Origin of the sequence: Arthrobacter sp. NicSoilB8 (genome assembly GCF_019977355.1) — a bacterium.
Taxonomy (GTDB): Bacteria; Actinomycetota; Actinomycetes; order Actinomycetales; family Micrococcaceae; genus Arthrobacter.
In genome coordinates this window covers 4,069,750-4,295,559 of the sequence record NZ_AP024655.1, presented here as the reverse complement: position 1 = coordinate 4,295,559, position 225,810 = coordinate 4,069,750, and the positions used below count along the sequence as shown (strand labels likewise).

The window sequence follows — 225,810 nt, the reverse complement described above, 5'->3', positions numbered from 1 at the left end:
CGGCTGGGACAGCGAGAAGGCCTCGCCCGTCTTCACCAGGGCTGCTGCTTCGACGCGCTTGGCCGCGTCGATGAAGTTCAGGGTCCCCAGGACGTCGTCTACGCCCCAGCGGCCCCAGTTGTTGTGGGTCTTGGCCATAGCGCGGATGCTGCCGAGCGGGTCCTCACGCCGGATCACCGGGGAATCAGTGGCTGATTCCCCGGTGCCGGTGGTGATGCCGGTCCCGCTGATGGGGGCGGTCTCCTGGGTGGTCACGGCTGGCTGCCTTCAGTTTGCACTTCGTCCCTACAGCGGATCAGCTGGGTGCCCAGCCCGGTGATGGTGCCTTCCATGACGTCGCCGTCCTGGAGCAGCCGGCCCCAGTGCTGTCCGTTGCCGGCGGGGCTTCCGGTCAGGACCAGGTCGCCCGGGCGCAGCGGCATGATCTGGGAGGCCTCGCTGACCAGCTTGGCCACCCCGAAGATCATGTCCTGGGTGGACTCGTCCTGCATGGCCTGGCCGTTGAGCTTCAGCGTCACCTGGACATCCTGCGGGTCGCCGAAGAACTTGGCGGGTACCAGCAGCGGTCCCGTGGGCAGGAAGCCGGGGGCGTTCTTGGCCCGGTACCAGTCGGAGCCGATAGCAGGCATGTCCTTACGGAAAACGTACTCACGGGTGGTGATGTCGTTGACCATGGTGTAGCCGAAGACGTACTCGAGGGCTTCCTCGGGCGTGACCCGGAACGCCGTCCTGCCGATCACCGCCGCCAGTTCCAGCTCCCAGTCATGGGAGTTGGAATAGGCAGGCAGGGTGAGGTCGTCCGTGGCGGACGCGATCGCCGTCGGGAGTCCAATGAAGAAGTACGGCGTGCCCTGCCCTGCCCGCTGGTCCATCATGGCCGCCGTCTTGGCGCGCACTTCTTCCTCGTCCTCGCCCTGGCCGCGGTGCGCTGCGGCGAGGTCGATCACGTGCTTGCGGTAGTTGGCGCCGGTCTGGAGGACCTGGACCGGCTCCACCGGGGCAAGGAGTTCCACGTCGGTCGCTGCCAGGCCAGTACGCTCAGCGGCAGAAGCGGCGATGGCATCCAGTTGGCACTCCGTGGTGTCCCAGTGCTCAATGATGGAGTTGATCTCCTCATTCAGCGGCACGACGCGACCGTCCACCAGCATGCCTGCCCGGGCCTTGGTGTCACCGGGTTCCTGAAAGCGGATCAAAGAATACGTAGCTTCAGCCATGGCGCCGTTAGCCCCGTCCCTGCTTGGCGTAGGGGTTCAGGAGCGCTTCCTTCATCTCGGGGGCGGCGCCTTCTTCGGTGGCGGTGAAGCCTTCGGCCGGAGGGAATGATTCCGTCATGGAGTGCGGCATGGCGCCGTTCTTGTAGAAGTTGTTCGAACCCTCGGAAGGCTTCCAGGTGTTGGCCTCCCAGTCCGGGACGTAGTTGCGGTAGCCGCCGGAGTTGAGCTCCACGCGCAGGCCTGACGGCTCGCGAAAGTAGAGGAAGTTCTGCTCACCCACGCCGTGAATAGAGGGGCCGTATTCCATCGGAGTGCCGTTCTCCATCATGACGTCCGCCGTGCGGAGCAGGTCCTCGGTGGCGTCAACCCAGAAGGCGATGTGGTTGACGCGGCCGGGGCGGTTGGAGGTGTCCAGGACAACGCCCAGGTCGTGGGATTTCTCGTTGGTGGTGAGCACGGAGAAGACGGTGATGGGAGCCTCGTCCAGGTCCACGAATGCCATGACGCGGAAGCCGAGGGCCTCGTTGTACCACTTGGCGAAGCCGCGGACGTCAGAGGTGGCGACGGTGACGTGGTCCAGGAACCGGGGAGCGGCGGCGTGGCTGCTGCGGCGTTCCGGCCGGTCCGGGTAGGTGGACTCGAAGCCGGCTTCGGCGACGAACATTTCCACGTCGTAGAACAGGCGCATGTGGTGGCCGTAGGGGCCGGTGAATTCGTACGCCTTGCCGTAGCCGTGGCCGCCGGCGGTCCAGCTGCCCTGGACTCCGGTTGCTTCAACGCCCCGGGCTGCTGCTTCGAGGGCTGCCTGGGAGTTGGTACGCCAGGCCATCCGGCCCAGGGAGGCTTCCGGCCCTTCGGTGATGACCAGGCTGTAGCGGTAGTAGTCGCCCCAGCAGCGCAGGTAGACGTTGCCGTCCACCCGGTCGATGATGCGCATGCCGAACTTTTCCTCGTAAAACTGTGCCGAGGCTTCGACGTCCGGGGTGGTGATCTCGAGGTGGGCAAGATGGGAGAGGGGAGTTTCCACGTTGAAGTCCTTCTATGTTGTTGCTGGACGGGACCAGCGGGTCTAGTAACCAGACTGAAGCACCGGAGCTATTCGGTGAAGGGGCGTTTCCTGATGCCACCTATTTGTCTGGTAGATAGTTGAAATGACCCTTGATTCGCGCGTTCAGGAAGCAGTCACCTACACGAGCGGCCACGGGTAGCGCCTGCCGGTGCGGTCAACCGGCAGCACCCGTGAGTGCAGCAGGCGCCGGACGCGGTGGCGCAGGGCGGCGATCTCGTCGTCGTCGAGGAGCTCGGCCACCCCGGACGGCGCGGCGTCTGCGAGCGGGGCGATGTCCTCGAGCAGGGCCTCGGGGATGGGGTTGCCGGCGAAGTCCCAGATCACCGTGCGGAGTTTGAAGTCTGCGGAGAAACACAGCCCGTGGTCGATGCCCCACACCCGCCCGTCGTCACCGCGCAGCACGTGGCCGCTCTTGCGGTCCGTGTTGTTGGCGACGCAGTCGAACAGGGCGATCCGGGCCAGGTCACGATGGGTCTCGGGGGCGTCCTCGAAAAGAGTGAAGTAATGTTCCTGGAAGTCGCACTCGATGAACCACTGGAGCGACCCGACACCCAAGGGCGCCTCGTCCCGGATCACCGTGGGCGGGACGAGTCCCCACCCCAGGGACTCGCTGAGCAGGTAGGCCGCACGTTCCCGCCGGTAGAGTCCGGGCTCGAAATCGGACAGCGGCCGTTCCCCTGCCTCCGGCTTGTAGACCGCATACGCGGCGTCGTCCCCGCAGGAGACCTCGACGAGGAACGTCTCGTTGCTGCTGCGCGGGATGCGCCCGAGCAGCTCGACGCGGCCCTCGGTGAGCAGGGTCAGCTCCCGGCCGGACACCGGCTGTTCCCGTTCACCGAAGCTCCCGACACACTCTGCCCACAGTCACGGCCCCCTCAGCCCGCTCAGCGGTTCCGCCGTCGAATTCACCATGAGCACCGCGGGTGCGTGACCTGCCATAAACGAGATGGCCGACACCGAGCCCGGGCTGATGACGATGCGCTGGAAGAGGTCCAGATGCGTGCCCAGGGCGTGGGCGACGGCGGCCTTGATGGGGTCGGCGTGGGAGAAGCACACAACGACGCCCCCGGCGTGCGCTGCGCGCAGTGAGTCCAGCGCTCCGACGATCCGTTCCTGCATCTCCCGGAAGCTATCGCCGCCCGGGAAGCGGAAGAAGGACGGGCTGTGCTGGACGGTCCGCCACTCCGGCAGGGCCGCGAGGTCGGCGATCACGGCGCCGGTCCACTCGCCGAAATCGCACTCAAGCAGCCCTGCGTCATGGTTCACGTCCAGTCCCGTGCGGGCCGCCGTCGGCTCCGCCGTCTCGCAGGCGCGCTCCAGCGGCGAGGAATAGAGGGCATCGACGGGCAAGCCGGCGAGCCGTTCCGCGACCCGTTCCGCCTGGGCCCGGCCCCGGTCGGACAGGTGCAGTCCGGGGGCCCGCCCCGGCAGCACCATGCCCGTCGTCGGCGTCTCCCCGTGGCGCACCAGAAGCAGGAGCGTGCCCTGCTGCGTCAAGGAAGGCCCCGATGGTTGTGCCGGCGGTGTTGATTCAGTCATCAACATCCAGCGTATCGCTCGCCGCCTACCCCGTGCCTCGCAAGCTCGGCACGGGGACCCCGGGCGGCTCCCTTGCGCCGCCTCAATGCGCAGGAATCTGAAAGAATCCCTCGATTCCCCGCCCAGTAGAGGTCTACGGTGGAGGGGTGAGTGATCGCCCCGATATCTTCACTGTTGGTGAACTGCGTGCCTCCGGCCACGTTCACAAGGACCTGCGCCGCGAAATCCGCGACAACCTGCTCGCCGCGCTCGCCGCCGGCCGCGATCCCTGGCCCGGGATGTACGGTTTCAGCCGGACCGTCCTTCCCCAGCTCGAGCGGGCCCTGCTCGCCGGTCACGACGTCGTCCTGCTCGGCGAACGCGGTCAGGGCAAGACCCGGCTGCTGCGCACCCTGGCGGGGCTGCTGGACGAGTGGTCGCCGGTGATCGAGGACTCGGAACTGAACGAACACCCGTATGAACCCATCACGGAGCACTCCCGTGCCCGGGTCCTCACCGAGGGGGACCGGCTGCGGGTGGCGTGGCGCCACCGCTCGGAGCGCTATGTCGAAAAGCTCGCGACGCCGGACACCTCCGTCGCCGACCTGATCGGCGACGTCGACCCCATGCGGGTGGCAGAGGGCCGCCGCCTGGGCGACCCGGAAACCATTCACTACGGCCTGGTGCCCCGCTCCAACCGCGGGATCATCGCCATCAACGAGCTGCCCGACCTCGCCGAGCGGATCCAGGTCTCAATGCTCAACGTGATGGAGGAACGCGACATCCAGATCCGTGGCTACGTGCTGCGGCTGCCGCTGGACGTGCTCGTCGTCGCATCCGCCAACCCGGAGGACTACACGAACCGCGGCAGGATCATCACGCCCCTGCGGGACCGCTTCGGGGCCGAGATCCGAACCCACTACCCGATAGAGCTCGACGACGAGGTGGCCGTCATCCGGCAGGAGGGTCACCTGGTGGCCGGCGTCCCGCCCGTCATCCTCGAGATCCTGGCCCGCTACACCCGGGCGCTGCGGCAGTCCCCGGCGGTCAACCAGACTTCCGGGGTGTCCGCGCGGTTCGCCATCGCGGGCGCCGAAACCGTCGCCGCGGCGGCCTTGCGCCGGGCCAGCGTGCGCGGAGAGGACGAGGCCGTCGCCCGGATTATCGACCTTGAAGCCGCCGTGGACATCCTCGCGGGAAAGATCGAGTTCGAATCCGGTGAGGAAGGGCGTGAACAGGACGTCCTCGACCACCTCCTGCGCACCGCCACCGCAGAAGCCGTGCGGGCGCACTTCCATGGCATCGACATGGGCCCGCTTGTGGCTGCGCTCGACGGCCACGCCACGGTGACCACCGGGGAACTGGTCACAGCGCGGGAGTTCCTCCAGAACCTCCCGGCCCTCAACAGATCCGGTCTCTACGACGAAATCAGTGAGCGACTGGGCGCGACAAACGACGGGCAGCGCGCCGCCGCCGTCGAACTTGCACTGGAAGGTCTCTACCTCGCCCGGCGGATCTCCAAGGAGTCCGATGACGAGGCGACGGTCTACGGCTAGGCCGTTCCACGGCCAGGTAATTCTGTGGCTCAGTAGAGGAGGGCCCATGAGCGTTCACAACCGGTCCAGGTACGGCCGGTACACGGGAGGACCGGATCCGCTCGCCCCGCCGGTGGACCTGGCCGAGGCGCTTGACGCCGTGGCCGAGGACGTCATGGCCGGCTACTCGCCCCGGCACGCCCTGCAGGAGTTCCTGCGGCGCGGCGGCCGCAACCGGGAAGGCCTCGACCACTTCGCCGGCCGCATCCAGCAGCGGCGCAGTGAGCTGCTGAGCCGCCACCGGCTGGACGGCACCCTCAACGAGGTCCAGAAACTGCTCGACACCGCGGTGCTGGAGGAGCGCAAGCAGCTCGCCCGCGACGCCATGATGGACAACACGGACCGCGCCTTCCGGGAGATGCAGCTGCAGAACCTGCCCCGGTCCACGGCGGCAGCGGTCAACGAACTGGCCTCCTATGACTGGCAGTCCAGCACCGCCCGGGAAGCCTACGAGCGGATCAAGGACCTGCTGGGCCGCGAGATCCTGGACCAGCGGTTCGCCGGCATGAAGCAGGCACTCGAGGGCGCCACGGATGAGGACCGCGCGGCCGTCAGCGAGATGCTGGAGGACCTCAACGAGCTCCTCGGCAAACACCGCCGCGGCGAGGACACCGATGCTGACTTCCAGGAGTTCATGGCCAAGCACGGTCAGTTCTTCCCGGAGAACCCGCAGTCGGTCGAGGAGCTGGTGGACGCGCTCGCCCAGCGCGCGGCCGCAGCCCAGCGGCTGCTGCAGTCCATGTCCGCCGAGCAGCGCGAGGAGCTGATGCGGCTCTCCGCCCAGGCGTTCGGCTCGCCCGAGCTGATGGCACAGCTGGGCCAGCTCGATGCCAACTTGCAGGCTTTGCGCCCCGGCGAGGACTGGTCCGGCTCCGAACGCTTCGACGGGGAGGAGGGGCTCGGCCTCGGCGACGGCACCGGCGTGCTGCAGGACCTCGCCGAACTGGACGAGCTCGCCGAACAGCTCTCCCAGGCCTACAACGGCTCGCGCCTGGACGACCTGGACCTCGACGCCCTCGCCCGCCAGCTCGGACAGAACGCCGCCGTGACGGCCCGCACCCTCGCCGACATCGAGCGGGCCATGCAGGACGGCGGCTACCTCCGGCGCGGCGCCGACGGCGATCTCCGGTTGTCCCCGCAGGCCATGCGGCGGCTCGGCAGGTCGCTGTTGCGGGACACCGCCAAGCAACTCTCCGGCCGGCAGGGTCGCCGGGACACCCGGGTTGCCGGGGCGGCAGGGGAGCAGACCGGCTCCAGCCGCCAGTGGGAGTTCGGGGATGCCGAACCGTGGGACGTCACCCGGACCATGACCAACGCGATCCGCCGCACGATCGCCGACGGCGGTGATCCGGGCCGCGGCCTGCGTCTCACCGTGGGGGACATCGAGGTGACGGAGACGGAGGCGCGCACGCAGGCCGCCGTCGTCCTGCTCGCCGACGTGTCCTTCTCGATGGCCGCCGAGGGACGCTGGGTACCCATGAAACGCACCGCGCTCGCCCTGCACCACCTCGTCTCCACCCGGTTCCGCGGCGACCGGCTGCAGCTGATCACGTTCGGCCGCTACGCGCAGACCATGGACATCGGCGAGCTCACCGCCCTGCCGGCCCTGCGCGAGCAGGGCACCAACCTGCACCACGGGTTGCTGCTGGCCGGCCGGTTCTTCCGCCAGCACCCGTCGATGCAGCCCGTCCTCCTGGTGGTGACCGACGGCGAACCCACCGCGCACCTGCTGGCCGACGGCGAGTCCTGGTTCGCCTGGCCGCCCGATACCGAGACCATTCGCGTCACGGTGGCCGAACTGGACCGCCTGGGGCGTGCCGGCACGCAGGCCACGTTCTTCCGGCTCGGTGACGACCCGGGCCTGGAACGGTTCGTCCAGCGGATGGCCCGCCGGATCGACGGCCGGGTGGTGGCGCCCGAAGCCGGGGATCTGGGCGCTGCCGTGGTGGGGGAGTACCTCCGCGCCCACTTCCGCGGACGCCCCTACGACGACGCCGACTGGGCCAGGTAGGCGGCCAGCGCGAGCCGGCGACGGCGGGAAGTCCCGCCGTCGTTCGCCTGAAAGGGAGTCCGGGGTGCCCGCATCGCCGTCGTCCGTTGCCTCGCGGAGATGAACCGGGGAGCCGGATGAGCGTCCTAGATATCCGCAAGGGTCAGCGCCGGCGGCGACTTTCCGTCGATGTCCAGCACGCCGAACTCCTTCGCAACCGCGGCGGCGACCAGCACCTGGCCGGTCCGCGTCATCAGGTTCGGGTCATGGAACAGTCCGTTGATCACGCGGCCGATGAATTCGGGGCTTTCGCTGGTGGAGAGATCGAACGCGCCGCTTTCCGCCGCGGCCAGGACCGCCTCGGTTCGGACCAGGCCCGGGTAGAGCGAGATGACCGGAATATCGTACGGTTTCAGCTCGACCGCCATGTCGGAGGTCATCTTGTCCGTCGCCGCTTTGGCGATGCCGTAGATCGTGTTGCCGAGGTGACGCTGCGCGGCCCAGAAGCTGATGTTGACGATCAGGCCGCGGTGCCGCGGCGTCATCATGCGGGCCGCGTGCGCCGAGCAGACAAAGGCCGCGCGGACGCCGGCGTCCATCATGCCGGTCCAGCGGTGCATCGGTTGATCCCAAAACGGCGCAGGCCACGTGAACGCGCCGCCTTCGGCCATCCTCTCGTAGCCGCCCCAGGCGCAGTTGACGAGAAGATCCAAGCGGCCGCACTCGGACCGGATCGCGTCAAACACGCGTGCTGTCTGTTCGTCCTTCAGATGGTCGCAGCGCAGGCGCCGCATCTCCGGCGGCAGGTCCGCCTGGTCAATGGAGCGGCCCGTGACGTAAACCCGAAACCCCGCTGCCAGAAGGCCCAGCGCAACGCCCCGGCCCACCCCGCGGCTCGCGCCGGTCACCAGCGCAAGATTTCCCGCTGGCGCCCCGTGCTGTTCGCGTTCGCTGGTCATGCCAAGCGGCCCCCGCTTACATTTCGTCCCGTGACTCCCATGATAGGCCGGGCCCGGCGCCTTGGAGGCCGCGACCTCCCCCCGGTGTCCGGGGCGGGCCTATCTCAAATTCTTGCGGTTTTTCTAGGGCGTCGCAGGACCGGGTGGGGTGGAGATGTTCATCCTTGGCGATCGAACTCCGCCCCGCCCGCGCCGTGGCTCACGCAGCGACGCCACGGACTCTCAAGGCCGCGAGATGCGTGACGTCGACTCACGAATCACGAGCTCAGGCTCGACCAGGTAGTGCTAGGCGCGTTCGCCCGTGAGGATCTGGTGGTGGAGCATCTTGAAAGTTGCGAAACCGAGTGCGCGGAAATCAAGGCGCATGGTGGTCAGCGGCGGGGAGAAGTAGGCGGCTGCCGGCATGTCGTCAACGCCCACGATGGAAAAGTCCCCGGGCGCACGGCGGCCGCGTCTTTCCATGGCGTTTATGAAGCCGAGAACAAGCTCGTCGTTGCTAACGAAGACAGCCGTGAACGTCGCCGGCTCCGCCATCTCGCCGGCACGATATCCGGAAACCGAGGACCAGTCGTTGGCGACATCGAGGACCTGGGGGCTCAGGCCGGCGCTCTGCATGGCATCTCGATAGCCGCGCTCGCGCTCGCGTGCCTCATTTCGGGTCGAGGGGCCGGCGACGTGCAGGATATCGCGGTGTCCCAGTTCGATGAGGTGACGCGTCGCGTCCAGGCCGGCTGCGGGCGAGTGGTGCCCGCGGAGCCCTCGTCCGCTGATGGAAGCTCCGAAACCGTGATCAACGGTGTTGCCTGGTCCCAGCCGGTGAGCAGCTTGTCGACGCCCGGCAGCGGGGTCGACGAGACAATCCCGTCAACCTGCACCGACTTGAAGTGGTTGAGCGCTCGCCGCGCCTCGACTTCCCAGTTCTTCGCTTCGAAGTCGAGATCAAGCTGGGCGATTGTCAGCGTGACGTCGGCCTCCCGGGCTGCGAGTCCCAGTCCTGTGAGCACGCCCTCGCTCCCGTGATTGAGGGCGCCCATGGCCAGGACGCCGACGGAGTTCGTCCTGCTCGTGCGCAGGATGCGGGCGGATTGATTTGGGACATACCCGAGTTCGTCGATGGCAGCCGAGATGCGCTCGCGTGTTTCGGCCCGCACGTAGCCGGCTCCGGTGAAATAGCGCGACACCGTCTGAGTTGAGACGTCGGCAAGTCTGATCCCGAAGAATTCCCGAATCCGAGGGAACCCTTGGATCGGCGGACTCCCCGTCCCGGCGTAGCGAGTTGCCGCCAGCCGCCGGCCGCCGTCCTCAGGGGAGCCCGTACACGCGGCGGGCGTTATCGCGTGCGACGAGTTGGACGATCTTGCGGGCGTCCGCCTCTGAACAGTCGTCGTCGTCGATCCATCCGCCGACAACCTTGGTGATCGCGTTGCGCCACAGTCTCGCTCCGAGGTAATGAAGTTCGGCTGGGCCGAATGCGTCGGAGGAGTAAAGGATCTTTGTGAAGGGAGCCAGTTCGAATGAGCGGGCCACCAGATTCCGGCTCCGTGACCCGGTGAAGTTCACGGCGAGTCCCACGTCGATGTAGACGTTTTCAAAGGCGTGGGCCAAATAGCCGGCCTCGCGTTCGAATGGATAGCAGTGGAGCAGCATGATGGGCGCGTCTCGGACGTCGGGGGACCGCAGAAAATCCATGAGGTACAGGGGATTGGTCTTGTGGAGGTCCAGGTCGCGGTCACCGAATCCAACATGGAATTGCACCGGGAGCTTCATCGACACGGCGGTGTGGATCCCGTGGGCGATGAGTGTCACGTCGGTGAGCTTCGCGTTGGTGCCGGCGCGCTGGTTCTCCTGCCAGCGGCGGGCTGCTTCAACGACCGCGGCCGGTGTCGGCCGGCTGAGGTTTTGGTCGAATCCTGCGCGGTAGGCCAGAACTGTCTTGACGCCCACGGCGCTGCGGGTGAGCTCCTGAAGCCGCTGGCCGAACTCGTCGACGTAATCTGCCGGGTTGGCAATGTCCTGGATCAGCGCCTCGGCGACCAGTTCCAGCCGAACGATCTCGTGGGTTCGCCCGCCTGAGGCCTCGGCCATGCCGGCCCTGCCGAAGTAGTCGGCGGCATCCAGGCCTGTATCGATCAGCCAGTCGCTCACCCCGGCAGCGCGGGTCATCCGCCGGCTGACCTCGAGTTCTCCAAGCTCGGAGCGCCGGCTCCAGTAGTCCGCCGGGGAGGCATGCCGTGGCAGATCAAGAATGCCGCTGCACCAGCGCCGGATGGCGAGCCCGATTTGTGAGTCGTAGGTGTCCTCAGGGCGGGCCAGTGCTTCGGTGTTTCCTTCGTTGAGCGAGTTCTGAAAGCGCGCCTCATCACCGTCGCCGTGAAACGCGCCATGCACGTGGTGGTCAATGAGGCTGACTTGTTCGACGAAGTCCGGGAAGGAGCCGCCCGCCATTAGATCGACCAGGCAAGTCGAAAGCGTTCGGCAAGCTCATCCGGCGCGAGTTCCGCGGCGATGCGCTGTTCGTAGCGCCGGACGGCCACCGTGGCATCGACGACGGCGTCTCCGAGAAGCCCGCGTGCCAGGTGGGACTTGTCCAGCGCGTCGATGATGGCGGCGGGGGAGTCTGAGAGCAGCCGGACGTTGGCCCGGTGCCGTTCACCTTCCGAAAGCCGTCCGGGGTCACCCGGGATCTCTGTCGGAAGCTTTTGCCCGCTGCGGATGCCGTCAAGGGCGAGCGCCAGGATGGCGGCGGAGGCCAGATACACGTTTGCCGACGGGTCGACGATTTTCACCTCGACGTTGGCTCCGTGCGGATTGCTCTTGCCCTCGTTCAGAAAGCGCACTGAGGCTTCCCGGTTTTCCAGGCCCCAGCATAGGTAGGCGCCCGACCATGTGCCGGGTGCCAAGCGGCTTCCGGACAAAACTGATCCCGTGAGGAAACCCTGGATATCGGGAAGTCCCGCAATGATTCCTCCAATGGCCGCGCCTCCCTCGGCGCAGATGCCGTGCGGTCCGCTGCCGCCGGAGAACAGGGGCAGGCCGTTCTTGCGGAGCGAAAAGTGCTGGTGGGCACCGTTTCCGACGGTGCCGGCAAAGGGCATCGGGGAGAACGAGGCCTGCATGCTGTGGGCCCTGGCGGCGATGCCAACAATGAGCTTGGCAAGGACCGCGGTGTCCGCGGCCCGAACCGGCGAGGCCGGGGGAAGCGAAAACTCGAACTGGTTTCGGCCGTACTCGGCGTGGATCTGCTCCATGGGAATGCCGGCCCGGTTCAGCTCTGACAGCAGATCATCGAGGAATGCCGATCGGTCCAGAAGACCGGTCGCCCCGTACGGAACCCAGGGCGCGGTTTCCAGCGCTGAACCGTCCGGGGCGACGAGGAAGAATTCAAGTTCGTGGCCCACGAGTACGTGGTATCCGGCCTCGTCGAGGCTGCCCTCGACGTCGGCCAGAAGGCGGCGGGCACAGACTGGAGAGGCGGCTCCGTCTTGTTCGAAAAGGTTGCCTGGTGCCCATGCCCGGCCGCCCTGCAGGACACGGAGTCCCGCGATATCGATCTTGAGGCGCATATCGCCGACGGTGGTGATGCTGTCCGTGAACGCTATCCCGCCGTCGATCGTGAAGACATGCCAGACGGGGGCAGCGCCCATCCCGGATTCGTGGAAGGTTTTGAGCCGTGTCAACGGAACGCTCTTGGCCAAGGTGATGCCCGAAGCATTCACCACCGTGCCGATCACCGTGCGGACGCCGGCCTCCTGGAGCTCGTGCTGTGCTTTGGCAGCGTCGGATTCGTCGGCAGATGCGATTTGAGTCATGCGCCTATCATGCGGCGGCTCCGCGTCCAATGAAAGGTTCGCAGACTCCCCTCCACGCTGCGCCCGGCCGACAGGCCGGAAACCCATGCGGCTCCTTGGGAACCCGGCCGAAATGAGGGGAACCCGTTCGCCGATGTGCGGGATCCCGGTCGTTTGACCTATTGTCTTGACAAGGATGAACGAGATCGTTTTAATTGTTAATTAAGACGCTCTTATGTGATGCAGGTCACGATCGCCGCGAGCTTGGGGGACGCGACAGAGACATTCCCGGCAGCCATCCCTTCCCCTGTTCATGGGGGGCAGATACCGATGGCCACCGCGAATTCTGTGTCTTGAACTGGAAGCAACCACCCCCTCGGGCGCCGTAAGACCCCGACCACCACGCAAGGACAACTATGTCGACCACCATTGAAGCCATCGATATTCACGTGACCAGCCGGCACACCCTTGAAGAGCAGCTTGAGGCCGCGGTCAAGGACCTTCAGGAAGCCGCGATGCTCACGGGGACATACGGAATCCTGGTCACTCGCAACAAGCCCGGACGCTACACAGCCGCGCTCTCGGACCAGGTTCCCTTCGGAATGACCCGCGAACTCGTCCACTGAAGACCACGCCGGCCGCCAGCAGCACAGAGAGGAAACTGAGCCCTGGCAGAGGCACTCAGCTGGATCCGGCTCTCCGCCCTCTGTGAACAGTCCCCCCTTTGTGAACAGTCCGCCCTTTGGGAACGGCGCGCTATTCGCCGGCGGGCTGGAACAACTCGACCACGTTGCCGGACGGATCTTCCAGCAGGATCTGTTGTCCGCCGGGACCTTTGACGATGTCGTTGCGGAACGTGAGGCCTGCCGCGCGCAGGCGGCCCACCTCGGCCGCGATATCGCTCACGATGAGGTGGATTCGGTTCCATCCTCCCGGTGAGGGGACGGTGCCGTCCGGCATGGGCCGTCCGGCCGAGCTGCGCGGCCCGCTCAGGAGGAGTCTCAGCCGGCCGCGGGTGACGTCGGCGAAGGCCGGTGCGGCACTCATCCTGAGGGCGAACCCGAGGTGCTTCGTATAGAAGTCGATCGCCGCATCGACGTCGTCCACCATGTAGCGGACGCTGACCAGCTCCGTAAGGTCGTTGGGCATGGCTAGCTCCTTTCCGAACTCATTGGGGAATGCTCGATGGCGTAAAGCAGGAACTGGATCCGCGAGGCCAGTTCGTCTGCCGTGCGGACGAACGCCGGGTAACTGTCGTTATCGGCGGCTCCGGCGGCTCCGGGGGCTTTGGCTGCCGCGGCAGCCGGATCCGGGATGCTCCAGTGCACCATCGCGGGTGCCCCCGGGAAGTCCGGGCACACTTCCCGCACCCGGTCGCACAGGCTGATCACGTAGTCGAACCGCTGCTCGGCGAACTCACCCAGATGCTTGGAACGGGCGCCGCTGATGTCCATGCCGCGCTCAGCCATCACGCGCACGGCGTGAGGGTGCAGGTCCTTGGGGTGGCTGCCGGCGCTCGCGGCTTCGATCCGGGAACCGCCCACGTGCCGCAGGATCGCTTCGGCCATCTGGGAGCGGGCGCTGTTGCCCGTGCAGAGGAACAAAACCCGAACGGGCGACTGCGCGGCAGGCTGACCCGGCGGTCGGTCAAGAGCGCCGGCCGGCCCCGGCAGACCAGCGGGGACCAGCCGCAGGCCGGGGTGTAGCGCCGCGCCGGATTCGGCAAGCCGTTCGCGGTAGCCTGCCAGGTTGAGGCTGCAGTAGGTGTCCCGTCCGTCGGCCGAGCTGCGCCGCATGGTCACCAGCCCGGCTGCGCGCAGACGGCCCAGATGGTAGGATGTCAGGCTCTGCCGCTGGCCCACCAGCGCCGTCAGCTCGCGCACCTGCCGGTCGCTGCGCGCCAGCTCGCCCAGCAGCTGCCACCGCACGGGGTGTCCGGCCACGCGAAGGAATTCCGAGGCCTCCTGAGCCTCTAGGGATGTGGTACGGCTCACAAGGAAATTATATCAATCTTGATAGATCGATCAATGGGGTTTGATTGGTTTCGCCGCCGGACCGGAGCGTCGGCACAAGCGACGAGCAGCACCCCCCCCAAACGCCAGCGGCCGACGGCGGGAGGTCCCGCCGTCGGCCGTTCACTGCCGCCGCAAACAGCGGCGCTGAAGCTGTCTAGTGCCAGAGCCCCAGGGCGAACTCGGCGATCACGGTGGAGAGCAGGAAGGATGCGGTGATGGCGACCAGGCCCACCGGAATGATCTTCCAGCCGATGGTTTTCAGCAGGGGGATGTCCTTGCCCAGGGACAGGCCGGCGAGCGTCAGCATGACAGTGGCGATGGACAGGAAGTCGACCGACTTGATGACGGCTGTGAGGGCTTCCGCGCCGAAGAACCACGGGCTCGAGATGTAGGCGCCGATGGTGGTGATGTAGACGATCGCCGAAATTTTCTTGGTGACCTTCGCCAGGGCGATGCTGACCAGGACCAGGGCGAGCATGATTGCGTACCCGCCGACGATCGCCAGGCTGAACCCCTTGGCTGCCACCGAAGCGGTGCCGATGCCCAGGACCGTGAGGACCGACAGGGACAGCCACAGCGGGAGCCGGATGGGTGCCGAGGATTCGGCGACCTGCTCACGGAACCGACGGTTTTCTTCGGCCTGGGCCTCGTCCCGCTCAATGTCGGCCCGGCCGCGCTCTGCAGTGGCCCCTGCGGCGACGGCTGCGGTGTCGCGGGTCTGCTTGCGGGTGAGGACCTTGTAGAAACGGTCCGCCAGCGGTAGGGCGATGTAGATTCCGACGTAGACGCCGAGGATGGTGGTGATCAGGTTGGACACTGCCGCCATCCCGAGGATGGCTTCCTGGTCGCCGGGGTAGGCAGCGATGATGCTGGCCGAGGACGCCGCCATCATGGAGCCGGATCCCACGCCGGCGCCCATGGCCAGGGCCAGGGGATCAAAGATCTTCCAGTTGGCCACCAGCGAGGTGAGCAGCGTGATGAACACGGCGCCAAAGAGGGTTCCGAAAACATACATGGCCAGCACCCCCCGGTACTGGTCCGAATCGGGACCATACTTTTCGGAGACCATGGCGAAGGACGGTTCGCGGTCCAGGGAGAACGTGGCCCCCACCGTTGCCTTGCCCATCTTGAGCAGGACGGCCAGGGGCAGCGCCAGTGCGATGGTGCCCAGCAGGTGGCCCACTTCCTGCAGCAGCAGGGCGGGTCCCGCCTTGATCAGGCTGGGGAGGCTGGGGCCGATGTTGAACGCCAGCCGTGCCACCAGGAGCAGCACGGCCACGCCCACCAGGGCGGCCGCGATCCGCTGCAGGTCCAGGCCGAGCGGCTTGAACTTCTGGATGGAAACCAACAGGCCAAGGATGAGGCCCCAGACCATGGGGAAGATGACGATTGCGCCGATCCCGAGGTCAATCTTGGCCTGGCCGATCAGTTGGACGGCTACGGCAATGACGAAGGCCAGGGCGGCGACCGGAAGCGTGAGCCGGGCGCCAGCTTTGTCTATCCGCGCGGTTGTGGTGCTGGTACTCATGATGTGCCTTCCTGGGTGAAAGTACGACGGCGGTATGCCGCTTTGGTGAAGCGTGCTCGTTCGGTGGGGGTTGAGGCTGCGGTGGCGACGGTCCAAGCCAGCGCGGTGGCCGCCTCGAACATCACCCCGTACGCCTCCGGAGAGTCTGCAAGTGCGGCGAACGCATGGGAGTGGATGGGCGCGTCCGCACCGGGAATGCTCAGCCAGGGATGCAGGGACGGGATGACCTGGGAGACGTTGCCCATGTCCGTCGACCCGCCGCTGAGGCCGGCCGCCGGCGAGGTGTCCTTGCCGAACGCCTCCATAGCCTCGGTCCAGTGCGCTGCCAGGGCGTTGTCCTGGAGCAGGGGTTCGTAGAGGGGTTCCGTTGCCTCGATGGCTAGGGTGGTGCCCGTGGCGAGGGCTGCTCCTTCGAAGCAGCGGCGGACGCGTTCCAGCAGGGCCTCGTATTCCGGAAGGGTGAAGGCCCGGCACTCAAACTGGACCACGGCCCGTTCCGGAATGATGTTGGTGACGTGTCCGGCCTCGGCGACGTACATCGCGACGCGGTGGTCGCCGGGGATCTGCTGGCGCAGCAGCCCGACGGCCACCTGGCTCAGCACTGCCGCGTCCGCGGCGTTCACACCCTGATGCGGGGCTGCTGCAGCGTGCGCGGCCTTACCGGTGAACGTCGCCTTGTACCGGCCCACGGCCTGGGCGCTGGTGCCCGTCGGGTTGTAGGTCAGGCCGTCCTGGACGGGATGGACCATCAGGGCCAGGCCGACGCCGTCGAACGCTCCCCGCTCCAGCAGGAGCGCCTTGCCGCCGCCGTGCTCCTCGGCGGGCGTTCCGATCGCCTTCAGCGTGATGCCCAACTGGTCCACGTAGGGCCGCAGGGCAAGGGCCGCGGCGACGGAGGCGCCGGCGATCAGGTTGTGCCCGCACGCGTGCCCGATGCCCGGGAGCGCATCGTACTCCACGCACAGGGCCACCATCAGGTCACCGCTGCCGGCGCTCGCGGTGAAGGCCGTGGGCAGGCCGCCGCTGCCGCGTTCAACCTCGAAGCCGCCGGCGTCCAGCAGGGCCGCTGCCGCTTCGGCCGAGCGGACCTCCTCGAAGGAGACCTCCTTGGCGGCGTGGATGTCCCGCGCCAGGGCCAGGACCCGGGGTTTCCAGTCGTCGACGCCGTCCGCGAGGGCGGCGCGAAGGGCCGCCAGTGCGGCGGTTATGTCTGTCAGTTCCATAAGTATCTGCCTGCTCCAGTTAGGTCGCTTGAGATAGGACGCTTTAGTAGGACAGCGACGGGAAGGGCGAGCCTGCCGCGCGGGTGGGCACCCAGATGGCTTTGGTCTGGGTGTATTCGTCCAGGACGCCGGGGCCGGAGGAACGGCCGTGGCCGGAATCGCCGAAACCGCCGAACGGAACCGCCACGTGGATGGTTTTGTAGGAGTTGATCCAGAACGTGCCGGCCTTGACCTGGCGGGCGATGTGGTGCGCGCGGGAGACATCGGAGGTCCACACGGCTCCGGCGAGGCCGAAGTTGGTGTTGTTGGCGCGGGCGATGGCTTCTGCTTCCGTGTCGAATGCGTCCGCGCCCACCACGGGACCGAACACCTCCGTGGTTTCGAGGCGGTTTTGCGGCGTGACCCCGTCCAGGAGGGTCGGCATGACCCAGTGCCCGCCGGCCAGGCCGGACCCGGAGAGGGCATCCGGAAGTGTGGCGCCGGTAAGCCGGCGTCCGCCGTCGTTCAGTCCTGCCTCGATGAGGGAGGTGACGGTGGCGAACTGCTGGGCTGTGATGATCGGGCCCACTTCGGTGTCCGCGCTGAGCGGGTCGCCGACCCTCAGCAGCGCGGCCTTCTCGGCCACCAGCTCAACGAACCGTGCGTGCACGCCGCGCTCCACCAGGAGCCGTGATCCGGCGACGCAGGATTGGCCCGCGCCGGAGAAGATCGCCGAGATGGCGCCGTCGGCGGCGCGGTCGAGGTCGGCGTCGGCGAACACGATGTTCGCGCTCTTGCCGCCCAGTTCCAATAGGGCGGGAATCCCGGCCTGCGCGGCCGCGACGGCGACGCGGCGGCCGGTGGGCACGGAGCCGATGAAGCTGATCTTGCCGACGCGCCGGTCGGTGGTGAGGGCGGCCCCCATGGTCTGCCCCAGTCCCGCGGCGACGTTGAACACGCCGGCCGGAAGTCCCGCCTCGCGGGCCAGTTGCGCGAGCCGGATGGAGGAGGCCGGGGTGAATTCGCTGGGTTTGATGATCACGGCGTTGCCGGCGGCCAGCGGCGCGGCGGAGTTCCAGCCGGCCGTGAACAGGGGAGCGTTCCACGGGGTGATGGCGACGACGACGCCCCAGGGGACGCGTTCGGTGTACGTGTGCCACGGCCCGGGAACGGGAATGGTCTGCCCCGTCAGCTTGTCCGCCCAGCCGGCGTAGTAGCCGAACATCTCGGCGACTTTAGCGGCTTCGGCGCGGGCGTCGCGGATGGGTTTTCCCGTGGTGGCGGACTCGAGGATAGCCAGTTCCTCCGCGTGTGCTGCGACCACGCGGCTGACGGTGCGCAGGATGGCGGCCCGTTCGAAGCCGTTCATGCTGGCCCAGGCTGCCGCACCCGCCGTCGAGCTCTCCAGGATGGCGTTGGCGCCCTCGGCTCCGGGGTCGGCGTAGCTGGCAAAAGGTTCCCCGGTGGCCGCCGCGGTGAGCGTGATGGACTCGCCGCTGCCGGCAACGGTCCTGCCGTCAAGGAAGGCGCCGAGGCCGGCCGGGAAGGCCGCGTCCAGGACCGCCCGGGCGGTGGCGGCCGAGGAGGAAGTGGGTGCTGTGGTGATGCTCAATGTGGTGTTCCTTTGCGGGCTGGGGGCTTAGACGACGGCGGTGGAGCCGGTTGCGGCGGCGTTGGTAGCGCTGTTTGTGGTGCCTGCAGCGTCGGGTGCGCCGGCGGGCGTGATGGCCGGGGCAACGGTCCTGGCAATTTCGGTGAAGTCCGCCCGCGGCCCGAGGACGGCCAGGGCGTCCTGCCACTGGTCCGCCACGGCCGCCAGCAGGGCCGGGGTTTCGCCGATTTGGGCGGCGACGTCCACGGCGAGGGCGGCGTCCCGGGCCATGAGGCCCAGGGAGAAACCGGAATCGTGGGTCCCGGTGAGCACCCAGCTCGGGTACATGTTCGCGGAGACTTTGCTGCCGCCGGAGGCTTCGCTGATGCTGGCTGCCGCCTTGGCGGGATCGATGCCGTAGGCCTGGGCGACGCCCAGTGCCTCGCCCACGGAGACCAGGTTGGCCGCCGCCAGGACGTTGTTGAGGAGCTTGACCACGTTGCCGCTGCCGGGGCCGCCGATGTGGCTGTACTTGCCGCCGGTCAGGGCGAGCAGGACGGGCTCGGCGGCGGAAAGTGCCGCATCGGTTGCCCCGACGAACGCGCTCAGGGACCCGGTCGCTGCCCCGTCGCGGCCGCCGGAGACCGGCGCATCCACGAACGCTGCCCCCTGTGCTTCGGCGAGGGAAGCCATCTGCTGGCTGGTCGCCGGTTCGGAGGTGGTGGTGTCAACGATCGCCACGGTCCCGGGCGCCGCCAGAAGCTGGGGCACCGTGGTTTCCACGATGCTGGCTGCGGGCAAGGAGAGGACCGCGTAGGGCGTCCCGGCGACATCGGCAAGGTTGGCGGTGGTGGAAATGCCCGCGTCGGCCGCGGCGGCACGCGCGGCCTCGGAGGGGTCGAAACCGGTAACGGTCCAGCCGGCCTTGTGCAGCGTGGCGGCCATGGCTCCACCCATGGCGCCGAGGCCAATGACGGCGATGCGGCGGTCGGTGCTGGTGTTCATGAAGTACTCCTGGAAAAGATATGCGGGTGAGGGTGGGTCAGGGGTGTGGGGGTCAGTCGAGGTAGATGTCCAGGTCTTTCCACAGCTGCTGGGTGCGGCGGATGGCGGCGCGGCTGCGTTCGGGATGCGCCGCCTCCATGCCCGCGAGCAGACCATAGACCAAGGAATTCGCGGCGGTGACGGACTGGAAGAAGGAGATTCCTTCCGAGGCCACCACCAGGAGGTGGTCGGCCGCAGCGGCCAGGCGGCCGCGGCGCATGTCGCTGATGGCAATGACCGTGGCGCCCGCCTGCTTGGCGGCTTCGGCGGTGACAATGATCTGCCGGACGGAGCGCCACATGTTGATGACGACCAGGACGTCCCCCTCGCCCAGGGTGTTGGTGCTGGAGGCGAGGTGGACGCCGCCGCGGTTCTCCAGGGTGATGGGGTAGCCCATGGTCGAGCCGAGGTGGGCCATGACGCTGGCGGGGCCGGCGAAGGAGCCGATCCCGAGGACGGTGATGGACTTGGCGGCGGCCATGGCCGCTATGGCGGCTTCGGCGTCGTCGGCCGTGGTGGAGTCCAGCGTCAGGCGCAGGTTCTCGATGTCGTGGTTGATGGCGTCATGGAGCGGGCTGCGGTGCTCGCCGTGTTCGGTCAGGGTTTCTTCGGTGGAAATCATCACAAGGTAGCGGGAGCGCAACTCTCGCTGGAGATCCGGCCAGCCCCGGTAGCCCAGGTGCTGGGCCGCGCGGACCACGGTGGAGTTATTGACGTCGGCGCGCTTGGCGATCTCGGCGATGTCGGCGTAGGAGGAGAGCTGCGGATTGCGGCCGATGACATCGACCACCCGGCTCTGGGCCTTGGACAGCGGAACGTCCGGAATCGCGTCGCCGAGCCAGGCGTGGGTTTCGTTCCCGGCGCCACTGCCGCCCGCGGAGGCTTCTGGATTGGCCGCGCTGGTATTCAAGTCCGGACCTCTTCTGTAACGCAGATCACTCTGCAACGCTGATTGCATCAAATGTACTATGCAATTTCGTTTGCTGCGAGGGATTTGTGTTTCGGGCTTGTAAATCCTCGTGGTGGCGGCCGGCAGTTGCCGTTACCGGCGTTCACTCCGGACCGGGGCGGCCCAGCTGGGCGCAGGCCGGACGCGCAGACCGGGAAACGCCGCTAAGGCTTCATGAATATTCCCGGCCCGTGTCGATTTGTCCTCGCGCTGTTCGACCTGTGGGTGAGAAGGTCGAAGGGCGACCTTCCACAACCTAGGAGATTGAAATGGCAAAGTACATGTTGATCATGCGGGGCACCGACGAGTCGTACGCCAAGCTCGAGAAGGCCGACTTCAACGAAATCCTTGAGACCATGGGCAAATTCAATGACGAATTGATCCGCGCCGGTGTCCTGCTGGCAGCAGAGGGCCTCGACGACCCGAAGGAGGGCGTCGTGGTGGACTTCACCGGCGAAACCCCTGTGGTCACCGACGGGCCCTACGGCGAAACCAAGGAGCTGTTCGGCGGCTACTACATCCTGGACGTCGCATCGAAGCAGGAAGCCATCGAGTGGGCCAAACGGGCTCCCCTCACGGCGGGCACCAAGACCGAGATCCGCAGGGTGCCCTCGATCGACGAGTTCCCGCAGGACAATGAATGGATCCAGAGGGAACGCGCCTGGCGCGAGCAGACCGGCCAGGTCTGAGCCGGCCAACCCGGACCGCCCGCCCCGAAACCGCCCGACCCGGAACAGCAGTGAGCAGTAACGCGGCAAGGGCCGCCGTCGATGCCGTGTGGCGCATAGAGTCCGCCCGCATCGTCGGCGCCCTTGCCCGCTACACGGGGGACTTTCCGTTGGCCGAAGACCTGGCACAGGAGGCGCTCGCCGAGGCCCTGGTGTCCTGGTCGGTGAACGGGATTCCCGCGGAACCGGTGGGTTGGCTGCTGACCACGGGCCGGCGCCGCGCGGTGGATACCTTCCGGCGGCGTGCTGCCCGGGACGAAAAGTACGCCCTGCTGGCCCGGGATCTCTCGGAGGAGGAACCGGGCGCGGATTCCCTGTTCGACCCCGACGCGATCGACGACGACGTGCTGGCGCTGATGTTCATCTCCTGCCATCCCGCGCTTTCCAAGGAAGCGCGGATCGCGTTGACGCTGCGGGTGGTGGGCGGCATGGGCACCGACCAGATCGCAAAGGCGTTCCTGGTTCCGGTGCCGACGATCCAGGCACGCATCACCCGGGCCAAGAAGACCCTGGCCGCGGCCCGCGTTCCGTTCGCCGTGCCGGAAGCCCGCGACGTGCCCGAACGGCTTGGCTCCGTGCTCCAAGTCGTGTACCTGATCTTCACGGAGGGTTCTTTCGCGTCCGGCGGCGACACCTGGATGCGCGCGGACCTGGCCGGCGAAGCGCGCCGCCTGGCGCGGGTGCTGACGCGGCTGGCGCCCGAACCCGAGGCGTTCGGCCTGCTGGCCCTGATGGAACTGACGGCCGCGCGCTTCCCCGCGAGGCTCGATACCTCCGGCCGGCCGGTCCTCCTGGAGGACCAGGACCGACGGCTGTGGGACCAGGCGGCGATCCGGCGCGGCCGCGCCGCGCTGGCGAAGGCCGTGGCTGCCGGGCGCGGGCTCGGAGCCTACGGGCTGCAGGCCTCCATCGCCGAATGCCACGCGCTGGCCCCCTCGGTCGCGGAGACGGACTGGCAGCGGATCGTCATCCTCTACGAGGCGCTGGGGCGACTGGCGCCGTCGTCGGTGGTGGATCTGAACCGCGCCGTGGCGGTGGCCATGGCGTCGGGCCCGGCCGCCGGGCTGGAACTGGTCGACGCAATCGCAGCACGGGGCGAACTTGCCGGCTCGCACCTGCTGCCCGCGGTCAGGGGCGAGCTGCTGACCAGGCTCGGCCGGCGCTCGGAGGCGCAGTCCGCCCTGCAGCAGGCCGTCGCGCTGTGCACGAACGCGGCCGAACGTGCAGCGCTGGAACGAAAGATCGACGAACTGGCCCGCCAGTAGGGCCGGGCAGCCAGGGCAAGGACGTTCTCCCGCCATGCCCGCACGATGACATCGGCTTCTACAACGGCACCCCCGATGACTGGATCCGGGAAGGCACTCCGGACGTGGGACCACGGGCTCGCACTCCTGGCGGCCGATAACTTCGCCTTCGAATGCCTGCCCGCCGTACTCGGCAGCCCCTTCCTGCCTGCCGCCCCGAATGATCACGGCATGATGCACCAGCAACTTCTCGCCAAACTCGGCATGCCGCTGGGCGAACTGTGGCGGCTTGGACCGCTCAGCCGACACATGGAAAGCACCGGCAGCTGGGACGCCTTCATCAGCATCAAACCGCTCAACATCACCGGGGGAACCGGGTCACCCGCCAACGCCACCGCCGTGACGTGACCCCGGGAACCTACCCGGCCGCCCTCGGCTGCAGGCCCCATGTCATCTTGCGGATCGTTTCGTGCTGGAGTCCGCTCAGCGCCGCGAGCTCGTAGTCATCCATGACGCCCAGCCGCCGCGCCGCAGCCAGGAGTGTCACGCGCCGTCCCTCGAGCACGGTCTTTGACTTGGCAAGCTCGGCCAGCTCCGACTTCAACGCGCCGATTACCGCCAGGTGCTGCTCCGCCGGCACACCGGACGGGAACAGATCCTCCGAGGACAATCCGATGGTCCGGACCGCCCAGCGGGACAGATCTGCGGCGCCCGCGAGGAGGGTGGCCTTCATTCCGTCACACAGCGCCTGGGCGATCTGCTGGTTCAGGCGGATGGACAGGGCGCGCACGCTGCTTGCGTTGAAGGAGATCCGCTGCCGCTCCTCCCGGAGCAGCGTCCGGATCTTTTCCGCCTGGACGGCAGCCGTGTCAGGCTTCTGCCTTCCCCGATAGCGGTAGCCGCCGACGTCGGCCTGCCGGGGGCGCGCGTCCGTCGTCGAAGGCGCCGTCCGGCGGTCCGGACGCTGCAGAACGGCCACGAACACTCTTTCTTTCGGATTCGGATTCGGATTCGCGTGGGTTGGCGCCGCGGGCGGCAACCCGGGAACGGCCACGCCGCACGGGCTTATGTAGAAGGCTAGGCAGAACGGCCCCGCCGCGGAAATACCAATAGTGCGTGGAGCCATAACCGGAACGTTTGGACCGAACCTTTGGCCCGGCGCGGCCCGGGGCGGCCGCGGGCCGGAAGATCGCGGATAGCGGCAGGGGAAGCAGTCAAACTGTCGCGCCGGCCGCCCCTCAGCCATAAGAGACGCTTATCCGTCCACGCACTTTAGGTCTTATCCATACCCGCCAGAATTCCCTAGGGTCGAAGGAAATGAGTACCGCTCCCTGCTGAATCCCTAGGACGAGACCATGTCTGAATTTGAACCTGCAACGCGGGTGTCCCGCATCAAGTCCTCCGCCAGCGTGGCCGCCGCGGCCCGTGTGCGTGAGCTGAAAGCAGAAGGGCGCCGGATCCTGGACCTGACGGTCGGCGAGCCGGACTTCGACACCCCGGACCACATCAAGGCGGCAGCCGCCGAAGCGATCCGCCGGGGCGAGACCAAATACACCTCCGTCACCGGAACCCCGGCCCTGCAGCAGGCAATCCTGCAGACACTCAAGCTTCGCACCGGCCTGCATTACTCACCGGCCGAGATCACCATCGGCGGCGGGGCCAAACAGGTGATCTTCACTGCCTTCATGGCCTCCCTGGACGCCGGCGACGAGGTGGTGGTGCCCGCACCCTACTGGGTCTCCTACCCGGACATGGTCCTCGCGAACGAGGGCACCCCCGTCGTCGTCCCCTGCGGCGAGGACGCGGGATTCAAACTCACGCCGGAGGCCCTCGCCGGGGCCCTCAACGCGCGGACCAAATGGGTCATCCTGAACTCGCCATCGAACCCCACCGGCGCCGTCTACTCCCCGGCTGAACTGCGCGAGCTCGCGGACGTCCTGGCCGGCTTCCCGCACGTCTACGTCCTCACGGACGAGATCTACGACCAGATCTACTTCGGTGACGGCCGGCTCTCGAGCCTGGCGGAAGTGGCCCCCGAGCTGAAAGACCGCATCCTCGCCGTCAACGGCGTGTCCAAGGCCTACGCCATGACCGGTTGGCGGCTGGGCTATGCCGCCGGGCCCGCCCCGCTGATCGCCGCGATCAACAAGCTCCAGTCACAGATCTCCTCGTGCCCGTCCTCGGTCAGCCAGGCCGCCGGCGCCGCCGCCCTCACCGGCGACCAGGGCTTCGTGCGGGAGAGCCGCGAGATCTACCGCAGCAGGCGAGACACGGCGGTGGCCGCACTGAACGCCGTCGACGGACTGTCATGCACGACGCCGGACGGCGCCTTCTACGCCTACGTCAACTGTGCGGGGGTCATCGGGAAGGCCACGCCCGAGGGGCAGGTCATCGGCAACGACGAGGACTTCACCCTCTACCTTCTCGAGGCAGCCTCCGTGGCGGTCATCCAGGGCTCCGCCTACGGGCTGGGCCCCTACTTCCGCATCTCCTATGCGACCAGCCTCGACATCATCGAAGAATCCATCGCCGCCATCGACAAGGCCGTCCAGGCCCTCAACTGACCCGCACCCACTGAAGGAAAACGCCGTGATCCACGTAAAAACCACCATCGACCGCCCCGACGCCGACGCCGTGAGCCGCCTGGCGAAGTTCTCGTCGGCCACCATCCATGAGGCCCAGGGCCGCAAGGGCGCCCTCAGCTCGCGGATCAAACCGATCGACCGGGCCATGTCCTTCTGCGGCCCCGCAGTCACCGTCCGGTGCGCCCCCAGGGACAACCTCATGCTGCAGGTGGCCATCCACTACGCGCAGGCCGGGGATGTCATCCTGGCCGCGGCGGGAGAGTACGAGGAAGCCGGAACGTTCGGCGACGTCCTCGGAAACGCGATGAAAGCCAAGGGCCTCGCCGGGCTGGTGACGGACTCGGGCGTCCGCGACACCCAGGACCTCATCGAACTGGGACTGCCGGTCTTCTCCGGCAGCGTCTCTATCAAGGGCACCGTGAAGGAAACCATCGGCCCGATCAACCACCCGGTGGTCTTCGGCGACGAAATCATCTATCCCGGCGACGTCCTCCGCGGCGACGCGGACGGCGTTGTGGTGGTCAGGAAGGACGAGATCGAGGACGTCATCCGCCTCTCGCAGGAACGGGACGACGCCGAGCGCGAACTGATCAGCCTGTACCAGGCCGGCGGAACCACCCTGGACCTATGCAACCTCACCGAGGTCCTGAAGTCCAAGGGGCTGCTGGTCGAACAGGCCTGATTGAACTGGCCTGGTTGAACAGGCCTGGTTGAACTGGCCTGGTTGAACAGGCCTGGTTGAACTGGCCTGGTTGAACAGGCCCAGCCGAACAGCCTCAACAGCCCGGCAGCGCCGCCGCACGGGAGTTCCCGTGCGGCGGCGCTGTCATGCCCGGAGCGGCTGCGCGGCGGGGCCCGCAAAGGTGTCCATGCCAGGGTTCGACTGCCAGGGCGCACGAAAAAGGGAGGGTTCGATGTCCGTCCAGGCCATCGAACCCTCCCTTGCGCAGCAGCCCAGCGGGTTCCCTGCAGTCCTACCTGGCCGGAAGCGGATGCGTCGGGGGACCGACGATGGCATCCTCGAGATACCAGACCGCCGAGCCGCCGCCGGCGGCGGGCATGATGCTGCCCTCGAAAATGAAGACGGGATCCACCGAGCGATCCGCGGGACGCCAAAAACCGTTGGCCGGGCAGTGGAAGCCGGTTTTTGCCATGAGTCCCAGACTTCCGTCAGAAATCCTTCGCAAAGTGCTGATCTTTTTCACCGAATGCTCCCCAGTAGATCTTCATGAAAGTAGTTGCCGCAATTTGCCGGCTTACTTTCAATTCTAGATTCCCGGGCGGCCGGTTACTAAGACGAATGATGCGTGACCTAATAAGCGGATGATATGTGCCGGCTACCGCGCATATTTGTCGCTGAGCATTTCCTGGAGCATTTCCTTGAGCACCAGGAGAACGGCGGACGCGGCCTCGGAGAGCGGGTCATGGTCCGGGGTGCACAGGGCGATCTTGCACTGCAATGCGGGATCCACGATCCGCAGGACATGGAAGTCTTCCTCGTGGAACAGGGCATCCGCGGCTGACTTGGGCATGATCGTGGCGCCCAGTCCGGCCCGCAGGAGCCGGGCCAGGGACGGTACCGACTCCACTTCGCCGACCAGCTGGAGTTTGAGTCCCTTGCTGTCGAATCCGGCCTCGACAACCTGGCGCAGGGTGTGGATTTTCTCGGGCAGGAAAAGCCCGAAGCGGGCGACTTCCTCCAGCGGAATTTCGCCCTTGCCGGGTGTCACATCAAAATTGTTGGCGTTGACCACAAAGTGCAGGTCTTCGACGATCATCGTGGTGAACTGGACGCCGCGGATCGGGCCCGGCTCGTAAATGAGGGCCATGTCCAGGCGGCCGTTCTTGATTGCCTCGCTCAGGACGCCGCCGTAGATTTCCGTGACGTGCAGGACGATGTCCGGGTACCGGCGCCCCACTTCGCTGATGATCCGCGGCGTCAGGCTGGACGCCATGCTGTAGGGCGCAATGGCAATGGAGACGCGTCCGGACGGTGCGGCCCCGGACTTGGCGACGTCCTGGCGGGCCTGTTCCACTAGCCGCAGGATCGACTGTGCATGCCGGTACAGGGTGTGCCCGGCGGCCGTGGGCTTGACCCCCTGCTTGCTGCGGATCAGCAGGCGCTGCTTGAGATCGGTTTCCAGCGCCGAAACCTGCTGGCTCAGGGCCGGCTGGGCCACATGCAGCGCCGCCGCGGCCTTGGTGATGCTTCCCGAATCCACGATCTGGACGAAGTACGCAAGCTTTCGCGTATCCATAGCCGCCTTCTCTCTTTGCGGCGTCCCGGACCCGGAAAGGCCACAGGCGGATGCAGCGGAGGGACACGCAATAGGTCTTTGAGTGATCCGCATCGCTGCCACCAGGTTGAACCCGGGACGCTATTTCACTAATCGTACATTCTATCCCCTTCGCTGACATGCAATTTCTTTATGACGTCAGATGCATTTTGCATAAAAGCCGTGTTTACAGAAATGGATGCCTTCCTTCACATTTCCGAAATATGCAGTCCTTACCGTGAATGCAATAGCAATCCCGCGACGGCGAGTCGGAATCCGATGTGAGGCGAGGTGACAAGTGAGAGCAGGACCAAGGCCCGTCATAACCGGCGCCTATCCCGTGACATGGATTACGTCTTTGTGTGAGCCAAGTCGCGGTGCCAGACTTTTTGACAGCAGCCCGGCATTCCGGGCCACGGGACCGCAAGCCTCAGACCGGGCCGGTTCCCGGCATTTACTTCACTACCGGAAGCTGACCTTTGCGCCTCGCGGCGGAACGCGGCAGCCAACACCCAGGAGGGCTCACATGGGACCCACAGTTGATCTCGTTGCAGATCTCGGCGAAGGCTTCGGCGCCTACTCGATGGGCGACGACGCGGCCTTGCTCGAAGTGGTTTCCAGCGCCAACATCGCCTGCGGATTCCATGCCGGAGACCCGGACATCATGAATGCGACCGTCGCCGAATGTGTGCGGCGCGGAGTCAGCATCGGGGCGCACCCGAGCTTCCCCGACCTCCGGGGCTTCGGCCGGCGCGCCATGGACCTCACCGCGGACGAGGTCCGCAATGACGTCCTCTACCAGGTCGGCGCACTGAGCGCCTTCGCCGCCTATCACGGCACCGGCGTCGCACACATCGCACCCCACGGACGCCTAGGCAACCTCGTTGCCACCCGTGCCGACTACGCCGACGCCGTGGCCGACGCCGCCTCCCGCATCAACCCGGACCTGATCGTCCTGGCTCAGGACGGCGCATTGGCCGACGCCGCCGCGGGGAGGCATCTCCCGGTCGCGATCGTGGGCATCGCGGACCGCGCCTACGAGGCAGACGGCACCCTGGTGCCGCGCAGTCGCCCCGGCGCCGTCATCCATGACCCCGCGGCCATCGTGGACCGCACCATCCGCATGGTGTGCGAAGGGCTTATCCAAACCATCGCCGGAACCGACCTGCCGATCGTCGCCGACACTATCCTTCTCCATGGGGACACCCCCGGTGCCGTGCACCTGGCCCGCCAGGTCCGCGCCGAACTCGAAAACTCCGGCGTGAAAATCGCCCCGCTCGCCCAGGTGCTGGCCGCCAAAGTGAAGGCCGCCTGACATGACCGCCACCTCAACGACGACTCCGGTGGAGGTCTACGAATCCGGGGACGCCGCCCTGCGCGTCGTCGCCTCATCCCCGGACCGGGAAGCCAACTGGACCACCGTGCATGCCCTCGCCGCATGGCTTGAGGCGGCGGGCGCCGACGGCGTCCACGGCGCCGTGCCGACGTACGACTCGCTGCTGGTGGAATTCGACCCCGGGGTCACCTCGGCACGGCAGGTCCGCGCCTTTGTCCTCCTCGGCGTGCGCCAGCTCGACTTCATCGGTGCGCCTGCCAGGGCTCCGCGGGAATTCAACGTCCCCGTTGTCTACGGCGGGGAATACGGCCCGGACCTGGAACGCGTCGCCGGCCAGCAGCAGCTCTCCGTCCAGGAGATCATCGGGCTGCACACCGCCAAGTCCTACGTCATCCGCTGCCTCGGCGCCCCTGCCGGCTCGCCCATGATGGACGGCCCCGATTTTCCGCTTCCGGTTCCGCGGCTGAAGGACCCCCGCCTGTCAGTTCCGGCCGGTGCCGTCGCCGTCGCCGGCCGGCAGGCAGTCATTGCCCCGGCCGCGGCACCCGGCGGATGGTGCGTCATCGGCCAGACCCCCCTGGCAGTTCTTGACCCCACCAGTGAACCGCTTGTTCCCTACGTCCCCGGCGACCTGCTGCGGTTCCACCAGATCCAGCCGGAGGAATTCGTGGACTACGCCGGCCGGAAACTGGAGGCGGCGCGATGAACGGATCGTTGATCATCCAGCAGCCCGGCCACTCCGTGGTCACCGACCTGGGGCGCTTCCGGGGACCCCGGTTCGGACTCCCCGTGAACGGTGCGCTGGACCAGTTCTCCGCACGCGCGGCGAACATCCTCACCGCCAACGAGGACAATGCGCCGCTGCTGGAGATCACCGCACTGGATTTCCGCATGCGGGCCACCACGGACATCCTCATCGCCGTCACCGGGGCGCCCCTGCGGTTCACGGTGGGCGGGCGCGAATGCCCGCAGTGGGAACCGGTGTCCGTGCGCGCCGGGGAAACAGTGGCGCTGCGCCAAATCACCGGCGGCCTCCGTTCCTACCTTGCCGTCCACGGTTCCGTGGAGGCGCCCGTCCTGCTCGGAAGCTGCGCCCCTGACACGGTGGTCGGATTCGGCCTGCGGCTGACCGAAGGCACCGAACTCAAGACCTCTCGAAGCGTCCCGCCCATCCGGCAACCGTACTTCGACCTGCCGCTGTTCCGGCTGGGGCTTACCCGGCCGGAGTTCAGCAGCCGGGCCGTTGTGGAGGTCACGGACGGGCCCGATGTGGACGAATTCGGCGACACCGCCGAACTGCTCTTCACCACCGAATACACCGTCAGTGCCCGGAGCAACCACATCGGACTGCGGCTGGGGGGCGCCCTCCCCGAACGCCAGTCGACGGCGGAGGTGCTCTCGCGCGGCGTCCCGGTCGGAGCGATCGAGGTGCCGTCCCGGGAGGAACTCCTGGTGCTGCACCGCGGCCGCGGAGTCACCGCCGGCTACCCCGTCCTGGCAGTGGTCACCACCCGCTCCCTGGATGTGCTGGCCCAGGCCCGGCCCGGCCACACCATAACCTTCCGCAGGACCACCGTCCCCGACGCTACGGCGAAATACCGGGCGGCCTTGCGGGAACTGGAGAACCTCCGTTCGACAGTCAGCACCGTCTTCTCCCTCCTCGGCATCGGCAGCCGGTCCGGCTGGCCACAGCTCGCGTCGGCCTCCGGAAGCTAACCACCCTCGCACCAGATCCAAAGCCTTGTTACCATCCCCCTTAGTAAGGAAAGCCATGTCAATTTCTACGCACGCGGCCCAGCCGCACAAAGAGCGGCTCAGCAGTAAGCAGACCCGCAAAGTTGTTATGGCCGGCTGCGTCGGCATTTTCGTGGAACTCTATGACAACGGCATCTTCGCTTTCATGGCCGGAACGCTTGCCCTGGTCTTCCTGGCACCCGGCAACCCGGACAACGCCCTGCTGTTCGTCTTCGCCGGCTACGCCGTGTCCTTCTTCGTGCGTCCTCTCGGCGCCGTGATCTGCGGATACCTGGGGGACCGCATCGGCCGGCAAAAACTGCTGGTCTTCGTCATCCTGCTGATCAGCGTGGCGACGGCGGGCATCGGCCTGCTGCCGAGTTACGCCGCAATCGGCATCGCTGCACCGGTGCTCCTGGTTCTGCTCCGCATGCTGCAGGGCTTCTCCGTTGGTGGCGAAGCCGCCGGCGCCATGACCTTCCTCGCCGAGCACGCCCCGGAAGGCAAGCGCGGCATCATCACCTCCTACGCCCAGATCGCCTCCTTCGCGGCTCTCCTCACCGGTACGCTGGTTGCCTTCTCCATGTCCCCGTGGCTCACCCAGGCGGCGATCGACGGCGGCGGCTTCGGTGCCTTCGCCTGGCGCATTCCGTTCCTGGTCGCCATCCCCATGGGCATCATCGGCTGGTACATCCGCAAGGCCATCAGCGACACCCCGAACTTTGAGAAGCTGAAGGAAGAGGGCGGCCTGTCCAAGAACCCGCTCAAGGAAGCCTTCAAGTCCGCAGAACACCGCCGCGCCATGCTCCTGGCCCTGTTCATCCCACTCATGAACGGCTCCGGCTACTACGTCCTGTTCTCCTACATGCCCACGTTCCTGAAGGGCAAGCAGCTGAACTTCACCATCGGCGAGGCACTCATCGTCACCGCCTGCAGCCTGGTGGCCATCTGCATCGCCATTCCCTTCATGGGCGCCCTGTCCGACCGGGTTGGCCGCAAGAAGGTCATCGCCGGCTCCGCAATTGCCATGGCCATCGTCGGCATCCCCGCCTACGCCCTGATCGCCACCGGCAACATGGGCCTGGCCATCCTCGGCGCCTGCATCATGGCAGTGGTCTTCGCCGGCCACACCGCGGTGATCCACATCCTGATCGTGGAACTGTTCCCCACCCGCGTCCGCTACTCCGCTTACGGTCTGGGCTACAACGTCTCGTCGGCACTCTTCGGCGGCACCGCACCGCTGCTGATGACCTGGCTGATCTCGTCCACGGGCAACATCTACATGCCCGCTTTCTACGCCGTCATCACCGCGCTGGGCACACTCGCCGCCGTCAGCACGGTCAAGGACCGGGCGCACCTGCCGCTCCGCGACGCCTAACTACCCGCCCAAGGTGCTGCACTGCGCTGAACTAGCTGCCTTGCGCTTCACACATACCCAGGAGACCTCCATGCCTTTTTCTGACTACTCAACTGCCCTCGTCACGGGCGCGTCCACCGGAATGGGCGCCGCGATCGCCGAACGCCTGGCCAAGCGCGGACTCACGGTCCACGCCGTCGCCCGCAACGAGGAACGCCTGAACGAACTTGCCGACAAGACCGGGGCCATCCCCCACGTGGTGGACCTGACCGACACCGCGGCGCTGGCGGCCGCCGTCGGGCATCTGGAAATCGACGTCCTGGTGAACTGCGCCGGGGTCTCGCGGCCGGGGAACATCCTGGATTCCAGCGAGAGCGACATCGACGAGCTCGTGGACGTCAACCTGCGCGGCCTGCTGCAGCTGACCCGGCTGGTGCTGCCGGGCATGGTGGAACGCGACCGGGGCCACGTGCTGAACATCAGCTCCATCGCCGGCGTCTACAACTTCTACGGCCACACCGTCTATCACGCCACCAAGGCGGCCGTGCACCAGGTCTCCCGGCAGCTGCGCAACGACACCGTGGGCAAGCGCATCCGTGTCACCGAGATCTGCCCCGGACGCGTCGAAACGGAGATCTTCGGCCGCAATATGGGCGGCACTCCCGAGGCCATGGAGGAGGCGTGGAAGACGTACTACGAAGGCTACGAGTCGCTGACCACTGACGACATCGTCAACGCGCTGGACTACGCGATCGAAACACCCCGGCACGTGAATGTGGGCATGCTCGAACTCATGCCCACGTTCCAGGTCCCCGGCGGTCTGACCTTCGACCGGCGCTAACCCCTCCCCCCGGCGCCAGCCCCTCCCGCAGGCGCCAGCCTCCAACCGGCGCTGACCGCGCAGCCCCGGCCTGCCGCCCACTTCACCGTCAACAATCGATAGGTTTTCCGATGCAAACAGTCCGCACCGTCAGTTTCCCCGACCGGCAGCTCCTCGCCGATCTCTCGCCCCTGCCCGAAGGGCTGAGAGGGGTGGTGTGGGACCTGAAGTCGGAGCCCGACGGCGGGACACTCGGTGAGATCGACGGCGTTATCCTCCCGTACATCGACGCCTCCGCCGTGCTGGGATCCCTCGCGCAGGTCGACGGGCTGAAGTTCGTGCAGACGCAGTCCACCGGGTATGACGGGGTCATCGAGGCCGCCGGGCCGGCGGCGGGCGTAGCCAGCGCCTCCGGTGTCCATGCCGCCGCGACCGCGGAACTGGCCGTGGGGCTGATCCTGGCGAAGCTGCGCGGCATCGACCAGGCCGTCCGAGACCAGCAGTACGGCCTCTGGCGGCCGGAGCGGCGCCAGTCCCTGGCCGACAGGCGCGTCCTGCTGGTCGGCGTCGGCGGAATCGGGCACGAAATCGCCCGCCGCCTGGAGCCCTTCGAGGTCACTCTCACCCGGGTGGGGAGTGCGGCCCGCACCGACGAATACGGCGAGGTGCACGCGTCCGCGGAACTGGCCGCGCTCGCCGCGACGCACGACATCCTGGTTTCGGTGCTGCCCCTGAACCAGCAGACCCATCAGCTGATCGGGGAAGAGGTCCTCGCCGCCCTGCCGGACGGGGCCCTGGTGGTGAATGTGGGCCGCGGCTCCGTGGTGGACACGGCTGCCCTGACCAAGGAAGTCCTGTCCGGGCGCCTGCAGTGCGCCCTCGACGTCGTGGATCCGGAGCCGCTGCCGCAGGACCACCCTCTGTGGTCCACGCCCAACGCCCTGATCACCCCGCACGTCGGCGGCAACGCGTCGGCGTTCCAGCCGAGGATCCTGAAGCTGTTGCGGCAGCAGCTCGAAGCCCTGGCCGCCGGGCAAACCCCGGCCAACCTGGTGCAGAGCGGCCCCTTCTCATGACTTCACTTTTTGACCTGACGGGGCGTGTGGCCCTGGTGACCGGTTCGAGCCGGGGGATCGGCAATGCGCTGGCCCGGGCGTTGGCGGATGCGGGCGCCACGGTGGTGCTGAACGGCATCGATCCGGAGCGGCTTAAGGCTGCGGAGGCGGCGATGGCGGCCGGGTACGCGCCGGGCCGGGTGCGCGGCTGCGCTTTCGATGTCACGAGCGACGCCGGGGCCGCCCGGGGTATCGCCTGGGTGGAGGAGCATGTGGGGCCGCTGGAGATTCTGGTGAACAATGCCGGGATCCAGCACCGGGTCCCGATGCTTGAGCTTGACGTGGCGGACTGGGACCGGGTGATCGCCACGGACCTGACCGGTGCCTTCCTGGTGGGGCGGGAGGCGGCGCGGCGCATGATTCCGCGGGGCCGGGGGAAGATCATCAACATCTGTTCGGTGCAGACGGACCTGGCCCGGCCCACGATCGCCCCGTACGTTGCGGCGAAGGGCGGGCTGCGGAACCTGACCCGGGCGATGACCGCGGAGTGGGCCGGGTCGGGGCTGCAGATCAACGGGATCGCGCCGGGTTATATCCACACCGAGATGACGCAGAACCTCGTGGATGACGAGGGGTTCAACGCCTGGATCCTGGGCCGGACGCCGGCGCACCGGTGGGGGACGGTGCAGGACCTGGCCGGGCCCGCGGTCTGGCTCGCCTCGGCCGGCTCGGACTTCGTGAACGGCCAGACGATCTTCATCGACGGCGGAATGACGGTGGTGGTCTGATGTCCAGCAGCACAGCCCGGCCCGAGCCGGTCCTGCCCGAGCCGGTCCTGAACTTTTCCGTCCTGCCCGAGCCGGTCCTGCCCGAATCTGTCCTGCCTGAATCTGTCCTGCCTGAATCTGTCTTGCCTGTGTCGGGGCCGGCGGTGGTGGCCCACGCCGCGGGCGACCTCCGGATTGAGGATGTCGCGCTGGCGGCCCCGGGCGCGGGGGAGGCGGTCGTCGAGGTGGCTTTCGGCGGTATCTGCGGCTCCGACCTGCATTACTGGCTGCACGGCGCGGCCGGGGAATCGGTCCTGAGGGCGCCCATGATCCTGGGGCACGAGATCTCCGGCACCGTGGTCCGGGCGGCCGCGGACGGCTCGGGGCCCGGCGCGGGGGCCCCGGTCGCGGTCCATCCGGCCACGCCGGGCCCGGGTGCGGCACGCTATCCGGCGGACCGGCCCAACCTGTCGCCGGGCTGCACGTACCTGGGCAGTGCCGCGCGCTTTCCGCATACGGACGGCGCGTTCAGCCGGTATGTGAACCTGCCGGTGCGGATGCTCCGGGCGCTGCCGGCGAGCCTTGACCTGCGCACGGCGGCGCTGATCGAGCCCGCCAGCGTCGCCTGGCACGCCGTCGCCCGGGCCGGGGATGTGGCGGGCAAGACCGCGCTCGTGATCGGCAGCGGCCCCATCGGCGCCCTGGCCGTCGCGGTCCTGAAGCGCGCCGGGGCGGGCCGGATCGTCGCCGTCGACATGCACGACCGGCCGCTGGAAATCGCGCGTGCGGTGGGGGCCGACGCGGTCCTCAAGGCCGGTGACGCCGGGGCGATCGCGGCCGTGGAGGCCGACGTCGTGATTGAGTCTTCCGGCAGCCACCACGGCCTGGCCTCGGCCGTCCAGGGCGCGAGCCGCGGCGGCCGGGTGGTGATGGTGGGCCTGCTGCCCACCGGCCCGCAGCCGGTCCTGATCTCCCTGGCCATCACGCGGGAACTGGAGCTGGTGGGCTCCTTCCGCTTCAACGACGAAATCGACGACGTCATAGCGGCCCTTGCCGACGGATCCCTGCACATCGACCCGGTCATCACGCACACCTTCACGCTGGACCGCGGGCTGGAGGCGTTCGAGGTGGCCCGGAACTCGGCAGTGTCCGGAAAGGTGCTCCTGGACTTCAATCCGGTCCCGGCGTGAGGGACGGGCCGGCTGACCGCAGAGCGCGCGAAGGTCCTGCGGCCCTACTCTGAGAGGGCGGCAATAAATAGCATTGAATCATGGAACAGCTGCAGGAAAAGGGCACTGAAGAACCGGAGTTGTCTGCCACCACGGTTTTCGCCAGTCTCGCGGAGTTGAGGGACGCGCCAGGCTATACCCCGACGGCAATAGCCGAACGGCTTATCAACTCCATGGGCGTGGATGCTGCGGCACCCCTGCTGGGCGTCAGCGTGGAGCTTCTGGGGCGCTGGACGTCGGGCCAGGATGCGCCGAATGCGGCTGGCCGGCTCCAGCTTGCGGACCTGGACGCCCTTGTCGGGCACCTCCACTGCGCCTTCACGCCGGCGCAGGCCATGCACTGGATGTGCAGCCCCAACGTGCTGCTGGGATCCCGACCGATCGATGTGTACCGCACTCAGGGATCGGCCCCGGTGATAGGCGCCATCCGGGCCCATGTGCAGGAGGCCTTCGGCTGAGGAAGCCCGCGACGGGCAGCTCTGGCGCCCTGGGATCAGGGGCCAGGCTCTCCGGCGCTCAGCTTTCCAATGGCGCTGCTTCCAAGGTTCTCCAACAGGTGCCGCGGATTGTCGTACACCTCCGCGGCACCCGCATCCCGCAGTTCGGCTTCGCTGATTCCGCCGCAAGTCAGGGCAATGGCGGGAACTCCGATTGCCGCAGCCGCCAACACGTCCCAGACGGCGTCGCCAACAAAGATGACGTCCGCCGGGCTGAGGTCAAGCTTCTCCAAGCAGGCAAGGAGAATGTCCGGGGCAGGCTTGCCCTCGGCGGCGTCGTTGGAGCTGGTCCAGGCATCGATGGACATGCCGGCGTCCAGGAGGCGGCGGGAAACGTCCAGGTCGCGCTCCTGCGCTGACGATGCCAGGCCCACGGCCAGGCCGGCGTCGGAGCACGCGGCCAGAAGGTTTCGGGCAGCATCGAAGGGCCGCAGGGAAGGCCAGAACGTGGAGAAGACTGCACCGTGCGCGGATTTTAGGTCTTCCTGCATGTCCTTGCCGCACCCGGGGACCAAGCGTTCTATCAGCTTTTCACCGCCCATGCCGACGCAGCGGTGGATGGCGGAGACCTGGATGTCCAAGCCCTCCCGCCGGAAGGCCTGCCACCACGCCAGGGCGTGGAAATAGCTGGAGTCAATCAAGGTCCCATCGACATCGAAAAGGACCCCGCGTTTCCTCCCGGATTTTGCGTCCGACGCCATTGCTACGCCTCCTTAGTTTGGCCGCTACGCCGGGGAGTCGCCGGCGCCGGAGTCCAGCAGGCCACCGCCGGCCCAGCGCCTGAGTGCGAGCTTCTCGGCGTCGTCGAACTCCATGAGCGCGAGCCGGCAGAGCTCTTCGACGTTCCTCGTCCACGCGGCGGCCAGGTCCCCGGCCGTCATCTCGTCCGAGAGGGAGCCGCCGGCGTACACCACGCCCTGGATCACGAAGTTGACGGCCGAGCGGGACACCGGCTGTCCGGCGGCGACACAGTCGTCCCGGACCGAGCGTGCCAGTTCGCTGCGGTTGCCGGGGTGCTCGCGCAGCTTTGCCTCCAGCGACACGAAGACCTGACGGAACTGCTCTGCGGACAGCGCGGGCACGTCCGTGACCCTGGTGACCTGCTCCTCGATCGCCGGCCGGGCCTCGGAGGCCAGCGAGGACAGCTCAGGCGAAAACCGCTTCGCGTCCCAGACCCAGCCGGGCGACGGCGTGGACGAGTACTGAACGCCCTGGCCGATCTGGGCGATCCAGGCCCCGAACTTGCCGTGGCCGCCCCAATCGGTCTTCAGTGAGGGGTCCACGGTCAGGGCCCGGTGTGCCGCCACAGCTCCGGTGACCGGGCCCGGCGCGGCCTGCACCAGAGCACGGACCTCGTCGGCGGCGGTGGTCGCGGAACCGGGAACCCCTGCCGCGGTGCGGAGCGGGGTGCCAAGTCCGGCGGAGGGCACCATGCGGGGGACCTCGGCCGAGGTCCCGTTGAGGATTGCGACGAAGTCGTGGGATTCGACCACGCTGTCGGCCATCTCCCGGTACGCGAACGCCACGGCGCCGGCGGCGATGACCGTGGTCATGCGGTCGGCGGCCCGGAACCGCTGGACCAGCGACGTGAAGTCCGCGTCCGCCGATGCCACGAAGAACTCCTCCACGTGGGCCGCGCCGGACAGGGCATCCATCGCGTCCAGCACCAGGTTGATGTCGGTGCTGGATTTGCCGCGCTGGGTGAGGGAGGGGCAGTCGATCACGCGGAAGCCCGCCCGGGTCCAGTACGGCCGGTACTTGGAATAGATCACCGGGTTGAGGTAGCAGTTGCGGATCAGGAAGCGCCGGGATTCCTCGCCCGCGCCGCCGTCGGCCAGCGCTTCGGTCCAGTGTTTGGGGTCCTCCGCGAACCTCTTGGCCGCGGCCGGGTCCAAGGCCATCAGGCCCGTGTAGACGTTGTCGAAGTCCACGAACATCGCGGCGCGGATGCCAGGCCGCCGGGACTGGGAGAGAGGATCGGTCATCGGCTCAGTGTGCCAGCAAGAGTGGGGCGGGGACCAGATGTGTCGTTCGCTGGGTGCACGCCCCGGGCCGCGTTGCCCGGCCCTCGTTCTGCCTAATCCTGCTGTCGGCGCACCACCTCGGTGATCCAGATGGGCGCGAACGGAGACGTGCAGTTCGGGGGAGTCGGGTAGTCCTTGAGTACCTCCAGGCGCTCGCCGATGTCGATCGCACGGGCGCGGTGCGCTGCGTGCTCGATCCCGATCTGAGCCAGGCAGTGGTTCATCGCCCACTGCAGGCGATCCGGCGCGTCCTTCATCTCCGCCTCGATGACATCGAGCAGTCCTGGCAGGTCCAGGCCCTCGGGGTCCTTTGCCACGCGTTCGGTGGTCAGTGCCCAGCCGGCACTTGCAACTGCCGGATCCGGATCGGCGGACCAGGCCAGGCGCAGCTCTTCGGAGTGCGGATTCTTCTTCACGACGTAGTTCACGAGCCAGTCGTGCACCTTGGCAGTGCGCGCCTCGCGCACCATGACGTCCAGCTCGTCACGCTCAAACGCCTTCGGGCGGCAGATCAGGATCGCCAGCAGCCTCGCCGCGGTGTCATCCGTCTCCCAGAGCTGCCGCGCTAGTTCCTGCTGCGTCTTGAGCTGTTTCGCGACTGCGCGCAGTTTGCTGAGATTCACACCGTGATCGTCACCGTGTTTCTCGTTCACCAAGCGAATCTTCGGGTCCTCAAGCGCGGCCAATTCGGCCAGCACCTCGGCCACTGTCGTTCCGGCCACTTCGCCTCCTGCCCCTCGCGTGTGAGATTCAGCCTAATAGAAAGGCGCCGTCAGCCATGTGATCAGCAAGCGCAAGACGATGGACAAGATCCGAACCGACCTCGACAGTGCCGTGCAGGGCTAAGTTTCCCCGCTGTTGAACTCCATGGGTGCGCGGCGTGCTGCCCAATTGAGGCGCCGCGGCGGCTGGCGGAGGGAACTGCGTGCACGACGGCGGGAGGTGACTCCCGCCGTCGTCGGCGTGTCTGCCGGGCGGTAACTGCCTCAAGGGCCGCGCCCAGGCGGCACCCCCGCTGTGACTTCCATGGATTTTGACTGTGAATCAACCGCCGGTCCTTGTGCGGATCTGGTTGCCCGCGGCAAGCTGTTTATGACCGGATGAATAGCTCAAGTACGAGGAGGCCGACGGCGAGGGCGCCGTCGGACCATGCCGCGGCGATGACGCCGCCCGGGCGGGAACGCGCAGAATGGGAGGGCACGTAAAGTGAAACGTGCAGTATCCAGGCCGGCTAAATTGCGCGCCATCGGCATTTACTCACTGATTGCCGTGCTGGTAATTGTCGGAATTGCGCTAATTTTCATTCCCCGAACAGCCTTTACGCCATTTCCAGGCCCCACCTCCACGCCGGGAGCATCCGCGCCTCCAAGGAGTAACCCCGCGGTGAAGGGTGCGACCTTCCAGAGAGTCCCGAACCAGGTGCTCTTTGCCGTTGATGGTGCGGGGAAACCGGATATCTCCGGAGACCTGAAGAATATCGCGCAGGGCGACGCCGGCGACTGCTATTTCCTGGCAGCCTTGCTGACTGTCGCCGCGCGGGAGCCCGACACTATTCTGAACATGATCCATGACAATGGCGACGGCACGTACACCATTTCATTCCATAGCAAATATGACGGAGTACCCAATCCGGTCACGGTGACGGTCAACGGTGATCTTCCGTATCGCCGCGGCAAACCCTACGAAAACGGCATCGAAAATATTGGCGGCAAGAACGTCTCCTGGGCGGCGATCATTGAGAAAGGCTGGGCGGCCGCGAACGGCAACAGCTACAAGGGCATCGATGGCACCGATCTCAGCAACGCCCAGGATCACGATGTGCATAATGCCCTCTATGCCATCACCGGCAAGGTCGGCGTCGACCGCAACCCCGGCGGCCCCATGACGGGAGTCAGCTTTGAGCAGATGCAGCAGGACTTCACCAACGGCCTCGTAACGCTGGGGACCTCCAACTCCGACGGCAAGCTCGTGTCCGACCATTCCTACGCATTGCTGGGCGTAAATTCCGGCAACCAGACCGTAGTGGTGGGAGATCCGGGGGGCGGCCAGGAGACTCTCAAGTTCGCAGCCTTCCAGTCCACGAACATCAACCAGTACATCGCGATACCGACCTATCCCTGAAAATGGACGGCAAGCCCCGCCGCATTGTCCAGGCGTAAAGGTACCCGGCACCGTAAATGGGCCTGGCCGAACGGCGTCTGACCGTCAGGCCTGTACCCGCTGGCGGTAGTGGCGCGGGGTTTCGCCGGCGTCGTTGAGGAAGTGCCGGTTGAAATTGGACAGGTTTGAGAAGCCCACTTCATAGCAAATGTCGGAGATGGCTTTGTCGCTATGCTCCAGCAGGCGCCGCGCATGGGCGAGCCGAAGTTTGCGGACCAGGTCACTGAAGTTCTGGCCGGTGGCGCGCTTGAAGTATTTCGAAAACGTCGGCTCCGACATGCCTACCAGCGCCGCGGCCTCGGACATCTTGACGCTGCCGGCGTGATTGCTGAAGACGTACTCCAGGACGAGGTCCACCACGGCCGCGGCCTGGCCGTCAAGTTGGGGCCTGAACCATTCGTCGGCCAGGTAGCGCCGGTCCTCCTGCGGTGCACGGGCAAGAACGGTGAGGAGCTCAAAAAGGTGGTGCAGCCGCTCCAAACCGGTGGAGGCACCCATCGCGTCGATGGACGCGGCGGCAGCCTCGGCTGATCGTCCCAGGAACTCGATCCCGCGGGAGGACTGTTCCAGCAGGGGCTTCACCTCGGCCATTTCCGGAATGATCGACGCAGCCTGTTCGACCCATTTTCCGTCGAACTGGATGAGGGCATCCCTGCCCTGGATGACTTCTCCGGGCTGGAGGTCGCTGACCCAGTCGTGCGGCAGTCCCGAGCCCACCAAAGCGACGTGCCCGGCCTCGAACGTGCCGATGTGGTCTCCCACAATGAACTTTCCGGTGCCTTTCCGGATCAGGTGCAGCTCGTATTCGGGATGATAGTTCCACCGTGCCACCGGGCTGGGATAGTCGTGCTCGTGCCACCGGACTGAGTGGTTCGGGTCTTCCGGAATGACCTCACGGTTAGCGCGCATGCCCAGCAGTCTCTCCGCAAGCCGGGCCGCTGCGCTGTCATTGATCCCTGCGCCGTCGCCGGACTCCACCGTGGTCATCGTTGTCCTCCCGGGGTTATGAAATATGGACAGCATCTTTGGCTGCCTTCTCCCAGAGTAGCGCCCTGCCGGGGGACGGTCAGGAAAATTAGTATCAGAATCTGGCAACCACGGCGCTAGTTGTGTCCTATCGCACAGGCCTAATCTTGAGGAACATCAGCGAGGCACCCCGGCTTCCAGCCCAAGTCCCGTTTCCGGCGCCGCACCCCGACACAGCAGTCGGAGTGCAGGGCGCATTGCATCCCCTGAAGAACAAAGGAGTCTTTGAATGCGCGCAAAAATACGCGTCGCCGCACTGGCCGCAGGCGCCCTGTGCGTGGCGCTTAGCGCCTCGGCCTGCGCAGGTGCCGGCGGAGGCAACTCCGCCGGCGACCCGAACACCATCAGTGTCCTGATGGTGAACAACCCGCAGATGGAGGACCTGCAGCGGCTGACTGCTGATAACTTCACCAAGGACACCGGCATTAAGGTGAACTACACGGTCCTGCCGGAGAATGATGTCCGGGCCAAGATCAGCCAGGAATTCTCGAGCCAGGCCGGCCTGTACGACGTCGCATCACTGTCGAACTACGAGATTCCGTTCTATTCCGCCAACGGCTGGCTGGCGCCGCTGGACAACGTGGCCAAGGACGCGGAGTTCAACCAGGCGGACATCCTTCCGGCCTACACCGCGTCGCTGACCGGCAAGGATGGCAAGCTCTATGGCGAGCCGTTCTACGGGGAGTCCTCCTTCCTGATGTACCGGAAGGACATTTTCGACGCTAAGGGCCTGACGATGCCGGAGAAGCCGACGTGGGACCAGGTTGCCGATCTTGCTGCCAAGGTTGACGGGGCAGTGCCGGGGATGAAGGGGATCTGCCTGCGCGGCCAGCCCGGCTGGGGCCAGGTCTTCGCACCCCTGACCACCGTGGTGAACACTTTTGGCGGGACCTGGTTCGACAAGGACTGGAACGCGAAGGTCAACGCCCCGGAATTCACCGCGGCTGTTGATTTCTACACCAAACTAGTGCGCGACCACGGTGAAGCGGGGGCCGCGCAGGCCGGGTTTACTGAGTGCCTGACCAACATGAGCCAGAGCAAAGTCGCCATGTGGTACGACGCCACCTCCGCCGCCGGCGCCCTGGAAGCGAACGACTCCCCGGTGAAGGGCAAGATCGGTTACGCCCAGGCCCCGGTGAAGGAGACCAAGTCCTCGGGCTGGCTGTGGACCTGGTCCTGGGCCATGCAGGCGGCCTCCAAGAAACAGGACGCTGCCGGGAAGTTCATCGCCTGGGCCAGTTCCAAGAAGTACGAGGAACTGGTCGCAGCCCAGCTCGGCTGGTCCAAGGTCCCGTCCGGCAAGCGCATCTCCACCTATGAGAACACCGAGTTCCAGCAGGCCGCGCCGTTCTTCAAGGCCGAACGCTTTGCCATCGAGAACGCCGACCCGAAGAACCCTGGGGTCCAGCCGCGGCCGGCTGTCGGCATCCAGTTTGTCGGCATTCCCGAATTCGCCGCCCTTGGCACCAGGGTCTCCCAAGGCGTGAGCTCCGCCATTGCCGGCCAGGGCTCGGTCGCGGACGCGGTGGCCAAGGGCCAGGAAGCCGCCCAAAAAGTCGGCGACAAGTACAAGTAACACCACCGAACGCCATCACCGAACCGCACATCACCGAAGCGCAGGAGAACATCATGACTACCGCAACGGCGCGCGTCTCCCGGCACGGGAGCAGCACAGCCAAACCTTCCAGGAACGCCAGGGCGCGGGAACGCGCCGTGGCCTGGGCACGGCGCGCACCGCTGCTGCCGGCCTTGGTCTTCCTCATCATCGTCACCCAGCTCCCGTTCGTGGCGACCCTGATCATTTCCTTTCTGAACTGGAACAGCCTGAGCCCGTCCAAGACCGGCTTCGCCGGCATCGGGAACTACGTCCAGATCCTGGGCGATCCCTACTTCCTGCAGGCCATCATGGTCACCATCATCGAGACGGTCTCGGTGGTTCTGGTCAGCCTGCTCCTTGGCCTGGGCCTGGCCCTGCTGCTGGACAAGAAGTTCATCGGCCGCGGACTGGCCCGAACCATGCTGATCGCACCGTTCCTCATCGTTCCGGTCGCTGCGGCGCTCATTTGGAAGCATGCCATTCTCAACCCCGTGTACGGCCTGATCAACGGCACCCTGACCTGGATCTGGGCGCTGTTCGGCTCCGATACCCCGCCCCAGCCGGACCTGCTGTCCTCGGCGCCCCTGATGGCCATCATCCTCTCGCTGGTCTGGCAGTGGACGCCGTTCATGATGCTGATCCTGCTCGCCGGTCTGCAGTCCCGTCCGATGGACACCGTCGAAGCTGCCCAGATGGACGGCGCCACTCCCTGGGCGATTTTCCGCCACCTCACGCTGCCGCACCTGCGCCAGTACCTGGAACTGGGCGGACTGCTCGGCGCCATCTACATCGTGCAGAACTTCGACGCGACCTTCGTCATCACCTCCGGCGGCCTGGGCACGGCCAACCTGCCCTACGCCATCTACGAGACGTTCTACTACGCCAACGAATACGGCCTGGCTTCCGCCGCCGGCGTCGTGGTGGTCATTGGCTCCATCATCGTGGCGACCTTCGCACTCCGCACCGTGTTCTCGCTCTTCAAGAAGGAGGCAGCACGATGAGCACCCTCACCCCGGCCGAACCCACATCATCCGTCCCCACACCGCCCGCACGCACCACCGGTTCCCGGCGCCGCGGCAAGTCCCGCATGGATCCCACCCGCAATAACACGGCAGCCGGGATCGCGGCCTGGCTGCTGGCCCTGCTGTTCGCGGTACCGGTGTTGTGGATGATCCTGACCTCGTTCCACTCGGAAGTTGACGCCGCGACGAACCCGCCCTCCATCGCCGCCGACCTTAACCTGGACGCCTATAAGGAGTTCTTCGGCGCAACGTCCGGTGTCAGCCCGTGGCCGTCGCTGATCAACTCCGCCACCGCCTCGATCTTCTCCACCGTGCTGGTGCTGCTGCTGGCCATCCCGGCCGCGTACGCCCTGTCCATCCGGCCGGTGAAGAAGTGGACCGACGTTCTGTTCTTCTTCCTCTCCACGAAGATGATGCCCGTGGTCGCGGCGGTTCTGCCGCTCTACCTTTTCGCCAAATCCGCGGGGGCGCTGGACAATATCTGGTTCCTGGGCCTGATGTACACGTCGATGAACCTGCCCATCGCCGTGTGGATGATGCGCTCCTTCCTCGACGAAGTGCCCGTTGAAATGCTCGAGGCCTCCCAGATCGACGGCGCGGGCCTGCTGCTGACGCTCCGGAAGGTCGTCGCCCCCGTCGCGATGCCCGGCATCGCCGCCACCGCCCTGATCTGCTTCATCTTCAGCTGGAACGAACTCCTCCTCGCCCGGGTCCTCACCGGCGTCGTCGCCGGCACCGCCCCGGTCTTCCTCACCGGCTTCGTCTCAGGCCAGGGCCTGTTCCTCGCCAAGGTCTGCGCCGCCGCCGTCGTGATCTCCCTGCCCGTGCTCTTCGCCGGCTTCGCCGCCCAGGACAAACTCGTCCAAGGGCTCTCCCTCGGCGCCGTCAAGTAACCGGCCCCGCCCCTCCGATTCGTAAAGGATTCCTTCGATGACAACCTCAACCGCACAGTCCCGCACCCCCGGACACCCGGAGGTACCCGCCACGATGCGCGCCGCCGTCCTCAAGCGCCAGGGCGACATGGCCATGGAAACCTTGTCCGTTCCGCAGCTGGACGCGGACCAGGTCCTGGTGCAGGTCGCCGCCGTCGGCGTCTGCGGCAGCGACGTCCACTACTACGAGCACGGCCGGATCGGCGACTACGTCGTGGACCACCCGCTGATCCTCGGCCACGAGCTCTCCGGACGCATCGCCGCCGTCGGAAGCGCCGTGGACCCCGCCCGCATCGGCCAGCGCGTCGCCGTCGAACCCCAGCGGCCCTGCCGCACCTGCAAGCAGTGCAAGGCCGGCCGCTACAACCTGTGCCCCGACATCGAGTTCTACGCGACGCCGCCGATCGACGGCGCCTTCGCCGAATACGTGACCATCCAGAGCGACTTCGCCTACGACATCCCGGACAGCGTCAGCGACGAAGCCGCCGCCCTGATCGAACCGCTCTCCGTCGGTCTCTGGGCCTGCGAACGCGCCCAGATCAAGCCCGGCAGCCGCGTGCTGATCGCCGGCGCCGGCCCCATCGGCATCATCGCCGCCCAGGCGGCCCGTGCTTTCGGCGCCACCGAAATCCACATCACCGACATCGCCGACGACCGGCTCGCCTTCGCGCTCGAACACGGGGCCACCCATGCCCTGAACGCCAGGACGGACAGCGTCGAAGGGCTCGACGTCGATGCCTTCATCGACGCCTCCGGCGCCCCGCAGGCCGTCCGTTCCGGGATCAAAGCCGTGGGACCGGCCGGCCGGGTCATCCTGGTGGGGCTCGGGGCCGACGACGTCGAACTCCCCGTCTCCTACATCCAGAACCGGGAAATCTGGCTCTCCGGCGTCTTCCGCTACACCAACACCTGGCCGCTGGCCATCCAGCTGATCGCGGACGGCAAAGTGGACCTGGACATCCTGGTCACCGGCAGGTTCGCCCTCGCCGAGTCCGAGGAAGCGCTCAAGGCAGGCAAACAGCCCGGGCAGCTCAAGGCCGTCGTTTATCCGGGCCGCTGACGCCCGCCACCCACTGCAAGGAAGCAGCCATGCCAGCACATGACACCCCATCCACGTCCAGCCGGGCTGAGGGGAACACCATCCTGACCGTCATCGGCGAGTCCCTTGTCGACATCATCAGCGACCCCCTTCGGCCGGAGGCGATCCAGGCCCACCCGGGCGGAAGCCCCCTCAATGTGGCGGTGGGGGCCGCACGCCTTGGCCTGCAGACATCCCTGGTGACCCACTACACCGATGACCGGTACGGGCTCATGATCGACAAACATCTGCAGGAGAACCGGGTCCGGGTGATCAACGGTGGAACCACGCCGACGTCGACAGCCCTCGCCACGCTCGGTCCCGACGGCGCCGCCGACTACACCTTCTCCATCACCTGGGAAATCGGCGGGGCCGCGCCGCCTGCCCTCGCCGCCGTCGAAGGTTCCACGCACGTCCACGCGGGGTCAATCGCGGCTGTGCTCCCGCCGGGGAATCTGGCGACTCTTGCCCTCGTGCAGGCCGCCCGTGAGCATGCGACCATCAGCTACGACCCCAACTGCCGGCCGGCGCTCAGTCCGGACGCGGCCGCGGCGCGCAGCCAGGCGGAGCTTTTCGTGGCGGCCAGCGACATCGTCAAAGCCAGCGACGAAGACCTGAGCTGGCTCTACCCGGACCGGACCCCGGATGCAACCCTGGAGGCCTGGCTGGAACTCGGCCCGGCGCTCGTGGCCCTGACACGCGGAGCCTCCGGCCCGGTCATCCTCTCCCGGAACGGGCGCGCGGAGATGCCGGCCGAACCCATCACTGTGGCAGATACGGTGGGCGCCGGCGACTCCTTCATGGCGGGGCTCATCTCCGGGCTCGCCCAACTCGACGCGCTCGGTACGGACGAAAGACACCGGTTGCAGACGCTCAGCCCGGAGCAGCTGCACGCACTCGCCGCCTACTCCAACCGCGCCGCGGCGATCACCTGCTCCCGGAAGGGGGCGAATCCGCCAGGATCTGCAGAACTCGGCCCGCTCACCGTGCGCTTAACGGCCTAGGAACCTGTGCTCCGGCTATCCTTCGAAACATCACCAGGAGACCCCGCTACGGTTCCCGCGAGGACATGGCCGCTTTGGTCCGGGAAGCCAAGGCGCGCGGGATCAGGGTACTGCTCGATCTGGTCGCGGGCCACCCGTCCGCGGACCACCCATGGGCGCCCAACGGATAGAAGCCCTTGCAAATGCGACGGCCCGGCGGCTCTTCGGCAACGGCGCACGCTTCAACGGCGGCGTGGCCCGCGCGGGCGGGTTTGGCTGCGGCGTGTTTGAACTTTCCCGGCACGACGACGGCGGGAGGTGACTCCCGCCGTCGTCGTGGTGGTTGCTAGGCGGAAACTGCCTCAAGGTTTGCTGCGCCGTGGTTCAGGCTCAGCGTGAAGGTGCCGGGTCCGCTGGCGTGGACCGCGATGTTGCTCTTGGGGGTGTTGTGGCGCTCCGAGAGATCGTGGATCAGGGCGTCCAGCTCGTGGTGCATGGTGGAACGGTCCCAGAGCTTGTGGGTTACGGAGTTGGCAGTTTCAAACGTCATTGTTCAGTGCTTCCATTCGTGAATCCGGAGGTCCGGCTGCCGCACCGATGCGGAGCCGCCGTGGGCCAAACCAGGAACGCCTGAGACCTTGGGCAGCTCTGCGAGCTCACCGGTTTGGCCTCATTGCGTCCACCAGAATGGGTGCCCCTGGTCCACTGCGGACGCGTAGCGTCGCAGGAATGTCAGGGCTGCGTGGGCGGGGAATCGTGTTCCCTGCCTTGCCTTTCCATAGTGCACAGCGCCGTGCAGGCGGCTCAAGCCAGATGGCGAAAATTGCGCGTGAGACTCATCACAGGCGTCCGGCCCGCGGGGTCAGGCGTCAGGCGGCGGCGTCCGGTGTGATGCGAACGGCGGCGGGTGTCCGGGGGCGGGTGCGGGCTAAGCGCGGCCCCGCTTCGGCCGAAAACGCTCGGCGGGCGTGTGCTTGCGGCTCAGGCCCCGGGCGGGAGCGGGAGCGACCGGCACCGGCCCGCCGGGTTCCGGCCCAGCTGCGGCAGCGGCCCGGCCGTACCGGGCGGCCAGCGGGGCGGCGGTGAGGCCGTGGGCCAGGACGCTGAGCAGGACGGTGGCCGCGATGACGGCCACAGCCTGATCTGACACTGCTCCAAGCGCTTCCAGTGCCAGCAGCGCGAACACGAGGGACGCCAGGCCGCGCGGGCCGAACCATCCCACGAACAAGATGGTGTTCCGGTCCAGGCCGGCGCCGATCGAGGCCAGTGCCACCGGCAGCATGCGCATCACCGTGAGGCTGAGCACGGCGTACACGAGGGTCAGGGGGACGAAGTGCGCCAGCATTGTCGGAATGGTGATGGCTCCGAAGGCCAGCCAGACGAGCAGTGACACCAGGCCGCTCATCTGCTCCACGAAGACCAGTTCGGCCGGTGCCCGTTCACCGGCGCAGGTGCCGAACGCCAGTCCGGCGCAGAACGCGGCGACGAATCCGTTGCCGCCCACCGCGAGGGAGGCGGTGTAGGCGAGCAGGCTCAGGGCAAGGACTCCGATGCCGGCGAAGTCCTCGGCGGCGCTTCCGCTCCGGCGGGCCAGCCGCAGGAGCCACCCGCCCCCGGCGCCGATCGCTGCCCCCGCGCCGGCGCCGATGAGCAGCTCGACGGCCGCGCTGCCGGGGCTTTCGGCGCTCTCCAGACCTGCCGCGGCGGCCGCGCCGGCAATCGCGAGCATGACCACCGGGGTGGCGATGCCGTCGTTGAGGCCGCTCTCGACCGTGATCAGCTGGCGGATCCGCGACGGGACGGCCGGGTTGGTCACCACGGGGACCCCGAGTGCGGCGTCGGTAGGGGCCAGCGCCGCGCCGACGAGGAGGGCCAGCCACAGCCCGAACTGTGGGAAGAACCAGGCGGCCAGGACCCACCCGAACACAATCGTCAGGGGCAGGCCGACTCCCAGCAGCCGCACGTAGCGGCCCACGTCCCGGCGCAGCTGCTGGAGGGGCAGGCGGGCGGCGTCGGAGAAGAGCACCCACACGAGAGTGACTTCGACGACCGGGGTGATCCCCGGCGGTGGCGAGGAGTGATTGACCAGCCCGAAGCCGGCCAAGGCCGTGCCGACCGCGGTGAAGACAATCGGAGCGGTCAGGTCCGCCTGCTGCAGCCGCACCGAAACCAGCGTCCAGGCGAACAGGACGGTGGTGATGAGCACTACGGCCGTCAGCTCCATGACGGATCTGTGCTCGCTTCCGTGCTCCCCACTTCGGGGGCGATGGCACTGGCCATGCTCAATGGTAGGCGGGCGGACCGTTCCCGGCATCTGTCCAAAGTCCTGAGGGCCGGATTTGCGGGAAACCTGCATGGTCTCCGTATGCTCGGCGCCTCCGGCGACCATGCAGCTTTCCGACGACCTCGGCGGCGGCCGGCTCGGCTAGGGTGGCTTCAACTGCGCACTGGTCGCAGGAACCTGAAGGAGCCAGTTGTCCGCCGATGTGTCCGCCGCCCTTGCCGGGCTGGTCCTGATCGCCGTCGAACTCATCCGGTCAATTCCCGCGCTCCTGCGCGTGCAGCGCACCGGGACCAGCGACGGCGTCAGCGGAATGAGCCTGGGTGTCCTCGCCGGCACCGGACTGGGCTGGCTGGCCCTGGCGGTGATTGTGCAGAGCTGGTGGGTGCTGGCTGCCAACACTCTGTGGATCGTGATCCACGCCTTCCTCTGCAGGCAAGTGGCCAGGACCGGGGCACGGAAGCGGCGCGAAATTGTCCTGGCCGGGGTCGGCTCGGCGGCGGTCCTTGCCCTCGCCACGATCGGAGCCGGGTTCTTCATGCCCGTGCAGGATGCCCTCGGGCTCATGCTGGGCGTATCGACGCTGTTCTACGCCATCCCGGCGGCGTACGAGGGGCTGGCCAGCGCGTCGACCCGCGGCCTGAGCCTGCTCTCGCTGGGCGTGAACACCGTGGAAGCCAGCATCTACTTCCTCGCCGGAATAGCCGTGCTGAGGATCGCCGAGGCAGGGGATCCGGTTTTCGGCTTCGCCTTCTTCGGCGTGGTCAGCATCGCCTCCAACGGGGTGCGGTTCGTGCGGGTCGCGTACCGGCGGATCAAACGGCTCGACCAGGCCTGGCCTCCGGCTGCCGCGCCCGCCGCTGCGGCCCAGCCGTAGCGGCGCCTTACGGCCCAGGGGCCTCAACGGCGTTGTTCTGAGCCTGTCCAGGCTGCGTCGGTGTTGCCTTTGGAGTGAGATCCATGGTTGTCAGGCGTAGCCAGAGCCATAGCCGCTTCTGCGGGTCGTCAAGATCGAGGTCGAAGTCCTTGACCAGGCGTCCCACCCGATAGCGGACGGTGTTGTTGTGCACGTGGAGTCGTGCTGCCATCGCGGAGATGTTTCCATTCGACGTCAGGTAGGCCCGCAGGGTTTCCAGGTAGTCGGTCTGCTGCTCGGCGTCATGGGCCTGGATCGTGGCGATGTCGTCGAGATCGGCAAGTCCGTTGTCGTCGATGAATGCCCTGATTTTCAAGAGGTTGAGCGGGATGCGGTGGTCCTCGAAAAGCCCGGTGACGGAGACCCGTCCATCATTATTGCCCGGCATCTCCGAGTGCTGGTGGAGCAGATATTGCAGTGTTTGCAGCGCTTCTGATCTGGATCGAGGCAGGTCCTCTACCCGGGGCGCGACGCCTCCGACGGAGGCGATGACCGGGTAGGTGCTGATCGTGTGGGCGTACGTCCCGATTTCCTGGGCCACCCGCCGATGCACGGCCCGGGGGGTGGTTCCCTGGCAGGGCAGCAGGGCATAGACAACCGAACCAATGAGGGCACTGTGGCTCGTTTTGAACTGGATATTGCAGACGGTCGTGACAAGGTGCAACAGCCGATGGATTTCACGCACCGACTCCAGGCTCCCGGTTTCGGGACGGACAATTGAAAAAGCCGCGACCGCGAGCCCACGGTCAGCATCGAGCCCCAGCTGGGCCGCGGCGAAGGACGCATGGACGGTGTCGTCCATGAGCGTGCGGATCAAGTCCCCGTTCCGTCGTTCCCCGAAATCGGACGCCGAACGGGCATGGAGCATGTGCAGCCCGGCCAGCGCTGCCATCCTGTTGAGGGCTTCCAGGGCCGCCTCCCGCTGGACTTCGCCCGGGTCGATGACCCAGATCGAGCCGAGCAGCTCACCCCCGGCTCTCACGGCAAGGGCCAGTCTCGCCATCTCATCATTGACTGCGGGGATCAGCACCGCACCTGCTGACGCATAGACGATCTTGAAGTCTGCATCGAATGCGGGCGGGGTGGTCTCCTGAAGGGAGAGGGTGGTGACGCGGCGCAATTCGTCGATGGGCTGGCCCGGCAGGGTTGAATATCCCAGCACCCGTCCGAGCGGGTCCACGATGCTGGCTGCTCCATTGGTGATGGATGCAGCAGCGTTGGCGAATGCGTAGAGATCCCCAAGCCGGACCCCTGAGACGGAGTCAACGGCCGCACCCATGACGGACGCCCTGGCCAGTGCCACGAGCCGCGTCCAATCCGCGTTGTCCGGTGCGATGAGGACCGCGAGGCTGTGGCTGACCGCGGCGGAACGCAACTGCTCAAGCGGCGCCCCATGGGCTTTGACGATCACGGCGGCCGCGTTGCTGTTCGACGCCCGGTGCAGCAGCTGGTCGAAATCGGGCGATCCGCAGCTAAGCCCGACCGCCAGGATGATCCGATTCTCGACAGTCGTCCATTCGTCCATGGGGTCATACATGAGGACGTCCGAGACGGGATGCCCGAGGGTGTCCGGAGCCGGATTGGCGTGCACGAGATCGGCCTGCATGAGGTGGATGCAGTCCGACAACCGCACCACCGCGACGGTCTGGTCGAGCTCACTAACAGGCTGTTCCCCTAGGTCCATACGTGGACGATATCACAGGCCAAATTTGATTCTTTTGGAGGAATTCACATGTAGAGCAGGGGAGATCTTCGTCACCATGGAGGGACGAAGTTGATCGAGGTTTCCCCGCAGAAATAGAGGACCCCTGTAATGAGAATCAAAGACATCAGGTCTCTGGCCGCGGTGCAAGGGCCCGCCCGGTCCGTGGCGGAGCGGCTGTCGCGGCGCTGCTACAGCGTTGAGGATATGAGGAAACTGGCTGCCAGGCGCCTCCCCGGGAGTGTGTTCGACTACATCGAGGGCGGCGGCGAGGACGAGGTCTCCCTGCGGCGCAACCGGACGTCCTTTGACGACTGGGCCTTCCTTCCGAAGTGGGGATCGGTGGAGCACCTGAAGCTCGGCTCAACCCTTCTGGGCGGGCCGGTTGCGATGCCGCTGACACTGTCCCCAACCGGCGGCACCAGGCTGTTCCACCCCGACGGCGAGACCGCCGTAGCCCGCGCTGCCTTTGAGGCGGGCATTCCCTACGGGCTCGCACACCTGAGCACGACCACCATGGAGCATGTCAGCGCCGCTGCCCCCGGGCTGCGGCGATGGTTCAACCTCGAGCCCACGGCGGACAAGGGCCTCCTGCAGGCCGTCCTGGACCGGGTCTCGAACGCCGGTTACGAAGCGCTTGTGGTCAACGTCGACTGCCGGGCCATCGGTCACAGGGAACGCGATTACCGCAACGGATTCACCGCGCCGCCGTCCATCAAGCCCAAGACCGTCATCGAAGGGGCGCTGCACCCCCGGTGGGCTCTTGGTTTCCTGGCCAACGATGCGATTGCTTTCCCGAACCTGGACGCCGAGATTCCTGAAGGCCCGCTCTCCAGCACCCCCGACATGTGGCGGACGCTGCTGGCGGGGCAGTACGAACCGACGGACTGGGACGACCTCCGGGACCTCAGGACGCGGTGGAACGGCCCCATCATTCTCAAAGGGGTCGTCAACCCCAGGGACGCCGTCATGGCTGCCGACCTCGGCATCGACGCCATCCAGGTCAGCAACCACGGCGGCAGGCAGCTGGACCACATGGCCTCGGCTCTGGACGTCCTGCCCGAAATCGTCGAGGCGACGGCCGGCCGGGTAGAAATCATCGTCGACGGCGGCATCCGCCGCGGCTCCGACGTCGTGAAGGCACTGGCTCTCGGCGCCGACGCCTGCTCGATCGGCCGCCCGTATCTCTACGGACTTGCCGCGGCCGGCCAGGCAGGCGTTGCCCACGTCCTGAAGCTGCTGGCAGCGGAAATGACGCGCACCATGATGCTGCTCGGAGTCTCCACGATCCAAGAGCTGCGTGACGAGGGCCGGGACCTGATCCGGCACCGCAGCGAGGCCAACACCTGCACACTTCCCACCGAATTCCCTCCTGCCCAATATTCCGCGAGCCAGTCTCCCGCAGCCGAGCTGGCCTACTCCGATACGAGGATCCCCTGATGAACACCCCCGCCTCAACCCCTCCCAAGAAGCTCATTCAGCGCGGCATCCCGGCCGTCGTGGCCGCGACGGCACTCCTGTTCGCGGCCACCGCCTGCGCGCCGAGCACCGCCACCTCACCGTCGACGCCGTCGGGAGACTCCCCCGGATCCGGCACCGGAGTCCCGGCCCTCGCGGTCAACGAGGCCGCCGCACAGCTGCTCCCGGACTCAATCAAATCAACAAAGGTCCTGCGCGTTGCCATCCCCACCAACGAGCCTCCGACACAGTTCTACCGTGAAGGAACGCAGGAGATGACCGGGACCAACCCGGACATTGCGCGCCTGATCGGCCAGGCCTTGGGGGTGAAGGTGGAGATCCAGGTGGCCAACTTCGACTCGATCATCCCGGGCATCGCCGCCGGCAGGTACGACATGACCGTCTCCTCGATGACGCCCACGGAAAAGCGCATGGAGGTCCTGGACTTCGTTGACTACATGCAGATGGGCACCGCCATTGCCGTAACTACAGGCAACCCTCTGGGGATCGACAGTGAAGGATCCCTGTGCGGCAAAAAGGTCGGACTCCTGACCGGGTCCTACCAGCTGACGGTCAACGTCCCGAAAACCAACAAAGCCTGCAGCGCGGCCGGAAAGGAGCAGATCCAAACAAGCGAGTTCCAAGACACGCGGCAAGCCATCTCTGCTCTCACCAGCGGCCGGCTGGACGCAGTGCTGGCCGATCAACCCATCCTGAACTTCGCCTCCGCGCAGAATTCACAAGTCGAAGTCGCCGCCACGTATGACTTCGCGGCGGTCGGGGTCGGCTTGCCGAAGGACTCCGGCCTGGTCAAGTCCGTTGGCGCAGCGCTCTCCGCTGTGGTCACCAGCGATTCCTATCGCACGGTGCTCGGCAAGTACGGCCTTGAGTCCAGCGCAATCACCGACGCCCGCGTCAACTTCGCGCAATAGGAGATGGCCATCATGCAGCAACAACAATCCATCGCCGACACCAGTGCGAAGACGTCCACGCCGGCTAATTCCATTCCGGTGGTGCCCCTGCGGCATCCGGTCCGCCGGGCGATCGCCGTCGTTCTCATTTTCCTGGCCCTTGGCGCGGCATGGGACGTTGCCGTGAATCAGCGGTACCACTGGGACGTCGTCGTCTCCTATCTCTTCGCCCCGCAGATTATCACCGGGGCCGGGCTGACCATCCTCCTGACCGTGGTGTCCATGAGCGCCGGCATCGCCCTGGGCACGGTCCTGGCCATCATGCGGCTTTCGGCCAATCCGATCGTCAGCACCATCAGCCGCGGCTACATCTGGTTCTTCCGCGGCACCCCCTGCTGGTGCAGCTGATCTTTTGGTACAACATCGCCGCACTGTATCCGGTGATCGCCTTCGGCCTTCCCTTCGGCGGCCCCTCGCTGGCCCTGGGTTCGGCCAATGTGCTCATCACACCCCTGTGTGCCGCATTGCTGGGGCTCTCCCTGAACGAGGCAGCCTACATGGCCGAGATTATCCGCGGCGGCATCGGATCGGTGGACAAGGGCCAGTACGACGCCGCCCGGGCCCTGGGAATGAACGGCACCCAGCTCATGGGCCTCGTCATCCTCCCACAGGCGATGCGCGTGGTCCTTCCGCCCACCGGCAACCAGGGGATTTCGATGCTCAAGGGCACGTCCCTGGTCAGCGTGCTGGCGATCTCTGACCTGCTGTACTCGGCTCAGATCATCTACTCCAACAACTACCAAACCATCCCGCTGCTCATCGTCGCCAGCCTCTGGTATCTGCTGATGACCACCATCCTGAGCTTCTTCCAAACCAAACTCGAACGGCGCTATGGCCGCGGCTTCGACACCGCGCCGCGGCGTAGCCGCCGGTCAAAGACAAGGACAGCATCATGAACACCGCCATGGTGGAGGCCCAGGGAGTCCGCAAGAGCTTCGGCTCAACGGAAATCCTCAAGGGCATCGATCTGAAGATCGAACGCGGCTCGGTGACCTGCCTCATCGGCCCGTCGGGTTCCGGAAAGACGACCTTCCTGCGATGCATCAACCACTTGGAAAAGGTCGACGCCGGACGCCTGTACGTGGACGAACAACTGGTCGGCTACGCCGAACGCAATGGGCGCCTCTATGAAATGAAGGAGCGGCAGACAGCACGTTCACGGCGCGCCGCGGGAATGGTCTTCCAACGCTTCAACCTGTTCCCGCACATGACGGTGCTGGAGAACATTGTCGAAGCACCCATCCGCGTTCTGGGCCGTCCGCGCAGCGAGGTCACCGCCGAGGCGCAGACGCTGCTGGACCGCGTAGGGCTCGGCAACCGTGGGCATTCCTACCCCCAGGAGCTCTCCGGCGGGCAGCAGCAGCGGGTCGCGATCGCCCGGGCACTGGCCATGAAGCCCAAGCTCATGCTCTTCGACGAGCCCACCTCGGCGCTCGATCCGGAGCTCGTCGGCGAGGTGCTCGACGTCATGAAGTCCCTGGCGGAGGCTGGGATGACCATGGTAGTGGTGACCCATGAACTCGCCTTCGCCCGCCAGGTCAGCGACCAGGTCGTCTTCATGGACCAGGGCGTCGTTGTCGAAAGCGGGCCTCCCTCCGAGGTCCTTGGCAACCCGCAGCACGTACGCACCCGGGCCTTTCTCTCGAAGGTCCTCTAGGACAACCGAACATCAGCAACCGACCATCAGCAATTCGGGCCGGCCGGCAGGCCGGCCGCATGAAAGGACACAACTCCATGTCGCGACAGCAGATCATCACCGACCTCGCGCCCAGCCCTGCGGGCCCCTATTCCCAGGCCATCGCCGCCAACGGCTTCCTCTACACTGCCGGCCAGACCCCGCACCACCCGGCCACCGGCGAGATCATCGGCACCACCATTGAAGAACAGACCGCGCAGACGATGAAGAACCTGACCGCCGTCCTTGGCGCGCACGGCCTGGACTTTTCCCACGTGGTGAAGGCAACCGTGCATCTGCACCACCCGGGCCGGGACTTCGCTGGCTTCAACGCAGCCTATGCAGAGTTCGTCGAGGCACCTTACCCGGCCAGAACCACCGTGGGTTCGTTCCTGGGGGACTTCCTGGTCGAGATCGACGTCGTCGCAGCCCAGCCGTAGCGGCACCTCCGGGCCGGAATCGCCGGAAACGCTTCACGGTCGGCGTAAGCTCCCCGCATGTCAGGCAGCTTTCCGGCGAAATCGGCGGGCGCGGTGGCCGTGAACGCTACGGCAGCCGCGACGGCCGAAGGGCGGAGGGGGTGCCGGCCTTCATCGGATCGAGTTCCACTGGACTGATCAGCACGGCCGGCCCGCGGCTCAGGATGCCGTCCGAGAGCGGCTGGCAGCGCACGCCGCCGCGCCCTCGCATGGCCGCGTGCGCCCCGGGAGCGAGCATCCGGTCCATCCACGCGCAGGGGTGGGCGGGACGCCCGGCCCGGAACCGGACCACTTCCCCGCCCGACTCGAGCGCGAAGTCTTGACCGAGCAGCGGAGCCAGGTGGGCGCCCCGGAGGACCACATTGCGCCGGGCCAGGAGCGGGTCAAAGGGCCCGACGCCGAGCTCTGCGGCCATCGCTTCGAGGGCTTCGACGGCGAGGAAGGTGACAGCGGCGTCCATGTGCGCCGCCTTGCCGAAGAACCGGTCGCCGGCGATGCCCTTGCCGGCCACCACCTCAACCCGGTCCGCGTCCGTGGTGGGGACCTGCGCAGCACCGTCGCGGCCGCGGCCAAAGTACGCGTGCGCCGGCGAGACGAGCAGATGGAGGACCTCGACGTCGTACCTGTAGCTTGCCGTCATGGCACCAAACTATCGTCCATCGCAGGACCTGGGCACCTGGCAGCAGTACGGCGGCCTCGGCCGGAGGCGACGCAGCCGGCGCCCAAACTGCTACGCTCCACATATCGGCCCTGTCCGGTGCGGACGCGCCGACAGCACGGCTCAAAGAGCACGTCCTAATCAGCAGAGCGCAGCAACAGCTTCAGTTGTGAGCGAGGTAAGCAGAATGACGGTTGCCGAAATCCAGGTGGACCAGCGGGTGATCGGGATCGACTCCCGGCGCTTTGCCTCGGTGGAGAAAGCGCTGGTGGAGCTGATCACCAACAGCGACGACAGCTACGCCCGCCTGGAAAAGGCCGGCGTCGCCGTGACCGGCCGGATCCGCGTTGGCTACGAGCGACACCACGCCGGGGCCGTGCTGATGGTCAGTGACCAGGCGGAGGGCATGTCCTTCGAGCAGGCCGGCCGCATCCTCAGCTACGGCGGCGCGCACAGCCCGCTCTCCCGCGGCGAGGGCACCGGCCGCGGGTACTTCGGGCGCGGGCTCAAACAGGCCATCTTCGGCCTGGGCCACGGCTGGATCGAGACCATCCAGAACGGCCGGTTCACCCGCATCGACGTCTTCCGCGGCGAGAACGGCGGCTACCTTTACGACGACGACGGAGCGGACCGCCGCGCCTTCCCCGCCGACTACGCCCGGCTGGGGATCACTGCGACCTCCGCCACCGACGCGGCCGCCCCGCCTAGCGCCGGGAATGCCGCCGGCGCCGGCACCGGAGATGCCGCGGGGAACGGCACCCGGGTGACGATCGTCGTCGATAATCCGCATGTCACCATCACCCAGCAAACCACCCTGCTGCAGTCGCTCTCGGACAACATCTACCTGCGGGACGTGCTGGACCGGCGGGACGTGGAGCTGGTGCACGGGCGTCCCGGTGCCGAGGACCACGGCCGCGAGGACATCCGGTTCCGGGAGCCTCCGGCCGCCGTGCTCCTCGGCCCGGATCGGCCGGGAAGCTTCAGCCTCGACGGTGAGGAGTACCCGTTCACCGTCACGCTCAAGCGCGCCCAGGACGTTGAGCTGACGCTCAAGGGCGACGAACGCACCAGCGGCCTGGTGGTCGAATCCGGCATGGCCGTGCTGGACTGCCAGCTGTTCGAGTTCGAGAACCAGGTGGGCACAGAGTACCTCTTCGGCACGGTGCGGTGCCCGGCGCTGACCGAAATGCTGGGCCGGGGCAAGGCGATCATCAGCGACGAGCGGGAGGGCTTGAACCCCAAGGACCCCTTCGTCGCGGCCTTCTCCCGCGCCGTCAGCCGGATGATCGCCGACGCCGTGCAGGCCGAGAAGGAAAAGCTCACACACCTGGAGCGCGCCACCACGTCTGGGCGGACCGCCGAGATGATCGAGCACCTGCTGCAGCACATGAGCGAGGCGGCCGTCGTCGACCTGGGGCTGGAGACGGCGCCGCCGCTCTGGATCGGGGACGGCCCGGCGCTGGCCGGGGCGCCGCCCGCGGCCCTGCGGTTCACCACGCCCTTCTATTACCGTCCGCCGGGGCATCCGTTCCATGTCGCGCTGCTGCTGGATCCGGCCCAGCTGCCCGACGGCGAAACGCTCGCCTTTGAGCTCGGGCTGCCCGGTTCCCTGCGCATCGACCCCGTTCCGGTCCCTATCCCGGTCAGCGCACTCGGAGACACCCGGCGGATGGAGTGGGCCATGACGGGGGACCGGGACGGCGACCGTGGCGAGATCACGGTCCGGGCCGGCGACTACTGGGCGCTCTGCGAAGTCGTGATCGCCGCACACGCCTCCCGCCGCAGCGCCGACCAGCCGCCGCACCCCGCCATCGCCACCCCTGCCGCGGCACAGCAGCCGGCGGCGCACCGCGAGATCCACCGTCCGAGCCGGGATCACGGCGTCGACCTCTTCACCGGCTACGACTTCCGCAACCTGCACAACAGCGCGGACCGTGCCGTCTACAACGCCGCGGAGCGCAAGGTCATCATCAACACCGGCGCCCCTACGGTCCAGCTGTACGTCGACGGCCGCGGCCGCTTCCGGGATTCCGCCCGGCTGTTGCTCGCCGAGCTCTTCCTGGACGTCATCTCCGACGAGCTGGCCAGGCGCCGGGTGGCGCAACACGGCCATGCAGGGAATCTTGAGGCCTTCCACGCGGCCAAGCGGGACATCATCCGCCGCTACGGCAGCGACATCCACCGCACGTTCCTGGGCTGATCGCGGCCGTTGGAGTGCGGCCGCAGCGGTCGTAGGGCCGCGGTGGAGGCCGTGCCGGCTCAGGGCACGAGCACGATCTTCCCTGTCGCCGCCGTGCTCCCGAGCAGCTCGTGGGCGCGGCGAGCCTTGGACAGCGGCAGCCGCTCGGCCACCACGGGGTGAATCTCGCCGCGGCGGAGCATCTTGAGCAGGACCAGGAAATCCGTCTGGAACCAGTCCTGGTGATGGATGCGCAACTTCTGGATCCTGTACGAGAGCACTTTCCGGCGGGGTGACAGCCAGCCCCAGAGGGCGACGCTCCCGGTTGCCGCGTACCAGGCGATCACGCCCGGCCAGTTCTTGCGCCCCTGCGCGATCGTGGCGTAACGGCCGAACACGACGAGCCGTCCGCCGGGCCGCAACGCGCGGAAGGAGCGCAGCGACAGCGGGCCGCCGATCCCGTCGAGCACGATGTCCACGCCGTCGCCGGTAAGCCCACGGACACGGGTCAGGAAGTCCTCGTTCTGATAGTCGATCGCGACGGCGCCCAGCCGCTCCACCGCGGCGCGGTCCCGGCCGGCGGCGGTCCCGTAGAGGCGGAGGCCGGCCAGCGTTCCGAGCTCGAGGATCGCGGTGCCCACCCTGCCGGCCGCGCCGTGAACCAGGACGCTTTCCCCGGGCTTCGCCTTGGCCGTGCGGTGCAGCAGCTGGTAGGCGGTCATGTAGGGGAAGACGAGGCTCACGACCTCGGCCGGGTCGAGGTCTTCGGGCACCGCGACGGCGTACACCTCCGGCACGCAGACGAGCTCGGCGTTGGCGCCCCACACCGTCAGCACGCCGACGCGGTCGCCCACGCGCACCCGCGCGCAGCCGGGTCCAAGTTCATCGACGATGCCGACGAGCTCATACCCTGGGGTGAACGGCGGTTTCGGGCCGCCCAGATAGGTGCCGGCGCGCAGCTGCGCATCGGTGAACGACACACCCGACGCCAGGACCCTGACGCGGATTTCGCCCGGACCCGGCCGGGGATCGTCGACCTCCACTACCTGCAGAACCTCGGGGCCGCCGAAGCGGTCGATCACCACACGCTTCATGGGCTCACTCTACGCTCGCCGCCCGATCCGCACACCGGCCCCACGGGGTCCGGCGTCTTGGGCCGTTCGGGACAGTTAGGCGAGGCCATTGACACCCCCGGAGCGCCGGACTATTCTACAACCAAATGGTTGTAGATCAGCTCAGGGAACCGCTCAGCGACGAAGAACTTGACCGCCTGTTCCAGGCGTTCGCCGACACGACCCGCCGGGACATCGTGCGCCGGGTCACGGTGGGGGAGTACTCCGTCTCCGGGCTCGCTGCGCTCTACGCCATGAGCTTCGCGGCGGTCCAGAAGCATGTGGCCGTGCTGGAACGCGCTTCCCTGGTCTCGAAGGAGAAGCGGGGAAGGGAGCAGATTGTGCGGGCCAACCACGACGGACTGCAAAAGGCCCGCCGGCTGCTCGACGAGTACGAGGTCATCTGGCGGCAGCGGGCCGACCGGATCGCAGACCTGCTCGCCGAAACGGCCGCCCCGGAATCAGGCAACACGCAATCAGGCAACACGAACCAGCAAGGCAGAAACCAGCAAGACTGAAGGATGGAAAGGGCTTGTCATGACCGTTATCAGTTCAGTGAAAAATCTTGAGGCGCTGAGCCTCACCGTGGTCGCCGAATTCGACGCCGGCGTGGAGCGCGTCTGGCAGATCTGGGAGGACCCGCGCCAGCTCGAACGCTGGTGGGGCCCGCCCACCTGGCCGGCCACCTTCGAGAAGCACGACTTCGTCCCGGGCGGCGAGGCCAGCTATTACATGACGGGACCCGAGGGGGAGAAGGCCCGCGGCTGGTGGCGGTTCGTCACCATCGATGCCCCCCACCGCCTTGAGTTCGACGACGGCTTCGCGGACGACAACGGCGCCCCCGTGGCCGAGATGGGCACCATTCACGGCGTTGTGACGCTGGAGCCAATCGGCGGGCGCACCCGGATGACCGTCCTGTCCACCTTCGACGCGGAGGAGCAGATGGAGAAGATTGTCGCCATGGGCATGGAAGAGGGCATGAACCAGGCGCTGGGCCAGGTCGACGCGATCCTCGCCGAATCCGTCAACGCCTGAGCCGCAACGCGAGCGGACGACGGCGGGGAGCCTCCCGCCGTCGTCCACAAGACCCTGTTCAGCCCGGGGCGCGCGGCGTTAGGATGCCCTGTGACTTTCACCCATGGTTACGCAGCCAACGGCGACCTCCGCATGTACTTCGAGGTCCACGGCCACCCGCGGGCCGGCGAACCCCCGCTGCTTCTCATTCCCGGCGGAGGCTCGAGCATCGAGACAAATTTTGCCGGCCTCATCCCGGCTCTGCTGGCCGAGAGCCTGCAGGTGATTGCCGTCGATGAGGAAGGCCACGGGCGGACGGCGGCGACCGACCGTCCGCTCACCGCCGAAAACTCGGCCGACGACGTCAAGGCCGTGATGGAAGAGCTCAACGTGGACACGGTGGACGTGCTCGGCTTCAGCGCCGGCGGCCACACCGCGCTGGCGCTGGCTATGCGGTATCCGGCCTCCGTGCGATGCCTGATTGCCGCCTCCACGTTCGTCAGCCGGGACGCCGTCGGCGACGAGTTCTGGGACGGAATGGCCACGGCCACCCTCAGCGAGATGCCGGAGGCGTACAAGGACGCGGACCGCCGGCTCCATCCGGAGCCCGGACACCTCGAGCGGATGTTCGAGCTGGACCGCCAGCGGATGCTGACCTTTCCCGGCTGGCCCGACGACGACCTGCGCCGCATCACCGCCCGGACTTTGGTTCTGAGCGCCGACCGCGACGTCATGGGCCCCGAACATGCCGTGCGGATGTCCCACGTCATTCCCGGTGCGCGCCTGATGATCGTGCCAGGCAACCACGGCGACTACCTCGGCGAACTGGCCGCGAGCGGCGGCGACCTGAGGGCCATGCGGACCACGATCCCGTACCTCCTTCGGTTCCTGGAGGAGTAGGCGGCGGTCCGGGCCTGGCCGGCGGCTAGATCTTGTCTTGCATAGACGGTTCTTCCGTCATTTTCGGCACGAAAGTCTTGGCCGGCATTGAGGTCCAGTGCTGCCGGTGCAGGCGTTCAAAACCGTCCAGGAGCAGATCGAGCGCGAACTCGAACTCGAACTGGTCGTCGCAGCCCTGACCCACTACGGAGTCCGAGTGTGCGGAAGCGGTGGTGACCTTCAGGATGTTCGGATACCGCTCGGCCATCTCACGGAACACGGCAGCCTGCGCCTCCGGCGGAAGATCGGCCGGCTTCTCCGCCGTTCCGGGGTCGTCGTCGAACAGCTCCTGCGTGAACCCCCACATGCGGCTGCCCAGCGCGTGCATGACGTGGTGGGTCAGGTCCACGGAGAAGCCTCCGGCCAGGAACACGCCGATGAACGAATCCATGTAGCCAAGGACCGCCGGGGTCTTGTTGGTACGCGATTCCAAGACCTGCCGGGCCCAGGGGTGGCGCAGGAGTGCCGTCCGGGCCGAGAGCACCCTCAGCCGCACGGCGTCCTTCCAGCCGGCATCGCGGACGGGAGGGTCGATCTCGCTGACCAGGGCGTCCACCATGCCGTCGAGGAGTTCCTCCTTGCCGGCTACGTGCTTGTAGAGCGCCATCGGCACGACCCCGAGCTCCTGGGCGAGCCGACGCATGCTCAGCGCCTCGATCCCCACCTGATCGGCCAGCGCGACGGCGGCCGTCAGCACGCGGTCCCGGCTCAACGGGATCCGGCGCGTGCGCTCCGCTTGCTGGGTCATCCGGCCACCTTTCCCTAACAGTCTCCTATTGACAAGTGTACGCCGTACACCTAACGTTGCCGGCATCAAGTGTACGCCGTACACCACATGCCGAGAGCCATCCCAGCCAAGGACCACGCCGTGACAATTCAAGCCAGCAGCGCACCCGTGCCCCGCGTCCGCCGTCGCCCTCAGTGGCCCGTGGCCGCCGGGCTGATCCTGCTCAGCCTCATCCCGGTGATCGCGGGGGCGGTGCGGCTGACGGAACTGACCGGCGGCGCCGCCGTCACGCCGCAGAACGCCCGGTTCTTCGCCTCGCCCGTGCCGGTGGTGACGCACATTGTCAGCGTCACCACCTACAGCCTGCTCGGGGCGTTCCAGTTCCTGCCGTCGCTGCGCGGCCGCCGCGGCTGGCACCGCATTGCCGGCCGCGTCCTGGCGCCGGCCGGCCTGCTGGCGGCCCTGTCCGGTTTGTGGATGACCCTCTTCTATCCGCTGCCGCCGGGCGACGGGCTGGCCCTTTTCGTCCTGCGGCTCGTCTTTGGCTCGGCCATGGCGGCGAGCATCGTCCTGGGACTCGCCGCAATTGTGCACCGGGACTTCGTGCGGCACGGCGCCTGGATGACGCGCGGCTACGCGATCGGCGTCGCCGCGGGAACACAGGCGCTGACGGGCCTGCCGTGGATACTGCTCGTGGGCCCGCCGGACGAGCCGACGCGGGCAGTGCTCCTGGGATCGGCGTGGGTGATCAACGTTGCGGTGGCCGAGTACGTCATCCGGCGGCGCGCCACGCGAGCGCCGGAAACCGCGCCGCTAGACTCTCGCGCATGACGATTGTGGACGATCAGGGCCGCCCCGAGCCTCCCCTTGCCGCCGGTGAAGCCGCGACCCTCCTGGGCTTCCTGGATTTCCAGCGGGCCACGCTGGCGTGGAAGTGCGCCGGGCTGGATTCCGCCGGCCTCGGGGCTAGGACCGCCGCCTCCGCGATGACACTGGGCGGACTGCTGAAGCACATGGCCTATGTGGAGAGCGAATGGTTTTCCCGGTCCCTGCACGCGCGGGAGCGGGAGGCGCCGTTCGACACCGTGGATTGGAAGGCCGCCCCGGACTGGGAGTGGCATTCCGCCGCCGGTGACACCCCGGACCAGCTGCGCACGCTGTGGCAGGACGCCGTGGACCGGTCCCGGGCCCGCGTCGCGGAGGCCCTGGCCGACGGCGGCCTTGACCAGTTGGCCCGGCGCGCGTGGCCCGACGGTTCGGCGCCGAGCCTGCGCTGGATCCTGTGCCACATGATCGAAGAGTATGCGCGGCACAACGGCCACGCCGACCTCCTTCGCGAAGCCGTGGACGGCCAGACGGGGGAGTAGGCGCGCCGGCCAGGGAGTCCTTCAAAGCCCAGGAGTCCTTCAAGGCCCGGGAGTCCTTCTAAGCGTCCGGGACCTGCAGCACGTCCATGGCGGCCAGCAGGTAGGGCGCGGGATCGGGCTCGCTGCCGGCAGCCCACTGCATCCAGGCCTCGAAGGTAGCCCCGAGATAGGCCGCGCAGAGGTAGCCGGCTATGTCCTTGCGCACCCCGAGCGCGATCAAATACCGGCGGCCCTGCTCGCGCTGGGGCGCGAGGGCGGCGTAGCTCCGGCTGGCCAGCTCAGGATGTTCGGCGATCAGGCGCAGGCGTCCGCGCGTGACGGCGAGGTCGGGAAGCGCCGCCACCCCGGCCATGGCCGCAGCGCTCAGGCCTGCCCGGATCTGCGCCGCACTCAGTCCTGTCCGAAGCCTGCCGAAGGGCGTGCCGTCCGGTACGCCGCCGGCCCCATCCAGCGCCCGGTCCAGCGCCCGGCCCGCGGCCTGCGCGACCGGCTCGATGCCGCCCCAGACGAGGTCCGCCTTGCTGGCGAAGTAGCGGTAGAGGCTCTTGCGCCCGATCCCGGCCGCAGCCGCGATGTCCTCCATGGACGTCTGCTCGTAGCCCCGCTCGGCAAAGAGGCGCAGGGCGATGCGGGCCACCGCGTCGGGGTCGATCGTCGCGGGCCGCCCGGTGGCGCGTGCGGTGGCGGGCTGGGGGTCCTCGGAGAGCTGGCCGGAAGTCACTCTTAAATAATGACACAGAGTGTCATAAGGTGGGCCTGTCAGCCTCATCAACGTCTGGAAAGGACATCATGGGCAACGAAGCTTCATGGCAGGAAAGCGTCACCGCGGGCCGCTTTGCGGGCAGGACAGTCATCGTGACAGGCGCGGGATCGGGCATCGGGCAAGCGACGGCCCTCCGCGTCGCCAAGGAAGGCGGCCGAGTGATCGCGGCCGACATCAGCAAGGAACGCTTGGACGCCCTGGTGCAGGAGAACGCCGGGCTGGACCTGGTGCCCGTGCCCGGCGACATCTCCACCGAGGAAACCGTTGCTGCCGTCGTGGCCGCGGCCGGCGGGCGGGTGGACGCGCTGGCGAACGTCGCGGGGATCATGGACAACTTCACCCCGATCCACGAGGTTGACGACGAAACGTGGGAACGGGTCTTCCGGATCAACGTCACGGCCCTCATGCGCCTGACGCGCGCCGTCGTGCCGCTCATGCTCGAGGCCGGCACCGGTTCCGTGGTGAACATCGCCTCCGAGGCCGGCCTGCGCGGGTCCGCCGCCGGCGCCACGTACACAGCCTCCAAACACGCCGTCATCGGCCTGACCAAGAACTCTGCCGTGATGTACGGGCCCAAAGGCCTGCGGTTCAACGCCGTGGCACCCGGCGCCACCATCACGAACATCGAGGCCCCGTGGGGGTCCGAGCTCGGCGCCGCGCGCCTGCAGCCGCTCATGGGCGTGAACATCCCGGCCCCGGCCACCGCGGCCCAGCTGGCGGCCTCGATCACCTTCCTGCTCAGCGACGACGGCACCAACATCAACGGTGCGGTGCTCGCGTCCGACGGCGGCTGGTCGGCCGTCTAGTCCGGAGCCGCGCCTGGTCCCGGGGCCAGGTCCCCGGGAAAGACTTCGCGCAGCTTCCGGTGGACGGCGGCGGCCGATCCGGCGCCGGCCGCCGCCTCCGCGGCGTGCCGGAGAACCGCCGAGGCGCCGGCGCCGATGGTTTCCTGCGGTGCGACGGCGAGCAGGTCGGCAGCCAGCAGCGCCTCGATGGCCAGCAGATCCTCGAGAAGCCCCAGCGCCTCCTCGGTCTTCCGGACGCTCAGCATGGCGCCCGTGGCATGGTCCTCGACGCCGACATCCAGGACGGTCGAGTCCAGGGTGGCGGGCGCCGCCAGGAGCCTGAGCTCGGTGTAGCAGGCGGACCCGGCGTAGCGGAGCTGCACTCCCGGCGTCGCGGCGGGCCCACCGGACCCGGGCGGGGGCCCCGACTTCATCGCAGCCATGAGGGCATTCCACAGGTGGCTCATGCGGCGTTCGCTCAACTGGCCGGTGTGGACCAGGGCCACGCGCAGGGCATCGAAGGCGATCGCCAGCACCATCGGGTGGAAGTTGCCGTTGCTCAGCACGGAGCGGGTTTCAAGGTCGACCAGCGGGTTGTCGCTCGCGGAGTTCAGCTCCGTGTCCACGGCACGCCCGGCCGTCGCGAGGAACTCCCGGAACGCCCCGTGGACCTGCGGGATCACCCGGAACGAGAGGGCATCCTGGACGGACCGCGGGCCGCCCGGGGCCAGGAGCAGGCTGCCCGCCAGCAGCTCGCGCAGATGCTCGGCTGCCGCCACTTGCCCCGGATACGGCTTGGCCGCGGCCGCGGACGCCGAAAAGACTGAGGGGTTCCCGCGCGTGGCTTCCATAGACAGGACGGCGGCCTCGTCCGCCGCGCCCGCCGTCCGGGCCGCGCGGGCCAGCACCAGGGCGCCATGGCCGATCGAGACGCCGTTGGCCGAGATCAATGCCAGTCCGTCGCGGCCTGTGAGCCGGAGCGGCGGGATCCCCGCACGGCGCAGGGCCTCCGCTCCGGGCAGCGTCTCGCCCCGGAACTCCGCCGTGCCGGTGCCGACGGCCACCTGGGCGATGCCGGCCATCGGACTGATATCGGCCGCCCCGACCGAGCCCGTGCTGTGCAGGACCGGGTGCACGCCGGCGTTCAGCATGGCCAGCAGGGTATCCGCCGCGGCAGGGCTTGCGCCGGAGCCGCCCCGGGCCATGCCGTTGACGCGAACGGCCATGGCGGCACGGACCACCGTCCGGTCCAGCAGGGGGCCGAACGCACCACCGTGGCTCGCGACGAGAAATTGCTGCTGCCTTTCAAGCTCGTCGCGGGCGACCCGGGTGTCCTTGCCGTGGCCGACGCGTGTGCTGAGCCCATAGATCGGTCCGCCGCCGGACAATGCCTCCTCCAGCAGGGCACGGCTCGCGGCGATCCGGGTCCTGGCCGGCTCCCCGAGCACCAGCGGCGCGCCCTCGGCCACCGCCACGAGTTCGCCCTGCAGCATCGGTCGATCGCTGATCGAGACTGGTTCCATTACGTTGCCTCCAGCGACCAGTGTGGTCCGGCCCGCCGGTCCGGGCAAGAGATCGCCGAATCAGAGATCGCCGAAGCAGAGATCGCGGAAGAAGAGCTTGCGGGACGATAGATCGGCGTGGCGGCCGCTGGCCGGGAACGCCGCTGGCACCGGACGACGACGGCGGGAGGCTCCCGCCGTCGTCGTCGTGTGCAATCAGACGGGGTGCAAGCTAGTAGGCCTTCACCCGCTGTTCGACGACGAGGTGGACCAGGGCGAACACGCCGTCCCGGTCAATGGCGGCCAATGCGGCCTCGAGGGCGGCCGGCACGTCCTGGTCCTCGGTGACCGTGATGCCGAAGCCGCCGAACGCCCTGGCCATCATGCCGAAGTCGGGATTCTTCAGCTGCGTGCCCGACACCCGGGACGGATAGTGGCGTTCCTGGTGGGTGCGGATGGTGCCGTACTCCTGGTTGTCCATCACGATGATCAGCGGTGTGGCCCCGTACTGGGCGGCCGTGGCGAGCTCCTGGCCGTTCATGAGGAATTCCCCGTCGCCGGCGATGGTGACCACCCGGCGCTCCGGATCGGCCAGTGAGGCGGCGATTGCCGAGGGCACCGAGTACCCCATGGAACCGTTGCGGGCGCTGATCATCGAGGCGTAGCGCCGGGTGGGGAAGTACCGGTGGGCCCAGTTGGTGTGCTCGCCCGCCCCGAACGTCACCATGGCGTCCTCCGGCAGCAGGGGCACGAGGTTCGCCATGAGGGTGTCCATCCTGGCGGGCCCGTCGCCGGGAACCGCCGGCGGCAGGTTGGCGAAGGACCGCTGTTCCGCGCGCATCCGCGCCGTCCACGCCTTCCACTCCTCCTTGACCGGGAGGTCGATGGTGGCCAGATCCCGGACGAAGGCTTCCGGTTTGGCCAGAATCTGGCGGGAGACCGGGCCGGAGCGGCCGCGCAGCGAGGGGTCGATGGTGACCAGGAAGTTCTTCTTGTTCCAGTCCTGCCTGCAGACAAAGCCGTCGGTGATCACGTCTCCCGGGACCGTCCCGACGAAGACGAGCAGATCGGTTTCCTCCAGGAGGTCGTAGGTGGGCCGGGGCCGGCCGTAGCCGATCGGTCCCACGTAGCTGGGGGAGTCGAAGGAGACGGTCCCCTGCGTGCGCCATTCCGCCGCGGCCGGGATGTGGTGCTTTTCGAGCCAGCGGGTGAGCTCCCCGGCCGCTTCCTGGGTCCAGTCGTTCCCGCCGGTGACGAAGAGCGGCTTCTTGGACTGCGCCAGGGCTTCGGCGAGGGCGCGGGCATCCGAGCTGCTCATGCCGCCCGCGGCCACCGGGATGGGCGGGTGCAGGGCCGGATCAATCCGGGCCCGGATAATGTCTTCCGGCAGGCCCACCACCACGGGCCCGGGGCGGCCGCTCATGGCCGCAAACATGGCCTCGGCGACAATCTCGGAGGCCCGTTCGGGGTGGTCGAGGACCATCACGCGTTTGGCTCCGGTGTCGAACCATGCCTTGATGTCGAACTCCTGGAATGCCTCGCGGTCGCGGTGCGCGAAGGGAATGAGACCGACAAAGAGCAGCATCGGGGTGGAGTCCTGCCAGGCGGTGTGCAGGCCCACGTGGGCGTTCGCCGCCCCAGGCCCGCGGGTGACCATTGCGACGCCGGGACGCTGGTTCATCTTGCCGTCGGCCTCGGCCATGTACGCGGCGCCGCCCTCGTGCCGGCAGACCACGGTCTCGATGTCCGAGCCGTGCAGCCCGTCGAGGACGTCCAGGAAGCTTTCGCCCGGCACAACAAAGGTGCGTTCAACCCCGTGCGCCACGAGGGAATCGACGATCACGTGGCCGGCGGATTTCAGGGCGCCGCTGCCGTTGAAGCTGTCCGGGATAGCCGCCGGGACCGTCTGGAGGGGTGGGAGGGTGTCGCCGTCGACTGGGTACGTGTCGGTTGCGGTCATGGTGGATGCAGACTCCGTTTTCATCACTTGGTTGTCTTCTTGGGTTGGTTTGGCGGGCAAGGCATGTCCACTGAATCCAGCGGAACGGATGGTGGCGCCTAGTCGGTTTCCGGTCCGGTGCAGAAGAAGCAGCCGTCCTCGCAGCTGTCGTTCGACGCCGGCGGGTTGCTGGTGCGCACGGCTGGCGGGTGGCGCTCCTGCAGGGTGCTGGTGCGGCCGGGATTCAGCGGGTTTCGTGGCTTCATGGAGGCTTTCAGTTTGTAGGTCGGATGGTGGGACCGGTCAGCAGACCAATGTTCGATTAGCCAGGTTCGATTAGTGGATCGGAGTCCGGTTGGCCAGCACGGGCGCGGCGCCCGTGAAGCCGTCGCGGGTTTCGGCGATGTCGTGGATCTGTTTCCGGCAGGCGTACCAGCCGCCGACCATCAGCGCGCAGGCCACCAGGGTCACCAGCAGCGTGAGCGGGGAATCGATGAAGACCATGACGAGCACGCCGAGCAGGAAGACGAGGGAGAGGTATCCGGTGTAGGGGGCGCCGAACATCCGGAACGAGGGGCGTTCGAGCCAGCCCTTGTCTGCCCACCGTTTGAGCTGGATCTGGCAGAGCACGATGGTGGCCCAGGTGACGACGATGCCTACCGAGGCGACGTTCAGGACGATCTCGAAGGCCTGGCCGGGGACCAGGTAGTTCAGCGGGACACCGAGGAGGGAGACGCCTGCGGTGATGGCGATGCCGCCGTAGGGGACGCCGGCTTTGTTCATCCGCTGGGCGAACTTCGGGGCCGATCCGGCTACTGACATGGAGCGCAGGATGCGGCCGGTGGAGTAGAGGCCGGCGTTCAGCGAGGACAGGGCGGCCGTGAGGACCACGAGGTTCATGATGACGTCCACGCCTTGGATGCCGATGGATCCGAAGAACGTCACGAACGGGCTGACGCCTTTTTGGTAGGAGGTGTAGGGCAGCAGCAGGGCTAGCAGGATGACCGAGCCGACGTAGAACACGGCGATGCGGAAGACCACGGAGTTGATGGCCTTGGGCATGATCTTTTCGGGGTTTTCGGTTTCGCCGGCGGCCGTGCCGATCAGTTCGATCGAGGCGTAGGCGAACAGCACGCCCTGCATGAGGATGATCATGGGCAGCAGGCCGTTGGGGAAGATGCCGCCGTTGTCGGTGATGAGGCTGAAGCCGACTTCCTGGCCTTCCAAGGGGGTGCCGAACATGACGAAGTAGCTGCCGACCAGCAGGAACGCGACGAGGGCGGCGACCTTGATCAGGGCGAACCAGAACTCGAGTTCGCCGAAGACCTTGACGGAGGCAAGGTTCAGGCAGAGGACCACGATGAGGGCGATCAGCGCCCACGCCCACTGTGGAACGGTCCCCATCCAGGGGACGTATTTGCCGAAGAAGTTCATGTAGAGGGCCGCGGCGGTGATGTCCACGATGGTGGTGGTGGCCCAGTTGATCCAATAGAACCAGCCGGAGATGAATGCGGCCTTCTCTCCGTAGAATTCGCGGGCGTAGGACACGAACGATCCTGAAGAGGGCCGGTGCAGGACCAGTTCTCCCAGGGCGCGCAGGATCAGGAACGCGAAGAAGCCGCAGACGGCGTAGGCGATGACCAGTGATGGGCCGGCGGCGTTGAGCCGGCCGCCGGCGCCCAGGAACAGGCCGGTTCCGATGGCCCCGCCGATTGCGATCATCTGGATTTGCCGGGGCTTCAGGCTCTTGTGGTAGCCCGAGTCCTCCGCGTGGATCAGGGCATCCGAAGCATGGGCGTGGCCACCATCGGCCTCGTACAAGCCAACCTCGTCATTGGGGTTGTTGGGCATGGGTGTTCCTTTCGATCTGTCGGAGATCTAAATGGGGTTTGGAGAGAGATTGTGCGGACAGCGAGGCGTCAGATCAGAAGATCGACCACCCGGTGCGGTCGGACAGGTCGGCGAGTGCCGCCGTGCCTGCCAGGGAATTTCCTTTGGAATCCAGCCGCGGGCTCCAGACGCAGATGGCGCACTCGCCGGGGACGATCGCCAGGATGCCGCCGCCCACACCGCTTTTCCCCGGAAGGCCGACGCGGTAGGCAAATTCGCCGGCCGCGTCGTACATGCCGCAGGTCAGCATGATGGAGCCGATGCGCTTGGCCTCGCTCCTGGAGATCACCGGGCCTTGCGCTCCGCGACCATCCTGCGCGAGGAAAAGCCCCGCCTTGGCGACTTCCACGCAGGTCATCATGATTGAGCACTGCCTGACGTAGTTCTCGACCACGGCCTGTGCGGGCCGCCGCAGGTTGCCGAATTCCTTCAGGAAGTGGGCGAGGGCCAGGTTGCGGCTGCTGCTGGAGAGTTCACTCCTTGCGGCCGTCTCGTCGATGAAAGGACCCTGTCTTCCATTCTGGTGACCCACCTGGCCGGTGAGGAAGCGCAGAACCCGGGCGGCGGCGTCGGGGGTCGTCTCCATCAGGTGGTCGGTGACCACCAAGGCGCCCGAGTTGATGAAGGGGTTCCGGGGGATCCCGTGCTCGACTTCAAGCTGGACCAGGGAGTTGAAGGACGTCCCTGACGGCTCGCGCAGGACCCTGGACCACAACGAACCCGAGTCGTCGGCGCTGAGCGCCATCGCCAGGGCGAAGACCTTGGAGATGCTCTGGATCGAGAAGGGAAGATCGCCGTCGCCGGCACTGAATACTTCCCCGGACGTCGTGGCAACTGCGATGCCGAACCGGTCGAACGGCGGGGACTGCAGGTGGGGAATATTTGCGGGAACCGACCCCGCTTCCGTCCGGGGCCGGTGACTGCGGACGATGTCCTCGAGGACCAGGGCAAGCGGCGGCGAATCAAGTGCTGTCATCATTTCTTGTCCTGAAGCTCCTTCTGCGTGCCGGCCCACTCCTGAACATGAAGCAGGGCGACCAGTGAATCGCGGGGATTGCCGAGGTCCAGCCCGGTGATCCGGCTGACCTTGCCGATCCGGTAGTAGACGGTGTTCTTGTGCAGCTGCATCCTCCGGGCGCATTCGGCCACGTCCAGGGACGCGTCGAAGTATGCCCGCAGGGTTTCGGCCAGTTCCGGGTCGTCACGGAGGAGGGCCCAGAGGCTGCGGTGCCGGAAGGCCGCCGTCGTGAAGTGCTGCACGGCGTCGTGGAAGAGGATCTCCGCCTCGAAGTCGTCCACCGTGGCCACGGCGGCCTCGCCGGACCGCCGCATGCAGCCCAGGAGCGCCTCGGATATTCCGGTCACGGAATGGATCGAGAGCAGGTCCGGTACCGGCGGCCCGACGGCGGCGAAGGGGCTGATGCCGAGGTGCTTGGCGGCGTCCTTGACGATCGACTCAGCCAGGCTCCGCAGCCCGGCCTCGGCGTTGGCGGACTGGAGCCCGGGAATGATCACGGCGGTGTCGCCGTGAAACTGTCCCACGATGGCAGACGGCTTGTAGGCGGCCGCATGGATCGAGGCGAGGTTGGCCAGTTCCCCGTGTTTGAGCGCGGCGTCGTCCTCCTGGGCTTCGGACGCCGACAGGCCGATCAGGATCAGGGCCGCCGGACTGTCCGCCGGGATCTTCTCGCTGTGCGCGCTCGCCGCTGCCTCCGCCGGACCCGACAGGAGACGCGCAATCCGGTCCTCGCGCATGTGCACGGACTGCTGGTTGCGGTAGCGGATCAGCTCGGCGGAGGCCCGTGCGGCAGAGCCGGTCAGCACATAGTCGACGTCGTCGCCGAACCCTGCCCCCGTTTCCTGGAGCCAGATGTAGCCCATGATGCGGTTGCCGGCAAACAGGGTGATGGCGACGCGTTCGCGCAGGCCGTCCTGGGGCCGGGCGGGCACCCGGACCGGCATCCGGGTCCGGTGCAGCTCGCGGTAGGCACCGAGGTCCTTGAGGAGGAGTTCGTATTTGCGCGGACCGCGCCGGGCCAGAATCGAGGCCTTGCGCAGCTCGTCGATGGCATTGGTGACGGTGGAGTAGGCCAGGACCTTGTTGGCGGCGTCCTCGATCACCACGTGGCTGGAGGTCAGGCGGGCCGTGGTCTGGGCGATGGCGAAGAGGTCTTCTTCCAGCAGGGTCAGGACTTCGCGCTGGTAGCTGGGCGGCTGGATCCGGTCCTTCGCGATGGACAGGAGGCGGTCCCAGTCCGCGGCCGGGTCCACCAGCAGCAGCCCGGTCCCGGCGGCGCGCAGCAGCTCTTCGGCTTCCGCCAGTTCCTCCGGGCCGCCTTTGACGGCCAGGACCAGCGGAGGGTTTTTCAGGAGGCGCCGGACGGCAGGCAATGCGGAGCGTCCGCGAACGCCGATCAGCAGGACAAACGCCGCCGCGCCGTCCGAGGAATCGTCGTCGGCGTCAACGATCACAAAGCGTTCGATCGCCGCGTCCGGCCGGGACGGCCGGAGCATAAGGCTGGCGAATCCCAGCGGGAGATCCGCGAGGATGTCGTCCACCGTAGCTGCGGGCATGGGCTTCCTTCTGACGTTGGCACCCGTCCGGACGGCTCTGTCCGGACACCCCATGCTATCGAGCAGCCATACCCAAAAATATGGAACCGCTCCTAAATTACGCGGCCTCTTTTAGGTCCACGAACCAAAGCGCGTGGGCTTGCGCTGCCGGCGTCGCAGCGCGCTATCTGCCGGCCAGCGGCGCCACGTGCACGTTCACGCCCTGCTCGCGGATGCTCTCCTGGACCTGGACCTCACCCGAGACAACCTGACGGCCGGGAACTCCGTGGTCCTGGACGCGCCGTTCGGGAAATTCTTTCCGGGTGACGACTACCTCGAGAAGGTCCGTGTCCGCCACGAATGGCCCGACGCCGAACTCGTGGTGGTGCACGTGAAACTGGCCGGCGAGGCACTCAGGGAGCGCCTGATCGCCCGCGGCTACCCGCGGGACGAATGGAAGCTGGCGAACTGGGAAACGTTCTGGTCCGGCGCCCAGGCCAACTCCTGCCAGTGGATCGGTGCCCGGCACCTTGAATTCGACAATAGTGCCCAGGCGGCCGACGTCACGGCGTTTGCCGCGGCGCTGGCGGCGGACGAGGCGCGCGGCCACCCTGCGGCGGGACAAAGCGTCAGCTGAACGCAGCAAAATGGGAAAACGCAGCTGAAAGAGAAAACGCAGCGACACGAGAAGAGGACGACGGCGGGAGCTTCCCGCCGTCGTCCTCTTCTGTTCTAGTCGTCTTCCCCCGCAGGATGTACGCGCCGGATTCTAGCGGCGGCTATCCTGCCCGGCTCGTTGACGATGACACTTACCGAACGGGGTTGCCGAGTTCGCGCAGCGGGGTCTTGCTGGTTTCGCGGGCCCAGGCGGCGCCGGCGACGGCCAGGAGCGAGGATGCTGCGACGATCCAGGCCGCCGGGCCCCAGTTGGCCTTGTCCGGGCCGACCAGCGCGGTGCCGAGCAGCGGGGTGAAGCCGGCGCAGAGGATGCCGATCTGCAGGCCGATCGCCATGCCGGAATAACGGACCTTGACGTTGAACAGCTCGGAGAACCAGGCGGGGTAGACGGAGTTGGACGCTGCATAGGTTCCTGCGGTGATCAGCGTGCTGGCCACGAAGATCATCGGGATGTTCCCGGTGGAAATCACGGAGAAGTACACGAAGATCATCAAACCCGAGCCCGAGACGCCGGTGATGAAGACCGGGCGGCGGCCGAACTTGTCCGAGAGGCGGGCGAAGAGCGGCTGGCTGACTATGGCGATCACGTTGCCGAGGATGCTGACCCAGAGCATGGTGGCCGCATTGACTCCGACAGAGACGGCGTACGCCAGTCCGAACGACTGCATGAACGTGTTGGTAACAACCTGGAAGGACATCAGGGCGACCTGGAAGAACTGCGCGGGGTGGGTCTGGAACATCTTGGCGAAGGGCAGCTTCACGAGTTCGCCGTGGTCGTGCTTTTCCTCGAAGACCTCTGGCTCTTCCAACGTGCGGCGGACGAGATACGCGACGAGCAGGACCAGGATGGAGGACCAGAACGGGATGCGCCAGCCCCAGGCGAGGCGGTCGGCTTCGCTCATGGCGGCAACCGGCAGGAATGCCAGCGAGGCCAGCACGATGCCGAAGGAGATGCCGCTCATCGCGAAGCTCGCAAAGAATCCCCGGCGGCCGGTGGGGGCCTCTTCCATGGTCAGCGCGGATGCCCCGGCGGTTTCGGCGCCGGCGGACAGGCCCTGCATGAGGCGCAGCAGCACCAGCAGGGCCGGTGCCCAGTATCCGGCGGTGCTGAAGTCGGGCAACAGGCCGATGAGGAACGTAGCCCCTCCCATCATGACCAGGGTCAGCACCAGCGTGGACTTGCGGCCAATCTTGTCGCCGAGGTGGCCGAAGAGCACCGCACCGAAGGGCCGCGCCACGTACGCGACGCCGAAGGTCGCGAAGGATGCCAGCAGGGCAGCCGTGGGGTCACCGGACGGGAAGAAGATCTTCGAGAAGATCAGCGACGCCGCGGTGGCGTAGATGAAGAAGTCGTAGTACTCGAGGGCGCCGCCCAGGAATGCGGCCAGGGCGGCCTTCTTGGCCCGCTTGAGCTTGCGCTCTTCCTCGACGGCCGTGGGGCTGGTTGCGAGTTTGGTCATGGTGCTGGTCCTTCCGCACTGAAAGACGGTGGTTTGGAGAGGGGAAACATTTTGGATGTGTGCGCATACCGCGCAGCTGTGCGGTATGCGATTATGGAATAGCATACCGCAGCGTGAAGTGCCTCACAACGACTTCTTGCTTCGCCTTGCGGCTTCCCCACTCTGAAAGGCGGCACCATGGACAACCAGACACCGGCCTCCCGGCTGTTCCTCATCGGCTCGGAAGCCTCGCAGGCCATGTCGCCCGAACTGTGGAATCCCGTCCTCGAACAACTCGGCAGCTGCTGGAGCTACGAAGCCTGGGACGTGCCCCGCGATGTCCCCATGTCCGGGATCCGCGCCCGGCTGCTGGAATCCGACGTCGTCGCCGCCAACGTCACGATGCCCCACAAGCAGTGGGCCGCCCGGGCCGCCGACGTTGCGACCGAAGCGGTCCGGCTCAGCGGCGCCTCAAACTTGCTCATCCGTGACGGGCTGAAGCTGGCCGCGCACAACACCGACGTTGCCGCCGTCGCCGGCCTGCTCGGCGGCCGGTACCAGCGGCATGCGGTCATGCTGGGGGCCGGCGGCGCGGCCCGGGCAGCCCTCGTGGCGCTCAAGGGGCTGACTGGCAAAGTCACCATCGCCGACCGGGATCCTGAAGCCGCGCGGCAGCTGCTCGCGCTCGGCGCGAGCCTGGGCATGGACGCGGAGACGGCCCCGTGGGCGGCCGCCCAGGAACAGGCGTCCCGGGCATCACTGATCGTCAACGCGACGCCGGTCGGCAAAAAGAGCGACGACGCGCCGGTCTGGGGCGGGGCCCGGCTGGCCGGGGACGCTTTCGTCTACGACTTCGTCTACGCCGGACACGTGACCGGCACCATAGTTGCCGCGAGGGAACAGGGACTGTGCTGCGCCGACGGGTGGGATCACCTGCGGGCCCAGGCGGCCGCCATGATTCCACTGCTGGACCTGGCGCCGCAGACGGATGCGCTGCTGCAGCACACGCTCGCCGCCATCCAGACGAAGAGCTGACATACAGCCCGACGCCGGGACGCAAGCGCCGCCGTCGTTGTCCCGGGCCTTATATGATCGAAAACAAGCCTGCAGCCGTTCGGTATCTGCCGGGTCCACGTGCAGGTTCAGTGAGAGACAGGGAGTCCATGGAGGAGCAGCCGGCGTATTTTGTGAAGTCGGTGGAGAAGGCCTTTGACGTCCTGCTCGCCTTTACCCCGGAGTCTCCGCGGCTGACCGTTTCCCAGGTCGCCACCAAAGCGGACATGACCCGGGCCTCCGCGCGGCGGTTCCTGCTGACCCTGACGGATCTGGGCTACCTCCGCGCCGACGGCCCCCACTTCGAGCTGACGCCACGCTCGCTGGACATCGGTCAGTCGTTCCTGGCGAACCTGACGCTCCCCAAGGTGGCGGAGCCGCACCTGAAGTCGCTGGCCGCGCGGCTCAACGAAACAACCTCCCTGTGCATCCTTGACGGCACCGACGTGGTCTATGTGGCCTGCGTGCCGTCGCCGCGGCTCCTCAGCGTCTCCATCAGCGTGGGCACACGATTCCCGGCCTGGGCGACGTCGATGGGGCGCGTCCTCCTGGCGGCGCTATCAGAACCGGAACTGCGGGCGTACTTTGACTCCGTCCATCTGCAGCGCTTCACCGAGCGTTCCATCGGAAGCGTCGACCAGCTCCGGGCGGAAATCGACTCGGCCCGGGACAAGGGCTGGTCGATGGTGTCACAGGAACTTGAGGAGGGCCTGCGCGGCGTGGCCGTGCCCGTGTGGCGCGGCAACGACGTCGTCGCGGCCATCAACGTCTCCCTGCAGACGCACCGGGCTCCCGCGGAAGCCATCGAGAAAACGGTCGTTCCGCTCCTGCAGGACGCCGCGCGGCAGATCGGCAACGACTACGGCGGCCGGCAGGCCGGGGAGTCGCGGACCGGAACGCAGCACGCGCGCTGAGGCTGCCGCCCAGGAGCGGTGGGTCGGCGGTACGGCCGAAAGGGGTACTGGCAGTGACTCCCGGACCGGAACGGCCGCGCTTAGCCTTGGGGACGTGGGCGCGGCCGCCGTGCCGCCGCCCGCGCTGCAGCCCGTGCTGCAGCCCGCGCTGCAGCCTAACGACTGCGAGCATCCGGGCACCGTCCCCGGTGCCGCGATTCGACAGGAGACCAGGACATGCGCATGCGTCAGCAGAACACGGGTTTTCCCGGGGAAACCCTGCCGGCCTCCCCGCGGCCGCGCCTGCTGGTATCGTCGGCCGCGCTGCTCTGGGGTTTGCAGTTTGCCTTCCTCAACCCCGCGCTGGCGCTCCTGCTGGTCGCGCTCTATGACGCCACCCCCGCAGACGTGGGGTGGGTCCTGGCCGTCTACAACGCGGGCGGCTTCGTCGCCGCCCTGCTGGTTCCGGCCTACGCCGACCGCGTGCACAACTACCTGCGGCCCCTGCTGGTCTGCGCCGCCCTGACCCTCGCGCTCGCCGGCGTGCTGGCCGGCACCACCTCGCTGCCGGTCGCCGTCGTCGGCCTGATCGCCCTGGGCGGCCCGGCGGGAGTCGGTGTGTCGCTGCTTTTCGCGCACCTCAAGCATTCGGGCGCGCCGCGGGCGGACGTCATGAAAACCCGTGCCGTCGTCTCGGTCGCCTGGGTGGCCGGGCCGCCGCTGGCAACGCTCATCATGGGAACACTGGTCAACCGCGCCATCCTGCTGGCCATCGCCGCCGTGGCCGTGCTCAACATTGCCACCACGGCCGCCATGATCCGCCGGAAACCGCAGCCCCTCAGCGGGCCGCAGAGCCCGGCCGGCCAGGACGATGACGGGCCGCCGCTGTCCAGGGCAGGCGTCGTCGCCGTCGTCGTCGCGTTTGTCGCCCTGCAGGCCACCAACAGTGCAGCGGTGTCCGTCATGGGCCTCTTCGTGACCGGCCGGCTGGGCCTCGACGTCCTCTGGGCCGGCATCGCGCTGGGCGTGTCCGCCGCCCTCGAGATCCCGGCGCTGCTCGTGATCGGGCGCCTGAGCGCCCGCTTCTCCAGTTACGCGCTCATCACGTCAGGCTGCCTTGCCGGGATTGCCTACTACGCCGCAATGGCCTTCGTGGCTGACCCCGTCGGCCTCATCGCCCTCCAGGTCCTCAACGCGTGGTTCTTTGCGATTGTGGCCGGAGTGGGCCTGACCCTGTTTCAGCAGATCATTCCCCGCCCCGGGCTGGCCTCGGGCCTCTACATGAACACCCGGCGCGTGGGCGCGATCGTGTCCTGCCCGGTCATCGCGCTCGGATCGATGACGGCGCTCGGATACCAGGGCGTCTTCGCGGCCTGCGCCGCGCTCGCCGCCCTGGCTCTGGCGGCCGTCGCACTGACCCGGACATTGAAGGCAGCCGTACCGGACCCGGAGGCCGCGCACAGCGTCCCGGTGTGAGCAACGGCGGCGGCCCGGCGCCCGCATTCGCCCCGGCCCCGACTTTCAGGAAATGATGGGGCCATGGCGAAAACAGACCAGCAGCCCTGGGTGAAGAACTACCAGCCCGGCGTCCCGGCGGAGATCGACCTGCCCACGGAGTCGCTCGTTGACATGCTCGAACGGTCCGTGGCCGAGGCCGGGAGCGCACCGGCACTGGAGTTCTTCGGCCGCCGCACCAGCTATGCCGACCTCGGCGAACAGGTGGACCGGGCCGCCGAGGGCCTGCGCCGGCTCGGCGTCCGCGCCGGCGACCGGGTTGCCCTGATCCTGCCCAACTGCCCGCAGCACGTCGTCGCGTTCTACGCGGTGCTGCGCCTGGGCGCCGTCGTCGTCGAACACAACCCGCTGTACACCTCCCGGGAACTGCGCCACCAGTTCGAGGACCACCAGGCGCGGATCGTGATCGCATGGGACAAAGCCGCGGCGGCCGTGCGGGAGTTCCCGGACGACGTCGAAATTGACCACGTCGTCTCCGTCAACCTGCTGGAGGCATTCCCCGCCGTCAAGCGCCTCGCGCTGCACCTGCCGGTGAAGAAGCTGCGCGAAACCCGGGGCTCGCTGACCGCGCCCGCGCCTGGCACCACGCCGTGGAAGGAGCTGCTCAGCCACGGCCGGATCGACCCCGCGCACCCGCGCCCGGCCGTGAGCAACCTCGCCGCGATCCAGTACACCTCGGGCACCACCGGCCGGCCCAAGGGCGCCATGCTGACACATTTCAACCTGTACTCCAACGCGCTGCAAGGCGAGGCATGGATGCACGGCGCGGAGTACCGCAAAGAAGTCTTCTACGCGATCCTGCCGATGTTCCACGCGTTCGGCATGACGCTCTACCTCACCTACGGCATCCGCAAGCAGGGCCTGCTGGTGCTCTTCCCGAAGTTTGACCCGGACCTGATCCTGGCGGCCATGAAGAAGTCGCCAGCCACCGTCTACTGCGCCGTCCCGCCGATCTATGAGCGCACCGCCATGGCCGCGAAGGAGAAAGGCGTCTCGCTGCGGTCCTGCAAGTACTGCATTTCCGGCGCCATGAACCTGCCAGACCACGTGGTGGAGCTCTGGGAATCCGTGTCCGGCGGCCTGCTCGTGGAAGGCTACGGGATGACGGAGTCCTCGCCGGTGGCCCTGGGCAACCCGTTCTTCCCGACCCGGCGCACCGGCACCATCGGCGTGCCCTTCCCGTCCACGCTCATGAAGGTCGTGGACATCGACAACCCGGACGTCGAGGTGCCGCCGGGCCAGCCGGGGGAGCTGCTGATCAAGGGACCGCAGGTCTTCCAGGGCTACTGGAACAACCCCGACGAAACCGCGAAGGCGCTCACGGCGGACGGCTGGCTGCGCACCGGCGACGTCGTCACCGTGGACGCGGACGGCTTCACCAAAATCGTGGACCGGGCCAAGGAGCTCATCATCACCGGGGGCTTCAACGTCTCGCCCACGGAGGTGGAGGCAGCGCTGCGGCTGCACCCGGACGTCGCCGACGCCGCCGTGATTGGCAAGCCGCTGGAGCGCGGCGGTGAGATGGTGGTCGCCGCCGTCGAACTCGCCCCGGGTGCCGACCTCGACGAGGAGGCGCTGCGCACCTACTGCCGCGAGCACCTGGCCGGCTACAAGGTCCCCAAACGGATCGTGGCGATCGGCGACATGCCCCGGTCGATGCTCGGGAAGATCCTGCGGAAACAGGTCCGCGAACTCGTGCTGCCGGAGCTGTGAGGAGGCCAGATGCACGCTGAGATCGGCTTCACCGACTTCACGGCAGCCGTTCCGCGGCCCGGCGACCTGGAGGTGGCCTGGATCCACGGATCGGAGTCCGCGAAGCACAACACGGACCCGGACATCCAGGTCCACGCCTACGACGAGCACACGTTCATCCTGCGGCAGAACATGGCGGTCAACTATGAGGCACCGTTCATGTTCCTGCTGTTCGGCAACGCCCGGGCCGTGCTGATCGATACGGGCGCGACGCGGTCCCCGGACTTCTTTCCCCTGCGCCGGGTTGTCGACGGGCTGCTGGACTCGTGGCTTGCCGCCCATCCGCGGGACGGCTACGGCCTGCTTGTCCTCCACACGCATCCGCACGGCGACCATGTTGCCGGGGATGCCCAGTTCGCCGGGCGCCCGGATACCGTCCTGGTGGACGCAGACCGGGACAGCGCGTGGGAGTTCTTTGGATTCACCGGCGGCCCTGACGGGCCTGGCGACCCTGGCGAGGTGGGCGACCGTGGCGACTTTGACGACCCGGCCGTTCCGCCGGTGCACGTGGATCTCGGCGGCCGCGTCCTGGAGTGCTGGCCCAGCCCGGGGCACCACCGGGCGGCCGTCACGTTCTACGATCCGTACACGGGATTCCTGCTCACCGGGGACACTGTCTATCCCGGCCGGCTGTACATCCATGACTGGCCCGCATTTGTCCGCACCATCGACCGGCTGATCGCGTTCTGTGGCACGCGGCCCGTCACCCACGTCCTGGGCTGCCACATCGAAATGTCGCGGGAACCCGGCGTCGACTATCCGATCTACACCACTCACCAGCCGGACGAACCGCCGCTTCAGATGACGGTGGACCAGCTCCGCGAGATCCGCCGGGCCATCGACGAGGCCGGCGGACGCCCCGGCCGGCACGTGTTTGCCGGCTTCATCCTCTGCCTCGACGAGGACTGAGGCGGGGCTCCGCGTTGCCGTGCGCGCCGACGCGAGTGGGCACTTCGCGGCAATGTTCCTGAAAAACACTGCCGCGAAATGCCCACTCGGCGCGGAAAGCGGCGGTGGTGGTACCTAGAGCGTGCCCTGCTCCGGGGTCCCGGCGGGGATCGGCTCGTGCCGCATCACGTCGACCGGCCGCTCCAGCAGACCGTCCAGGGAGGCGTTGAGCCGCCGCACCGGGCCGCCGGCGCCGTGGGCGTCCAGCAATTCGGCCGATTCCCACTTCTCGATCATGAGGATCTGGCCATTGGGGGATTCATGAATGGCATAGAGGAGGCAGCCGGGTTCCTCATGGACCTCTGCGATGGCCGGGGACAGGGCGGCGACCACCTGGCCGAAGGATCCCTCTTTGGGCGTGAACGTTGCGGTGACGACGACGGGCATGTTTCTTCCTTTGCGTGTTAGCGGGTGTTAGCGGTGTTAGCGGTGTTTGCGGGTGTTAGCGGGTGGCGATGGGGGCCAGCGGGGCACAGCTGCTGCGCGGCAGGAAATCGGCCTTTACCTCGATAAGCCGCGGGCCTTCGGGGAGCTTGCCCTGCATCCGACCGAGCACAAGTTCGAGTGCATGGACGGCGAGCATGTCCAGCGGCTGGCGGATCACGCTCAGCGGCGGGGACATCAGTTCTGTCCACGGATTGTCATCGAAGACGATCACGGAGAGGTCCTCCGGAATGCGGACCCCTCCCTGGACAAGCCGCCGCACCGAACTCTGAACCTGGGCCGTGTTGGCCACGATGAGTGCCGTCGGCGGCTGCGGCATGGCCAGCAGGGAGCCCACGGCATCGCCGCCGCTGTCCCCGCGGAAGGGAACGTCGCGGATGAGCAGTGGGTCAACCGGCAGGGATGCGCTCTCGTGCGCCGCGGTATAGCCGCTGATCCTGGCCCGGCCCGTTGACGTGCTCCGGGGGCCCGTGACCAGGGCGATCCGGGTGTGGCCAAGGCCGATCAGATACTCGGTGGAGCGCCGTGCGGAGTCAAAGTTTTCGATGCTGACGACGTCGACGTCGCCGAGTTCCTCGATGGTCCGGTCAACGAACACCACATTCACGCCGAGGTCCTGCAGGCGCGCCCATTTCTCGATGTTCCCGCCGGTCGGCGTGGCAATGACGCCGCTGACGGACCGGTCCAGCAGCGTGTCCAGCGACTCCGCCTCCAGATGTGGATCCTCCTGGGTGGTCATCAAAACAACCTGCACGCCGTGGCTGCGGGCCTCCCAGACGATGCGGTCGGCCAGGCGCGCGAAGAACGGGTTGGAAAGATCGGTGACAACCAGGCCGATTGTGAGGGCATGACCCGCGCTGAGCTCGCGGGCCGCCGCCCGGGGACGGTAGCCCAGCTCGTCGATCACCCTGACGACTTCCTGCCGTTTTGCCGGCGCAACGGGCCCGGAGTCCGGGTTCAGGACCCGCGACACCACAGAGACCGAGACTCCCGCAGCCGCCGCGACATCGCGAATGGTTGGGGCCTTCTTCACCGCTCCTCCTTGAGGGAAATCACTAGGCAGTAGTCGTACGCAGCGTCTCCGTTGGAACCGCCGTGAGCTGGCGGAAGGCGTTCTGGTTGGAGCCGTTGACACAGCTTAGCACCGGGTGGTACAAAAGTGGAACCGGTTCCACTTCGGGTAAATTTCAAGCCTCATCGCGACAAAGAAGTTGTGCCATCCGCTGCCGCGGACGGGCCTCTCTTCGCTTCGCACCCCTACCAGAGAGACTCCAGTGAATCTTCACAAACTCCTCAGCGACCGTGAACAGGAAAGCCGTCCCATCCGGGTTGGCCTGATCGGCGCCGGCCGTTACGGCACCATGTACCTCGCGCAGGCCAACAACATTCCCGGCATCCACGTCGTCGCCATCGCGGACATCAACGTCAAGCGCGCAGAAGGCGCCTTCGAACTCGTCGGATGGCCCAAAGATCAGATCGCCCCGGACATCGCTACCGCCCTGAAGAACCGCTCCACGACGATCGTGGCCAACGCGGACGAGCTCTTCGATGTCGACATTGACGTCATCGTTGAAGCAACAGGCAACCCGATCGTCGGGGTGAAGCACGCGCTGCGGGCCATTGACACGAAGAAGCACATCATCATGGTCACCGTCGAAGCCGATGCCCTGGCCGGGCCCGCCCTGGCCAAGCGCGCAGAGGCCGCCGGTGTTGTCTACTCCATGGCCTACGGCGACCAGCCGGCCCTCATCATGGAACTCGTCGACTGGGCACGCACCAGCGGCTTCGACGTTGTCTGCGCAGGCAAGGGTGCAAAGTACCTTGAGCACTATCACGAAATGAACCCGGACAACGTCTGGGAGAACTGGGAGTTCTCCAAGGAACTCACCGACTCCGGGCAGCTGAACCCGAACATGCACACCTCGTTCCGTGACGGCACCAAGGCCGCCATCGAAATGGCCGCCGTCGCCAACGGCGCCGGCCTGGTCCCTTCGGACACCGGGCTGACCTTCACCCCGGGCGACGTCGAGGAGATCGCCACGATCTGCCGCCCCGCCGACGTCGGGGGAGCCCTCGCCCACGAAGGCAGCGTCGACGTCATGTCCAGCGTCAACCGCGACGGCACCTGGATCCCCCATAACACCCAGGAAGGCGTCTTCGTCGTCGTCAAGGCCACGAACGACTACGTTTCCGGCTGCTTCAACGAGTACCCATGGCACCCGGACCCCACCGGCCAGTACGCCGCCTTGTACCGCCCGTACCACTACGTGGGACTGGAGCTGAACGTCTCCATCGCCAATGCCGCCCTTCGGGGGATCTCCACGGGCTCGCCCGTCGGGTTCTTCGGCGATGTCGTCGCGACGGCGAAGAAGGACCTCAAGGCCGGGGAATTCCTCGACGGCGAAGGCGGGTACACCGTCTGGGGCAAGCTCGTTTCTGCCAGGCACTCCGTCGCAACCGGCGCCCTCCCGGTTGCACTCGCCCACCACGTGGAACTGCGCAACGGCGTAGCCAAGGGCGAAATTGTCCGCTGGGACGACGTGATCATGGACGACTCCCTGTCCCAGGCCCTGGAACTGCGCCGCGAAACCGAAGCGCTCGTCGCGGAAGCCGTCCTCAGCGCCTGACGCTCCTCGCACGAAACCGGGCGCGGCAATGAGCTTCATCCGTTCACGCCTCCGGAACAGACTCCTTCCAACGCAGAAAGGCATCACATGAAATCCAAGACCCGCGCCCTTACCGGAGTGCTGGCCTGCACCCTGGCCGCTTCCCTTCTCGCCGGCTGCGCCTCAGGGGCGCCCGGCGGGGCCGGGGCTCCGGTAGCCAAGATCCAGCTCTCCATCCCGGATCCGCTCACCTCGTCGGTCGGCGTTTCCGCCCAGCACTTCGCCGACCAGGTCAAGAAGACCTCCAACGGATCGGTCGTCGTCACGGTGGTTCCGAACGGAACGAGCTTCAGCGGGGACCAGAACGCCGCCGTCACCCGCCTGCAGGGCGGCTCGCTCGATGCCCTCATCCTCTCGACTTCCGTGTACGCCTCCGTGGTCCCTGAAATGAACGGCATCAGCATCCCCTACCTCTTCAAGGACACCACCGAGGAAGCGGCGTTCCTGGCAGGAAAGCCGGGCCAGCTGCTCAAGGACAAGCTCGCAGCCAAAGACACCGTCGCGCTGTCCTTCCTCACCCGCACCGGCCGCGAGATCACCAACTCGGTGCGCCCCATCGAACAGCCCGCTGACCTGAAGGGCCTGAAAATCCGGGTACCCGGCAACCCGCTCTGGACCGACTTCTTCGGCAAGTTGGGCGCAAGCCCCACCACCATGGCCTTCTCCGAGGTCTTCACGGGCCTGCAGACGGGAACGATCAACGGACAGGAAAACCCGATCGAGGTGCCGTGGACCAACAAGTTCTCCGAGGTGCAGAAGTATGTGTCGCTGACCAACCACATCAACGACGCCTGGGTCCTTGCCCTGTCGTCCAAGAAGTGGGGCACCCTCACCGAGGACCAGAAGAAATCCCTCGCCGACGCCTCGGCCGAAACGGCCACATTCAAGACCGGCTACGACGCCGAACAGTCCAAGAAGCAGCTCGACGAACTCACCGCCAAGGGCATGAAGGTCAACGAGCTCAGCGCCTCGGGCCTTGAAGAATTCAAGGCCACCTCCAAGAGCCTCTACCCGCAGTTCTCCGAGCTCATCGGCAAGGAGTTCTTCGACCAGGCGATCGCCTTCACGGCCGCCAAGTAACCCCACGGGGCCGGGGCGCCGCCGGCGTCCCGGCCCTCCCCCCAAATCCCGCTCTCAATGTCGACAGTCTGGAAGAACATGAAACGCACCCTCGCCCCCGAGGAACTCGAGGAGGTCATTCCCTCTGACGCCGAAGAGATCCTGCACCACGGTCACGTCGCGCCCGGCTGGAGCGGCGCCGTCTGGCTCGACAAGGCCCTGGAATGGGCCGTGGGCGCGGCGATCCTCGCAGAGCTCCTCGTCATCCTCCTGAACATCACTGTCCGCGTCCTCACCGGCGACTCCGTCCTCTGGACCCAAGAGGTCTCGGAAATCGCCCTTCTGACCATTGCCTTCATCGGCGGGGCCATTGCCTATCCCAAGGGCGCCCACATGTCGGTCCAGGCGCTGATCATGCGCCTGCCGGCAGCGTGGAAGCCCTATCTGGCCGCCCTGGTCGACTGGCTCGTCTTTGTCATGAGCGCGGGGGCCTTCGCCCTCTTCGTGCCGACCCTCGCCCAGCAGATCGAGGAGAAAACGCCCATCCTGCAGCTGCCAGTTTTCTGGGTCTCGCTGCCGTTCTCGGCCGGCATGGTGCTCATCGCGTGGTTTGCCCTCATCAAGCTCTGGCGCCAGGAACGACGTGCCGTCGTGGCCGCCGCCGGCATCGCCGCGGCGATGGTCGCCGTCGTCCTGCTGGCCCCGCCCCTGTTCTACTACGCGTCACCGAACGTCCTCCTCGGCGTGGTGCTCGCGGTCCTGTTCCTGCTGCTCTTCCTGGGCCTCCCGATCGCCTTTGTCCTGGCCCTCGCGTCCGGGATCTACCTCTACCTCGGCGGCATTTCCGACGTCAGCGCTATCCCGATCGGCATGGCCTCAGGCGCCAAGGGGTTCGTGCTGCTGGCCATCCCGTTCTTCATCCTCGCCGGCACGGTCATGAACTCGGCCGGCCTTACCTTGCCGCTGGCCAAGCTCGTCGACGCCCTCATCGGCCACCTGCGCGGCGGCCTGCTGCAGGTCGTAGTGGTCACCATGTACATCTTCTCCGGCATCTCCGGCTCCAAAGTCGCCGACGTCGCGGCCGTCGGCACCACCATGCGCGGCATGCTGGAAGAGCGCAAATACCCGCGCGGCGAGGTGGTCGCCGTCCTGTCGGCCTCGGCCATCATGGGCGAAACCATCCCGCCCAGCATCGTGCTGCTCATCCTCGGATCCATCACCACCATCTCGACCACCACACTGTTCCTGGCCGGCTTCGTTCCCGCGGCGTTCCTCGCGCTGGTTGTCATGGCCCTCGTCTTCCTGCGGGCCCGCAAGCAGGGCGGCGTCGCCAGCCCCAAGGCCACCTGGCGCGCACGTGGTTCGGCGACGTTCTTCGCCCTGCCCACCCTCCTCCTGCCGGTCGGCATGGTGGTAGGCATCCTCAGCGGCTTCGCGACACCGACAGAGGTCTCCTCGGTCGCCGTCGCCTACGCGTTCGTCCTGGCCACCGCCTACCGGCGCGGCAGCAAGAAGCTCCTCGGTGACACCCTGCGGGAAACGACGACGACGGCGGGCATGGTGCTCTTCATCATCGCCGCAGCCTCGCCCCTGGCCCAGACCCTCGCCCTCGCCGGCGTCTCGCAGCAGATCCACGACCTGATGTCCGGACTCGGGGACTCACCGGTCCTGTTCATGCTGTTCACTGTCATCCTGCTCATCATCATGGGCCAGCTGCTCGAAGGCCTCCCCGCAGTGCTCATCTTCGCCCCGCTGCTGCTGCCGATCGCCACCGACTTCGGCGTCAACCCGGTGCAGTATGCCATGGTGCTCATCATTTCCATGGGCATCGGCTCGTTCGCGCCGCCGGCCGGCGTCGGGTTCTATGTTGCCTGCGCCACCGCCCGCGAAACGGTGGAAAACAGCCTCAAGCACTTCTGGCCCTATCTGGCGGCCCTGTTCATCGGGCTCCTCGTGCTGGCCGCGGTTCCCTGGTTCAGTACCTTCCTCCCCGCGCTCGCCGGGCTCATCCCCTTCTAATCCAGGAGACAGTGAACAATGGACGTTTCGTCCTCCGGGCTGCCCGCGTCGGTGGCCCTGCTGGGAACCGGGCCCATGGGTGCACCGATCGCTCGCAACATCATTGCCGGGGGTGTGCCCCTGACCCTGTGGAACCGCACGTCGCACAAGGCGGCGGGGATCGCCGGGGGACGGGTGGCCGCATCCCCGGCCGGCGCGGCCAGCGACGTGGTGCTGACTGTGCTGCCGGACCTGCCCCAGGTTGTAGCCCTTCTTCATGGTGAAGACGGGCTGCTCGCAGGGTGGAAGGCCGCCGGCACAGAGCATCCCGTCCTCGTGGTCCACGGGACGGTGTCGCCCGTGGCTGTCGCGGAGTTCGCCGCCGAGTGCCGGTGCGCCCACGGCGTGACCGTCATCGACGCACCCCTCAGCGGCGGCACGATCGGGGCCGAAGAAGGCCGGTTGAGCACCATGGTGGGCGGGCCCCGCGAGGTGGTGGAGCAACTCGAACCGCTCTTCCGGCTGTACAGCGCCACGGTCGCCCGGTTCGGCGACACCGGTGCGGGATCGACGGTCAAGGCCTGCAACCAGATCGTCGTCGCCGCCACCGTCACCGCCCTGGCCGAGGCCATGGCGCTCGCCGAAGCCTCCGGGCTGGACCTCGAACGGGTCCAGTCAGTCCTTGCCGGCGGGCTGGCGAACTCGGAAGTGCTTCGGCAAAAAGGACAGCGGTGGATCGACGCCGACTTCGAAGGCGGCGGATCAGCCAAGAACCAGCTCAAGGACCTCGGATTCATCGCGGAGGTGGCAACTCAGGCCGGCCTGACGTTGCCCGTGGCCGGCAGCCTCCTGACGGCGTTCCAGGCGATGGTCTCCGCGGGCCGCGGCGATCTGGACCACACGGGCATCTATCTCGGCATCCGCGGCTGAGCCGGCAGGCGCCTCGGCTCAGCGCCGTCCCGCGCCCCGCGCCCTGCGTCCCGCGCCCTGCGTCCCGCGCCCCGCGTCCCGCGCCCCGCCCGCGCGAGTGGGCATTTCGCGGCAATGTTCGTGAAAAACACTGCCGCGAAGTGCGAACTCGGCGGGGCGACGGAGGTGCCTCAGTGCACGGCGACGTCTTCCGCATCTTCAGGCCCGACGAAGTTGCACGAGCCCGGATGGCGCGCGGGCAACGTGCAGGTGCGCCCGGTGGGCAAATGGACGTTGGCGCACCGGCCCGCCATGGCCACGTCTTCGCGGACATGCGTCACGTGCGTGCTGCTGCGATCCTGCGGTGCTTCCTCGCGGCCGGCAGGCTGGGGGCTTCCGGATGCACTGTGCTGTTGGCTGTTCACGGCGGCAACTCCTTGGGATCTGTCGAGCAGATGGAAGTGAAGGGTGCTTAGTTTTATCCGAAGTCCCCAGCCTCGCACGGGCGGGTTAACACCGGGTTACGGGCGTGTTAGGTTCCCGTCTCGGCGGGAGTCTCGGCAGGCGACTCGGCGGTGACCCGGCGGGCGACTCGGCGGTGACCCGGCGGGCAGCCCGGAACGACCCGGCAGGGGACGATCGGCGGCCACCCTTTCGCCGCACCCCGGCCGTTCCCCATACTGGAAAGGCAGATCCGCGATTCCGGCAGGCGAGGACGGTGGTGGCTGATGAGCAGCGGAGTAAGTGGTTCCGGCAGTGCGTTCCGGCGCCGCGTGGAGCGCGCCGCGGAACTCCGCAGCGTGCGTGCCTCGGGCAGCACCGCGCAGGAGAACGATGCGCTCAACGCCGCCGAGGAGGAGCTCCGGCAGAAGCGCGCCAAGATCGACGACGCGGCCAAAGCCGAATACCTGATCCGTGACGCTATGGCGCAGGGCAAGTTCGACAACCTCAAATACGCCGGCAAGCCCATCCCTGGGCTCGGGGAGGCGTATGACCCCGACTGGTGGGTCAAGGGCCTGATCCAGCGGGAGAACATCTCGGGCCTTGGCCCGAAAGCGATCCTGCTCCGCACCGAGGACGCCGGACTCGATGCCCGGCTCGATGCCCAGTTCAGTGAAAAGCAGGTGCGCGAGATCGTGGAGGACTTCAACGCCCGCGTCATCGATGCCCGGCGGCAGCTCCAGGGCGGACCGCCGGTGATCACCAAAACGCGGGACGTCGACGTCGAACTGGACCGCTGGCGGGGGCGCCGGGCTGCCGCGGCCGCCGTCGTTCCGCCCGAGCCGGAACCGAAACAGCCCTGGTGGCGGCGTCTCTGGAACGGGGCGGGCTGAGGGCGGGCCAGGCAGCGTTCGGCTAGGCGCTGTCCGGGGCATGCCCGGTGGATCCGCGCACCACCAGCTGCGTCGGAACGAGGTGCAGGCGCTGCGGAAGGTCCGGGTTTTCCCGCCGCTCCAAGATGAACTTGCCCGCTTGCAGGCCCACGGCGAAGTTGCCGTTGTCCACCGAGGTCAGGGACAGGTGGCGAATGCGCGCAAGATAAGTGTTGTCGTACCCGACCAGCGAGAGGTTGCCCGGCACCGTGAGGCCCTGGTCGGCGGCGGCCGAGAGCGCGCCGATGCAGGCGAGGTCGTTGAACGCGAAAATCGCGGTGGGCCGCTGCAGCCCCGAGAGCAGGCGGCGGGCAGCGTCGTAGCCGCTTTCCTCACTCATGCCGCCGGCAACCACCCAGGGATCAAGCCCCGCGTTCCGCATCGCTTCCTCGTAACCTGCCCGCCTCAGCCGGCCGATCTCGCCGGGTCCCTGGAGATGGGCGATGCGACGGTGGCCGAGGGCAATGAGGTGCTCGGCCGCCTGGCGGGCGCCGGATTCGTCGTCGTCGACCACGATGTCCGCTCCCGGCAGCGCGGGCTCCCGGGTGCCGGCGAGGACCACCGGCACAGTCGTGATGGCGGCCTCCAGGGCGGCTTCTTCCGGCGTGGTGCCGACCACCACAATGCCGTCGATGCGTTGCTCGAGCAGGGTCTCCACGGAGCGGCGACCCACCCGGTGGTCGGTGTACGAGTCGACGAGGACAGGGGAGACCCCGGCCGCGTGCAGCGTCGCGCTCAGGCCCTCGAGGAGCTCGACGAACCAGGGATTCCGGAGGTCGTTGAGCAGCACGCCGACAGCGCCGCTGTGCGGGCTCGAAAGCCCCCGGGCAAGCTGGTTGGGCCTGTAGCCGAGCTCGGCCATCGCGTCCAGGACGGCCTGCCGGCGGCCGGCGCCCACGTTGGACGATCCGCCCAGCACCAGGGACACGAGGGATTTGGACACTCCGGCGCGCTCGGCGACGTCGCGGATCGTGGGCCGGCGGGGCGGTTGGCCGGGGACCGGCGGGTGGTTCATGGCGCTCCTCCTCTGGATGCCGTCCAAGCATAAGGGGTTGACGAGGGTTCCCGACATCATTCATCATGGACCGGTCCAAGTACTTGTCCAAGTAGTTATTCAATGGGCTTTGCCATTAGTGAGGAATTGTTGTGAGTGCACCCCAGTCGCCGACATCTGCCGTTCTTGAGAGAGGAGACTGACATGCTGCGTTTCGCCCTGCTGGGGGCCGGTTTCATCGGCTCCGTCCACGCCGTCAACCTCGCCGCCCATCCCGGCGTCGAATTTTCCCGCATCTATGACATCGACGAAAACCGAGCCCGGGCCTTGGCCGACACGCACGGAGCCCTCCCCGCTGCGGACCTGGACGAGGTGTTCGATCCGGAGCACATCGACGCCGTGTTCATCGCTTCCTCCACCGACACGCACGCCGGGCACCTGGTCCGCGCCGCCGACGCCGGCCTGGCCGTGCTGTGCGAGAAGCCGATTGATCTGGACCTTGACCGGGCCCGGGAGGCGGCCGCTCACGCGGCCGGGCGCGGTGTTCCGGTGATGGTCGATTTCAACCGCCGCTTCGACCGCGACTATGCCGAACTCAAGCGGATCATCGACGCCGGCGGGATCGGGGATGTCGAACTCCTACAGCTCACCACCCGGGGCCCGGCCCTCCCGCCGCTGTCCTACATCGCCACATCGGGCGGCCAGATGCGGGACCAGACCGTGCATTTCTTCGACCTCGCCCGCTGGCTCACCGGGCTGGACCCGGTAGAAGTTTTCGCCGCCGGATCAGCCCTGACCGATCCCCGCCTGGCCGAGTACGGCGACGTTGACACCTCCGCTGTCACCCTCCGGCTGCCCACGGGTGCGCTGGTCCAGATCGACAGTGCCCGGCGCACGGCCTACGGCTACGACGAGCGGATCGAGGTCATGGGGTCCGCCGGCCTGGTCGAAGCCGGACGCCGCCGCACCGGAGCCGTGTCGCGGTACAGCGCCGGCCAGGTGGTTGACGACGGGCTGCACCCCGGCTGGTTCGAACGTGTTCAGCCCACTTATGCCGCTGCCCTGGCGCACTTCGTTGCCGCGGTGGAGGGCGGAACGGACTTGACGCCTTCGCTCGATGACGGGCTCAAGGCCCAGGCCATCGCGGAGGCCGCCACCCGCTCCCTGCGCACGGGCCGGTCGGAGCGGATCGAGTACTAGCTAAAGGACTTGCCGATCACACGGAAAGGAGCGCGGGACTTTCGGGGATGAGGATGTCGAGGGGTGCCGCCCAACCCGAGGTGTCAGTCGCGGGCATTGCGTGCGAGGTAGTGAAGTGGTGCCAGTCAGGGAAGGGGTCCGTGGGAAGTGGAGCGTCCGGGCCTGTATCCGGGGGCGGGTCCTGATCAAGGAGTGACTGAGGCATCGGGGTGTGGTGTGGCCAGTGGGGTGGTTCCCAGTCCTGGTGTTCGGCGGGGTAGTGCCGTCCCGAGGGGGAGATCCAGCCCGGCGGGCTGGTTTTGCTGGCCCCGACGGGTTGCCAGGCCGAGGAGTGTTTGAGGCGGTGGTGTTTGGGGCAGGGCTGGCCCAGGTTGGCGATGCCGGTGGTGCCGCCGTCGGCCCAGGCCAGCAGATGGTCCGCGTCGTTGTCCAGGGAATGGTTGTTACAGCCCGGGAACGTGCAGTGGCTGTCGCGGAGCCGGAGCCAGTGCCGCTGGGCCTTGGTGACCCGGTAGCTGCTCCGGCCGATTTCCAGCGGGGCCCCGTCCCGCGGGTCAACCAGGACCCGGTAGAAGGACCCGGCGCCGCCGGCGACGAGCCGGCGGGCCATCGACGGCGGGATCGGCCCGTACCCGTCCAAGACGGCCGGTTCCCCGGTGACGCCCAGCAGCGACAGCACCGGGACGGTGACCAGGACCTGCGCCCGCGGCGACGGCACACCCCCACCCACACACCCGCCGGTATTGACGCCCGCCCCGGCCAAGCCGTCGCCGGTGGTGCCGGTGGTGGTGCCGGTGGTGGTGAGGAGCCAGGTGGCGGTGATGTCGGCGCGGAGCTGGGCCAGGGTGCGGGCCTCGTCCGGGCCCTGGAGGGCGCGGGCGGCCGTGGTGGCCCGGTCCCAGATCCCGGCGGCGGTGTCGGCCGGGAGGTAGGCCGAGAGCCAGGCCATGCCGTCCCGGTCCGGGACGTACTCGACCCGCCGGTCCGCGGCGCTTCGGGCGTGGCGGGCCTCGAGGCTGTCCCGGTGGTGGCGTTCGCGCCAGGTGCGGGCCTTGGCCCGGAACCGGGACGCCGTGAGCTCCCCGGCCGGGCAGCCCCGGGCCGGGTCCGGGGCGCCGGGGTCCAGGAAGTGCGCCTCCAGCCCGGCCGCCCCGGCCCGGTCCAGGTTCTGGGTTTCGTCGATAATGACCCGGGCGTGGGCCCAGGAGATCGTCCCGGCGCCCAGCGCGGCCAGGGTCAGCGGCAGCGCCGTGGTCAGGGCGTGGGCCTCGGCGAGCAGGGCCCCGGCGGCGCGTTCGCTCACGGTCAGGACACCCGCGACCTCGGCGACCAGCGCCATTTCCTGCACGGCGTGCTCCCGCGGGGACACCGCCGGGGCCGCCAGGGCCGTGGCCGCCTGCAGATAGTCCGCGGCCAGCCGCACCTTCAACGCCGCGGTCCGGGCCTCCAGCCGCGCCACCCCGGCCAACCCGTCCAGACACCCATCCGCCAGATCCCGCAACGGATCAGAGCCCCGCCGAGGATCGTCGCCGGTTGGATCAGCCCCTCCGGCACCGGCAGCAACTCCGGCGGCAAGCGCCGCAGCAGACGCGGCGACAGCCGCCAGGGCCTCCCTGCTTTCCGCACCCCACGCCGCCGTGTTATCCATGCCTCGATCATCTCGCGAGCCACCGACAATTTATGAAGGGTCGGGTTGCGGAGGTGACGCCCGAACCGGCGTCCGCCCCGAGTAGCGTTTGTCGTCGAGACACGGGTGTCCGCGCCGTTGCGCTGTTCTACAACGCCAGCTGACCCCGGTGCTCCTCCCGCTGGTTCTGCTGCGCCGGCGGCGCCCACCCTCCAACCAGACGCGGTTGCTGCCCGCCTCCAGACGTCCGTCGGCTGGACGGCGCTAGTCGGCGGTCGGCCGCTGTCGTTGCCGTTTGGTCGCGGCCCGCTGTTCCTTGGCGGCGAGGCGCCGACGGTTCGAGCCCTTGGTGGGTTTGGTCGCCCGGCGGGGTGCAGCTTCGGGAGCAAGACCCTCAGCCACGAGGTTGGCGAGCTTGGCCAGGGCGAGCTGGCGATTGCGCAGCTGGGAGCGCTGCTCGGAGGCGGTCACAGTGACCACCCCGGCGATGAGGCGTCGATCGAGGCGCGTCATCAGCATCAGCCGTTGGGCATCCGAAAGCGCCGCCGAGTCGGCGACGTTCCACGAGAGTTCGACACGGCTGTCCGAGGTGTTGACGTGTTGACCGCCGGGCCCGGACGAGCGCGAGAATCGCCAGCCGAGTTCCGACGCGGGAATCGTCAGCGCGGGCGACACCTCCAGATCCATGCAACTAGCGTTGCACAGTATGGGCGCGATCAACGCCCCGGCCCCGCTGCCGGGGGTGCCTGTTTAGTCCGTGCTGCGGCCGCGGAACACAGTCAGTGCCTCCACGACGAGGTCATGGTCGGCTTTTTGCGCCAGGCCGGAAACGGTTGCCGTTGCGACATGCCCCGTACCCTTCACAAAAATTGGAAACGCCCCGCCGTGGGAGGCATAGCGCGTCTGGTCGAACCATCCGTTGTCTTCGAGGCTTCCGCCGCCGAGCCGGCCCCTGAGCCCCACCAGCAGTGACGGTTCGGCGTAGCGCTCCGTTGTGCTGCTTTTTCTCTGGATCCAGATGTCGTTGTCGGGTGTCGCTCCGGGGAGGGAGACATGGAAGAGGACGTGGCTGTTTCGGCGAATGTCGATGGCGATCGGGAGGCTGCGTTGCGTGGCGAGGTCCACGAGCACCAGGCCCAGGGCAAGAGCGTCCGCCTGGCTGAAGCTGCTCAGGTGCAGAGCGGCCACTTCGTTCTCGAGTCGGTGAATGAGCGAGCGCAGCGCCTCTACAGGCTGCTCCTCCCGCGAGTCGGCGTCGAATTCTGTCTCGGGGGCAAGGATCGTTTCGTGGACCATGAGCGTAAGTTTTCCTGTCTTCGGGGCCGGCCGTCCGGCCGCGAAGAGGCCGCCGCGCACGGCGTGTTCAGGTCCGGGGTCGCCAGGTGGCTGTGGAGGACCGGATTTTCAGTTGGGGCTGGATGAGGGCCAGCTGGGTTGGCATGTCGGCGTTTCCGTCGGCGAGGCGGTTCATCAGCAACTCTGTGCCCTTGGCACCGATCTCCTGGGGAAATCCTGCTACGGACGTGAGCGGCGGGACCTGGCTGGCGGCAATGCGCGTGTCATCGAAGGAGGCGACCGCGATGTCGCGGCCTGGTTCGAGTCCGCGGCGGCGCAGTTCGTCGTAGACGCCTTGGGCGACGGCGTCGTTGTAGGCGATGATCGCGTCGGGCAGGCGGCCCAGGTCCAAGAGCCGGCCCACAGCGGCGGCACCACCTTCCGGGCTGATGGCGCTGCGGAGCTCGTCCGTGCTCCACACCTCACAACCCCTGGGCTCCAGTGATGTGCGCAGGCCCTCCTCCCGTTCGGCGAGGGAGGAAGCGGCGCGGCCGCCGAGGAATGCCACGCTCCTGCAGCCCAAAGCCGCGAGGTGTTGTCCAAGGAGCGTCGCGCCCTTGACGTTCTCACTGCCCACATAGTCGAACCCGGCGAACCGGCGGGCGAGCAGGACGACAGGGACGTTGGCGGCACTGACCTGCTTGGCGAGCTTGTCCGGATCAGTGTCGGGGGCGGGGAGCAGGAGAAGTCCGTCGACCTGGCGTTCAATCATGGAGGCGATGATCTCGTGCTGTCGGTCCGCATGGTCACGGCTGTAGCCAATGAAAATCGTGTATCCGGCGTCGTGGGTGATTTGGTCGACAGCCATGGCCAGCTCGGCGAAGTACGGGTTGATGATCTCGGTGACGATGAGCCCGATGGTCATGGACCGGCTTTGCCGCAGGTTGGCGGCCTGCCGGTTGTAGACATAGCCAAGCGTGTTCATGGCTTCGCGTACCTTGACGGCCGTGGACTCCGGGATGCGGGAGTCGCCGCGAACTACGAGCGAGGCGGTTGAACGTGAGACGCCGGCAGCCTTGCTCACGTCTTCGAGGGTGATGCGCGGGGCCATGCTGTAATCCTGCCGGTGGGTCGATACGCGGAGAAGCGGCGCTCCCCGCGTATCGACTTTACCAATCGTCACCCCGGAACCCCGGGTCATCCGCCGCCTTCCGGGGCGGCGGGCCCGGACGGTGCTGTGGTTGAGAGTCACAGAAACTTATCCCGCGGGTGTCGTCGTGGCAGGCTCGTGTGCCCGGCCGGATGTCTTGCCCTCGGCGAGCAGGATGTCCGCGACGCGAAGGGCATTGGCCGCGATGGTCAGGGCTGGATTGAGGGCCGCCGAGGAGGGGAAGAAGGAGCTGTCCACGATCCAGAGGTTGTCCAGATCGTGGGTGCGGCACTCCGGGGTCAGGACGCTGGTTTGGGGATCGTGGCCCGCCACTGCTGTTCCGCACTGGTGGGAGTTCGTTTCGATGCCCATCCGCTCGATGAAGATCACCGGATATCCGGCCTTCCGGACTGCCCGGCTGACCCGGCGGACCAGTTCCTTGTGGGGTTCGAGGTTGTTCGGTTCCCACCAGACATGGATTTTGCCGTCCACGACGCTGATGCCGTTGGTCGTGCTGGGCAGGTCTTCCGTGGTGAGGTAGATGTCGACGCTCCGGTCCGACATCGCCTTCAGGATGGGGTTTGGCGCCCAGCTGCGTGCCATTTTGAGCATGCTGGCCCGGAGTTTCCCGAGCATCTGCAGGTTTCCCAAGGGATACCGGTTGGTGGGTCCGGCCTCGTACCAGTCGTTCAGACCCAGGGTCTTCTGCCACAGGGTCCTGTTGACCTTGAACGGGTTGATGCCGAGGAAGAACGTGCTGTTGTGCACCATGTAGTTTCTGCCCACCAGCCCTGAGGAATTGGCCAGGCCGCGGGGGTGTTCCTGCGTGGCTGACCGAAGCAGGAGCGCTGCCGAGTTCACGGCACCGGCGGCGAGGATGAACTTGTCGGCTTCGATGCGGATGATCTGGCCGTTGCGTTCGGCCAGGGCGGCGGCGATGGTGCGCCCGTCCGGTCCCGGGATGAGGCGGGTGATCTGGGTGTCCGTCAGCAGCTCCACCCCAGCGTCGAGCGCCGGATTGATGGCGATCTTTTCGGCGTCGGACTTAAGCCCGGCCTCGCTGGGGGCGCCGTCGCTGGTGGCGCAGAGGGCGCGCTTTGCGGGGGTGTCCGCGTCCAGCCCGTTGGCCATTCGGAAGGGGTGCAGGCCCTGGCGCCGCAACGAGTCCGCGAGGGCCTGGATGGCCGGTTCGTGGTCCAGCGCCGGGTAGGGGTAGGCCTCGGAGTGAACCGGTTCGGTCGGGTCCTCGCCGATTTGTCCGCGGACCTGGTAGAGCCGCTCGGCACGTGTGTAGTACGGCTCGAGGTCGGCGTAGCTGAAGGGCCAGGCCGGGGAGGTCCCGTCGTGGTGCCGGGTTTCTTCGAAGTCGCTGGCACGGAAGCGGGGCAGGCAGGCGCCGTAGACCTTGGTGTTTCCTCCCACCCAGTAGTAGACGCCGGGTTTGAAGGGCGCGCCGGTGCGGCCGTTGTACCAGGTGTCGGCATTCTTGTAGCGGCCTTTGAGATAGACCTCGTCCAGGTCGGAGTTTTGCGGTTCCGCGGGCAGCCGGTGGCCGCGTTCGATGATGAGGATCTTGGCGCCGGAGTCTTTCAGGGCGTAGGCCATGGTGCCGCCGCCCATGCCGGATCCGATGATGGCGATGTCGGTGCGGATCACCTCGTCCGGGAGCGCCGGCGCTCCCGGCGCTCCCGGACGCGGTGCCTCGTCGATGGTTTCCCAGGACACGCCGCTCACCGGCTCCGCTGTGCTTCGTCGAACTGCTGAATCTGGTCCACGGTGTCCAGGAACCAGTAGTCGCCCCACATGACGGATTCGTCCACGCCCAGGTCCTTGCCTTCGTGGTAGCTACCGTGTTTGAGCACGCCTTCCCATTCCTCGTCCGGGCTGGCGAGGAAGTCGCCGTCGGCGAGGCGGCAGAGGATGTCCACGGCGTAGTCCGCGTAAACCTGGGCCTTGGTGCGGTCGTGGACGAGGCCGGCGAGCTGCCACATGCCGCCTGCCGCCGCGGCGGCGGCAGAGGACTCGTAGGGCCGGACGGGAGCGGGTTCTTCCCAGTCGTTGGGGGGAACGAGGCGGTCGCCGGTCTTTTCGATGTAGAAGTCGGCGGCCGCGATGGCCGTTTCGAGGAAGCGGCGCTCGCCGGTGAACCGGTAAACGGTGCCGAAACCGTAAAGGGCCCACGCCTGCCCGCGGGCCCAGGATCCGTCGTCGGAGAAGCCCTGCTGGGTGGTCTGTTTCAGGAAGGCGCCGGTTTCCAGATCGAACATGCCTTCGTGGGAAGCCGACCCGTCACCGCGCATGAGGAAACGGCGGGTGGTCAGGCAGTGGTCCACTGCCTTGCGGGCCATGTCCTGGTCCCCGGTCTGCTGGGCGGCGTAAAGGGCCATATGGATGTTCATCATGATGTCGATGAACAGGCTGTCAGGTTGGCGGAAGCTGGGCATGTACCGGCCGGCGTCCCGGTAGCGGCTGGCGGTGGTGCGTCCGGCCTCGACGACGACGTCGCGCTTGGTGGTGTCCCCGGTGGCTTCGAACCAGCGCCGGTACGTGGACCAGAACAGGAAGCCCAGGTCATGAACGGTGTCATCGCTCTTACGTTCCTCGATGAGCTCGGAGTAGTGCTCGGCCGCGCCGCGGAACCGGCCGCGGTCGGCGTCGTCGGCCCGGCGCGACAGCATCCACAGTTGGCCGCCGAGGAAGCCCTCGCACCAGTTGGTCCAGGCCTCCCCGTCGACCACCCACTTGCCTTCTTCGGTGTACAGGGGGAACCGGTCCGGGTGCCTGCTGATCAGTCCGCCCACTTTCGCTGAGGCGGTTTTCCAGGCCCGGCCGGCCGCTTCCCGGAACGCTGCCGGCACCTCGTATCCGGCGGGGAGGGTCAGCGGAAGCATGGTCGGCAGGACCGTTGCGGGGGCGTGCACGGGGGCTGAAGTGGTGGTGGTTGTCATGGCTGCTGTTTTCCTTCGGGGGTGCGTGTCTTAGCGGCGGGGGGCGTCGGGGGCGTCGACCCAGCGGTTTTCGCGGATGCCGACCTGGAGCTGGATGGTCTTGAGTTCGCTGAACTCGGCCAGGGCCTGGCGGCCGAGTTCCCTGCCGATTCCGCTGTGCCCGTAGCCGCCGAACGGCACTTCCGGGTAACCGTCCATCCAGCGGTTGACCCACACGGTGCCGGCGCGCAGGTCACGGGCGGCGGTGAGTGCCTCGTTGATGTCGTTGCTCCAGATCCCGGCGGAGAGCCCGAAGGAGGTGGAGTTGGCGATTCCGATGGCTTCCTCCAGGGTGTCGTAGGGCAGCACCGACAGGACGGGCCCGAAGATCTCATCGGTGGCGATGGACATCTTTGCCGTGACATCGGTGAAGACGGTCGGCTGGAAGAACCGGCCGTTCAGGCCGGTGTCGAGCCGGTCCCCGCCGGTGAGAAGGTGGGCTCCGGCGTCGCGGCCTTCGGCCACATAGCGTTCGACGACGGCGAGCTGGGCGTCGTTGACAAGGGACCCGACGAGCGTGTCGGCCTTGAGCGGGTCACCGACGCGCATGTGCTGGGCGCGTTCGACGACGGCGGCGGCGAATTCATCGGCGATGGAGCGGTGCACGATGAGGCGGCTGCCGGAGTTGCAGCACTGGCCGACGTTGAAGTATCCGCCGAAGACACCGGCGTCGACCGCGGCGGTGAAATCGGCGTTGGCGGTGATGATCTGCGGGTTCTTGCCGCCGAGTTCGAGTTCGACCTTCTTCAGGTCCCGGCCGGCGGCGGAGGCGATGCCCTTGCCGACGCCGGTGGAGCCGGTGAAACTGATCATGTCGATGCCCGGGTGCTCAGCGATGGCCGCACCGACCACCCGGTCACCGGTGACAATGTTGACCACACCGGCCGGGAAGCCCGCTTCTCGGATGAGCCGTCCCAGCATCACGGTGGTCGCGGAGGTGCTTTCACTGGGCTTGACCACGGCCGTGTTGCCGGCGGCCAGGGCGAACGGCAGCTTCTGGCTGATGATCAGCAACGGGAAGTTCCAGGGCGTAATCATGCCGACAACGCCGATGGGTTCGTGGACCACCATGGCCAGGGTGTCGCGGCCGAGGGCGTTGTGGGCCTCCCCTTGGGTGTTGCGGGCAAGACTGGCCGCGTATTCCCACAACTCGGCGGTGCCGGCGACTTCGTTGCGTGACTGGGTGATGGGCTTGCCGGTCTCGAGGGTCTCTGCCAGCGCCAGCTCCTCGGCGTCGCGGCGGACGAGATCGGCGACCTTGAGCAGAAGCTTGGACCGAACAGAACCGGTGGACTGCCGCCAGCCGCGTTCCAGGGCTTGCCGGGCGGCGGTGACGGCCCGGTCGACGTCGTCCTGTGTGCCCTGCGGGAAGGAGCTGACCTCGATTTCGTGGGCGGGGCTTAGCCGGGTGAACGTCTGCCTGCTCTGGGCGTCGGTGTCTTCGCCGTCGATGATCATCGGCCGGTAGGTGGGCTCGACGTCGTCGAGCGTGTAGCTCTTGGTTTCCATGTCAGGTGTCCTTAGAAAGTGTGTGGGTCCGCGGGGCGGTCTTTAGTGGTCAGTGAAGTGCGCGGCGCGCTTTTCCCGGAAGGCTGCGATGCCCTCGGCCAGGTCATCGGTGGCCGCGGCCAGCCCGCCGGCGAGGGCCTCCAGCACGCGGGAGGGGGCGCCGTCGGCGGCGGCGTCGATCAGTTGCTTGCCCAGCTGCACGGCCAGCGGCGCTCCGGCCAGCAGCTCGGCGCTGAGCCGGGCCACCGCGTGGTCCAGACTGGCCCGGGGTGCGACGGCGGTGGCCAGTCCCCAGGCGAGGGCTTCCTCGCCGGAAAGCTGGCGGCGGGTCAGGACGAGTTCCTTGGCTCGTGCCCGGCCGGCAAGTTCGGTGGCCCGTTCGGTGCCGCCCCACCCGGGAACCGTCCCGAGGCCGGTCTCGGGCAGGGCAATGCGTGCCTCGGCGGCGATCACGCGGAAGTCGCAGGCCAGGGCAAGCTCCAGTCCGCCGCCGAATGCGAGACCGTCGACGACGGCGATGCTCGGCTGGCGCAGTCCGGCCAGGGCGTCGAACGTCCGGTGGCCAGTGGCGATCCAGTCCCGCCACATTCCGGCAGCGGACAGGTCGGCGAAGTGATTGATGTCCGCACCGACGCAGAAGACCTTCTCCCCGCCGGTGCGCACGATCACCAGCCGGGCCGGCGAGGCGGCAACATCCCGGACGGCAGCGGCGAGGTCTTCGAGAAGTCCCAGGGTCAGGGCGTTCAGCTTCGATGCCCTGTCGATCAGGATGGTGGCCGTGTGGCCGTCTGCGGAGTAGCCGACCGTGACCTGTCCGCTGGCTTCGTCGGTGAGCCGTCCTGCCACGGAAGCGGTGTCGGTGCTCATGGCTGGTCCTTTCGCCGGCCGCCGAGCTCGCCGGCGAGGTGTTCGGCCGCGCGCATGACGATCGCCCAGATGGTCAGCGTCGGGTTGATGCCGGGGCAGCTGGGGAAGGCGGCACCGGAGTACATGTAGAGGTTGCGGGTGTCGTGGACGGCGAGGTTCTCATCCAGCACGGTGGCGGCGGGATCGTGGCCGAACCGGGCGCCGCCGAGATCGTGGCTGGACCCGACGCCGGTGAAGTACGGGCCCTGCCACGTCTTGGTGGCGCCCATATCCTTGAGCAGCCCGGTGGCCCGGTCAGCCATCCAGGCAGCGAGCCGGCGCTCGTTCTCGCGGAGCCGGTAGGTCACGCGGACCAGCGGCATCCCAAGTCCTGAGGAGTCGCGGTGCCGGGGGTCGATTTCCAGGCGGTGCGAGGCGTAGGGAAGGGCGTCGGGCTGGATCCTGATCACGCCCTGCTGGGACCAGAGTTTCAGGTGGTCCCGGTAGCCGGAGCCCCAGCGGCGGACGTCCTCGGGGAGGGTTTCGCGGGCGATTTGCAACGGCAAGGCCTGCTGTTCGGCGCCGAGGGTGGCGCCGCCGATGAAGCCGTGGTCCAGGGACCGGAACGCGGGGGAGAGGTAGTCGTCCAGGACGACGCCCTGAGCGGCCGGACCGGTGTGACGGTTGAACTCGGTGCCCGGGAACAGTGCGTCGACGTGGCCGAACATTTTGGTCATGTAGTGCAGGCCCAGCTGGCCGGTGTTGTTGCCGAGGCCGTTCTCGTGCCGGGAATCCGCGGAGAGGTACATCAGGCGCAGGTTCTCGTAGGTGTAGGCCGAGAGAATGACGGCACGGGCATACTGACGCCGGACGCGGCCGAGGGGATCGACCCATTCCACGCCGCGGGCGGCGCCGGAGTCATCCATGATGATCCGGGTGACGCGGGAGTGGGTGCGCAGCTCAAAGTTCCCGGTTTCGATGGCGGCCGGCACGGGGCCGAGGCCGGGGTGCCAGCGGTCGCCGCGGAAGGAGCCCAGGCCGTTGTTCCAGGCACTGTACCCGGTGGCGGGGCGGCCGCCGTAGGACTCGGTGGTGAATCCGACCGGGACAGGGTGCGGGTGTAGTCCCGCGGCCGCGGTGGCTTCCGTGAACTTGTTGCCCAGGATGAACGGGCGGGTCGGCGGAAGCGGGAGCGGCTTGCTGCGCTTGATGAACGGGTTGGACTCGTCGCCCGCGATGCCGATCAGGTGTTCGAGCTTGGTGTAAAACGGTTCCAGATCCTCGTAGCTGACGGGCCAGTCCGCCAGGGTGCAATCCTCCGGCAGCGCATCGGGTCCGTACAGCCCGTCGTAGTGGCTCTTGGGCGCGAACTGCCAGGGATGGAAGCGGCGCAGCCAGGACCCGTAGTGCCCCGCCGACCCGCCAACGCCGTTGACCATGCGGCCCAGCGAGAAGGTAGCCTCGCGGCTCTCTTCGTCGTCGGCGGATTCGCGCCAGCGGGGCGTTTCCTGCTGGAACTTGGGCCCCAGCCCGCCTCGGGTGTAGTAGGCGTGCTCTAGTTCGTCCGGGAGGAATTCGTCGAGCGGACGGAACGGGCCTGCCTCGAGGCCGACCACGCTGAGTCCGGCCTCTGCGAAGACCTGGGCGCTGAGCCCGCCCATGGCGCCGACACCGACGAGCAGGACATCCACCTCGTCCGTCATCTGCGGGTTCACGGCATTCTCGTAGCCGAGCTGCTTGAGCCGGTGGCCTTCTGTGTCGCGGGGGATTTCCTGCATTGCGTCGGCGAGGGTCTTGATGACACCGCCCTTGGTCACGTGCTCGGCGCTGAGGTTCTCCTCGGCGGAATTCTCCAGCCACACTCCGGGGTGCTTGAGGAACTTCCAGCCGACGGCATTCTTGTTTCCTCCGTGGGCCGGGTCGGCGAACAGGCCCTCCTGCAGGTGGGCCACGACGAGACCGAACAGGTCCCTTTGGTCCTTCATGGGCAGTGTTTCGGTCAGTTCGCCCTGCTCGAGCAGCGCCAGGACATCCATGCGTTCGTCCAGGGTCAGCGCGGCGAAGTTCCTGCCGTGCTTGTCTTCGGCGTAGCGGTCGAGGGCGCCGAAGAGCCATTGGTATTTGGGCAGGTCCTTGCGTCCGTAACCTTCGAGGGTCAGGTCCAGGTATTCGGTAACCCCGGCCTCGCGGACGTCAGGGCTGTCGCCGTCGGAGGGAAACATGGTCTCGAACAGGGCGTCGGCAAGCTCGGTTTCGTAGGGGGTCAGAATGCGGAAGCTTTTCATCGCAGGAGTCCTTTCAGGCGTGTCGGCCGGGCGTCAGCGCGCGGCCAGGGAGGAAGTGCGCTGCTCGATCCGCTCGTGCAGCGGCAGCGTTGGAAGACTGATGCCAACAGGGGCGTCGGCGAAGAGGGCGAGATCCATCGTGCGCAGGCGGTCGGAGACGATCAGCGGGAACTCGCAGCGGTCCAGGACGTCCTTTTGCAGGTCGACGCCGGGAGCGATTTCGGTCACGACCAGGCCTCCAGGGGTCAGTTCCAGCACGGCGCGTTCGGTGATGTATTTGACCTTTTGGCCGCGGGCGAGGGCCCTGGGCCCGGAGAAGGTGACGGCGGAGACGTCGTTGACGAGCTTGGTGAAGGGCCCGTCGGAGCGGATGTCCAGGCCCATCTCGCTGGCCCCAATGTCACGGCGTCCGGCAGTGAAGGCGCCCATGAAGACGATCTCCGGGGCGGAGGAAGTGATGTCGGCGAAGCCGCCGACGCCGGCGGTGACGTGGCGCTTCTTGGGCAAGTGGTGGACGTTGACGTTGCCGTGGCGGTCGATCTCCAGGAAGGAGAGCAGCGAGCGGTGGAAGCCGCCGCCCTGAAGGAGAGTGAACTGGTCGATGCTGGGCATGATCGCGTCCGGGTTCTGGGCGCAGCCGAAGGCGAAGTCCAGCAGCGGGATGCCGCCGACGGCACCCTGTTCGATGACCCAGCTGACTTCCCGGCCCTGGTCTTCCTCCACCAGGATGTGCGGCACCAGCGCCGAGACGCCGAAGCCGAGGTTGACGATCTCGCCGGCCTTTAGTTCCTGGGCTGCCCGGCGTGCGGTGATCTTTTCGAGGGAGAAGCCGACGTGCGGGAGGGAGCTCAGGGGCCGGCGCAGCTGCCCGGAGATGGCAGGGTCATTGGGGGTCAGGGTGGTCTGGAGCTGGTCTTCGGCGATCACAACGGCGTCCACAAGGATGCCGGGCACCAAAACGCGCTGGGGGTGCAGGCTCCCGGCCTCCGCCATGCGCTTGACCTGGGCGATGACGATGCCTCCGTTATTGTGCGAGGCGTAGGCCAGGTCCAGGGCCCCCAGCGGCGAGCCTTCGTCCTCAAAGGTCAGGTTGCCGTATTCATCGGCGGTGGTGGCGCGGATGATGGCCACGTTGGGGATGACCGAGGGGAAGAAGAGCCATTCCTGTCCGGCCACAGTGGCGGTTTCGACATGGGCGGCGGGGGTGGTCCCGTTCATGCGGCCGCCCTGCAGCCGGGGGTCGATAAAGGTGTCGAGCCCTACCTGGGTGAAGACGCCGGGCTGCTTCGCGGCGGCGGTGCGGTGCATCTGGTAGATCACGCCGGAGGGAAAGTTGTAGGCCTCCACCTCGTCACGTTCGATCATCTGCCAGATCCTGGGCGGTTCGGCACTGGACGGGCCGGAGGGGTAGGAGCCGGCGATGACCTTGCGCAGCAGGCCCGGCCGGGCGATGTGGTCGATGCCCTTGACGCCGTACATGTCGCCGGCGGCGATCGGGTGTACGGAAGTCAGGTTGGTCGGGTGCGAGGTTTCCTCGAACCTCTGACCGATGCCGGCCAGGACGCTGTCCGGGCAGCCCAGGGCGCTGGAGGAGCTGACGGTGATGACGTCGTCGTCGTTGATGAGGTCCGCTGCCTCGCGGCCCGAGAGGATCTGTACTTTCTGCATGGTGTTCTTCCTGGCTGTTAGTTGATGTGGACGGTGCGTCCGGAGATTGCGGATTCCTGGGCTGCCAGGGCGACCTTGAGGGCCATCAGGCCGTCCCGGCCCGTGGCCGCGGGCACCCCGGTCCCTTCGACGGCGGCGGTGAAGGCCCGCAGGCCGATGACGTAGAGATCCTCTGAGCAGTCGACGTCGACGCTCCTGGTGCCGTCTCCGGTGGTGAGGATCAGTTGGCCCTTGGTGTCCTGGGTCATGGCGTCGATGATCTGGATGGTGCCATCCGTGCCGTGGACTTCCAGGCTGGTCTCCGCGTATCCGACTGTGAACGAGTCGTGGGTCTGGGCCAGGACCGGCGCCTGCCCGTCGTTTTCATAGCGGATGACGGTCATGGCGGCGTCCTCCTGTCCTCCGGTGTTCCATCCGGCTTGCCGGACGGCCAGCGCGGTCACGGCAACGGGGGCGCCCAGCAGGGGGTTCAGGACCGACGCGTCGTGGCAGGTGATGTCCATGATGACGCCGCTGCCGGGGATGCCCTGGCCCAGCCGCCAGCCACGCAGCCGCTCCGGGAGGAGGACGGCGTGGGCGACCTTGGCCGAGAGGACTGTGCCGATGGCCCCCGCGGCGACCAGTTCACGGGCTTTGACGTGCAGGGGGCTGCCGGGCAGGTGGTGGTTGGCGGCAAGGACGAGGCCGGTTTCCTCTGCGAGCGTGACCATCGCCTCGGCCTGGCTGGCCCCCAAGGCAAGGGGTTTCTCGCACAGGACGTGCTTCCCGGCCCTGAGCGCCCTGACTGCCTGGTCGAAGTGCAAGGCATTGGCGGACGAGATGTAGACGGCATCGATGTCCCAGTCCAGCAGTTCGTCCAGGTCGGCGGTGTTGCGGGGCAGCCCGTGGCTCGCCGCGAAGTCGCGGGCCCGCTCGGGGGATCCGCTGACGACGCCGGCAACCTCGGCGCCGGTGGCATGGATTGCGGCGATGACCCGCGTGGCAGCGATGTCGCTGGCGCCGATCAGGCCCCATTTCAGTGCTGGCATTCTGTTCTCCTAGGTTCGGGGTCGCCATTGGGCGGTGGAGGCTCTGACTTTCAGGGCGGGTTCGATGACCGCCCGCTGGGGATCCAGCGAGGAGTCGCGGATACGGTTCAGCAGCAGTTCCGCTGCCTTGCGTCCGATCAGTTCGGGGTACGTGGAAACCGAGGTCAGGGGCGGCAGCAGCAACTCAGCCATGGCGATGTCGTCAAAGCTCGCCACGGAGACGTCCCGGCCGGGTTCGAGGTTTCGCCGGCGCAGTTCGGCGTAGATTCCCAGCGCGACCGCGTCGCTGTAGGCGATGATGCAGTCCGGCCAGATGCCTTGGTCAAGCACGCGGGCCACGCCCTCGGAGCCTCCTGCAGCATTGTTCGTGGTCGTGGCGGCGGACAGGGACGCGTCGAAAACCACGCTGCTTCCGGTGAATCCGCTTTCCAGGCCCTTAATGCGTTCAACCCGTGCCGAAGAGTGTTCCGGGCCGCCAATCAGCACCGCGGACGTTGCTCCAAGAGAGGACAGGTGGCGGCCCAGCTGTTGGCCGGCGGCGATGTTGTCCGGGCCAACGTAGTCCAGCTCCTCGGAGAAGAACCGCGCGATCTGCAGCACGGGTACTGACGAGCGGTCAACGATTCCGCAGACCGGCTCAAGTTCCGACTCCGTGGCCGGCAGCAGAAAAATGCCGTCAACTTGTTGCTGGACCATGGATTCGAGCTGCAGGTATTGGCGCTCCACATCATCGCGGCTGTATCCGACGAAGAGGGTGTAGCCGGCCTCGTGGGCTGCCTCTTCGATGGTCATGGTCAGCCCGGCAAAGTAGGGGTTCCGGATGTCGGTCACGATCAGCCCCAGGGTCATGGACTCGCTGCGCCGCATGTTTGCCGCGTGCCGGTTGTAGACGTAGCCCAGTTCCGCCATCGCCAGCCGTACACGGTCCGAGGTTGCCGCAGGGATCCTGGGACTTTCCCTCAGCACCAGGGATGCAGTAGATCGAGACACTCCGGCAGCCCGGCTCACGTCGTTCAACGTCACTTTTTTCATTGCCTTCACACCTCCCTCAGGCTCGATTCATCATTTCTATCATGTTTTGAATAAGACTGGTAGAGCGATCTACCAAAATCTACTGACGGATAATTGCTGTTAATTCAGGCATTATGAAGGATTGGCGCTTTGAGTTCTACTGGATCTCAGGCTGATCCCATGGTTTCTGCGTATATCTATTGCATCGATCTACCAGTCTATGTAATCTGGACCACAACGCAGGCTCTAGCCGGGCCATATCCGGCGTCTGACAACCCAAAGGAGAGTAGTCATGCGTGCACCAAACAAGCTCAGGATTTCGCTGGCCGTCGCGGCGGCAGCAAGCCTCATTGCCGTAACCGGATGTTCCGCCAACCAGCCCGCGGGAAGCTCCACGAGCGGGGGATCCGACAAACTGGAACTCACGTCCTGGTGGACGTCAGGCTCGGAAGCGGATGCCCTCAACGTGCTGATCGAGGGCGTGAAGAAGAGCTCGCCGGGCCTGGCGGTGGACAACGCCGCGGTGTCCGGCGGCGGCGGCGCCAACGCACGGCAGGCACTTGCGGCACGGTTGCAGGCCGGGAGCCCGCCGGATTCCTGGCAGGTGCATCCCGCCGGGCAGCTGAAGAGCTACGTTGACGGCGGACAGGTCGCCGACCTGACGGAGCTGTGGACCCAGGGCAACTGGGCATCCCAGATGCCGAAGGATGTAGCAGAAGCCCAGCAGGTCGACGGCAAGTACTACACCGTTCCGATCGGCGTCCACCGCGGAAACGTCCTCTGGACCAACCCTGCCGTGCTCTCCAAGGCGAACGTCACGATCGACCCGGCCGCCGGCGTCGACGGACTAATCAGTGGCCTCAAACAGGTGCAGGCCAGCGGAACCACTCCGGTATGCCTCGGCGATAAGGACATCTTCGCGTCAGCGGAACTGCTGGAATCCCTCATCATGTCCCGGGCGGGGGCGGAAAACTGGAAGAAGCTGTTCACCAACGAATACTCCTTCGATGCTCCCGAGGTGAAGCAGGCGCTGGAGGACTACAAGACGCTCCTCTCCCTCGCCAACAAGGACCACTCCGCCATGACCTGGGATGAAGCGGCAAAGAAGATGGCCAGTGGCGCCTGCGCCGTCAACCTCATGGGTGACTGGGCGTACGGCGAGATGGTCAACTCCGGCAAGAAGCCAGGCACGGACTTCGCCTGGGCCACCTTCCCCGGCAAAGCGGATGTCTTTGATTATGTGGGCGACGGGTTCTCCATCCCGGCAAACAATGTCCCGCATGCCGATGCCGCAAAGGCCTGGCTGAAGACCCTGATGGACCCCAAGATCCAGACAGAGTTCGCGGCCAAGAAGGGATCCATCCCGGCGCTGACCAACGCTGACATTTCGGGTCTTTCGAAGTATCAGCAGGAGGCCGCCACGAGTTTCAAGTCCGCGGCAGTGGTTTCCTCGCTGGCCCACGGCCAGGCCGCCTCGGCCGAGTTCGCCCAGACCTACGCCGATGCTGTTTCCACTTTCAACGGCAGCGGAAACGTGGCTGCCTTTGCCGCCAGCATGACGCAGGCGCAGAAGACCCAGCTCTAGTACCGGTCAGCCAACCAAGTCGCAAAGGGTGTGGCTGCGGGTCACTGCAGCCACACCCCCGGACAGGATCAGTTCTCACATGACAACAGCAACAGCACAGCCAACACCGGTGGACCCCGACCCCCGGTCCAGGAAACGACTACCGCACAACGTCAAGACAGCCCGCCGGGCGGCCTGGATTTTTGCCCCCAGCCTGCTCGTCAGCTTCCTCTTCGTCTACGTCTTCATCGGCATCACCGCCTACATCTCCCTCTCCAACTGGAAGATCGGCACCAGCCCGAATCTGAGCCCCCGTCAGCCGCTGGGTGCCACCTACGGGGAGCTGGTCCAGGAACAGCGCTTCCAGGCGGACATTCGAAACGTCGTGATCTTCACGGTTATCTTCCTTGTCCTGGCCATCCTTGGCGGACTCGTCGCGGCCCTGTTCATCCACCACGTCGCGGTCGGCAAGGGACTGTTCAGGACGGTATTCCTCCTGCCGTACGCGTTGTCCTTCATCGTGACCGGTGTTGCCTGGCGCTGGATCTTCTCGCCCTCCACCGGGGTCAACGAGATCCTGCGGAGCATGGGAATTGAAAACCCGCCGGGCTGGACCACAGACCCCACAATCCTTGGCGCCCTGAACGACCCCTCCGGGACGGACTTCCTGAAAGTCCAGATCGGAGTCCCCGTCGCGCTGTTGCCCATCATCTTCGCCGCAGCGTGGCAGCTCGTCGGCTTCGCGATGGCCATGTACCTTGCCGGACTGGCTTCCATCCCGGAAGAACACCTCGAAGCGGCCAACGTCGACGGCGCCAACCTCTGGCAGCGACTGCGCTACATCGTGCTGCCCCAGCTGTGGCCCTCCACGATTACCTGTTTTGTGCTCCTGCTTCACGTGGCCTTGAAGATCTTCGATCTTGTCGTCGCAATGTCAGGTTCGGGCCCCGGATTCGTCACCGACGTGCCCGGCATTTACATCTACAACTACCTCACCAGCCGTTACGACAAAGCCTCGGCAATGGCGATCATCCTTCTCCTCCTGACTCTCGTCGTGATCGTCCCCTACCTCGTACGCGGATACCGGAAAGAGCGAAAGGCATAGAAATGGCCGTCGAAACCCTCGAACCGACCCCGTCCCCAACCATCCGACCGACACGCGGACGTCAGGGAAAGCTCGCCCCCAAGCCCCGGTCCTGGAGCATTCCCAAGACTGCGGGCGGGTGGATTGTCCTAGCGGTGTGCTCGATCGCCACCCTGGGAATGCTCGTGCCCGTCTATGTCATCATCGTCACGGCCCTGTCCGGAAGCACCGGCGCTCCGAACTTCTTCCTTGCGTTCCCCGACGCGCCAAGCCTCGACGCGTTCAAAGGCGCCTGGACGAAACTTCACGGATCGCTGGCGAATTCGCTACAGATCACAATTCCCGCCGCCCTGATTTCCTGCATGCTGGGATCGATCAACGGATACATCCTGTCCAAGTTCCCGTTCAGAGGGTCAAACGCCCTTTTCACAGTTCTGCTGGTGGGCATGTTCATCCCGTTCCAGGCCGTCATCATCCCGGTCTTCCAGTTCCTGAACATGCTGCACCTGCAGGGCAGTCTGTTCGGGCTGATCCTGGTCCACATCATCTACGGCATTCCGATCACGACCCTGATCTTCCGCAACTACTACGAGGGCATTCCCAACGCCATCATCGAAGCGGCATCCATCGACGGCGCCGGGATCTGGCAAACGTATTTTCGCGTGATGCTCCCGCTTTCCGTGCCGGGCTTCGTCGTGGCGGGCATCTTCCAGTGCACCAACATCTGGAATGACTTTCTCTTCGGCTTCATCCTCGCTTCCCCGGCCGCGTGGCCTGCCACAGTGACCCTGAACAACCTCATCGGAACAACCACCGTTGACTACTCCGAGCTGATGGCCGGCGCAGTGCTGGTCGCAGCCCCCACGGTCCTGCTCTACCTCGTCCTGGGCAGGTTCTTCGTCAGCGGCCTCACCGCAGGAGCCGTCAAATGAGCCTGGACGTGCTCTGCGTGGGAGAAACCATGGCCGTGATTACTCCCGCGAAAGCCGAACCCCTCAGCCGGGCCGGGGAATGCCTGCTGGGCTTCGGCGGAGCAGAGTCCAACGTCGCTGCGCATCTGGCCGAATTCGGGTACAGCACCGGATGGGCCAGCCGCCTCGGCCAGGACCCGTTCGGTGACCGGATCGCGGACGGCCTGGCCGCCCGGGGCGTCGACGTCAGCCTGGTCGCCCGCGACAGCACCGCCCCCACGGGCGTGTACTTCAAGGACCCCGATCTGGGCCACGGTGCCAGGACGCTTTACTACCGGGCCGGGTCGGCGGCCTCGGCCATGGCGCCGGAGGATTCCGGCGGATGGCCGCTCGAGCAGACCGGCTGGATCCACACCAGCGGCATCAACGCCGCACTGTCCGCCAGCTGCGCGGCGCTGACGGCGCACCTCCTCGCCCAGGCCAGCGCGAAGGGCTACAGGGTCTCCTTCGACGTCAACTACCGCCCCGCCCTGTGGGGCGTCGACGTCGCCGGACCGCGTCTTTTGGAGCTGGCCGGCAGGGCAACAGTGGTCCTCGTGGGGCTGGATGAAGCAGAAACCTTATGGGGCTGCACCACCGCCGAACAGGTTTCGGTCCTCCTTCCCGGCCCCCGTCATCTGGTCGTCAAGGACGCGGCAAGCGAGGCGGTCGAATTTGTCCGGGAACAGGGCGTGGGCGAGAGCGCCTATCGGATGCCGGCCCGCCGCGTCGACGTCGTCGAGCCTGTGGGCGCGGGCGACGCGTTCGCGGCCGGCTATCTGGCCGGGCTTCTTCGCGGGGACAAACCTGAGGACAGGCTGGGCCTGGGGCATTCTCTTGCTGCATGGACCCTGGGCACCCGTGCCGACTTCCGGCCCGGGCACGGAACCAGACCCCGCAACGACGACGCCGGGCAGCGTCACACAAGCGTGGGCTGACGGCACCGGGCTACCCGCGAGGGGAACTTCACGCCGCCGCACCATCTGGCAACACCACAGAAAGAGAACACCTTGGAACACACACTGCTGAACGACTGGTTTGCCGACGACTTCTTCCGGGTACCCGTCATTGCCGTGCTCCGTGGCCTGACACCGGCCGAAGCAGTCCGCTCCGCCAGCAGGGCCTGGGACGCCGGTGTGCAGCACGTCGAAGTCACGATCGAAACACCTGAAGCTGTCCCCGCGCTTGCCGCCGTCGCGAGGGCCGCGGCGGAACGCGGCGCAGCTGTGGGCGCCGGAACCATTGTCCGAATCGAGCAACTGGACGCCGCAGCTTCGGCCAACGCGTCTTTCACGGTTTCCCCAGGCTTGGATGAAGGAATCATCCAAGAGAGCATCCGCCGTGGCATCCCGCACCTCCCGGGCGTGGCCACCGCGAGCGAGATACTCCGTGCGCGGGCCTTCGGCCTTGCCTGGCTCAAAGCGTTCCCCGCCTCGGTTCTCGGTCCCGACTGGGTCAAGGCCATGAAGGGGCCGTTCCCGGACGTGCACTTCGTGGCCACGGGCGGTATGAAAGCAGCAACGGCCGGCACCTACCTGTCCGCCGGGGTCAGCGTCGTAGGACTGAGTTCCGACTTCTCCTCCGACGCCGGGGCCGCCGCGGTCCGGGAACTTCTTGCATCGACCACGAGGACCACCACAGGCGTGTAGTCCCACCGACGGCGGGCCGGTGGACGTAGGCGGCCCTGTGGACGGCAAAAACAGTCAGCCAGACCAAGAACGGAGTCATAGAAATGACGGCATTCCACCCGTCCCAAGATCATTTCACCAGCCCGGCCACGGCGCACCTGGGACAAGCCCGCAGGACAGGGCCCGGCGAGTGGGTAGCCCTGGATAACTATGGACAGCCGGTGGCAACCATCTGGACGCCGTACCTCGGCCGACCCGTCACTTTCAGGTGCGACCCGCTGCCCCATGCCCGCTATGTGGATGCCGTAGAAGCGGACGACTTCTCAGCCGTCCTCGATTACGCCCTGAACAACTTCACCAGGGCGCACTGACTGCCCGGACGCATCGGACCCTGGCAGGTGTCTGGGGCACGACTCAGCCGGTTGACGCGAACATCCCCCTCGACCAGAGAGCCCGGGCTTGAGCCGTCGACCTGCGAACGAGGGCCGGACGATCGACGAAACCCTGGCCTCAGGTGCCGGGTTGTGCCGTAGGGTAACGGACATGGAACTCCGCCTCGAGGTCGTCCAGGTACCCGTCTCCGACGTGGACCGGGCCAAGGCCTTCTACACCGACAAGCTCGGCTTCGTGCTGGATCACGACGTCAAACACATCCCCGGAATGCGGGTCGTCCAGCTCACCCCGCCCGGTTCAGCAACCTCCATTGTCATCGGAACCGGGATGACCAGCATGGTCCCCGGCAGCCTGGAAGGCCTCCAGCTGGTTGTCCCGGACATGGATGCCGCCCGGAGCGAGCTGCTCCTACGAGGCGCGCCCGTCAGTGAGGCACAGGACATGGGCGGGTTTGCCTTCGCGTATTTCAGCGATCCCGACGGCAACCGCTGGGTGATCCAGGAGATTCCGGCCAAGGACATGCAAAGCCGCCAATAGGCCGGGCTTGCCGAGCCTGACAATGTGGGCGCTGAAATATGCCGTGGCTCTGCGGGCACAACCGGCGTAGCCTGCGCTTGAGGGTTCAGCAACCAGACGCGCACATCGCGCACCTGCATGTCGGCACGAAGGCCATGTCATGAAGAAGTTCGGAACAGATCACGGTCCGCGGCCGTCGGCCGGACCGGGGCACCTGCCGCCACCCCGTGCGCCGTTGCGCCTCGCCGCCACCCTGGCATTTGCCGGCTTCGCGGTGTCCGTGGCGGCCGGGCTGCTTCATGCCGATACCGCCAGCGCCAACGACCACCCGGCGACCTTCGCGGAGTACGCCCGGAGTGGCATCTGGACGGCGGTCCACTTGGGCCAGTTCGCCGGCATGGCGCTTCTCATTGCCGGGCTGCTGGTCCTGCTGGTGGTCCTGAAGGCACCGGACGGGGCCATGGCCTGGACGGCCCGCTTCGGCGCGGTGGCGGCCGTCGCGGCGCTGGCACTGTATGCCGCGCTCCAAGCCGTCGACGGAGTTGCCCTCAAGCACGCCGTGGATGCCTGGGCTGCCGCCGCGGAACCGGAGAAGGCAGCCCGGTTTGCCGCCGCCGAGGGCATCCGCTGGCTGGAGTGGGGCATGCGCAGCTACCAGAGCTTCGTGTTGGGCGCGGCGCTGATCCTGACCGGTGCCGTGGTCATCGGGGCGCGCCGTGTTTCCCGGCTGGTCGGGTACCTCATGGCATTGTCCGGGCTGGCCTACCTGGCGCAGGGCTGGATCACCGGGGCGGAAGGCTTCTCCCCGGCGAACACAATTCCCACGCTCTCGGGCATCGTCCTGATCCTGGTGTGGTCCGTGTGGCTGCTGGTGAGCGCCTGGTTCGGCAGGGATGCGCCCGACCGCGACCCGGGACGCGGGTAACGGGCCGTGCTCCCGGCTCAGGGCAGCCGGTAGCGGATACCCCAGCTAAGTCTCCACGTCTCGCCGGGGGCCAGCCAGCGCAGGCCTTCGCCGCTGTTGAGGGCATCGGCAGGGGCCGTCATCGGTTCCACGGCCACTGCCGTGACCGGGCCGCCGTCGGTGGGGAAGACGCGGGTGGTGAAAGCCTGAATGTAGCCGAAGGACGCGTCCATGAACAGTTGCACCTGGCTGCCGTCCGGGGCTTGAAGATAGTGCAGCGAGCTGCCGTCCGGTTCCCGGCGGACGTTACTCCACGCATCGTCGAGGGCGACGGCGCCGACTCGTTGGCCGGTCCTGAAATCGTGCCGGGTCCCGTGAACATCTGCCGTGGCGCCCGTCGGGTTCAGCCGGTTATCGACCTCGATATGGGTGTCCGCATTGATGACGAGCGTCAGGTCTTCCGTCGGCACAGCGCCCAGCTTGAGGAAGGGGTGCGCTCCGACTGCGGCCGGGGCAGCCCGGCTGCCCGTATTGGTCAGGCTGTGGGTGACACGAAGCCCGTCCTCTGTGAGCTGGTAGCGGACCGCCGTGGCGAGTTCGAAGGGGTAACCCCGGGCAGGCGTGACATCGGCAGCGAGCGTGATACTGTCCGGCGTTCGGTGCGTGACGGTGTACGAGGCGTCGAACAGCAGCCCGTGCAGGGCATTGCCGTTGCCCGGTTCCGTGATGTCCAGCTGCTGCGGATCGCCGTCGTAGGTCCACTGGCCGTCGGCCACCCGGTTGGGCCACGGGACGAGGACCCAGCCGGCGCACGACGGCGGCCCGGACTCGGCGGGGTAGTCCTGCAGGAGGGCGATGCCGTCGATTTCGAGGGCGCGCAGGCTGGCGGCGATTTCCGTCACGACTGCCCTTTGGCGGCGGCCTCCGAGCGTGGCGTGAAGTTCAAAGTTCTCGCCCATCGGCGAAATGCTCTGGTCCTGCAGGGTTTCGTTCTGCGGGGTCTCGTTCTGCAGGGTCTGGTCCTGCACGGTTTTGTTCAGCACGGTCAGCCTGTCTGTGTCGTGGGGGCGGGCGCGGTGCCTGCAGAGGTGCCGGTGATAGTGCCAAGGCCGGCCGGATCGGCCAGGAACTGCGCGAAGGCTAGCTCCGCGGCCCCGATCATCATCAGATCGGAACCGAGCGCCGCACGGTAGATCTTGACCTGGCCGGCGGGGCCGTCCATGGCTTCGGACAGCAGCATTCCGCCCAGCGACGCCGGGGCGAGGGCGTGCAGCGTCCCGAGGAATCCGTCGAGGACGATTGCCTCGGGGTTGAAGATATTCACGGCATTGCGCAGGGCGATGCCCAGATACATGAGCTGGCGGGCGACTTCGTCGTTGACCTCGGCACTGTTGCTGGTGCCGAGGGCCTGTTCAAGGTCGGCGGTGTCGCCGCTGCTCAGACCGGCCAGCCCCAGGAGGCGGGACTGGGAGACTTCGGTTTCCAGGCAGCCCGTGGCGCCGCAGTGGCAGGTGGTGCCTCCGGAGCGGACGAAGGTGTGGCCGAGTTCCCCGGCGTAGCCGGAGGCGCCCCGGAGCAGGTGTCCGTCGGCGATGATCCCGCCGCCAATGCCGCTGGCGCCGCCGTTGAGATAGATCAGGTTCCCCTGGCCGGCGCCGGCACCGAAAATCAGCTCGGCCTCGGCGCCCAGGGAGGCGTCGTTGGCGGCCTGGCACGGGTAGCCGGTGGCTTCGCTCAGCATCCGGGCGACCGGCTCATTGCGCCAGCCCAGGTGCGGCGCGTGCCGCACGAGACCGTCGTCGCGGTTCACCAGGCCGGGCACGGCCATGCCCACGCCGGTGATCCGGTACGACGCGTCCAGTTCGGAGCGCATCCCGGCGATGACGGCCGAGGCGATGTTCACCGCTTCCCGGGCGCTCGGAATCCGTTCGGTTTCGAAGCGGATCTTCTTTTGTACCTTCCCGCCGAGGCTGACCAGGCCGATGGTGACGGCGTCGACTTCCGGATTGACGGCCAGCGCCGCAATCGACGGGCTGGGATGGACCTCGGGGCTGGGCCTGCCCACTTGCCCCTCGCCGGCGGGCGCCGTTTCATAGACCACGCCCAAGGAGATGAGCTGTCCGATCAGCGTCCCGACGGTGGAGCGGTTCAGCCCCGTGTGCCGGGTCAGCTGGGCGCGGCTGAGGACGCCGTGGTGATGGACGAGGGAGGTCAGCAGCGACAGATTGTTCCGGCGCGACGGATCCGGCTCGCCGGCCGGGGCGGAAGCAGGGGTACGTGGAGGCATCATCGTGACACTATCAGCGGCCGAACACCGTGCGGTCCAGGAATGCGTTGCGGAACTTACCGGCCGGATCCAGCCGGCGGGCCAGCGCCGTGAAGTCGGCAAAGCGGGGATACAGCGGCGCGAGGCTGGCCGCGCCGCCGTCGAACAGTTTGCCCCAATGCGGCCGGGCGCCGAACGGGGCCAGTTCCGCTTCAAGGAGCGGCAGGATGGCCTCGACCGCGGGCTCGTCCTGGCGCCAGGTGAAGTGCAGGCCGATCCCGTCCCGGCCGTAGTTGGGGCTGAGCCACAGCTGGTCAGCCGCTATGGTGCGGATTTCCCCGACCAAGAGCAGGGGAGTGACCGTCCCGGAGAGGCTTCGCATGGTGCGGATGGCTTCCACGGCATGCTCGCGGGGGATCAAGTATTCGCTCTGCAGCTCGTCGCCCTTACTCGGGGTGAATTCCATCCGGAAGTGGGCGAGCCTGTCCGACCACGGCCCGGGAACACCGAGCTGCTGAGTGCAGTTGCTTCCGGACACGCCGGGCAGCGGGTGCCGGGCCTGGCTGGCGGGCGTGCCGGAGAAGAACTCCGGCAGTCCGGCGGGCAGCACCGCCTGGTCCGTGCGGTTCTTGAGCCATGCCTGACCTACTGTCTCCCCGCTCCAGTCGGTGAACAGGCTCACGCTGTAGGCCGAGGACGTCAGGGCGTCGAAGCTGTCCAGGACCTGTTCCCAGTCAAGGCCCTCAAAGACACTCTGGGCAACATCGAAGCTGGGCTGGATGTCCAGGGTCAGGCGGCTGACGATGCCGAGCGCGCCCAGCCCCACCACCATGCCGGCGAAGTCGGCGTCGCCGCGCCGGGCCGTGAGGACGGTGCCGTCGGCGGTGACCAGCTCCAGCGCTGCCACGGCGGTGGCGAGGTTCCCGTTGCCGTCGCCCGAGCCATGGGTGGCGGTGGCGACAGCCCCGGCCACCGAAATGTGGGGAAGTGAGGCGAGGTTGTGGAGGGCGAAGCCCTTGCGCTGGAGCTCCGCCGCGAGCGTTCCGTAGCGCGTGCCGCCGCTGACCGTGACGGTCATGTTCTGCGTATCGATGCTGATGCCGGCGTCGAGCGCATCCAGCACCACCAGGGTTCCGGCGGTGTCGGCAATGTCGTTGAAGGAATGGCGGGATCCCAGTGCGCGGACGTTCCCGGCGCCGGCCACCAAGTCCTGCAGTTCCGCCATGCTCGCAGGATGGGCGATTCGCGGCGCCCGGTAGCCGTAGTTTCCCGCCCAGTTGCGTGCGGTCACCATCTGATCGATCACGGTTGAATCCTTCATTCGAGGGCCTGCCTGCAATGCCGGCGGCGTCGCGGCGGTCCGATCAAGGCACGCCACGGCGCTATTTGCTGTCATTCACAACATAACAGTCGGCGGCTCAAACCTCTAGGGCGCAGGCAAGATTACCCAACTTCTCGGCAGGCATGTGGTTGACACCACGGAAATCCATAATATGTTTGTGTCTAGAACAATTCATTGCGAAACTCGATTCCCCACCCACACCTACCCACCAACCACACCTACCCTCGGAGCATTCAATGGCGATTCAGCCCACCCGTGACGACAAGTTTTCCTTCGGCCTCTGGACAGTGGGCTGGGAGGCCCAGGACCAGTTCGGCTCGGCCACCCGCCCGCCCCTGGACACGGTGGAGGCCGTCAACCGGCTCAGCGACCTCGGCGCCTACGGCATCACCTTCCACGACAACGACCTCTTTCCTTTCGGCTGCTCCGCCGCTGACCGCCAACGCGAAATCGACCGGCTGACCGGTGCGCTGAAGGCCACCGGGATGATCGTGCCGATGGTCACCACCAACCTCTTCAGCCACCCGGTCTTCAAGGACGGCGGCTTCACCAGCAACGACCGTGGCGTCCGGCGCTTCGCCCTGCGCAAAGTGCTGGACAACATCGACCTCGCCGCCGAGCTTGGTGCCGAAACGTTCGTCATGTGGGGCGGCCGCGAAGGCAGCGAATACGACGCCGCCAAGGACATCCGCGGCGCCCTGGAACGCTACCGCGAGGCCGTGAACCTGCTGGGCGACTACGTCACGGACAAGGGCTACAACATCCGGTTCGCCATCGAGCCCAAGCCCAACGAACCCCGCGGCGACATTCTGCTCCCCACCCTGGGCCACGCCCTGGCGTTCATCGAAACCCTGGAACGCCCGGAACTGGTGGGCATCAACCCCGAAACCGGGCACGAACAGATGGCCGGGCTGAACTTCACCCACGGCATCGCCCAGGCGCTCTACCAGGGCAAGCTCTTCCACATCGACCTCAACGGCCAGCGCAGCATCAAGTTCGACCAGGACCTGGTGTTCGGCCACGGAGACCTGCAGAACGCGTTCTCCCTGGTGGACCTGCTCGAAAACGGCGGCCCCGACGGCGGACCCGCCTACGACGGCCCGCGCCACTTCGACTACAAGCCCAGCCGCACCGAGGACATCGACGGCGTGTGGGACTCCGCCGCCGCCAACATGCAGACCTACCTGCTGCTCAAGGAACGCGCCAAGGCCTTCCGCGCAGACCCCGAGGTCCAGGCCGCGCTGCAGGCCTCGCGCGTTGCGGAAATCAACGAACCCACGCTCAACCCGGGCGAAGGGTACGAACAGCTCCGCGCCGACCGTGCTTCCTACGAGGACTTCGACGCCGACGCCTACTTCGGCGGCAAGGGCTTCGGTTTCGTGAAGCTGCAGCAGCTCTTCATCGAGCACCTGCTCGGCGCCCGCTAACACCGTGACGGCTGCTCCCATGACTCTCGTTGCCGGCGTCGACTCCTCCACCCAAAGCTGCAAGGTGGTGATCCTGGACGCCGGCAGCGGCGCGCTGCTCCGCGAGGGCCGCGCCGCCCACCCGGACGGAACAGAGGTCCACCCGGACCACTGGTGGCGGGCCTTGTCAGAAGCGTTCGACGACGCCGGCGGTCTGGCGGACGTCTGCGCACTCTCGGTGGGGGGCCAGCAGCACGGCATGGTGCTGCTGGATCACGCCGGCAACGTGGTGCGCCCGGCCCTGTTGTGGAACGACACCCGCTCGGCGGGGGCCGCGGCCGCCCTCACCGACGAAGTGGGGGCGGACGACTTCGCCCGCAGGACCGGTCTGGTCCCGGTGGCCTCCTTCACCATCACGAAGGTCCGCTGGGTCCGGGAGCACGAGCCGGAACTGGCGGACCGGGTGGCGGCCGTTGCGCTGCCCCACGACTGGCTGACGTGGCGGCTGCGCGGCTACGGCCCGGCAGGCTCCAGCCCCCTGGGCCCGGACCTGGACCAGCTCACGACGGACCGGTCGGATGCCAGCGGAACGGGCTATTGGAGCCCCTCGGCCGGCGGGTACGATCTCGAGCTGTTCAAGCTCGCCTTCGGCCGGGACGCCAGGGAGGCCGCCGGGGACGCCGGGCCGGGGGATCCGGGCACCGTGGTCCTGCCCCGGGTTCTCGGCCCCGGCGACGCTGCCGGCGAAATCCACCCCGGCTGCTTCGGATCCGCCGCTGTGCTGTCCGCCGCTGTGCTGTCCGGCTCTGCGGGGTCCGGCTCTGCGGGGTCCGGCTCTGAGCTGTCCGGCTCTGCCGGAACCGGGCCCCGGGTCCTGCTCGGTGCCGGCGCCGGGGACAACGCGGCGGCCGCCCTGGGCCTGGGGGCCGGGCCTGGAGACGTGGTGGTGTCCGTGGGCACCAGCGGCACGGTGTTCTCCGTGGCGGCGCAGCCCGTTGCCGATCCCAGCGGAACCGTGGCAGGCTTCGCGGACGCCAGCGGCGAGTACCTGCCCATCGCCGTGACCCTCAATGCCGCGCGGGTGCTCAGTTCCGTGGCCGGTCTCTTGGGCGTGGACTTCGACGAACTGTCGCGGCTGGCCCTTGAAGCCGAACCCGGCGCCGGCGGCGTGGTGCTGGTGCCGTATTTCGAAGGTGAGCGCACGCCCAACCTGCCCCACGCCAAGGCCAGCCTGCACGGGCTCAGCATCGCCTCCAGCACCCGGAGCAACTTGGCCCGGGCTGCCATCGAAGGCATGCTCTGCGGACTGTCCGGCGGGCTGGATTCCCTGCGGGAACACAGCGACGCGGCAACACGCCTGCTCCTGATCGGCGGCGCCGTGCAGAACCCTGCGGTGCAGGCCATCGCGGCCCAGGTCTTCGATCTGCCGGTGGTGATCCCCAGCCCCGGGGAGTACGTGGCCCGGGGTGCGGCAGTCCAGGCGGCGTGGGCGCACGGCGGCAACCGGCCGGACTGGCCCGTCGCGGTCGACGCCGCGCCGGCGCCGGACTTCCGGCCGGAAATACTGCAGAACTACCTGGTGGCGAGCGGCCACGTCATGCAGGAGGCGCCGTCGAGTCCCGGACGATGAGATGGGTGGCAAGTTCCACCCGCTGCGAATCAAGCTCCTCGCCGTTGGCCTGGCGGAGAACGGTGCGCAGGGCGGCGCGGCCCATCTCCTGCAGCGGCTGCGCCACGGTGGTCAGGGCCGGGATGGACTGCTCGGCCTGGTAGGTGCCGTCGAAACCGACCAGGCTGAGGTCCTCGGGGATCCGCATGCCGTGCCTGCGGGCCTCGGCCAGGACGCCGAGTCCGATGCTGTCGCTGCCGGCGAAAATGGCGGTCGGGGGCTCGGGGAGGGCCAGGAGTGTCTTGAGGCTGCGGATTCCGTGCTCGGGGCGGAACTTGTCCAGCAAGACGTAGTCGGGCCGCACCTCGACTCCGCCGGCCATGAGGGCCGCCATGTACCCGTGCAGGCGCGCCTGATTGCACTCGGCCGTCTCCGGTCCGCCAATGTATGCGATCCGCCGGTGGCCGAGTTCCAGCAGGTGCTCGGTGGCTGCCTTGCCGCCGGCCCAGTTGGTGGCCCCCACGCTGACCACCTCCGGCGGCGGCGGGTTGAGCGGATCGATCACCACCACGGGGATGTGCCGCCGGCGGAAGGCGTGCAGCTGGGCCGTGCTGAACCCGGACGTCACCACAATCAGGCCGACCCGGCCTTCATCCAGAATGCGCTGGGCCCGCCGCTCCGGACTGAGCGTCACGGCCGGCTGGTGCCCGGTCACATCGAGGAGCACTTCGACGTCGGTCGAGGCGGCCTGCTCCAGGATCCCGTTCAGGACCTCGACGGCGTAGGCCGAGTACAGGGAGTCGAACACCACTTCCACGATGGCCGTCCGTCCGTCGGCCTTCTTGCGCTGCTGGGGAGACTGGTAGCCCAGTTGCTCCAGTGCCGCCAGAACCTTGGCCCTGGTGGTCTCCGCCACGTCTTCCCGCCCGTTGATCACCTTGGAGACCGTGGGGGAGGAGACGCCGGCCTCGCGGGCGACGGCCGCAAGCGTTGGCCTGCCGGGACCCTGAACTATTGACACGATATCTCCTGTGTTTTCGAAATATTTCGATACGAAGCAGTCTGGCGTGCTTTGCCCTTCGCGTCAAGCGTGCGGTTCATGTAACACCTCCAGGTTCCGAATCCGCCCTTGACTGTGACCGCAGTCACGGTTACTTTAGTTTCACAAGTCGCAGACTTTTACGAAACTTTTCGAAAATCTAGCTTCACCCATCAACAGCGGCAGCGCAGTCTTCTTCGAGACAGGCTGGCCTGCCGCCACTCACAACCGGGACCTCAGCGCAGAACCCGGAGGACGAATGGAATCCCAGATGAAAAACCGTACGTTTCGCCGTGCCGCGATCGCCGTTTCCGCGGCGGCAGTTTCACTCAGCCTGGCCGCCTGCGGCTCCAGCGGCCCGGCCGGCACCGCCGCGAGCGCCGACTCCGCCACCATGTGGGGCCTGACGGGCGGCAACCAGCCCGTGCTGCAGAAGTCCGTCACAGACTGGAACTCCGCCCACCCGGATTCGTCCATCAAGCTGGATTTCTTCGCGAACGACGCCTACAAGACCAAGGTGCGCACCGCCGTCGGCGCCGGCCAGGGTCCCACCTTCATCTACGGCTGGGGCGGCGGCGTGCTGAAATCCTACGTGGACGCCGGACAAGTTGATGATCTCTCCGCGTTTTTGAAGGAAAACCCCGGCGTGCAGGACCGCTACCTCCCGGCGGTACTGAAAAACGGCGTCATCGACGGCAAGACCTACGCCCTGCCCAACAACAACGTGCAGCCCGTGGTGCTGTACTTCAACAAGGACGTCTTCGCCAAGGTGGGGGCCGAGGCTCCCAAGACCTGGGACGAGCTGATGGCACTGGTGCCGAAGTTCAAGGCCGCAGGCATTGCTCCGTTCTCACTTGGCGGCCAGTCCAGGTGGCCGGATCTGATGTGGCTGGAGTACCTCGTGGAGCGCATCGGCGGCCCGGAGGTCTTCGCCAACATCGCCGCCAACAAGCCCGACGCATGGTCCGACCCCGCGGTCACCGAGGCGCTGACCAAGATCCAGCAGCTCGTGGACGCCGGCGGCTTCGTCAACGGCTTCTCGTCCATCGCGGCGGACAGCAACGCCGACCAGGCGCTGCTGTACACCGGAAAGTCGGCCATGATCCTGCAGGGCGGCTGGATCTACCAGAGCATGAAGAAAGACGCCGCCGACTTCGTCAAGAGCGGCAAGCTCGGCTACACCACCTTCCCCACAGTCTCCGGCGGCAAGGGAGACCCGGCCAACGTGGTGGGCAACCCGTCCAACTTCTGGTCCATCTCCTCTAAGGCCACCGAAGGCCAGAAGAAAGCCGCCCTCGGATTCGTGAAGGACGGCATGTTCTCCGACAGCAACATCCAGAGCCTCATCGACTCCGGGGCCGTGCCCGTCGTCAAGGGCATCGAAAGCAAGCTCGCCGCATCCCCGGACAAGGACTTCCTGACCTACGTCTACGGCATGGCCAAGGACGCCCCGAGCTTCACCCTCTCCTGGGACCAGGCGCTCAGCCCGGCGCAGGGTGACGCCATGCTGGCCAACCTCGACCAGATATTCCTGAAGAAGATCACCCCGGAGCAGTTCGTCGCCACGATGAACGCGACGATCGGAAAGTAATCCAGTGTCCACCACATCCGGTTCCTCCCGGCGGCCCCTTCAACCGGGCCCGTCGGGGTGGCTGGCCGCCCCAGCCCTTGCCTTCTTCCTGCTGTTCGCCATCATCCCGCTGATCGGCGTCTTGTTCCTCAGCTTCACCTCGTGGGACGGCCTCGGCGAGATCAAACTGGACGGCTTGTCCAGCTGGACCACCGTCCTGACGGACCCCGTCACCGGGAACGCCCTGCTGGTGACCGCGAAGATCATGTTCTTCTCGTTCATCGTCCAGGCCCCGATCAGTCTGCTCTTGGGTGTCTTCACCGCCGCAGGCCAGAAGTACCGCGCGGCCCTGGCCGTCCTCTACTTCGTGCCGCTGCTGCTGTCCTCGGCCGCCGTCGCCATCGCGTTCAAAGCCCTCCTGGACCCCAACTTCGGCCTGGGCGCAGGGCTTGGCCTGCCGTTCCTGGCCCAGGACTGGCTGGGCGATTCGGACCTCGTGCTGTTCGTCGTGGTCTTCGTGATCGCCTGGCAGTTTGTCCCCTTCCACACGCTCATCTACCAGGGCGGCGTGCGCCAGATCCCGGCGTCGCTCTACGAGGCCGCGCAAATCGACGGTGCCGGACGGGTACAGCAGTTCTTCAACATCACCCTGCCCCAGCTGAAGTACACCATCATCACCTCCTCCACGCTCATGGTGGTCGGATCGCTGGCGTACTTTGACCTCGTCTTCGTCCTGACCGGCGGCGGTCCCGGCTACGCCACCCGGCTGCTCCCGCTGCACATGTACCTCACCGGGTTCAAAGCCAACGACATGGGCGCCGCGAGCGCCCTCGGCGTCATCCTCGTGGTGATCGGGCTGGCCCTCGCCCTGCTGCTGCAGAGGCTGGGCGGAAAGAACCGCAACGCAAGCCAATTGGAAGGTGCCTGATGGCTTCCCTGACCCAGCTCCCCGTCCCGCCCTCGGCGCCCGCCCGCCCCGCAGCCAGCCCCCGTCCGCGGACCAAGGGACCCGGACGGACGCGCCCCAACTTCCTCGGCGGCCTCGGCGGCTGGCTCTGGCTGGCCATCATCATCGTCCCCGTCTACTACGTGGTGGTGACGAGCCTGAAGAACCAGGCAGGCTTCTTCACCTCCAACCCGATGATGCCGCCCGCCGAGCCCACTCTGGAGAACTACAAGCTGGTCCTGGAGAATGACTTCGCCAAGTACTTTGCCAACAGCCTCATCGTCACCGTAGGCAGCGTGATCCCGGCACTCCTGGTGTCCTTCATGGCCGCTTACGCGATCGTCCGCGGCAAGAGCAGGTTCCTGAACTGGACCAACAACCTGTTCCTGCTGGGCCTCGCGATCCCGTTGCACGCCACGATCATTCCCATCTACTGGATGATCACGCGGGCCCACATGTACGACACCCTCCTGGCCCTGATCCTGCCTTCCATCGCCTTCGCGATCCCGATCTCCGTGCTGATCCTGTCCAACTTCATGCGGGACGTGCCCAACGAGCTCTTCGAATCAATGCGGCTGGACGGCTGCTCCGACTGGGCCATGATGTGGCGCCTGGCGCTGCCGATGACCCGACCTGCCGTGGTGACCGTCGGCATCTACAACGCGCTCGGAGTGTGGAACGGCTTCCTGTTCCCGCTGATACTGACGCAGAGCCCGGAGACCCGGGTGCTGCCGCTGTCACTGTGGACGTTCCAGGGCGAATTCAGCGTCAACATCCCGGCGGTGCTGGCCGCCGTCGTGCTCGCCACGCTGCCGCTGCTGGTGGTCTATGTGATCGCCCGGCGTCAGCTGCTCAGCGGCCTCACCGCCGGCTTCAGCAAATAGAGAGGACTTGTTGTGACTGAACCTAAACCCCTGCGGGTGGGGATGGTGGGCTACGCCTTCATGGGCGCCGCGCACTCCCACGCCTGGCGGACCGCGCCGCGGTTCTTCGACCTCCCGCTCGCCCCGGAACTGGCGGCCGTTGCCGGCCGGAACGAGGAGGGCGTGCGGGCCGCGGCGGCCAAGTACGGCTGGGATGCCGTGGAAACGGACTGGCGCCGCCTGATCGAGCGGGACGATATCGACCTGATCGACATCTGCACCCCCGGCAACACGCATGCCGAGATCGCCATCGCCGCGCTCGAGGCCGGCAAGCACGTCCTCTGCGAGAAACCGCTCGCAAATTCCGTGGCCGAAGCGGAGCAGATGACCGCGGCTGCCCAGGCTGCGGCCGCCCGGGGTGTGTTCTCCATGTGCGGCTTCAGCTACCGGCGCACCCCGGCGTTGGCCTTGGCCAAGAGGATGGTGGATGACGGGCGGCTGGGCGAGATCCGGCACGTCCGGGCGCAGTACCTGCAGGACTGGCTGAGCGACGCGGATGCGCCGCTCACCTGGCGGCTGGAGAAGGCCAAGTCCGGGTCCGGTTCCCTGGGGGACATTGGAGCGCACAGCATCGACGCTGCGCAGTGGATCACCGGACGCAACATCACCGGGGTCTCGGCGCTGCTGGAAACCTTCGTCAAGGAGCGTCCCCTGGGCGGAGACTTCGTGGGCCTGGGCGGGCGCGGCGGTTCTGATGGTCCCCGCGGTGCGGTCACCGTGGACGACGCCGCACTGTTCACCGCCCGTTTTGAGGGAACGCCCGACGGCGGCGCTGCCGCCGGCAACGGTGCCTCCTCCGGCCCGATCGGCATCTTTGAAGCCACCCGCTTCGCCCTGGGCCGCAAGAACGCCATGCGGCTGGAACTCAACGGCACTTTGGGATCCCTGGCCTTTGACTTCGACGACATGAACTCCCTGCAGGTGTACGACTCCGGCCAAGAGCCGGACGCAGGCTTCCGCAGGATCATGGTCACGGAACCTTCCCACCCGTACACCGGCAACTGGTGGCCCACCGGCCATGGCCTCGGGTACGAACACGGATTCACGCATCAAGTGGTGGACCTGGTGACCGCCATCGGCGCCGGCAGGCAGCCCTCGCCGTCCTTCGCCGATGCCCTCCAGGTCCAACGAGTCCTCGCCGCCGTCGAAGCCAGCGCCCGCGCCGACAGCCACTGGCACAACGTCTGACCGGGCCACCTGACAGAACCCACCGCCCTCCCCGCCGTCCGCCGAGCCGGCCCGGAACAAACCAACGAAGTACAGAGGAACCCCATGACGACCGATACCAAGACCGCCCTCGTGGTGCGCGGCGGCTGGGACGGGCACCAGCCCGTTGAAGCCACCGAGGAATTCATCCCCTACCTGAAAGCCAACGGCTACGACGTCCGGGTGGAGGAGTCGCCCAAGATCTACGCCGACGCCGACTACCTGGCCGGCGTGGACCTGATTCTGCAGTGCATGACCATGTCCACCATCGAAAAAGACGAGTTCGAGGGCCTCCGGGCCGCCGTGGAGAACGGCACCGGGCTCGCCGGCTGGCACGGCGGCATCGCGGATTCCTACCGCGACACCTCGGACTACCTGCACCTGATCGGCGGCCAGTTTGCCTGCCACCCGGGCAAGCACCCGGATGAGCGGACGGGCGGGCAGCCGGACAACTACGTCCCGTACACCGTCAACATGCTCCCCGCGGCCGCGGATCATCCGATCACCGCAGGCCTCGGCGACTTTGATCTCGTCACGGAACAATACTGGGTCCTTGCGGACGATTACATCGACGTCCTGGCCACCACCACCCAGAAAGTCCGGGAATGGGACCCCTGGCACCGGGAAGTCACCTCGCCCGCCATCTGGACCCGGCAATGGGGAAAGGGCAAGATCTTCGTTTGCACCCCCGGGCACCGGGTCGAAATCCTCCAGGACAGCAACGTCCGCACCATCATCGAAAGGGGCCTGCTGTGGGCAAGCCGTTAGACACAGACCAGTCAACAACAGACCAGTCAACAACAGACCAGTCAACAACAGACCGGCCAACAAACGTGGGCATCATCGGCTGCGGAGCCATCATCGCCCAGTACCTGGCGAACTTCCGCCGTCTGGAGGACATCAACCTTGTCGCCGTCGCGGACCTGGACCCCGCCCGGGCGCAGGCAGTGGCCGACTCGTACCCTGGCGTCCGGGCGCTCACCGTCGACGCGCTCCTGGCCGCGGACGACGTCGACCTCGTCCTGAACCTGACCATCCCGGCAGCCCACGCCGAGGTCGCGCTGCGCGCCATTGCGGCCGGCAAATCCGTCTACGGCGAGAAGCCCCTCGCGGCGACGACGGCGGAGGCCCGCCAGGTCCTGGACGCAGCCCGGGCAGCAGGCGTCGCGGTCGGCTGCGCCCCGGACACCGTGCTCGGCACCGGGATCCAGACCGCCCGGAAGGCTATTGACGATGGCCTGATCGGCAAGCCCATCTCCGCGACCGCCACCATGGTCACACCCGGTCACGAGCGCTGGCACCCGAACCCGGACTTCTACTACCAGCCCGGCGGCGGCCCGCTCCTGGACATGGGACCGTACTACGTCTCGGCCCTGGTCACCCTGCTGGGGCCGGTGGTCTCGGTGATCGGGGCGGCCAGCCACACCCGCGGCGAGCGGATCATCGGCTCGGGCGCACGCGTTGGCCAAAGCGTGCCGGTGGCGATCGACACCCACGTGACCGGCGTCCTGGTCCACGCCTCGGGAGCCTTGTCCACGCTGGTGATGAGCTTCGATGCCGTGAAGACCAAGAGCGCCAACATCGAAATCCATGGCGAGCACGGCTCCCTGGCGGTCCCGGATCCCAACCACTTCGACGGCGACGTGCAGGTATTTGCGCTCGGTGCGGATGACTGGGAAACCCTTCCCGTCTCCGCCGGCTACGAGGACTCGGGGCGGGGCTTCGGCATCGCAGACCTCGTCCGCACTCCTGCCGGCCAGGAGCCCAGGGCAGGCGGTGCCTTGGCCTTCCACGCCCTCGACGTGATGGAATCCGTGCTCGACTCGGCGCACACGGGTGCACCCGTCCGGATCGGCAGCACGGTTGCGCGTCCCGCGCCGGTGGAACTCACCGCCATCGCCGAGCCGGCCGTGGCGGTCACCGCCTAGCGACCGCCCTGCCGCATCTCCTACCACTGGCCGGCCGAATTCGCCGGAAAGCTGCCCGTTCGCAGGGACCGCCTGCGAAACTCGGCAGCTTTCCGGCGAATTCGCGCGTTGGGGGAGTGGCGGCCGGCGTCAGTCCGCTTCAGCCTCCGGCGGAGCCTGGTCGGCGTCGAATCCGGCCAGGAGGCGCCGGGAGGCTGTGTCCATGTGGGAGCGCATGGCTGAGGTGACGGCGGCCTCGTCGCGGGATTCCAGGGCGCGGAAGATTTCGCGGTGCTCGGCCAGGGCCGCCGCCGCGTGCCCCTCGTCCGTGAGGGCACGGTCCACCCAGATGCGCAGCAGCGAGCGGATGCTCTGCAGCAGCTCCTGCAGGACCTGGTTGCCGGAGGCGGCCGCGATTTCCCGGTGGAAGGCGGCGTCGGCCTCCACGAACGTCGCGAGGTCGTCGAGGCTCTGGTCCATGGTGGCCAGGTTTTCGCGCATCCGGTCCAGGGCGTCGTCGGTGATCCGCCGGGCCGCCAACTGGCCGGCCTGGACTTCGAGTCCGCCGCGCAGTTCCACGAGTTCGCGCGTGCGCGGGGCGCCCAGCATCAGGCCCCAGCTCAGTGTGCGGGGGAGTAGCTCGGAGATGCCGCCGCGAAGATAGGTTCCGGAACCCGGCCGGACGATGACGATCCCGAGGATCTCCAGTGCAGCGAGGGCTTCGCGGACTGCGGAGCGTCCGACCCCCAGCGACGCGGCGAGCTGACGCTCTGCCGGCAGGCGGGTTCCGACGGCGATTTCGCCACTTGTGAAGTAGCCAAGGAGCCGTTCGGCGACTTCGGACACCACAGAGCCTTGCACCATGGAGCCGAGCGCAGCACTGATTTTTGCCGTCGAGGCGGCGGAGTTAACGGACACCTCCACAGCGTAACAACCAGCGCCCGCAGAGCCATGTTGACGTCCGCCAAGAAATAAACATGTCAACCGGTTGACCAATTTGGGATAGACGCCTTATGGTTTTTATCACACGCTTAGTTGAGGCCTGGCCAGCCTCCGGAGCTACGCGATGAGACCAATCCCCAGGCTTCCAGCGAAGGACGCTACCGGGATCCCGACATCAAGGAGTCAATGTGGACACCACGCAATCAGTGGTCGAAAGATCTGCAATCAGGAAAGTGGCAGTGCGGCTGGTGCCGTTTGTCGCTCTCATGTTCTTCATCAACTATCTGGACCGCACGGCCATCTCCTTTGCCGGCCCCAACGGCATGAACACGGATCTCGCCCTCTCGGCGGCCCAGTTCGGCTTCGCCTCCGGCGTCTTCTTCATCGGCTACATCCTGCTGGAAGTCCCCAGCAACCTCGCCCTGCACAAGTTCGGCGCCCGCCGCTGGCTGGCCCGCATCATGGTCAGCTGGGGCATAGTCTCCCTGCTTTTCACCTGGGTGGGCAGTGTGGAGCAGCTCTACGTCCTGCGCTTCATCCTGGGCGTGGCCGAGGCCGGCTTCTTCCCCGGCGCCATCCTCTTCCTCAGCCTCTGGGTCCCGTCGCGGCACCGCAGCAAGATCCTGGCCCTGTTCTACCTGGCCCAGCCGCTGACCACCGTCATCGGAGCACCGCTGGCCGCCCTCCTCATCCAGCAGCATGGCCTCTTCGGCCTTGAAGGCTGGCGCGTCATGTACTTCGGCGTCGCCATCCCCGCCATCCTGATCGGCATCGCCGCGTGGTTCTACCTTGCTGATTCCCCGGCCAAGGCCAAGTGGCTGACGCCGGATGAAAAGATCTGGCTGACCGGCGCACTGGAGAAGGAAAAGAACGAAACCGCCGCCGGCAACAAGCACGTCAGCGTCCGCACCGTCTTCGGCAACGGCCGGGTCTGGATGCTCGCCCTGATCTACTTCGGTTTCATCTACGGCCTGTACGCTCTCGGCTTCTTCCTGCCGACCATCATCTCCGGCTTCGAGGGCCTGTACGGCACCAAGTTCGACGTCTTCCAGAAGGGCCTGATCACGGCCATCCCGTACCTGCCGGCCGCCTTTGCCCTGTACTTCTGGTCCAAGGACGCCACCAAGCGCGGCGTCAAGACCTGGCACATCGCCGTCCCGGCCCTCGTCGGCGGCCTGAGCATCCCGCTGGCACTCTTTGCGGGATCGCCGGCGGCCACGATCGCGATCATCACCCTCACTGCGATGTCCATCTTCGCGGCCCTGCCGAACTTCTGGACTGTCCCCACCCAATTCCTCACCGGGGCCGCGGCCGCCGCCGGGATCGCCCTGATCAACACCGTGGGCAACCTGGCCGGGTTCAGCGCCGGCTACGTCACCGGCTGGCTCAAGGACTGGACCGGCAGTTACAACGTGCCCATGTTCGTGGTGGGCGGCTTCATGGTCCTCTCGGCCGTCCTGATGGTGGTGCTCGCCCGCAAGGGCACCGCCCACAGGGCAGCCCGGAACCTCGCCCCTCAGCCCGGGGAGTCTGCGGACTCGGAGTCAGCCGCCGCCCGCTAACGGACACAGCCCGCTAAGGACGCGCCCCGCTAACGGACGGAGTCCTCTAACGGACACAGCCCGCTCCGCGGGAGCCCGCTCCCGGCGGGACCCACCCGAACAAGAGCCGCCCCCGCCGCGGGCGCTCCCACCGAACCGGTGTCCGCCGCGCGCCATCCGGCCGCGGCGGACACCCACCAAGCAGCTTTCCCTCTTTCAGGAGTACCGCCATGACCCGCCTGTTCAATGACCCCGCAGCCTTCGCTGACGAAATGATCGAAGGCTTCGTCGCCTCCCACAGCCGCTGGGTCAGGCGCGTCTCCGGCGGCGTCGTCCGCAACACCCACAGCACCCCGGAGACCGTGGCGCTCGTGATCGGCGGCGGGTCCGGCCACTACCCCGCGTTCGCCGGACTCGTGGGCCAGGGCATGGCGCACGGCGCCGCGATGGGCAACCTGTTCGCCTCCCCGTCCGCCCAGCAGATCTACAACGTGGCGAAGGCCGCGAACAACGGCGGCGGCGTGCTCCTGGGCTACGGCAACTACGCCGGCGACGTCCTGCACTTCAACCAGGCCCAGGCCCGGCTCCGCGCCGAAGGCATCGACTGCCGCAGCATCGCCGTCACCGACGACGTCTCCTCCGCCCCGCCGGCCGAGCACGCCAAGCGCCGCGGGATCGCCGGCGACCTCACGGTCTTCAAAGTGGCGGCCGCCGCGGCCGAGGCCGGGTACACCATGGACCAGGCCGTCGAGATCGCCGACCGCGCCAACCACCGCACCCGCTCCTTCGGCGTCGCCTTCTCCGGCTGCACCCTCCCGGGCGCGGACCACCCGCTCTTCTCCGTCCCCGAGGGCCGGATGGCCGTCGGCATGGGCATCCACGGCGAGCCCGGCATCGGGGAGACAGGCATCCCGACGGCGGACGAACTCGCCGAGCTCCTCGTCGCCAAACTCCTCACCGAAATCCCCGAAAACCTGTCCGAGGGAGACACTTCGGCAGGCGCTGTTGCCCGGCCGCGGGTGGTCCCCATCCTCAACGGCCTGGGCAGCGTCAAATACGAAGAGCTGTTCGTGGTCTACCGCCGCGTCGCCCAGCTCCTCGCCGAGGCCGGCCTGGACGCCGTGGACCCGCAGGTGGGCGAGCTCGTCACGAGCTTCGACATGGCCGGCACCTCCTTGACGCTCTTCTGGCTCGACGACGAACTCGAGACCCTCTGGCACGCCCCCGCCGACGCCCCGGCCTTCCGCCGCGGCGCCGTCACCGCTGCGGCCCTCGACGCCGCCGACTTCACCGACCCCGCCGAGACCGAAGCGACGATCCCGGACGCCTCCGAGGAATCCCGCGCCGGCGCTGTCCGCGTCCTGGCCGCGCTCGGCGCCGCGAAGAACGTCGTGGACGCCAACGCCGAGGAACTGGGCCGCATCGATGCGGTCGCCGGCGACGGCGACCACGGCATCGGCATGGAACGCGGTGTCCGCGCCGCCGTCGACGCCGCGGAAGCCGCCGTCGCCCGCGGCGCCGGCGCCGCCACCACCCTCCACCTCGCCGGCGACGCCTGGGCGGACAAGGCCGGCGGCACCTCCGGCGCCCTGTGGGGCATGGCCCTGCGCGCGGTCGGGGACGCCCTCGGGAACACCACCGCCCCCGACGCCGGCGCTGTCGCCGCCGGGGTGGCGCAGGCCGCCGCCGCCATCATGGACTTCGGCAAGGCCGCTCCCGGGGACAAGACCCTCGTGGACGTCCTCGTCCCGTTCCGCGACGCCCTGTCCGGCGGCGTGGACGCCGGACAGGACCTGGCCGAGGCGTGGGGCGCGGCCGCGGCCGTTGCCCAGCAGGCCGCCGAGGACACCGCCCAGCTGCTGCCCCTCATGGGCCGCGCCCGCCCGCACGCCGAGAAGAGCCTCGGCACCCCCGACGCGGGCGCCGTGTCCATGGCGCTGATCGTCCGAGCCATTCACAACACCCTTTCCGAGGAAAACAGAGTTAAGGAGAACGCATGAGCGCCAAACTGCGCCTGGTCATCGGGTCTGACGACGCCGGATTCGAATACAAGGAGGCCCTTAAGGCGGACCTGGAGGCCAGCGGGCTCGTGGAGTCCGTCCGCGACGTCGGCGTCGACGCCACCAGCCACACGCCCTACCCCTCCGTGGCCATCGCCGCCGCGGAACTCGTGGCCGCCGGCGAGGCCGACCGGGCCCTCCTGGTCTGCGGGACGGGCCTCGGCGTGGCCATCGCAGCGAACAAGGTCCCCGGTGTCCGTGCCGTCACGGCGCACGACAGCTTCTCCGTGGAACGGGCCATCCTGAGCAACAACGCCCAGGTGCTCACCTTCGGCCAGCGCGTCGTCGGCCTGGAACTCGCCCGCCGGCTGGCCCGCGAATGGCTCACCTACACGTTCGACGAAACCTCGGCCTCGGCCGAGAAAGTCACACTGATTAAGGACTACGAGGGTGTCACTTCCTGCTAACCCCGCCACAGGCACAGCAGCCGCCGCGGCCGGCACGTCCCCCCGGGGAGCGGTCATCGGCGTCAGCCTGAAAATGTACTTCGGCTACCAGCGCACGCTGGACTACTGCCGCGACGTGGCCGCCGTCGCCCTGGCGCACCCCGCCGTGCAGAGCGGGGAGATCGAGCTGTTTGTCCTGCCTGCCCTGCCAGCGCTGCCCGACGCAGCCCGGATTCTGGGCGTGGCCGGGGCCGGCGCCGGCGCGCAGGACATCTTCTGGGAAGACGAAGGCGCCTACACCGGTGAAGTCGGCGGCAAGACCGTGGCCGAACTCGGCGGACGCTACGCCGAGGTGGGCCACGCCGAACGGCGCCGGATCTTCGGCGAGGACGACAGGACAATCGGCCTCAAGACCGCCGCCGCCTACCGCAACGGGCTCACCCCGGTGCTCTGCGTGGGGGAGCTGCAGCCGGGCTCCGTGGAGGAAGCCATCCGGCACTGCACGGCGGACATCGATGCCGCCCTCAACCGGGCCCAGTCCCTGGGACCCGCAGGTCGGACCATCGTGGCCTACGAACCGCAATGGGCCATCGGCGCCCCGGAACCGGCCACCCCGGAGTACATCAGCGCCGTCATCACCGGCCTGGACGCGCACCTGCGCGCCCTGCCCGGCCAGGCAGACAGCCGGGTCATTTACGGCGGCAGCGCCGGCCCCGGCCTTATCGGCCGTCTGGACATGTCCGTCGCCGGGCTGTTCCTTGGCCGCTTCGCCCACGACCCGCAGGCACTCAAAACCATTCTCGACGAAACCGCCGCGCGCCTCGGGCTCCTGCTGACGGCGGGAGGCCGGCCATGAGCTCCACGGTTGCTTCAGGAAACGGCCAAGACTCCCGCATCGGGCTCAGCAGCTACGCCTTCTTCTGGCAGCTCTCGGACCGGGTCTCCGCTCCGCTGAGCCTGCACGAGGCACTGGCCCAGACCGCGGCCCTGGGCGTGGACCTCTTCCAGATCTGCGACTACGCGCCGCTGGAATCCATGACGGACGCGGAGCTGGCCTCCGTCCGGGCCACGGCCGATGCCCTGGGGATCTCCCTGGAGCTCGGCACCAAAGGCATCCGGCCGGACCATCTCCGGAAATTCCTGCGGATCGCCGGGATCCTGGGCGCGCCGCTGCTGCGGACCATGTTCAACGTCCCGGGCCACACGCCGGACGCGGACGAGGCCGTGGCCATTTTCACCGGAGTCCTGCCCGAGTTCGAGGCCGCCGGGGTGAAGATCGCCGTGGAAACCTACGAACAGGTCCCCACAGCCCGCGTCCTGGAGGTTATCGCCCGGGTGGACAGCCTGTACCTGGGCATCTGCAGCGACCCCGCCAACACCGTGGCGGCGCTGGAGTCGCCGCGCGAGGTGATTGACGCCGTCGCGCCGTATGTCCTGAACATGCACATCAAAGACTTTGCGTTCAGCCGCAAGGAGGGGTGGGTTGGATTCACGTACGCCGGCGCTCCCCTCGGCGAAGGCCTCCTGGACTATGCCTACATGGCCCGGAAGCTGCAGCCCAAAGAAAGAAATATCAACCAGATCATCGAGCACTGGCTGCCGTGGCAGGCCTCCGAAGAAGAGACCATCCGCCTCGAAAAGCAGTGGACCCAGCAAAGCCTCGATTTCCTAAGGAGTAACTGAAATGTCAGCAGAACAATTGACCGTCGCCGTCATCGGAGCCGGAGGCAAAATGGGGCTGCGTGTTTCAGCCAACCTCCAGAAGAGCGCCCACACCGTCTACTACAGCGAAAACTCGCCGGCCGGCCAGGACCGCGTCCGCGCCGAAGGCCGGGACATCAGCACCACCGAGGACGCCATTAAGGACGCCGACGTCGTGATCCTCGCCGTCCCGGACACCGTCCTGGGCGTTGTGTCCCACGGCGTGGTCCCGCAGATGAAGTCCGGCGCCATCCTGCTCACCCTCGACCCGGCCGCCGCCTACGCCGGCCTGCTCGCCAAGCGCGACGACGTCGTCCAGGCCGTCGCCCACCCGTGCCACCCCTCGGTCTTCCTGGAGCGCACCACTAAGGAAGAATGGGCCGACACGTTCGGCGGCCAGGGCGCCCCGCAAAACGTGGTTGCCGCGATCGACGTGGACGCCACCGAGGCCGCCCGCGCCGCCGCCGAGGCCACCATCAAGGTCATCTACGCCCCCGTGATCGACGTCCACTGGGTCACGGTCAAGCAGCTTGCCATCCTCGAACCCACCCTCGTGGAGACGGTCGCGTGCATGATCGGCACCCTGCTCAAGGAAGCCCTGCACGAGACCGTGCACACCGCCGGCGTCCCCGAGGAGGCCGCCAAGGCCATGCTGTTCGGCCACGTCCAGATCGCCCTGACCAACGCCCTGCGTGGCTCCAACCCGTTCTCCGAGGCCTGCGAAATCGCCATCCAGTACGGCAAGGACACCATCATCAAGGACGACTGGAAGAAGATCTTCGACGACTCCGAGCTCGATTACGTCATCGCCAAGATGCTCAAGCTCGAACCCGCGGTCCAGAGCTAACCGTCCGGCACCACCCCTCGTACGCCGAGTTCGCAGTTCGCGGCAATGTCCCCGAAAAGCATTGCCGCGAACTGCCGCCTCGGCACGTTGATCAGGCGCTCAGATGGTGCGGGGCGCCTTGGCCAGGTTCTCCGCGAGCTCGGCCGCGTTCTGCCGGACCACGTAGGCCGGACGGTCCCGTTCCATGCGCCAGCTTTCGGAGAGCGGGCCGACATTGACGGTGTCGAAGCCGAATTCGTCATAGATCCTGGTTACTAGCTCGGCCGCTTCCGGGAAATCGCTCGCCGTGGCCAGGGCCCGGCGGTTCGGCGTGCCGGCCGGCGTTCCGTCGGTGGTGATCTGGGTGTGCATGATGTGGTTGAAGGCCTTGGCCACCTTGGACCGGGGGAGGTGCTCCTGCAGCAGGCCGGAGGTGGTGGCCTCGCCGGCATCCAGGGCAGGGAAGTGCCCGTCGCGTTCCCAGTAGTAATTGTTGGTGTCGAGGACCACCTTGCCGGCCAGCGGTTCCACGGGCACGTCCGCGATGGCCTTGAACGGCACGGTGATGACGGCGAAGTCACCGGCGGCTGCCGCTTCGGCCGGTGTTGCCGCCCGGGCCTTCGGCCCCAGTTCCGCCACGAGGCCGGCCAGCGTTTCCGGCCCGCGCGAGTTGCTGATGACGACGTCGTAGCCGAGCCCCACAGCCTTGCGCGCGAGCTGGCTGCCAATGTGTCCCGCACCGATAATTCCGATTGTTGTCATGCCCGGGCCAACACCGTGGCCGGCGAAGATATTTCGCCGGGCTCCTGTTAGGTGTCCGGTTCCTCATCGATGTCCGGGCCCTCTGCCGGGTCCTGGGAATGGGCCCGGTCGTCAAAGGGCTCCGCCGCTACGTCACCCTCGACAGGGGTCTCGCTGTGGGCGCGCTCCGTCGCCTGTGAGTCGTTGGTCATGTCCGCTCCTCTGCTGCGAATCCTGCTCTGAACAGCCCCGCCGCCGGCTACTTTTTATCTAGCGCCCGGACCATCCGGACTGTCAAGATCCCCCGGATCCTTGCCCGCTCAACGGAGTGCCCGGCCGCCGGCGCGGCCGGAATCCCGTTTTCGGTTCCTGGCGGGGGCGCAATGCAAAGTCGCGGGAACGCTTGCTGGAGAGCGCAAGAATCAGCAGGATGTCCAGGGTCAGACCGGGCAGATTGTGCGCCAGCGTGATGTCCGGACCACCACGAAGGACATCGAACGCCTGCGTGCCGATGGCCACCGTGCTGAGCGCCATGACCACTGTCCGGGCCCAGTTCCGGCCAAGGAACACCAACCAGGCCAGAATGGCATAGGCCAGGGCAAAGAGCAGGACCACCACCGTTCCGGCGGTGAGCGCCGCCTCGGCCTGGGCCTCCGTGAGCGCCGGGCCGGTTCCGGGCTGCAGAAGCGAGGTCAGGTGCTCCTCCCGAAAGAGCACCATGGACAGGGCCAGCAGTGCGGCCGCCGCAGCGCGGCCGCCGACGAACACCGCACCGACAATGGTGGGTGCCGGCCGCCTGTTCCGGCTGTCGCTCGAGGTCCTGTTGCTTGGAAGCCGGAGCGCCGCGTCCGGCGCCGCGACGACGTTCCTCAGGTCGACGATCGGAAGGTCGCCGTCGGTGGAGATGGTGTCGCCCCCGCCGTTTCGCGCGTGGTAGCCGGTCGAAAAGTCGCGGATCACCCGGACCCCGGCCGCGGGGTCGGCCCCGGTGATGGCTGCGACGACGTGGTCGCGTTCGGCGTCGGTGTTCTCATCGATCTTGTGGGTGATCTGCAGGGTAAACAGGGACAGCCCGACGCTACGGTCATAGGTGCCGGCGGCCAGCCAGTCCACGGCCAGCCCGCCGGGCAGCAGCCAGCCGGGCGGGCAGCGCCAGAACCGGACGTGGTGGCGTTTGCCGGGGGTGCCGTCGACTTCCTGCTGATACGCAAAATCCTGCTGCCGGCTGAACAGGAACAGGGGACTGACCGGGGCTTCGAGGTAACTGCGGCGCAGGAGGGTGGAGGAGACGATCCTCCGGCTGCTGGCCAGCGTCACGTCATCGGCCAGTGTCCAGCCCGCGGCCTGCATCACGGCATGCACCTGAGGTTCGGATCCCAGCAGGGCCACGTTTACGGGATCGCCCAGGAGCCCGTCGCTGGTGCGCGCCCGGCCGATGAAGTAGTCGGGAACATACAGCCGGGTCAGGATCGGTTGAGCCGGGGGAGCACCAGATAGGCCAGCAGGCCCCAGAAGATGAAGAGGAACCAGACCTGCGCCCAGCCCCACTGGAAGCTCAGTTGCAACAGCAAGGAGGTCAGCCACACGGCCGAGACGCCGCCCACCACGAAAAACACGGTGTCCAGCCGTGAGTACGGCACCGCGCCGGCCGGGGCTGTGACCTCAACCGCTGCCTTGGTCATGGCCGCCATATTACGCTCACCAGCCTCGATTGGCTCGAAAGATGAATCTTCTGTCCCAAAGGATGAGCGCGGCCGGATGTGACCGGCTCGTGGCCACCGCCGTGGATAGGGTGACAGTCATGGAACCACTACTGAAAGTTTTGCGGCATTGGGGCGCCCCCGCGGCGGCCGTTCTCTTCTTCACGCTGTGGTGCGTGGCCGAGGCCGGCAGGATGGGGCCAAGCCTCCTCAGCTGGCCGGGTATGTGGCCGCTGATCCTGATGACGGCGGCCATTGCCCTCGCCGCCTGGAAGCCCTACGCGTCGCTCGGATTCACGGCCGGGCTGCTTGCGGGCCAGCTCGGACACGCCATTGATGAGATGTACGCCAACCATTGGGCCATTTACCTCGGGGCTTTTGTCGCACTGGCCTTCATCCAATGGACGGCCGGGCGAAGGACACGGTTCATCGCGGCCGGTGCCAACGTGGTGTTCGCCGGCGCCATGACATTCTTAATGCTGTCATGGCGCTACAGCAACGGCGTGGGCTGGTTCCCGCCGCTGTACATGGGCGACCGGTGGACGTTCAGGGCCTTCGGCTGGCAACTCTTTTCCCTCCTGCTGCTGATCGCGGCAGCATGTGCTGCCACCGGGCTCCTGCTGGCGATGTACCAGGAGCGCGGAAGCCTCTTCCGGGCCCGGACCATGGCCCAGACCAGCCTCCGGTAGGCCGAGGTGGACCTGATCGTGGAGCAGGAGCGGACGCGGATCGGCCGGGACCTCCACGATGTCCTGGCCCATTCTCTGGCGGTGATCGCGGCACAGGCGGACGGCACCCGCTATCTGAGCAAGGACCAGCCGAGGGCCGTGTTGAACGCCTTGGAAAATATCTCGACGTCGGCCCGGAGCGCCCTCGTGGACGCCCAGCGCGTCATCGAAGGTGTCCACGGGGACGGCCTGGCCACGCCCCAGCCCCGGCTCAGCGACGTCGGTCCGCTGGTCGCGCGCATGCAGGGCAGCCTCGCCATCGAGCAGAGCGAGTCCGGCGTTACCGCGGAGCTCTCCGCCGGGCAGCAGCTCGCGGTCTTCCGGATCATCCAGGAATGCCTCACCAACGCGCTGAAACACGGTGGCCGCGGCACCGCAGTGCGGCTGCACCTGGACTGGAGCGGCCCCGGGCTGACCCTGCATGTGGCATCCGGGATCCGTGCCGCGGCCGACTGCCCGGACCCCGCCGCCGACATACGGGTGGGCCGCGGCCTCGCCGGAATGCGGGAACGCGCACACCTGGCCGGGGGCTGGGTGACGGCCGGCCCGGACGGTGAACAGTACCGGGTGACGGTCTTCCTCCCCTATGGCACAAGGATTGCCGATGCCGCCGTCGCAGAGTCACAGCTGACGCCCGCGGGAGGAACTGCAGCGCGCACGCAACTGTCGCTGGAGGAAGCCGGCCACCGTGGCTGATGCCGGATCGGCCATCACCGTGGCGATCGTCGACGACCAGCCGCTGTTCCGAGCGGGAATCCGGATGCTCGTGGAAAGCCAGCAGGACATGGCAATGTCCTGGGATGCCGGAGACGGCGAGCAGGCGGCGGCATTCGCCGTCGAACGCTGCCCGGATGTGATGCTCATGGACCTGCGCATGCCGGTGCTGGACGGCGTCGGCGCGACGCAGCGGATCGTGCAGCAGGCAGAAGCGCCCCGGACCGGCGTACCGAAGATCATCGCCCTGACCACCTTCAACCGGGACCAGGCCGTGGTCGACGCGGTGCACGCCGGGGCCAGCGGCTACCTGCTCAAGAGCGCCGAACCGGAGTTCCTGCTCGCCGCCATCCGGACCGTGTACTTGGGGTACTCCGTGATTGCGCCGGGATCGGTCCAGGCCTTGTTCCAGCACGCGGCCCGGACCCTGCCGGCCGGCGGCCCGGACCTGTCCGTGCTGGAAGTCCTCTCCGCGCGGGAGCGGGACGTGTTCCTGCTCGCGGCCAAGGGGCTGGCCAACGCCGAGATTGCCGGAAGCCTGTTCGTGTCCGAGGCGACTGTCAAGACGCACCTCAGGAGCGTGCTGGGCAAGCTGGGGCTCGGGACCAGGCTCCAGCTTGTGGCGTTCGCCTACGAGCGCAGGCTTTTAGGCTGAGAGGGGTGGCGTGACGGGCGGCCGCAGGCCACGTCGCGGCAAGCCGTCCCGCCTCAGGTCCGTCAGAAGCTCACCGTCTGGGTCAGGTAGCCGAAGTACTTCGCGGCGATCGGGTGGACGGGATCACCATCAAAGCCGTAGTCGTGGTGACGCTTGGTGTACGACTTCGTCAGGCTCAGGTACTGCTCCATGACGTGCTCGGCTGAACCCGTGCAGGCCTTCTGGCTGATGCACAGGGCCACGGAGCCTGCCACGGCCGGGCTGGCAAAGCTCGTGCCGTTGCTTACGCTGTAGCCGCCGGGCCAGGTGGAGAGCATGCACACCCCGGGGCCGGCGACGGTGTGGGCCTTATCCTCGCTCGTGGTGGCGAAGTTGGAGAAGAATGCCGGCTGGTCGTCCTTTTGCCCGTACTTTGAAAAGTCCTGTGTGCCGCAGATCGGGGCGGCCTTGCCGCCGGCCTTTCCGTCGAAGTCGCCCATGGCGGTGGCGGTCAACACCTGGTCATAGGTGGCCGGCACCGTGTTGGCGAAGTCCTCACCGGCGTTGCCGGCCGCGACGGCATAGGTGACGCCGGCCCGGACGGAGCGGCAGATGGCGTAGTGCATCGGGTCGGTGCCCTTGCCGCAGTTTGGCGTATCCGCGGCGCCGCCGGCGATGCTGATGTTGGCCACGGCGATGTCGTTGCTGCTGTCATGGTCCTTGTGCGTGGAGGTCACCCAGTCGATGGCGCAAATCAGGCTCTCCTCGGAGATCAGGCCGGCGTCGTCAACCACCCGGACGGACCACAGCGGCGTGCCCGGGGCGGTCCCGATGACGCCGAGGCGGTTGTTCCGGGCACCGATCACGCCCGCGACGAACGTCCCGTGCCCCATGACATCAACGGGGGTCACGTCCACGGGCGAGCCTGACTGGCAGTCAACGCCGCCCTTGACGTTCAGGTCCGGGTGGGTCGCATCGATGCCGCTGTCGATCACAGCAACGTTGACATTGATCCGGTCCGGCCCCCGGTCGAGGGCCCTCCGGACGTTGGAGTCCGTTCCGGCGATCCGCTCCCGCCACAGCGGCGTTTCCTGGCTGGCCGCGGTCCCAAGATCCGGCTGTTGCTGGAATGTTCGGCCCGCAGTGACGAAGTCGACGCTGGGGTCGGCCTGAATGCGTTGTGCCTGGGACGCCGTCAGGGTGGCAGAGTAGCCGTTCACCGCGTTGCGGTAGACCTTCGAGGCCGTGAAGCCGTAGGCGCTTTGCTGGGCGAGCGCCGCGGCGCCGGCGTCCGCCACACCGTCCTTGAGCACCACGATGTAGTTTTGCGCCTTCTCAGCCGCGGATGACGGGGCGGCCGCGACCAGACCGAAGCCGGCGACCAGCGCAACGACTGCCAGTGAGGCCAGCGCACGCCGGAAGCGAAGTCCATCGGGTCTGGAAAGGGTGCTGCGGTGTCTGCGCGGGGCCCGCGCCACCGATGTTAGCTGCGGTTTTGACGCCTTGCGGCTGGCTTGGCTGAACATCGTGGCCTCCCATAAGCGAGTTCGCTAATTCGAGTGCCCCCCGCCCAACATCTTAGGGCCTCCGGCCATGCGATACACAGGGACCTTTGGAAAAACTTGCGGACCGTCCTGGACGCGTCGCCCCGAATCGGCGCCGGCCAGGCGCCAGAGAAAACAGCGCAGCGGACGACGGCGGGAAATCCGCCGTCGTCCGCTGCGCTGTTCGCCTGGACTTATCGCTGGCCTGATCGCTGCGCTGGCCACAGCCGCCGCCTCAGACGAGGCTGTCTTCCCTGGCGCTGTGGTTAGCGGCCCTGTTTTCATCGGCACTGTGTTGAGCGGCACTGTGTTGAGCGGCACTGTCTCGATCGGCAGGCACCGGCGCATTGTCCGTTTCGCGGGCGGCGGCGTGGGCTGCCGTCGCGGCATGCACGGCGTGCGTTGCGCTGACGTGGTGGCCGAACGGGTTGAACCGGCTGAAACCGAGCTCAGCAAAAGCGTACGCGGTCTCGGCGTGCTCGGACCGGTCGACGCCAGCGAGTTCGTCCTCGTGGCTGACCCGGAACCCGATTGTCTTGTGGATGGCGAGTCCGATTACCGCGGTCCCGAGGCCTGACACGGCCACCGTGATGAGGACCGCCACGGTCTGCGCGATCACCTGGTGGAGCCCGCCGCCGTAGAAGAGGCCGCCGCCTTCGCCGTCCACCGGGAGGGCGACGAAACCGAGTGCGAGGGTGCCGATGAGACCGCCTCCGAGGTGGACGCCGACGACGTCGAGCGAGTCATCGAAGCCGAACTTGAACTTCAGGTCCACGAACACGGCGCAGGCGGCACCGGCCACGAAGCCAAGGCCCAGCGCGGCGAGCGGGCTGATGTTGGCACACGAAGGCGTGATGGCCACAAGCCCGGCGACCGCGCCGGACGCGGCGCCCAGGGAGGTATGGTGGCCGTGGCGGATCTTCTCCGTGACCAGCCAGCTGATCATGGCCGCGGCGGGGGCAGCCAGGGTGTTCACCCAGATCAGGCCGGCCTGCTGCACGGTGGTGGCGGCGCCGGCGTTGAAACCGAACCAGCCGAACCAGAGGATGCCCGCGCCGAGCATGATGAAGGGGATGTTGTGGGGCCGGTGGCCGGGGTCTTTGCCGAAGCCGTGCCGGTTGCCAAGGATCAGGACCAGAACCAGTGCGGCGGTGCCGGACGCGATTTCCACGACGGTGCCGCCGGCGAAGTCGATGACCTGGCCGAAGACGGCGCTGACGGCGCCGCCGGCACTCATGAGGCCCCCGCCCCAGACCATGAAGGCCAGCGGGCAGTAAACCAGGGTGATCCAGACGGGGATGAACAAGGCCCAGGAGGTGAACTTCGCGCGGTCCGCGATGGCGCCGCTGATGAGGGCTACGGTGATGATGGCGAACGTGGCGCTGTAGCCCGCCTTGATCAGGTCCGGCGAGCCGATGACGTTGCTCAGTCCGAAGCTGGCGAACGGATTGCCGAACACACCGAGGACGCCCTGGCCGGTGGTCATCGAGTAGCCCCAGAGGACCCACACGACGCCGACGATCCCGATCGAGATGAAGCTCATCATCATCATGTTGAGCGAGGCCTTGGCGCGGGTCATACCGCCGTAGAAGAGGCCAAGTGCGGGGGTCATCAGCAGAACGAGCGCCGCCGACACAATCATCCAGACGCTTCCAGCAGTGAGTTCCACCGGCGGGTCCCTTCTCGTCAGTCTTCCGTACCGGGACACGTCGCCGCCGGCCCCCCGATCCGGGTTTAATCCTCGCGGAGCCATGTTTCCGGCAATGAGGCAAAAAGTTGCGGGCAAGTTACAGGAATCGCGATGGCGTGAAGATCACGTGACCGCCATGTTTCGGGAATGTAAACGGAACCTCTTGCGACCGCCGGCCGGCCCCGGGCCGTCGGCGGCGGAGGGGGCGGAACGGCGAGGGGTGTGGAGGATTCCCGTGCCCCCGGGCCGTGAGGCGCCGGCGCGGCGGATTTCCGGCGCCTTTTTGCCCCGGCGGGAGGGGTGCCGCGGCTGCAGGAAGCCGCCAGGAATGAATTCAAATGATTGAATGTTCAATAAATATGGACTTTGGTATCTTCACTTTCGGCGAGCTTTCCCGCAACAGCAGCACTGGTGCCGCGCTGTCCCCGCAGCAGCGGCTGAAAGAGATCATCGAGCTCGCGAAGCTGGCCGACCAGGCGGGCCTCGGCTTCCTGGGGCTGGGGGAGCACCACCGGCGCGACTTCGCCCTCTCGGCCCCGGAAATCGTCCTGGCCGCGATCGCCCGGGAAACAACCAATCTCCGGCTGGGCACAGCCGTGACGGTGCTCTCCACCCAGGACCCGGTGCGGCTCTTCGAACAGTTCGCCACGCTGGACCTGATCTCCGACGGCCGGGCCGAGATCATCGCAGGCCGCGGCGCGTTCGTGGAGTCCTATCCGCTGTTCGGCCACAACCTCGACGACTACGACGCCCTGTTCGATGAGAAGCTGCGCCTGCTGCTGGAACTGCGGGACAACGCCCGGGACAACGCCTCCGTGCAGTGGACAGGACAACTGACCCAGAGCATCCCGGGCATGGACATCGCCCCGCGCCCGGTGCAGCAGAGACTTCCGGTCTGGGTGGGCGTCGGCGGCACCCCGGCGAGCTTTTCCCGGGCGGGCCGGCTGGGGCTTCCCCTGTTCATCGCCCTGCTGTCAGGGCCGGCCCGCTTCCGCCGCCTCGTTGAGCTGTACCGCGAGAGCGCAGCCGCTGCAGGCCACGCCGACGCGCTCCCTGTGGGGGCCGGCGGCCACTTCTACGCGGCACCGACATCACAGCAGGCGCGCGACACCTTTTACCCTTACTACCGGGCCTACTTCGAGCAAAACATGCCACGTCCCGTCGACCACTTCCCCCGGTCCACGTTCGATTCCTGGACCGAACCTGGCGGCGGGCTGCTGGTCGGGAGCCCACAGCAGATCACCGAGAAACTTTTGGAGATCCACCAGACGCTGGGGAACACCCGGTACCTGGCCCAGATCGGTCTGGGCGGCCTGCCGTTTGCCGAGACGGCCCGGTCCATTGAACTGCTCGCCACGGAAATCATGCCCGCCGTCAACCGTGAGGCCTCCGCCGGGCTGGCAGACACCCGGCCCGGCAACCAGCCGGTCTGACAGCCTGCCGGTCTGACAGCCGGCGGACGACGGCGGAGCACCGCCGTCGTCCGCCGGCTCTGCACGGCACGGGGCCGCTGTGGGTGCCAGTGTTGATGTCAGTGCTGGTGTCAGGGTTTGAGTCCCTGCTACTCGAGCGGAATCTCGAGGCAGCGGCGGGACGCGTTCCAGCCGCTGCGTGTCCCCAGGTGGGTGCTCAGCCGCTGCATCCGGGCGGCAATATGGGGCGCCGGCCCTTGGGCCAGGCGGGCCTGGAAGCCGGCGATGACGGTGGGATACAGCCGCAGCGTGCGGGGTTCGGTGCCTTGGGTTTCGAGCATGAACAGGAACGACTGGTCATTGCGCTCGTCGGGGTCCACGGCGTAGTCGTCCACGAAGTCCCCGGCGCTGTAGATGATCGGACGGTTCCGGTGAATCCCGACGCCGCGGAAGATATGCGGCGAGTGGCCGAACACGACGTCGGCCCCGGCCTCTATGAGGTCCCGTGCGAGCTCCTGGTGCCTGTCCGGGACGTCGGCGCCCCAGTTGCCGCCCCAGTGGGCCGACACGATGAGAAGCTGGACGCGGGCCTTGGTCCGCCGGACCAGGCCCAGCAGCCCGTCCAGGAGCGCCGCGCCGCGCTCGCCGCCGTCGTCCTCCACGGGCACGTAGTAAATCCCGGGGGACCTGTCGCCGGCTGCCCAGTCGGGCTGGTTGTCTGTGAAGGCAATGAATCCGACGGCGGCGGCGCCCACGCGCCGTACGGCCGGCCGGCGGGCCGCGTCCAGATCCGGGCCCGCCCCGGCATGCAGGATGCCGTGGCCGTCAAGCGCCGGGAACATTTCCCGGAACGCGTCCTCGCCGAAATCCAGGACATGGTTGTTGGCGAGCGAGACGACGTCGATCCCGGCGGCGAGCAGGCTGGCCACGTTCTTCAGGTCTGAACGGAAGTGGAAGGCCTTGCCGGGCTCGGGCTCGCCGCCGGACGCCAGGACGCACTCGAGGTTGGCGATGCGAAGGTCCGCCTGCTGCAGGAGCTCCAGCGTGTCCCCCCAGGGATAGGCAGGGTTGGCCGTTGCCAGGTGGCGGTTCACCAGCCGTCCCAGCATGACATCTCCCATGAGTGCGATCTGCATGGCAATCCGGCCCGTCAGGTCATGGCCAAGGGCTAGCTTTGGTAGCCCTCGACCTCGCTGACCGGCCGCACCTCCGCCTCGTCGGGGTTCTCACCGTAGTCCTTTTTCGCGCGCCGCTGGCGCAGCAGGTCCCAGCACTGATCAAGCTGTTCTTCCACCTGCTGCAGCCTTAAGAGGTCCGGGGCTCCGGTCCCGGCGCCGGGCTGGGCGGAGCCTTCGCGGAGGCCGTGTTCTTCCTCCACCAAAGCCTTGATGCGCTCCAGGATGTCTTGGTTGTCCACGGTGTCCTCTTTTCGTCCGGTTCTCGTGCCATTCTCGTGCCGTTCCCGGCCGGTGGCGGCGGGCCGGGCCCCTCGGCAGGCCCCTTCCCAGCCTACGGAGGGGAAACGGCCGTGAACAGGGGCTCCTGCGGCACGCACCTGCCCGTTCCCGGCCCCGGCCGGGACTGGCACCTGCCTGGCACCTGCCCGGCGCCGGTGTCCGGCGCCGCTGCCCTGGCCTGACCTGAGCTAGCCGAGGAGCTCGTCAGCGTAGCACCAGCGCCAGTCCTCGTCCGGCTCAATACTGCGCATGACGGGGTGGCCTGTGGACTTGAAGTGCTTGTAGGCATGGGTTCCCGGCGAGGAATCGCAGCAGGCCACGTTGCCGCAATGCACGCACATCCGCAGGTGGACCGGCGTCGTCCCTTCCCGCTGGCACGCGGCGCAGAAGGGGGCCGGCGGCACCGCCGGGTCCGGGGCCGACTCCAGGTGGGGACACACCCCGCCGGGCCGTGCGATCCCCTCGCCGCCGCCCCCGCCGGAGGCATCCGGTTCCTCCAGCGCGGCGTCCAGCATGGATTCTTCGACGTCCAGCCGGTCAAGGACGCCGACCAGGACCTCGTGGGCGTATTCGCCGCCGCGCCTCAGCTCGAGGACCTTGGCACGTTCGGCGTCCAGCATTGCCAGCCGCAGCTGGGCGTAACGCTGGCTGGGAGTGGCGGCTTCCGTGGACGGACGGCCCAGCCGCTCCCACGCGGCCAGTCCGCGCTCCTGCGTGCGGCGTTTCAGCATCGCCACGACTTCCGGGGGATCCGAGTCGGACCGCAGTTCCTGCAGCCGCTGCACGCCCGCAGCCGTGGCCAGCTGCATGAGTGAGGCCTGGTTGAGCGCGTCCTCGCGCGGATCCGGCCCCTTCACTCGCAGGACCCGGACCAGGGCCGGGAGTGTGAAGCCCTGCAGGGTGAGGGTTCCGCCCACCACCACGAGGGCCATCAGGATCAGGACGGACCGGTGCTCCAGCTCTGCCGGCAGGACCAGGACGGCGGCAAGCGTCACCACGCCGCGCATGCCGGCCCAGGAGACGATCGCGGGAAACTGCCAGGGCGGGGCGGGATCCTTGCGCCGGACCGCGGGAAGGAGCCGGGGCAGGTATGTTGCCGGAAAGACCCAGACCGGGCGCAGGACCAGCACGGCCAGCAGCACCACGGCGCAGCCGGTCCAGATCCGGTCCGCACCCAGTGAATCATCCTGGACGCCCTCGATGATCGTGCGGACCTGCAGCCCGATCAGGAGGAAAACGGAGTTCTCCAGCAGGAACTGGACCGTGTTCCAGTTGCTGCGCTGGCTCAGCCGCGCGGCCCCGTTCGGCATGGACGGCGCTTTGGTACCCATAATCAGCCCGGTGACGACCACGGCCAGAACGCCGGAGGCATGGATCGCTTCCGCCGGGAGATAGGCCACGAGCGGCGCGACCAGGGAAGTGGAGGTATTGATGGCTACGTTGCGGATCCGCTTGCGGAGCCCGGTGAGCACGTAGGCCGCGGCAATGCCCACCACCAGGCCCCCGCCGGCCGCAAGGAGGAAGCCGCCGGCGATCGCCGCGGCGGAAACCGTTCCGGCGATCGCGGCGATGGCGGCCCGAAGGCAGACCAGCGCCGTGGCGTCGTTGACCAGGGACTCGCCCTCCAGGATGGTGACAATCCTGCGGGGCATGCCCACTTTTCGTGCAATGGCGGTCGCCGCCACGGCGTCCGGCGGCGCGACGACGGCGCCCAGTGCCATGGCCGCCGCCAGCGGAATCTCGGGAAACAGCCAGGCGACCACCAAGCCGATGCCAACCGTGCCGAAGATGACGTAGCCGACCGACAGCAGGCCGATGGCGCGGCGGTTGGAGCCGAAATCGAACAGCGAGGTCTGCAGCGCCGCCGCGTACAGCAGCGGCGGCAGAAGCCCAATCAGCACCAGTTCGGGGTTCAGCTCGATCGTCGGGACGAACGGGAGGAAAGAACACAGGACGCCGACCAGCACCAGCAGCAGCGGGACGGAGACGTTGATCTTGTGGCCAAGCGCGCTGCAGGCGCAGACTATGGCAACGAGGGCCAGCAGCCCGAACGCGACTTCCATTGGCCCATTCTGTCAGCTTGCCGCTCCCGGCCGGCGTGAAGCGCAGGCCAAATTATCAGCTTGCTTATTACTTTGCCGCTTCCTAGAGTTGAGAATGCCAGCCCATTGAGATTGCCAGCCAACTGAGACTGCAGCCCATCGAGACTGCAAGCCAACTGATTCTTTGCGCGGGCGCCGGACGCGGACCAAACGCTGCCCGGGCCCTCGCCCGGCACGAGGAGGACCCATGTCACAGCACAATATTTCGGGCAAGAAAGTCGCATTCCTGCTGACGGATGGTGTGGAGCAAGTGGAGCTGACCAGCCCGTGGAATGCCGTGAAGGACGCCGGCGGAGTGCCCACCCTGGTCTCGCCCAAGAGCGGGGAGCTTCAGGGCTACAACGGCACGGAGAAGGGCCAGAAGTTCGCCGTCGACCTCGCCGCCGGGCAGGCCGATGCCGCCGACTTCCATGCCCTCGTCATCCCGGGCGGCGTGGTCAACGCCGACCACCTCCGCGTTGACAAAGATGCCCAGGCGTTCACCCGGGCCTTCTTTGAGCAGCACAAGCCGGTCGCCTCCATCTGCCACGGCCCGTGGCTGCTCATCGATGCGGGGGTGGTCCGCGGCAGGAACCTGACCTCCTATCACACGCTCCAGACGGACCTTAAGAACGCCGGTGCGAACTGGACGGACCAGGAAGTCGTGGTGGACCAGGGTTTGGTGACGAGCCGCAACCCGCATGACCTGCCGGCCTTCAACGCCAAACTCCTGGAGGAAATCGCCGAAGGCGAGCACGCCGGGCAGACGGCCTAGCCTCCTTTCGGGGCCCCGCAGCATCCGACGCCGGTGCGCACCGGCGTCGGATGCTGCGGTTTGCCTCTTCTGCAGGGCACCTACCCACACTGTCCGTTTTGGGGCAGGATATGCGGTGTACCGTCGTCGCTGCCGGCCCGGCCGGCTTCCCCACCAGCGGCACCCCAACAGAATGGAGCCCCGCAGATGACCACACTCAATCCCTACCTCGGCTTCCGCGACAACGCGAAGGACGCCATGACGTTCTACCAGTCGGTATTCGGCGGGGAACTGACCATGAGTACCTTCGCCGAGTACCACGCCAGCGAAGACCCTGCTGAGCAGGAGAAGATCATGCACGCCCAGCTCCGGACCGACGGCGGCATGGTGCTCATGGGCGCGGACACGCCCAACAGCATGGATTTCACCCCCGGCAATAACTTCTCCGTGTCCCTGAGCGGGTCCGATGAAGAGGAGCTCCGCGGCTACTTCGACAAGCTGGCCGACGGCGGCACCATCGCCATGCCCCTGGACCGGGCACCCTGGGGCGACATCTTCGGCATGTGCAAGGACAAGTTCGGCGTGGACTGGCTGGTGAACGTCGGTCCCGAGGTCGCCTAGGGCGGGCTGACGCAGGCGACCCCGGGGGCAGCCCCTCGGCCCGGCCGGGAGTTAGCGCTATCCTGAAGGCGGCCAGGTTAGTGCAGGTTCGAGTCCATCCTCCTGGCCGGGAGAGGCATGCAATGACCGAGAAGCTGCACCTCAGTCCTGATGATGAATTCCCCGAGGACCTCAGCAAGGTCCCGGATAAGGATCTCCAGGTCCTCGACAGCCAGGTCCAGCGGCAGTTGGACTATGAGTACGTCGCGGAGGGTGAACCGAACCCGGAGACGGAATTCCGGCACTACGACCTCGACGAGGAGTTCGAAGAGCGGGACAAACGGGACGACTGACCCGGGTGAACCGTTCGGGGCGGACTGGCTTTTCTGCATGGCGTCCGGCGTCCGGGCAGCACGCTCAATAGACTGCATTGACCAGTCTGCGACGAAACGAGCACCCATGACACCGGCAGTTGCCACGCGCTCCCGCCCGTACCCGCGCAGCCTGTTGCGCCCACGCAGCGCATGACCGACCCGGTCCGCAGGGAAGTGTCGGCGGCAGGCCACGCCGGCCACGTTTTCGCGTCGAAGGCACCGGGCGGCGGGCCTGCGCCCGCCGTCGTGCTCATCCACGGAATAGGCGCGTCACACCGCTACCTGCGCCGGCTGCATCGGCTCCTGGCCGCCTCGATGGACACCTATTCCATAGACCTGCCGGGTTTCGGCGCCACCCCCCGGCCCGGGCACACGCTCTCCGTCGCCGATCACGCCCGCTACATTCTTGGCGCCACGGAACAGCTTGGCGTGAGCGAATTCGTGCTCGTGGGCCACTCGATGGGTACACAGTCCGCCACCGAGGCGGCCCTCCAGGAGCCCGGACGGATCCAGCAACTGGTCCTGATGGGGCCGGTGGTGGACCCCAAACGCGGCACGGTGGCGCAGCAGGCCCTGGCGCTGGGCCGGGACGCCGTGTTCTGTGAAAGCCCCTCCTCAAACGCCTTGGTTCTCACCGATTACCTGCGCTGCGGACCCGTCTGGTACTTCAAAACCCTGCGGGTCATGATGGAGTACCCCCTTGTGCAGAGGCTCGCCGGCGTCACTGCGCCGGTCCTCGTGCTTCGGGGCGCCAACGACCCCGTGGCGGACGCGGACTGGAGCCGCCGGCTGGCCGGGCTCGTCCGCCGGGGGCAGCTGGTGGAGGTACAGGGGACAGGGCACGTCGTCCAGCACACCCGGGCCGTAGAGGTGCGGGACGCGATCCTGGCATTCACGGGCCTTCGTGCGCCGGCGGGTGAGCCGCTGCCGGGACACTAGGGCCGATAAACGCCGGCGGGCAGTGCTGCTAGGCCTCGAAGTGCGTCCGGGTGGGGCCCTGGCCCAGTGACTCGACCACCCCGGCCGCGACGGCGTGGAGCTTGATGTTCCGGGCGCTTGACGCCGACTTCAGGAGTTCGAACGCCTCGACCTGGCTGCAGCGGTTCTGCGCCATGATGATCCCGACGGCAACGTCGATTCCGGTCCGCGTTTCCAGGCTGGCCATGAGGTTGGCGGCTGTATCGCTGCTGTGCGCGAACCGGACCGCGAGCCGCAGGGCCATGGACGTCTGATGGACGAAATCACACGCCAGTTCCGTGGCGCGGTCATCGAACCGGCCCGGCCGGTGCGAATACAGGTTCAAGGCGGCGCGGGTTTCGCCCTCCAGCAGGAACGGCAGCGCCAGGATGGACCGGAAGCCGTGTCCGCGCACCGTCGCGGCGTACTGCGGCCAGCGGCCGTCGCGTTCAAGGTCCTCAATATGGACAGCTTCCTGCTCCCGGGATGCCGTCATGCAGGGGCCGTCACCAAAGGCGTACTGGATTTCATCCATGGCCTGCGCGGCGGGGCTGCTGCTGGCGACGGTGGCCGCCTTCCTGTGCCGCAGGAGCGTGATGCCGCACAGGATCTCGTCCCCGGGCTCTGACAAGCTGCGCGCCGACATCCGGGCGAGCTCGCCAAGGAACTCCTCGACGTCGGAGCTGCTGAGCACCAGTTCCTGCAGGTGCCGGGTGATTGAATTTGCGGTTGACTCGCTGACCACTTATCTGTTGTGCCGTTTCACTCAGGTCAAGACGACCCGGCGGTGCTTCCCACCGCGGCAAGTGGCGGATAGGCAGCGGCCGGCCGGATCGAAGAACAATCCAACGGCTTGCTGCAAAACCGTACCGGGAGAGTATATACATCCGGGCACGCAGGCTCCACACGGGGCCGGGGACCAAAGGCACCTGAACCGTTCAGCTCAGGCACGTAGGCTGTGCCTTAAACGAATTGTCGTGAACGGATTCCGCATGCCAGACCTCGACGTCAAGGACTCACACTCCGCCCCGCTGGCGATCTCCCGCGCCGCGGCCCGGCCCGCGGCCGCCGTGCTGGACGAGCTGGGTTCGGGCGAGAACGGACTGACCCGCGGCGAAGCAGACCGGCGCCTCACGGCACTTGGGCCGAACGCAGTGCGGACCCACATGGCCAGCGCGTGGTCAGTGCTGGGCCGGCAGCTGGCCAGCCCCATCCTGATCCTTCTGCTCATTACCGCAGGACTTTCGCTGTTCCTCGGGGACGCCACAAACGCGATCGTCATCGGCGTGATCCTGCTGGTCAGCGTCGGGCTGGGGTTCAGCAACGAATTCCGGGCCGAACGCGCTGCGGAAGCCTTGCATTCGCGCGTCACGCACCGCGCCGTCGTCGTCCGCGACGGAATGCCGGACGAAATCGACGTCACCGCGCTGGTGCCCGGCGACGTCGTCCATCTCGGGATCGGCGCGATCATTCCGGCCGACATGCGGGTGCTGACGGCGAAGGACCTCCTGTGCGACGAAAGCATCCTGACCGGGGAATCGCTGCCGGTTGCCAAGGACCCGGCGCCCGTGCCGCAGGATGCGCCCCTGGCGGACCTGAGCAGCTGCCTCTTCATGGGTACCGTGATCCAGTCCGGCAGCTGCACCGCGGTGGTGGTCGCCACCGGAGGGCGGGCGGAATTCGGCCGGATCGCACTGGGCCTGGGCGAACGGCAGCCGCAGACCGAGTTCCAGCTGGGCCTGAAGCGCTTCTCGTTCCTGCTGTTGCAGGTGGCCATCGGGCTGACCTCGCTGATCTTCGTCGCGAACCTGCTGCTGCACCGGCCCGTGATCGAATCGCTGCTGTTCTCCCTGGCGATCGCGGTCGGCATCACCCCGCAGCTGCTGCCCGCGGTGGTCAGCACCAGCCTGGCCACGGGAACCCGGCAGCTGGCCCGGCGCAAGGTCCTGGTGAAGCGGCTGGTCTGCATCGAGGACCTGGGCGACATGGACATCCTGGTCACAGACAAGACCGGGACGCTGACCGAGGGCCGGATCAGTTTCACCGCCGCGCTGCCCGCCGCACCGGGTGTCCCGCCCGCCGAACTGCTCACGCTCGGCTTGCTGGCCACGGAGGCCGACTACGCCGGGGCGAGGCTCTCCACAGTCGGCATGAACCCGCTGGATGCCGCCCTGTGGGAATCACCGGACGCCGCGGCCTTCCGGCCCGAGCGCTACGAGCGCGTCGACGTCATTGACTTCGACCATCAGCGCCGCCGGACCAGCGTGCTGGTACGGGAGGCCGGCGGGCCGGCCCGCATCATCACGAAAGGCTCACCGGAAGACGTCCTCGCCCTCTGCACGGGCACCCCCGCGGACGTGCAGGCAATGCTGGACAAGCAGTTCGACGCCGGATCCCGGGTGGTGGCCGTCGGCACCCGGCCCGCGGAGGGGCTCTCGGACCTGACGCCGGCTGACGAGAAGGACCTGGTCCTGGCCGGGTTCCTCATCTTCCTGGACCGGCCCAAAGCCAACGCCCGGGCTTCCCTGGACCAGCTCGAGGCGCTCGGGATCATGGTCAAGATCGCCACCGGCGACAACGCCAGGGTCGCCGAAAAGGTCTGCGACGAACTCGGTGTCCTCTCCGGCGGAACGCTCAGCGGCGCCGCGGTGGAGGCCATGTCCGATCCCGAACTGGCCGCAGCGGCGCGGGAGGCCAGCATCTTCGCCCGCGTTTCGCCCGAGCAGAAGGCCCGGATCATCCGGCTGCTGCGGCAAAGCGGCGGCGCCGTGGGGTTCATGGGCGACGGCGTCAATGACGCCCTGGCCCTGCACGCCGCGGACATCGGCATCTCGGTCGACAGCGCCACCGACGTCGCCAAGGACGCCGCGGACGTCGTCCTGCTCGACAAGGACCTGGGGGTCCTGGCCGAAGGCGTCATGGAGGGCCGGCGGATTTTCGCCAACACCATCAAGTACGTCCTGATGGGCACCTCCAGTAATTTCGGCAACATGTTCAGCGCGGCCACGGCCTCCGTGGTGTTGAGTTTCCTGCCGATGCTGCCGGGCCAGATCCTGCTGAACAACCTGCTCTACGATGCCGGCCAGCTGGCCATCCCGGGGGACCGGGTGGACAAGGAGCAGCTGCTCGCCCCGTCGCACTGGGACATCGGCTTCATCCGCCGCTTCATGTTCCTGTTTGGTCCCATCAGCTCGATCTTCGACTTCGCGACCTTCGCGCTGATGCTGTTTGTCTTCGACGCGGTTCCCGGCGAATTCCGCGCCGGCTGGTTCATCGAGTCGATCGTCACGCAGACGCTGATCATCTTCGTCATCCGGACCCGACGGGTGCCCTTCTTCCGGAGCAGGCCCTCGGCGGGGCTGGTCGGGGCATCCCTGGGCGTGGTGGCCCTCGGGGTATACCTGCCGTTCTCGCCACTGGCCGGCGTGCTGGGGTTCGATCCGCTGCCGGTCCCGTTCTTCCTCGCTTTGCTCGGGATGGCGGCGGTGTATCTGGTGCTCGTTGAAATAGCCAAAGTCTGGTTCTATGCCCGGGCCGCACAGCAGCCGGTCCCGCCCAGGCCTGCGGCCGTCCGCCTCCGCGGCCGGACCCACCGCATTGCGCGCCGGGCCGCACGCTTCAGCACTTCCGTGGCCAGGCCGCTGCTCGTCAACCGCGGCCCGGGCTGGCGCCGCAGACGCAAAACCGGGCATAAAGGCCCTCACAGGGTTACGGCCGCGGGCGGATAGTTGAGGAAGCGGCCACCTGGTCCATTTTCGGGCTCGCAGGGCCCGTAGGAACGCCAGTTTCAGCAGCGCAGAAACTGATGGGGGCCGATGGCCGACGTTTCGACTGGAAAGCCATAACCCATGAGCATTTTTGAAGACAGGGTCGACGCCGGGAGGCAGCTCGGCCGGCGTCTGGCGGAACTGCGGGGCCAGGACATAGTGGTCCTTGGCTTGCCGCGCGGCGGTGTCCCCGTCGCCTTTGAGGTCGCCGCCGCACTGGACGCGCCCCTGGATGTGATCGTGGTGCGGAAGCTCGGGCTTCCCTACCAGCCCGAGCTCGCCATGGGGGCCATCGGTGAGGGCGGCGCCAAGGTCCTGGATGAAGAGGTCCTGGCCCACGCGCGGGTCACCGGCGAGGAACTCCAGGCTGTGGAAGACCGCGAACGCGCCGTGCTGGAAAACCGGGTCGTCCTGTTCCGGAAGGGCAGGACCAGGCACGACCTCACCGGACGCATCGCGGTGATCGTCGACGACGGGATCGCCACCGGCTCCACGGCCCGCGTGGCATGCCGCATCGCCCGCAAGCAGGGCGCGGCACGGGTGATCCTGGCCGTCCCGGTGGCCCCGGCGGAGACCCTGGCCAACCTGAGCGAACCGGATGAAGTGGTCTGCCTGGCGACGCCCCGCCAGTTCACCGCCGTCGGCTACCACTACCGTGACTTCTCGCCCACTGACGACGACGAGGTGGTGCGGCTGCTCGATCTTGCGGCCAAGCGGCTGGAGTCTTCTCCGCCGCCGTCCCGGACCCCGTCGGGGACGCGCGCCGGAGGTGCCGCTGACGTCGACGAGGAAGTGGAAATCCCGTCCCGCGGGGTGCGGCTCCAGGCCCAGCTCCACCTTCCGGTGCCGGCCCGGGCCGTCGTGCTGTTCGCCCACGGCAGCGGCAGCAGCCGCCACAGCCCCCGGAACCGTTACGTGGCCGGCGTCCTGCAGCAGGCCGGCCTCGGCACGCTGCTGCTGGACCTGCTGACGCCCACGGAGGAACGCCACCGCGCCAACGTCTTTGACATCGAACTCCTGGCCCGCAGGCTGTCCTCGGCAACGGACTGGCTTGCCACCCGGGCGGACACGGCCTCCTGCGCCGTGGGGTACTTCGGGGCCAGCACGGGCGCCGGGGCAGCGCTGTGGGCGGCATCCGAGCCGTCGGTGCGGATCGCGGCCGTCGTCTCGCGCGGGGGCCGCCCCGACCTCGCCGGCCCGCGGCTGTCCGCCGTGACCGCGCCCACGCTGCTGATTGTGGGGAGCCTGGACTATGAGGTCCTGGAACTCAACCGCAAGGCGAAGGCCATGATGCGCTGCCCCAACCAGCTCGCCGTCGTGCAGGGGGCGACGCACCTTTTTGAAGAACCCGGCACGCTCGCCGCAGCGGCGATCCTGGCACGGGACTGGTTTGTGGACTATCTGCTGGCCCCGGCGGGCACGAATCCGCGGGCTGCGGGTGTCTGAACGGCCAAGCGGGAACGCCCAGACGTGAGAGCTCAAGCGTGAGCGCTCAGGCGGGAACTTTCAGACGGGAACGCCCAGACGTGAGCGCTCAGGCGCCGTGCGACCTGCGGCCCTCAGCCCTGTCGCGGATGCCCAGGAGCATGCGCCGCTCCATCAGGAACTGCACAGGTTCCAGCAGCGGGCGCAGGACGAGTCCCGCGGCCAGCGGCGAGTAGTCGTACCGGGTGCGGGACACGAGCCTGGCGGCCTGGGATCCCATTGGGCGCAGCACGAACGTCCAGCCGACGTCCACGCGGGGACCGGCCGACAGCACCCCGGCCGGACTCATCGTCCCCGTGCGCAAATCGATGGTTCCGCCCAGGCCCAGCACGGCCTCAGACTGGAGAAGCCTGACCGTCAGGCCGCCGTCGGGGGAGAGCGGGACGGTGTCGCCGACTTTGAGATGTTGCAGTTCAGGGCGGATCCTGTCCGCGCTGTGGATGCCCAGGCCCGCGGCGTTCTCGAGCCAGTCGTAGGAATACATTCCGCCGCGCCCGGCGCCCAACTGGACCAGCCACGGCCAGACGCCTGACACCGGGGCCGCAATGGTGACGGCGCGGGTAGTCTGCATGCGCGGGGCGGGCACGATCTCGTCCCCGGCGAGCGGCCCGGCGGCCTCCTGCGTGGTGGCTCCCCAGAGCAGGAGCCGCGGCCGGACAGCCAGGACGTAAGCGGCGCCGGCCGCTGCCGCAGCGAGCGCCGCGAGCGGTCCGCGCAACCGGGCTGGAATATGCGGACCGCTCACGGGACGGGCCTCATTCGGTGGACCGGCGGTCGTCCGCTCCCTGGCCGACCACCACCACCGGGCAGTGGGCGTGGGCGGCGCAGGCTCCGCTCACCGAGCCCATGACCTGATGGAGGAAGCCGCCCTTCCCGCGCCTGCCCACCACGAGCAACTGGGCGTTCTGGCTTTCGTCGACCAGGACCTTGGCCGGGGCCCCGAATTTGACCGAGCGGGTGAGTCCCTCCGGACGCGTCTCGCCGAAGGCACGCTCCAGTGCCTGGTCGACGAGGCGTTTGGCGGTCTCCTCCAGCTGCGTCGTGGTGGGCGTGCTGTCCTCCGGCAGGTGGGATGCCAGGAAGAAATCGGACGTGCCCAGGCACGTGATGACCTCCAACGGGACGTTCAGACTCGTGGACATGCGCCCGGCGACGCGGAGCGCCGTCGTCGAAAACTCGGAACCGTCCACGCCCACGACAATGCGCTGATCACCGTTCATGGTCCCCAGCCTTCCTTCTGCCCCGGGGACTGCCTAGGGCCGAAAGTCACGCGGGGCTGGGCACCGTGCCGGCCTCCCCTTAGGGTGGAACGGTGACTGCCGGTGCCGGACCAGGCGCCGGTCCACCGGCCCGACAATGTGCCTGGCTATGTGCTTGACCATGTAACTGACCATGACGGTCAGCAGAACCTGCCACCCGAGGAGTTCCTGATGAGAGTTGCTGTTACCGGAGGAAGCGGAAAGCTGGGACGCAGCGTCGTGCGGCGGCTCAGTGACGACGGCCACGAGGTGACTAACCTGGACCGGATCGGGGCGCGCGGCCGAGGCTTCACGGAGGTGGACCTGCGCAACTACGGCCAGGTGGTGGATGTGTTCCTTGGCCTGGAGGACCGCCACGCCGGGTTCGACGCCGTCGTGCACCTTGCCGCGATCCCGGCCCCCGGGCATGCCCCGGACGCCGCAACGTTCGAGAACAACATGCAGTCCACCTACAACGTGTTCCAGGCCGCCCGCCGGGCGGGAATCAAGAAGGTTGTCTACGCCTCCAGTGAGACGGTGCTGGGACTGCCGTTCGACGTCGATCCTCCCTATATCCCGGTGGACGAGGAGTACCCGGCCCGGCCCGAAAGCACCTACTCCCTGGTCAAGCACCTCGAAGAGCAGATGGCCATCCAGCTGACCCGCTGGGACCCGGAACTGAGCATCACGGGCCTGCGCTTCTCCAACGTGATGGACCCGGAGGACTATGAGGAGTTCCCCGCATTCGACCGCGACGCGTCCCTGCGCAAGTGGAACCTCTGGGGGTACATCGACGGCCGCGACGGCGCGCAGGCCGTGGCCCGCGCCCTGGAGCACGGCAAGCCCGGCTTCGAGGCGTTCATCATCGCCAACGCGGACACCGTGATGAGCCGCTCCAGTGCCAGCCTGGCCGCCGAGGTCTTCCCCAACGTCAAGGTGGTCAAGGAGCTAGGCGAACACGAGACCATGCTCTCGATCGACAAGGCCAAGCGCCTCCTCGGCTACGACCCCGAGCACAGCTGGCGGACCTACCACTCGAACCGGACCACCCCGACCGAAGACTGAAACACCAGCCACGCATCCACCGACCCCTGAGGAGTTCCATGCAATACCGCACCCTGGGCAACAGCGGCGCCGTTGTCTCCAACTACGCACTGGGCACCATGACCTTTGGCGCCGAGGCCACCGAGGAGCAATCCCGCGCCATCCTGGATGACTACTTCGCCGCGGGCGGCAACTTCATCGACACCGCGGATGTCTACAGCTCGGGGGTCTCGGAGGAAATCATTGGCCGCTGGCTGGCCGACCGGGCAGAGGTCCGGGACCGGGCCGTCGTGGCGACCAAGGGCCGCTTCCCGATGGGCCGGGCCCCGAACGACGTCGGCACCTCCCGCCGGCACCTGGTCCGGGCCCTGGATGATTCACTGCGCCGGCTGGGCGTGGAGCAGATCGATCTGTACCAACTGCACGCGTGGGATCCGATCACTCCGCTCGAGGAGACCCTCCGGTTCCTGCACGACGCCGTCTCCAGCGGCAAGATCGCGTATTACGGGTTCTCCAACTTCCTGGGCTGGCAGCTGACCAAGGCCGTCCACGTGGCGAAGGCCCATGGCTGGAGCGCGCCGGTGACGCTGCAGCCGCAGTACAGCCTGCTGGTCCGTGAGATCGAGTCGGAGATCGTTCCGGCCTCGCTTGACGCCGGGATCGGGCTGCTGCCGTGGTCGCCGCTGGGCGGAGGATGGCTGTCCGGCAAGTACAAGCGCGACCAGCCGCCGGCAGGGGCCACCAGGCTCGGCGAAAACCCGAAACGGGGGATGGAGGCCTGGGAGGCCCGGAACGCCGATCCGCGCACCTGGGACGTGATTGACGAGGTGGAGGCGACCGCCGGGCGGCACGGCGTGAGCCCGTCCCAGGTCGCGCTGGCCTGGCTGGCGGACCGGCCGGCGGTCACCTCGGTAATCCTGGGCGCCCGGACCGCCGGACAGCTCGCGGACAATCTCGCCGCCGCGGATCTCCGGCTCACGGCGGAGGAGACGGAGCGGCTGACCGAGGTCAGCCGGCCGCGCGTCGGCGTCTATCCGTATGGGCCGGTGGCCCAGGAGCAGCGCAGCCGGAAGCTCGAGGGCGGCCGTTAGCCCCGCCGGCCTTCCAGCCGGCCGTTAACGAACCAACGCGGGGTCACTTCGCGCCCGTCCAGCTGTTGCGGATGGGCGGGATGTGACCCCGCGTTGTGGTTATTCGGGGAAACCCGGCCTAGTGAACGAGCTCGCGGGTCATGCCGAAGGGCACCTGGTCGGACAGGGCCGCCGTGTAGTGGCCCGGCCTGTGCCGCGTCAGCAGGATACCGTGGGTTCCCGTGGTCATGGCGAGCCGCTGGAGGCCGCGAACGGCGTCGTTGAGGCGGTCGTCGAGGACCTTGCGGCTGTCGACCTGGATCTCAATGGTCTGGGTAACTTGGGTCATAGCACAGTCTTTCGTGGAGTTCTTTTCTTGGCCCCAATAGTTGCAGGAACAATAACGTCATATTTATGGGGGCGTCAAATCCCCTGAGGGCCCAGGTTTGCCGCGGAAAGACGACGCCGGCGGGCTGTCCGCCGCTGACCTGCGATTACTTTTGATGCGGGACCTTTGGCCCTAGACATCCGCCGGGCGAGACGATTGGCGGGAACTCCCGGCCAAGCCGCCGCGCGGGCCGCCGCCCGGACACGAGCCCGAATCCGCGCCTGAGGCCGGGCTGAGCGGCGGCCGGGGTCCACTGCCTAGGACCGTCCGGCGAACCGGGATAATGTTCAGCGAAGACTATCCACAACACGGCGCAAAGGCGGCACGGCGACATGGCAGAGGCCCAAAAAGGTAAACCGCAGGGCTGGTGGCGGACCTTCCACGAGAAGTTCGTCGTGGAGGAGCGCTACATGAGCGTGCCCGCGCGCCGGAATCTCTACCGCACCGCCGTCGCCCTGATGATTGCCGGCGTCGTCCTGTTCGTGGTGATCCTGAGCAGTGTGCTCCAGCACGGCGGCATCTCGGCGGCGGACGAGCCTGTGCGGTCGTGGCTGCTGACCCAGCGCGGGGAACCGGCGACCACCATCATGATCATTCTTGCGATCGTCTTCGGACCCATCGGCCTGCCGATCATCGTCCTTATCGTGACAGTAACCTGGGGTGTGCTCGCCAAGCACGCCTGGCGGCCGATGCTCCTGGCCGGCGCCATGCTGACCGGCGTGATCCTGGCGCAGGTCATTGGCCGGATCGTGGAACGCCAACGCCCTCCGGTGGAACTGATGCTCTTCGGCACCGACACCACGTTCTCCTTCCCGTCCGGGCACGTACTGGGCGCCTGCGATTTCCTGCTGGTCACCACGTTCCTGGTCTTTTCGCGCCGGAAGAACCCCGTGTCAGCCGTTGTCGCCTTCATTGTGGCAGGAATCGGCATCTTCTTCGCCGGCATCAGCCGCCTCTACCTGGGCTACCACTGGATGACGGACGCCCTGGGGGCCTTCTCGATCTCGCTCGTGGTTCTGGGCGGAGTCATTGCGCTGGACACCTGGCGGACGGCCCGGATTCCCGGCGAGCGGGTCACCGGCACGCTGTCCACCGCCGACGCCGGCACGGACTAAGCGCCGGCACGGGGCTGAATACCGTCAGCGGCTGCGCGCCCGCTTGAGTTCGGCGCGGAGCCGGGCGTTGGCTGCCTCCAGTTCGATCACCTTGGCCACTCCGGCCAGGTTTAGGCCCTCCTCCAGGAGTTCGCCGATCCGCCGCAGTACGGCGAGATCCGCGTCGCTGTACTGCCGGGTGCCGCCCGCGGTCCGGTCAGGGGTGAGCAGCCCCCGCCGCTCGTAGAGCCGGATGTTCTGTTGTCCCGTGCCCACCAACTGCGCCACCACGGAGATGGCGTACACGCCCGCGTCGGAGCTGCGTTGCGCCATGATTTTCCCTCCCGTTCCTGCAATTTTCCCTTGCATCAGTGTTTCACCGGTGCTATAAAAAATCTATACCCACCACTATAGAAATCCTTGGTGGGTTGTGAAGGAACATAGGCCAACTCGCGCTAAAGGAGTGGGAAATGATGTTAATCCGTACGGACCCGTTCCGTGACTTTGACCGCCTTGCCCAGCAAGTGTTCGGGACGGCGGCACGCCCCGCGGCGATGCCCATGGACGCGTGGCAGGAGGACGGCGTGTTCGTCGTCGCGTTCGACCTTCCGGGGGTCGATGTCGACTCGATCGGGCTCGATATTGAACGCAATGTCCTGACCGTCCGGGCCGAGCGGCGCGATCCGACGCAGCCCAACGTAGAGCTGACGGTTTCGGAGCGCCCCCGCGGCGTCTTCAGCCGCCAGCTGATCCTCGGCGACACCCTGGACACGGAGAAGGTCAAGGCGCACTACGCCGACGGTGTCCTGACGCTCCGCATCCCCGTGGCGGAGCAGGCCAAACCGCGGAAGATTGAAATCACCAGGTCGCAGGACAAAATGCAGGAGATCGGCAAGTAGTCCCAGGAGCCGGCGCCGGGCACGGAATACGGCGCCGGCTCCGATCGTCTGCAATGGAGAGCGGCAATGGCTGGCAGGAACCCTGATCCCCGCGGCTACTATGCGTTGTTGCACGTCTCCCCGGAGGCGAGCCGGCAGGAGATCGGCCGCGCCTTCCGGGCGCTGATGCGCCGGCGCCATCCCGACGTCGGCCATCCCGACGTCGGCCATCCCGACGTCGGCCATCCCGACGGCGGCCATCCCGACGTGGGCCATCCCGACGGCGGCGTTGACGATGGAGACGTGCGCGCGATTCTGGACGCTTTCACGGTGCTGCGCGACCCCAGGACCCGGGCGGATTACGACGCCGGGGCCGGCCACACGGCGGGTCATGCCAGCACAGTCCAGACCGGCACAGACCATGCCGGCACAGGCCATGCCGGCACAGACCATGCCGGCACAGGCCATGCCGGCACAGTTCAAACTGGTGACGGCGGCCGCGACATTCCGGTGCGGATCGTCCGGCGTCGGGATCCGCTCCTGCGTGTGCTCCCGGTGCACTGGGAACCCGGACCGTGGCCGGGGAAGCACCCACGCGGAGGCCCCTGACACGGACCGGATCCGCACAACTCATCTGCCCGTTCACCAGCCCCACCCACCAGTCCCACTCCCCGAGGAGGAGATCGCCCATGAGCGCATGGCGCCGTTACGATTCGCATCTGATGCCGGTGTTCCACGAACGCTTCGAGGAGCGCTGGGGCAAGGGAACGGCACCCTTCCTGGATCCAGAAGCACACGAGGCCCCGCTGCCCCGGGCGCAATGGATCAACGTTGACACCGGCGCGGCGCTGGCGGTGGTTCCGGTCTGGACCGCCGACGACAGCCAGCACCGTTCCTTTGGCGTGTTCTACCTGCCGCCCGCGGGTGACATCTGGGTGCTGAGGCCCGGCTTCACCGAATATCTGGAGCCCACGGCGGACGAAGCGGAACAGCTCGTGGGCCTGCGCAACGACGCCTTCCGCAAGGCGGTGGCGCACGCCAAAGACTTCCTTCTCGGGCCGGAGACGTCCGTGTTCTGAACGGCCGGGACCGGGTGCGGGGCCGGCGGTGCGTTCCGGGGGTCAGTTCCTGGCCGCGGCGTACGCGTTCAGGCTGCAGGAAAATACAATCCACGAGACGTACGGCAGCATGAGCAGCCCCGCGGCCCGGCTGATCGGGCCGAACAAGACCACCGTGGCCGCCGCAGCCGCGGCGTGGGCGGCGATAACCAGCAGGGCCAGCCAGAGGGCGGCGGTGCCGATCATCGGGTACATGCCGAAGAACAGGGGCGCCCAGCCCAGGTTCATGCACAGCAGGATGCCGTACATGGTCATGGCGCCCCGGCTGCGCCCGGAGAGAAACCCTGAACCCTGGCGCCACACCAGCCACGCGGCCACCGCCATGGCCGTGTAAAGCATCATCCAGACCGATCCGAAGGCCCAACCCGGCGGAGTCCATGGAGCCTTCTCCGCCGCCGCGTACCACCCGCCGGCGTTGGAGACGATGGCCAGCGAAGCCACGTAGGACACCCCGTGGGAGAGCGCGAGGAAGCCGAGGAGAGCGGCTGCCTGCCGGCCGGGGCCGGGACGCGCCGGCGACAGACCGTGATCGACGCCTTGTTCAGTTTTCACATGCACGGATCAACACTGGTCAATGGCGCCGCGCCCGTCAAACTGCAGAGGTCGTGGCGCACGGCCCGGGGGAGACCTAAAATCAGTCAACAACCGCCGAAACTACACAGAGGTCCCGTCGATGAAAGCTTCCGCCACTGATCTGGCTTCCCTGCTTCCGCCCGGCTTCACCTTGGGCGTGGCGACGTCGGCTTTTCAGATCGAGGGTGCGCTCGATGAAGACGGCCGCGGCCCGTCCGGGTGGGATGTGTTCGCCGCGAAGCCGGGTTCGATCGTGGAGAACCACAGTCCGGTCATCTCCTGCGACCACTACCACCGGATGCCCGGGGACGTGGCGTTGATGAAGGAACTGGGCATCGATTCGTACCGGTTCTCGCTGTCCTGGTCCAGGATTCAGCCCGGCGGCAGCGGGCCGGTGAACCCGGCAGGACTGGGCTTCTATGACCGGCTGATCGACCTGCTGCTCGCCAACGGCATTTCCCCCATGGTCACCCTCTATCACTGGGACACCCCATTGCCGCTGGATGAGGCGGGCGGCTGGATGAACCGGGACACGGCCCACCGGCTGGGGGAGTTCGCCGCGATCGCCGCGGATGCCTTCGGAGACCGCGTGGCACGCTGGGTGACGGTGAACGAGCCCGCCACCGTCACCACCAACGGCTATGCCCTGGGCATGCATGCCCCCGGCGAATCACTCATGCTCAAGGCCCTGCCCAGCGTGCACCACCAGCTGCTGGGCCACGGACTGGCGCTCCAGGCGTTGCGCGCCGCCCAGGTGAGGGGCGAAATCGGCATCACCAATGTTTACTCTCCGATGGTCCCGGCCACGGCCAACCCGCTGGACAAGCTCAGCGCCGGACTCATGGATGTGGCGCAGAACCGGCTCTACGCGGACCCCGTGCTGCTCGGCAAATACCCCGACGTTATCCGGGCCGCCACGTTCTTTTCATCCTCCTTCAGCCCGACCAGCGAGGACATGGAGCTCATCTCCCAGCCCCTGGACTTCTACGGACTGAACTACTACATGCCCACCCGCGTCGGGTCGGGCCCGGGTGAGGGGGCCGTGCCGCCCGGCATGGCCGAGGCCATGGGGGACGACCTCAGCGGGACGCCCGGTGCGCCGTTCCACATCGCGTCCTTCCCGGACACCGAGACCACGGCCTACGGCTGGCCGATCAAGCCCGAATACATGTCCGTCGCCCTGGCCGAGATGGCCGATCGCTACCCGGGCCTGCCGCCGGTCTACATCACCGAGGGCGGGGCGAGCTTCGAGGATGTCGTGGTGCAGGATGCCGCGGCGGGCCGGCGGATCATTCCGGACGAACGCCGGGTGCGGTACCTGGCGGACCATATCGGCACGGCCCTGGAAGCCACGCGTCCCGGCGGCGCCGCCGAATCCGTGGATCTGCGGGGTTACTACGTGTGGTCCCTCATGGACAACTTCGAGTGGTCCGCCGGCTACAAGCAGCCGTTCGGACTGGTGCACGTCGACTTTGACACGCAGGTCCGCACGCCGAAGGCGTCCTATTACTGGCTCCAGGAGGTGATCGCGGCCCGCGGCGCCGCGCATGCCGCTGACCTTTCCGTCGCGGCGCCCGCCGTCGACGCTTCCGCCGTCGCGCCCGCCGCCGCCGGGCAGGACGCAACCGCCGACGTCGAACCGCCCGTCCCGGCGGGCTGAGGCGCCTGAAACCCGTTCAACGCGGAACAGGTCCGGCTTAGAGCAGTTCCAGGTCCTGCAGGCCTTTGGCGAGGCCGGCGCCGTCGGGCGCATAGATCCAGGGGACGGATGATCCCGAGTGGTCTCCGGTATCGGAGTGGCCGCCGGCGAAGACCGCCTCGCTGGCCGAGAGCTGCCGGATACCGATCGCGGCCACCCGGTCAGGGTGTTCCTGTGCGAAGCCGGAGTAGATCTCCTCATCGTGCTGGCCGTTGTCGCCGAACAGCAGCCAGCGCATGTTCGGGAACTCCTGGGCGAGCAGCTCAAGGTTCCGCCGTTTGTGTTCCTGGCCGCTGCGGAACCAGCGGTCGTGGGTCAGGCCCCAGTCAGTGAGCAGCAGCGCTCCCGGGGGATAGAGGTTCCGGGCGATGAACCGGGCCAGGGTGGGCGCCGCATTCCACGGTCCCGTGGACAAGTAGATCACCGGGGCATCAGGGTGTTCCACCCTGAGGCGGTCCATCAGGACGGCCATGCCGGGCGTCGCCATCCGGGCGCGTTCGTTCAGGACGAAGGTGTTCCACAGCGCGAGGAAAGGCCGGGGGAGGGCCGTGACCATGATGGTGTCGTCAATGTCCGAGACGACACCCAGCCTGGTGTCGGGGGCGATCACGAAAATCCTGGTCTCGACCGGGTCCGTGTCGTCGGCCCGCAGGACAGCCGTATGCCAGCCCGGCGTCAACTCCACGGGAACCACGGTGTCCACCAGGCCGCCGCGATCCGCATGCACGCGCGTGGTGATGCCGCCAATCTGGATTTCCACGGGGGTGTACTGGACCGGGACACTCGTGAAGGCGCGCCAGCCGCGGATGTTCTGGTTGCCGTTCAGGGCAAGCCGCTCCGCCTTGCTGCCGGGCACGGGCTTGCTGGTGAGGACCACGCGGCCCAGCACCCGGACCCACTGCGTCGAGCCGTAGCCCTGATAAGCGACCGTCTGTGGGACGAACTTCCAGCTCCGGGCCGACTTGAGCCGAAGCCTGTTGACGGTGTCCGACACCCAGTGGGCGAGCCGGAACGCCCTGTTGCCGGACACGGGCAGCTGCTGCGCTGGTTGCGACGCCAATTCCATGCCTCCACTCTTTCACAGAGCCGGATGCCCGCAGCGCCGGATGCCCGAAGGTGACGGAGCCAAGGTGAAGGGGTGCCGCCCCAGTGTTCCCGCCTCCCCAGTGAGCTTCCGGCAGCGGGGGACCAGGAACGCCTGCTCACCAGGGGACGGTCTCACCCAGCAGCCGTCGCAGTGTGGCGGCGTTGCGCACGGCGTTGCCGCCGCCGTCGTTATTGAAATACGCGTAGACGTCCTTGCCGGCCGCCCGCCATTCGCTGATCCGCCCGGCCCACCAGCGCAGGTCGTCGTCCGCGTACGAACCGGCGTACAGGACGTCGTGGTCCGGCCCGTGCAGCCGGACGTACACGAACGGCGCCGTCGCGCGCAGGACGCACGGGAGCCCGGCGCCGCTCATGATGCAGTAGGCCGCGCCGTGCCGCTCCAGCAGGGCGTACACGCCGGCGTCATCCCAGCTCGGATGGCGGAACTCCACCGCGACGCGGACCCACTCCGGCAGCGCGGTCAGGAAGTAGTCCAGCCGGGCGTCGTCCCGCGCGAAGTCCGGGGGCAGCTGGACGAGCAGGACGGCCCGCTTGTCGCCGAGTTCGTGCCAGCACCGCCTGATGCGCTCCGCCCAGACCTCCGGGGCGTAGAGCTTCTTGCCGTGCGTCAGGCCTCGCGGCGCCTTGACGGACATGGTGAAGCCTTCGGGCAGGCGGCGGCGCCACCCGGCGAAGGTGTCTTCCCTGGGCCAGCGGTAGAAACTGGCGTTCAGCTCCACGGTGTCGAAGCGGGCCGCGTAGTGCGCCAGCCTCTCCCGCGTTGGCAGGCCCGGCGGGTAGAGGACCCCCTCCCAGTGGTCATAGCTCCAGCCCGACGTCCCGATCCGCACAGTTCCCAAGTGCACAGTTCTCATGTCCACAGCGCCCGTGTGGTCAGCGCCCGTATCCCCGGCCATGGCCGCCCCCTTTCGCCCGCCTCGACGTCCCCGGCCGGCTTAGACCTCGCCGGCCCACTCGCCGGCGTGCCCGGCAAACGCCGCCTCCCAGCGCTGCCGCTCGGCGTCGGGCAACGGCCCGCGCGCGACGGCGGCTGCCGCAGTTTCCAGGTTGGCCGGCTGCGAGGTGCCCACGATGGCCGTGGACACGCCGGGGCTGAACACCGAGAACCGCAGCGCCGTGCCCGGCCAGTCATCGGCCTCGGGTTCCAGGCCCATCTCCCCGAGCCGGTCCCAATACGTCTCGCCGTACACCCCCGCGGGACGGTCCGCATGCCGCCACGGCGCGTTGGCCAGGGGGCGCTTGGCAACCACGCCCAGCCCGTTCCGCGCCGCAACCGGCAGCACCTCCCGGAGGGAGCGCTGGTCTGCCAGGTTCACGGAGGACTGCACGGCCCCGAAGACGCCGGCGGACGCGGCCCAGGCAAGCGCCTCATTCTCGCCGCTGTAGCCCGGTACCCGGACCTTGCCGGCCTCCACGCAGGCCAGCAGGGCCTGCACGGCCTCGCCCCGCTGCAGCACCGCGAGCGGGCAGGAATGCAGGAAGACGACGTCGATCCTGTCCGTGCCGAGCTTCGCCAGCGCCTCGTGCACTCCGCGCGTCACCGCTGCGGCGCTCCAGTCGGCGGCACCCTCGACGCCGTAGCCCACCTTGGTGGACAGGACGACGTCGCTGCGGCGGGCCGGGAGCCAACTGCCGATGCGTTCCTCGGACAATCCGTAGCCCCGGGCGGTGTCGATGAAGTTGATTCCCAGCTCCAGGGCCCGGTCCAGGAGCCCGTGGGCCTGGCTCTCCGTCACGCCGTCGTAGCCGATATGGCCTGCGCCGAAGCCCAGGGCGGAGACCTGCAGTGACGATGATCCGAAGTTTCGTTTCAGCATGGATGGATCTTAGTCCCTTCCTCGGACTCCCTGCCCTGACACCGACTTCTCACTCCCTCCTCGAACACGAAGGACCGGTGTGGCACTGTAAGAGTCATGGCACGCATCGAGGATTACGCAATGGTCGGGGATCTGCACACCGCCGCCCTGATCAGCACCGAAGGTTCCATCGACTGGCTGTGCCTGCCCCGCTTTGACTCGCCCGCCTGCTTCAACGCCCTCCTCGACACCCCGGCAGCCGGCCGGTGGCTGCTGGCGCCGGACGGCGGCGGCGAATGCACGCGGCGCCGCTACCGCAAGGGGACGCTGATCCTGGAAACCGAGTGGGACATGCCCGAGGGCAAGGTCAGGATCATCGACTTCATGCCGCCCCGCGACGAAGTGGCGGATATCGTGCGGATCGTGGTGGGCATCCGCGGCACCGTGCGGATGCGCAGCGAGCTGGCCCTGCGGTTCGACTACGGCCATATTGTGCCCTGGGTCCGCCACGACGAGCACGGGATCCACGCGGTCGCCGGGCCCGACGCCGCCTACCTCGTGACCGAGGCGCCCCTGCGCGGCGAGCGGATGCATACCGTCAGCGACTTCACCGTCACGGCCGGGGACCGCATGCCGTTCGTGCTGACCTGGAGCCCCAGCCATCTGTCCCGGCCGCGCTCCGTGGACCCGGAAGCTGTCCTGGCGTCCACCGAGGAGTTCTGGCACGCCTGGTCGGCCAAGTGCAAGGTCACCGGGCCGTACCGGGACGCGGTCCAGCGCTCGCTCATTACCCTCAAGGCCCTGACCTTCGCCCCCACCGGCGGCATCGTTGCCGCCGTCACGACGTCCCTGCCGGAGGAAATCGGCGGAACCCGGAACTGGGACTACCGCTTCTGCTGGCTCCGCGACGCCACCCTCACACTGCAGGCACTGCTGGCCGTGGGCTACACGGAAGAGGCCGGCGCGTGGCGCGACTGGCTGCTCCGCGCCGTCGCCGGGGATCCGGCTGATCTGCAGATCATGTACGGACTCCACGGCGAACGCCGGCTGCCGGAACTCGAACTGCCGTGGCTCAAGGGCTACGAGAATTCCGCTCCGGTGCGGACCGGGAACGGCGCGGCCGGGCAGTTGCAGCTCGACGTCTGGGGCGAGGTCCTCGATTGCCTGTCCCTGACGCGGAACTCCCTGCTGAAGCACACCGACGATGCGTGGGACGTCCAGGTGGCCCTGATGGAGCACCTCGAGACGGCCTGGAGCCAGCCGGACAACGGGCTGTGGGAAATGCGCGGTCCGCAGCGCCACTTCACCCATTCCAAGGTGATGGCATGGGTGGCGGCGGACCGCATGGTTAAAGGTGTCCGGGACTTCGGCCTGATCGGCCCGGCGGACCGTTGGGAGGAGCTGCGGGACACCATCCACGCCGAGGTCATGGCAAACGGGTTCGACGCCGAACGCAACACCTTCGTGCAGTCCTACGGGCGGCCCGAGCTCGACGCGAGCCTGCTGCTGCTGCCGCGGGTGGGGTTCCTGCCGCCGGATGATCCGCGCATCATCGGCACGATCGACGCTGTCCAGCGTGAGCTGACGCATGACGGGTTCCTGCGCCGCTATCTGCCGGCGGAGAGCGATGACGGGCTCCCCGGCGAGGAAGGGGTGTTCCTGGCCTGCTCCTTCTGGCTGGTCGAAGCGCTGATCGGGGCCGGCCGCCGCCATGAGGCCCGGGAGCTGTTCGAGCGCCTGCTGGCGCTGCGCAACGACGTCGGACTCCTGAGCGAGGAGTGGGGCGTCGAGGCCGGCCGGCAGCTGGGCAACACGCCGCAGGCGTTCAGCCACTTCGCCCTCGTGATGAGCGCGCTGGAACTGCACGAGGACGGTGTCCGCCGCAGCGACACCCCGCTGACCGCGGGGACGGGCGGGCACCGCCTCCGGCGGGCAGGACACCCCGCGCACGGCGCCACACCCCGCCCGTAGTCGGGGCTTCCTCTCTGGCGGCAAGTAAGTACACTTACTAATATCCCGGAGGGGGATACAGGGAACAAGGAGTGTGCAATGGCGGGATATTTTGAGCTCGTGGACGCGCCCGACGGCGGCTACCGCCTTCGGATGATGGACGGGGCAGGAAAACTGATGGCGGTATCCGTCACGTTTGCCACCAAGAAGGCAGCTGTGGCCGGCGTCGCGCAGGCGCGCGAGATCGCCGGAACCGGCCTGATCAGGGACGGCAGCGCCGATGCCCGGACCGCCGCGCCCGGCTCGGCGCCCCGGGTGATCAGGCGGCCCCTCAGCGGGGCGGGGCGTTCACTGTCCGCAACCGGCGGCTCGCTGGCTGCGGGGAAGCGGGCGCGCGCCCGCCACTGAAATGCCCGCGACCGATCCTCCGCGCGGCCGTCGCCGTGCGAACTAGCCGGCCGCGTGTGATACCCCACAGGCCCGGACCGGGCGGTTACAGTAGGGCCATGGATCCGCGGGGGAATCGGGACGCCGGCCGTGCCCGGAAGCGGCAGCCGGGCCGTCTGGCCGCGCCGCTCGTTGCTGCGGCCATGCTGCTCGCCGGCCTGATCTTCCTCTCCCAGCCCGTACCGCCGGAGGACTTCGGCTGGTTCGCCTATGCCCCGCTGGCTTCGCCGCCGGTCATCCTGCACGGACTGATCTTCATGGGTGCCGAGGCGTGGGCCGGAGTCGCGCTGATCGGTGTGGGGCTGCTGACGTTGGCGTTCTGGACCGGTTACCGCACGGGGCGCCAGGCCAGGAACCGCCGCGAGGACGCGGGCTAGCCGGCACACGCCCGGCCCGCGTACGCCCCGCCCGACCCCCGATGCGTGCCCGACCCACGCCCCCGCGAGGTGGCATTTCGCGGCAGTCCGCGCGAAACATTGCCGCGACATGCCATCCCGGCGGTACGCTGGCCGGGCAACCGTGCAACCGTCGAGGAGGACCGCATGAGCCAGCACCACACCCCCGGAAGGGTCGCCGTCGTTACGGGAGCAGGCTCCGGCATCGGCCGTGCGGTGGCCAGGCTCATGCTGGCCGATGGCTATCGGGTGGTGCTCGCGGGACGGCGGGAAGAGGCGCTCCAGGAGACCGCTGCCGGCCACCGCCAGGCGCTCGCGGTCCCGTGCGATGTCACTGTCCCGGCCGACGTCGAACGGCTCTTCGCCGCAACACTGAAGCAGTGGGAACGGGTGGACGTCCTGTTCAACAACGCCGGCGTGTTCGGCCCCGCGGCCTCGGTGGACGAGATCGAGGTGGCGGACTGGGACGCGACTGTGGCGGTAAACCTCACCGGCTCCCTCCTCTGCGCCGCGGCTGCCGTCCGTGCCATGAAGGCCCAGTCGCCCCAGGGCGGGCGGATCATCAACAACGGCTCGATCGCTGCGCATTCACCACGGCCGCGGACCGTCGCCTACACGGTGACCAAGCACGCGATCACGGGTCTGACCAAGAGCATCGACCTCGACGGGCGCGGGTTCGGCATCACCTGCGGACAAATCGACATCGGCAACGCGGCCACGGACCTCATGGACGAGATCGGCGTAGGCTCCGGTGCCCTCCAGGCCGACGGCAGCCGCAAGGCCGAGCCGACCTTCCCGGTGCAGGACGCCGCCCGGGCAGTGCTGCTGATGGCCGGGATGCCGGCGTCGGCCAACGTGGGATCCCTCGTGGTCACGGCCGCAGGCATGCCGTTCCTCGGCCGGGGCTGACGCCCCTGCCGTGTCTCGGGGCCCAAGCGGTGGCCGTGTCCCTAAGAAAAGGTGCGCCTACAACGGCAGGAGGGCGGACAGGTCCGCGCGGAGCCCCGAGGCGGCAACTTTGCCGGCCGCGACGGCGTCTGCCCAGCTCAACTGCCCGCTGACCATCGCCAGCCACGTCGCGGCGTCGCATTCGATGACGTTCGGGGGAGTGCCGCGCGTGTGCCGCGGGCCCTCCACGCACTGCGTGACGCCGAACGGCGGGACGCGCACCTCCACGGAGTTGCCGGGTGCCCGGGCGGTGACTTCCTCAAGTGAGTAGCGCACCGCCGTCGCGATCGTGGCGCGCGGGACGGCGCCGGTTCCTGCGGCTCCCGGCACGTGGGCTCCCGGTCCTTGAGTGCCCGGTTCTTGGGTTCCCGGCGCTTGACTGCCCGGTTCTTGGGTGCCCGGCGCAGACGCGGCGGCGTCCTGCCATGCGGCGAGCGCCGCGCGGCCCTCGTCCACGGGGATGCGACGGCGCGATACAGCCACTTTCCTGCCTCCAGCCTGCGATGTCACGGCCGCCGCTCGGGGGCCTCACTCCAGCCTATGCCACCGGCGCTCAGGTCCCGCGGCCGCATACGGTTCCCGGAGCGCGGCCGGAGCGGGGTTCCTAGTCCAGCAGCGCGGCGACGGCCCGGCCCAGGCGGATCTTGCCGACCGGGCGGCCCCCGCCCAGGACGGGGTCCACCACCTTGTCCAGCACGCTGGACACTTCGGGGATTTCGACGGCGCCGGAGGCGGCCAGGAGCGTCAGCCCGACGAGCGTGGTGGCCCGGATGTTGCCGTCGAGCATCTTGATGGCAACGGAGACGCCCTGGCGGGTGGCCATGACCAGCACGCCCTCTGCGCCGATCTTGGCCAGGATGCCGAGCTCGTCCATGACGATCGTGTTGGCCTGTCCCCGGCCCTGGACGGCCCACGGGTAGTCCAGCATGGACGTGGCAATGGTGGCGGCGCGCGCGTTGGAGTTCTTGTCGCCCGGAGCTTTGGCCAGCTTCGAATACGCCCGGGCCAGGCCGATCAGGGAGACCGCCGCAACCGGCGCGCCGCAGCCGTCGATGCCCAGATGCGTGATGTGTTCGCCGCAGTACTCCTCGATCACGGAGCGGATGCGCTGCTGCAGCGGGTGGTTGGGCTCGAGGTAGCTGTTCTTGTCCCAGCCGTTCTCGGTGCAGGCCCAGAGGAACGCCGCGTGCTTGCCCGAGCAGTTGAAGGCAAGCCTGGACTTGCCGCGCTCGGTCTGGACGAGCCAGTTCCGGGCGGTCTCGTCCTGCGGCCAGTCGGCCGGGCACTGTAGCTGGTCTTCCTTGGCCCCGGCCGCCTTGAGCATGCCCTCCACCACATCCATGTGGTCGAGGGACCCGATGTGGCTGCCGCACGCGATGGCCACCTGGGCGCCGCGCAGGGGCACGCCGGACTGCATCGAGGCGAGGGCCTGCAGCGGTTTGAGCGTGGACCGGGCAAAGATGGGGGCAGTGACATCGCCGAGTTCGATCACCACGGTTCCGTCCGCGGCCAGCACTACGGCGGAGCCGATGTGGCGGGACTCCACGAAGCCGCTGCGTTCGATGACTGCCAGTTCGACGGCGGAGTCGACTGTGAAAGTTGCATGCGGGTTCAAAGCCATGCAGCAAGTCTATGGTGCCGGATGCGGATACCCCGGTTATTCCACGGTCACCATCACGGACTGCCAGCCGGAGGCGCCGTCCGGCACCGGATCCGCCCGCTTGTCCGTCTGCACCTCGCCGGTGCCGTCCGTGGCACGGACCTTGATGTAGTGCGGGCCGGGCGTGGCATCCCAGTCGAGGGACCACTGCCGCCACGTGATGAGCGAGGCCTCTTCCGAGAGTATGGCCTGGGTCCACGGGCCGCTGTCGATTTGCACCTCGACCTTGGTGATCCCGCGGGTCTGGGCCCACGCGGTACCGCCGATTGCGACCCTTCCGGCCGGGACCTTGGCGAAGGACTTCGGCACTTCCACCCGTGCCATCGTCTTGATCGGGCCGTGGTCGGACCAGCCGCGCTGGGTCCAGTACGCCTTGTTGTCGGCGAACCGGGTCACCTCCAGGTCCACTACCCACTTGGTGGCGGACACGAAGCCGTACAGCCCTGGAACCACCATCCGCACCGGGTAGCCGTGTTCGAGCGGGAGGGCCTCGCCGTTCATGCCGATCGCCAGCATCGCGTCGCGGCCGTCCTGGAGGACCTCGAGGGGGGTGGAGGCGCTGAACCCGTCAACCGACGTGGACAGCACCATGTCCGCGCCCGCCGTGGGGCGTGCCATCTTCAGGGCGTCGCGGATGGGCATGCCCAGCCACTTGGCGTTGCCGGCAAGGTTGCCGCCGACCGGATTGGACACGCAGGTCAGGGAGACGTGGGATTCGATCAGCCGGGCGTCGAGCAGGTCCTGGAACGTGAGCCGGACCTCCTGTTCCACGAGGCCGTGGATGCGCAGTTCCCAGTCCTGGGCATTGATCTCCGGCACGCTGAGGGCCGTGTCGATCCGGTAGAAGTCCTTGTTCGGAGTCAGCCACGGTGTCACCCCGGGCGCCCTGGACTGGACACCGGCCGGGACCGCGGGGGCGGCCTGGGCGGGGGCGGGCAGTTGCAGTGATTCGCGGGCCGCGGCCACGTTGCTGCGGGCGGCGCTGAGCATCCGCCCGCCGGTGGCAGCAATGGCCGACGCGGCCGCGGTGATGCCGGCGGCGGCGAAGAACCCGCGCCGGGTGGTGGCCGGGCGTTCGGGTTCCTTGGCGGCGATGTCCGCCGCACGGTCCGGCCATTCCTGCATCCGCCACAGCCGGGTGATCAGGAGCCGCAGGACCACGAGCCCGGCCACGGTGCCGATCAGGGACGGAACGGCATCGATTGGCTTCACGCTGGCCCGCGTCACGACGCTGCCGACGATCACGGCGCCCATGAGCAGCACGCCGGCCACGCCCAGCGCCCACCGCCGGTAGGCCACGATGCCGAGCACGCACGCGAGGAGCAGGATCGTGACACCCATGCCGACGAACAGCGCCGCCTTGTCGTTGGTGCCGAACGTGGCAATGGCAAAGTCCTTCATCCACGGCGGCGTGAAGTCGATGAACGTGGAGCCCAGCGCAATCAGCGGCGTTGCCCGCGCGGTGAAGAACGCGCCGATCAGTTCCGCGACGGACAGGACGACGGCGGCGGCGGCCACTCCGGCCACCGCGGCCAGTGCTGTGGCGCCGCGGGACCGTTTGCTGGGCTTCATGCTGGGCTTGTTCATACAAACCATTCGGAGCGGCGGGTGCGGCGGATTTGTCTAGCGAGTGGACATGCTCCCCGGCACACCCCAGGCCCGGACATGCTCCCGGGCCCGGGGGGACATGCCCAGCCCTGGCGCCCTGGCGTGGGCATGTTCCCGAGCACCACGGGACATGTCCAGCCCTGGCGCCCTGGCATGGACATGTCCAGCGGCACCAAGGGACATGCCCAGCCTTGGTCTCGACGAATGGGCACGGTGGCATTGTGCCCAGTGGCCGCGGCCAGGAGCGGGCATGTCCGGCGGGAGCAGCCGGCCGAGCCGCGGACTCGGCGGCGAACCCGGTGCTGGCGGCTGGCCATGTCCAGCGGCACCAAGGGACATGCCCAGCCCTGGCGCCCTGGCATGGACATGTCCAGCGGCACCAAGGGACATGTCCAGCCCTGGTCTCGACGAATGGGCAGGGTGGCATTGTGCCCAGTGGCCGCGGCCAGGACGGGGCATGTCCGGCGGATTGTCTGGGGGCAGGGCATGTCCGGGCCCAGGGTTGGGCATGTCCAGCGGCCGACACAGCTTAGGAGCCTGCGGGGTGCACAACGTACCCTTGGAGACTGTGAAGGTACTTGTCATCGGCCCCGGCGGCCGCGAACACGCCATTGTCCGATCCTTGCTTGCAGACCCCAACGTTTCCGAGGTCCACGCGGCCCCGGGCAACGCCGGCATCAGCGCGCTCGTCCCCACATATGCGATCGACGCGAACGACCCCGACGCCGTCGCTGCGCTGGCCGTGAAGCTCACCGTGGACCTGGTGGTGGTCGGTCCGGAGGCGCCCCTCGCCGCGGGCGTGTCCGACGCCGTCCGCGCCGCCGGCATCCCGGTCTTCGGGCCCAGCAAGGCCGCGGCCCAGCTGGAAGCCTCCAAGGCCTTCGCCAAGGAGGTCATGGCCGAGGCCGGCGTCCCGACGGCCATGGCCCGCGTTGCCTCCAACGCCGAGGAAGCCGCCGACGCCCTCGACACCTTCGGCGCCCCCTACGTCGTCAAGGATGACGGGCTCGCCGCCGGCAAGGGCGTCGTGGTCACCTCCAACCGCGACGAGGCGCTGGCGCACGCCCAGAGCTGCTTCGACGCCGGCGGCACCGTGGTTATCGAGGAGTTCCTGGACGGCCCCGAGGTTTCCGTGTTCGTCCTCTGCGACGGCCGCAACACCGTGGCCCTGTCCCCGGCACAGGATTTCAAGCGCATTTTCGACAACGACGAAGGCCCCAACACCGGCGGCATGGGCGCCTACACCCCGCTGGAATGGGCCCCCGAAGGCCTCGTCCAGGAAGTGATCGACCGCGTCGCCCAGCCCACGGTCAACCAGATGGCCCACCGCGGCACGCCGTTCGTCGGTGTCCTGTTCGTCGGCCTCGCCCTGACCTCGCGCGGCACGCGCGTCATTGAATTCAACGTCCGGTTCGGCGATCCCGAAACACAGGCCGTCCTCGCCCGGCTCAAGACGCCCCTCGGCGGGCTGCTCATGGCCGCCGCGAAGGGCGAACTGGACAAGGTCCAGCCTTTGCGCTGGTCCAAGGACACCGCGGTCGCCGTCGTCGTGGCCGCAGAAAACTACCCCGGCACCCCGCGGACGGGCGACCGCATCCGGGGCCTGAAGAAGGTCGACGCCCTGGACGGCGTCCACGTGATCCACGCCGGCACGAAGCTCGATGACGAAGGCCGAGTGGTTTCCGCCGGCGGCCGCGTCCTGGCCGTCGTGGCCCTGGGCACCGATCTGGTCGAGGCCCGGGAACGGGCGTACGACGGCGTCGAACTGGTCCAGCTGGACGGCAGCCAGTTCCGCACGGACATCGGCCGCAAAGCTGCCCGCGGGCAAATCCACGTGACGGTTCCGGGAAACCCGGCCGCGTCAAAGGCGAAGGCATGATCATGACCGAACCCGCAGCCTCCGGCGCCGCGCAGCCCGACACCACGCCCGACACCACGCCCAAGGGCGGCCTGGACACCGCCACGCAGGACCTCCCGGGCTGGCAGCATGTCTACTCCGGCAAGGTCCGCGACCTCTACGTCCCCGCCGACGCAGCCATCACGGAACGCTTCGGCCAGGACTGCGTCCTGGTGGTGGCCAGCGACCGCATCAGCGCCTACGACCACGTGCTGGCCAGCGAGATCCCGGACAAGGGGCGCATCCTGACCCAGCTGAGCCTGTGGTGGTTCGAGCAGCTCGGCGTCGCGCACCACGTCCTCGCGGCCACGGTCGACGGCGGGGTCCCCGGCGCTGTCGAGGGCCGGGCAATGATCTGCAAGAAACTGGCCATGTTCCCGGTCGAATGCATCGCCCGCGGCTACCTCACGGGCTCCGGGCTCCTGGAGTACCGCGAGTCGGGCACCGTGTGCAGCATCCCGCTGCCCGCCGGGCTGGTTGACGGGTCTCGGCTCGAGGAAGCCATCTTCACGCCGTCGGCGAAGGCCGAGGTGGGCGAGCACGACGAGAACATCACCTACGACGCCGTCGTCGGCCTCGTCGGCGAGGACGTCGCGGCCAGGCTGCGCGAGCTCACTCTGGAGATCTACACCAAGGCCGAGGGAATCGCGCGCGGCCGCGGCATCATCCTGGCCGACACCAAGGTGGAGTTCGGCCTCGACGCGGCAACCGGCGTGATCACCCTGGGCGACGAGGTACTGACCCCGGACTCCTCACGCTTCTGGGATGCGGCCACGTATGAGCCCGGGCGGGCCCAGCCGTCGTACGACAAGCAGTATGTGCGCGACTGGCTGACCTCGCCGGAATCCGGCTGGGACAAGGCCTCGGACGTGCCGCCGCCGGCGCTTCCGGCCGACGTCGTGGCGCGCACGCGCAGCCGCTATGTGGAGGCCTACGAGAAGCTCACCGGCCGGACGTTCGTCTAGAGCCGCGGCGGGCACCGCTGCGGGGCCAACCCGCGGCGGGAAGCCCCGCGGCGGGAAGCCCCGCGGCGGGGCTAGGCTTCCGCGGACGCGGCCTCGGCCCGCCGCTGGGCCAGCCGGATCTCGAGCACGGCATCCAGCGCCTGCTGGACCCGGTCCGAGGCTCCGGCCGCGCTGAACTCTTTCTGGGCTTCCTCGAGGTAGACCAGGGCCTCGGCGGACTCCCCGGCAGCCTTGAGGGCCTTGCCCAGCAGCAGCGAGACCTCGCCGGCCGTGTGCCGGGCCAGCGACTGCCGCTCCGCATGGATCTCGCGCAGCTTCTGGACGGCGGCCACGATGTCGCCCGTGAGGTAGAGCCAGCGGGCCCGGATGAAGGCAACCTCCAGCTGGTCGGTCTTGTTGCCGCCCACAATCGAGAGGGCCAGTTCGGCGCGCTCGATCGAGGACAGGGTCTCGGGTTCGACGATGCCCGAGGACAGGCGGACGGCGGCGGAGGCCTTGTTGAACCGGGCCCACAGGTCGATGTCGTTGGCCGGGGAGAGCAGGCGGCCGGCCCGCTCGTGGTACTTGATCCCCTCGGCATAGTCGTGGCGCATGAAGGCCACGTTGCCGATCACCCAGGCCACCTCGCCGGCGAGCTGGGACATGGAGTGGTCATCCATCTGTTCGTTCATAGCCTGGCAGTACTCCCAGGCCTCATCCAGCCGGCCGCTCTCGGCCAGGGCGCCGATGAGCGCCCGGAGGGCGCCGATGATCATGGTGGAGCCCTTGGGCAGCCCGGCGCAGAGCCGCACGGCTTCCTGTGCATGCTCGACGGCGGCAGTCAGCTGACCCTGGCCCTGCGAGGCCGCGGCGAGCATCTGCTCGGCCCGGACGCCGAGCCCGGCCGATTCCGCGGCCATCGGGTGCTCCAGCAGGTTCTGCACCACGTCCTTGCACTCTTGCCAGAGGCCCTGCTTGATCAGGCACTCGGCCTGCATATAGGTCATGTTCCACCACGCGCTGGTGTTCTTGGCCTCCAGGGCGATCTTGGCAGCGGCGGCTGCGTGGGTGGCGGCGACGGGGTAGTCCCGGAGGTCCCACGCCTGCCGGGCGTACAGTCCGGCGAGCACATATTCGGCGTCGCTGACGGACACCGGCTGGCTCCAGGCCTCAAGCGCTTTGGGGGCCAGTTCGAGCCGGCGGGCAAGCTCTTCGATCACGTCGGCAGTGGGCTCGCGGCGTCCGGTTTCCAGCAGAGAAATGTAGCTGGGGGAGTACAGGTCACGGCCCAGCTCCGCTTGCGTCAGGCCCCGTTCGAGCCGTTCTGCGCGGAGCTTCTCCCCAAATCCGTTCCCCACGGACACCTCCTAATTCCGGACATTCTTTGTACTAAATGCTTGACAGTCTCTGTGGAAACCATTTTACAATGTGTGTCAACAAGGGTAGTGCTGACTTGGTTAAGGACCCCGACTCATATTGAGGAACTCTATGTTGAAGAAGATTGCAGCCGGCGCCGTCTTGGCGGGCGCACTGGCATTCTCCGCCGCGGCCCCGGCCGTGCTGTCCGCTGCTTCACTTACCGATGTCTCACATATTGCCGCTGTCGGCAACTGGCCGGATCCGATGCGCACGGCCCAGGCGGTGGGCAACTGGCCCGACCCCATGTCCCACCCGCTGAGTGTCGGCAACTGGCCCGATCCGATGTAAAACCCTCGATGTGACAGGTCCGGCGCACCACCGTCCCGGCATCCGCGTCACGCATATCGACCATGACTGTGCAATACGACTATCTAACACGACTATCTGACACGATTATCTAATGCGGCCCCGGGAGATTTTCTTCCGGGGCCGTATCGTTCGCGGACAACGTCCGACGCCGGGCGGGCCGGGAGCGCGGGCCGGCAGCGCGGGAAACGAAAAAGAGGACCCTCCGTGTGGAGGGCCCTCTTTTATCTCTGGTCGGGATGACAGGATTTGAACCTGCGACCTCGTCGTCCCGAACGACGCGCGCTACCAAGCTGCGCCACATCCCGATCCGCTGCTTCAAAAGCAACTTCACAAGAGTATCCGATCATGGGCCCGGATGCGAAATCGAGTGCGAATCGGGCGTGAAATCTGACGTGAGCTTGGGACTGGGCCCGTCCCCCGCCCGGCTGCCAGGCTCCGCCGCCAGCCGGATCCGGCCAGACCCCGGCCGGTATCAGCGGGCGCGGATCAGACCAGCGAGTCTTTCCACGCGCCGTGCAGGCGGGCGAAAGCGCCGCCGTCGCCGATCAGCTGTCCGGGCGTGCCGTCCTCGACGACGCGTCCGTCGTGCACCACCAGGACCCGGTCCGCCGTCTCCACGGTGGAGAGCCGGTGGGCGATGATGAGCGCTGTCCGCCCGGCGCCGGACGTGCCGGCCTCCCGCGTGCCGGCCTCCCGCGTGCCGCGCAGGAGCCCGGCGAGGCCCTGCTGGACCAGGCGCTCCGAGGGGATGTCCAGCGAGGACGTTGCCTCGTCCAGGATCAGCACGGCCGGGCGGGCCAGGAATGCCCGGGCGAAGCTGATCAGCTGCCGCTGCCCGGCGGAGACGCGGCCGCCGCGCTTGTTGACGTCGGTGTCGTAGCCGTCGGGGAGCTCCATGATGAACGGGTGCGCCCCCACGGCCCGGGCCGCGTCTTCGATCTCTTCACGGGAGGCCTCGGGCCGGCCGAGGGCGATGTTGTCCGCCACGGAGCCGCTGAACAGGAAGGCCTCCTGGGTGACCATGACGACGTTCCGGCGCAGGTCCTCGGTCGAGAGCTGGCGCAGGTCCACGCCGTCGAGCGTGAGGGATCCGGCGGAGACGTCGTAGAAGCGGGCGATCAGCTTCGCGAGGGTGGACTTGCCGGCCCCGGTCTGGCCGACGAGCGCGACCGTCTGGCCGGCGGGGATGTGTAGGTCCAGCCGCGGGATGATGACCGGGCCGTCGCCGTACCGGAACTCGACGCCGTCGAAGTCAATGCTGCCCTGCGCGTCGTGCAGTGGTACCGGTGACCGGGGCGGCCGGACCGTGGGGATCTCCTCGAGCAGGCCCGAAACCTTTTCCAGGGCTGCCTGGGCGCTTTGGAAGGAGTTGTAGAACATCGCCATCTGGTCCACCGGCTGGAAGAAGCGCTTGGTGGACAGCATCAGGGCCAGGAGCACGCCCACCGCAAGCTCTCCGCTGAGGACCCGGAAGCCGCCGGTGAGGAGCACCACGGCGACGCACACGTTGCCGATCAGCACCAGCCCCGGCTGGAAGATGCCGTTGAGATTGATGGAGCGGACGGTCGCGCGGCGGTAGTCCTCGGAGAGTTCGGCGTAGCGCGCGGCATTCTCGGGTTCCTTCCGGAAGGTCTTCACGGCGCGGATGCCGGTCATGGTCTCCACGAAGTGCACGATCAGCCGGGCCGAGACCACCCGGGATTCGCGGAAGGCGATCTGCGAGTGCTTCTGGTACCAGCGGGACAGGAAGAACATCGGCACGCCGGCGGCCAGCAGCAGCAGCCCGCTGCGCCAGTCCAGGACGAACACCGTGATGGCCGTGAACGCCATGAACAGCATGCCCGAGGCCAGTGAACTCACGCCGGAATCCAGGAGCTCGCGCAAAGCCTCCAGATCCGAGGTCTGCCGGGCGATGATGCGCCCCGAGGTGTATCTTTCGTGGAATTCCAGGCTCAGCCGCTGCGTGTGCCGGAAGACCCGCACACGGAGGTCCAGCAGCATCGCCTGGCTGAGCCGGGCCGTCGACGTCACATACAGGGCGGTCAGGCCGGCAGCGGCGGCAGCCGCAACGAGGTACGCGACGCCGGTGAGCACCAGCGGAAGGCTGTTGCCGGCGCGCAGGGCCGGCAGGGCGTGGTCGATCCCGAAGGCGATCAGCGCCGGCCCGGCCACCCGGGCGGCCTGGGACAGGACGACGGCGCCGATCGTCAGCCAGAAACGGGCCCGGACAGGGCGGATCAGGGAGCCCAGAAGGGCCAGGGAGCGCCGCCGGACGGCCTTGCTTTCGTTCCGGCTGAGGTGGGCGTTGTCCTCGTTGGCCGTGCCGAACGTTGCGCTGCTCATCGGGAAATCTCCTCGGACTGGTCCTCGAGGGCGGACAATTCTGAATCCAGGTCCCGTGGCTCCGTGTCCAGGCTGGCGATCACGTAACGGTAGTGGCTGTTCCTGGCGAGCAGTTCGGCGTGGGTGCCCACGGCGGTGATCCGGCCCTCCTCGAGCAGGGCCACCCGGTCGGCCAGGGCCACCGTGGAGGGCCGGTGGGCCACGATCAGTGTGGTGGTGTCCGCGAGGACCTCGCGCAGCCGCCGCTCGACCAGTTCCTCGGTGTTCACATCCAGGGCGGACAGCGGGTCGTCCAGGACCAGCACCGCCGGTTTGGCGGCGATGGCGCGGGCCAGGGCGATGCGCTGGCGCTGCCCGCCGGACAGGCTGAGGCCCTCCTCGCCGATCAGGGTGTCCACCCCGTCCGGCAGGGAATAGGCGAAGTGGGCCTGGGCGACGTCGAGGGCTTCCTCCAGTGCCGCGTCGCGGCCTTCCGCCGACCCGGCGCCGGGCGCGCCGAGCAGGACGTTGTCGCGGACGGAACTGGAGAACAGGGTGGTGTCCTCGAACGCGACGGCAACCACCGTGCGCAGATCCTCCACGCTGAACTCGCGCAGATCCACGCCGTCGATGGTGATGGAGCCGCCGGTGACGTCGTAGAGGCGGGGGACCAGCTGGAGCAGGGCGCTCTTGCCGCTGCCCGTGATGCCCACGAGGGCCATGGTTTCGCCGGGCCGGATGTCCAGGCTGATGTTTTTGAGAATCGGCTTGTCCGGGGCGTCCTCGAACGCGAACGTGGCATTGCGGAAGCTCAGGGCGCCCGTGAGATCGGCCGGCCGGCGCGGCTGGTCCGGGCTGGTGATCGTGTTCTTCGCGTCCATGACCTCGAAGTGCCGGTCCACCGCGGACTTGGCGGTGAGGGCCATCGCCAGCAGCATGCCGCAGAATTCGACCGGCGCGGCAACCACCGCGGCGGTGGCGAAAAAGGCCACGAGGGATCCGATGGAGAGCTGGTCCGTGGAGGCCAGCACGACGCCGACGACGAGCCCGGCGCCGAGGGCGAGCTCGGGCAGGAGCGTCACCACGAGGCTGAAGGTCGCCAGGTGCTTGGCCTTGGCGATCTCGGTCTGCCGGAGTTCCTCGGCCTGTTCGTTGAAGTTCTCCAGCGCCTCGCGGCTGCGGCCGTACGCCTTCAGGACGCGGATGCCGTGGACGGATTCCTCCACCGTCGTGGCGAGGTCCCCGGCCTGGTCCTGGCTGCGGCGGGCCACCTTGCTGAACCAGGTGCGGAAGCGGAAGCCGTAGATCATGATCGGCACGGCGGCGGCCAGGAAGATCAGCGCCAGCTGCCAGCTCATGGAGAACATCACGACGACGCCGATCACCACGGTGAGCGTGGTGACCACCAGCATGATCGCGCCGAACGCCATCCAGCGGCGCAGGAAGTTCAGGTCCGTCATGGCGCGGGAGAGCAGCTGGCCGGAGCCCCAGCGGTCATGGAAGGAGACCGTGAGGTCCTGAAGGTGCCCGTAGAGGGAGACCCGCATCCGGGTCTCCACGGTGGTGGCCGGATTGATGACGAACTGGCGGCGCAGGGCCACGAGTCCGGCCTCGGCGATGCCCAGGCCCAGGATGATGAGCGAGGCGGTCCAGACCGCGTCCGTGCTGCCCCCGGGTTTGAGGGATTCGTTGACCAGGACGCGCAGCACCTGGGGGATGGCCAGCGCCACCACGCTTGCCAGCAGCGCGCAGAGCAGGCCCATGACCAGCCGGGGCAGGATGGGCCTGACGTGCGGATAGAGACGGCTGATGGAGGTGAAGAATGAACTCTGCTTGGCCATGCCTGCTTCTTAGGACGCCCGTGCGTAGATAGCACCGTTGAATGTAGTTTCCTGTAGCAACTACCCTAGGCCATGGAGTGACCGGATTCACACGCCAGTGGTCGGTCCCATGATCTCTCCCAGTCATTGCAATCCGCAATGGAGCCCGGGCCCGCCCGTCCCGCCGCCTCCGCGGGACATGTCCAGTCCCTGGCGCCATTTCCGGTGGGACATGTCCAGTCTTGGCCTTGTGCGGTGGGCATGATGCCCATGTGTCCAGTGCCCGCGGTCAGGGGAGGGCATGGTCACTGGGCGGGGGGCACAAAGGGAGGGCATGTCCAGCATCGAGGAGCGCGGAGGAGGGCGTGTTTATTGCTTGAGCCTGGAGGGGAGGACATGTCCGGTCGCCGTGCCATTCCCGGTGGGACATGTCCAGCCCTGGCCTTGTGCGGTGGGCATGATGCCCATATGTCCAGTGCCCGCGGTCAGCGGAGGGCATGTCCACTGGGTTGGAGCATGACGGGAGGGCATTCCCCGGCGGAGGCGGTACGGGGGAGCATGTCCACCCGCTGGGCTCGGGAGGCGCCCGCGCAGGGCTAGGCGCGGGAGGTCAGCGTGAGCAGGACTGCTTCGGGACGGCAGGCGATGCGGACCGGGGCGAAGCGGGAGGTGCCGATGCCCCCGGAAACGTTCACCGGCGTCGTGCTCCCGTTGCTTTCCCACGCTTGCAGGCCCCGGGCCCGCCAGGTGGGAAGGTCGCAGTTGGTCACGAGTGCCCCGTAGCCCGGGATGCAGATCTGCCCGCCGTGGGTGTGGCCGGCCAGCAGGAGGTCGGCTCCGGCCTGGGTGAAGTGGTCGAGGACGCGCTGGTAGGGCGCGTGCGCCACGGCGACGCGCAGGTGCGGATCGGCGTCCCGGCCCTTGGTGCCGCGCGGCCAGCCCGCGTACCGTTCGAGGCGCAGGTGGGGATCGTCGACGCCGGAGAAGTCGAAGCGGATGCCCTTGAGCACGAGGGACTGGCAGCGGTTGGTCAGATCCACCCAGCCGGACATGCCGAACTCTGAGCGCAGCCGCGGCCAGTCGAGTTTCTCCGGGTCCTTGCGCTGGGCCGAGGGCCCCCGCAGGTAGGAGGCCGGGTTCTTGAAGCTGGGGCCGAAGTAGTCGTTGGAACCGGGAACGAACACGCCGGGGAACTCCAGCAGGGGACGCAGGGCCGCCACGAGGGGGTCCACGCCCTTGGCATGGCTGAGGTTGTCGCCGGTGTTCACCACGAGGTCCGGCTTCAGCTCGGCTAGGGACGACAGCCACCGGGCCTTCCGGTGCTGGCCCGGAACGAAGTGGATGTCGGAGAGATGAAGGATCCGGAACGGGCCGAAGCCGGCCGGCAGGATGGGAAGGGTCTCCTCCCGGAGTTCGAACTGGTTCTTCTCCCACAGCCCGTAGCCGGCGGCGGCCGCCCCTGCCGCCGTGCCGAGCGCGGCGGTCACGGCAAAACCGCGTCCGATGCTTCGAACGCGGCCCGCCAGATCATTCCCCCGGAGCACGGGTTACTTCTTGCTGGATTTCGTCGGCGCCGGTGCCGGTGACGGGTCGGCGGACGGTTGCGTGGCCGGCTCGGTGCTCTGGCTCGTCGGGGTGGACGTCCGCGGCGGCGCGACCGGGGCCGGCGCGTTGAGCAGGTTCGACGGCGGAGCCGGGAACGGATCGGTGCCGTAGGACGGAGCCACCTGGGCCATGTAGTTGGAGAACTGCGGCCCGGCGATCATGTAGCCGTCGATGCCCTTGTAGAACTTGCCGTTGATCGTGACGTTCTGGCCGGCCCGCTGCTGGTTGCCCAGGGGATCGCCGAACCACGTGGCCGTTGCCAGGCCCTTGGTGTAGCCCGCCACCCAGGTGGAGCTGTTGGTGTCGTTGGTTCCGGTCTTGGCCGCGATGGGGAAAGTGGTCCTGGTCGAAATCCGCGGCTGGATGAGCGAGCCGGAGCCCCGGTTGAGCACTTCCTGCATGGCGTAGGCGACACCGTGGGCCACGTCGGGACTGACCGCGTCCCGGCAGTTGGGCGTCTGGGCCGGCAGCTGGGCACCGGTCGCGTCGGTCACCGAATCAATGGCGATCGGCTCGCAGTACTTGCCGTCGTTGGCGAACGTGGCGAACGCGCTGGCCATGGTCAGCGGTGCCGTCTGGGTGGACCCGATGAGGTTGCCGAGGGTGGTCATCGGGACCTGGGGATTGGGGCTGTCCGCGGTGGGCAGGCCGCCGTGGATGCCGACGGCGTCGACGATCTTCTGGATCCCGCACAGGTCCACCTGGGCCGCGGTGGCAAACGTGATGGTGTTGATGGAGTTCGCCAGGCCATCGAGGACGGACATGTACTTGTAGTAGCCCTCCTCCGCGTTCTGCAGATCGTGGGTCCCGTTGGACGCGTCATACCAGCCGACGGTCGGTGCCGGGCAGGTGTTCTTCCAGGGGAAGTACTGCGGGTACCGGCGGACGGCTCCGTTGAGCTGCGTGTTCATGGACTTGCCCTCATTGAGCCACTCCGCGAACGTGAAGGGCTTCATCGTAGAGCCCGGCTGGAAGCCGCCGAGGCCGTTGAGGTCGTTGCCCTTGGCGTCCTGGCTGTCCACGTTGAAGTTCTGGGTCTGGTCGAACTTTCCGTCGGCCGGGAACCAGACGGTGTTCTGGGCCATGGAGACGATCTTGCCGGAGCCGGGCTGCACCGACACGAGCGAGGCGCCCCACTTATCCGGGTTGGCGCCGGCCGAAGCGTCCACCTGGGCCTGGGCCACGGCCTGGGCGTTCGGATCCAGGGTGGTCTTGATGGTCAGGCCGCCGCGGAAGATCTTCCGCTCGCGCTCGGCGGCGTCGGCGCCGTAGGCGGGGTTGTTCAGCAGCAGGTGCAGCACGTAGTCGCAGAAATACGGCGCCGTCTGCGAGTAGGCGCAGCCCTGGCGGGGCTGGGTGACCTTGGTCTCCACCGGCGTCGCGACCGCGGCATCATAATCCGCCTGCTGGATCTTGCCCTGGGTCAGCATGGCCTTGAGCACGAGGTCCCGGCGGGTTTTGGCGTTTTCCGGGTTCGTGATGGGGTCGTAGTAGGAGGGGCTGTTCACGACGCCGGCCAGCAGTGCCGCCTGCGGCAGGGTCAGGTCCTTGGCCGTGGTGCTGAAGAAGAACTTGGACGCGGCTTCGATGCCGTAGGCGTCGCGGTTGAAGAACACGATGTTCAGGTAGCCCTCGAGGATCTGCTCCTTGGTGAACTTCTTCTCCAGCGCGATGGCCAGCTTCATTTCGCGCAGCTTGTCCCCGACGCCCTTGTTGACGCCGTTGAGGAGGACCTCGTCGCCCTTGCCTTCGGCCTCCAGCGAGGAGTTGATGACGTTGTTCACGTACTGCTGCGTGATCGTGGACGCACCCTGCTTGTTGCCGCGGGCCGTGCTGACAAGGGCGCGCAGGATGCCGGTGGTGTCCACGCCGCCGTGCTCGTAAAACCGGCTGTCCTCGATGGCGATGATCGCGTTCTTGATGTGCGGGGACATCTGGTCAAGCGACACACGGGTCCGGTTTTCCGCGTAGAGATTGGCGATCACGCTGCCGTCGGAGGCCAGGATCGTCGTCGACTGGCTCGGCGGATCGACCTTCAGCTCCGCGGGAAGCGTGTCAAAGAACTGGATGGATCCGCTCGCCGCGCTGCCCGAAACGGCCGCCGCGGGGACCAGGAGGCCCGCCACCAGGACGCCGCAAATGGCGCTCACGCCCAGGAAAAGAAAGATCTTTCCGAGGGTGGTGGCCGTGTCGAATAAAGGGTTCTTGCCAGTCGCCATGTTTTCCACTTTACCGGCAACGACTAGGCTTTATGTCATGACCAAATGGGAGTACGCCACGATTCCGCTCATCATCCATGCCACAAAGCAGATCCTGGACCAGTGGGGCGAGGACGGCTGGGAGCTCGTCCAAGTTGTCCCGGGCCCCGACGGAAACGGCCTGGTTGCCTACCTGAAGCGGGAGAAGCAGTAGCCATGAGCAACCCCTCAGAAGCCGCCCCGGCCACGCCGGCCGGCTCGGAAAACATCTCCGAAAGCACTGTCACGACGGCCGGCGCAGTACCGGCCGGGGCAGCAGGCCAGGCCGGCGTCGCGGGCGCGTCATCCGCCGTCGAACAGCGTCTCGCGGAGCTGGGCCTGACGCTCCCCGATGTCGCCGCCCCGGTAGCCGCCTACGTTCCTGCCGTCATTTCCGGCAACCACGTCTACACCTCCGGGCAGCTGCCGTTCATCAACGGCAGGCTCGAGGCCACCGGCAAGGTGTCCTCCGGATCGGAAGGCGCCGCGGACGAGTCCACCGTGTCCCCGGAAGCGGCGAAGGCCTACGCCGCGGTCTGCGCCGTCAACGCCCTGGCCGCCGTCAAGAGTGTGATCGGCGACCTCGACCGCATCACGCGGATTGTCAAAGTTGTCGGGTTTGTGTCCTCCGATCCTTCCTTCATCGGCCAGCCCGGTGTCATCAACGGCGCGTCGGAGCTGCTGGGCCAGGTCCTCGGTGACGCCGGCCAGCACGCCCGTTCCGCCGTCGGGGTGTCCGTCCTGCCGCTCGACTCTCCCGTTGAAGTCGAACTGATCGCCGAATTCGCCTAGAAGGCCGGTCACTTCGTTGCCTCAGTTAGCACGCCGCCTGTTCGTTCTGCCCCCCGACCTCGAAGGAGCAGCGCGCAGCTGGCTTGAACACGGCGAGCGCACGCCCCGCGCCCCGCGCTACGCCTCCTCGGTGATCCTCCTGCGCGACTCGCCCACCGGCCTGGAGACCTGGCTCGGGTACCGGACGGGGTCCTCCCCGCTCGGTGTCCTCGCCTTCCCCGGGGGATCACTGGAGGCGTCCGACGACGACGCCGTCGGCTGGCTGGGCCCCTCGCCCCAGCACTGGGCCGAGCAGATGGGGACAACCGACGTCGGGCTGGCGCGCCGCCACGTCGTCGGCGCCATCCGTGAGCTCTTTGAGGAGACCGGCATCCTGCTGGCCGGCCCGGACCTGTCCACCACGGTGGAATCGACCTCCAGCGCCGAATGGATGCGTGCCCGCGAAGCCGTGGCGGAGCAGGAGAAATCCTTCACGGATGTCCTTGCCAAGCGCGGGCTCTCGCTGCGCACGGACCTGCTCAAACCTCTGGTCAACTGGCTCAGCCCCGATTTTGCGCACCGCCGGTTCAACACCCGCTACTTTGCCGCCACCCTGCCCGTGAACCAGCAGCCCTCACTGCTGGCCAGCAAGGGCGTGTGGGGCCGTTGGGTGTGCGTCCGCCAGGTGGTGCGCGAGCGGGACACCACCGTTCTTGGCGACGAGGTGGGGCAGGAAAACACGGTCGGCCGGACCCTGGGCGAACTCCTGGTGCCCGGCTCCGAGATCATGCTCGAGAAAATGGCCAAGGCCAACGGCTGCATCGCCTACCTCAGCTACAAGCGCAAGGCCCACGTCTACCAGCCGAAGCTCGTCGAGGAAGAGGGCCGGCTCATGCTCGAAGTCGAGGCCGCCAAGACCGTGGCCGGCGAACCCCAGCGGGAGCGCTAAAACCGCAGCGCCTGGCCTGAGCGGCCTTGGTCTGCTGCGCGGCGCCTGCCGGCCCGGGGGCATGCCCTCCGGTGGCCCTGGCCGGTGGACATAGTGGCATTATGTCCACTCCTGGCTGCCGGGGCTGGACATGTCCAGGCGATGCTGCGGCCTCCAATGGGCATGCCCCTCGCTGCGCGGAACAGCTGAGACATTCCCACATCCCCTGCCCAGTCTGGCGCCCGGCCCGCGTATCCCACGTCAGGTCAGCCTGGCACAGCCGGACTGGGCATGCTCCTCCGTATGCCGCGCAAGCCCGGGGGACATGCCCTCCGCTGCGCCGTGCGGCTGAGCATGTCCCCCTGTGCCCTGCGCCGGCCCGGGGGCATGCCCTCCGTTGGCTCTGGCCGGTGGACATAGTGGCATTATGTCCAGTCCTGGCTGCCGGGGCTGGACATGTCCAGGCGTTGCGGCGGCCTCCAATGGCATGTCCCTCGCTGCACTGCCCAATGGGGTCAGCGGCCAACGGGACATGTCCCGCGGAACGGCCGGGCGCGGAACAACAGAAGGCCGGCCCCGTAGGGACCGGCCTCCGTGCCTGCTGCTGATGATTCCTAGCGGGAACGCTGGCGCAGGCGCTGCATGTCGAGGATGACGACGGCGCGGGCTTCCAGGCGGAGCCAGCCGCGCTGCACGAACTCAGCGAGGGCCTTGTTGACCGTTTCGCGCGAGGCGCCGACCAGCTGGGCAAGCTCTTCCTGCGTCAGTTCGTGAGCGACCAGGACGCCGTCGGTCGCGGGGCGGCCGAAGCGGTCGGCCAGATCCAGCAGCGCCTTGGCCACACGGCCCGGGACGTCGGAGAAGACGAGGTCGGAGAGGGAATCGTTCGTGCGGCGCAGGCGGCGGGCCAGGGCCTGCAGCAGCTGGGCCGAAACCTCGGGGCGGGTGCGGAGCAGCGCGTTGAGGCTCTCGTTCTTCAGCCCGGCGAGACGCGTCTCAGACACGGCGGTTGCCGTGGCCGTCCGCGGGCTGGGGTCGAAGAGGGCCATTTCGCCGAAAAGTTCACCCGGGCCGAGGATGGCAAGCAATGACTCGCGGCCGTCCGGCGACGTGCGGCCGAGCTTTACCTTGCCGGAGACGATGAAGTAGAGCTGGTCGCCCTGGTCGCCTTCCCGGAATACCGAGGCACCGCGTGAAAGGTCCACCTCGGTGAGTTCGTCCGTCAGCAGACGGAACGCCTCGTCGTCGAGCGTGGCGAAAAGGGGTGCGCGGCGCAATACCTCGATATCCATGAAATCTCCTGACTAGCTGTGTCGGCTGGGGCGCTTCAGCCATTCTTTCAGAATTTTGGCGCTTCTGTGACGTAGTTGGCACCGAAACGCCCGATGGGTCCGAATGCGAACGGCCCGGGATGTCCCCGCAGTTCCCGGCAGACCCTCCAGAGCGGCGGCCGGTCGGCAAACGTTCAGCTTACACCGCTAGAATCGTGGCTTAACTGTCTGTGAGGAGCCCCGGTGTTTGGCTTGACCATTTTGGACCTGGTGTTGGTCGTGGCGCTCTTGTCCTACCTGATCCACGGCCTTCGCAACGGCTTCCTGGTGACGCTCGGAGGCATCGCGGGATTCGCAGCAGGCGCGGTCGCCGCCTTCGTTTCCGTTCCCATCGTCAGCGGGCTCGTGGAGGACAGCGGCTGGCGCCTGACGGCGATTATCGCCACCGCGGTCCTGCTGATGATCGTGGGGAACGGCCTCGGCACCATGATCGGACGGCAAATCCGCAGCGTCGTGCCTTTCAGCCCCCTGCGGGCGGCGGACCGCCTAGTCGGCGGAGGCGTGAACGTGGTGGTGTCCGCCCTCGTGATGTCGATGCTGGCCTTCAGCATCGGGGCACTGGGCGTGCCGTTCGTGTCCCAGCAGCTCGCCGAGTCCAAAGTCATCAGGTTCATCGACGGCGTGACGCCGACGCCGGTCAAGGCATCGATGGCGCAACTGCGGTCCGCCGTGATCGGCGAGGGCATACCCACCCTGCTCGACGGCTTCGGCCAGAGCCAGCCGGTCGCCGTCCCGGACACCAACACGGACACCCCGGCGCTGAACAAGGCCGCCGCGTCGGTGCTGAAGATCGCCGGAACCGCCTACCAGTGCGGCCAGAACCAGACCGGAACCGGCTTCGTGGTCGCTCCCGGGCGTGTGGTGACCAACGCCCACGTGGTCGCCGGAGTGGATGAGCCGGTGGTGGAGACGCCCGGCGGCCGGGCCCTGCCCGGGCGCGTCGTGTACTTCGACACCCAGCACGACCTCGCCGTCGTGGCCGTGGACGGTCTGCGCTCGGAGCCCCTCCCGCTGGCCTCCGACCTGCCGGCCGGCAGCGCCGCAGCCTTCGCCGGATATCCGCACGGCGGCCCCTTCCAGTCCAAACCCGCCACGGTGCAGGACATCACCACCGTGCTCGTCCCCGACATCTACGGCAACAATGCGGCGCCCGAGGACGTGTACCGGATCGCCGGCGACGTGCAGCCGGGCAACTCCGGGGGCCCGCTCCTGACCATGGACGGGCAGGTGGCGGGGGTCGTCTTTGCCAAAGCCACCACGGAGTCCTCGCTCGGATTCGCCATCACCATGAACGATCTTGGCCCCGTTGCGGCCCAGGCGCCGGGGCTCGGCAGCGCAGTGTCCTCCGGACAGTGCGTCAAGAAGTAGCCGGCTGGGCCACCCGCGGGTCTGTCACCCCGAGGCGCTAGCCGCCGCGGGCTACAGCCACTCCAAGCTCTGGCCGTGCGGGCCCGCGATGGCAGCCGGCTCACCGTCCTGGAGCAGCAGGAACCGGCCGCGGAGCCGGGCGTCGTCCATTTCCGGAACCACGCTGGACCCGTCGGCCTGGGCGAGCACCGTGTGGCCTTCGTTTGAGAGCCAGTGGCAGCCCCGCTCCGCCGCGAGATCCGCCATGGTGCGGCGGAACTGGGTGCGGCCGGCGCCGTCGAGGTAGGCCATGACGGCGCTGTGGAACACCACCAGGGCGGCGTCTTCCGGAGCCCGGGCGGCGAGTCCCACGAGCTGTTCGTTGAGGTCGCCGGACACCAGCAGCGGCGGGTCCTCCCGGGCGATGGCGATCGCCTGCCGCAGCCGTTCGAGACGGAACTCCTGCTCCGGCCAGACGAGGGCTTCCAGCCAGGCGACGTCGTCCCGGTTGCGGACATCCAAGGGGTTGAGGTCGATCCCGGCGCGCCAGACGACCTGGGGAAGTGCCGCCGGCAGCGGGACCGGTCCTGAGGTGACGCAGCGCAGGACCGGGTAGGTGCCGGGCCGTGCGCCGGCAGGATCCAGTCGCGTCGTCCTTGCCTCCGCGGCTTCCGCGACGTACTCGTAGCCGTAGCGGTCCGGGAACAGCGCCAGGCCGGCCGAGGCGCCCACCTCGATCAGGGCCAGCGGCCGGCCCTCGGTGGCCGAGATCTGGGCGAGGGACGGCAGCAGGGTGGTACAGCGTCCGGCCTCGTTGGTCTGGGTGGCACGCGACAGCACGATGTCCGAGACCGCGGCCCAGTGTCCGTCCAGGAAGTTCCGGAAGTCACGGTAGGGGCTGATCTGTGCGCCGAGGAACCGGGCCGCGGCGAGGAGCAGCAGTGGCTGGCGCTTGTTGTACGGCCACAAGTCGATCCGCCGGATCAGCTCGGCGTCCCCGGCGATCCCCACCGCCCACTCGGCATAGCAGGGGGAGGAACCCGGCGCATCGAACGTGCCAAAGTGCCTGTACCACTGCGCGGTGCCCGAATCCGTGCCCGGTTCCGTGCCTGAATCCGTGCCCGAACTTCTGGCCGGTTCCCCGGACGCCCCTACGTGCTCCGCGGCGGACATGCTCAGTCCTTGGCCGTGTGCAGTCCGGCGAGGTATTCCACCGCGAAGCGGTAGCCCAGGATCCCGGCGCCGGCGATCACGGCCTTGCTAATGTCCGAAAGGTAGGAATGGTGCCGGAACGGCTCGCGGGCGTGAACATTGGTGATGTGCACCTCGACCGTGGGCAGCGCAACGGCGGATATGGCGTCCCGGATGGCCACCGACGTGTGCGTGTAGGCGCCGGCGTTGAGCACGATTCCCAGCGCCTTCCCGCGCGCGGCGTGGATGGCGTCCACGAGAGCCCCCTCATGGTTGGACTGGAAGCACTCGACGTCCAGGCCGTGCGCGGCACCGGCGTCTTTGGCGAGCTGTTCGACGTCGGCGAGCGTCGCTGTCCCGTACTTCTCGGGTTCGCGGCTGCCGAGTAGGTTCAAATTGGGTCCGTTGAGAACCAGGATGGTGCCGCGGCCGGCAGCACTGGCGGGGGTGGCTTCAGTCATGTCTGCAAATCTATCGCGCCGCGCCCCGCCTGCGCTGTTCGTTACTGCCACTCAGTTTGTTAAAGCCAGCCGGTTGTTACAGCCACCCGGTTTGATTCTGCCGCGCCGTTCGTTCCTGCGGATGTGTCGGCGGCGTCGGTGCCGAGGGGCAGGTTCAACGACGACGGCGGCGCGGCCCGCCGGATTGGGCAGCGCCGCCGTCGTCCCTGCGCCGGGTTCCAAGCATGCCGGCGGGCCGTTCTGCCGGCTATTTCGTCAGGCTATTTCTTCAGTGACTGCGCGATCTGGGTCATGACGGTGTTGTCGGCGAGAGTCGTGGCGTCGCCGACCTCGCGGCCTTCGGCGACGTCCTTGAGCAGGCGGCGCATGATCTTGCCGGAGCGGGTCTTGGGCAGTTCCGGCACCACCAGGATGGTCTTGGGCTTGGCGATCGGGCCGATCTCCTTGCCGACGTGGTTGCGGAGTTCGGCGACGATGGCCTCGCCGGTGTCCACGGCGTCCCCACGCAGGATGACGAAGGCCACGACGGCCTGGCCGGTGGTCTCGTCCGCGGCGCCCACGACGGCGGCTTCGGCGACGGCCGGGTGGGAGACGAGCGCGGATTCGATTTCCGCGGTGGACAGGCGGTGGCCGGAGACATTCATGACGTCATCGACACGGCCCAGGAGCCAGATGTCGCCGTCCTCGTCCTTCTTGGCGCCGTCGCCGGCGAAGTACATGGTCTCAAAGCGGGACCAGTAGGTCTCCTTGAACCGTTCCGGGTCCCCCCAGATGCCGCGAAGCATGGCGGGCCAGGGTTCGCGGATGACGAGGTAGCCGCCGGAACCGTTGGGCACGGACTCGCCGAGTTCGTCCACGACGTCCACGGCGATGCCGGGCAGCGGGACCTGGGCCGAGCCGGGCTTGGTGGCCGTGACGCCGGGCAGCGGGGCGATCATCTGCGCCCCGGTTTCGGTCTGCCACCAGGTGTCCACGATCGGCGCCGGGGTTTCCTTCCGGCCGCTGTCACCGCCGATGACTTCGCGGTACCACATCCAGGCTTCCGGGTTGATGGGTTCGCCCACCGAGCCCAGGACCCGGATCGAGGAGAGGTCGGACTTGGCCGGGATCTCCTTGCCCCACTTCATGAAGGTGCGGATGGCAGTGGGGGCGGTGTAGAGGATGGAGACCTTGTACTTCTCCACGATCTCCCACCAGCGTCCCTGGTGCGGGGAGTCCGGGGTGCCCTCGTACATGACCTGGGTGGCGCCGTTGATGAGCGGGGCGTAGGCGACGTAGGAGTGCCCGGTGATCCAGCCGACGTCGGCGGTGCACCAGTAGACGTCCGTCTCCGGGTGCAGGTCGAAGACCGCCTTGTGCGTGTAGGCGCCCTGGGTGAGGTAGCCGCCGGTGGTGTGCAGGATGCCTTTGGGCTTGCCGGTGGTGCCGGAGGTGTAGAGGATGAAAAGCGGGTGTTCGGAGTCGTGGCCGACGGCGGTGTGCTCGGCGGAGGCCGTCCCGACGGTGTCGGCCCACCAGTGGTCCCGGCCCTCGTGCCAGTCCACGTCCTGGCCGTTGCGCTTGACCACGACGACGTTCTGGACGGTGTGACCGTCGTGGGACAACGCGTCGTCGACGGCGTGCTTAAGCGAGCTGGGCTTGCCGCGGCGGTAGGTGCCGTCGGCCGTGACGACGAGTTTGGCCTCGGCGTCGTCGATCCGGGACCGCAGGGCTTCGGCGGAGAAGCCGCCGAAGACCACGGAATGGATCGCGCCGATCCTCGCGCAGGCCAGCAGGGTGATGACGGCCTCGGGAATCATGGGCAGGTACACGGCGACGCGGTCGCCCTTGGCCACGCCCAAGGACTCGAAGGCGTTCGCGGCCTTCTTCACTTCCTCGGTGAGCTGGGCGTAGGTGTAGGCGCGGGTGTCGCCGGGCTCGCCCTCGAAGTAGATGGCCACCCGGTCCCCGTTGCCAGCCTCGACGTGGCGGTCCAGGGCGTTGTACGCGGCGTTGACCTCCCCGCCGACGAACCACTTCGCGAACGGCGGGTTGGACCAATCCAGCGCCTGGGTGAAGTCCTTGGACCAGCTCAGGAGCTCGCGGGCCTGCTTCGCCCAAAAGGCGGGATGGTCGGCGTCGGCCTCGGCATACTCGCCGGCGGTGACCACGGCGTTCGCGGCGAACTCGGCCGACGGCGCGAAGCGGCGGTTCTCCTGGGACAGGTTTTCGAAGGCATCGCCCTGGGGCGACTGCATTGCCGTGGAACCGGGAGTCTGCTGGGACATGGTGAACCTCATCATTCATCGATCCGTGCTGCGCGGACGTTCGTGGTGCCTCCGCGCCGGGCCGCATGCGCGGCGTCGGGCGGCGGCAGATCACGGCAGTACCGCGAGCTGTTCTGCAATAAACACTAATACGAGGGTCCGACCAAACGTGCGCCCCGTCACAAAGAGCGCCGTGAGCGGTGTTTGTTAAGCGACGAGTGGTTTGGCGGGCGGTGCGGAGGGCGGTCCGTGCGCGCCCGGGGTCGAAGAAAACCCAAAGAATTCTGCTGTGTCCGCCCTCGGCTTGTCAGCTAGTGATCGGCCAGCCACTTGGCTAGGCTGAAATCAAGTTGTGACATCCGATGGAGGCGGCGGGACCCGCTGGCGGTCCCGTTCTTGCCTGCCGTTAGACGGCACTGTCCAGAGTGCCGCCATGCTAAGGAGATACGGAATGAACGAGCAAGACAACGGGCAACTCCGGGCGCCCGCCCAACGCCAGGGCGGAACGGCTCAGCCCGGGCCCGCAGGGTTCGGCGACGCGCCACGCTTCACCGTGGACAAGAAGACCGCGAAGAAGAACGAGGCCGTCCTCGGTCCCTTCACCATCCGTGACCTCACCGTCTTCGGCTCAACCCTGTTTCTCTTCATCGCCTCCCTGATTCCGATGTTTGCCTTCGCCTACAACCTCTGGAACCTGGGCAGCCTGTTCTTCCTGGGCCTGGGCATCGTGCTGCCGCTCATCGTGACCGCCTTGTTCGTGGCACGCCGCCTGAGCCCGGCGACGAGGATCCGGATCGGATCCCTGTCGGTCGACCAGTTCGCATCCGTCGTGGCGTCCTTCACGCTGGCCTTCTTCTTCCTCGCCGCCGCCGGGGCGTTCGTGCCGAGCATGCTGATAGCCCTCCTTGGCGCCGCAGGGCTCTTCGCGGCCACGGTGCTGGCCCGCTGGATCCCGTTCTTCGCCGGCGACTTCCTCGGCCGGGAGGAAACGCCTGCCCACGTGGTGGCCCGGGAAGCTGTTGTCCCGGTGCAAAAGCCCCGTGCGCCCAAAGCTCCGAAGCAGCCCAAACCGGGCAAGGACTCCGCGGATGCAGCCAAGGCCGGCTGGGCCAAGCGTCCGGCCACCGGCGGCCAGGCCGCCGCGCCGGCGGCATCACCCGCCGTGTCACCCTCCGGAGCAGCGTCGGCCGGAGCAGCGTCGGCCGTAGCAGCGGCGGGCGCAGCTGCAGCGGGCGCAGCGCCCGCCGCGGCGCCGGGGAGTGCTGCCGCCAGTGCGCCGGAGACCCGGCTTTCCGGTGTTGTGCCGGCCGCCGCCGCTTCTAGCCCCGCCGCTTCTAGCCCCGCCGCTTCCAGCCCCGCCGCGCCGGCACCGTCCGCGCCGTCGACGTCGGCTCCGTCCGCCGGGGAACCGGCACCGTCAGGGGAACCGGCTCCGTCTGCGGAACCTGCCCGGTCCGCCGCGGCGCCCGCCGCGGAACAGACCCAGGCTGCCGAAGTGCCTGCCGCAGCCGCTGCCCCTGCTGCCGCTGCGGCCTCGGCCGCGGAACAGACCCACTCCGCCGCCACCGCGCCCGCCGCGGGTTCCCCGGGAGCCGAGCAGACCCGCGCCGCCGACGTCCCGGCGGCCTCCGGCGGGAGCGCCCCCACCACGGTCAACCCCCAGGTCCGGCCCCAGGAGCAGGTTCGCGCGCACGAGCCCATCGGCGCCACCGTCGACCCCGCCAGCCGGCCCGCGGAGGACGACGTCCACCCCGTCCACGAGGCCTTCTGGTTCGCCGTCGCACAGCCGCGCACCGCCGTCGACGAGCGCACCGGGGCTCCGGCGTTCGTCATTGAACCCGGCGGCTGGGTCCTTGCCCTCGAGGACCGCGGCACCTCATTCCTGGTCCAGCACACCGACGGACGACTCGGCGTGCTGCGGGATCTTAGCAACATCGAGCGCGGTTAGCCGGGCCCCGTGACCGTGGAATCCGGCAGCACCAAGCCCGGGACCGCCCCGGCGCCGGGGGAGTCCCTCCTGGCGCTCAAGCGCCGCGCCCGCCGGATCAACCGGGCACTCGCGGAGCAGTACCCGTATGCCCACGCGGAGCTGGATTTCCGCAGCCCCTTCGAACTCGTGGTGGCTACCGTGCTGTCCGCCCAGACCACGGACGTGCTGGTCAACCAGATCACGCCCCTGCTGTTCGCGCGCTACCCGGATGCGAGGCGGATGGCGGAGGCGGAGCCGGCCGAGCTCGAAGCCATCATCAAACCCACCGGTTTCTTCCGCGCCAAGTCCAGAAACCTCCTGGCGCTGTGCAACCGGCTGGTGGACGAGTACGACGGCGAGGTGCCGGGACGGCTGGAAGACCTGGTGACGCTGCCCGGCGTCGGGCGGAAAACCGCGAACGTCGTGCTGGGCAATGCCTTCGGCGTCCCGGGTATCACCGTGGACACCCACTTCGGCCGCCTGGCCCGGCGTTTCGGCTGGACGGAGTCGGATGATCCGGTCCGGATCGAGTCGGACGTCGCCGAGCTGTTCGAGCCCAAGGACTGGACCATGCTCTCGCACCGCGTCGTCTTCCACGGCCGCCGCGTCTGTCACTCGCGCAAGCCCGCCTGCGGCGCCTGCGCCGTGGCCAACTGGTGTCCCAGCTACGGGATGGGCGAGACCGACCCGGAGAAGGCCAGGAAGCTCTTGAAGTACGAGCTCGCGCCGGGGCAGGAGGAGCTGCTCGCGAAGCTGCAGGCCGAGACGCACCGTGCGGCCGAAATCAGGATGGAATCGCAGAGGAAGCCGCGGTGACCGCGCGCCAGGACCTGATCGATCTCGTCGCCGCGGTGGCGGCGGGCACCGCGCCGGCGCCGGATCCGCGCTGGCGGGAACTCGCCGTCGAACCCGGCGAACGCGTCCGTAAGGCCGCGGTGCTCATGCTCTTTGGCGCGCTGGACAACGTCCCGGCGGTGTCCGAGAAGTTGCTGGCTCCCGCAGATCTGGACGTCCTGCTGCTGCAGCGGGCACAGACCCTGGACGACCATCCCGGACAAGTGGCCTTTCCCGGCGGCGGCATAGACCCCGGCGAGTCCGTGATTGCCGCGGCCCTGCGCGAGGCGGAAGAGGAAACGGGCCTGAACCCGGCGGGCGTGAACGTGCTCGGGGTCATGCCTGAACTCGCACTGCCCCGGGGGAATTTCCTGGTCACCCCGGTCCTGGCCTGGTGGGCCTCCCAGTCGCCGGTCCGGGTGGTGGATTACGGCGAATCGGCCCAGGTGTTCCGCGTTCCGGTCCGGGACCTGCTGGACCCGGACAACCGGGTCATGGCGACGGTCAGCCGGGCCGGCCAGACATTCCACAGCCCCGCATTCACCGTCAACGGCGTGGTGGTGTGGGGGTTTACCGGCATGATCCTGAACCAGCTTTTTGACCAGCTGGGCTGGGCGGTTCCCTGGGACCGCGAGCGGCTGTACGGGATCGATGTCTGAGACCGGCACGACGCCGGCCTTCCTGCTGTACCGCTAGCCGGCCTTCCGGCTAGCCGGCCGCCGCGACGCTGCCTGCCAGACTGCTGCCGGCCAAGCCGCTGCCTGCCAGGCCGCTGCCGCCGAGTCTGTTGCCCTGCGAGGGAGCAATCGCCCGTGCTCCCTGCTTGGTAGCGGAGCTCCGATGTGTGCCGGACCGATCCACCACCAGGCCGGTCGCGGCGTTCTCGCGCACGGCGGTGATGCCCGCCGCCGCGCCTTTGATGGAACTGAACAGCGGGGAAACGGCCACAACCGTGCCGTCCGCTGCCGTCAGCCTGAAGAAATATGCCTTGTCTCCAGCTTGTGCGATCTCAAAAGTGCCAGCCAAACCGCTGCCTCCCCAATTTCCTTGCGTCGTTGCAATGGCCGGCGGAACTGACGGGAACTTTGCCGGCCTTTTTCGAGCCTAGCCCGGTGACGGGGGCCACACAACGCTACCGACGGGTACGTTACAGATGGTGACCGAGGTCACTCACTTGGCGTTATCGTAGGAGTCCACTACGGCCACGCTGACGGGAAATTCCACGGGTATGCGGCCAAACAGCAGTTCCTTGGCCGCAATTGCGGAGTCCTCGATCGCCCGAATGCAGTCGTCGACGGCGCCTTCGGGGCAGTGCACCATGACTTCGTCGTGCAGGAAGAATACGAGCCGACCCGCGGCCGCGCCGTCCGCCCGCATGGCGCGCAACCGCCGTCGGAGTTCCGCCAGCCAGCACGCCGCCCAGTCGGCGGCCGAGCCCTGCACCACGAAGTTGCGGGTGAAGCGGCCGCGCGAGCGGGCGATCGAGTCTGCCCGGCGCTGTTCCTCCGCTGTGGTGGAGTGCTGACTCTGGAGCCAGCGCTCCGACGGGGGCGGGCTGCTCCGGCCCAGGCGTGAGGTGACGGTCCTGCCGGCCTCGCCGTCGCGGGCGGCCTGCTCGACAAAGCCCACGGCACGCGGATAGGTGCGGGCGAGCTGGGGCATCAGCCGGCCGGACTCGCCCGTGGTCGCCCCGTAGATGGCGCCGAGGAGGGCCACCTTGGCTTTGGCCCGGTCGCCGCCGAAGCCCTGTGCGGCGATGCCGGCGTAGAGGTCCTTGTCCCGGGCGGCCTCGGCCATCTTGGAATCCTGCGCAAGCGCCACGAGCACCCGGGGTTCCAGCTGGGAGGCGTCGGCGACGATCAGCTTGTGGCCGGGATCGGCGTGGACCGCCCCGCGGACCTGGCGCGGGATCTGCAGCGCCCCGCCGCCCCGGGACGCCCACCGTCCGGACACCACGCCGCCCACCACGTACTCGGGCTGGAACCTGCCGTCCTTCACCCATGTATCAAGCCACGTCCAGCCGTTGGCCGTGTGGAGGCGGGCCAGCTTTTTGTAGGCCAGCAGCGGCTCGATCGCGGGATGGCTGGATTCCTTCAGTTCCCATTGGCGGGTGGTCTTCACCTCGATGCCGTTGCGGTGCAGGGCGCGCATGAGCTCCTGCGGAGAATCGGGGTTCAGCACCGGTGACTGCAGCCGCTGCCGCAGTTCGGCCGTGAGCGACTCGAGTTTGGCCGGCCGCTGGCCCGGAGCCGGGCGGGGTCCGAGCTGTTCCGAGAGAATCTGCTCGTGCAGTTCCGCCCGCCACGGGACGCCGGTGTGTTGCATTTCGGCGGCGATCATGGCTCCGGCGGATTCCGCGGCGAGCAGCAGCTGGAGCCGCTGCCGCCGGGTGGCGTCAGCGGCGGCGGGAGCGGCGGAGGCCGTGCCCGCCTGGCGAAGCGCCTCCTGCTGGGCGGCATACTCGGCGCGAAGAGCCTCAAGGGACCGGCCGGGATGCCGGCCGGGGGCCGGGGCATCGAAAAGCGCGCCCTGTTCGGGCGGCGGGGGTGGGGGCTGCAGGGCCCGCGGCGGCTGGTTCAGCTCGTCGTCCTGCGTCAGTTTTTCCGCCGCCTGGGCGTAGCCGGTGTGGGCGGTGAACTCCGAGTGGGCCAGGATCGAACCGCACAGCGTGAGGTCGTAGCAGCGCTCGAGCTCCACCCCGGCGCGCAGCAGTGCGGGGTACCAGTCCTGGGTGCGGTGCCAGATCCAGCGCGGGTGCCGCTCCTCGAGCCCGCGCACGACGCCGGCCAGGTCCCCGACGCTGACCACGCGGGGTTCCGGATTGGACGGTTCGGGGACGCCATCCGCCGTGAGTTCCTGGAGGACCGCGCCATCGGCGTGGGCGGCGAGCAGCAGGTACATAGGGTCAATTCTGCCCTGCTCCGGGGCGTGGTCTGTGCGCGTCTGGCGCCGGCGGCCGCAGGAATCCCCTCCGGCTTTTCCACATAGCCGACGACGGCGCTTACGTTGCGTTTCCGGCGCGGGCACAGTGGCAGCATGAACAGGCACCAGCAACCAGGTCCAGGTTCGCCGTCCGCGCGGGAGCCGGGGCCATGGATTCCTGGGGAAACCCCGGAAACGTTGCTCGTCACCGGGGTCGATGTGCTGCGCAATGAGGTGGAGCGCATTGTCGCCGCGGCCGGGGGACAGCTGCGGACGGTGCAGGACGTGTCCGATGCCGCACCGTTCTGGGACGCCGCGCTGGCCGTCCTGGTTGGCAGCGATATCCGCGAGTTGCCACTCCGGCGGAGGACGCCTGCTGTGCTGGTCGGCCTGAGGGATGACGGGGACGGGCTGTGGGAGTTGGCCGCCGCCATCGGGGCCGAACGTGTCGCCGTTCTGCCGGACGCCGCGGCCTGGCTGGCGGAATACCTCAGCCGGTCCCGCGCGCCGGAAGCCGGCGGGCTCGTCCTCGGGGTCACCGGCGGCTGCGGTGGCGCCGGCGCCACGACCGCCGCCGTCTGGATCGCGCAGGCCGCCGCCGGCCTCGGGGCCAGGGTGCTCCTGATCGACGGTGACCCCTGGGGCGGCGGCCTGGAACTGGCGCTGGCCGCCGAGGACGCCCACGGGCTCCGCTGGCCTGATCTGGCCGGGGTGAGCGGCAGCATCGACCCCGCCCAGCTGGACGACGCTCTGCCGACGGCCGGCGGATTCTCTTTCCTGTCGTGGCCGGGCAGCAGGGAAGGTGCAGCCGGTGTGGACGCAACCACAGTGGCCGGGGTTCTGGACGCCGCCCGGCGCGGCTGCGAGCTGGTCGTGCTGGATATCGGCCGGGGAGCGGCGACTTTGCGGTCCTTCGCCTGGGAATGCGACCGGATCGTCGTCGTGGTACCGGCCCGGCTGCGGGCTGCCGTCGCCACGGCAAGGTTGTTGCAGGAGCTTCCTCCGGTGGAAACGGCGCTGGTGGTCCGGGCTGGTCCCGGCGCCGCCTTGGATGCGCCCCTGATCGCCGAATCCGTCGGTCTACCCCTCCACGGGATCCTGCCGGAAATCAAAGGTCTGGCCGCGGCCACGGAACGCGGCCGTCTTCTGGAAGCCGGCCGGCAGCGCTCCGTCCGCCGTTTCATCGGCGGGCTTCTCGATTTGGACGGGGGTGACATCTGATGAGCGCCCATTCGGCCATGGGTCCCGCCGAACCGGATCCGACCACCCGCCGTGCGCGGGGCCGCCGCCGGTCGTCGGGATTCTTCGACGAGAAATTGCTGGAGTCCGTGCGTGAGTCCGTCATGGCCGATGCCGCCCCAGTAACGCCGTCGCGGGTCGCGGCGGCGGTCCAGGCTAGCGGGCGGCTGCTCGGCACGGCCGGCGCCCTGGCCGCGGTGGAGAGCATCAGCGCCGAACTCAACGGCCTCGGCCCCCTGCAGCCGCTCACCCGGGATCCCGCCGTGACGGACATTTTCGTCAACGGGCCTGACTCGGTCTGGCTGGACCGCGGCAAGGGCCTGGAAAGGGCGCCGGTGGTCTTTGCCGGGGAGCCGCAGATCCGGGCCCTCGCCGCGAGGCTCGTGGCAGCCGGCGGCCGCCGCCTGGATGACGGCTCGCCGTGCGTCGATGTCAGGCTCGACGGCGGCTACCGGGTTCACGCGGTGCTGCCGCCGATTTCCACGGCCGGGACCCTCTTGAGCGTCAGGATCCGCCGGGCCACCGTCTTCTCCATGCCCGAGCTGAGTCAGGCCGGCATGTTCGGAACCGGAACGCCCGGGCGGCTGGTCCAGTCGGTGCTCGAGCGCATGGTGGCGGCCAGGCTGAGCTTCCTCATTAGCGGGGCCACCGGCTCGGGGAAGACCACCTTGTTGGCCACATTGCTGGGGTTGTGCCATCCCCGGGAGCGGCTCGTCCTGATCGAGGACGCCGCGGAACTGAACCCTGTGCACCCGCACGTCGTCTCGCTCGAATCCCGGCACGGAAACCTGGAAGGTGGCGGTGCCGTGGACTTGTGCGAACTGGTCCGCCAAGCCCTCAGGATGCGGCCGGACCGGCTGGTTGTGGGCGAATGCCGCGGTGCGGAAGTCCGCGAACTGCTGTCAGCCATGAACACGGGACATGCCGGCGGCGGCGGCACCATCCACGCGAACGCGGCGGCGGCTGTGCCCGCCCGGCTGGCGGCGCTTGGCGCGCTCGCGGGCATGGGCCAGGAAGCCGTTTGCCTGCAGGTGGCGAGCGCGATCGACGCCGTCGTGCATGTCGAACGGACCGAGAGTGGGCGCCAGGTCGCGAGCATTGGCATCCTGGAAGCACATGAGTCGGAACTGGCTGTCATCATTGCGCTGGAAGTACTGAAGGGCCAGATCAGCTGCGGGCCCGCCTGGCCGCAGCTGGCGGACCGGCTTGGGCTGGAGCCGGGGATGGCCGGCCGGACCAGCACTGTGCCTGATGTGGCGGGCTCCGCGCAGCGGCCGGGGCCCGGCGATGAATCCCCGCTGTCGCGGGCCCCGTGATGAGTTTTCTCCAGATAGCCGCCCTGGTCCTGCTTCTGGTCCCGGTGTTGTGGCTGGCATCGCCCGCCCGGAGCGCGGCAGCCCGCCGCACCCGCAGGGCACTGCAGGACGCAGGCACGCGGAGCCCCGCAACCCGCAACCAGCCGCGCTCCGGGCCGCCGGGGCCCGGCCGGAGAGCCGTCCCGGTACCGGGCCGTTGGTTGGGCCGTTGGTTTGGCGGCGGGTCCGCCGGGACCGGGGCCGTCCCGATGACCGTTGTGGTCCAGCAGTTGGCCGCGCTGCTGAAGGGAGGACGCATCCCCGCCCGGCTGTGGGACGAATTGTGGGTGCTGTACGGCGGGGAGGCTGCGCGGGACTGGCCCCAGGTCCACACCGCGGCCCGGGGAACCGGCCGCGACGGGACCCGTGAAGTATCGCGACCGGTGCTCCGCCCCGAGTCCCTCAGGATCCTGGCAGCCGCACGGGCGGCCGCCCTGCGCGGGTCTTCCGTGGCCGCGGCCATCCGCCGGGAGGTGTCCGGGGAAGCAGCCGGCGAGGGGACCGGCGCCCCCGTTGCCAAGAGCCCCGCGGGCGTCCAGGCCGGCCGCGACACGCGGGTGTGGGGTGAGCTCGCCGCGTGCTTTGACACCGCGGAGGCCAGCGGCTGCCCGCTGGCCGACGTGCTGGCACGCTTTGCCGCCCACCTGGAGAGCGAAGATGACGCCGAGTCCGCCCGGCAGACCGCCTTGGCGGGGCCCCGGGCAACCGTCCGGCTGCTGACCTGGCTACCGCTGTCGGGACTGGGACTGGGCCTGGTCCTCGGCGTGGACCCGGTGGCGACGCTCCTTGGAAACCCGTGGGGCCTCGCGGTGTCGGCCGCGGGTGCGGTCCTGACCACCGCAGGCCGGTTGTGGTCCTCGAGGCTAGTCCGGGCCGCGGCGGGAGCTCAAGCATGACGACCCGGCCGCCGTGAGACCCGAACTTGCCGGATTTGTCGTGGCGACGAGCCTTGCCGGTGCAGCCGTTGTGGTCCTGGCGCACCCCGGTCGTGTCCGCCGTCGGCTCCGCCGTCAATTTCTGTCCCCGGCGGACGGGAACGGCCTGCGCGGAGCGATTCACGACGCCGCCCGGCACGAAGGTCCCGGCTTTCGCGGCTTGCGGGACACCGCCATGATGCTGGAACTGATCGGCGCCATGCTGGATGCCGGAGCCGGACTTGGCCGATCGCTGGAGCTCATCGCCGCCCTCGTGCCCCCGGAACTTGGCAGGCAGCTTCGGCCGGTTGTGTCAGCGCTGGCTATCGGCACGGACTGGGACACGGCATGGCGCAGCTCCGGTGCCCAGGCGTCCCAGTTACTTGTCCTGCGCGACACCCTTGCGTTCGCCGCGCTCACGGGCGCCCCGTCCGCAGCCCTCCTCTATGCCCAGGCGGCCCGGCTTCGCCGCGAACGGAACAGGGCCGCCGAGCAGCGTGCGGCAGCGCTCGGTGTGAAGCTTGTCGTGCCGCTGGGCCTGTGTTCCCTGCCGGCGTTTGTCTGCCTCGGCGTCGTGCCCGTGCTCCTGGCACTGCTACCGTCCTGACCTCCCGCATCGTCGCAGGCCCAAGGTTTATTCAAGTTGCTGGGGGATACCGTGGGGGCAGGCACCGTCGGAGTATGAGCGGTCTCGTGCGTCGGCTACTCACTGCGCTTCTGTGGCGCCTCGAAATCCTGGAGTTTCTGGGGTCTCGTACCGAAGGGAAGCCACGTCAGGGGGGCAGATCAATGATTCGACTGCAAAAAGCGGGCGCGATTGCAGCGCTCAACCTACTATTGTTGGCCGGTTTGACGGTCGGTGCCAGTCCGGCGTCCGCCGCCACGCCGACGTGTCAGCCGGGTGCGCCGCAACCGACCAACCAATATCCGGGTACCACGGTGATTGCGACCAACTTTGAGGCGGGAAGCCTCACGACCGCGGGATTCGCAGCGCCCTTCACCGCAGGGACCGGCACGGCCGATGTTTCCTCCGCCGAACAGCACTCCGGCCGCTGCTCGGCTCATGTGCACGTGACCACGGACGCCGGGTCCGTGGCCAACTTTTCCGCACCGCTTCCTGCCGGCAGCAATGAGGTCTACGCCGACGGCTGGTTCAATGTCACCAAGGAAGGTGTCGCGGGCAACAACGTCCCCTACTTCCGGTTCTTCAACGGGACCACCCGGTTCGTGGACGTCTACCGTTCCAACGGCGGCGCCGGGCCGCTGTGGCTGCGGGTGGCCGCGCCCAACGGAACACTTGGCTACACCCCGATGAATGTCAACGTCCCGCTCGGCACGTGGCACCACGTGGTCATGCACGTCATCCCCAACGGAGCCTCCACCACGGTCGAGGTGTGGTTCGACAACAAACTCGTGTACTCCAGCAAGCAGGTCGTCACCGGCTTCAACGCCGTTACCAAGATGCAGCTCGGCGCCGAACACCGGCGGCAGGCAGGCGACAGCTACATTGACGACGTCGTCATCAAGGCCGGCAAGGCGGGCGGCCAGCTGCCCGGAACCTTTAACCCCATCGCTCCCACCCGCGTCCTGGACACCCGGAACAGTTCAGCTGTCCGGGCGAATTCCGCGGTGTCCTTCCAAGTCGCAGGCGTTAACGGGATTCCGGCCAAGGTGGCAGCCGTCGTCTTCAACCTCACAGTGACCCAGCCGCGGTCCATCGGATTCGTCACGGCCTACGCGTCGGGCACCGCCCGTCCCAATGCATCCAACCTGAACTTCTCCACAGGTCAGACGGTGCCGAACCTCGTTACGGTCCCCGTGGGGTCCGATGGCAAGGTCACTCTGTTTAACAGTTCCTCGGGATCGTCACAGCTGATCGCGGACGTGACCGGGTACTACGTCACCGGAACACCGAGCACGGCGGGTTCCTTTAAGGGCATTGCTCCCGCCCGGCTCCTGGACACCAGGAACTCGAAGGCGGTGGGTGCCAACTCACCGGTATCCTTCCAGGTCGCGGGTGCCAACGGAATCCCCGCCTCGGTTGCAGCCGTGGTGTTCAATCTGACGGTGACCCAGGCGAAGTCCCTGGGTTTTGTAACCGCGTACGCCTCCGGTTCGGCGCGTCCCAACGCCTCCAACCTGAATTTCTCCGCCGGACAGACAGTGCCGAACCTGGTCACGGTCCCGGTCGGTTCTGACGGCAAGGTCACGCTGTTCAACAGCTCCCCGGGGACGTCCCAGCTGATCGCCGACGTGGCCGGTTACTACCTGCCCGGGACTCCCACCGTCACGGGTGCGTTCAAGGCGGTTGGCCCGACCCGGATCCTCGACACCCGGAACACGAAGACTGTCGCAGCCAATTCTGCGGTGTCCTTCCAGGTCGCAGGTGCCAACGGAGTTCCCACCGGTGCCCTGGGAGCAGTCTTCAACCTGACTGTCACCTCGCCTAAGTCCTTCGGGTTCATCACCGCCTACCCGTCCGGCTCCGGCCTGCCCAACGCGTCCAATCTGAACTTCGCCACCGGGCAGACGGTGCCGAACCTGGTCTCGGTCCCGCTAGGCTCCGACGGAAAAGTGACGTTGTCCAACCAATCCAAGGGGGCAGCCCAGCTCATCGCCGACCTCGCCGGGTACTTCCTCCCCTAGCAACGCGCGGAGGTTCCTGCACACGCAACTGAACCCGAGAGGCTGTGGTCGAGGCATGGACCGCAGCACCTCGGGTTCAGTTCTGTGTCCGACCGGGCCGGAGCATGGCCAGACTGCGGCAGGGTCGGGCGCCGGCCGGGCGTCCGTTGAAAATCGCTGTGGCGTCCGTGGGACGTCCACCTCCGTGTCCGGGGGACGTCATCCGGCGTCCCCTTCGGCATCCGTTGGGAGTCCGTTCCCGTCCTACGACGGCCCCTGAGTCTTCCTCCACAGGCCGCAGTGGCGCCGGCGGCGGGCATGTTTTCCACTTGGCGTGCATCGGGGCTTACCCCGCAGCGTCCAAGCCGGGAGAGTCGAATCAGCCGGCGATCCTGCCGGCGTCCCGTGGAAGGAAAGCAAATGTCAATCAATCAGGACACTCCCGCTGCGAACCGGATAGACCCTGGGGAGGGCGGAGCCGCCGAGGTGTTCGAAATCTATCCCGGCGCCAGTTCCGTGGTTCCCATCCAACCGCTTGGATACCGGAGGCCGCCCTCAGCGCAGGCCGGAATGGCCACCGCCGAATATGCCATCGCGACGCTCGCGGCCGTGGGGTTTGCAGGGGTGCTCGTGTTCATCATGCGCAGCGATGAGGTCCGCGGCTTCCTCCTGAACCTCATCCGGACAGCGCTCACGTTGCCATGAAGGGGGACAGTTTCCCCCGAGGAATCGGCAAGCGGCAGGGGTCCTCGCCATCCCCGGCTTGCCGCGGGGCCGTCACTGCGGAGTTCGCCGTGGCGCTGCCCTCCGTCGTCTTCCTGCTCGCCCTCCTCCTCGCGGGTTCGGCGGCCGGGGTGACCCAACTTCGTATCGAGGAAGCGGCCCGGGGCGGGGCCAGGGCACTGGCGAGGGGCGCTGCGGCCGCCGAAGTCGGCGGGATCGTGCGCCGGCTAGCCGGTGAAGCGGCGGGCTCGGTGGTGACGCTCGACGGCGAATGGCGCAGAGTCACAGTCTCCGGCCGCGTCCCCGGGGCTGTCGGGTCGCTCATTCCTTGGACCCTCAGCGCCAGTGCCTGGGTGCGTTCGGAGGCGCCCGGCGCGGCACAACAGCCCCGCCTGGATGGAACCACCGGCTCCCAAGGACGCGGCACATGAGCTCGCCGATAGGTGCGCAGGCCCACAGGTCGCCGCCCCGGCATGGGCACTCGCCGCATGCCCCGCACCGCTCCCGGCACCGGGAACGGGGCTCCGGGACAGTCCTGGCCCTGGGACTCGGGCTGGTCGTCATCATGGCTGCGGCCCTGCTGCTGCTACTGGCCCAGTCGGCAGCCGCGGCATCGAGGGCGGCTGCGGCCGCCGACCTCGCTGCCCTCGCTGCTGCGGACGCCGCCCGGGGAATCACGTCCGGAGAACCGTGCACCGTGGCCCGGCAGGTCGCGCTGCACAACGACGCCACAGTCCTCGCGTGTTTTCAGGCCCCGGACGCGACAGTCCAGGTCCGCACCCGGATCAGCGCCGGACCACTCCTCGGCGCGGCCACCGGGCTGGCCAGAGCGGGACCGCCTCCGGCGCCCGGGAACGGTCCCTCGCCGTAAGCCGGTAGGGGCGCCCGTGCCCCGACGGGACGCATATAGCCGCGAAACGGCAGCCAGCCGGAGCGCCGCCTGCGTGCCCTGCCGCCACGCTGACCTGCCGCTGCGGGGCAGACCGGGCCGTGCCGCTGCGGGGCAGACCCGGCACCTAGGCGCGGAGCGGTTGGGCGGGCGTTTCTCCCGGGGCCGCTGCCCCGGATCCGGCCGCCATCTTGGCGGAGTGGCCGGGGTTCATCTGCTCGCTCGCGTCGTTGAGCAGCACGTCGATCAGGGTGACTGCAGCGCCCTTGTCGAGCGGATTGTTCTTGTTGCCGCACTTGGGTGACTGGACACAAGACGGGCAGCCGGACTCGCATTCGCAGGCCTTGATCGCGTCCCGCGTGGCGGTCAGCCACAACCGGGCCTTGTCGTAGCCGCGTTCGGCGAAGCCGGCCCCGCCGGGATGGCCGTCGTAGACAAAAATGGTGGGTACCCCGGTGTCGGCATGGATGGCCGTGGACACCCCGCCGATGTCCCAGCGGTCGCTGGAAGCCACGAGCGGCAGGAGGCCGATGGCCGCGTGCTCGGCCGCATGCAGGGCCCCGGGGAACTGTGCTTCGATCAGTCCTGCACCGGTCAGCGAACGGTTGTCCATGACAAACCAGACCGCCTTGGTAAACAGGTCCCGGGCGCCCAGTTCCAGGGGCTCTTCGCCGAGGATCTCATTGGAAATCAACGCCTTGCGCTGGAAGGAGACCACCTGGGTTGTCACTTTCACATCGCCGAAATGCACGGCCACGTCGCCCCACTCGGTGGTGCGCTCCGTTTCCAGGACCTCGATCTGGGTCACGTCCCGGGCTGTGGTGTAGTAGTCGGGATTTGCCCGGCGCACCACCACGCAGTGATCGTCCTCATTCAGGTCCTCCACCACGTAGCTGTCGCCCTGATGAACATAGATGGCGCCGGTATGGGCCTGGTAGTGGGTTTGCGGCGAATCCATGGTGCCAAGCAAGGAACCGGTGTCAGCATCCACGATGCTCACCGGCCCCCCGCCGTCTGCCCGCAGGTTCACCATGGCGGCGGCACTTTGCGGGTGGGTCCAAAACCATCCGGCCGGACGCTTGCGCAGGTAACCCTGCGCAACCAGACGCTCCAGCAGCTTCTCGGCGGTGGCTCCGAAAAGCTCCAGTTCGGCGAACCCCAACGGAAGTTCGGCGGCGGCGGCACAGAGATGCGGGCCCAGGACATAGGGATTGGAGGGATCGAAGACCGTCGCCTCCACCGAGACGTCGAAGATCGCCTCCGGGTGGTTGACCAGGTAGGTGTCCAGCGGGTCGTCGCTGGCCACAAAGGCCGCGATCGCGTCCTGGCCGGCGCGGCCCGCCCGGCCGATCTGCTGGAACAACGACGCGCGGGTCCCCGGCCAGCCGGCCACCAGCACGGCGTCGAGACCGGAAATATCGATGCCCAGCTCCAGCGCGGACGTGCTCGAGACACCCAGCAGTTCCCCCGAGCGCAGTGCCTTTTCCAAGGCCCGCCGCTCTTCCGGCAGGTAGCCCGAGCGGTAGGCAGCGACGCGTTGGGGCAGGCTGGGGTCCACCTCATCCAGGAGGCGCTTCGCGATGGAGGAAATCGTCTCGGCCCCGCGCCTGGACTTGATGAAGGCAATGGTGCGGGTGCGGGAGGACACCAGGTTGGCCAGCAGATCGGCGGTCTCGGCGACCGCGGTCCGGCGCTCCTTGGCGCCGTTTTCGCCCCGGAGTTCCGTCAACGCCGGCTCCCAGAACGCGACCGTAGTGGACCCGTGGGGCGAGCTGTCCTCGGACACGGCACGGACCGGCGCGCCGATCAGCCTGCCAAAGGATTTCCCCGGTTCGGACGCGGTGGCGGACGCAGCGATGAACACAGGCCCGGGATGCGACCCGCCGGGGCTGTAGTAGGCGCAGATCCGACGCAGCCGACGCATGAGGTTTGCCACATGGGAACCGAAGACGCCCCGGTAGCTGTGGGCCTCGTCCACGATCACGTAGCGGAGGCGCCGGAAGAACCGGGCCCACCAGGCGTGGTTCGGAAGGATGCCGAAGTGCAGCATGTCAGGGTTGGCGAGGATGAAGTTCGCATGGTCCCGGATCCACCGCCGGGAAGCGGGATCGGTATCTCCGTCGTAGGTTTCGGCCCGCACGGTGGGGAGTTTCAGCGCCCGGATCGCGGTCAGCTGGTCGGCGGCCAGCGCCTTGGTGGGGGACAGGTAGAGGGTGACAGCGCCGTCGTCGTGGATTTTCCCGGGATCGGCCAGGACCCTGAGCTCGGACCGGTGGATCGCGTTCAGCGCGGGCAACTGATACGCCAGGGACTTGCCGGACGCCGTGCCGGTGGCGATCACCACGTGTTCCCCGGCATGTGCCAGCTCGGCGGCCTGGACCTGGTGGCGGTAGGGCTCGTGGATCCCCAGGGAACCGTAGGCCGCCACGAGATCCGGGTGGGTCCAGTCCGGCCACGGCGCATTGACAGCCTGACGGGCGGGGATCGTTCGCACATGACGCAGCTGTTCCGGGTCCGGACCTCGGCCCAGCAGCGGAATCAGGGACTCATGCGGGTTCACTCATACATTCTTTCATCCGGCCTCAAATCGACCGCGCTGCAGCCGCTGCGGCTTCCGTTGGGCCGACAGCCACGAGGATCGGGGAGCCGGGCGCTCCCCGGCCACCGGAACTCAGAGCGTGGCCGAATTCAGAGCGTGACCGAATCCAGATCACGACGGACGCTGGATCATCACGATGCCTGGGTCATCACGGTGCCGGGATCATCACCTGCTGGATCAGCACGGGGCCGGACGGCTTCCCGGGACAGCATCCCCGGACGGCTTCCCGGGACAGCACCCCCAGACGGCTCCCCGGCAGATGGTCCCGGCAGGTATTCCCGGCCGGCGGGCCCTCTGAGCCTCAGCCCACCGACAGATCTGCGCCTTCATCGGACGTCGAGAGCATGAGCACGTGGCAGACCGTGCGCCAGCCGAGGTGTGAATAGAGTTTTTGGCCGTCCAGCGAGGCGAGCAGCAGCCCGGAGTCGACGTCGTGTTCAAAGGCCTGGGCCGCCAGGGCCTTCATGATGAAGCTGCCCAGTCCCCGCCGCTGGTAGGCCGGCGAGGTCATGATCTTGTCGAAGATGGCGGTGTGTCCCACCACAAATACGCGCCCGCTCGCTGCGATCTCGTCTCCCGCGCGGACAACGGCATGGTGGACGCCGTCCGTCCGGGAGGTCTCCAGCTTGAGGTCGTCGTCGGAAAGCCAGGGGTCCTCCGAGTCCTGGGTCTCCATGTCCACGATCATCATGGTCTGGGAAGCGGAGGTGACATGGAGGCCGTTCTCCTGGCCCAGGAATGAGTACTTGGCCACGTCATTGGTGAGAACTGTGAGGACTCTTGCCGGAACCTCAGCCGTCTTTGCCGCCAGATCCGCGAATTCCGAATCGGTGGGATCGTAGGCGAAATATTCCCATTGGTGGGTGGTGTCCGCGCGAAAAGCCGCCGGGAACCGTCCCTCCCTGCGCGTCTCATATCCGCGACAACCTGCCCAACCGGCCACCCAGATTTCCAGCAGGTGAGTGGTGTCTTCAACCATCGCGTCAAGACTCATGTGAAGAGCGTATTCCAGCCGTGCCGCAAGCAACAGGGGCCGGGTTCGGGAACGGCACTTGCTTATCCAATTGTGACTGTCTCCCGGCCCTCCGTCGCACCCAGTACCCTTAAATGCGTGGCTTTGAACAGGATTGTGCTCTTTTACGGATTTACTCCTCTCGCTGACCCGGACGCCGTCCGGCTCTGGCAGCGTGCCCTGTGCGAAAAACTCGGATTGACCGGTCGCATCATCATCTCCAAGGACGGCATCAACGCCACCGTGGGCGGAGAACTGAACGCCGTGAAGCAATACGTCAAGACCACGCGCGAGTACAAGGGATTCCACGGCATCGACGTGAAGTGGTCCGACGGCGGCGCGGCCGACTTCCCGCGGCTCAGCGTCAAAGTGCGGGACGAAATCGTGTCCTTCGGCGCCCCCGGCGAACTCCGGGTCGACGCCGACGGAGTGGTGGGCGGCGGCACGCACCTCAAGCCCGAGGAACTGCACGAACTCATTGAAGCCAAGAAACAGCAGGGCGACGAGGTCGTATTCTTCGACGGCCGCAACGGCTTCGAGGCACAGATCGGCAAGTTCAAGGATGCGGTGGTCCCCGACGTCGCCACCACCCATGACTTCATCAAGGAACTCGACTCGGGCAAATACGATGCCCTCAAGGACAAGCCTGTTGTCACGTACTGCACCGGCGGCATCCGCTGCGAGGTCCTTTCGAGCCTGATGGTGAACCGCGGCTTCAAAGAGGTTTACCAGCTCGACGGCGGCATCGTCCGGTACGGCGAGGCCTTCAAGGACCAGGGGCTGTGGGAGGGCTCCTTGTATGTGTTCGACAAGCGCATGCACCTCGAATTCAGCGAGGACGCCAAGACCATCGGTGAGTGTGTCCGCTGCTCAGCTCCCACGAGCAAATTCGAAAACTGCTCCAACCCCAGCTGCCGGACCCTCACGCTCTACTGCGCCGAGTGTGCCTCGAGTCCTGACACCCTGCGGTGCCCCGACGGCTGCGCCGCCTGATCGGTTCGGGTCAGCCGGGTCATCCCGGGTCCGGCTCACCGGCCCCGCGCCGGCCCTCCGGCTCACAGGCCCGGCCTGCGGCGCTGCCGCTTCCCCGGGACCCGGGACTGCCTCAGAGGCGGCTCACCCGGTAGGCGAAGTTGGCCGCGGCCCGTCCGGTCACCTGGATGATGAGCACCGCATCCTTGGACAGATGGACCACATTGACCCGGGACGTCCCGCAGCGCAGGCTCAGGTCCACCAGCGACTCCTGTCCGTTCCGGACGGTGAAGGACACCCGGCCCATGCTCCGGCACGCCAGCGTCAGGGAATAGGTGCCGCTCGGCAACGGTGTGGTCGTCTCGGTGTGTGCCGCCCCGGCCTGTACGGTACCAAAGCTGGTGTGAAACACCTGTCCCGCGGCGTCGGGCAGGACGTCGTCAACCCAGTCGTCCAGCTCTTCGCCCGTCACGGGCTCGTTGCGATGAGGGTCCTGCGGCAGGGCGGCGTCAGTGGGCGGCGAGGCCGCAACGGAGGGAGATTCGTCGTCCCAGTGATCGGCGCCGTATTCATACTCACAGCCGGAGAGTGCCGGTCCGAGAAACACCGCAACTGAGAGCACCACGGCGGCCGCCGAGGTGCGCCGTCGCGGCACCCTCCGGGCCGGCACAGTTGGCATACCCTGAGATTAAGTCCGGCCGGGACCGCGCGCCAGAGGCCGAAGGCCCGGGATCGGAGGGGCCCTTCGGGGAGGCGCTGGGGTCCGACGACGGGGCCCCGGCTGCGGGCGGCTCCTACCCGGAAGCGGCCAGGTGGTAGGCGTAGATGAGCGGGGCATCGACACTGGACGTGCTGAGCGTGACCTCGCCTGCGGCGGGCACCTTGATGCGGGCGGTTTCGCGGCTGCCGTTGCAGGCGGCTCCTGCTTCGGCCAGCTGACGCCCGTCCAGGCTGACGGCGAAGAACACCTTTCCGCCGCCGTCGCAGGTCATGGTCAACGTGTAGGTGCCGGCGGGGACGCTGGAAGCGGACCGCACGATCGGGTCCCGGTTCAGGATCTTGCCGGCGTCCTCCAGCACAGTCCCGGGGGCCGGGGGGAGTGCGGTCGCCTTCCACGCCGGGACATCAGCGCTCTCAATCGAACCGGCCGGGGAACATGCCGCCGCGGACAGCACGACGACGGCGGCCGCCGCGCCGGTCAGCGTCCGCCGAACCAGCCGGGCGGCCGGAGCGTGGGAGGAAGGGAAAACCATGCGTCCAACTTACCGTCTTGCAGGGCTCCTTCCGGCCGCGCGGTATCGCCGGGCGCCTCCTCCCGCGGATGATTTCGCGAAACGCTTGACTTTGACGCAGCGTCAAAGTTTAGAGTCGAGGGGACGGGCCGGCAGCGGCCGGTCCGCGGCGGGAAGCCCTGCGGCGTCGGCACAGCACACCGCCGGGACCGCACTTCGAATGGTGGCGGAGCGGAACGACAACGGAGCGGAACGACAGCGGAGCGGAACGGCAGCGGATCGGGAGGGCGCAGAGATGGACTGGTCCGTTCAACAGATCGCGAAAATGACGGGCACCACCGGCCGGACCCTGCGGCACTACGACAACATCGGCCTGCTCAAGCCAAGCCGGACCGGCAACAACGGCTACCGCTACTACGGCCAGGAGTCGCTGGTCCGTCTGCAGCGGATCCTGCTCCTGCGCGACCTGGGGCTCGGGCTGCCGGCCATCGCGGACGTGCTGGCCAACGAGGCGGACGCGGAACATGCACTGGGCCGGCATCTGGCGTGGCTGCAGCAGGAACAGGACAGGCTGGGGCGGCAGATCGCCTCGGTCCGTCACACCATTGAGGCACTGCAATCGGGAGGAACGATCATGGCGGAGAAAATGTTCGACGGCTTCGACCACACCCAGTATCGGGAAGAAGTCCAGCAGCGGTGGGGCAAGGATGCCTATGCGAGGTCAGACGCCTGGTGGCGCGGCCTGGGGTCCGAAGAGAAGGCTGCCTGGGCGGAACAGTCCCGGCAGCTCGGCGCCGACTGGATGGCCGCCGCAGCCTCGGGCATCCCGGCGGACAGCGCGCAGGCGCAGGACCTGGCCCGGCGCCACGTAGAGTGGCTCCGGGGCATCCCCGGCACGCCGGCCGCGTCCCCCGCCGCAGGCGATGCCGGGGGAACAATCGGCACGGGGGGAACAGCCGGCGCCGAAGGCTCCCCGCCGGACATCAAGGCCTACGTGACGGGACTCGGTGAGATGTACGTGGCCGATCCCCGGTTCGCCGCGAACTACGGCGGTGCCGACAGTGCGGCCTTCGTCCGGGACGCCCTGCGGATCTATGCGGAAACCCGGCTGTAGCCCGGCCCGCACAGGCCCGGGACCAAACCCGGGACTAAACTTGTCCGGTGACTTCCTCAGCGCAAACCCCCGCCACGCAGGCTCCTTCCACGCAGGCTCCTTCCTCGCAGTCCCCTTCAGCGCAGCTTCCCGCAGCGCCCTTCACAGCCGGCGACACTCGGGAGGCTCCGCGGAGCGACCTCCCCGGCCTCCTCGAGGCCCTGGCCGCGGATCTGCGCGCCATCGGCTACAGCGTGGACGGCGTCGCGGAGCTGCTTGGCGAGGCTGCCCATTCGGCGCTCGCCCGGGACCAGCTCATCCCCGCGCTGATCGTCACCGGGCGCGCCTCCGGTGAGCCGACCACGGCTGCGCTCGCCGCCGTCGTGCGTCTCTGGCTCCTGGCCGAGCCGCAGCGCGCGGAGACCCTCGACGCCGCCCTCCCCGGCATCCGCACGGACGGGCTGCTGGAACTCGGGCTCGTGGAGCTTGCAGACCCGGACCTGGGCCCGGATCAGGACCCGGATTTGGGCCAGGGCCAGGGCCTGGTCCAGGCCAAAGTGGACCTGAGGCCGTACGGCTGGGACCCGACGGTGGGGGAGGACGGCGTCGGTCATGGCGGAGCGGATCTCTGGGTGGCCAGCGACCTCGCGGCCCACCAGCGCGCCGGAGTCCTCCGCCATGACCATGTCCTCGGGATCGGACAGGCCTCCACCACCCTGGTCCAGGTGACCGCCCGCCGGCATGTCGCCAAGGCCCTCGACCTCGGCACGGGCTGCGGCATCCAGACCTTCCATCTGCTGCACCATGCGGAGCATGTGACCGCCACGGACATTTCCGAACGCGCACTGGCGTTCACCCGGTTCAACCTCCTGCTCAACGCCGCCGAGCTGCACCTTGACCCGGCCGACCTTGATGCCCGCGTGAGCCTGAAGCTCGGCTCCCTCCTGGACCCTGTCGCGGGAGAGGAGTTCGAGCTGGTGGTGTCCAACCCGCCGTTCGTCATCACACCGCGCAGCCTCGGCGAGACCGCCACGGACCAGTTCACCTACCGCGACGGCGGACTGCCGGGGGACGAGATCGTTTCCTCACTGGTCCGCGCACTGCCCTCCGTCCTCGCCCCGGGCGGAACGGCCCAGCTCTTGGGCAACTGGGAGATCACGGCGGGTGCCGGCTGGGCCGAACGGCCGCTCAGCTGGGCCGGCCCGGCCGCCGACGTCTGGTTCATCCAGCGCGAGCAGGTGGGCCCGGAGCAGTACGCCGAGACCTGGCTGCAGGACGCCTCCGAAAACCGGGACCGCCAGCCCTATCAGGACTCTTACGCCGCCTACCTCGATGACTTCGCCTCGCGCAACGTGGCGGGGATCGGTTTTGGCATGATCTGGCTGCGGCGGCCCGCCGACGGCGCCGGGCCGGTGCTGTCCCGCTTCGAGGAAATCACCTACCCCATCGAACAGCCCGTGGGGCCGCACCTGGGCGCCGCCGTCGAACGTGCCGACTGGCTGGCCGCCCACGACCTGGCCGCCGCCCACCTGCTGGTCGCGGACGACGTCACGGAAGAGCGGCACCAGCGCCCGGGTGCGGAACACCCCGGCGTCATCCTGCTGCGGCAGGGCGCCGGGCTGCGCCGCACCAACCTGCTCAGCACCGAGCTGGCCGGCTTTGTCTCAGCGTGCGACGGCGACCTCTCCGTCGGGCAGATCATCGGCGCCCTCGAGGCGCTGCTGGGCGGCTACGAGGGCTTTGACGGCGCGGAATTCCGGGCCGGCCTCCTCACCGAAGTCGGGAACCTGGTTCGGGACGGGTTCCTGCTGCCCGCCTGAGCCGGCGGCCGCAGCCGGTGTTGCGGCCGGCACCGAGACTGGCGCCGAGACCGGCGCCGCCGCGACAGCCACCCCGGCATCCGCTCCGGCTGCCCCGGCCGCCGCGACAGCCACCCCGGCATCCGCTCCGGCCGCCCCGACACCTGCTCCGGCGACTGCCGGGACACCCACGGCTGTAGCGCCGGCGTCCTCCCGGCCGAACTTCGGCCAGACATAGGCGGTGAGGGTGAGCGCAACCAGCACCCCGACGGCCCCGGTGAGCACGAAGCTGACGCGCACCGGCACCAGCGCGCCCAGGAGCCCGCCCAGGGCTAGCGCGCCGATGGAGACGGCGCGCGTCATTCCGCCGACGATCGCCATCGCCTGGCCGCGGCCTTCTTCCGGAATCCGCAGGATCGCGATCGCCCCGAAGCATGCGTTCAGGACGCCGCAGGCCGCTCCCGTCGCGGTGTAGGCCACCAGGAGCAGTTCCACGCTGGGGACGACGCCCGTGAGGACCAGGCACGCCGAGGTCACGGCCATGGAGGCGAGCAGCACGCGGAGCCGGAGCCGCGGCGTCTTGATCCTCCCGGCCATCGCCGCACCGGCCGCCATGCCGAGGCCGAAGGCTGCGGCGAGCAGCCCGTACTGGGTCTCGGTGGCGCCAAGTTCGCCGCGGGCCAGGAACACCTCGAGCACATTCGTGGCCTCGCCGACCACGATGAAGAACATCGCCCCCAGAACCAGGGCCCAGACGAGGCTGTCGCGGCGGATCAGGCGCAGCCCGTCGAGCAGCGCGGGCTTCGCCCGGCCCGCCCGTTCGGCCGCCGTGCCGCGCCGGGTACGGATCAGCAGGGCCCCGAGCCCCATGGCGACGTAACAGCCGCTGGCCACGGAGAACACCAGCCCGGCCCCGCCCCAGCCGCTGAGCAGGCCGCCCGCGGCGGGACCGGCCATGCCCGCAATCATGATGGTCGCCTGCATGGTCCCCATGGCCCGCGGGGTGCGGCCCTCGCCGACGATCCGGGGCAGCAGGGCCTGCCAGGTGGGACCGGCCACGGCCTGGGCGGCGTCCAGCACGAAGGTCATGGCAAAGAGCACGGGCAGATAGTTCTCCACGTACTGCAGGCCCACTCCCATGCCGGCAACGGCGGCGGCGCTGACCGCGGAGGCCGCCGTCGCCAGCGTCCGGGAATCCCTGGTGTCCGCGAGCCGGCCCGCCCACGGGGCCAGCAGGACCAGCGGCAGCGCTGAACACAGCAGATAGGCGGCCACGAGCCAGGGCCCGGCGACGGGCGTGTCCCCGGCAGCGGCCGCGTTCTGCAGGTGCAGCATGACGCTGACGACGACGGCGCCCATCCCCGCCGTCGCCACGAACCGGGCGGTGCTGGCAATCAGGAAGTCGCGGTTGCGCCACAGGGGCTGTGCAGCTGCCGCCGGGCCGGCTAACTTATGAAGTATATGTTTCATAAATAGGAAGCTAGTCCTGCGGTGAAACAAATGTCAAGCATTTATTTCATAGTTTGGAACGGCTGGATACACTGGAGGAGTGAATGCAGAAACCCCGACGGCGGAGTCCTCGGCCCCGCCGGCCGCCAAGCGCCGGCACCGTCCGGAGAAGCAAGTGGAAATCACGGATCCGAAGGCGATCCGGGCTCTGGCCCATGCCGCCCGGCTGGAGGTCATCTCCGAGCTGTATTCCACCCAGGTGAGCCGGACGGCCACCGAACTCGCCGCGCAGACCGGCCTGACCCCCAGTGCCATGAGCTACCACCTGCGGGCACTCCAGAAGTGGGGCATCGTGGTTCCGGCAGCCACCGCCGGGGACGCCCGGGAACGGCGCTGGAAGGCGGCGGGCACCGATTTCACGATCCATTCGCTGGGCGGAGTGGCCAGCCCCGAGCTCGCCGTCCTGGACCTCGAGCTCGACGCCTACCGCCGCCGGGTCCTGGCGTACGCCAAGGCCCGCAACGAACGGCGCGAGAACGGCGACACCAGCGACGGCCCGTCCTCGGTGGTGCTGGCCAGCAACCTGCTGTACCTCACGCCGGACCAGCGGGCCGAGCTGACGCGGCGCGTCTTCGACCTCCTGCGGGACTATGACCTCGAGGATCCGGACCACGTTCCCGAGGGCGCCGAGCGGATGGCCACGATGTGGTCGATGATTCCTGACGACCGCGGGCCGGCTGCCGCGAAACCCGCAGCGAACCCTGGGGCGAAACCCGCAGCGAACCCCGGGGCGAAACCCGCCGTCAAATCTGCCGCGAAACCCGCCGCAGGCAAGGCCTGAGACCTTCCTCCGGCGCCGTCTGGATCCCGGTCCGAAGCTCCCTCCCGAACCGCCGGACACCCGGCTTCATTGCGGCCGGAACCACCCCCGGCGCGGCCGTCATTTCCGGCCGGATGCGCGGGAATCTGCAAAATATGGTGAACTAGGCGGGTATGGGCGCATCTGCCCGAGCCACCTTTTTCTGTAGGAGCACCGTGCCAAGCAAGGCCAAAACAGGCAAGAAACTCGTGATTGTGGAGTCTCCCGCCAAGAGCAAGACCATCGCCAAGTACCTGGGCGAGGGCTTCATCGTTGAGGCCTCCATTGGTCACATCCGCGACCTTCCGCAGCCCTCCGAGCTCCCCGCGGAACTGAAGAAGACCCCGCTGGGCAAGTTCGCCGTCGACATCGACAACGACTTCAAGCCGTACTACGTGGTGTCCGCGGACAAGAAGAAAAAGGTGGCCGAACTCAAGGCCCAGCTCAAAGACGCCGACGCGCTCTATCTCGCAACCGATGGGGACCGCGAGGGCGAGGCCATCGCGTGGCACCTGCTGGAAGTCCTCAAGCCAAAAGTTCCGGTGTACCGGATGACCTTCGGCGAAATCACCAAGGAAGCCATCCACCGCGCCATGGACAACCTGCGCGACGTGGACCAGGACCTGGTGGACGCGCAGGAAACCCGGCGCGTCCTGGACCGGCTCTACGGCTACGAAATCTCCCCGGTCCTGTGGCGCAAGGTGGCGCGCGGGCTGTCCGCCGGCCGCGTGCAGTCCGTGGTGACCCGCATGGTGGTGGACCGGGAACGTGAGCGCATGGCGTTCAAATCCGCTTCCTACTGGGACCTGACCGGCCAGTTCGGTGCCGACTCGGGTGCCTTCAAAGCAAAGCTCGCCGCGGTGGACGGCGCCAAAGTCGCCAGCGGCCGTGACTTCAACGACGACGGCGAACTCACCTCGCGCAACGTCGTCCACCTCAACGAGGAACTCGCCACCTCGCTGGCGGCAGGCCTGCAGACGGCCGACTTCCAGGTCCGTTCCGTCGACACCAAGCCGTACACCCGCCGCCCTGCGGCGCCGTTCACCACCTCCACTCTGCAGCAGGAGGCCGGCCGCAAGCTGCGCTTCTCCTCCAAGAGCACCATGCAGGTGGCCCAACGGCTCTACGAAAACGGCTACATCACCTATATGCGTACGGACTCGTCCGCACTGAGCGACGAGGCCGTCACCGCGGCCCGGCGTCAGGCGTCCGAGCTGTACGGCACGGAATACGTTCCCCAGTCCCCTCGGGTCTACACGAGCAAGGCCGCCAATGCCCAGGAGGCCCACGAGGCCATCCGTCCCGCCGGTGACTCCTTCCGCACCCCGGCCCAGGTGGCCAAGCAGCTCTCCGGCGACGAATTCCGGCTCTACGAGCTGATCTGGAAGCGCACGGTTGCCTCGCAGATGGCCGACGCGAAGGGCTCCACCGCTACCATCCGCCTCGGCGCGGTGACAGTGGACGGCGCAGCCGCCGGACGCGACGCCGAATTCTCGGCGTCGGGCACCGTCATCACCTTCCCTGGCTTCCTGGCCGCGTATGAAGAGGGCAAGGACGAAAGCCGCGGCGACGAGGACTCCGAGGAAGCACGCCGCCTGCCGAACGTGGCCAAGGGCGACGCGCTCACGGCGTCGGACATCGTCGCCGTCGGCCATGAGACCTCGCCGCCGCCGCGTTACACCGAAGCGTCGCTGACCGCGGAGTTGGAAAAGAAGGGCATCGGCCGCCCGTCGACCTACGCCTCCACCATCTCCACCATCCAGGACCGCGGCTACGTCCGGAAGCAGGGCTCCGCGCTGGTCCCGAGCTGGATCGCGTTCTCCGTGATCCGGCTGCTCGAACAGCATTTCCACGACTACGTGGACTACGAGTTCACGGCCGACATGGAAGCGGACCTGGACAAGATCGCCAACGGCGAGGCCGCCGGACCCGCCTGGCTCAAGCACTTCTACTTCGGTGAAGACTCCGAGCCCGGCCTGCTGAGCATCGTCAACAACCTCGGCGAGATCGACGCCCGCGAAATCAATTCCATTCCGATCGCCGACGGCATCACGCTGCGGGTCGGGAAATTCGGCCCGTACCTGGAAAGCTCCGTCCCGACCGTGGATCCCAAGACCGGCGAGGTGGTCGAATCCGCCCGCGCCAACGTCCCCGAGGACCTCGCACCGGACGAACTCACCGCCGCCAAGGCCGTCGAACTCATGGAGACCGCGGCACCGGAGGAGCGTGTCCTTGGCACGGACCCGCACACCGGGCATACGGTCGTAGCCAAGAACGGCCGCTACGGCGCCTACGTCACCGAGATCATCCCGGAGATGACCGAGGAACAGCTGGCCAGCCAGCCCGTCGAGTATTACAAGAACGGCAAGCCGAAGCCGGCGAAGAAGCCCGTCAAGGCCAAGCCGCGCACGGGGTCGCTCTTCGCCTCCATGAGCGTGGACTCGATCACCCTGGACGAGGCTCTGCAGCTGATGAGCCTGCCCCGCGTGCTCGGCCAGGACGCCGACGGCAACCCGATCACGGTGCAGAACGGCCGGTTCGGCCCCTACCTGAAGAAGGGCACGGACTCCCGCTCGATCGGCTCCGAAGAGGAAATCTTCACGATCACGCTCGAGCAGGCGCTGGAAATCTACTCGCAGCCCAAGCAGCGCGGCGCCCGTGCCGCGGTGCCGCCGCTGGCCGAGTTCGGCCCGGACCCCGTCTCGGAGAAGAACATCGTGGTGAAGGAAGGCCGCTTCGGCCCGTACATCACCGACGGCATCACCAACATCACCGTGCCGCGCAGCACCTCGGTGGAGGAACTGACGCGGGAACAGGCCGTAGAACTCCTCGCCGAGAAGCGCGCCCGGGGCCCGGTCAAGCGCACGACGACGGCCCGCAAGGCACCGGCCCGCAAGGCCCCCGCCAAGAAATAGCACCGCAATGCCGAATTCGCCGGAAACGTGCGGACACGCCGGGACCCTTCCGGCGACTCCGCAAGTTCCCGGCGAATTCGCGTTTGCGGACCGGGCGCGGACGTGATCGAGTAGGAACATGACTGAACAGCCCGCACACCTGGACAACCAGCCGCTGAACGAGCTCGAAGAGCAGCTTGCCCGGGGGGAGCAGCCGGACGCCAACCCCGTGGACGTGATCCTGGCCTTCCTCAACAACGAGGTCTACGTGGTCAGCTCCGACGCCCTCGAAGGCCCCGAGTCGCAGGTGGAGCCGCTGGTTCTGGCGAACTCCTCCGGCAAACCGGTCCTGGCCGTGTTCTCGCACCCCAGCCGTGTCACCGAGCAGTATCTCGCGGCCGCTCCGAACGTGCTCGGCACGCAGGGCGCCGCGATCATCGGCAACCTGGGCGACGAGCTTGGCATGGTGATCAACCCCGGGGCCGCCTACGGCTTTGAAATCGATCCGGAAGGCGTGGCCAACATCCGCCGGGACTTCAAGCCTTCCGACCAGCCTGAGGACGGTACTGCCGGCGAAGCGGACCGTCCGGCACAGGACCCGGACCAGGCCTGAGCCGCGGCCCGGACGGCGGACTTCCTCGCGGCTGCCGACGTCGCAGTTAGACCAGCCGCTTGCGCGGGGACAATAATGGCAGCATGCGTCTAGGCGTCCTCGACATCGGGTCCAACACCGTCCACCTGCTGCTGGTCGACGCCCACCCAGGCGCCCGCCCGGTCCCTTTTGCCTCGCACAAGCGGCCGTTGTCCCTCGTGCAGTTTCTCGATGCACACGGCAACATCAACGACGCCGGGCAGCATGAACTCGTCGAGTTCGTCCTGGAAGCGTGGGAATTTGCGGCCAAGCACAAGGCCGATGACCTCCTCGCGTTCTGCACCTCGGCCATCCGCGAGGCCACCAACGGCGCGGAGGTCCTGGCCCGCGTCAAGCATGAAACCACGGTCACCCTCCGGGAGCTCACCGGCAGTGAAGAGGCCTCCATGACGTTTTTCGCGGTCCGGCGCTGGTATGGCTGGGGCGCCGGGCCCATCCTAAACCTGGACATCGGCGGCGGCT

The 225,810-nt window shown here is 67.8% G+C and carries 210 protein-coding genes, 1 tRNA gene and 3 pseudogenes (2 of these 214 cut by a window edge); 118 read left to right on the top strand and 96 right to left on the bottom strand.

The genetic code is table 11. The features are described from left to right. From LDO15_RS19425 to LDO15_RS19405, 5 genes are all read right to left on the bottom strand, one after another. On the bottom strand, window positions 1–255 hold the 5' end (the start) of the coding sequence (locus LDO15_RS19425; RefSeq protein ID WP_223981371.1) for a cyclase family protein. 804 nt of this gene lie to the left of the window's left edge; 255 of the gene's 1,059 nt are visible here — the first part of the coding sequence; its start codon is at window positions 253–255; its stop codon lies beyond the left edge, outside the window. Continuing rightward, on the bottom strand, window positions 252–1,214 hold the full coding sequence (locus tag LDO15_RS19420; protein WP_223981368.1) for a fumarylacetoacetate hydrolase family protein: 963 nt from the start codon (window positions 1,212–1,214) through the stop codon (window positions 252–254). The genes LDO15_RS19425 and LDO15_RS19420 overlap by 4 nt, the downstream gene beginning before the upstream one ends. Before the next feature lie 7 nt (window positions 1,215–1,221). Further along, entirely contained in the window at window positions 1,222–2,241 is a 1,020-nt protein-coding gene (locus tag LDO15_RS19415; protein ID WP_223981365.1) for a VOC family protein, read from the bottom strand. 159 nt (window positions 2,242–2,400) lie between these two features. After that, the gene (locus LDO15_RS19410; RefSeq protein WP_223981363.1) at window positions 2,401–3,102 is read right to left on the bottom strand and encodes an SCO1664 family protein; all 702 of its coding nucleotides are present in this window, start codon (window positions 3,100–3,102) and stop codon (window positions 2,401–2,403) included. Window positions 3,103–3,147: 45 nt separating this feature from the next. Continuing rightward, window positions 3,148–3,822 carry an MSMEG_4193 family putative phosphomutase gene (locus LDO15_RS19405; protein WP_223981360.1) on the bottom strand — a complete coding sequence of 225 codons (675 nt, stop codon included), beginning with the start codon at window positions 3,820–3,822 and terminating at the stop codon, window positions 3,148–3,150. Between the two features lie 146 nt (window positions 3,823–3,968). On the opposite strand from LDO15_RS19405, the gene LDO15_RS19400 reads away from it, so the two are divergent. Then, on the top strand, window positions 3,969–5,357 hold the full coding sequence (locus tag LDO15_RS19400; protein ID WP_223981357.1) for a sigma 54-interacting transcriptional regulator: 1,389 nt from the start codon (window positions 3,969–3,971) through the stop codon (window positions 5,355–5,357). A gap of 46 nt (window positions 5,358–5,403) precedes the next feature. After that, window positions 5,404–7,407, top strand: coding sequence for a VWA domain-containing protein (locus LDO15_RS19395; protein WP_223981354.1), 2,004 nt, complete (start codon window positions 5,404–5,406; stop codon window positions 7,405–7,407). A 125-nt stretch (window positions 7,408–7,532) separates the two neighbouring features. Here LDO15_RS19395 and LDO15_RS19390 read toward each other — a convergent pair whose 3' ends face one another. The 5 genes from LDO15_RS19390 to LDO15_RS19370 form a co-directional block, all read right to left on the bottom strand. After that, window positions 7,533–8,345 (bottom strand): SDR family NAD(P)-dependent oxidoreductase, encoded by an 813-nt coding sequence (locus tag LDO15_RS19390; RefSeq protein ID WP_223981351.1) that lies wholly within the window; start codon window positions 8,343–8,345, stop codon window positions 7,533–7,535. A gap of 285 nt (window positions 8,346–8,630) precedes the next feature. Then, complete coding sequence (locus LDO15_RS19385) at window positions 8,631–9,026, bottom strand: substrate-binding domain-containing protein (protein ID WP_263428405.1); 396 nt, start codon at window positions 9,024–9,026, stop codon at window positions 8,631–8,633. Next, window positions 8,942–9,526 (bottom strand): LacI family DNA-binding transcriptional regulator, encoded by a 585-nt coding sequence (locus LDO15_RS19380; protein ID WP_263428281.1) that lies wholly within the window; start codon window positions 9,524–9,526, stop codon window positions 8,942–8,944. The genes LDO15_RS19385 and LDO15_RS19380 overlap by 85 nt, the downstream gene beginning before the upstream one ends. Window positions 9,527–9,647: 121 nt before the next feature. Then, window positions 9,648–10,790: an amidohydrolase family protein gene (locus tag LDO15_RS19375; RefSeq protein ID WP_223981345.1), complete on the bottom strand. Its 1,143-nt coding sequence runs from the start codon at window positions 10,788–10,790 to the stop codon at window positions 9,648–9,650. Continuing rightward, complete coding sequence (locus LDO15_RS19370) at window positions 10,790–12,154, bottom strand: glutamine synthetase family protein (RefSeq protein WP_223981342.1); 1,365 nt, start codon at window positions 12,152–12,154, stop codon at window positions 10,790–10,792. The genes LDO15_RS19375 and LDO15_RS19370 overlap by 1 nt, the downstream gene beginning before the upstream one ends. A 395-nt stretch (window positions 12,155–12,549) precedes the next feature. Here LDO15_RS19370 and LDO15_RS19365 point away from each other — a divergent pair, with 395 nt between their 5' ends. Continuing rightward, window positions 12,550–12,759: a hypothetical protein gene (locus LDO15_RS19365; RefSeq protein WP_223981340.1), complete on the top strand. Its 210-nt coding sequence runs from the start codon at window positions 12,550–12,552 to the stop codon at window positions 12,757–12,759. A gap of 130 nt (window positions 12,760–12,889) precedes the next feature. On the opposite strand, the gene LDO15_RS19360 is transcribed toward LDO15_RS19365, so the two are convergent. The 7 genes from LDO15_RS19360 to LDO15_RS19330 form a co-directional block, all read right to left on the bottom strand. Continuing rightward, a complete protein-coding gene (locus LDO15_RS19360) occupies window positions 12,890–13,282 on the bottom strand; it encodes a VOC family protein (RefSeq protein ID WP_223981337.1) in 393 nt (130 codons plus the stop codon). Between the two features lie 2 nt (window positions 13,283–13,284). After that, window positions 13,285–14,127 carry a MarR family transcriptional regulator gene (locus LDO15_RS19355; protein WP_223981334.1) on the bottom strand — a complete coding sequence of 281 codons (843 nt, stop codon included), beginning with the start codon at window positions 14,125–14,127 and terminating at the stop codon, window positions 13,285–13,287. 175 nt (window positions 14,128–14,302) lie between these two features. After that, window positions 14,303–15,676, bottom strand: a complete 1,374-nt coding sequence (locus LDO15_RS19350) for a DUF3100 domain-containing protein (protein ID WP_223981332.1) — start codon at window positions 15,674–15,676, stop codon at window positions 14,303–14,305. Next, the gene (locus LDO15_RS19345) at window positions 15,673–16,899 is read right to left on the bottom strand and encodes an amidohydrolase (protein ID WP_223981330.1); all 1,227 of its coding nucleotides are present in this window, start codon (window positions 16,897–16,899) and stop codon (window positions 15,673–15,675) included. Before LDO15_RS19345 ends, LDO15_RS19350 begins: the two co-directional genes overlap by 4 nt. 43 nt (window positions 16,900–16,942) lie before the next feature. After that, the gene (locus tag LDO15_RS19340; protein ID WP_223981328.1) at window positions 16,943–18,490 is read right to left on the bottom strand and encodes an aldehyde dehydrogenase family protein; all 1,548 of its coding nucleotides are present in this window, start codon (window positions 18,488–18,490) and stop codon (window positions 16,943–16,945) included. Window positions 18,491–18,517: 27 nt separating this feature from the next. Next, window positions 18,518–19,474 (bottom strand): NAD(P)-dependent oxidoreductase, encoded by a 957-nt coding sequence (locus tag LDO15_RS19335; RefSeq protein ID WP_223981326.1) that lies wholly within the window; start codon window positions 19,472–19,474, stop codon window positions 18,518–18,520. Between the two features lie 52 nt (window positions 19,475–19,526). Beyond that, window positions 19,527–20,423 carry a MurR/RpiR family transcriptional regulator gene (locus LDO15_RS19330; RefSeq protein ID WP_223981324.1) on the bottom strand — a complete coding sequence of 299 codons (897 nt, stop codon included), beginning with the start codon at window positions 20,421–20,423 and terminating at the stop codon, window positions 19,527–19,529. 308 nt (window positions 20,424–20,731) lie between these two features. Here LDO15_RS19330 and LDO15_RS19325 point away from each other — a divergent pair, with 308 nt between their 5' ends. The 3 genes and pseudogenes from LDO15_RS19325 to LDO15_RS19315 form a co-directional block, all read left to right on the top strand. Continuing rightward, window positions 20,732–21,151, top strand: a complete 420-nt coding sequence (locus LDO15_RS19325) for a YciI family protein (RefSeq protein WP_223981322.1) — start codon at window positions 20,732–20,734, stop codon at window positions 21,149–21,151. A gap of 50 nt (window positions 21,152–21,201) precedes the next feature. Beyond that, a complete protein-coding gene (locus LDO15_RS19320) occupies window positions 21,202–22,455 on the top strand; it encodes an RNA polymerase sigma factor (RefSeq protein WP_223981320.1) in 1,254 nt (417 codons plus the stop codon). Between the two features lie 105 nt (window positions 22,456–22,560). After that, window positions 22,561–22,842, top strand: a pseudogene (locus tag LDO15_RS19315) (cyclase family protein); the annotation flags it as partial. A 10-nt stretch (window positions 22,843–22,852) separates the two neighbouring features. On the opposite strand, the gene LDO15_RS19310 reads toward LDO15_RS19315, so the two are convergent. Beyond that, window positions 22,853–23,413, bottom strand: a complete 561-nt coding sequence (locus LDO15_RS19310; protein ID WP_223981317.1) for a hypothetical protein — start codon at window positions 23,411–23,413, stop codon at window positions 22,853–22,855. Window positions 23,414–23,789: 376 nt separating this feature from the next. Here LDO15_RS19310 and LDO15_RS19305 point away from each other — a divergent pair, with 376 nt between their 5' ends. Then, entirely contained in the window at window positions 23,790–24,998 is a 1,209-nt protein-coding gene (locus tag LDO15_RS19305; protein ID WP_223981316.1) for an aspartate transaminase, read from the top strand. 25 nt (window positions 24,999–25,023) lie between these two features. After that, on the top strand, window positions 25,024–25,701 hold the full coding sequence (locus LDO15_RS19300; RefSeq protein ID WP_223981314.1) for a 4-carboxy-4-hydroxy-2-oxoadipate aldolase/oxaloacetate decarboxylase: 678 nt from the start codon (window positions 25,024–25,026) through the stop codon (window positions 25,699–25,701). Between the two features lie 292 nt (window positions 25,702–25,993). Here the strand turns inward: LDO15_RS19300 and LDO15_RS19295 are convergent, their stop codons facing one another. Both LDO15_RS19295 and nac read right to left on the bottom strand, forming a co-directional pair. Continuing rightward, window positions 25,994–26,173, bottom strand: a complete 180-nt coding sequence (locus LDO15_RS19295; protein ID WP_223981312.1) for a hypothetical protein — start codon at window positions 26,171–26,173, stop codon at window positions 25,994–25,996. 183 nt (window positions 26,174–26,356) lie between these two features. After that, window positions 26,357–27,277, bottom strand: a complete 921-nt coding sequence (nac, locus tag LDO15_RS19290; protein WP_223981310.1) for a nitrogen assimilation transcriptional regulator NAC — start codon at window positions 27,275–27,277, stop codon at window positions 26,357–26,359. 544 nt (window positions 27,278–27,821) lie between these two features. On the opposite strand from nac, the gene LDO15_RS19285 reads away from it, so the two are divergent. The 9 genes from LDO15_RS19285 to LDO15_RS19245 all read left to right on the top strand — a co-directional run bounded on the left by LDO15_RS19285 (window position 27,822) and on the right by LDO15_RS19245 (window position 36,051). Beyond that, the gene (locus LDO15_RS19285) at window positions 27,822–28,610 is read left to right on the top strand and encodes a 5-oxoprolinase subunit PxpA (RefSeq protein ID WP_223981308.1); all 789 of its coding nucleotides are present in this window, start codon (window positions 27,822–27,824) and stop codon (window positions 28,608–28,610) included. 1 nt (window position 28,611) lies between these two features. Continuing rightward, complete coding sequence (locus tag LDO15_RS19280) at window positions 28,612–29,337, top strand: carboxyltransferase domain-containing protein (protein WP_223981306.1); 726 nt, start codon at window positions 28,612–28,614, stop codon at window positions 29,335–29,337. Further along, on the top strand, window positions 29,334–30,347 hold the full coding sequence (locus LDO15_RS19275; RefSeq protein WP_223981304.1) for a biotin-dependent carboxyltransferase family protein: 1,014 nt from the start codon (window positions 29,334–29,336) through the stop codon (window positions 30,345–30,347). The genes LDO15_RS19280 and LDO15_RS19275 overlap by 4 nt, the downstream gene beginning before the upstream one ends. Before the next feature lie 55 nt (window positions 30,348–30,402). Continuing rightward, window positions 30,403–31,743: an MFS transporter gene (locus LDO15_RS19270; protein WP_223981302.1), complete on the top strand. Its 1,341-nt coding sequence runs from the start codon at window positions 30,403–30,405 to the stop codon at window positions 31,741–31,743. 70 nt (window positions 31,744–31,813) lie between these two features. Next, the gene (locus LDO15_RS19265; protein WP_223981300.1) at window positions 31,814–32,563 is read left to right on the top strand and encodes an SDR family oxidoreductase; all 750 of its coding nucleotides are present in this window, start codon (window positions 31,814–31,816) and stop codon (window positions 32,561–32,563) included. A gap of 110 nt (window positions 32,564–32,673) precedes the next feature. Then, complete coding sequence (locus tag LDO15_RS19260) at window positions 32,674–33,618, top strand: 2-hydroxyacid dehydrogenase (protein WP_223981298.1); 945 nt, start codon at window positions 32,674–32,676, stop codon at window positions 33,616–33,618. After that, complete coding sequence (locus LDO15_RS19255; protein ID WP_223981296.1) at window positions 33,615–34,385, top strand: SDR family oxidoreductase; 771 nt, start codon at window positions 33,615–33,617, stop codon at window positions 34,383–34,385. Before LDO15_RS19260 ends, LDO15_RS19255 begins: the two co-directional genes overlap by 4 nt. Continuing rightward, window positions 34,385–35,554, top strand: coding sequence for an L-idonate 5-dehydrogenase (locus LDO15_RS19250; protein WP_223981295.1), 1,170 nt, complete (start codon window positions 34,385–34,387; stop codon window positions 35,552–35,554). Before LDO15_RS19255 ends, LDO15_RS19250 begins: the two co-directional genes overlap by 1 nt. Window positions 35,555–35,634: 80 nt before the next feature. Further along, a complete protein-coding gene (locus LDO15_RS19245; RefSeq protein WP_223981293.1) occupies window positions 35,635–36,051 on the top strand; it encodes a hypothetical protein in 417 nt (138 codons plus the stop codon). A gap of 35 nt (window positions 36,052–36,086) precedes the next feature. Here the strand turns inward: LDO15_RS19245 and LDO15_RS19240 are convergent, their stop codons facing one another. The 3 genes from LDO15_RS19240 to LDO15_RS19230 form a co-directional block, all read right to left on the bottom strand. Then, window positions 36,087–36,791 carry an HAD family hydrolase gene (locus LDO15_RS19240; protein ID WP_223981291.1) on the bottom strand — a complete coding sequence of 235 codons (705 nt, stop codon included), beginning with the start codon at window positions 36,789–36,791 and terminating at the stop codon, window positions 36,087–36,089. 24 nt (window positions 36,792–36,815) lie between these two features. Next, entirely contained in the window at window positions 36,816–38,075 is a 1,260-nt protein-coding gene (locus LDO15_RS19235; protein ID WP_223981289.1) for an NYN domain-containing protein, read from the bottom strand. Between the two features lie 92 nt (window positions 38,076–38,167). Next, window positions 38,168–38,836 (bottom strand): DNA alkylation repair protein, encoded by a 669-nt coding sequence (locus tag LDO15_RS19230; protein WP_223981286.1) that lies wholly within the window; start codon window positions 38,834–38,836, stop codon window positions 38,168–38,170. Between the two features lie 484 nt (window positions 38,837–39,320). Between LDO15_RS19230 and LDO15_RS19225 the strand changes: the two genes are divergently transcribed. Continuing rightward, window positions 39,321–40,235, top strand: coding sequence for a C2 family cysteine protease (locus LDO15_RS19225; protein WP_223981284.1), 915 nt, complete (start codon window positions 39,321–39,323; stop codon window positions 40,233–40,235). A gap of 84 nt (window positions 40,236–40,319) precedes the next feature. Here LDO15_RS19225 and LDO15_RS19220 read toward each other — a convergent pair whose 3' ends face one another. Next, window positions 40,320–41,261: an AraC family transcriptional regulator gene (locus LDO15_RS19220; RefSeq protein WP_223981282.1), complete on the bottom strand. Its 942-nt coding sequence runs from the start codon at window positions 41,259–41,261 to the stop codon at window positions 40,320–40,322. Window positions 41,262–41,529: 268 nt separating this feature from the next. On the opposite strand from LDO15_RS19220, the gene LDO15_RS19215 reads away from it, so the two are divergent. From LDO15_RS19215 to LDO15_RS19190, 6 genes are all read left to right on the top strand, one after another. Beyond that, the gene (locus tag LDO15_RS19215; protein WP_223981280.1) at window positions 41,530–42,876 is read left to right on the top strand and encodes a sugar ABC transporter substrate-binding protein; all 1,347 of its coding nucleotides are present in this window, start codon (window positions 41,530–41,532) and stop codon (window positions 42,874–42,876) included. 53 nt (window positions 42,877–42,929) lie between these two features. Beyond that, complete coding sequence (locus LDO15_RS19210; RefSeq protein ID WP_223981278.1) at window positions 42,930–43,898, top strand: sugar ABC transporter permease; 969 nt, start codon at window positions 42,930–42,932, stop codon at window positions 43,896–43,898. After that, on the top strand, window positions 43,895–44,812 hold the full coding sequence (locus LDO15_RS19205) for a carbohydrate ABC transporter permease (protein WP_223981276.1): 918 nt from the start codon (window positions 43,895–43,897) through the stop codon (window positions 44,810–44,812). Before LDO15_RS19210 ends, LDO15_RS19205 begins: the two co-directional genes overlap by 4 nt. Before the next feature lie 37 nt (window positions 44,813–44,849). After that, complete coding sequence (locus tag LDO15_RS19200) at window positions 44,850–45,911, top strand: NAD(P)-dependent alcohol dehydrogenase (RefSeq protein ID WP_223981274.1); 1,062 nt, start codon at window positions 44,850–44,852, stop codon at window positions 45,909–45,911. A gap of 29 nt (window positions 45,912–45,940) precedes the next feature. Continuing rightward, window positions 45,941–46,933 carry a carbohydrate kinase gene (locus LDO15_RS19195; RefSeq protein ID WP_223981272.1) on the top strand — a complete coding sequence of 331 codons (993 nt, stop codon included), beginning with the start codon at window positions 45,941–45,943 and terminating at the stop codon, window positions 46,931–46,933. A gap of 65 nt (window positions 46,934–46,998) precedes the next feature. Further along, on the top strand, window positions 46,999–47,103 hold the full coding sequence (locus LDO15_RS19190; protein WP_263428278.1) for an alpha-amylase family glycosyl hydrolase: 105 nt from the start codon (window positions 46,999–47,001) through the stop codon (window positions 47,101–47,103). A gap of 155 nt (window positions 47,104–47,258) precedes the next feature. On the opposite strand, the gene LDO15_RS19185 is transcribed toward LDO15_RS19190, so the two are convergent. Together LDO15_RS19185 and LDO15_RS19180 are read right to left on the bottom strand one after the other, a co-directional pair. Continuing rightward, window positions 47,259–47,462, bottom strand: a complete 204-nt coding sequence (locus LDO15_RS19185; RefSeq protein WP_091253184.1) for a hypothetical protein — start codon at window positions 47,460–47,462, stop codon at window positions 47,259–47,261. A 378-nt stretch (window positions 47,463–47,840) separates the two neighbouring features. Further along, window positions 47,841–49,136 (bottom strand): cation:proton antiporter, encoded by a 1,296-nt coding sequence (locus tag LDO15_RS19180; protein ID WP_223981269.1) that lies wholly within the window; start codon window positions 49,134–49,136, stop codon window positions 47,841–47,843. Between the two features lie 250 nt (window positions 49,137–49,386). Here LDO15_RS19180 and LDO15_RS19175 point away from each other — a divergent pair, with 250 nt between their 5' ends. Beyond that, window positions 49,387–50,070, top strand: coding sequence for a hypothetical protein (locus LDO15_RS19175; protein WP_223981266.1), 684 nt, complete (start codon window positions 49,387–49,389; stop codon window positions 50,068–50,070). 7 nt (window positions 50,071–50,077) lie between these two features. On the opposite strand, the gene LDO15_RS19170 is transcribed toward LDO15_RS19175, so the two are convergent. Then, window positions 50,078–51,793, bottom strand: a complete 1,716-nt coding sequence (locus LDO15_RS19170; RefSeq protein ID WP_223981264.1) for a helix-turn-helix domain-containing protein — start codon at window positions 51,791–51,793, stop codon at window positions 50,078–50,080. A gap of 129 nt (window positions 51,794–51,922) precedes the next feature. On the opposite strand from LDO15_RS19170, the gene LDO15_RS19165 reads away from it, so the two are divergent. The 6 genes from LDO15_RS19165 to LDO15_RS19140 all read left to right on the top strand — a co-directional run bounded on the left by LDO15_RS19165 (window position 51,923) and on the right by LDO15_RS19140 (window position 56,355). Then, a complete protein-coding gene (locus LDO15_RS19165) occupies window positions 51,923–53,251 on the top strand; it encodes an alpha-hydroxy acid oxidase (RefSeq protein WP_223981262.1) in 1,329 nt (442 codons plus the stop codon). Next, the gene (locus tag LDO15_RS19160) at window positions 53,251–54,201 is read left to right on the top strand and encodes an ABC transporter substrate-binding protein (RefSeq protein ID WP_223981260.1); all 951 of its coding nucleotides are present in this window, start codon (window positions 53,251–53,253) and stop codon (window positions 54,199–54,201) included. The genes LDO15_RS19165 and LDO15_RS19160 overlap by 1 nt, the downstream gene beginning before the upstream one ends. Before the next feature lie 12 nt (window positions 54,202–54,213). Then, window positions 54,214–54,588: an ABC transporter permease subunit gene (locus tag LDO15_RS19155; RefSeq protein WP_223981258.1), complete on the top strand. Its 375-nt coding sequence runs from the start codon at window positions 54,214–54,216 to the stop codon at window positions 54,586–54,588. Continuing rightward, a complete protein-coding gene (locus tag LDO15_RS19150) occupies window positions 54,579–55,136 on the top strand; it encodes an amino acid ABC transporter permease (protein WP_223981257.1) in 558 nt (185 codons plus the stop codon). The genes LDO15_RS19155 and LDO15_RS19150 overlap by 10 nt, the downstream gene beginning before the upstream one ends. Next, window positions 55,133–55,897 carry an amino acid ABC transporter ATP-binding protein gene (locus LDO15_RS19145; protein WP_276572933.1) on the top strand — a complete coding sequence of 255 codons (765 nt, stop codon included), beginning with the start codon at window positions 55,133–55,135 and terminating at the stop codon, window positions 55,895–55,897. Before LDO15_RS19150 ends, LDO15_RS19145 begins: the two co-directional genes overlap by 4 nt. Before the next feature lie 77 nt (window positions 55,898–55,974). After that, window positions 55,975–56,355, top strand: coding sequence for a Rid family detoxifying hydrolase (locus tag LDO15_RS19140; RefSeq protein ID WP_223981255.1), 381 nt, complete (start codon window positions 55,975–55,977; stop codon window positions 56,353–56,355). A gap of 106 nt (window positions 56,356–56,461) precedes the next feature. Here LDO15_RS19140 and LDO15_RS19135 read toward each other — a convergent pair whose 3' ends face one another. After that, window positions 56,462–57,034, bottom strand: coding sequence for an MOSC domain-containing protein (locus tag LDO15_RS19135; protein ID WP_223981252.1), 573 nt, complete (start codon window positions 57,032–57,034; stop codon window positions 56,462–56,464). 205 nt (window positions 57,035–57,239) lie between these two features. On the opposite strand from LDO15_RS19135, the gene LDO15_RS19130 reads away from it, so the two are divergent. Continuing rightward, window positions 57,240–59,252, top strand: a complete 2,013-nt coding sequence (locus LDO15_RS19130; protein ID WP_223981248.1) for an ATP-binding protein — start codon at window positions 57,240–57,242, stop codon at window positions 59,250–59,252. Window positions 59,253–59,311: 59 nt separating this feature from the next. Here the strand turns inward: LDO15_RS19130 and LDO15_RS19125 are convergent, their stop codons facing one another. Next, window positions 59,312–60,325: a medium chain dehydrogenase/reductase family protein gene (locus tag LDO15_RS19125; RefSeq protein WP_223981246.1), complete on the bottom strand. Its 1,014-nt coding sequence runs from the start codon at window positions 60,323–60,325 to the stop codon at window positions 59,312–59,314. 125 nt (window positions 60,326–60,450) lie between these two features. On the opposite strand from LDO15_RS19125, the gene LDO15_RS19120 reads away from it, so the two are divergent. The 3 genes from LDO15_RS19120 to LDO15_RS19110 all read left to right on the top strand — a co-directional run bounded on the left by LDO15_RS19120 (window position 60,451) and on the right by LDO15_RS19110 (window position 62,257). Beyond that, complete coding sequence (locus LDO15_RS19120) at window positions 60,451–60,861, top strand: metalloregulator ArsR/SmtB family transcription factor (RefSeq protein ID WP_223981244.1); 411 nt, start codon at window positions 60,451–60,453, stop codon at window positions 60,859–60,861. A 19-nt stretch (window positions 60,862–60,880) separates the two neighbouring features. Further along, the gene (locus LDO15_RS19115; RefSeq protein ID WP_223981242.1) at window positions 60,881–61,378 is read left to right on the top strand and encodes an SRPBCC domain-containing protein; all 498 of its coding nucleotides are present in this window, start codon (window positions 60,881–60,883) and stop codon (window positions 61,376–61,378) included. Window positions 61,379–61,468: 90 nt separating this feature from the next. Beyond that, the gene (locus LDO15_RS19110; protein ID WP_223981240.1) at window positions 61,469–62,257 is read left to right on the top strand and encodes an alpha/beta fold hydrolase; all 789 of its coding nucleotides are present in this window, start codon (window positions 61,469–61,471) and stop codon (window positions 62,255–62,257) included. A gap of 25 nt (window positions 62,258–62,282) precedes the next feature. On the opposite strand, the gene LDO15_RS19105 is transcribed toward LDO15_RS19110, so the two are convergent. After that, window positions 62,283–63,044: a TetR/AcrR family transcriptional regulator C-terminal domain-containing protein gene (locus tag LDO15_RS19105; protein WP_223981238.1), complete on the bottom strand. Its 762-nt coding sequence runs from the start codon at window positions 63,042–63,044 to the stop codon at window positions 62,283–62,285. Between the two features lie 120 nt (window positions 63,045–63,164). Between LDO15_RS19105 and LDO15_RS19100 the strand changes: the two genes are divergently transcribed. After that, window positions 63,165–63,854, top strand: a complete 690-nt coding sequence (locus tag LDO15_RS19100) for a DUF2306 domain-containing protein (protein WP_223981236.1) — start codon at window positions 63,165–63,167, stop codon at window positions 63,852–63,854. After that, window positions 63,851–64,390 (top strand): DinB family protein, encoded by a 540-nt coding sequence (locus LDO15_RS19095; protein ID WP_223981234.1) that lies wholly within the window; start codon window positions 63,851–63,853, stop codon window positions 64,388–64,390. Before LDO15_RS19100 ends, LDO15_RS19095 begins: the two co-directional genes overlap by 4 nt. Window positions 64,391–64,448: 58 nt before the next feature. Here LDO15_RS19095 and LDO15_RS19090 read toward each other — a convergent pair whose 3' ends face one another. Next, window positions 64,449–65,111, bottom strand: coding sequence for a TetR family transcriptional regulator (locus tag LDO15_RS19090; protein ID WP_223981232.1), 663 nt, complete (start codon window positions 65,109–65,111; stop codon window positions 64,449–64,451). A gap of 68 nt (window positions 65,112–65,179) precedes the next feature. On the opposite strand from LDO15_RS19090, the gene LDO15_RS19085 reads away from it, so the two are divergent. Continuing rightward, on the top strand, window positions 65,180–65,959 hold the full coding sequence (locus LDO15_RS19085) for an SDR family NAD(P)-dependent oxidoreductase (protein WP_223981229.1): 780 nt from the start codon (window positions 65,180–65,182) through the stop codon (window positions 65,957–65,959). Here LDO15_RS19085 and LDO15_RS19080 read toward each other — a convergent pair. The 6 genes from LDO15_RS19080 to LDO15_RS19055 form a co-directional block, all read right to left on the bottom strand. Further along, window positions 65,956–67,461, bottom strand: a complete 1,506-nt coding sequence (locus LDO15_RS19080) for an aromatic amino acid ammonia-lyase (RefSeq protein WP_223981226.1) — start codon at window positions 67,459–67,461, stop codon at window positions 65,956–65,958. The two genes, LDO15_RS19085 and LDO15_RS19080, sit on opposite strands and share 4 nt — an antisense overlap. A gap of 211 nt (window positions 67,462–67,672) precedes the next feature. Next, window positions 67,673–69,400, bottom strand: coding sequence for a thiamine pyrophosphate-dependent enzyme (locus LDO15_RS19075; RefSeq protein WP_223981223.1), 1,728 nt, complete (start codon window positions 69,398–69,400; stop codon window positions 67,673–67,675). Between the two features lie 98 nt (window positions 69,401–69,498). Next, window positions 69,499–69,645, bottom strand: coding sequence for a hypothetical protein (locus LDO15_RS19070; protein WP_161958206.1), 147 nt, complete (start codon window positions 69,643–69,645; stop codon window positions 69,499–69,501). 70 nt (window positions 69,646–69,715) lie between these two features. After that, complete coding sequence (locus tag LDO15_RS19065) at window positions 69,716–71,230, bottom strand: amino acid permease (protein ID WP_223981221.1); 1,515 nt, start codon at window positions 71,228–71,230, stop codon at window positions 69,716–69,718. A 73-nt stretch (window positions 71,231–71,303) separates the two neighbouring features. After that, complete coding sequence (locus LDO15_RS19060) at window positions 71,304–72,248, bottom strand: glutaminase (RefSeq protein WP_223981219.1); 945 nt, start codon at window positions 72,246–72,248, stop codon at window positions 71,304–71,306. After that, window positions 72,245–73,843, bottom strand: coding sequence for a helix-turn-helix domain-containing protein (locus LDO15_RS19055; RefSeq protein WP_223981217.1), 1,599 nt, complete (start codon window positions 73,841–73,843; stop codon window positions 72,245–72,247). The genes LDO15_RS19060 and LDO15_RS19055 overlap by 4 nt, the downstream gene beginning before the upstream one ends. 187 nt (window positions 73,844–74,030) lie before the next feature. Here LDO15_RS19055 and LDO15_RS19050 point away from each other — a divergent pair, with 187 nt between their 5' ends. Then, on the top strand, window positions 74,031–74,459 hold the full coding sequence (locus LDO15_RS19050) for a hypothetical protein (RefSeq protein ID WP_223981215.1): 429 nt from the start codon (window positions 74,031–74,033) through the stop codon (window positions 74,457–74,459). Between the two features lie 172 nt (window positions 74,460–74,631). Here LDO15_RS19050 and LDO15_RS19045 read toward each other — a convergent pair whose 3' ends face one another. Then, window positions 74,632–75,960, bottom strand: a complete 1,329-nt coding sequence (locus tag LDO15_RS19045; RefSeq protein WP_223981213.1) for an MFS transporter — start codon at window positions 75,958–75,960, stop codon at window positions 74,632–74,634. 177 nt (window positions 75,961–76,137) lie between these two features. Here LDO15_RS19045 and LDO15_RS19040 point away from each other — a divergent pair, with 177 nt between their 5' ends. The 5 genes from LDO15_RS19040 to LDO15_RS19020 all read left to right on the top strand — a co-directional run bounded on the left by LDO15_RS19040 (window position 76,138) and on the right by LDO15_RS19020 (window position 82,061). Beyond that, window positions 76,138–76,974 (top strand): shikimate dehydrogenase, encoded by an 837-nt coding sequence (locus tag LDO15_RS19040; protein ID WP_223981211.1) that lies wholly within the window; start codon window positions 76,138–76,140, stop codon window positions 76,972–76,974. Between the two features lie 128 nt (window positions 76,975–77,102). Further along, entirely contained in the window at window positions 77,103–77,906 is an 804-nt protein-coding gene (locus LDO15_RS19035; protein WP_223981209.1) for an IclR family transcriptional regulator C-terminal domain-containing protein, read from the top strand. 222 nt (window positions 77,907–78,128) lie between these two features. Further along, window positions 78,129–79,361 (top strand): MFS transporter, encoded by a 1,233-nt coding sequence (locus tag LDO15_RS19030; RefSeq protein WP_223981207.1) that lies wholly within the window; start codon window positions 78,129–78,131, stop codon window positions 79,359–79,361. 63 nt (window positions 79,362–79,424) lie between these two features. Next, window positions 79,425–81,113 (top strand): long-chain-fatty-acid--CoA ligase, encoded by a 1,689-nt coding sequence (locus LDO15_RS19025; RefSeq protein ID WP_223981205.1) that lies wholly within the window; start codon window positions 79,425–79,427, stop codon window positions 81,111–81,113. Between the two features lie 9 nt (window positions 81,114–81,122). Further along, on the top strand, window positions 81,123–82,061 hold the full coding sequence (locus LDO15_RS19020) for an MBL fold metallo-hydrolase (protein ID WP_223981203.1): 939 nt from the start codon (window positions 81,123–81,125) through the stop codon (window positions 82,059–82,061). A 114-nt stretch (window positions 82,062–82,175) separates the two neighbouring features. Here the strand turns inward: LDO15_RS19020 and LDO15_RS19015 are convergent, their stop codons facing one another. Both LDO15_RS19015 and LDO15_RS19010 read right to left on the bottom strand, forming a co-directional pair. Further along, on the bottom strand, window positions 82,176–82,487 hold the full coding sequence (locus LDO15_RS19015; RefSeq protein ID WP_223981201.1) for a putative quinol monooxygenase: 312 nt from the start codon (window positions 82,485–82,487) through the stop codon (window positions 82,176–82,178). A 55-nt stretch (window positions 82,488–82,542) separates the two neighbouring features. After that, a complete protein-coding gene (locus tag LDO15_RS19010) occupies window positions 82,543–83,577 on the bottom strand; it encodes a LacI family DNA-binding transcriptional regulator (protein ID WP_223981199.1) in 1,035 nt (344 codons plus the stop codon). A gap of 241 nt (window positions 83,578–83,818) precedes the next feature. Between LDO15_RS19010 and LDO15_RS19005 the strand changes: the two genes are divergently transcribed. From LDO15_RS19005 to LDO15_RS18990, 4 genes are all read left to right on the top strand, one after another. Then, on the top strand, window positions 83,819–85,171 hold the full coding sequence (locus tag LDO15_RS19005; RefSeq protein WP_223981195.1) for a Gfo/Idh/MocA family oxidoreductase: 1,353 nt from the start codon (window positions 83,819–83,821) through the stop codon (window positions 85,169–85,171). An 87-nt stretch (window positions 85,172–85,258) separates the two neighbouring features. Further along, a complete protein-coding gene (locus LDO15_RS19000; RefSeq protein ID WP_223981192.1) occupies window positions 85,259–86,290 on the top strand; it encodes a DctP family TRAP transporter solute-binding subunit in 1,032 nt (343 codons plus the stop codon). A 78-nt stretch (window positions 86,291–86,368) separates the two neighbouring features. Then, window positions 86,369–88,288 (top strand): TRAP transporter large permease subunit, encoded by a 1,920-nt coding sequence (locus LDO15_RS18995; protein WP_223981189.1) that lies wholly within the window; start codon window positions 86,369–86,371, stop codon window positions 88,286–88,288. Window positions 88,289–88,306: 18 nt separating this feature from the next. Then, window positions 88,307–89,197, top strand: coding sequence for an NAD(P)-dependent oxidoreductase (locus tag LDO15_RS18990; protein WP_223981187.1), 891 nt, complete (start codon window positions 88,307–88,309; stop codon window positions 89,195–89,197). A 170-nt stretch (window positions 89,198–89,367) separates the two neighbouring features. Here LDO15_RS18990 and LDO15_RS18985 read toward each other — a convergent pair whose 3' ends face one another. After that, window positions 89,368–89,601, bottom strand: coding sequence for a hypothetical protein (locus LDO15_RS18985; protein WP_223981185.1), 234 nt, complete (start codon window positions 89,599–89,601; stop codon window positions 89,368–89,370). A 303-nt stretch (window positions 89,602–89,904) separates the two neighbouring features. On the opposite strand from LDO15_RS18985, the gene LDO15_RS18980 reads away from it, so the two are divergent. Beyond that, window positions 89,905–90,510: a DUF1992 domain-containing protein gene (locus LDO15_RS18980; protein WP_223981183.1), complete on the top strand. Its 606-nt coding sequence runs from the start codon at window positions 89,905–89,907 to the stop codon at window positions 90,508–90,510. 22 nt (window positions 90,511–90,532) lie between these two features. Here LDO15_RS18980 and LDO15_RS18975 read toward each other — a convergent pair whose 3' ends face one another. Next, window positions 90,533–91,564, bottom strand: a complete 1,032-nt coding sequence (locus LDO15_RS18975; RefSeq protein WP_223981181.1) for a LacI family DNA-binding transcriptional regulator — start codon at window positions 91,562–91,564, stop codon at window positions 90,533–90,535. 183 nt (window positions 91,565–91,747) lie between these two features. On the opposite strand from LDO15_RS18975, the gene LDO15_RS18970 reads away from it, so the two are divergent. Next, window positions 91,748–92,743, top strand: coding sequence for a Gfo/Idh/MocA family oxidoreductase (locus LDO15_RS18970; protein ID WP_223981179.1), 996 nt, complete (start codon window positions 91,748–91,750; stop codon window positions 92,741–92,743). A gap of 16 nt (window positions 92,744–92,759) precedes the next feature. Here the strand turns inward: LDO15_RS18970 and LDO15_RS18965 are convergent, their stop codons facing one another. The 12 genes from LDO15_RS18965 to LDO15_RS18910 form a co-directional block, all read right to left on the bottom strand. Further along, complete coding sequence (locus LDO15_RS18965; RefSeq protein WP_223981177.1) at window positions 92,760–94,391, bottom strand: HNH endonuclease signature motif containing protein; 1,632 nt, start codon at window positions 94,389–94,391, stop codon at window positions 92,760–92,762. 243 nt (window positions 94,392–94,634) lie between these two features. Next, window positions 94,635–95,057 carry an alternative ribosome rescue aminoacyl-tRNA hydrolase ArfB gene (gene arfB, locus LDO15_RS18960; protein ID WP_223981175.1) on the bottom strand — a complete coding sequence of 141 codons (423 nt, stop codon included), beginning with the start codon at window positions 95,055–95,057 and terminating at the stop codon, window positions 94,635–94,637. Window positions 95,058–95,120: 63 nt separating this feature from the next. Then, window positions 95,121–95,666: a heme-degrading domain-containing protein gene (locus LDO15_RS18955; RefSeq protein WP_223981173.1), complete on the bottom strand. Its 546-nt coding sequence runs from the start codon at window positions 95,664–95,666 to the stop codon at window positions 95,121–95,123. A 67-nt stretch (window positions 95,667–95,733) separates the two neighbouring features. Next, on the bottom strand, window positions 95,734–96,756 hold the full coding sequence (locus LDO15_RS18950) for a LacI family DNA-binding transcriptional regulator (protein WP_223981170.1): 1,023 nt from the start codon (window positions 96,754–96,756) through the stop codon (window positions 95,734–95,736). Between the two features lie 147 nt (window positions 96,757–96,903). After that, window positions 96,904–98,529 carry a GMC family oxidoreductase gene (locus LDO15_RS18945; protein ID WP_223981167.1) on the bottom strand — a complete coding sequence of 542 codons (1,626 nt, stop codon included), beginning with the start codon at window positions 98,527–98,529 and terminating at the stop codon, window positions 96,904–96,906. After that, the gene (locus tag LDO15_RS18940) at window positions 98,526–99,743 is read right to left on the bottom strand and encodes a glycoside hydrolase family 88 protein (RefSeq protein WP_223981164.1); all 1,218 of its coding nucleotides are present in this window, start codon (window positions 99,741–99,743) and stop codon (window positions 98,526–98,528) included. Before LDO15_RS18940 ends, LDO15_RS18945 begins: the two co-directional genes overlap by 4 nt. Window positions 99,744–99,773: 30 nt before the next feature. Next, the gene (locus LDO15_RS18935) at window positions 99,774–101,291 is read right to left on the bottom strand and encodes an aldehyde dehydrogenase family protein (protein WP_223981162.1); all 1,518 of its coding nucleotides are present in this window, start codon (window positions 101,289–101,291) and stop codon (window positions 99,774–99,776) included. Window positions 101,292–101,333: 42 nt separating this feature from the next. Further along, complete coding sequence (locus tag LDO15_RS18930) at window positions 101,334–102,158, bottom strand: enoyl-CoA hydratase/isomerase family protein (RefSeq protein WP_223981159.1); 825 nt, start codon at window positions 102,156–102,158, stop codon at window positions 101,334–101,336. Beyond that, a complete protein-coding gene (locus tag LDO15_RS18925) occupies window positions 102,155–104,422 on the bottom strand; it encodes a GMC family oxidoreductase (RefSeq protein ID WP_223981156.1) in 2,268 nt (755 codons plus the stop codon). The genes LDO15_RS18930 and LDO15_RS18925 overlap by 4 nt, the downstream gene beginning before the upstream one ends. A gap of 33 nt (window positions 104,423–104,455) precedes the next feature. After that, entirely contained in the window at window positions 104,456–106,090 is a 1,635-nt protein-coding gene (locus LDO15_RS18920; RefSeq protein ID WP_223981153.1) for a CoA-transferase, read from the bottom strand. A 17-nt stretch (window positions 106,091–106,107) separates the two neighbouring features. Further along, window positions 106,108–107,118, bottom strand: a complete 1,011-nt coding sequence (locus LDO15_RS18915; RefSeq protein ID WP_223981150.1) for a Gfo/Idh/MocA family oxidoreductase — start codon at window positions 107,116–107,118, stop codon at window positions 106,108–106,110. Between the two features lie 9 nt (window positions 107,119–107,127). Next, the gene (locus LDO15_RS18910) at window positions 107,128–108,150 is read right to left on the bottom strand and encodes a LacI family DNA-binding transcriptional regulator (RefSeq protein WP_223981148.1); all 1,023 of its coding nucleotides are present in this window, start codon (window positions 108,148–108,150) and stop codon (window positions 107,128–107,130) included. A gap of 271 nt (window positions 108,151–108,421) precedes the next feature. Here LDO15_RS18910 and LDO15_RS18905 point away from each other — a divergent pair, with 271 nt between their 5' ends. The 8 genes from LDO15_RS18905 to LDO15_RS18870 all read left to right on the top strand — a co-directional run bounded on the left by LDO15_RS18905 (window position 108,422) and on the right by LDO15_RS18870 (window position 115,189). After that, complete coding sequence (locus LDO15_RS18905; RefSeq protein WP_223981146.1) at window positions 108,422–109,714, top strand: ABC transporter substrate-binding protein; 1,293 nt, start codon at window positions 108,422–108,424, stop codon at window positions 109,712–109,714. A 79-nt stretch (window positions 109,715–109,793) separates the two neighbouring features. Then, window positions 109,794–110,798 carry a sugar ABC transporter permease gene (locus LDO15_RS18900; RefSeq protein ID WP_223981144.1) on the top strand — a complete coding sequence of 335 codons (1,005 nt, stop codon included), beginning with the start codon at window positions 109,794–109,796 and terminating at the stop codon, window positions 110,796–110,798. A gap of 2 nt (window positions 110,799–110,800) precedes the next feature. After that, on the top strand, window positions 110,801–111,709 hold the full coding sequence (locus LDO15_RS18895) for a carbohydrate ABC transporter permease (RefSeq protein WP_223981142.1): 909 nt from the start codon (window positions 110,801–110,803) through the stop codon (window positions 111,707–111,709). Next, window positions 111,706–112,665, top strand: a complete 960-nt coding sequence (locus tag LDO15_RS18890) for a sugar kinase (protein ID WP_223981140.1) — start codon at window positions 111,706–111,708, stop codon at window positions 112,663–112,665. Before LDO15_RS18895 ends, LDO15_RS18890 begins: the two co-directional genes overlap by 4 nt. Before the next feature lie 72 nt (window positions 112,666–112,737). Next, window positions 112,738–113,376 (top strand): bifunctional 4-hydroxy-2-oxoglutarate aldolase/2-dehydro-3-deoxy-phosphogluconate aldolase, encoded by a 639-nt coding sequence (locus tag LDO15_RS18885; RefSeq protein WP_223981138.1) that lies wholly within the window; start codon window positions 112,738–112,740, stop codon window positions 113,374–113,376. Between the two features lie 83 nt (window positions 113,377–113,459). After that, on the top strand, window positions 113,460–113,726 hold the full coding sequence (locus LDO15_RS18880; RefSeq protein ID WP_223981136.1) for a hypothetical protein: 267 nt from the start codon (window positions 113,460–113,462) through the stop codon (window positions 113,724–113,726). Window positions 113,727–113,898: 172 nt separating this feature from the next. Beyond that, on the top strand, window positions 113,899–114,285 hold the full coding sequence (locus LDO15_RS18875) for a VOC family protein (protein ID WP_223981133.1): 387 nt from the start codon (window positions 113,899–113,901) through the stop codon (window positions 114,283–114,285). 139 nt (window positions 114,286–114,424) lie between these two features. Beyond that, window positions 114,425–115,189: a DUF4386 domain-containing protein gene (locus LDO15_RS18870; protein ID WP_223981130.1), complete on the top strand. Its 765-nt coding sequence runs from the start codon at window positions 114,425–114,427 to the stop codon at window positions 115,187–115,189. Between the two features lie 17 nt (window positions 115,190–115,206). On the opposite strand, the gene LDO15_RS18865 is transcribed toward LDO15_RS18870, so the two are convergent. From LDO15_RS18865 to LDO15_RS18855, 3 genes are read right to left on the bottom strand one after another with little or no spacing between them, the layout of a single operon-like run. Next, the gene (locus tag LDO15_RS18865; RefSeq protein ID WP_223981127.1) at window positions 115,207–116,211 is read right to left on the bottom strand and encodes an aldose 1-epimerase family protein; all 1,005 of its coding nucleotides are present in this window, start codon (window positions 116,209–116,211) and stop codon (window positions 115,207–115,209) included. Window positions 116,212–116,213: 2 nt separating this feature from the next. Continuing rightward, window positions 116,214–117,458, bottom strand: a complete 1,245-nt coding sequence (locus tag LDO15_RS18860) for an ROK family protein (protein WP_223981125.1) — start codon at window positions 117,456–117,458, stop codon at window positions 116,214–116,216. Between the two features lie 10 nt (window positions 117,459–117,468). Then, window positions 117,469–118,755, bottom strand: a complete 1,287-nt coding sequence (locus tag LDO15_RS18855; protein ID WP_223981123.1) for an FAD-binding protein — start codon at window positions 118,753–118,755, stop codon at window positions 117,469–117,471. 257 nt (window positions 118,756–119,012) lie between these two features. Here LDO15_RS18855 and xylA point away from each other — a divergent pair, with 257 nt between their 5' ends. Together xylA and LDO15_RS18845 are read left to right on the top strand one after the other, a co-directional pair. Then, window positions 119,013–120,203 carry a xylose isomerase gene (gene xylA / locus LDO15_RS18850; protein ID WP_223981120.1) on the top strand — a complete coding sequence of 397 codons (1,191 nt, stop codon included), beginning with the start codon at window positions 119,013–119,015 and terminating at the stop codon, window positions 120,201–120,203. Between the two features lie 19 nt (window positions 120,204–120,222). Beyond that, window positions 120,223–121,812, top strand: a complete 1,590-nt coding sequence (locus LDO15_RS18845) for an FGGY family carbohydrate kinase (protein WP_223981117.1) — start codon at window positions 120,223–120,225, stop codon at window positions 121,810–121,812. On the opposite strand, the gene LDO15_RS18840 is transcribed toward LDO15_RS18845, so the two are convergent. Beyond that, on the bottom strand, window positions 121,778–122,812 hold the full coding sequence (locus LDO15_RS18840; RefSeq protein WP_223981114.1) for a LacI family DNA-binding transcriptional regulator: 1,035 nt from the start codon (window positions 122,810–122,812) through the stop codon (window positions 121,778–121,780). The two genes, LDO15_RS18845 and LDO15_RS18840, sit on opposite strands and share 35 nt — an antisense overlap. A 289-nt stretch (window positions 122,813–123,101) precedes the next feature. On the opposite strand from LDO15_RS18840, the gene LDO15_RS18835 reads away from it, so the two are divergent. The 6 genes from LDO15_RS18835 to LDO15_RS18810 all read left to right on the top strand — a co-directional run bounded on the left by LDO15_RS18835 (window position 123,102) and on the right by LDO15_RS18810 (window position 129,403). After that, on the top strand, window positions 123,102–124,421 hold the full coding sequence (locus tag LDO15_RS18835; protein ID WP_223981111.1) for an extracellular solute-binding protein: 1,320 nt from the start codon (window positions 123,102–123,104) through the stop codon (window positions 124,419–124,421). Window positions 124,422–124,425: 4 nt separating this feature from the next. Next, window positions 124,426–125,328, top strand: a complete 903-nt coding sequence (locus tag LDO15_RS18830) for a sugar ABC transporter permease (RefSeq protein WP_223981108.1) — start codon at window positions 124,426–124,428, stop codon at window positions 125,326–125,328. Continuing rightward, window positions 125,328–126,230, top strand: a complete 903-nt coding sequence (locus tag LDO15_RS18825; protein WP_223981105.1) for a carbohydrate ABC transporter permease — start codon at window positions 125,328–125,330, stop codon at window positions 126,228–126,230. The genes LDO15_RS18830 and LDO15_RS18825 overlap by 1 nt, the downstream gene beginning before the upstream one ends. Window positions 126,231–126,242: 12 nt before the next feature. After that, window positions 126,243–127,457, top strand: coding sequence for a Gfo/Idh/MocA family oxidoreductase (locus LDO15_RS18820; RefSeq protein ID WP_223981103.1), 1,215 nt, complete (start codon window positions 126,243–126,245; stop codon window positions 127,455–127,457). Window positions 127,458–127,541: 84 nt separating this feature from the next. After that, the gene (locus LDO15_RS18815; protein ID WP_223981101.1) at window positions 127,542–128,243 is read left to right on the top strand and encodes a ThuA domain-containing protein; all 702 of its coding nucleotides are present in this window, start codon (window positions 127,542–127,544) and stop codon (window positions 128,241–128,243) included. Between the two features lie 65 nt (window positions 128,244–128,308). Then, on the top strand, window positions 128,309–129,403 hold the full coding sequence (locus LDO15_RS18810) for a Gfo/Idh/MocA family oxidoreductase (protein WP_223987546.1): 1,095 nt from the start codon (window positions 128,309–128,311) through the stop codon (window positions 129,401–129,403). Between the two features lie 129 nt (window positions 129,404–129,532). On the opposite strand, the gene LDO15_RS18805 is transcribed toward LDO15_RS18810, so the two are convergent. After that, entirely contained in the window at window positions 129,533–130,300 is a 768-nt protein-coding gene (locus LDO15_RS18805) for a FadR/GntR family transcriptional regulator (RefSeq protein WP_223981099.1), read from the bottom strand. A gap of 212 nt (window positions 130,301–130,512) precedes the next feature. On the opposite strand from LDO15_RS18805, the gene LDO15_RS18800 reads away from it, so the two are divergent. The 6 genes from LDO15_RS18800 (at window position 130,513) to LDO15_RS18775 (ending at window position 136,859) form a co-directional block, all read left to right on the top strand. Continuing rightward, window positions 130,513–131,886, top strand: a complete 1,374-nt coding sequence (locus tag LDO15_RS18800; protein ID WP_223981097.1) for an MFS transporter — start codon at window positions 130,513–130,515, stop codon at window positions 131,884–131,886. Between the two features lie 209 nt (window positions 131,887–132,095). After that, the gene (locus LDO15_RS18795; protein WP_223981095.1) at window positions 132,096–133,865 is read left to right on the top strand and encodes a dihydroxyacetone kinase family protein; all 1,770 of its coding nucleotides are present in this window, start codon (window positions 132,096–132,098) and stop codon (window positions 133,863–133,865) included. After that, entirely contained in the window at window positions 133,862–134,332 is a 471-nt protein-coding gene (locus tag LDO15_RS18790) for a ribose-5-phosphate isomerase (RefSeq protein ID WP_223981093.1), read from the top strand. Before LDO15_RS18795 ends, LDO15_RS18790 begins: the two co-directional genes overlap by 4 nt. Further along, complete coding sequence (locus LDO15_RS18785; protein WP_223981090.1) at window positions 134,316–135,167, top strand: triose-phosphate isomerase family protein; 852 nt, start codon at window positions 134,316–134,318, stop codon at window positions 135,165–135,167. Before LDO15_RS18790 ends, LDO15_RS18785 begins: the two co-directional genes overlap by 17 nt. Beyond that, window positions 135,164–135,994, top strand: a complete 831-nt coding sequence (locus tag LDO15_RS18780) for a TIM barrel protein (protein ID WP_223981087.1) — start codon at window positions 135,164–135,166, stop codon at window positions 135,992–135,994. The genes LDO15_RS18785 and LDO15_RS18780 overlap by 4 nt, the downstream gene beginning before the upstream one ends. Window position 135,995: 1 nt before the next feature. Next, window positions 135,996–136,859 (top strand): phosphogluconate dehydrogenase C-terminal domain-containing protein, encoded by an 864-nt coding sequence (locus LDO15_RS18775; RefSeq protein ID WP_223981084.1) that lies wholly within the window; start codon window positions 135,996–135,998, stop codon window positions 136,857–136,859. Between the two features lie 99 nt (window positions 136,860–136,958). Here LDO15_RS18775 and LDO15_RS18770 read toward each other — a convergent pair whose 3' ends face one another. The 3 genes and pseudogenes from LDO15_RS18770 to LDO15_RS18760 form a co-directional block, all read right to left on the bottom strand. Then, window positions 136,959–137,600, bottom strand: a complete 642-nt coding sequence (locus tag LDO15_RS18770) for an NAD(P)-binding domain-containing protein (RefSeq protein WP_223981080.1) — start codon at window positions 137,598–137,600, stop codon at window positions 136,959–136,961. 47 nt (window positions 137,601–137,647) lie between these two features. Further along, window positions 137,648–137,791, bottom strand: coding sequence for a hypothetical protein (locus tag LDO15_RS18765; protein ID WP_223981078.1), 144 nt, complete (start codon window positions 137,789–137,791; stop codon window positions 137,648–137,650). Window positions 137,792–137,873: 82 nt separating this feature from the next. Next, window positions 137,874–139,261 (bottom strand): annotated as a pseudogene (locus LDO15_RS18760) (LssY C-terminal domain-containing protein). A gap of 119 nt (window positions 139,262–139,380) precedes the next feature. On the opposite strand from LDO15_RS18760, the gene LDO15_RS18755 reads away from it, so the two are divergent. Genes LDO15_RS18755 through LDO15_RS18745 form a run of 3 tightly spaced genes read left to right on the top strand, consistent with a single transcriptional unit; the run spans window position 139,381 to window position 141,376 of the window. Continuing rightward, a complete protein-coding gene (locus LDO15_RS18755) occupies window positions 139,381–139,968 on the top strand; it encodes a hypothetical protein (RefSeq protein ID WP_223981074.1) in 588 nt (195 codons plus the stop codon). A gap of 6 nt (window positions 139,969–139,974) precedes the next feature. Next, entirely contained in the window at window positions 139,975–140,703 is a 729-nt protein-coding gene (locus LDO15_RS18750; RefSeq protein WP_223981070.1) for a histidine kinase, read from the top strand. Next, on the top strand, window positions 140,696–141,376 hold the full coding sequence (locus tag LDO15_RS18745; protein WP_223981067.1) for a response regulator transcription factor: 681 nt from the start codon (window positions 140,696–140,698) through the stop codon (window positions 141,374–141,376). Before LDO15_RS18750 ends, LDO15_RS18745 begins: the two co-directional genes overlap by 8 nt. Window positions 141,377–141,438: 62 nt before the next feature. Here the strand turns inward: LDO15_RS18745 and LDO15_RS18740 are convergent, their stop codons facing one another. After that, window positions 141,439–142,881 carry a S8 family serine peptidase gene (locus tag LDO15_RS18740; RefSeq protein ID WP_223981064.1) on the bottom strand — a complete coding sequence of 481 codons (1,443 nt, stop codon included), beginning with the start codon at window positions 142,879–142,881 and terminating at the stop codon, window positions 141,439–141,441. Between the two features lie 253 nt (window positions 142,882–143,134). Beyond that, the gene (locus LDO15_RS18735) at window positions 143,135–144,568 is read right to left on the bottom strand and encodes an ammonium transporter (protein ID WP_223981061.1); all 1,434 of its coding nucleotides are present in this window, start codon (window positions 144,566–144,568) and stop codon (window positions 143,135–143,137) included. 380 nt (window positions 144,569–144,948) lie between these two features. Between LDO15_RS18735 and LDO15_RS18730 the strand changes: the two genes are divergently transcribed. Then, the gene (locus LDO15_RS18730; protein ID WP_223981058.1) at window positions 144,949–146,022 is read left to right on the top strand and encodes an LLM class flavin-dependent oxidoreductase; all 1,074 of its coding nucleotides are present in this window, start codon (window positions 144,949–144,951) and stop codon (window positions 146,020–146,022) included. A gap of 128 nt (window positions 146,023–146,150) precedes the next feature. Here the strand turns inward: LDO15_RS18730 and LDO15_RS18725 are convergent, their stop codons facing one another. From LDO15_RS18725 to LDO15_RS18715, 3 genes are all read right to left on the bottom strand, one after another. Continuing rightward, on the bottom strand, window positions 146,151–147,137 hold the full coding sequence (locus LDO15_RS18725) for a CapA family protein (protein WP_223981055.1): 987 nt from the start codon (window positions 147,135–147,137) through the stop codon (window positions 146,151–146,153). 32 nt (window positions 147,138–147,169) lie between these two features. Then, window positions 147,170–147,418 (bottom strand): DUF2630 family protein, encoded by a 249-nt coding sequence (locus tag LDO15_RS18720; protein ID WP_223981052.1) that lies wholly within the window; start codon window positions 147,416–147,418, stop codon window positions 147,170–147,172. Between the two features lie 228 nt (window positions 147,419–147,646). Next, window positions 147,647–149,521, bottom strand: coding sequence for a Na+/H+ antiporter (locus LDO15_RS18715; RefSeq protein WP_223981050.1), 1,875 nt, complete (start codon window positions 149,519–149,521; stop codon window positions 147,647–147,649). Window positions 149,522–149,747: 226 nt separating this feature from the next. Here LDO15_RS18715 and LDO15_RS18710 point away from each other — a divergent pair, with 226 nt between their 5' ends. From LDO15_RS18710 to LDO15_RS18695, 4 genes are all read left to right on the top strand, one after another. Then, the gene (locus LDO15_RS18710; RefSeq protein WP_223981047.1) at window positions 149,748–150,314 is read left to right on the top strand and encodes a type 1 glutamine amidotransferase domain-containing protein; all 567 of its coding nucleotides are present in this window, start codon (window positions 149,748–149,750) and stop codon (window positions 150,312–150,314) included. 186 nt (window positions 150,315–150,500) lie between these two features. Further along, window positions 150,501–150,914, top strand: a complete 414-nt coding sequence (locus tag LDO15_RS18705) for a VOC family protein (RefSeq protein WP_223981044.1) — start codon at window positions 150,501–150,503, stop codon at window positions 150,912–150,914. A gap of 122 nt (window positions 150,915–151,036) precedes the next feature. Beyond that, window positions 151,037–151,246 (top strand): hypothetical protein, encoded by a 210-nt coding sequence (locus LDO15_RS18700; protein ID WP_223981040.1) that lies wholly within the window; start codon window positions 151,037–151,039, stop codon window positions 151,244–151,246. A 171-nt stretch (window positions 151,247–151,417) separates the two neighbouring features. Next, window positions 151,418–152,206, top strand: a complete 789-nt coding sequence (locus tag LDO15_RS18695) for an alpha/beta hydrolase (protein WP_223981037.1) — start codon at window positions 151,418–151,420, stop codon at window positions 152,204–152,206. A gap of 28 nt (window positions 152,207–152,234) precedes the next feature. Here the strand turns inward: LDO15_RS18695 and LDO15_RS18690 are convergent, their stop codons facing one another. Next, window positions 152,235–152,969 carry a GAF and ANTAR domain-containing protein gene (locus tag LDO15_RS18690; RefSeq protein WP_223981034.1) on the bottom strand — a complete coding sequence of 245 codons (735 nt, stop codon included), beginning with the start codon at window positions 152,967–152,969 and terminating at the stop codon, window positions 152,235–152,237. A gap of 247 nt (window positions 152,970–153,216) precedes the next feature. Here LDO15_RS18690 and mgtA point away from each other — a divergent pair, with 247 nt between their 5' ends. After that, a complete protein-coding gene (mgtA, locus tag LDO15_RS18685; RefSeq protein WP_223981030.1) occupies window positions 153,217–155,952 on the top strand; it encodes a magnesium-translocating P-type ATPase in 2,736 nt (911 codons plus the stop codon). A gap of 120 nt (window positions 155,953–156,072) precedes the next feature. Further along, entirely contained in the window at window positions 156,073–157,437 is a 1,365-nt protein-coding gene (locus tag LDO15_RS18680; protein ID WP_223981027.1) for a phosphoribosyltransferase, read from the top strand. An 88-nt stretch (window positions 157,438–157,525) separates the two neighbouring features. On the opposite strand, the gene LDO15_RS18675 is transcribed toward LDO15_RS18680, so the two are convergent. Beyond that, entirely contained in the window at window positions 157,526–158,221 is a 696-nt protein-coding gene (locus LDO15_RS18675; RefSeq protein WP_223981023.1) for an SRPBCC family protein, read from the bottom strand. 10 nt (window positions 158,222–158,231) lie between these two features. Further along, window positions 158,232–158,696 carry a universal stress protein gene (locus tag LDO15_RS18670; protein ID WP_223981020.1) on the bottom strand — a complete coding sequence of 155 codons (465 nt, stop codon included), beginning with the start codon at window positions 158,694–158,696 and terminating at the stop codon, window positions 158,232–158,234. A 210-nt stretch (window positions 158,697–158,906) separates the two neighbouring features. Here LDO15_RS18670 and LDO15_RS18665 point away from each other — a divergent pair, with 210 nt between their 5' ends. Further along, window positions 158,907–159,779 carry an NAD(P)-dependent oxidoreductase gene (locus tag LDO15_RS18665; protein WP_223981017.1) on the top strand — a complete coding sequence of 291 codons (873 nt, stop codon included), beginning with the start codon at window positions 158,907–158,909 and terminating at the stop codon, window positions 159,777–159,779. 38 nt (window positions 159,780–159,817) lie between these two features. After that, window positions 159,818–160,849, top strand: a complete 1,032-nt coding sequence (locus tag LDO15_RS18660) for an aldo/keto reductase (RefSeq protein WP_223981014.1) — start codon at window positions 159,818–159,820, stop codon at window positions 160,847–160,849. A 118-nt stretch (window positions 160,850–160,967) separates the two neighbouring features. Here the strand turns inward: LDO15_RS18660 and LDO15_RS18655 are convergent, their stop codons facing one another. Further along, window positions 160,968–161,177 (bottom strand): hypothetical protein, encoded by a 210-nt coding sequence (locus LDO15_RS18655; RefSeq protein WP_223981011.1) that lies wholly within the window; start codon window positions 161,175–161,177, stop codon window positions 160,968–160,970. Between the two features lie 371 nt (window positions 161,178–161,548). On the opposite strand from LDO15_RS18655, the gene LDO15_RS18650 reads away from it, so the two are divergent. Beyond that, entirely contained in the window at window positions 161,549–162,331 is a 783-nt protein-coding gene (locus LDO15_RS18650; protein WP_223981008.1) for a phosphatase PAP2 family protein, read from the top strand. A 24-nt stretch (window positions 162,332–162,355) separates the two neighbouring features. On the opposite strand, the gene LDO15_RS18645 is transcribed toward LDO15_RS18650, so the two are convergent. Next, window positions 162,356–162,643, bottom strand: coding sequence for a MerR family transcriptional regulator (locus LDO15_RS18645; RefSeq protein WP_223981005.1), 288 nt, complete (start codon window positions 162,641–162,643; stop codon window positions 162,356–162,358). Between the two features lie 137 nt (window positions 162,644–162,780). On the opposite strand from LDO15_RS18645, the gene LDO15_RS18640 reads away from it, so the two are divergent. From LDO15_RS18640 to LDO15_RS18630, 3 genes are all read left to right on the top strand, one after another. After that, entirely contained in the window at window positions 162,781–163,209 is a 429-nt protein-coding gene (locus LDO15_RS18640; RefSeq protein ID WP_276572932.1) for an Hsp20/alpha crystallin family protein, read from the top strand. A gap of 66 nt (window positions 163,210–163,275) precedes the next feature. Further along, window positions 163,276–163,797, top strand: a complete 522-nt coding sequence (locus LDO15_RS18635; RefSeq protein WP_223981001.1) for a DnaJ domain-containing protein — start codon at window positions 163,276–163,278, stop codon at window positions 163,795–163,797. Between the two features lie 80 nt (window positions 163,798–163,877). Next, entirely contained in the window at window positions 163,878–164,267 is a 390-nt protein-coding gene (locus tag LDO15_RS18630) for a hypothetical protein (protein ID WP_223980998.1), read from the top strand. 42 nt (window positions 164,268–164,309) lie between these two features. Here LDO15_RS18630 and LDO15_RS18625 read toward each other — a convergent pair whose 3' ends face one another. Then, complete coding sequence (locus LDO15_RS18625; RefSeq protein WP_223980994.1) at window positions 164,310–164,858, bottom strand: TspO/MBR family protein; 549 nt, start codon at window positions 164,856–164,858, stop codon at window positions 164,310–164,312. Between the two features lie 121 nt (window positions 164,859–164,979). On the opposite strand from LDO15_RS18625, the gene LDO15_RS18620 reads away from it, so the two are divergent. Further along, complete coding sequence (locus LDO15_RS18620; RefSeq protein WP_223980991.1) at window positions 164,980–166,539, top strand: GH1 family beta-glucosidase; 1,560 nt, start codon at window positions 164,980–164,982, stop codon at window positions 166,537–166,539. Between the two features lie 37 nt (window positions 166,540–166,576). Here the strand turns inward: LDO15_RS18620 and LDO15_RS18615 are convergent, their stop codons facing one another. The 3 genes from LDO15_RS18615 to LDO15_RS18605 form a co-directional block, all read right to left on the bottom strand. Then, window positions 166,577–167,644, bottom strand: coding sequence for a phosphatase domain-containing protein (locus tag LDO15_RS18615; protein WP_223980988.1), 1,068 nt, complete (start codon window positions 167,642–167,644; stop codon window positions 166,577–166,579). 136 nt (window positions 167,645–167,780) lie between these two features. Continuing rightward, window positions 167,781–168,539 (bottom strand): DUF72 domain-containing protein, encoded by a 759-nt coding sequence (locus LDO15_RS18610; RefSeq protein ID WP_223980985.1) that lies wholly within the window; start codon window positions 168,537–168,539, stop codon window positions 167,781–167,783. Window positions 168,540–168,620: 81 nt separating this feature from the next. Continuing rightward, entirely contained in the window at window positions 168,621–169,502 is an 882-nt protein-coding gene (locus LDO15_RS18605; protein ID WP_223980982.1) for an aldo/keto reductase, read from the bottom strand. A 96-nt stretch (window positions 169,503–169,598) separates the two neighbouring features. On the opposite strand from LDO15_RS18605, the gene LDO15_RS18600 reads away from it, so the two are divergent. The 4 genes from LDO15_RS18600 to LDO15_RS18585 all read left to right on the top strand — a co-directional run bounded on the left by LDO15_RS18600 (window position 169,599) and on the right by LDO15_RS18585 (window position 173,182). Then, window positions 169,599–171,452 carry a glycoside hydrolase family 15 protein gene (locus tag LDO15_RS18600; protein WP_223980979.1) on the top strand — a complete coding sequence of 618 codons (1,854 nt, stop codon included), beginning with the start codon at window positions 169,599–169,601 and terminating at the stop codon, window positions 171,450–171,452. Window positions 171,453–171,530: 78 nt separating this feature from the next. Beyond that, complete coding sequence (locus LDO15_RS18595) at window positions 171,531–171,839, top strand: hypothetical protein (RefSeq protein WP_223980977.1); 309 nt, start codon at window positions 171,531–171,533, stop codon at window positions 171,837–171,839. A gap of 98 nt (window positions 171,840–171,937) precedes the next feature. Then, entirely contained in the window at window positions 171,938–172,255 is a 318-nt protein-coding gene (locus LDO15_RS18590; RefSeq protein ID WP_223980975.1) for a cbb3-type cytochrome c oxidase subunit I, read from the top strand. 165 nt (window positions 172,256–172,420) lie between these two features. Then, window positions 172,421–173,182 carry an SDR family oxidoreductase gene (locus LDO15_RS18585; protein WP_223980973.1) on the top strand — a complete coding sequence of 254 codons (762 nt, stop codon included), beginning with the start codon at window positions 172,421–172,423 and terminating at the stop codon, window positions 173,180–173,182. Between the two features lie 57 nt (window positions 173,183–173,239). On the opposite strand, the gene LDO15_RS18580 is transcribed toward LDO15_RS18585, so the two are convergent. The 3 genes from LDO15_RS18580 to LDO15_RS18570 all read right to left on the bottom strand — a co-directional run bounded on the left by LDO15_RS18580 (window position 173,240) and on the right by LDO15_RS18570 (window position 176,468). Then, complete coding sequence (locus tag LDO15_RS18580) at window positions 173,240–173,704, bottom strand: sterol carrier family protein (protein WP_223980971.1); 465 nt, start codon at window positions 173,702–173,704, stop codon at window positions 173,240–173,242. A gap of 121 nt (window positions 173,705–173,825) precedes the next feature. Further along, window positions 173,826–174,842 carry an asparaginase gene (locus tag LDO15_RS18575; RefSeq protein WP_223980969.1) on the bottom strand — a complete coding sequence of 339 codons (1,017 nt, stop codon included), beginning with the start codon at window positions 174,840–174,842 and terminating at the stop codon, window positions 173,826–173,828. Between the two features lie 36 nt (window positions 174,843–174,878). Then, window positions 174,879–176,468, bottom strand: coding sequence for a molybdopterin-dependent oxidoreductase (locus LDO15_RS18570; RefSeq protein ID WP_223980967.1), 1,590 nt, complete (start codon window positions 176,466–176,468; stop codon window positions 174,879–174,881). Between the two features lie 589 nt (window positions 176,469–177,057). Between LDO15_RS18570 and purD the strand changes: the two genes are divergently transcribed. Next, the gene (gene purD / locus LDO15_RS18565) at window positions 177,058–178,368 is read left to right on the top strand and encodes a phosphoribosylamine--glycine ligase (protein WP_223987542.1); all 1,311 of its coding nucleotides are present in this window, start codon (window positions 177,058–177,060) and stop codon (window positions 178,366–178,368) included. A gap of 2 nt (window positions 178,369–178,370) precedes the next feature. Further along, window positions 178,371–179,351: a phosphoribosylaminoimidazolesuccinocarboxamide synthase gene (locus LDO15_RS18560; protein ID WP_223980965.1), complete on the top strand. Its 981-nt coding sequence runs from the start codon at window positions 178,371–178,373 to the stop codon at window positions 179,349–179,351. 71 nt (window positions 179,352–179,422) lie between these two features. Here the strand turns inward: LDO15_RS18560 and LDO15_RS18555 are convergent, their stop codons facing one another. Continuing rightward, complete coding sequence (locus LDO15_RS18555; protein WP_223980963.1) at window positions 179,423–180,688, bottom strand: helix-turn-helix transcriptional regulator; 1,266 nt, start codon at window positions 180,686–180,688, stop codon at window positions 179,423–179,425. 130 nt (window positions 180,689–180,818) lie between these two features. On the opposite strand from LDO15_RS18555, the gene LDO15_RS18550 reads away from it, so the two are divergent. Beyond that, entirely contained in the window at window positions 180,819–181,037 is a 219-nt protein-coding gene (locus LDO15_RS18550; protein ID WP_223980961.1) for a hypothetical protein, read from the top strand. A 249-nt stretch (window positions 181,038–181,286) separates the two neighbouring features. Here LDO15_RS18550 and LDO15_RS18545 read toward each other — a convergent pair. From LDO15_RS18545 to LDO15_RS18525, 5 genes are all read right to left on the bottom strand, one after another. After that, window positions 181,287–181,363 (bottom strand) — tRNA-Pro (locus LDO15_RS18545). Between the two features lie 181 nt (window positions 181,364–181,544). Then, window positions 181,545–183,401 (bottom strand): ABC transporter ATP-binding protein, encoded by a 1,857-nt coding sequence (locus tag LDO15_RS18540; RefSeq protein WP_223980958.1) that lies wholly within the window; start codon window positions 183,399–183,401, stop codon window positions 181,545–181,547. Then, complete coding sequence (locus tag LDO15_RS18535; protein ID WP_223980957.1) at window positions 183,398–185,221, bottom strand: ABC transporter ATP-binding protein; 1,824 nt, start codon at window positions 185,219–185,221, stop codon at window positions 183,398–183,400. The genes LDO15_RS18540 and LDO15_RS18535 overlap by 4 nt, the downstream gene beginning before the upstream one ends. Window positions 185,222–185,796: 575 nt before the next feature. After that, a complete protein-coding gene (locus tag LDO15_RS18530; protein ID WP_223980955.1) occupies window positions 185,797–186,744 on the bottom strand; it encodes a metallophosphoesterase in 948 nt (315 codons plus the stop codon). A 3-nt stretch (window positions 186,745–186,747) separates the two neighbouring features. Further along, complete coding sequence (locus LDO15_RS18525; RefSeq protein WP_223980953.1) at window positions 186,748–189,024, bottom strand: transglycosylase domain-containing protein; 2,277 nt, start codon at window positions 189,022–189,024, stop codon at window positions 186,748–186,750. Window positions 189,025–189,061: 37 nt separating this feature from the next. On the opposite strand from LDO15_RS18525, the gene LDO15_RS18520 reads away from it, so the two are divergent. The 3 genes from LDO15_RS18520 to LDO15_RS18510 are packed head-to-tail and all read left to right on the top strand — an operon-like array spanning window position 189,062 to window position 190,762. After that, complete coding sequence (locus tag LDO15_RS18520; RefSeq protein ID WP_009359196.1) at window positions 189,062–189,217, top strand: DUF4177 domain-containing protein; 156 nt, start codon at window positions 189,062–189,064, stop codon at window positions 189,215–189,217. Between the two features lie 2 nt (window positions 189,218–189,219). Then, complete coding sequence (locus tag LDO15_RS18515; protein ID WP_223980951.1) at window positions 189,220–189,834, top strand: RidA family protein; 615 nt, start codon at window positions 189,220–189,222, stop codon at window positions 189,832–189,834. A 16-nt stretch (window positions 189,835–189,850) separates the two neighbouring features. Further along, window positions 189,851–190,762: an NUDIX hydrolase gene (locus LDO15_RS18510; RefSeq protein ID WP_223980949.1), complete on the top strand. Its 912-nt coding sequence runs from the start codon at window positions 189,851–189,853 to the stop codon at window positions 190,760–190,762. Window positions 190,763–191,355: 593 nt separating this feature from the next. Here the strand turns inward: LDO15_RS18510 and LDO15_RS18505 are convergent. Continuing rightward, a complete protein-coding gene (locus LDO15_RS18505) occupies window positions 191,356–192,033 on the bottom strand; it encodes a Crp/Fnr family transcriptional regulator (protein WP_011693220.1) in 678 nt (225 codons plus the stop codon). 222 nt (window positions 192,034–192,255) lie between these two features. Here LDO15_RS18505 and LDO15_RS18500 point away from each other — a divergent pair, with 222 nt between their 5' ends. After that, window positions 192,256–193,440, top strand: coding sequence for a MarP family serine protease (locus tag LDO15_RS18500; protein WP_223980947.1), 1,185 nt, complete (start codon window positions 192,256–192,258; stop codon window positions 193,438–193,440). A 51-nt stretch (window positions 193,441–193,491) separates the two neighbouring features. Here the strand turns inward: LDO15_RS18500 and LDO15_RS18495 are convergent, their stop codons facing one another. The 3 genes from LDO15_RS18495 to acs all read right to left on the bottom strand — a co-directional run bounded on the left by LDO15_RS18495 (window position 193,492) and on the right by acs (window position 197,338). Further along, window positions 193,492–194,592, bottom strand: a complete 1,101-nt coding sequence (locus LDO15_RS18495) for a DUF2332 domain-containing protein (RefSeq protein ID WP_223980945.1) — start codon at window positions 194,590–194,592, stop codon at window positions 193,492–193,494. 2 nt (window positions 194,593–194,594) lie between these two features. Next, the gene (aroQ, locus tag LDO15_RS18490; protein WP_223980942.1) at window positions 194,595–195,071 is read right to left on the bottom strand and encodes a type II 3-dehydroquinate dehydratase; all 477 of its coding nucleotides are present in this window, start codon (window positions 195,069–195,071) and stop codon (window positions 194,595–194,597) included. 260 nt (window positions 195,072–195,331) lie between these two features. Further along, window positions 195,332–197,338, bottom strand: coding sequence for an acetate--CoA ligase (gene acs / locus LDO15_RS18485; RefSeq protein WP_223980940.1), 2,007 nt, complete (start codon window positions 197,336–197,338; stop codon window positions 195,332–195,334). Between the two features lie 430 nt (window positions 197,339–197,768). On the opposite strand from acs, the gene LDO15_RS18480 reads away from it, so the two are divergent. From LDO15_RS18480 to LDO15_RS18470, 3 genes are read left to right on the top strand one after another with little or no spacing between them, the layout of a single operon-like run. Beyond that, a complete protein-coding gene (locus LDO15_RS18480; RefSeq protein ID WP_223980938.1) occupies window positions 197,769–199,265 on the top strand; it encodes a hypothetical protein in 1,497 nt (498 codons plus the stop codon). 9 nt (window positions 199,266–199,274) lie between these two features. After that, entirely contained in the window at window positions 199,275–200,102 is an 828-nt protein-coding gene (gene nth, locus LDO15_RS18475; protein WP_223980937.1) for an endonuclease III, read from the top strand. Further along, the gene (locus LDO15_RS18470) at window positions 200,099–200,779 is read left to right on the top strand and encodes a CoA pyrophosphatase (RefSeq protein ID WP_223980935.1); all 681 of its coding nucleotides are present in this window, start codon (window positions 200,099–200,101) and stop codon (window positions 200,777–200,779) included. Before nth ends, LDO15_RS18470 begins: the two co-directional genes overlap by 4 nt. Window positions 200,780–200,828: 49 nt before the next feature. Here the strand turns inward: LDO15_RS18470 and LDO15_RS23545 are convergent, their stop codons facing one another. Both LDO15_RS23545 and LDO15_RS18460 read right to left on the bottom strand, forming a co-directional pair. Beyond that, on the bottom strand, window positions 200,829–201,146 hold the full coding sequence (locus LDO15_RS23545; protein ID WP_346655971.1) for a DUF1508 domain-containing protein: 318 nt from the start codon (window positions 201,144–201,146) through the stop codon (window positions 200,829–200,831). 144 nt (window positions 201,147–201,290) lie between these two features. After that, entirely contained in the window at window positions 201,291–203,021 is a 1,731-nt protein-coding gene (locus tag LDO15_RS18460; RefSeq protein ID WP_223980933.1) for a bifunctional 3'-5' exonuclease/DNA polymerase, read from the bottom strand. Window positions 203,022–203,156: 135 nt separating this feature from the next. Here LDO15_RS18460 and ssd point away from each other — a divergent pair, with 135 nt between their 5' ends. The 8 genes from ssd (at window position 203,157) to LDO15_RS18420 (ending at window position 210,769) form a co-directional block, all read left to right on the top strand. Further along, window positions 203,157–204,263 (top strand): septum site-determining protein Ssd, encoded by a 1,107-nt coding sequence (gene ssd, locus LDO15_RS18455; RefSeq protein WP_223980931.1) that lies wholly within the window; start codon window positions 203,157–203,159, stop codon window positions 204,261–204,263. Next, on the top strand, window positions 204,263–205,597 hold the full coding sequence (locus LDO15_RS18450) for a TadA family conjugal transfer-associated ATPase (protein WP_223980929.1): 1,335 nt from the start codon (window positions 204,263–204,265) through the stop codon (window positions 205,595–205,597). The genes ssd and LDO15_RS18450 overlap by 1 nt, the downstream gene beginning before the upstream one ends. Continuing rightward, window positions 205,597–206,532: a hypothetical protein gene (locus tag LDO15_RS18445; protein ID WP_223980926.1), complete on the top strand. Its 936-nt coding sequence runs from the start codon at window positions 205,597–205,599 to the stop codon at window positions 206,530–206,532. The genes LDO15_RS18450 and LDO15_RS18445 overlap by 1 nt, the downstream gene beginning before the upstream one ends. A 13-nt stretch (window positions 206,533–206,545) precedes the next feature. Further along, window positions 206,546–207,157 carry a type II secretion system F family protein gene (locus LDO15_RS18440; RefSeq protein ID WP_223980923.1) on the top strand — a complete coding sequence of 204 codons (612 nt, stop codon included), beginning with the start codon at window positions 206,546–206,548 and terminating at the stop codon, window positions 207,155–207,157. A gap of 332 nt (window positions 207,158–207,489) precedes the next feature. Further along, window positions 207,490–209,196 (top strand): polysaccharide lyase, encoded by a 1,707-nt coding sequence (locus LDO15_RS18435; protein ID WP_223980920.1) that lies wholly within the window; start codon window positions 207,490–207,492, stop codon window positions 209,194–209,196. Window positions 209,197–209,595: 399 nt separating this feature from the next. Next, window positions 209,596–209,880, top strand: coding sequence for a DUF4244 domain-containing protein (locus tag LDO15_RS18430; protein WP_223980917.1), 285 nt, complete (start codon window positions 209,596–209,598; stop codon window positions 209,878–209,880). Window positions 209,881–209,969: 89 nt separating this feature from the next. Further along, window positions 209,970–210,329 (top strand): TadE family type IV pilus minor pilin, encoded by a 360-nt coding sequence (locus tag LDO15_RS18425; RefSeq protein ID WP_346655970.1) that lies wholly within the window; start codon window positions 209,970–209,972, stop codon window positions 210,327–210,329. Beyond that, window positions 210,326–210,769, top strand: coding sequence for an Rv3654c family TadE-like protein (locus LDO15_RS18420; protein ID WP_223980915.1), 444 nt, complete (start codon window positions 210,326–210,328; stop codon window positions 210,767–210,769). Before LDO15_RS18425 ends, LDO15_RS18420 begins: the two co-directional genes overlap by 4 nt. Window positions 210,770–210,914: 145 nt before the next feature. Here LDO15_RS18420 and LDO15_RS18415 read toward each other — a convergent pair whose 3' ends face one another. Next, complete coding sequence (locus LDO15_RS18415) at window positions 210,915–213,347, bottom strand: DEAD/DEAH box helicase (protein ID WP_223980913.1); 2,433 nt, start codon at window positions 213,345–213,347, stop codon at window positions 210,915–210,917. Between the two features lie 340 nt (window positions 213,348–213,687). Beyond that, the gene (locus LDO15_RS18410) at window positions 213,688–214,380 is read right to left on the bottom strand and encodes a GNAT family N-acetyltransferase (RefSeq protein WP_223980911.1); all 693 of its coding nucleotides are present in this window, start codon (window positions 214,378–214,380) and stop codon (window positions 213,688–213,690) included. A 117-nt stretch (window positions 214,381–214,497) separates the two neighbouring features. On the opposite strand from LDO15_RS18410, the gene LDO15_RS18405 reads away from it, so the two are divergent. Then, the gene (locus LDO15_RS18405; protein ID WP_223980909.1) at window positions 214,498–215,391 is read left to right on the top strand and encodes a rhodanese-related sulfurtransferase; all 894 of its coding nucleotides are present in this window, start codon (window positions 214,498–214,500) and stop codon (window positions 215,389–215,391) included. Between the two features lie 112 nt (window positions 215,392–215,503). On the opposite strand, the gene LDO15_RS18400 is transcribed toward LDO15_RS18405, so the two are convergent. Both LDO15_RS18400 and LDO15_RS18395 read right to left on the bottom strand, forming a co-directional pair. After that, window positions 215,504–216,049 carry a hypothetical protein gene (locus LDO15_RS18400; RefSeq protein ID WP_223980907.1) on the bottom strand — a complete coding sequence of 182 codons (546 nt, stop codon included), beginning with the start codon at window positions 216,047–216,049 and terminating at the stop codon, window positions 215,504–215,506. A gap of 115 nt (window positions 216,050–216,164) precedes the next feature. Next, a complete protein-coding gene (locus LDO15_RS18395; RefSeq protein ID WP_223980905.1) occupies window positions 216,165–216,623 on the bottom strand; it encodes a hypothetical protein in 459 nt (152 codons plus the stop codon). 274 nt (window positions 216,624–216,897) lie between these two features. Here LDO15_RS18395 and LDO15_RS18390 point away from each other — a divergent pair, with 274 nt between their 5' ends. Both LDO15_RS18390 and LDO15_RS18385 read left to right on the top strand, forming a co-directional pair. Then, entirely contained in the window at window positions 216,898–217,716 is an 819-nt protein-coding gene (locus LDO15_RS18390) for a MerR family transcriptional regulator (protein ID WP_223980903.1), read from the top strand. 200 nt (window positions 217,717–217,916) lie between these two features. Beyond that, window positions 217,917–219,515 (top strand): methyltransferase, encoded by a 1,599-nt coding sequence (locus tag LDO15_RS18385; protein ID WP_223987538.1) that lies wholly within the window; start codon window positions 217,917–217,919, stop codon window positions 219,513–219,515. A 267-nt stretch (window positions 219,516–219,782) separates the two neighbouring features. On the opposite strand, the pseudogene LDO15_RS18380 reads toward LDO15_RS18385, so the two are convergent. Then, window positions 219,783–220,829: pseudogene (locus tag LDO15_RS18380) on the bottom strand (MFS transporter); the annotation flags it as partial. 214 nt (window positions 220,830–221,043) lie between these two features. Between LDO15_RS18380 and LDO15_RS23425 the strand changes: the two are divergent. The 4 genes from LDO15_RS23425 to LDO15_RS18355 all read left to right on the top strand — a co-directional run. Next, window positions 221,044–221,784, top strand: coding sequence for a winged helix-turn-helix domain-containing protein (locus LDO15_RS23425; RefSeq protein ID WP_263428265.1), 741 nt, complete (start codon window positions 221,044–221,046; stop codon window positions 221,782–221,784). A gap of 194 nt (window positions 221,785–221,978) precedes the next feature. Then, window positions 221,979–224,717 (top strand): type I DNA topoisomerase, encoded by a 2,739-nt coding sequence (topA, locus tag LDO15_RS18365; RefSeq protein ID WP_223980901.1) that lies wholly within the window; start codon window positions 221,979–221,981, stop codon window positions 224,715–224,717. 118 nt (window positions 224,718–224,835) lie between these two features. Beyond that, a complete protein-coding gene (locus LDO15_RS18360; RefSeq protein WP_223980898.1) occupies window positions 224,836–225,309 on the top strand; it encodes an SseB family protein in 474 nt (157 codons plus the stop codon). Between the two features lie 83 nt (window positions 225,310–225,392). Continuing rightward, window positions 225,393–225,810, top strand: the 5' portion of a protein-coding gene (locus LDO15_RS18355; protein ID WP_223980895.1) for a Ppx/GppA phosphatase family protein. Its footprint extends 587 nt past the window's final position; only the first 418 of its 1,005 coding nucleotides appear in the window; the start codon lies at window positions 225,393–225,395; its stop codon lies beyond the right edge, outside the window.

Bases quoted from the DNA above. Each gene is read 5' to 3' on its own strand.
- LDO15_RS19420 (WP_223981368.1), bottom strand. From the start codon at position 1,214: ATGGCTGAAGCTACGTATTCTTTGATCCGCTTTCAGGAACCCGGTGAC.
- LDO15_RS19405 (WP_223981360.1), bottom strand. From the start codon at position 3,822: ATGACTGAATCAACACCGCCGGCACAACCATCGGGGCCTTCCTTGACG.
- LDO15_RS19395 (WP_223981354.1), top strand. From the start codon at position 5,404: ATGAGCGTTCACAACCGGTCCAGGTACGGCCGGTACACGGGAGGACCG.
- LDO15_RS19390 (WP_223981351.1), bottom strand. From the start codon at position 8,345: ATGACCAGCGAACGCGAACAGCACGGGGCGCCAGCGGGAAATCTTGCG.
- LDO15_RS19375 (WP_223981345.1), bottom strand. From the start codon at position 10,790: ATGGCGGGCGGCTCCTTCCCGGACTTCGTCGAACAAGTCAGCCTCATT.
- LDO15_RS19370 (WP_223981342.1), bottom strand. From the start codon at position 12,154: ATGACTCAAATCGCATCTGCCGACGAATCCGACGCTGCCAAAGCACAG.
- LDO15_RS19365 (WP_223981340.1), top strand. From the start codon at position 12,550: ATGTCGACCACCATTGAAGCCATCGATATTCACGTGACCAGCCGGCAC.
- LDO15_RS19360 (WP_223981337.1), bottom strand. From the start codon at position 13,282: ATGCCCAACGACCTTACGGAGCTGGTCAGCGTCCGCTACATGGTGGAC.
- LDO15_RS19350 (WP_223981332.1), bottom strand. From the start codon at position 15,676: ATGAGTACCAGCACCACAACCGCGCGGATAGACAAAGCTGGCGCCCGG.
- LDO15_RS19345 (WP_223981330.1), bottom strand. From the start codon at position 16,899: ATGGAACTGACAGACATAACCGCCGCACTGGCGGCCCTTCGCGCCGCC.
- LDO15_RS19335 (WP_223981326.1), bottom strand. From the start codon at position 19,474: ATGAACACCAGCACCGACCGCCGCATCGCCGTCATTGGCCTCGGCGCC.
- LDO15_RS19325 (WP_223981322.1), top strand. From the start codon at position 20,732: ATGGCAAAGTACATGTTGATCATGCGGGGCACCGACGAGTCGTACGCC.
- LDO15_RS19305 (WP_223981316.1), top strand. From the start codon at position 23,790: ATGTCTGAATTTGAACCTGCAACGCGGGTGTCCCGCATCAAGTCCTCC.
- LDO15_RS19295 (WP_223981312.1), bottom strand. From the start codon at position 26,173: ATGGCAAAAACCGGCTTCCACTGCCCGGCCAACGGTTTTTGGCGTCCC.
- nac (WP_223981310.1), bottom strand. From the start codon at position 27,277: ATGGATACGCGAAAGCTTGCGTACTTCGTCCAGATCGTGGATTCGGGA.
- LDO15_RS19285 (WP_223981308.1), top strand. From the start codon at position 27,822: ATGGGACCCACAGTTGATCTCGTTGCAGATCTCGGCGAAGGCTTCGGC.
- LDO15_RS19280 (WP_223981306.1), top strand. From the start codon at position 28,612: ATGACCGCCACCTCAACGACGACTCCGGTGGAGGTCTACGAATCCGGG.
- LDO15_RS19275 (WP_223981304.1), top strand. From the start codon at position 29,334: ATGAACGGATCGTTGATCATCCAGCAGCCCGGCCACTCCGTGGTCACC.
- LDO15_RS19270 (WP_223981302.1), top strand. From the start codon at position 30,403: ATGTCAATTTCTACGCACGCGGCCCAGCCGCACAAAGAGCGGCTCAGC.
- LDO15_RS19265 (WP_223981300.1), top strand. From the start codon at position 31,814: ATGCCTTTTTCTGACTACTCAACTGCCCTCGTCACGGGCGCGTCCACC.
- LDO15_RS19260 (WP_223981298.1), top strand. From the start codon at position 32,674: ATGCAAACAGTCCGCACCGTCAGTTTCCCCGACCGGCAGCTCCTCGCC.
- LDO15_RS19255 (WP_223981296.1), top strand. From the start codon at position 33,615: ATGACTTCACTTTTTGACCTGACGGGGCGTGTGGCCCTGGTGACCGGT.
- LDO15_RS19250 (WP_223981295.1), top strand. From the start codon at position 34,385: ATGTCCAGCAGCACAGCCCGGCCCGAGCCGGTCCTGCCCGAGCCGGTC.
- LDO15_RS19245 (WP_223981293.1), top strand. From the start codon at position 35,635: ATGGAACAGCTGCAGGAAAAGGGCACTGAAGAACCGGAGTTGTCTGCC.
- LDO15_RS19240 (WP_223981291.1), bottom strand. From the start codon at position 36,791: ATGGCGTCGGACGCAAAATCCGGGAGGAAACGCGGGGTCCTTTTCGAT.
- LDO15_RS19235 (WP_223981289.1), bottom strand. From the start codon at position 38,075: ATGACCGATCCTCTCTCCCAGTCCCGGCGGCCTGGCATCCGCGCCGCG.
- LDO15_RS19220 (WP_223981282.1), bottom strand. From the start codon at position 41,261: ATGACCACGGTGGAGTCCGGCGACGGCGCAGGGATCAATGACAGCGCA.
- LDO15_RS19215 (WP_223981280.1), top strand. From the start codon at position 41,530: ATGCGCGCAAAAATACGCGTCGCCGCACTGGCCGCAGGCGCCCTGTGC.
- LDO15_RS19210 (WP_223981278.1), top strand. From the start codon at position 42,930: ATGACTACCGCAACGGCGCGCGTCTCCCGGCACGGGAGCAGCACAGCC.
- LDO15_RS19205 (WP_223981276.1), top strand. From the start codon at position 43,895: ATGAGCACCCTCACCCCGGCCGAACCCACATCATCCGTCCCCACACCG.
- LDO15_RS19200 (WP_223981274.1), top strand. From the start codon at position 44,850: ATGACAACCTCAACCGCACAGTCCCGCACCCCCGGACACCCGGAGGTA.
- LDO15_RS19195 (WP_223981272.1), top strand. From the start codon at position 45,941: ATGCCAGCACATGACACCCCATCCACGTCCAGCCGGGCTGAGGGGAAC.
- LDO15_RS19190 (WP_263428278.1), top strand. From the start codon at position 46,999: ATGGCCGCTTTGGTCCGGGAAGCCAAGGCGCGCGGGATCAGGGTACTG.
- LDO15_RS19185 (WP_091253184.1), bottom strand. From the start codon at position 47,462: ATGACGTTTGAAACTGCCAACTCCGTAACCCACAAGCTCTGGGACCGT.
- LDO15_RS19180 (WP_223981269.1), bottom strand. From the start codon at position 49,136: ATGGAGCTGACGGCCGTAGTGCTCATCACCACCGTCCTGTTCGCCTGG.
- LDO15_RS19170 (WP_223981264.1), bottom strand. From the start codon at position 51,793: ATGGACCTAGGGGAACAGCCTGTTAGTGAGCTCGACCAGACCGTCGCG.
- LDO15_RS19165 (WP_223981262.1), top strand. From the start codon at position 51,923: ATGAGAATCAAAGACATCAGGTCTCTGGCCGCGGTGCAAGGGCCCGCC.
- LDO15_RS19160 (WP_223981260.1), top strand. From the start codon at position 53,251: ATGAACACCCCCGCCTCAACCCCTCCCAAGAAGCTCATTCAGCGCGGC.
- LDO15_RS19155 (WP_223981258.1), top strand. From the start codon at position 54,214: ATGCAGCAACAACAATCCATCGCCGACACCAGTGCGAAGACGTCCACG.
- LDO15_RS19145 (WP_276572933.1), top strand. From the start codon at position 55,133: ATGAACACCGCCATGGTGGAGGCCCAGGGAGTCCGCAAGAGCTTCGGC.
- LDO15_RS19140 (WP_223981255.1), top strand. From the start codon at position 55,975: ATGTCGCGACAGCAGATCATCACCGACCTCGCGCCCAGCCCTGCGGGC.
- LDO15_RS19135 (WP_223981252.1), bottom strand. From the start codon at position 57,034: ATGACGGCAAGCTACAGGTACGACGTCGAGGTCCTCCATCTGCTCGTC.
- LDO15_RS19130 (WP_223981248.1), top strand. From the start codon at position 57,240: ATGACGGTTGCCGAAATCCAGGTGGACCAGCGGGTGATCGGGATCGAC.
- LDO15_RS19125 (WP_223981246.1), bottom strand. From the start codon at position 60,325: ATGAAGCGTGTGGTGATCGACCGCTTCGGCGGCCCCGAGGTTCTGCAG.
- LDO15_RS19120 (WP_223981244.1), top strand. From the start codon at position 60,451: ATGGTTGTAGATCAGCTCAGGGAACCGCTCAGCGACGAAGAACTTGAC.
- LDO15_RS19115 (WP_223981242.1), top strand. From the start codon at position 60,881: ATGACCGTTATCAGTTCAGTGAAAAATCTTGAGGCGCTGAGCCTCACC.
- LDO15_RS19105 (WP_223981238.1), bottom strand. From the start codon at position 63,044: ATGACCCAGCAAGCGGAGCGCACGCGCCGGATCCCGTTGAGCCGGGAC.
- LDO15_RS19095 (WP_223981234.1), top strand. From the start codon at position 63,851: ATGACGATTGTGGACGATCAGGGCCGCCCCGAGCCTCCCCTTGCCGCC.
- LDO15_RS19085 (WP_223981229.1), top strand. From the start codon at position 65,180: ATGGGCAACGAAGCTTCATGGCAGGAAAGCGTCACCGCGGGCCGCTTT.
- LDO15_RS19080 (WP_223981226.1), bottom strand. From the start codon at position 67,461: ATGGAACCAGTCTCGATCAGCGATCGACCGATGCTGCAGGGCGAACTC.
- LDO15_RS19075 (WP_223981223.1), bottom strand. From the start codon at position 69,400: ATGACCGCAACCGACACGTACCCAGTCGACGGCGACACCCTCCCACCC.
- LDO15_RS19070 (WP_161958206.1), bottom strand. From the start codon at position 69,645: ATGAAGCCACGAAACCCGCTGAATCCCGGCCGCACCAGCACCCTGCAG.
- LDO15_RS19065 (WP_223981221.1), bottom strand. From the start codon at position 71,230: ATGCCCAACAACCCCAATGACGAGGTTGGCTTGTACGAGGCCGATGGT.
- LDO15_RS19060 (WP_223981219.1), bottom strand. From the start codon at position 72,248: ATGATGACAGCACTTGATTCGCCGCCGCTTGCCCTGGTCCTCGAGGAC.
- LDO15_RS19055 (WP_223981217.1), bottom strand. From the start codon at position 73,843: ATGCCCGCAGCTACGGTGGACGACATCCTCGCGGATCTCCCGCTGGGA.
- LDO15_RS19045 (WP_223981213.1), bottom strand. From the start codon at position 75,960: ATGACCAAACTCGCAACCAGCCCCACGGCCGTCGAGGAAGAGCGCAAG.
- LDO15_RS19040 (WP_223981211.1), top strand. From the start codon at position 76,138: ATGGACAACCAGACACCGGCCTCCCGGCTGTTCCTCATCGGCTCGGAA.
- LDO15_RS19035 (WP_223981209.1), top strand. From the start codon at position 77,103: ATGGAGGAGCAGCCGGCGTATTTTGTGAAGTCGGTGGAGAAGGCCTTT.
- LDO15_RS19030 (WP_223981207.1), top strand. From the start codon at position 78,129: ATGCGTCAGCAGAACACGGGTTTTCCCGGGGAAACCCTGCCGGCCTCC.
- LDO15_RS19025 (WP_223981205.1), top strand. From the start codon at position 79,425: ATGGCGAAAACAGACCAGCAGCCCTGGGTGAAGAACTACCAGCCCGGC.
- LDO15_RS19020 (WP_223981203.1), top strand. From the start codon at position 81,123: ATGCACGCTGAGATCGGCTTCACCGACTTCACGGCAGCCGTTCCGCGG.
- LDO15_RS19015 (WP_223981201.1), bottom strand. From the start codon at position 82,487: ATGCCCGTCGTCGTCACCGCAACGTTCACGCCCAAAGAGGGATCCTTC.
- LDO15_RS19000 (WP_223981192.1), top strand. From the start codon at position 85,259: ATGAAATCCAAGACCCGCGCCCTTACCGGAGTGCTGGCCTGCACCCTG.
- LDO15_RS18995 (WP_223981189.1), top strand. From the start codon at position 86,369: ATGAAACGCACCCTCGCCCCCGAGGAACTCGAGGAGGTCATTCCCTCT.
- LDO15_RS18990 (WP_223981187.1), top strand. From the start codon at position 88,307: ATGGACGTTTCGTCCTCCGGGCTGCCCGCGTCGGTGGCCCTGCTGGGA.
- LDO15_RS18980 (WP_223981183.1), top strand. From the start codon at position 89,905: ATGAGCAGCGGAGTAAGTGGTTCCGGCAGTGCGTTCCGGCGCCGCGTG.
- LDO15_RS18975 (WP_223981181.1), bottom strand. From the start codon at position 91,564: ATGAACCACCCGCCGGTCCCCGGCCAACCGCCCCGCCGGCCCACGATC.
- LDO15_RS18970 (WP_223981179.1), top strand. From the start codon at position 91,748: ATGCTGCGTTTCGCCCTGCTGGGGGCCGGTTTCATCGGCTCCGTCCAC.
- LDO15_RS18965 (WP_223981177.1), bottom strand. From the start codon at position 94,391: ATGGATAACACGGCGGCGTGGGGTGCGGAAAGCAGGGAGGCCCTGGCG.
- arfB (WP_223981175.1), bottom strand. From the start codon at position 95,057: ATGGATCTGGAGGTGTCGCCCGCGCTGACGATTCCCGCGTCGGAACTC.
- LDO15_RS18955 (WP_223981173.1), bottom strand. From the start codon at position 95,666: ATGGTCCACGAAACGATCCTTGCCCCCGAGACAGAATTCGACGCCGAC.
- LDO15_RS18950 (WP_223981170.1), bottom strand. From the start codon at position 96,756: ATGGCCCCGCGCATCACCCTCGAAGACGTGAGCAAGGCTGCCGGCGTC.
- LDO15_RS18940 (WP_223981164.1), bottom strand. From the start codon at position 99,743: ATGACAACCACCACCACTTCAGCCCCCGTGCACGCCCCCGCAACGGTC.
- LDO15_RS18935 (WP_223981162.1), bottom strand. From the start codon at position 101,291: ATGGAAACCAAGAGCTACACGCTCGACGACGTCGAGCCCACCTACCGG.
- LDO15_RS18930 (WP_223981159.1), bottom strand. From the start codon at position 102,158: ATGAGCACCGACACCGCTTCCGTGGCAGGACGGCTCACCGACGAAGCC.
- LDO15_RS18925 (WP_223981156.1), bottom strand. From the start codon at position 104,422: ATGAAAAGCTTCCGCATTCTGACCCCCTACGAAACCGAGCTTGCCGAC.
- LDO15_RS18920 (WP_223981153.1), bottom strand. From the start codon at position 106,090: ATGCAGAAAGTACAGATCCTCTCGGGCCGCGAGGCAGCGGACCTCATC.
- LDO15_RS18915 (WP_223981150.1), bottom strand. From the start codon at position 107,118: ATGCCAGCACTGAAATGGGGCCTGATCGGCGCCAGCGACATCGCTGCC.
- LDO15_RS18910 (WP_223981148.1), bottom strand. From the start codon at position 108,150: ATGAAAAAAGTGACGTTGAACGACGTGAGCCGGGCTGCCGGAGTGTCT.
- LDO15_RS18905 (WP_223981146.1), top strand. From the start codon at position 108,422: ATGCGTGCACCAAACAAGCTCAGGATTTCGCTGGCCGTCGCGGCGGCA.
- LDO15_RS18900 (WP_223981144.1), top strand. From the start codon at position 109,794: ATGACAACAGCAACAGCACAGCCAACACCGGTGGACCCCGACCCCCGG.
- LDO15_RS18895 (WP_223981142.1), top strand. From the start codon at position 110,801: ATGGCCGTCGAAACCCTCGAACCGACCCCGTCCCCAACCATCCGACCG.
- LDO15_RS18890 (WP_223981140.1), top strand. From the start codon at position 111,706: ATGAGCCTGGACGTGCTCTGCGTGGGAGAAACCATGGCCGTGATTACT.
- LDO15_RS18880 (WP_223981136.1), top strand. From the start codon at position 113,460: ATGACGGCATTCCACCCGTCCCAAGATCATTTCACCAGCCCGGCCACG.
- LDO15_RS18875 (WP_223981133.1), top strand. From the start codon at position 113,899: ATGGAACTCCGCCTCGAGGTCGTCCAGGTACCCGTCTCCGACGTGGAC.
- LDO15_RS18870 (WP_223981130.1), top strand. From the start codon at position 114,425: ATGAAGAAGTTCGGAACAGATCACGGTCCGCGGCCGTCGGCCGGACCG.
- LDO15_RS18860 (WP_223981125.1), bottom strand. From the start codon at position 117,458: ATGATGCCTCCACGTACCCCTGCTTCCGCCCCGGCCGGCGAGCCGGAT.
- LDO15_RS18855 (WP_223981123.1), bottom strand. From the start codon at position 118,755: ATGAAGGATTCAACCGTGATCGATCAGATGGTGACCGCACGCAACTGG.
- xylA (WP_223981120.1), top strand. From the start codon at position 119,013: ATGGCGATTCAGCCCACCCGTGACGACAAGTTTTCCTTCGGCCTCTGG.
- LDO15_RS18845 (WP_223981117.1), top strand. From the start codon at position 120,223: ATGACTCTCGTTGCCGGCGTCGACTCCTCCACCCAAAGCTGCAAGGTG.
- LDO15_RS18835 (WP_223981111.1), top strand. From the start codon at position 123,102: ATGAAAAACCGTACGTTTCGCCGTGCCGCGATCGCCGTTTCCGCGGCG.
- LDO15_RS18825 (WP_223981105.1), top strand. From the start codon at position 125,328: ATGGCTTCCCTGACCCAGCTCCCCGTCCCGCCCTCGGCGCCCGCCCGC.
- LDO15_RS18815 (WP_223981101.1), top strand. From the start codon at position 127,542: ATGACGACCGATACCAAGACCGCCCTCGTGGTGCGCGGCGGCTGGGAC.
- LDO15_RS18795 (WP_223981095.1), top strand. From the start codon at position 132,096: ATGACCCGCCTGTTCAATGACCCCGCAGCCTTCGCTGACGAAATGATC.
- LDO15_RS18790 (WP_223981093.1), top strand. From the start codon at position 133,862: ATGAGCGCCAAACTGCGCCTGGTCATCGGGTCTGACGACGCCGGATTC.
- LDO15_RS18780 (WP_223981087.1), top strand. From the start codon at position 135,164: ATGAGCTCCACGGTTGCTTCAGGAAACGGCCAAGACTCCCGCATCGGG.
- LDO15_RS18775 (WP_223981084.1), top strand. From the start codon at position 135,996: ATGTCAGCAGAACAATTGACCGTCGCCGTCATCGGAGCCGGAGGCAAA.
- LDO15_RS18770 (WP_223981080.1), bottom strand. From the start codon at position 137,600: ATGACAACAATCGGAATTATCGGTGCGGGACACATTGGCAGCCAGCTC.
- LDO15_RS18765 (WP_223981078.1), bottom strand. From the start codon at position 137,791: ATGACCAACGACTCACAGGCGACGGAGCGCGCCCACAGCGAGACCCCT.
- LDO15_RS18755 (WP_223981074.1), top strand. From the start codon at position 139,381: ATGGAACCACTACTGAAAGTTTTGCGGCATTGGGGCGCCCCCGCGGCG.
- LDO15_RS18740 (WP_223981064.1), bottom strand. From the start codon at position 142,881: ATGTTCAGCCAAGCCAGCCGCAAGGCGTCAAAACCGCAGCTAACATCG.
- LDO15_RS18730 (WP_223981058.1), top strand. From the start codon at position 144,949: ATGGACTTTGGTATCTTCACTTTCGGCGAGCTTTCCCGCAACAGCAGC.
- LDO15_RS18725 (WP_223981055.1), bottom strand. From the start codon at position 147,137: ATGCAGATCGCACTCATGGGAGATGTCATGCTGGGACGGCTGGTGAAC.
- LDO15_RS18715 (WP_223981050.1), bottom strand. From the start codon at position 149,521: ATGGAAGTCGCGTTCGGGCTGCTGGCCCTCGTTGCCATAGTCTGCGCC.
- LDO15_RS18710 (WP_223981047.1), top strand. From the start codon at position 149,748: ATGTCACAGCACAATATTTCGGGCAAGAAAGTCGCATTCCTGCTGACG.
- LDO15_RS18705 (WP_223981044.1), top strand. From the start codon at position 150,501: ATGACCACACTCAATCCCTACCTCGGCTTCCGCGACAACGCGAAGGAC.
- LDO15_RS18700 (WP_223981040.1), top strand. From the start codon at position 151,037: ATGACCGAGAAGCTGCACCTCAGTCCTGATGATGAATTCCCCGAGGAC.
- LDO15_RS18695 (WP_223981037.1), top strand. From the start codon at position 151,418: ATGACCGACCCGGTCCGCAGGGAAGTGTCGGCGGCAGGCCACGCCGGC.
- mgtA (WP_223981030.1), top strand. From the start codon at position 153,217: ATGCCAGACCTCGACGTCAAGGACTCACACTCCGCCCCGCTGGCGATC.
- LDO15_RS18680 (WP_223981027.1), top strand. From the start codon at position 156,073: ATGAGCATTTTTGAAGACAGGGTCGACGCCGGGAGGCAGCTCGGCCGG.
- LDO15_RS18670 (WP_223981020.1), bottom strand. From the start codon at position 158,696: ATGAACGGTGATCAGCGCATTGTCGTGGGCGTGGACGGTTCCGAGTTT.
- LDO15_RS18665 (WP_223981017.1), top strand. From the start codon at position 158,907: ATGAGAGTTGCTGTTACCGGAGGAAGCGGAAAGCTGGGACGCAGCGTC.
- LDO15_RS18660 (WP_223981014.1), top strand. From the start codon at position 159,818: ATGCAATACCGCACCCTGGGCAACAGCGGCGCCGTTGTCTCCAACTAC.
- LDO15_RS18655 (WP_223981011.1), bottom strand. From the start codon at position 161,177: ATGACCCAAGTTACCCAGACCATTGAGATCCAGGTCGACAGCCGCAAG.
- LDO15_RS18650 (WP_223981008.1), top strand. From the start codon at position 161,549: ATGGCAGAGGCCCAAAAAGGTAAACCGCAGGGCTGGTGGCGGACCTTC.
- LDO15_RS18645 (WP_223981005.1), bottom strand. From the start codon at position 162,643: ATGGCGCAACGCAGCTCCGACGCGGGCGTGTACGCCATCTCCGTGGTG.
- LDO15_RS18640 (WP_276572932.1), top strand. From the start codon at position 162,781: ATGATGTTAATCCGTACGGACCCGTTCCGTGACTTTGACCGCCTTGCC.
- LDO15_RS18635 (WP_223981001.1), top strand. From the start codon at position 163,276: ATGGCTGGCAGGAACCCTGATCCCCGCGGCTACTATGCGTTGTTGCAC.
- LDO15_RS18630 (WP_223980998.1), top strand. From the start codon at position 163,878: ATGAGCGCATGGCGCCGTTACGATTCGCATCTGATGCCGGTGTTCCAC.
- LDO15_RS18620 (WP_223980991.1), top strand. From the start codon at position 164,980: ATGAAAGCTTCCGCCACTGATCTGGCTTCCCTGCTTCCGCCCGGCTTC.
- LDO15_RS18615 (WP_223980988.1), bottom strand. From the start codon at position 167,644: ATGGAATTGGCGTCGCAACCAGCGCAGCAGCTGCCCGTGTCCGGCAAC.
- LDO15_RS18610 (WP_223980985.1), bottom strand. From the start codon at position 168,539: ATGAGAACTGTGCACTTGGGAACTGTGCGGATCGGGACGTCGGGCTGG.
- LDO15_RS18605 (WP_223980982.1), bottom strand. From the start codon at position 169,502: ATGCTGAAACGAAACTTCGGATCATCGTCACTGCAGGTCTCCGCCCTG.
- LDO15_RS18600 (WP_223980979.1), top strand. From the start codon at position 169,599: ATGGCACGCATCGAGGATTACGCAATGGTCGGGGATCTGCACACCGCC.
- LDO15_RS18595 (WP_223980977.1), top strand. From the start codon at position 171,531: ATGGCGGGATATTTTGAGCTCGTGGACGCGCCCGACGGCGGCTACCGC.
- LDO15_RS18590 (WP_223980975.1), top strand. From the start codon at position 171,938: ATGGATCCGCGGGGGAATCGGGACGCCGGCCGTGCCCGGAAGCGGCAG.
- LDO15_RS18585 (WP_223980973.1), top strand. From the start codon at position 172,421: ATGAGCCAGCACCACACCCCCGGAAGGGTCGCCGTCGTTACGGGAGCA.
- LDO15_RS18575 (WP_223980969.1), bottom strand. From the start codon at position 174,842: ATGGCTTTGAACCCGCATGCAACTTTCACAGTCGACTCCGCCGTCGAA.
- LDO15_RS18570 (WP_223980967.1), bottom strand. From the start codon at position 176,468: ATGAACAAGCCCAGCATGAAGCCCAGCAAACGGTCCCGCGGCGCCACA.
- LDO15_RS18560 (WP_223980965.1), top strand. From the start codon at position 178,371: ATGACCGAACCCGCAGCCTCCGGCGCCGCGCAGCCCGACACCACGCCC.
- LDO15_RS18550 (WP_223980961.1), top strand. From the start codon at position 180,819: ATGTTGAAGAAGATTGCAGCCGGCGCCGTCTTGGCGGGCGCACTGGCA.
- LDO15_RS18540 (WP_223980958.1), bottom strand. From the start codon at position 183,401: ATGAGCAGCGCAACGTTCGGCACGGCCAACGAGGACAACGCCCACCTC.
- LDO15_RS18535 (WP_223980957.1), bottom strand. From the start codon at position 185,221: ATGGCCAAGCAGAGTTCATTCTTCACCTCCATCAGCCGTCTCTATCCG.
- LDO15_RS18525 (WP_223980953.1), bottom strand. From the start codon at position 189,024: ATGGCGACTGGCAAGAACCCTTTATTCGACACGGCCACCACCCTCGGA.
- LDO15_RS18520 (WP_009359196.1), top strand. From the start codon at position 189,062: ATGACCAAATGGGAGTACGCCACGATTCCGCTCATCATCCATGCCACA.
- LDO15_RS18515 (WP_223980951.1), top strand. From the start codon at position 189,220: ATGAGCAACCCCTCAGAAGCCGCCCCGGCCACGCCGGCCGGCTCGGAA.
- LDO15_RS18505 (WP_011693220.1), bottom strand. From the start codon at position 192,033: ATGGATATCGAGGTATTGCGCCGCGCACCCCTTTTCGCCACGCTCGAC.
- LDO15_RS18495 (WP_223980945.1), bottom strand. From the start codon at position 194,592: ATGTCCGCCGCGGAGCACGTAGGGGCGTCCGGGGAACCGGCCAGAAGT.
- aroQ (WP_223980942.1), bottom strand. From the start codon at position 195,071: ATGACTGAAGCCACCCCCGCCAGTGCTGCCGGCCGCGGCACCATCCTG.
- acs (WP_223980940.1), bottom strand. From the start codon at position 197,338: ATGTCCCAGCAGACTCCCGGTTCCACGGCAATGCAGTCGCCCCAGGGC.
- LDO15_RS18480 (WP_223980938.1), top strand. From the start codon at position 197,769: ATGAACGAGCAAGACAACGGGCAACTCCGGGCGCCCGCCCAACGCCAG.
- LDO15_RS18460 (WP_223980933.1), bottom strand. From the start codon at position 203,021: ATGTACCTGCTGCTCGCCGCCCACGCCGATGGCGCGGTCCTCCAGGAA.
- ssd (WP_223980931.1), top strand. From the start codon at position 203,157: ATGAACAGGCACCAGCAACCAGGTCCAGGTTCGCCGTCCGCGCGGGAG.
- LDO15_RS18450 (WP_223980929.1), top strand. From the start codon at position 204,263: ATGAGCGCCCATTCGGCCATGGGTCCCGCCGAACCGGATCCGACCACC.
- LDO15_RS18445 (WP_223980926.1), top strand. From the start codon at position 205,597: ATGAGTTTTCTCCAGATAGCCGCCCTGGTCCTGCTTCTGGTCCCGGTG.
- LDO15_RS18430 (WP_223980917.1), top strand. From the start codon at position 209,596: ATGTCAATCAATCAGGACACTCCCGCTGCGAACCGGATAGACCCTGGG.
- LDO15_RS18420 (WP_223980915.1), top strand. From the start codon at position 210,326: ATGAGCTCGCCGATAGGTGCGCAGGCCCACAGGTCGCCGCCCCGGCAT.
- LDO15_RS18410 (WP_223980911.1), bottom strand. From the start codon at position 214,380: ATGAGTCTTGACGCGATGGTTGAAGACACCACTCACCTGCTGGAAATC.
- LDO15_RS18400 (WP_223980907.1), bottom strand. From the start codon at position 216,049: ATGCCAACTGTGCCGGCCCGGAGGGTGCCGCGACGGCGCACCTCGGCG.
- LDO15_RS18395 (WP_223980905.1), bottom strand. From the start codon at position 216,623: ATGGTTTTCCCTTCCTCCCACGCTCCGGCCGCCCGGCTGGTTCGGCGG.
- LDO15_RS18390 (WP_223980903.1), top strand. From the start codon at position 216,898: ATGGACTGGTCCGTTCAACAGATCGCGAAAATGACGGGCACCACCGGC.
- LDO15_RS18360 (WP_223980898.1), top strand. From the start codon at position 224,836: ATGACTGAACAGCCCGCACACCTGGACAACCAGCCGCTGAACGAGCTC.